Genomic DNA, 169,547 nt, shown 5'->3' on the forward strand with positions numbered 1-169,547 from the left:
ATCGCTCACAGAAATCCGTGAGCGATCACAGAATCGACCGATCCGGAGAGGTTCACCATGGCTCGTTCGACCATCGGACCCGCTGTCGGTCGCCGCAGCTTCCTGCGCGGAGTGGCCGGGGTGGGCCTCGCAGCCACTCTGCCGGCCGCCCTGGCCGCCTGCTCCGGCGACGACGAACCCGACGCGGCGCCGCAACCGTCCGGCGACCCGGATGCGCCCGCCAAGCTGACGTTCTGGACCTGGACGACCGGGATCGACAAGGTCGTCGCGATCTGGAACAAGAAGAACCCGAACCAGCAGGTGACGGTCAGCGCCCAGGCCCAGGGCGAGGAACTGCTCACCAAGATCGTCACCGCGCACCGGGCCGGCAACCCGCCGGACCTGATCCACGCCGAGTACCAGGCGCTGCCGGTGCTGATCACCAACGGCGTCACCGCCGACCTCAGCTCGCTGGCCGGCGAGGTCAAGGGTGCGTTCACCGACGGCACCTGGGGGCTCACGTCGTTCGGCGGCAAGACCTACGCGATCCCGCAGGACGTCGGTCCGATGATGTTGTACTACCGGTCCGATCTGTTCGAGCAACTCGGCCTGACCGTGCCGAAGACCTGGGACGAGTTCGGCGCGCTCGCCGAGCAGGTCCGGTCCAAGGACTCCAAGCGCTACCTGGCCACCTTCTCGTCCGGCGACCCGGGCTGGTTCGCGGGCCTGGCCGAGCAGGCCGGCGCGAACTGGTGGGCCAACGACAACGGCACCTGGACCGTGTCGATCAACGACGAGCCGACCAAGAAGCTCGCGAAGTTCTGGGGCGACCTGGTGAACGCCGGAACCTTGCAGGGCAAGCCGATGTACACGCCGGAGTGGAACAAGGCGATGAGTGACGGCACGCTGCTGGCCTGGCCGAGCGCCATCTGGGGTGCGGGCGTGCTCCAGGGCGTCGCGCCGACCACGAAAGGCAAGTGGACGATGGTCCCGATGCCGCAGTGGGAGTCCGGTACGGCGACCACCGGCTTCTGGGGTGGATCCGCGACCGCGATCGCGGCGAAGTCCAAGCAGTCGGCCCAGGCCCAGAAGTTCGTCAAGTGGCTGAACACCGACCCGGAGGCACTGGAGGCGTTCGTCTCCTTCGGTGGCATCTACCCGGCGGCGACCGCGGGGCAGTCGACGCCCGCGCTGGCCAAGGCACCGGCCATGATGCCCAACCAGCCGACGTTCTTCACCGAGGCGGCCGACATCGCGAAGACCGCCCGGGGCTTCACCTGGGCGCCGAACGTGAACGTCACCTACAGCCAGTACAGCGACCTGTTCGCGAAGGCGATCCAGACCAAGGGCGACTTCGGTGCGGCCGTCGATCAGTTGCAGGCGGCATCGGTCGCGGATCTGAAGAAGCAGGGCTTCCAGATCAAGGAATCCTGACCGTGGCTGTCCTGGCCGCAGCCAGGCCGCACCGGCCGCGGCAGCGAGGCGGCGCCGCGCCGTACGTCTTGCTGCTGCCGGCGCTGGTGCTGCTCGTGCTGTTCCTGATCATCCCGATCGGCTACACGATCTGGCTCAGCGTCCGCGCGTCGCGGGTCACCGGTGGCGGGCTCGGGTTGCGTACGGAGTCGTTCGTTGGCCTGGCCAACTACGTCGGCGCCATCACCGACTCGGCGTACGCGCATTCGGTCCTGCGGATGCTCGGGTACGGGGTGATCGTGGTGCCGACGATGCTCGGCCTGGCTCTGCTCTTCGCGCTGCTGCTGGACTCCCGCGGAGCCCGGCTGACGTCGTTCACCCGGCTCGGCATCTTCCTCCCGTACGCCGTCCCCGGCGTGATCGCCTCGCTGCTGTGGGGGTTCCTCTACCTGCCGGGAGTCAGCCCCATCCGGGCCGCGTTCGAGGCGGTCAGGCTGCCGGCGCCGGACTTCCTCGGCTCGGGCAGTGTGCTCTTCTCGGTCGCCAACATCGGCATCTGGGGCGGTGTCGGGTTCAACATGATCGTGCTCTACACCGCACTCCGCGGGCTGCCGGCCGAGCTGGACGACGCCGCCCGCGTGGACGGTGCGAGCGAGTTGCAGATCGCCTTGCGGATCAAGGTTCCGCTGATCGCCCCGGCGTTGGTGATGACGGGGATCTTCTCGCTGATCGCGTCGCTGCAGGTGTTCAGCGAACCGTCGACGCTGCAACCGTTGACCGACTCGATCTCGTTCACCTGGGTGCCGCTGATGACGATCTACCGCGACGCCTTCGTCAACAACGACATCTACACGGCCGCCGCCGCCTCGGTACTGCTTGCCCTGGGCACCTTGGCGGTCTCACTCGCGGTGCTGAGCTTCCTGCAGAAGCGCGCGTTCGGGGAGGACCGATGAGCACGGCTGTCCTGGAGCGGTCCGGGCCGACCGTGCGATCCGCGGATCGCACACCCCGCCGTACCCGCTATCTGTCCACGGGGATCTTGTTGCTCGGGGCCCTCTACTGCTTGCTTCCGGTGGCCTGGGTGGTCATCGCCGCCACCAAGGGACCGGGTGACCTGTTCACGACGTTCTCGTTCTGGCCCAGCGTCAACGGCGGCTTCGGCTACAACATTTCGCACCTGCTCGAGTTCCGCGACGGCATCTTCTGGAAGTGGGCCGGCAACAGTCTCCTGTACGCCGGGGCCGGATCGCTGCTGTCCGTGGCGATCTCGGTGACGGCCGGCTACGCGTTGGCGAAGTACCGGTTCCGCGGCCGGGAGACGCTGTTCCGGTGCATCCTGGCCGGAGTCCTGGTCCCGCAGATCACGCTGGCGGTGCCGCAGTACCTGCTGATGTCGAAGCTCGGCCTGGTGAACTCGTACTGGTCGGTGCTGCTGCCGAGCATCATCAGCCCGTACTGCATCTACCTGTCCCGGATCTACGCCGCCGCGGTGGTGTCGGACGACATGCTGGAGGCCGGACGGATCGACGGTGCGGGGGAGTACCGGCTGGCCTGGTCGATCGGCATGCCGCCGATGATCCCTGGCATGGTGACGATCTTCCTGCTGCAGTTCGTCGCGATCTGGAACAACTTCCTGCTGCCGTACATCATGATCTCCGACGACCGGCACTTCCCGATGACGGTCGGGTTGTTCTCGATGCTCAACCAGGGCGCCAGCCAGCCGGCGCTGTACTCGCTGGTGATCATGGGCGCCTTCTTGTCGGTGCTGCCGCTGATCGCACTGTTCCTGTTCCTGCAGCGCTACTGGCGGATCGACCTCGTCAGCGGCGCCGTCAAAGGCTGATATCAACCATCACTGGAGGACCCCTTTATGAGTGACGCGCCCCCCGTAGCCGATACCTTTCCCGACGGCTTCGTCTGGGGTGCGGCGACCGCGGCGTACCAGGTCGAGGGCGCGGTGGACGCGGACGGTCGTGGTCAGTCGATCTGGGACACCTTCTGCCGCGTCCCGGGAGCGATCGCCGGTGGCGACACCGGTGAGGTCGCCTGTGACCACTACCACCGGTACGCCGAGGACATCGGATTGCTGGCGGACCTCGGGCTCGGCGCCTACCGGTTCTCGATCGCCTGGCCGCGGGTCCAGCCCGACGGCTCGGGCGCGATCAACCAGAAGGGTCTGGACCACTACCGCCGGGTGGTGGACGAGTTGCTCGTCCGCGACGTCATCCCGTCCGTGACTCTCTACCACTGGGATCTCCCGCAAGCCCTGCAGGACAAGGGCGGTTGGCCCGCGCGCGACACGGCGTACCGGTTCGCGGACTACGCGGCGGTGGTGCATGACGCGCTCGGGGACGTTGTGAAGCAATGGATCACGCTGAACGAGCCAAAGGTGTCGAGTCACGCCGGCTACGGCAGTGGCATCCACGCGCCGGGCATCAAGGATCAGGTACTGCGTGACCGCGCGGTCCACCACCTCCTGTTGGCTCATGGCCTGTCGCTGCAGGCTCTGCGCGACGGCCGGCACGCGGCAGGACAACAGGTCGGCCTCACGCTGGATGTCAGCCCGGTCGCGCCGGCGACTGACTCGCAGGCCGATGCCGACGCGGCCCGGCGGGTCGACGTCGACAGTCACCGGTTGTTCCTCGACCCGGTACTGCACGGCACTTACCCGATCCACCTCGATGCCGTGCAAGACGGTGACCTCGGGCTGATCAGCGCGCCGATCGACTTCCTCGGGATCAACTACTACCGACGCATCCTCGTGCAGGCGGGCCCTACGGGTGACGAGACGGTCCTTCCCGAAGGCGTTCCGGTGACCTCGGTGAACTGGCCGGTCCAGCCGGACGGTCTGCGCGAAGTACTGGTCGACCTGCAGACCACCTACCCAACAATCCCGCCGATCTACATCACCGAGAACGGCGCGGCGTACGACGACGTACCGGCCGACGACGGAACTGTCGACGACCCGCAGCGGGTGGACTATCTGCATGGCCACCTGAGGGCACTCCGTACTGCGATCGCTGCCGGCGTGGATGTCCGCGGGTACTTCGTCTGGACGCTGCTGGACAACTTCGAGTGGGCCGAGGGCTTCGCGAAGCGGTTCGGCATCGTCCACGTCGACTATGCGTCCCAGACTCGTACTCCGAAGACCAGTGCGGGCTGGCTGGGCCGGGTGGCTCGCGCGAACGCCCTCCCCTCGGGAGACAGACCGGCCTGACATGATTGGGCCCGTGGCAGGCAGGGGGACGTCGAGCAGCGAACCCGCCGCTCACCCGAAATCGCGGGGAGCGGCGCGGCGGGCGATGCGGCGTGGCCCGACCATCGACGATGTCGCCGAACTGGCCGGAGTCTCGCGCGGCACGGTGTCGCGGGTCCTCAACGGCGGGCATTACGTCAGCGCCGCCTCGCTCGAGGCGGTCCGCCAGGCGATGGCCGACACCGGGTACACGGTCAACCAGAGCGCCCGCAGCCTGGTGACCAAGCGGTCCAATGCGATCGGGTTCGTCCTCTCGGAGCCGCAGGAACGGTTGTTCGAGGACCCGAACTTCAGTGTGCTGCTGCGGTCGTGCACGCAGGCCCTGGCCGATCAGGACGTCAGCCTGGTGCTGATGCTGGAGTCCAGCGACGCCGACCGGGACCGGATCCTGCGGTACGTCCGCGGTGGACACGTCGACGGAGTACTGCTGATCTCGTCCCACTTCGGTGACCCGCTGATCGCTGAGCTGGCCGAGGGCGGCGTTCCGGCTGTTGCCTGCGGCAAGCCGCTCGCACCCGGCGACGTCCTCCCGTACGTCGCTGCCGACGACCGTGAGGGTGCGCGGCAGATGACGCGGTACCTGGTCGAGCAGGGGCACCGGCGGATCGGGATGATCAGCGCGCCGCAGATCGCCGGGGGACAGGAACGGTTGCAGGGATACCAGGACGTGCTCGGGCGGAAGGCGCTCAAGCGGCTCGTGGTCTCCGCGACCGACTACAGCCAGGAGGCCGGCCGGCAGGCGATGGCGAAACTGCTCAAGGCCAGCCCGGACCTCGACGCGGTGTTCGCAGCCTCGGACCTGCTGGCGTCGGGAGCTCTGGTGGAGCTCCGGCGAGCCGGTCGGCGGGTCCCGGAGGAAGTGGCGGTCGGCGGGTTCGACGACTCCCGGATCGCCCGCGAGTCGGACCCGCCGCTGACCACGATCCGGCAGCCGCTCGAGCTGGTGGCCCGCGAGATGGTGGAGGTGCTGCTCCGCCGGATCGACGGAACGGACGACGGTCCCCGGATCCTGCCGACCGAGCTCGTCGTCCGGGCTAGCGGATGAACTGGTCCACGTAGTCGGCGCCGAGGCCGTTCGCGCCGTAGTGGTCGCGGCACAGCTGGATCTTCGTGAACGTGTCCTCGTAGCCGGTCTGGTTACCGGCCTCGTCGACGTAGATCATTGCGCCGGAGATGTTGAAGAACGTGATCATCTCCGTGCAGTCCTCCGGCACCCGCAGGGTGTGGATCTCGCCCGGCGGCTCGTAGACGAACGACCCGGTCTCCGCGACCCACTCGTGCTCGTCGTACTGCCACTTGCCCTTGATCACGTAGCCGAAGACCGCGCTCGGGTGCCGGTGCCGGGACACGATGCCGGCCCGGGTCACCTTCAGCAGGTTGCACCACTGGCCGGTGACCGTGTTCAGCATCAGCGGCCGGAACCACACGCCCTCGGCCTGTTGCACCCACAACCGGTCGTCGTCGGGCATCGCGGGTACGGCGATCTCCGCCGGAACTCCTGCTGAAACCGGGATCATCGACTGCTCCTTCACATGCTCTGGTAGCCGCCGTCCACGGGCAGGACGGCGCCGGTGACGAACCCCGCGTCCGGGCCGGCCAGGAAGGCGATCGCCCCGGCGACCTCCTCGGCCTTGCCCCAGCGGGCCATCGGCGTACGGGAGAGGATCCGGTCGGCGGCGGCCGGATCGGCTTGCAGTGCGGCGGTCAGGTCGGTGGCGATCCAGCCGGGTGCGACCGCGTTCACCCGGATGCCGTCGGCCGCCCAGGCGACCGCGAGGGACTTGGTCAGCTGGACGATCCCACCCTTGCTGGCGCTGTACGCCGGAACGAGCGGACCACCGAAGTAGCTCAGCATCGAGGCGACGTTGACGATGCAGCCGCGGCTCGCGGCGAGCAGGTCGTGTGCGGCCTCGGAGGCCCGCAGTGCACCGGTCAGATTGATCTCGAGCACCTCCCGGAACACCTCCGGCTGATGCTCGTCACCGCGGCGGATGATGCCGGCCGCGTTCACCAGGACGTCCAGCCGGTCGAGCGAACCGATCAGTTGCTCGAGTGCGCTCGGCTCACGCAGGTCGAGGTCCACCTCGGACGGCCCGGCGCCAAGTCCTGCCGCGACGACCTGCAGTCCGTCGGCGCTGAGTCGGCGGACCGTCGCCGCGCCGATCCCGCTGGTGCCTCCGACGACGAGAGCGGTGCGAGCGGGCATGTTCGGAATCCTGCACTGCCGGGCGGTCCGGGCATAGGAAGACCCGGACGGCGGATAGGGGTTATCCGCCGTCCGGGTCCGTGGGGCGCCCTGGACCAGGTCTGGCTCGTCAGTGGTCAGTCGCCACTGGTGTCGATGCGACGGTGGTACCGCTGACCGGCCTTGCCGCCGATCAACGCGGCGAGCAGCGTCACCACGACAGCCGCCACGACCGCGATCACTCCACCGGTGGTCAGGGTCTCGTTCGTGATCGGCACCGACGGCAGGTCCACCCGGTCCAGTACGTCGTACTGCGAACCGGCCAGCGCGGCGATCGCCGCGACGACGACCGTTACCAGGAAACCGATCAGCCAGACGCCGAAGCCCTGCCGCGCACCGTCGAAGCGGGCGAGCCGGCCGGCGACGTACCCACCGTTGTAATAGGCGACCGCGAGGATCAGCAGCAGGATCGCGCCGGAGGCGATGCCGATGGTGCCGGCGTCGGACTCGGCGGCGTTCCAGTCGATCGTGGTCGCGTAGTCGACCGCCGCGGCGATCGCGCCGACGATACCGGTCAGCAGCGCGATCAGCCCGACCGCGACCAGCCAGCCGAAGAAGGCCGAACCGCCCTTGAAGCCCCGGTACGCCGGGTCCACCTCGGTCGCGGCGGACGTCCGGACGTTCGCCCGGTGCAGCGGCCGCGTGTCCTGGTCCTCGTCGACGTGACCTGCCGGCCGCGAGTCGACGTGACCCGCCGGCCGCGAGTCAGAGTCGTGCTCGGCGCGGCGCAGCGAACGCGTCTCGTCGACCTGCTGAGTGTCCGTGTCGTCCCGATATTGCTGGACCATGGTCAGTTCTCCTCACCAAACAGGCCCCGTGTCGCCCCTCCGGTACCCGTCCGGGCCGCTGGCCATGCGTGGTGGATCGGTGACCGTCAGTCCAGCAGCGTGTCGATCTTGTCGTGGTAGCGCCGGCCGGCCTTGCCACCGAGGATCGCGAACAGCAGCGCGAGGACCACCAGGGTCGCGGCGGCGACGATCCCGCCCATGGCCAGAGTGTCGTTGGACAACGCCACGTCCGGCCGGTTCAGGTCGTCGAGCCAGTCGTACCGGCTGTTTCCGAAGGCACCGGCACCGGCCGCGAGCACCGAGAACAGCAGCGCGAGCATCCACACGCCGAAGCCCTGCCGGCCGCCGTCGAACCGCGCCAGCCGGCCGGCGACGTACCCGCCGGTGAAGAACGCCAGGGTCACCATCAGTACGACGACCGACGCCGCGGTGATGCCCGCGGCCCCGGGCTGGGCCTCGGCGTCAGCCCGGGAGTAGTCCAGGACCTCCGCCGTACCGAGCGCGGCGGCGGCCGCGGCTGCCAGCAGCAGCACTGACATCGCGATGGAGATCAACCAGCCGAAGAAGGCAGCGCCGAACTTGAAGCCGCGGTAGGCGAGCAGGTCGGGGTCGGTGATGGGCTCGGTGGCGGAGGTCGGTGCCGGCAGTTGGTCCGGAACGATCGTGACGTTGCTCATCGCACGGTGCGCGGCGGCGCGGGCCTCCTCGTAGCGCTGGGTGGTGGTCGCGTCCGAGTCGGGCGCGACCGAACCGGGGGCAGTCATGGTGGCGGTGTCACCGCTGTACTGCGCTGCGGCGGTGTCGCCGTACTGCTGAGCCATCTCCGCTTCTCCTCACTGGTCAGCCTCGCGCCAGACCTACCCCTCGGAGTCTGGTCCGACACTGCCGGAGGGCGGATTTAACCGGCCCCTGGCGTGGGCTCACTGTCCGTGACCGGATATCGACGGGGAGTGAAGACCAGGGGTCCGGCCGGGCGGGGCACGGTGCGGGTCTGGGACGACCCGATCAGTAACAGGCAGCGCATGTCAACCTGCCCGGGGTCCAGTTCGGCCAGCGTTGTCACGGTGATCGACTCCCCGGTACCACCCACATCCCGGCCGATCACGACGGTCGTGTTGGGCGAACGGTGTTCGAGCAGCAGGTCGCGGGTGGCGCCGACCTGCCAGGTCCGGGACTTCGACGCCGGGTTGTAGATCGCGATCACCAGGTCAGCCGCGGCGGCCGCGGTCAGCCGGCCGGCGATCACGTCCCACGGCTTCAACCGGTCCGACAGCGACAGCACGCAGAAGTCGTGCCCGAGCGGCGCGCCGACCCGGCTCGCGACGGCCTGCGCCGCGGTCATCCCGGGCAGCACGCGTACGGCGATATCGGCGTACTCCGGCTCGGACGCGACCTCGGTGACCGCACTGGCCATGGCGAACACGCCGGGATCGCCGGACGAGACCACAACCACCTTCGAGCCCTTGCGAGCCAGATCGAGGGCGAACGCGGCCCGCTCGGACTCGACCCGGTTGTCCGACCCATGCTTGCGCTGCCGAGCGCGGTCCGGCAGCCGGTCGACGTACGGGCCGTAGCCGATCAGGTCGTCGGCACTCGCGATCGCCGCCCGGACCTCGGGCGTCATCCACTCCGGTCCAGCCGGACCCAGCCCGACCACGGTGACCTCGCCGTCCGTGGCGGTCTTGGGCGCCGGTGCGGTGAAGGTTGTGTTGATCGGACTGGGGAGCAGCGCGAGCGAGAAGTACGGCACGCTCCCGGGATCGACCTCGCCCAGGGGTGCCGTGCGTTGCGCGTCCGTCGTCGCGCGCTCGACGTACCAGGCCTCGTCGGCCCGCCCGGCCAGCTCGAACGCCTCCCGGACGTTCTCGAACGTGCGCCCGAGCTTCATCACCGCGGCCGCATCCGTGTTCCGGAGCCGATCCGCGAGTACGTCGGGCGGCAGCGTGCCCGGCAGCACGGTGAGGATCTCGTCCCGCTCGCACAACGGTCGCCCGAGCACGGCGGCCGCCGCGCTCACCGATGTCACGCCGGGGACCACCTCGCACGGATACCGGTCGGCCAGCCGCTTGTGCATGTGCATATAGGACCCGTAGAACAACGGATCGCCTTCGGCCAGTACGACGACGTCCCGGCCGGCGTCGAGATGCGCGGCCAGCCGGGCGGCGCAGTCGGCGTAGAAGTCATCCATCGCACCCTGGTAGCCACCGGGGTGATCGGTCGTCTCGGTGGTCAGCGGGTAGACGAGGTGCTCCTCGAGCTGGCCATCCCGCAAGTACGGCGCTGCGACCGAGCGGGCGATGCTCCGGCCGTGCCGCGCGCTGTGGAACGCGATCACGTCCGCGGCACCGATCAGCCGGGCTGCCTTGACCGTGACCAGTTCGGGGTCGCCCGGGCCGAGCCCGACGCCCCACAATCTGCCGGTCACTCTTCCTCGCTTGCGATGGCGTTGACAGCGGCTGCGGTGATCGCGCTTCCGCCTCGGCGGCCGCGGACGACGAGGTACTCCAGGCCGAGATCGTTCGCCGCCAGTGCGTCCTTGGATTCGGCGGCGCCGATGAAACCGACGGGGATGCCGAGGATCGCGGCCGGTCGGGGCGCGCCGTCCTCGAGCAGCTCGAGCAGTCGGAAGAGTGCGGTCGGCGCGTTGCCGATGGCAACGACCGAGCCGGCCAGGTGGTCGTGCCATAGATCAACGGCCGCGGCGCTGCGGGTGGTCTGCAGTTGCTGGGCCAGCTCCGGGACACCCGGCTCGCGCAGTGTGCAGATGACCTGGTTGTCCGCGGGCAAGCGCCGCCGGGTGATACCGGCGGCCACCATCTGCGCGTCGCACAGGATCGGTGCGCCGTTCTGGAGTGCGGTCCGGGCGTTCTTGACCACGCTCGGCGACCAGGCCAGGTCGGCGACAAGGTCGGTCATCCCGCAGGCGTGGATCATCCGGACCGCGACCTGCGCCACGTCGGCCGGGAGGTCGCCGAGCGCGGCTTCCGCCCGGATCGTCGCGAACGACCGCCGGTAGATCTCCGCGCCGTCGCGCACGTACTCGAACCCGCTCACCACGTCCCCATCCGCTCACCGTCGATCACATATCCGTTGCCCACGGCAAGTACGTCGACGAACTCGCCGGCCGGCTTGCCACAGCGCCGTTCACAGCCGGACCAGTGGATCGGCCGCTCGTGCCGCGGCAGCCGCGGCGTCACCCGCCGCGCGTCGGCCCGCACATCCGCCAGCGCCTTCGCGCATCCCGGCTGCCCCGCACACGCTGTCACACCGTTCCACGCCGAGTCGGGATCTGTGACCAACCCAACCCGCTCCAGCTCTTCACCACTCACGCCCTGCACTACAACCGACCGCCAAGGCGTCACCCGGATCACACCGGCGCCACCCCGCGCCGCGGCCGCGACACCGGCCGCCTGTTCCTGGTTGAGACTTCCCAGCGGCACTGTGACCACCAGCCCCGACCCGTGCTGCCCGGCCTGCACCACCGAGCTGGTGCTCGGCAGCTCTTCCGCAGCGTGCAACCCCAAGCGGTCGAGGATCCGCTCCTCACCACGCTCGAGCTCCGTGATCCGCCACTCCTGCCCCTCACGCTCCTCCAGGAACGCCTCAGCCGCAGCGACCATCACCTCGGCCACCTCACCCCAGCCCACCCGCACCCCGCGAGTGCCAAGCCTCAACAGCCCGTCACGCTCATCTACTGCCCGGACCAACACGTCCGCCCGCACCCCGGCCAGATCCCCGCGCCCGTCATCCAGCGCGAACAGGAACCGCCGCGGCAGCTCAGCCAACCCAGGCCGAGCACACAGATCCCGGTCCACCGCAGCCGCGACTGGTAGTACGTCGTACCGGCTGTCCTGGTCCAGACCGGAGAGCGGCGACGCCAGGATGTTCCGCACCCTCTCGTGGGGCAGCGACGGCAACAGTCCGGCCTCGAACAACCGCTGCGACAGCTCAACCGGCGCATCCGGCGCCAGTCCGCGGATCTGCACGTTCGCCCGCGACGTCAGCTCGAGTCGCCCGTCTCCGAGTTCTGCAGCGGCCGTCCGCAGTACGTCGAACTGGTCGGCACGAACCACGCCACCCGGCAGGCGGACGCGCGCAAGGCCTCCGTCGGCCGCCTGGTGCACCGTCAGCACACCCGGGCACCGATCCGTCTGAGTCCTCGACACAACCGCGATGCTACGTCCCCGCCTCCTGTGCTCTGGACCACAGCAGCACTCCGGCGGTCAGCGCCGCGCACACCCCACCCGCGACCATGACAGTCGACACCGACCAGCCGTCCACCACCAGACCGCCCAGCAGTGCCCCGGTCGACAGCACCGCCTGGAACGAGCCGGTGAACAGCACAGTCGCCGCCTCCCGCGACGCCGGCGCGGCCTTGGCGAACATGCTCATCGAGCAGACCGGCACACCGCCGTACCCGATGCCCCACACGATCAGCAGCGCCAAGGCTCCCGCCGTACTGCGGCCCAGGACGGGCAACAGAAGGGTTGCAGTGGCGATGCAGGCGGCGGATCCGGCGAAGGTGAGGTGGACGCTGCGTGCGACCGCCGTAGCCGCGATGAGATTGCCGACCATGCCGGCGGCGCCGTACACCAGCAGGAACACACCGATCAGCTCCGGTCGCACGACCTCGCGGAGGAAGGGCGTCACGTAGGTGTAGGTGGCGAAGTGCGCCGTCACGAGCATGCAGGTGACGACGATCGCGCGCTTGCTGCGGCGGAGCGCATCCCGGAGTACGACGAGCCTGGTCACCTGCAGCGGCGGCAGCGGCGGCACGGTGAGATAGAGAGCGGTCAGCGCCACCAGCGATAGCCCCCCGAGTACGGCGAACGACGTACGCCAGCCGGCGAGCTCACCCAAGACGGTGCCTGCTGGTACGCCGAGCACCGAGCCGAAGGGCACCGCGGAGAAGATGACTGCGGTTGCGCGGACAGTCCACCGTTCGGGGACGAGCCGCGCGGCCAGTCCGGCGCCGATCGACCAGAAGCCGCCGACGGTCAAGCCGACGAGGAACCGGGCCAGCAGTTCGATCCAGTAGACCGGCGCGGCAGCCGCGAGGAGTCCGGCGACCGCGAGCAGCACCATGAGGGCGCACAGCATCAGCCGCCGGTCCAGCCGGGCGGTGGCGACCGTGATCACCGGCGCTGCGACGCCCGCCACGAGTCCGGGCATGGTCATCAGCCAGCCGGTGCGTCCGGGCGTGAGTGAGAAGGTGGTCCCGATCGGGGTGAGCAGTCCGATCGGCAGGATCTCGGTGGTGGTGATGGTGAAAATCCCCAACGTCACCGCAATGACCCCGAACCAGCGAACGGTCGGCGTCGGCGTTGTCACGACAGTCATGCCAACCAGCCAACCGTCCGCGAACCCCCCACACTGGCGACTTCCCGACACCGCCCTGCACGTCGCATTCCCGCTATCAAGCAAACTGTCGGAGGCCGGTGGCAGGGTCTGCACGCGGTTGGGGCGACGGGGGATGATTCGGCGCGAGATGATCTGGCAGTAGATGATCTCGCGTTACTCTGGAGGTTATGGCGAAGACTCCAGTCCGCACGGTTCCCGACCTCACCGGCTACCTCACGCATGCCGGCCATGTGCTCGAGACGCAGTTGTCCGCTGCGCTGGCGGAGATCGGACTGACGGTGCGCATGCAGTGCGTACTGCGGCATGCCTTGGAGGAGGAGCGCACCCAGATCCAGATCGCCGAACTGGCGTACATGGACAAGACCACGATGGTCGTCACCGTCGACGCGCTCGAAGAGGCCGGGTACGCCGAGCGCAAGCCCTCCGCCACCGACCGCCGCGCCCGCATCATCGCCGTCACGCCGGCCGGCGCCAAGATCGCCGCGGAGGGTCAGCGCATCGTCGACCGGGTCCACGCCGAGGTCCTCGACGCCCTCACCGCCAGCGAACGCAAGCCGTTCGTCGACGCCCTCGTCGACCTGGTGGACGGCCACCTCTCGGTCCCGGTCGAAGCCGTTTCCGTCCGCCGCGCCCGGCAACGCGCGAGGTAATCCACAAAAAGATCGTCTAGTACGGAACGATCTGCTACCGTCGTACTTGTTCTGCTTCGAGCTGGGCAAGGAGATGGGTGATGGCAGTGGAAACGGCGGTTCAGGCGGGGCGTTCGGTGGCGGCCGGGCGGACGAAAGCCCTGCTGGTGTTGTGCGTCATGCAGTTGATGATCATCCTCGACGGGACCGTGGTGACGGTCGCGTTGCCGACGATCCAGGGTGATCTGGGGTTCTCACAGGCCGGCCTCGCCTGGGTGATGAACTCGTACCTGATCGCCTTCGCGGGCTTGCTCCTGCTGGCCGGACGGATCGGGGACCTGATCGGAAGCAAGCGGGTCTTCCTGGCCGGGCTCGGGTTGTTCACGGCCGCGTCGTTGCTGTGCGGTACGGCGGGCAGCTCCGAAGTACTGATCGCAGGGCGTTTCCTGCAGGGAGTCGGCGGGGCACTCGCCTCGGCCGTGATTCTCGGGATGATTGTCGGCCTCTACCCGGCCCCTGGCGAGCAAGCCCGCGCGATGGGTGTCTACAGCTTCACGTCGGCCAGTGGTGCGTCGATCGGTCTGATCCTGGGCGGCGTCATCACCCAGACTGTCGGCTGGCACTGGTCCTTCCTCATCAACGTGCCGATCGGTCTCGTCTCGCTCGCGTTCGCCGTCCGGCTCCTGCAAGCAGACAAGGGCCTCGGCCTCACCAAGGGAGCCGACGTACTCGGCGCGGTCTTGGTCACCGCGGGTCTCTCGCTCGCCGTCTACACGATCGTCCAGACCGCCGAGCCGCGCGCGGAGCTCACGCGCACGCTTGTCCTGGCTGCCGCGGCGGTCCTGCTCCTGGCCGCGTTCGTACTCCGCCAGGCCCGCAGCATGAACCCGCTGCTCTCACTGCACATCTTCCGCAAGCGCCAGACAACGGTCGCGAACGTCGTGGTCGTCCTGCTGTTCGCGGCCGGCTTCGGCTTCCAGTTCACCACTGCGCTCTACGTGCAGCGGGTGCTGGGCTACGACTCGCTCACCACCGGCCTGGCCTTCCTCCCGGCGCCGATCATGAACGCGCTGATGTCACTGTCCATCGCGCCACGCCTGACCGTCCGCTTCGGCCCACGCACCATGCTGATCGCCGGGCTGGCAGCCTTCCTGGCCGCACTGCTCTGGATCAGCCAAGCACCGGTCGATGGCTCGTACGTCGTCAACGTCGCGCCCGTCCTCGCGGTGATGGGAGCCGGCATCGGCCTGGCCATCCCGGCAGCGATCATGCTCGCGATGTCGGGCGCCGACGCGGGCGATGCCGGACTGGCTTCGGGGCTGAACAACACCGCGCAGCAGGCCGGTGCCGCAGTGGGGACCGCCGTACTGGCGACTCTGGCCGCGTCCACCACGACCAGCAGGATGGCTGACGGTGCGAGCGACGCACTGGCACTCCGGGACGGCTACGGAGTCGCTTGGCTCGCCGCGGCAGCGTTCGTCCTCGGTGCGCTCGTGCTGTCGACCACTCTGCTGAGGGCTCCGCGGAACTGACCGGCCGCTACTGTGTCGGCCGTGAGTAAGACGAGGAACCCGGACCGGCTGGTCCTGTTCACCGACGCGGTCGTCGCCATCGCCATCACCCTGCTGATCCTGCCGCTGGTCGAGGTGGTCACCGAGTCCAAGGCGGACGGGCTGGACGCACCCGAGGTGATCACCGAGCACTGGCCTCAGCTGTTCTCGTTCCTGCTGAGCTTCGTGGTGATCGCGAACTTCTGGCTCGGCCATCATCGGGTGTTCGAACACGTCCGCGCGTACACCTCGGCGATGATGCGCCTGAACCTCGCCTGGTTGCTCACGATCGTGTTCCTGCCCTTCCCGACCGAGATCGTGGGCACCTACGAGAGCGACCGGTTCACCGCAGGGCTCTACACCGGGACGATCCTGGTGCTCAGCATCTGCCAGTCCGCGCTCACCTGGATGATCCACGACCATGCGGAGCTCGAGAACCCCGACAACCCGGTCGGCCCCCGGGAGCTCATCGGCTCCCTGGCGCTGACCGGGTTGACGCTGATCGCGTTCCTGCTCGCGGCTCTGGTCCCGGGGGTCAAGTTCTACGCGCTGCTCCTGCTGATCCTGTCCCCGGTGGTACTGCGGGGCTGGGACCTGGTGCGCAAGGTCAGCTGATCCCGGCCCAGAAACCGCAGTGGTGCTCGGTGCTGAGGTTCACCGGCCGGATGCCGGTCTGGTCCGTGGGAGCCAGTGAGAGCCCGGTGACGGTGCGACTCGTGGTGGGGGACCAGTGCGGCCGGTCGGGGCCGTTCGGGTTGCCGGTGCGGGCGAACGCCGTCCAGTAGTCGATCATCTGGTTCGACAGCCGCTGCTGGGGCTCCGGGAACGGGAAGTCGTAGTTGCCGAGGCCGAAGAGGTACGGCAACTCCGCGGCGTGGATGGCGCCCAGTCCGTCGTCTGCGAGGGGCGAGTGCTTGTCCGCGAACTCGTACGCATAGACCGGCACGCTGCGAGCGGCCTGCTGATCGCTGGCGAGCTGAGTACAGGACCAGATCCGGTCCGTGGTGACGGCTGTCCAGGCTGCCGCGGCAGAGTCGTACCGGTTGAGCGGGTACTCACGCAGTACCTTCGCTGCCTGCCGTGCGCCGACCATGTTGGTCACCAGTTGCGGGTAGTTCTCGGCCGTGACGTCGCCGAAGGCAACCAACCACGCTGCGGCCTCGTCGTGGTTGTTGCCGGACAGGACCGGCACGCGGTGGAACAGTCCGGCCTTCAGCGCCTTCGCGGGACTCAGTGGCATCGTCGCAGTACCGCCGTACCCGATCTGGGTGAACTGCAGTGTGTCCTCGAGCAGTACGTCGGACTTCGCGGCCTGGAGACAGGCGAGCATGGACTGGCCGGGCTTGCAGCCGAGTTTGTCCTTGTTGCCCTCGGCCCATTCCTTGCCGTTGGCCTGGACCCTGCTCACCGGAATGAAGGGGGAGTCGGCCGCCTGGCCCGGGTACTGGCTGTTGTCGTCCCAGTTGAAGTTGCACGAACCGCTCTGCATGATCGCCTTCGCGAACAGGCCCGTCGCGGTGGGCGAGGTGAGCTGCGCACACACGCTCATGCCGCCGGCGGACTCGCCGGCCACTGTGACGTTGCGCGGGTCGCCACCGAAGGCTCGCGCGTTCCGCTGCACCCAGCGCAGTGCTGCCTGCTGGTCCTGAAGACCGTAGGTGCCGGAGCCCGGCAGACCCGGGTAGCCGAAGAACCCGAAGATGCCGAGGCGGTAGTTGATCGTCACCACGATCACATCGCCGCGGGCGGCCAGCCTGGACGCACCGTAGTTGTAGCCAGCGCCGGAGAAGAAGCCGCCGCCCGGAATCCACAGCAGCACGCCTCGCGGCTTGGCCGACTTGGCTGCCGGTGTGGTGACGTTCAGGTAGAGGCAGTCCTCGGCCGACGCGCCGTCGGGCACCTCCGGGTTGGCCTGCTGCGGACATGGGTTGCTGACCTTCGACTGCCGTACGCCGTCCCACGGCTTCGCGGGTTGCGGCGCCTTCCACCGCAACGGGCCGATCGGCGGAGCGGCGTACGGGATCCCGTTGTAGACCAGCGCATCCCCGACGGCCGTGCTCTGCACGAGCCCGCCATCAGTCCGTACGACGGTCGGATCCGCAGCCGCACTGGGCTGCGCGGCACTCACCAGAAGCGCGGCCGGAGCAAGTCCAGCCGCAAGTATCCCCACGAGTTTCTTCGTCATGCCGAGACCCTCGCGCGGATCGGTCGTCAGGCGCCTCGCCCCGACGGCCAAACCACCTACATCTTTGGTCTAGGCGTCCTACGTAGTAGGTAGGTGTCCATGATCCAGCCCTTGCGGTCGCGGGCTTCGGCGCGAACCTTCTCGATCTCGGGTGCGACGTCGCGGAGCGGGCCGGAGATGAGGAGCTCGTCCGGAGTCCCGAGGTACGCGCCCCAGTAGATGTCGACCTCCTCATCGGCGTACGACGTGAACGCGGTCTGCGCGTCCAGCATCACCACCACATCGTCCACGTCCTCCGGCCAGGCCTTCGCCAGCCGCCGGCCGGTGGTGATCTGGATCGGCCGGCCCACCTGGTTGAGCCCGACCCGATGCCGCGCCGCCAGCGTCGACACGCTGCTGATCCCAGGGATCACCTCGACCTCGAACGCGAGCTCGCCGCGGGCCAGGATGTCGTCCAGGATCGCCAGCGTGCTGTCGTACAGCGACGGATCGCCCCAGACCAGGAACGCGCCCACCTGATCCTCACCGAGGTTCGCCGCGATCAGCTCCGCGCACACATCGGCCCGGCGCCGCCGCCAGTCGTCAACGGCCTCGACGTACGCCGTGGTGGTCCGGTCCCGCTCGGGGTCTCGCCCGACCACGACCCGGTAGTCCTTGTCCGTGGCGTACCGGCGCAGGATCTCCTCACGCAGGTCCACGAGCTCCTGCTTGACCTCGCCCTTGTCCAGCACGAAGAACACGTCGACCCGGTTCAGTGCCGCGACGGCCTGCATCGTCACCTGCTCCGGATCACCCGCACCGACCCCGATCACCACCAGCTCCCGCATGAGCCGCAGCCTAGACGTCCGGCAGCGAGACCAACGAAAGGGTCAGCCGGTCCTTGCCCGGCCGTTCCAGGAGGTGGGGCTCGAGTAGGGCCTTGAGGCCCACGCGCAGATTGGCGAGGTCGTCGGCGTCGACGTACAGGGCGAGCTGGCTGTAGCCGAGTTGGCCGAGCCGCGGGTAGAGGTCGCCGCGCTCGACGAAGCGGTCGAAGTCGGCGGCGAGCCGGGTCAGCATCAGCAGGAACGCCTGCCGGTGCTGCTCCGGCGTCATCGCGCGCGCCTCCCGCTCGTCGATCCGCCCGACCTTCGTCTGGTCCAGCGACAGCGTGCGCTCCGTCGTACCGCGGACCCGCCGCTCCCGCACCACGGTGAGATAGCCGGCCTCGATCAGTGCGGCGACGTGCCGGTAGAGGGTCGTGGCCGGGACGTCCGGCAGGTCGTGCTTGAGCTCCGTGGTGGTCAGCTCGCGGCCGAGCACCCGCTGCACGATCCGCCAGCGGACCGGATGCAGCAGCAGATCCGCCACCGGCGTCGGCGACTCCTTCATGGCCAGGCCTCCCATTGATACCAACTTTGGTAATAATATCTCGAACGGAAGCATTCGCCCTCGACCGAGGAGACTGCCGTGTCGCTCCGCTCGCAGCTCATCCACCGTTCGGACCAACCAACCACCCTCTCCCGGCGGACGGTGCTGCGCGCCGCGGCCGCCGCCGTACCGCTGGCCGCCGTACCCGCGCTGCCCGCCGTCGCCGGGAGCGTCCGTGAACCCGCCGCGATCGGCCGCCTCGCGGAGAAGATCGAGGCCGGGATGGCGAAGTACGCGATCCCGGGCGTCGGCCTGGGCCTGTGGTACCGGGGCCGGGAGTACGTCCGCGGCTTCGGCGTCACCAGCGTCGACACGCAGGCGCCGGTGACCGCCGACACCGTGTTCCGGATCGGGTCGACCACGAAGACGTTCACCGCCACCGCGATCATGCGGCTGGTCGAGCGCGGCCGGATCCACCTGGACGCGCCGGTACGCCGGTATCTACCGGACTTCACCACCTCGGACCCGTCGGTCGCCGCCCGCGTCACGGTCCGCCAGCTGCTCAACCACTCGGCCGGCTGGCAGGGCGACTACTTCCTCGACACCGGTCAGGGCGACGATGCGCTGGCTCAGTACGTCGCCGGCATGACGCAGGTCCCGCAACTCACGCCGCTCGGCAAGGTGTTCTCGTACAACAACGCGGCGATCGGGATCGCCGGGCGGATCCTCGAGGTCGTGACCGGCAAGCCGTACGAGTCAGCCCTCCGCGAGCTCGTCGTCGACCCACTCGGACTGGCCCACAGCCGGTACTTCCGCAGCGAGCTCGCGGGCTTCAGCATCGCGGCCTCGCACAACATCGTCGACGGCAAGCCTGTCGTCGAGCCGGCCTTCGACGCGATGCCGCGCAGTCTGCACGCGGCCGGTGGGCTGATCTCGAGCGCCCACGACCAGCTGCGGTACGCGCGCTACCACCTGGGCCACTCCGGGTTCCCGCACCTGCTCACAGACCGGTCCCGCCGTGCGATGCAGTCCGACCCGGGTCCCGGCGGCACGCTGTTCGTCGAGCTGAACGGCGTCGGGGTCAGTTGGATGCTGCGGCCAACGGCCGAGGGGCCGACCGTCGTACAGCACGGCGGCGACTGGTCCGGTCAGCACTCCGGCTTCCTGATGGTCCCGGAGCGCGACTTCGCCATCACGCTGCTGACGAACTCCGAGAGCGGTCCGTCGCTGGTGGCTGAGCTGTTCGCCGACGACTGGGCGCTGCGTGAGTTCGCCGACGTGAGCAACCTGCGCGCCGTACCTCGGGAGCTGCCGCCGCACCGGTTGGCAGCGTACCAAGGGACGTACGTCTCGCAGCAGATCGGGTTCGACGGGCAACCGAGCGACCTCGGGCTGGACCTGGTCGCCGACGACGGTGAACTGGTCGCCAAGGTCGACGGCGAGGACGCCCTCCGGCTCGTGTTCTACCGCAACGGTTATGCCCTGGCGCTCGACCCGTCCGGCCAACCCACCCACATCCGAGTCAACTTCGTCTTCGACGCGAACGGCCGGCCCCAATGGCTCCGCTACGGCGGCCGCCTCTTCCGTCACCAGGCCGCCGACCGTCGTACATCCGGCCTTCGCAAGGCAAACCTCACCCACCCACGGCTGCTCTGACTCTGGACTCCTGGGCCCTGTGCAGGCAGGGCCCGGGAGAGCACACTGAGCTCAACCGCCCCTGAAGTTCGCCGGTCCGGGGAGGAGCGCAGTCGCGATGGCTGTGTGGTGGGGGAATGCGTGGAAGCTCGTGGTCGTCGCCGTAGTGGTCGCTGCGGCAGGCGGCTGTGGTGAGAACGAGGCGGATGGGGGTGGGGCCGCGTCGTCGGACGTGGTCCGGATGCTCAGTGTGTCGAGCGAGAGTGGGGACTCTGAGACGATCGAGGTGATCGCGGAGGCGAGTGGGAGATACCGGCTCACGGTGGTCAGCGGTCCGGATGCCGGCGTGTTCCAGGTGTGGGACGGGAAGGCCCTGCTGATGCACCTTCCTGATGACTCCCCGCAGTACCAGCGGTTCGAGAATCCCGACCGGAACGAGGTTCCCGTCGCCACGTGGTTCTACCAGCCCGACAGCGACGAGTTCCGGAAGTTCTGTCCGGGAGCGAAGAAGCTGGGCACCAAGACACTGTTCGACCGGACCGCGGCGCGCTACCACTGCGACGAGACGGTGCCGTCCGAGACCGATCCGACCGAGCCGCAGGCGGCGCGAGAGATCGCCCTGGACGAGAAGACCGGCCTCATCATGGCCGACGGCACGGACACCCCGACGGAGGTGACCTTCGGCGCGGAGACCAAACCGGACACGTTCTCGACCGAGGTGCCGCCGGGTGAGGACGAGTTCTCGACGGAAGAACCGCCGGGCGGCGACGAGGAAGAAACGCACGGTATCTACCCCGCAGAGCTTCCCGCCGTCGGTGGTGGGTTCATCAACACGGCTCTCTACGCCACCAGACCGTACGTCGTCGTGGCGGGACCGGCGGACGGGATCCGCGCCACGCTCGGCCGGGTGCTGCCGATGACGCACGACGGCAAGCCGGCCGTGGTGGGCTTCTTGTTCGCGGCACCCGGCGAGGACTGGAAGGGCTCGTTGCTCAACCCCGAGGACGAGAAGGCCTTTGTCGATTCGGTCCTGAAGACGGTGGGCACGTTCCCCGCCCCGGTCGGCGTCGACATCAAGGGCGCGACGGCAGCATCCTTCGCGAGCAGCCCGACGGACGTCACGATCGCGCTGGTGACGGCCGCCGGACCGTTCGCGCACGTGACGCCGGCCAGTGAGGTGTCCGACGTTGACCTGCGCAAGTGGATCGCCGAACTGTCCTGATCCTCAGTCCGAGGGCGGGCTGACGATCAGCGGGAGACTCCTGTCGTGAAACGGGCGGCTGCTGGGCCGGTGAGGTGGCCGGGAGGGAGGGAGCGCCCGGACAGGATCAGCAGCAGGTCCTGGGCGGCGCCGGTGAGGGGCTCGCCGGCGCCGAACGTCCAGTCCAGGTCGGTGGCGTGAAGCTCGATGCCGGTGAGGTCGACGCCGAAGTACTTGAGCTGGCGTGGCTTCAGGTCGCCGAGGATGTGCCGCAGGCGATCGGCCGGTACGGTCCGGTCGATGCCGAGGGCAACGGTGATGTCGAGGCCGTGGATCACGTCGTGCGACAGTGCGCCCTCGTACCCACCGCCCGGCGGCTTCCACCCGTGGTCGACGTTGTCGCGCAGGCCGGCGGTCAGCTCCGCCGCGCTCAAGGCCGCCGCGTCACACCGGGCCGCCACATCGGCGAACCGGTCGAACTTCCCGCGCGCCTTCACCATCCCCAGCAGGAACTGCGGAGTCGAGTAGCGGAACGGCATGGTGATGTGGGCAACGACCTCGCGCACCCGCCAGCCCTTGCACAGGCTCGGCTTGTCCCAGTCGTCCGCAGGCAGACCCGCGAGGATGTCGGCGAGGTCGGCCCGCTCACCTGCGATGGCCGCTCGGATGTCAGTCATGAGCAATCTCCTTTCGTCGCACCGACGAACGGATCAGGCCCGGACAGACACCTCACGCAACCTTCTTCGCAGAAATCGGCGTTCCGCATCCGTCCCGGCCAGTTCGATCGCCTCCCGGTACGCCGATGCCGCCTCGGACCACCGCCCGAGGCGCCGGAGGAAGTCCGCGCGGGTCGCCGGGAGCAGGTGATAGCCGGTCAACGGCCCAGCGGCCAGGTCATCCACCAGCCGCAGTCCTACGGCTGGCCCATCTGCCATGCCGATCGCGACCGCTCGGTTGAGCGCGACCACCGGAGTCTGCTTGAGCTGTCCGTACAGTGCCGCGATCTGCGGCCAGTCCGTGTCGGCCGCCGTACGGGCGGTGGCGTGACACGCGGCGATCGCGGCCTGCACCTGGTAGGGCCCGGGTGCGCCGCGGCGGAGCGTCGCGTCGAGCAGTTGCTCGCCCTCGGCAATCAGTTCACCGTCCCACCGAGTCCGGTCCTGGTCCTCCAACGTGATCAGCTCGCAGTCGGCCGTCAGACGGGTCTCGCGGCGCGCGTCGTGGAGCAGCATGAGGGCGAGCAGCCCGGCGGCCTCCGGCTCGTCCGGCATCAACTGCACGCCCAGCCGCGTCAGCCGGATCGCCTCCGCGCTCAGGCTGCTGCGGACGACATCGGAGTACCCCTCGTTGAACAGCAGGTAGAGAACCGCCAGTACTGCGGGCGTCCGCTCCGGCAGGAGGTGCGACGGCGGGACCCGGTAGGGGATGCCGGCGTGCTGGATCTTCTGCTTGGCCCGGGTGAGTCGCTTCGACATGGTTGTCTCCGGCACCAGAAACGCCCGTGCGATCTCCGCCGTACTGAGGCCGGCCAGCGTCCGCAGTGTCAACGCGACCCGGGCCTCCATGGCCAGCGCCGGATGGCAGCATGTGAACATCAACCGCAGCCGGTCGTCCGGTACGTCGTACGGCGCCTCCGGCTCCTGCGTCATCACAGCCACCTCCTGCAGTTTGGCGGCGCCGACAGCCTCCCGGCGCAGCCAGTCGATCGCGCGGTTGCGTGCGGTGGTGGTCAGCCAGGCACCGGGCTTGTCCGGTACGCCGTCGCGCGGCCAGCGCTCCAGGGCCGCGGCGAACGCCTCCTGGGCGGCCTCCTCGGCGAGCTCCCAGTCACCGGTCACGCGGATCAGGGTGGCGACCACCTGGCCCCACTCCTGCCGGCAGATCTCCTCGAACGTCACCTCACCCCCGGCGGTGGCTCCAGCACCGGGCGGATCTCGATGGTGCCGTAGCTCGCTGCCGGGTGCTTGGCGGCGATCTCGATCGCCTCGTCCAGGTCGGCGCAGTCGATCAGCACGAAGCCGCCGATCTGCTCCTTGGTCTCCGCGAACGGGCCGTCGGTGAGCAGCAGTTCGTCGTTGCGGACCCGCACGGTCGTCGCCTCCGCCGGCGGCCGGAGCCCGGCACCGCCCGCGACCACGCCGCGCTCCTCCATCTCCTCCGACCAGCCGCCGCAGCCGTCGTTCGCGTGCGACTCGTCACCACAGATCATCAGCAAGTACTTCATGGTCCTCCTCCACAGCCCGTCTCACCCCACCGACGAACGGGTCCGACGCAAACAGACAGCTCCACCGTAGTCGTCCAGATCTGGCTGAAACGACCTGCCGGGACTAGCGTCGGCAGCAGTGGACCACCCGGGGAGGGGAATGGCTATGACCGGCAGAATTGTGCACTTCGAGGTTCCGTACGACGACGGTGAGCGAGCGCGAGCGTTCTACCGCGAGGCGTTCGGGTGGAACCTGATGGAGATGCCCGAGATGGACTACACGATGGCCTCGACCGGACCGGTGGACGAGCAGGCGATGCCGTCCGAGCCCGGCTTCATCAACGGCGGTATGTTCCAGCGCACCAAGGACCTCACCCGCCCGGTGCTCACCGTCGACGTGCCCGACGTCGACGCCGCGCTGAAGACCGTGGAGAGCCTCGGCGGCAAGCAGGTCGGCGAGAAGATGGCCGTCGGCGACATGGGCTTCGCCGCGTACTTCGAAGACCCCGAAGGCAACGTCCTAGGACTCTGGCAAACCGCCTGACGCCGGAGCGTCACCTCAGGCACCTACACTGCGGATGTTGGCTCCGGTGGCGTCCGTGGGAGGACTGAATGCCTGACCGTACCCAGACCATCGCGTACCCGGCACCGGGGTCGCGGCCCTCGCGGCGCGACCCGGCGCCGCTGGCGCCGCACGTGATCGTGCTGTTCGGCGCGACCGGTGACCTGGCCAAGCGCAAACTGCTGCCCGGTCTGGCGTATCTGCAGCAGTCCAAGTTCGCTCCCGACGTACGCATCATCGGGTCGGCGACCGAGGACCTGACCACGGAAGAGTTCCGGGCCCGGGCCAGGGAAGCAGTGGAGACGTTCGGCACGCATCGGATGAGCGACGAGGAATGCGCGGTGTTCGCCGACCGGCTCGAGTACGTGCCGGTGACGGCCGGGCCTGAGGCGCTCGCCGCCGCGGTCAAGTCGGCGGAGGCGCTGCTCGGCCCGGACGCCTGCCGGCTGCACTACCTGTCCGTGCCCCCGAAGGCGGCCCAGGCCGTGATCGCGATGCTGCGCGACGCGGACCTGGTCGACAATGCGCGGGTCGTGATGGAGAAGCCGTTCGGCGACGACCTGGCCAGCGCGATCGACCTGAACGACTTCGTCCACGAGACCTTCGACGAGGCGCAGGTGTTCCGGATCGACCACTTCCTCGGCAAGGAGGCGGCGCTCAACATCCTCGCGTTCCGGTTCGCGAACGGGTTGTTCGAGCCGATCTGGAACCGCAACTTCATCGACCACGTGCAGATCGACATCCCCGAGTCGCTCGGGCTGGACCAGCGGGCCACGTTCTACGAGCCGACCGGCGCGTTCAAGGACATGGTCGTCACGCACGTTCTGCAGGTGCTGTCGTTCGTCGCGATGGAGCCGCCGACCGCACTGGAGCCGCGGGCGATCTCCGAGGAGAAGAACAAGGTCTTCCGCTCGATGCTGCCGATCCAGCCCACGGAGGTGGTGCGCGGCCAGTACGGCGGCTATCGCAACGAGGAAGGGGTCGCGCCCGACTCCGACACCGAGACCTTCATCGCGATGAAGGTCGGCATCGACAACTGGCGCTGGGCCGGCGTGCCGTTCTACCTGCGCACCGGCAAGCGGATGGCCGAGGGCCAGCGGATCATCTCGATCGCCTTCAAGGAGGCACCGAAGACGATGTTCCCGGCGGGCTCCGGCGTCGGCTCGCAGGGACCGGACCACCTGACCTTCGACCTGGCCGACTCGTCCCGGGTCTCGCTGTCCTTCTACGGCAAGCGCCCCGGCCCGGGGATGCGGCTGGAGAAGCTCTCGATGCAGTTCTCCACCCAGGAGACCGAGAGCGCGGGCGACGTCCTCGAGGCGTACGAACGCCTGATCCTGGACGCCATGCGCGGCGACCACACCCTGTTCACCACCGCGGAAGGCATCGAGTCGCTCTGGGACCGCTCGGCCATGCTGCTGGACGATCCGCCGCCGGTGAAGCCGTACCAGCCGGGAACCTGGGGCCCGAACGCGATCCACCAGTTGATCGCGCCCCGAGCCTGGCGTCTCCCCTTCGAACGCGAATGGCGAGAGCACAAGCAATAGTTCCAGCCATTGCCGCCGCGAAAACCTAGGCGCACTATCGAGGCGTGATGTAGGTCACAAACGCCTCGAGCGGTTAGGGGGTAGGAGGATGACCGGGACGAAGACCCACCTCACGGGGGAGCGGGCGCCCTGTGGGCGGCTCGGCGATGCGGACCGGAGCCAGGAGGACGACTTCGAGGGCTTCCGGCTCGACGACATGCACTACGCCTGCGGCTGCCGGCACATGCAGCACGAGTTCCATGACGGCAGCGTGCGGATCCGGACCGTCCGGCACGACGGCAAGATCCTGTCCGACGAGCACAGCGGCGAGCACGAGGCCTGATGACCACCTTCCATGACGTCGTGGTCATCGGGGGCGGCGGCGCCGGGCTCCGTGCTGCTATCGCGGTGGCCGAGACGAACCCGGCGCTGCGGGTGGCGGTCGTGTCGAAGGTCTATCCGATGCGCAGCCACACCGTGTCGGCCGAGGGTGGCGCCGCGGCCGTTGCCGCCGACGACGACAGCCTCGACGAGCACGCGTACGACACGGTGTCCGGCAGCGACTGGCTCTGCGACCAGGACGCGGTCGAGGCGTTCGTCGCCGAGGCGCCACGTGAGCTGCTCCGGCTCGAGCACTGGGGATGCCCGTGGAGCCGGCAGCCCGACGGACGGATCGCGGTCCGGGCCTTCGGCGGCATGAAGAAGAAGCGCACTTGGTTCGCCGCCGACCGGACCGGCTTCCACCTGCTGCACACGCTGTTCCAGACCGCGCTCTCGTACTCCGACATCGTCCGGTACGACGAGTGGTACGTCACGAAGATCCTGGTCGACGACGGCCGCGCGTACGGCGTGGTCGCGATCGAACTGGCCACCGGGCGGATCGAGACCATCACCGCGAGCACGGTGATCGTGTGCACCGGCGGATGCGGACGCGTCTACCCGTTCACCACGAACGCGAACATCAAGACCGGTGACGGGATGGCCCTGGCGTACCGGGCCGGTGCGGCGCTGAAGGACATGGAGTTCGTCCAGTACCACCCGACCGGCCTGCCGTTCACCGGCATCCTCATCACCGAGGCGACCCGGGCCGAAGGCGGCTGGCTGCTGAACAAGGACGGCTATCGCTACCTGCAGGACTACGACCTCGGGACGCCGTCACCGACGCCGGTCCTGCGCAGCATGGAGCTCGGCCCGCGCGACCGGTTGTCCCAGGCGTTCGTGCACGAGGTGGAGAAGGGCCGGACGACCGATACGCCGTACGGGCCGGTCGTCCACCTGGATCTGCGGCACCTGGGCGCGAAGCTGATCGACGCCAAGCTGCCGTTCGTCCGGGAGCTGTGCACGAACTACCAGAACATCGACCCGGTGAAGGAACTGGTGCCGGTGCGTCCGGTGGTGCATTACATGATGGGCGGGATCCACACCGACATCCGGGGTGCCACGTCACTCGAGGGCCTGTACGCCGCCGGCGAGGTGGCCTGTGTCAGCATCAACGGCGCCAACCGGCTGGGGTCGAACTCGTTGCCGGAGTGTCTGGTGTTCGGCACCCGGGCCGGCCGCGCCGCCGCGGTGTTCGCCGGTCGCTACCGGACCGCCGTACCCGAGGCGGTGCTGGCGCAGGGCCGGGACGAGGAGCGGCGGCTGTCCGGGGAGTTGGCCCGGCGTGCCGAGGGTCATGAACGGATCGCCGACATCCGCACCGAGATGCAGACCACGATGGAGAACGGCGCCGGGATCTATCGCGACGGCGACTCGCTGGCCAAGGCGGAGCACGAGTTGGCCGAGCTCCGGCTGCGGTACCAGCACGCGGCGATCGACGACCACAGCACGAACTTCAACACCGAGCTGATCGCGTGGCTCGAGCTGGGATTCATGCTGGATGTTGCCGAGAGCATCATCGCCTGCGCGCTCCGCCGGGAGGAGTCGCGCGGTGCCCACCAGCGCACCGACTTCCCGGCCCGCGACGACGACCGTTTCCTGGCGCATTCGCTGGTACGCCGTCAACCGGACGGCACCGGCCGCGTCACGTACCTACCGGTGACCATCACCCGCTGGCCGCCGGGCGAACGCGTGTACGGGAGGTAGTGATGGCAGACGAGATCACCCTCGAGGTCGCGCGCTTCCGGCCCGGGGAGGACACCGAACCGGTCCTGCAGTCGTACCAGGTTCCGCTGCGTGAGCAGTGGGCGGTCCTGGACGGGCTCAGCTACATCAAGGACCATCTGGACGGCACGCTGTCCTTCCGGTGGTCGTGCCGGATGGGCATCTGCGGCAGCTGCGGGATGACGGTCAACGGCGACCCCCAGCTGAGCTGTGCCACCTTCCTCACCGACTACGCGCCCGGACCGATCCGGATCGAGCCGCTGCACAACTTCCCGGTGATCCGCGACCTGGTCGTCGACATCGGCGACTTCATGGACAAGCTGCCGACCGTGAAGCCCTGGCTGGTCCGGGACGTGCACAGCCCGCTCGAGGAGGGCGAGTACCTGCAGACACCGGAGGAGCTGGAGGACTACCAGCAGTACAGCATGTGCATCAACTGCATGCTGTGCTACTCGGCCTGCCCGGTGTACGCCCTCGACCAGGACTTCGTCGGTCCGGCGGCGATCGCGCTGGCGCAGCGCTACAACCTCGACTCGCGGGACGAGGGTGCCGACGAGCGTCTCGCCGTCCTGTCGTCGCCGGAAGGGATCTGGTCCTGCACCTTCGTCGGTGAGTGCAGTGCCGCGTGTCCGAAGGGCGTGGATCCGGCGGGCGCGATCCAGCGGTACAAGCTGACCGCGGCGACCCAGGCGATCAAGGGCCTGCTGATGCCGAGGAGCCGGCGGTGACTGTGTACGAGCGGCCGGTCCACCTGTTGTGGTGGCTCGAGCGCCGGTCCTATCTGCTCTTCGTGCTCCGCGAGTTGAGCAGCGTGTTCGTCGCGTGGACGGTGGTCTACCTCCTGCTGCTGGTCAACGCGGTCAGCGACGGGCCGGCGTCGTACCAGCGGTTCCTGGACCGCAGTGGTGAGTGGTGGATGGTCGCGATCAACGTGATCGCGATGCTGTTCCTGCTGCTGCATGTAGTGACCTGGTTCGGGCTGGCGCCGCGAGCCATGGTGGTCAAGGCGCGCGGACGGCGGGTGCCGCCGCGGCAGATCGTTGCCGCGCACTACTTTGCCTGGTTGGTGCTGTCGGCAATCGTCGCCTGGCTGGTGCTGCGATGAACCACCGTCGCTCGCCCGAACCCCTGCTGTGGATGCTGTTCAGCTCCGGCGGCATGGTCGCGGCCTTGATGCTCCCGATCCTGCTCTTCCTGTTCGGCGTCGCGTTCCCGCTGGACTGGCTGACGCCGCCGACGCATGCGCACCTGTTCGCCGTACTGCGGAATCCGCTCACCCGGCTGGTGCTGTTCGGCCTGTCCGCGCTGGCTCTCTTCCACTGGGCCCACCGCTTCCGCTACACCCTGTACGACGGCCTCCAGCTCAAGCGGTACGCCGTACCCATCGTGGTCTTCTGCTACGGCGGCGCGGTCGTGGGCTCCGTCATCGCCGCCGCACTCCTGCTGACACTCTGACCCAACCGGTGGCCTCGGTCGCGCCGACACTGCGTGGATCCATCGACCGAGCCAAGACTGCCGGCCGGATCGGGCCGCACGGACGAGACGCCGGTGCGCGGCCTGGCGGAGTAGCTCATCGTGCCGGGCTTGGACCAGCGCCTGGCTGACATAGGGGTGCATCTGCGTTCCTCCGTAACCGAGGGAGCGCCAGTCGCTCCCAGGTCGAGCGTCAAGCAGACGGACGGCATCGCAGATCGGCATCCGGCACCCAGGTCGGCGACCGATCCTCCTACCTTCCGCGCCGTGCTTACCCATTCCGGTGACGGGTGTTTACGGTGAGCGTGCGCCGGTCCCACACTGAGCCCATGGTCTTGCTCGAGCGCGACAGCGCTCTCGAGGCGTTGACGCAGTACGCCGCACAGGCCCGTGCCGGCGAGGGGCGAGTGGTTCTCATCTCGGGCGAGGCCGGCGCCGGCAAGACCGCTTTGCTGGAGCAGCTCCGACGAGATCTCGCCGACGTCAGCTGGGTCGGCGGCACCTGCGACGGCCTGATCACGCCCCGGCCGCTCGGCCCGTTGTTCGAGATCGCCGAGCAGTTGGAGGGTGAACTGCTCCAGGCGTGCCGCAGTGAGCGCGGGCGCGACGAGCTGTTCACCGTCCTGCTCCGCTGCCTGTCCGCCCCGGGTCCGCCGGTCGTCGTCGCGATCGAGGATCTGCACTGGGCCGACGAATCCACTCTCGACCTGGTCCGATTCCTGGGCCGTCGCATCCGGACGACGCGGTCGTTGCTCCTGGTCACCTTTCGTGACGATGCGCTCGGGTCGGACGAGGCCTTGCGCATCGCGCTGGGTGGACTCGCCGGCGAACGGGCGACGCGTCGGGTGACCGTTCCCGTCCTGTCGGCGGACGCGGTCGCGGTCCTTGCCGCCGGTAGCGGGCTCGCTCCCGCGGACGTGTATCGGCTGAGCGGCGGGAATGCGTTCTTCGTCCACGAGATCGTGCGGTCCGCCAGCGAGCTGCCCGCTTCCGCGCGCGACGCCGTACTCGCTCGTGTCGCGCGACTGAGCGTGCCGGCGCGAGCTGTGCTCGACGTCGCGGCCGTTGCCGGCCTCCGCGTCGAGCTGGGTCTGCTCGAGGCGGTGGGTACGACGGCTCGCGACCTCGACGAACTCGTCGTTGCCGGTGCCCTGATCAGCGAAGGGAGTTCGCTGCGGTTCCGCCACGAGATCAACCGGCGTGCTGTGGCGAGCGAGATCCCCGGATACCGCCAAGCGGCGATCCACGCCCAGCTTCTCGCAGCGCTGCTGCGCTCAGGTGGGGCTGACGAGGCGGTGCTCGCCTTCCACGCTGCCGGCGCGGGGGACCGCGACTCCGTCGTTCGCTATGCACCGGCCGCTGGACGGCGGGCGGCCGCCCTCGGCGCGCACCGTGAGGCTGTCGAGCACTTCGAGGCCGCAGTGCGTTTCGCCGGACACGTCACGCCGCGAACGGCTGCCGACCTCTGGTCCTGGCTGGCCACGGAGGCGTCGGTGGTCGAGCGCTGGCAGCTGGCTCTGGACGCCGGCCGGCGGGCGCTGGAGCTCTGGAGGGAGGTGGGCGATCCACCCCGGGAGAGCGCGGAGATGCGTTCGCTGTCCTCGACGATGTGGCGCCTGTGCCGGGGTCGCGAATCGATGGAGCTCGCAGTCGCGGCCGTCGACGTCATCCGCGACCGCGGCGCGACCCCCGAGCTCGCCCGCGCCTATGGGCACCTGGCGCAGTTGCAGAGTCACTACGGCGAGATCGAGGCGGCGACGTCGTCGCTGCGCCAGGCGGGCGGCCTGGTCGACATGCTGGACCTCCCGGACGTTCGCAGCGACCTGGCGAACACCGCGGCCGTCGTCGCGTGGACCTCGGGCGAGGAGTGGATGCCCCTTCTGGACCGCGCACTGGAGATCGCGCTGGATCTGGGTGCCCGCGAACCGACAGCGCGTGCCTACGCGAACCTGTGTACCGCGCTGTGTGACTTCAACCGGTTCGCCGAGGCCGAGTCGTACTACGCGCGGGGGGCCGCCTTCTGCGACGAGGCCGGCATGGTTCGGTTCGGCCTCTCCTTGCGCGCCACCTGGGGCGAGATCCTGCTGGGCGTGGGCCGGTGGGACGAGGCAGTCGAGGTGTGCCGGCAGGTTCTCGCGAGCGGAGCATCGCCGTTCAACCGGCTCTCCGCCGCGATCGTGATCGGCCGGATCCTTGCCCGGCGAGACGACGGCGACCCGTGGCCCTACCTGGACGAAGCGGTGGCCAGCGCCGACGCGACCGGGCGCCCGGATCTCGTCGGACTCACCCGATCCGCACGGGCGGAGGCCCATTGGCTGGTGGGGGATCGCGACGCTGCGCTGCAGGACGTCACCGTCGCAAGTGTCCACGCCGACCGGGCACACGAGTGGATCCAGGGCCAGATCGCGACCTGGCAGACACGCCTCGACGCCGTCGTGACCCCGTCGCCGGCCAGGCTCCCGGAGCCGCACGCCCGGTCTGCGAGCAGGGACTTCGATCGTGCCGCCGAACTCTGGGACGGTATCGGCAGTCCCTTCGACGCCGCACTCGCGCTCCTGGACTCCGGGTCGGAGGCAGGGATGCGGGAAGCGCTGCGCCGCTTCGACACGCTCGGAGCGGTCGCAGCCGCGAGGCTGACGCGCCGACGGATGCGCCGCCTCGGCCTGCGCGCGATTCCGTCCGGCGCGCATCCGTCGACCCGCTCGGACGCGGCTGGCATGACCCGCCGTGAGCGCGAGGTGATGACGTTGGTCGCGGCCGGGCAGTCGAACGCGGCCATCGCCGCGCATCTGGTGATCTCGACGCGGACCGTCGAGCACCATGTGGCCGCGGTCCTGACCAAGCTCGGGGTCGGGTCGCGGACGCTCGTCGCAGCCGAAGCCGGCCGTCGCGGCCTGCTCGACGCTCCCGACCGGCCGGGCGCGGCGAGCACCCCGGACGCAGCCGGAAACTAGGTGGCCGCGCTCAGAACCTAGGCGCTCACCACGGATCACCCGACGACTCCAGCGGCATACGTTCATCGCGACATCACCGATCAGCGAAAGAGAGCGATCATGCCGCTGTACATGGACATCCACAACATCATCGCCGGCGTCTCGGCCGAAGACGTCGCCAAGGCGCACGCCGCCGACCTGCAGACCGAAGCCGGCTACGAGGTGCGTTACCTGCGGTACTGGGTGAACGAACCGCTCGGCAAGGTGTTCTGCCTCGTCGAGGCACCGTCGGCAGCGGCGGCGTCGACGGTGCACCGCGAAGCGCACGGTCTTGTCGCCGACGAGATCTTCCAGGTCCAGGAAGGCGTCTGAGGTGGCCGGACTTGCCTTTCACCGAACCGGAACCGGACCGCCGCTGATGCTGTTGCACGGCATCGGGTCGTCGCACCGGGCATGGTCTCCGGTCGTCGCCGTACTCGCCGAACACTTCGACGTCATTGCCGTCGATCTTCCCGGCTTCGGCGAGTCGCCGCCGTTGCCAGTGGGGGTGGAACCACATCCGGCCGCGCTGGCGGGCGCCGTCGCCAACCTTCTCGACGGTCTCGGCATCGTTGCCCCGGCTGTCGCGGGGAACTCGCTCGGCGCATGGATCGCCCTTGAACTGGCCGCTGTCAGGCCGATCTCCTGCCTCGTGCTGATCTCTCCTGCCGGCCTGTGGCCGGGGCGGACTCCGCTGTACAACCGGTTGAGCCTGCAGGCTTCGAGATGGCTCACGCGTCGCTGGTGCAGGCCGCTCTCGCGGCTGGTGAACCACAGGTTCGGACGTGCTCTCCTGCTGCGCCAGGCCGTTGGCCGACCGTCCCGGATCAGCCCCGACCGAGCGCGTGAGATGGTCTGGGACATGGCGTCGGGCGCCGGTTTCGACGCTACCCTCGAAGCCACTCTCGATCGGCACTACCTGGCTCGTCCAGGGTTCGACGTACCGATCACGGTGGCCTTCGGATCGCGGGACCTCCTGCTGGGCCGGCGATCGCGCCACGTCGAGCAACTCCCGCCCGGCGCCCGACTCGAGCAGCTGGCCGGCTGCGGCCACGTCCCGATGAGCGACAGCCCGCAGGCCGTAGCCGCCCTCATCACCGCAGCAGCCCACCAGGCATTCTCAGCCGCCCCCTAGCGGGCGTGGGGGTCGCACCCCCACAAACACGACGGACGATCCCCACTCGCGCATTCTGCGAGCATGGATCGCCCAGATCGTCCGCGCCCCCGGCAGGATTCGAACCTGCGCACCCGCCTCCGGAGGGCGGTGCTCTATCCCCTGAGCTACGGGGGCTCAGGAACGTCAGAACAGTAGCAGGAAACTACGTGGAGTCCCGAATCGGGTGACCGCCGGTGCGTCTCTCCCCGCGCACCGGGTACTGGCCCCAGGTGGGTCACCGAGGTGGGTGCCCGGGGCACCCTGAGCGGACCCTGGATCGGCGGTGTGGAGGGATCGACTCGGGCGGATTCGGAGTCATAGTGGAGGTAAGTCCATCTGTGGAAAGGAAATCTGAACTCATGGCTAGCACACTGGTTCGCCCGTCGAGCGGTCGCTGGATCGGCGGTGTCTGTGCCGGACTGGCCCGCAGGTTCGGTATCTCGGCCAACACGATGCGACTGATCTTCGTGGTCAGTTGTCTGCTCCCGGGCCCGCAGGTCCTGATCTATCTGGTCCTCTGGATCCTGATGCCGTCGGAGTACTGACCCCCGGCGGTCCGCACCCCCGGTGCCACATGGCAACCTGGCTCGTCATGAGAGCAGGCAGGTGGCGCCGGGCGGGTGCGACGGCGGCCGCCCTGCTCCTCATGACGAGTGTGGTCGGCGGCTGCCAGGTGGGTCCGGCGCCGCCCGGTCCGGCCGAGATCCGGACCGGTCCGCCGCCGTGGGACGCGCCGCGTGACGGGGTGTCGTACATCGACAAGGCGGGGTTCGAACGTCTCCCGCTCGATTTCTCCGGCCCGTCGCCGTACACGGTGAAGATCGCGGTCTCGGTCGACGGCAAGACGGTGCAGGTCCCGGCCGGCGTCGGCGTCGACCGGGTCCGCGCCGAGCAGGCCGCCGTACACACCCACACCGCGGACGGCCTGGTGTACGTCGAGGCCAAGACCACCGCCGAGCGCCCCACCCTCCAACAGTTCTTCACCCTCTGGGGCGTCAAGTACGACGCCAAATGCCTGGCCGACGCCTGCACCACCCTCACCGTCACCGCCAACGGCAAACCCGCCGCGTGGGACGCCGAACTCACCCCCAGCACCCGGTTCCACATCACCGCCACCCACTGACAGTGGCGACCTGAGGACATTACGTAGCTGACGCGGGCGTGCGGGTTTGTGGGGTGCGGCGTGGGGGACCGGTGGCGGGTGAAGGTTCTGAGCGTGCGCTGGGTTGGGGTGGCGACGCGTGAGTACAGGCCGATGTTCGAGTTTCTGCAGGGCGTGCTGGGGCTCGAGGTGGCGTTCGAGGAGGAGACGACGGCGGAGTTCGCGACGTCGGATGGCGACACCGTGCAGATCATGGCTCCGGGGGATCGGACCTTCGAGCTGTTCAGCCGGAACGCCACGGGTCCGGTGCCGCTCTTCGAGGTCGACGACGTGCACGCGGCCGCCGAGGAGCTCGAGCGGGCCGGGGTGGAACTGGTGGGGGCGCCGGGACAGGACGAGAACTGGGAGTGGATCAACTTCCGGGCGCCGGACGGCAACCTGTACGAGCTGGCGGCCCGTCGCCGTGTACCGGGCTGTGGATGGTGAGTCAAGGGTTTCGGGGTGGGGCCATTAGGCTGAGGCGGTGACTCCGGAACAGCTCGCTGCGAAGATCCTCCAGGCCCTGGCCGCGCTCGCCGACGACGGGACCATCACCTTCGAGGGCGGGCTGCCGCGCGAGCTGAAGGTCGAGCGGCCCAAGAACCCCGAGCACGGGGACTACGCCACCAACGTCGCCATGCAGCTGGGCAAGCGCGCCGGGCTGAACCCGCGCCAGTTCGCGGAGCTGCTGGCCGGCAAGCTGCAGGACGACGACGCGATCACCGCGGTGGAGATCGCCGGTCCCGGCTTCATCAACATCCGGGTCGCGGCGGACGCCCAGGGCAAGATCGCCCAGGCGATCCTGGACGCGGGCCCGGCGTACGGCGGTTCCGACAGCCTGCACGGCCAGACGGTGAACCTGGAGTTCATCTCGGCCAACCCGACCGGCCCGCTGCACCTCGGCCACACCCGCTGGGCCGCCGTCGGCGACGCACTGGCCCGGGTGCTGACCGCGGCCGGCGCGAAGGTCAGCCGCGAGTTCTACATCAACGACCGCGGCGCCCAGATGGACAAGTTCGGTGCCAGCCTGCAGGCCGCGGCGCTCGGCGAGCCGATCCCCGAGGACGGCTACCACGGCGAGTACATCCTGGATCTGGCCAAGCAGATCGTCGCCGAGGTCCCCGGCATCACCGAGCTGCCCGCCGACGAGCAGCTGATCGCCTTCCGCGAGGCGGGGTACGAGCGCCAGCTGAAGGAGCAGCAGGCCCAGCTCGAGCACTTCCGGACCAAGTTCGACGTCTGGTTCTCCGAGCGCAGCCTGCACGAGCAGGACGGCGTCGGCCACGCGATCGAGAAGCTCCGTGAGCAGGGCCACCTGTACGACGCGGACGACGCGCTGTGGATGCGGACGACGGACTTCACCGACGACAAGGACCGCGTCCTGATCCGCTCGAACGGCGAACCGACGTACTTCGCCTCCGACGCGGCCTACTACGTGAACAAGCGTGAGCGCGGCTTCGACGTCTGCATCTACCTGCTCGGCGCCGACCACCACGGGTACGTGAACCGCCTGAAGGCGATCGCGGCCTGCGCCGGCGACGACCCCGAGCACAACATCGAGATCCTGATCGGCCAGCTGGTGAAGATCCTCAAGGGCGGCGAGGAGATGCGGCTGTCCAAGCGGGCCGGCACCATCGTCACGCTGGCCGAGCTGGTCGAGGAGGGCGGCGTCGACCCGCTGCGGTACACGCTGTGCCGCTACCCGGCCGACTCCCCGTTGACGCTGGACATCGAGGAGATGACCCGGCAGGCCAGCGAGAACCCGGTGTACTACGTGCAGTACGCGCACGCCCGGCTCGCGTCGATCCTGCGCAACGCCGACGAGCTCGGCATCAAGCTGGACGAGTTCGAGCCGGGCCTGCTGAGCCACGAACGCGAGGGCGACCTGCTCCGCGCGCTGGCCGAGTTCCCGCGGATCGTCGCGACCGCGGCGGAGCTGCGTGAGCCGCACCGGGTCGCGCGCTACCTGGAGGACACGGCGTCGGCGTTCCACAAGTTCTACGACAGCTGCCGCGTGCTCCCGCGCGGCGATGAGGAGGTGGAGCCGGTGCACAAGGCTCGCCTGACCCTGGTCGGCGCGACCAGGACCGTGGTCGCCAACGGGCTGGACCTGCTCGGCGTGTCCGCTCCGGAGCGGATGTGAGGGCGCACGAGGCGGGGGCCCTGCACGCGCAGGCCGGTCACCGCGGACCGGCCTGGCTGAGCACCCCGCGCGATGTCAACGACCTGGTCCCGCAGCTGTGGTCGTCCACCGCGAAGAAGTCGGCCGAGGGCTCCCTGGTGATCGGCGGGGTCGACCTCCGCGACCTGGTCGCCGAGCACGGCAGCCCGGCGTACGTGCTGGACGAGGACGACTTCCGCAGCCGCGCCCGCGCGTTCAAGCACGCCTTCAAGGACTTCGACGTCTACTACGCCGGAAAAGCCTTCCTCTGTACGACGATCGTCCGCTGGGTGATGGACGAGGGCCTGAACCTGGACATCTGCAGCGGGGGAGAGCTCGCCGTCGCGCTGCGGGCCGGTGCCGACCCGAAGCGGTTGGGGTTCCACGGCAACAACAAGTCCGAGTCCGAGCTGGCCCGCGCACTGGAGGCCGGGGTCGGCCGGATCATCGTCGACTCGCAGTACGAGATCAGCCGGCTGATCGAGCTGGCCCGGGAGCGGAACAGGACCGCGCCGGTGATGATCCGGGTCACCGCCGGCGTCGAGGCGCACACCCACGAGTACATCGCGACCGCGCACGAGGACCAGAAGTTCGGTTTCTCGATCACCTCCGGTGCCGCCTTCGAAGCCGTTGCCCGGGTCAACGAAGCCCCCGAGCTGGAGCTGCTCGGCCTGCACTCGCACATCGGCTCGCAGATCTTCGACTCGTCCGGATTCGAGGTCGCCGCGAAGCGCGTGATCGCCTTGCACGCAAGGGTTTCCGACGAGCTCGGCGTGGACATGCCGGACCTCGACCTCGGTGGAGGTTTCGGTATCGCCTACACCACTCAGGACGACCCCTCCGACCCGGCACAGCTGGCCACCGAGCTGGGCAAGATCGTCGAGCACGAGTGCCGCGCCTTCGAGGTCGAGATGCCGAGGGTCTCGATCGAGCCCGGCCGCGCGATCGTCGGCCCGGCCATGTGCACGGTCTACTCGGTCGGCACGGTCAAGGAGGTCGAGCTCGACTACGGCGCCTCCCGGTCCTACGTCTCGGTCGACGGCGGGATGAGCGACAACATCCGCACCGCGCTGTACGACGCCGACTACTCCTGCACGCTCGCCAACCGCTACTCCGATGCCGAGCCGGCGCTGGCCCGCGTCGTCGGCAAGCACTGCGAGTCCGGGGACATCGTGGTCAAGGACGAGTTCCTCCCCTCGGACGTGCGGCCCGGCGACCTGATCGCCGTGCCCGGGACGGGTGCGTACTGCCGGTCGATGGCGAGCAACTACAACCACGTGCCGCGGCCACCGGTGATCGCGGTGAAGGACGGCCGAACGCGGGTCGTCGTACGCCGAGAGACCGAAGACGACCTGCTACTGCTCGACATGGGGGCGGAGTGAACGACAAACCTCTGAAGGTAGGCCTGCTCGGTTGTGGCGTGGTCGGCACCGAAGTCGTGCGGATCCTGACCGAGCAGGCGGACCATCTCGCCGCCCGGGTGGGTGCCCGGCTGGAGATCGCCGGCATCGCGGTACGGCGGGCCGGTCGCGAACGGGACATCGCCGTCGACCCGTCACTGATCACCACCGACGCGCAGGCCCTGGTGTCGCGCGGCGACCTCGACCTGGTGATCGAGGTGATCGGTGGGCTGGAGCCGGCCCGTGGGCTGATCCTGTCCGCGCTCGAGCACGGCGCCTCCGTGGTCACGGCGAACAAGGCCCTGCTCGCGGAGGACGGCCCGACGCTGTTCGCGGCCGCGGAGAAGTATCAGCGCGACCTGTACTTCGAGGCCGCCGTGGCCGGGGCGATCCCGATCCTGCGGCCGCTGCGCGAGTCGCTGGCCGGTGACGACGTGACCCGGGTGATGGGCATCGTCAACGGCACCACGAACTACATCCTGGACAAGATGGACAGCACCGGCGCCGGGTTCGACGAGGCGCTGGAGGAGGCCCAGGCGCTCGGGTACGCCGAGGCCGACCCGACCGCGGACATCGAGGGCTTCGACGCGGCCGCGAAGGCGGCACTGCTGGCGAGTTTGGCCTTCCACACCAGGGTTTCCATCGCCGACGTGCACCGCGAGGGCATCACCGATGTGACCGCGACCGACATCGCCTCGGCCCGCGAGATGGGCTGTGTGGTGAAGTCGCTGGCGATCTGTGAGCTGGACGAGACGACCGACTCGGTCAGCGCCCGGGTGTACCCGGCGATGATCCCGGCGAACCACCCGCTCGCCTCCGTCCGGGACGCGTACAACGCCGTCTTCGTGGAATCCAAGGCGGCCGGGCAGCTGATGTTCTATGGTCGTGGTGCCGGCGGCGCCCCGACGGCCAGTGCAGTCCTCGGGGATCTGGTGTCCGCTGCGCGCAACCGGCTCAAGGGCGTGCCGGGGGTCGGCGAGTCGTCGTACACCCAGCGGGCCGTGCGGCCGATGGGTGACGCGGTGACCCGCTATCACGTGTCGCTGGACGTGGCCGACAAGGCCGGTGTGCTGGCGGCAGTGGCCCACGCCTTCGCTGAGCACGACGTGTCGATCCAGACCGTCCGCCAGGAGGGCCGGGGGAGTGACGCGCAGTTGGTGGTGGTCACCCACACCGCGACCGACGCAGCGTTGTCCGCAACCGTGGAGACCCTGCGCGACATGGACATCGTTCGTGAAGTCAGCAGTGTGATGCGGGTGGAAGGCGGATAAGGGCATGGCTCAGCAGCGGCCTCATCAGTGGCAAGGCGTGATCGAGGAGTACCGGGACCGGCTGCCTGTTTCGGCGGACACTCCCGTGGTCACGCTCGGCGAGGGCGGGACGCCGCTGGTGGCCGCGCAGTGGCTGAGCGAGCAGACCGGATGCGAGGTCTGGCTCAAGGTCGAGGGCAACAACCCGACCGGCTCGTTCAAGGACCGCGGCATGACGGTCGCGATCTCACTCGCCGCGCAGGCCGGTGACAAGGCCGTCGTGTGCGCGTCGACCGGCAACACCTCGGCATCGGCGGCCGCGTACGCCGTACGGGCCGGGCTCGTCCCGCTGGTGCTGATCCCGGCCGGCCGGATCGCGAAGGGCAAGCTGGCGCAAGCGATCGTTCACGGCGCACGCCTGGTGACCATCGACGGCGGCTTCGACGACTGCCTGCGGATCGTCCGCGAGCTCGGCAAGCACTACCCGGTCGCGCTGGTGAACTCGGTGAACCCGGTCCGCCTGGAGGGCCAGAAGACCGCGGCCTTCGAGGTGTGCGACGCGCTCGGCGACGCCCCCGACCTGCATCTGCTCCCGGTCGGCAACGCGGGCAACATCGCGGCGTACTGGAAGGGCTACCAGGAGTACGCCAAGGACAAGCTGGCCTCGAAGACCCCGCAGATGTGGGGTTTCCAGGCCGAGGGCGCGGCCCCGATCGTGCGCGGCGCGATCGTCGAGAAGCCGGACACTGCCGCGACCGCGATCCGGGTCGGGAACCCGGCGTCCTGGACGCTGGCGGAGGCCGCCCGGGACGAATCCGGCGGCCGGATCGAGCTGGTCACCGACGAGCAGATCCTGACCGCACAACGTGAGCTCGCCGCCCGCGAGGGCGTGTTCGTCGAGCCTGCGTCGGCGGCCGGCGTCGCCGGATTGCTGCACGCGAAGGCGAACGGATGGCTGCAGGGCGGTTCGACCGTCGTGATCACTGTCACAGGCCACGGCCTGAAGGACATCGACACCGCGCTCGAGCACGCGAAGGTGGACGAGTCTCCGGTCACCCCCGCCGACACCGACGCCGTCGCCCGCGTCGCCGGCCTCGCCTGATGCCGGACCAGGTCCGGGTCCGGGTGCCTGCGACCAGCGCCAACCTCGGCCCGGGCTTCGACACCTTCGGCCTGGCCTTGACCCTGTACGACGACTTGGTTGTCACGCCAGCTGGATCCGGGGTGACTGTCGAGGTGACCGGATCCGGCGAGGGCGAGGTGCCGCTGGACGAGTCGCATCTGGTGGTCCGTTCGATCCGTGCCGGCCTGGAAGCGCTGGGTGTGCCGGTGCCCGGATTCACGTTGCGGTGCGAGAACCGGATCCCGCACGGCCGCGGGCTCGGGTCGTCATCGGCCGCGATCGTCGGCGGTCTCGCGGCGGCGTACGGGCTGGCCGGCGTACCGGTGGATCGCGACCGGATCGTCGTACTGGCGAACGAGATCGAAGGGCATCCGGACAATGTGGCCGCGGCCGCGCTGGGTGGATTCACGATCGCGTGGACCGAAGGGGACGTCGGCCGGGCGATCAGATTGGACCCTGTGGACGGGCTCGCCGCGGTGGCCTATGTACCGGACAATCGCGTGCTGACAAAGGAGGCGCGCGGATTGTTGCCTGGCGTTGTTTCCCACATCGATGCGTCCGCGAATGCCGGAAAAGCGGCATTGTTGGTCGCCGCGATGACAACGCGCCCGGAGTTGTTGCTGATTGCGACCGAAGACCGGCTGCATCAGGAGTACCGCGAGCCCGCGATGCCGGAAAGCCTGGCGCTGGTGCACAAGTTGCGGGGGAGCGGACTGGCCGCAATCGTCAGCGGTGCCGGCCCGACGGTCGCCGTACTGGGCCGCCCAGATGAAACCTCTGCGCCGGCAGGTAAAGCCGCAGGTCAGCCCGCATTCTTCCGCGGTACGCCGGACGCCCCGGACGGTTGGACGCGGTACGACCTGGGCATTGATCCAGTCGGCGTACAGGTCTGGTCGATGGAGTCCGGATAGCGTGCCGGGGCCGGAGCGGAATGATCGGCAATTGACACGCGTTGTACCCCTCGAGTCAGCAGAACGACCCGCAGGGGTGCTAGTCTCGACTCACCCGATCCCCTCCAGGTGGTCGGTGAACTCTCGCCACGATCCGGGCTGTGCTCCCGGCACCCTGTGTTGTGTGGCGACCCTCCAGCGGACTGATCTTGCGCCGCCTGCGCCGGAAACGTCCGGAGGGACTCAGATCGAGCGAGAGCCTCTTGATACCCACGTCGCCGTTTCGTCGGTCGTGGGTGATGATTCCGGGCGATGAGCCTTTCAGGGACACATCGTCCATCCGTGTGGGAAGGACCTCACGTGACAGAAACTGTTGAAGCCTCCAGCGGAGCCGGTACCTCACCGGCCCCGGGTACCGACGCCGCGGCCACCACCGCCACGCGTCGCCGGAAGGCCGGAGGCGGCCTCGAGGGCATGCTGCTCCCCGAGCTCAAGCAGCTCGCCGGGACGCTGGGCATCAAGGGCACCGGCGCGCTGCGCAAGGGCCAGCTGATCGAGGCGATCAAGGCCGCCCAGGCCGGTGGCTCCACGGGTGGTTCGCGCCCGAAGTCGAGCCAGCCGACCCTGGACGAGGGTGCCGCCGAGGCACCCACGGCCGACGCACCGGCCGCTCGGGCCGGGCGCGCCGAGAAGCGCGAGGGTGGCAGTCGCCGGACCCGCGCCGCGGCCGAGAAGACCGTCGGCCAGAACGGTGCCGGCCAGTCCGGTGCCGGCCAGTCCGGTGCCGGCCAGTCCGGTGCCGACCAAGCCACGGCAGCGCCGGTCGCCGTCGAGGCGCCGGCCGCGCAGGCTCCGGCGCAGGACAGCGCCGCGCAGAACGGCTCCGCCCCGGTCGAAGCGGCCGAGCCGAAGACGGCCGAGCCGAAGGCCGAGCAGGGCGGTGAGAACCGCAACCGCGACAACCGCGAGGGTGACCGCAACCGCGACCGGAACCGCGACGCCAACCGGGACGCGACCCGTGAGCGGGACAACCAGAACCGTGACGGCAACCGCGACCGCAACCGTGACAACCAGGCCCGGGACAACCAGACCCGGGGTGGGCAGGACCGCGACAACCAGCGGGACAACCAGCGGAACCGGCAGGACCAGAACGACCGCGGCGAGGAGGGCGAGGGCCGTCGCCGGCGCCGCCGGGGCCGCGACCGCGACCGCACCCGGGAGAACCAGGGCGGTCGCGACAGCAGCCGCAACCGGGGCCGCGGCGAGCGCTTCGACCCGGAGCCGACGATCAGCGAGGACGACGTCCTCGTCCCGGCCGCCGGCATCCTGGACGTGCTCGACAACTACGCGTTCGTCCGGACCAGCGGCTACCTGCCCGGCCCGAACGACGTGTACGTCGCGCTGTCGATGGTGAAGCGCTACGGCCTGCGCAAGGGTGACGCGATCACCGGTGCGGTGAAGCAGCCGCAGGAGGGTGAGCGCAAGGAGAAGTTCAACCCGCTGGTCCGGATCGACACCGTCAACGGTGCGGACCCGGAGATCGCCAAGCAGCGGCAGGACTTCAACAAGCTGACCCCGCTGTACGCGACCGAGCGGCTCCGGCTGGAGACCGAGCCCGGTGTGCTCACCACCCGGATCGTCGACATCGTCAGCCCGATCGGCAAGGGCCAGCGCGGCCTGATCGTCTCGCCGCCGAAGGCCGGTAAGACGATGGTGCTGCAGGCGCTGGCGAACGCGATCACCACGAACAACCCCGAAGTGCACCTGATGGTGGTGCTGGTGGACGAGCGGCCCGAAGAGGTCACCGACATGCAGCGCACCGTGAAGGGCGAGGTCATCGCCTCGACGTTCGACCGCCCGGCCGACGACCACACCACGGTCGCGGAGCTGGCGATCGAGCGGGCCAAGCGGCTGGTCGAGCTCGGCCACGACGTCGTCGTCCTGCTCGACTCGATCACCCGGCTCGGGCGGGCGTACAACATCGCGGCGCCGGCCAGCGGCCGGATCCTGTCCGGTGGTGTCGACTCGTCCGCGCTGTACCCGCCGAAGCGGTTCTTCGGTGCGGCCCGCAACATCGAGGACGGCGGCTCGCTGACCATCCTCGCGACCGCGCTGATCGAGACCGGCTCGAAGATGGACGAGGTGATCTTCGAGGAGTTCAAGGGCACCGGCAACATGGAGCTGCGGCTGCGCCGCGAGTTCGCCGACCGGCGCATCTTCCCGGCCATCGACGTGGTCGCCTCCGGCACCCGCCGCGAGGAACTGCTGATGAGCAAGGACGAGACCAGCGTGGTCTGGAAGCTGCGCCGGGTGCTGTCCGCACTCGACGGCCAGGCGGCCCTGGAGCTCCTGATCGGCAAGCTCAAGGAGAGCAAGTCGAACATCGAGTTCCTGCTCCAGGTCAACAAGACGACCCCGTCGGCCGGCGGCGCCCGCAGCACCGACGACGGGAACTGAGCAGCAGTCGATTACCAGTTTGCCGCCCTCGGGTGGCAAACTGGTCTGTCGGTTCCGGTTCACGTCCGCATTCGCGGGCGACCCGGGGCACCTGAACCTAGGAGATCCTTTGAAGAGCGACATCCACCCGACGTATGTGGACACCACGGTGACCTGCACCTGTGGCGCCACGTTCACCACGCGCTCGACCGCGGAGAACGGCGTGATCCACGCCGACGTGTGTTCGCAGTGTCACCCCTTCTACACCGGCAAGCAGAAGATTCTCGACACCGGTGGCCGGGTGGCCCGCTTCGAGAAGCGGTACGCCAAAAAGTAGCTGGCGAAGGCGATGGGCGAGGTGTGCCTGCGGACAGCGCAGGCCACCTCGCCTTCGCGTGTTGTGCGGCTGCGCTTCGCTTGCCGCGAGCGGGGGCTTCGCCACCCGCACCCCCTTGGCGCGGGGCTGGCGCGGTTCGGATAGCGGGGCGTTGCGAAGGGAGGAGTGCGGGATGTTCGAGGCGGTTCAGACGCTCAAGGCCGAGTACGCCGAGCTGGAGCGGCAGATGTCGGACCCGGCGCTGCACTCCGACCAGGCCAACGCCCGCCGGGTCGGCAAGCGGTACGCCGCGCTGGCGCCGGTCGTCCGCACGTACGACGAGTGGCTGCAGACCGCGGACGACATCGGAGCGGCCAAGGAACTGGCGGCCGAGGACCCCGCGTTCGCGGAGGAGGCGGCCAAGCTGACCGCTCGCCGCGAGGAGCTGGCCGAGCGCCTGCAGGTGCTGCTGGTGCCGCGGGATCCGAGCGACGACAAGGACGCGATCCTCGAGATCAAGGCCGGTGAGGGGGGCGACGAGTCGGCTCTGTTCGCCGGCGACCTGCTGAAGATGTACCTGAAGTACGCCGAGTCGCAGAACTGGAAGACCGAGGTGCTCGACTCGGCCGAGTCCGACCTGGGCGGGTACAAGTCGATCACCGTCGCGGTGAAGGCGAAGGGCACGCCGGAGCACGGTGAGGCGCCGTACGCGAAGCTGAAGTTCGAGGGTGGCGTGCACCGGGTCCAGCGGGTGCCGGTGACCGAGTCGCAGGGCCGGATCCACACCTCCGCGGCCGGCGTCCTGGTGCTGCCGGAGGCGGAGGACGTCGACGTCGAGATCGACCAGAACGATCTGCGCATCGACGTGTTCCGGTCGTCCGGTCCGGGTGGGCAGAGCGTGAACACGACCGACTCGGCCGTCCGCATCACCCACCTGCCGACCGGCATCGTGGTCTCGATGCAGAACGAGAAGTCCCAACTGCAGAACCGTGAGCAGGCGATGCGCGTCCTGCGGGCCAGGCTGCTCGCCGCCGCGCAGGAGGCGGCCGACCAGGAGGCGTCCGACGCCCGCCGGTCGCAGATCCGGACCGTCGACCGGTCCGAGCGGATCCGCACCTACAACTTCCCGGAGAACCGGTTTTCCGACCACCGCGTCGGCTACAAGGCGCATAACCTCGACCAGGTCCTCGGCGGCGACCTGGCGCCGGTGATCCAGGCGCTGACCGACGCCGACCTCGCCGCCCGGCTCGAGGCCGTCGAATCCCAGTGAGCACCAAGACCCTGGTCGCCGACGCCGCGGCCCGGCTGCGCGACGCGGGCGTCGCCTCGCCCGACTTCGACGCCGCGGAACTGCTCGCCTTCGTCACCGGCACCAGCCGGCTCAACCTCGGTGACCCGACCGAGGATCAGGTCCGCCGGTACGACGAGCTGATCGCCCGCCGCGCGCAGCGCGAACCTCTCCAGCACCTGACCGGTACGGCGGCCTTCCGCTACCGGGAACTGGCGGTTGGGCCGGGTGTCTTCGTGCCGAGGCCGGAGACCGAGGTGATGGTCGGCTGGATCCTGGACCGGCTGGCCGACGTACCCAAGCCGCTCGTCGTCGACCTGTGCTCCGGCTCCGGCGCGATCGCGGGTGCAGTCGCGACCGAACGTCCCGACAGCACGGTCCACGCGGTCGAGCTGTCACCGGAGGCCTGCGTCTGGGCCCGCCGCAACCTGGCCGGCACCGGTGCGACCCTGCACGAGGGCGACATCGACGGCTGCCTCCCGGAGTACGACGGCCAGGTGGATGCGGTGATCGCCAACCCGCCGTACATCCCGTTGACCGCTTGGGAGTCCGTCACCGCCGAGGTCCGCGACCACGACCCAGCTCTCGCCCTGTGGTCCGGCGACGACGGTCTCGACGAGATCAAGGTCGTCGCGACCACTGCGGCCCGCTTGCTCAAGCCCGGCGGTTGGTTCGCCTGCGAACACGCCGACGTACAAGGCGAATCCGCTCCGGCCGTCTTCACCGCCACCGGGTCCTTCGCCGAGGTCCGCGACCAACTGGATCTCTCCGGCCGCCATCGCTTCAGCACCGGCCGCAAGACCTAGTCCTACTCGTAGACGACGAACTCCGGGCGGGGTCTGAGAGCGAGCACCTGCGGCGGCGTCATCAGCGGACCGTGCCGCGTGTCTTCGGTGTAGAAGAGTTTGAAGCCGGCGTGCACGGCCGGTGGCAGGGTGGCCGTCAGCTTGCCCCAGGTCTCGAGCTTGTCGGCACGTGCGCCGATGCCGTCGACGGATTTGATCGTGACGACCCCGGGGTGTTTCGTCAGCGCCTTCTCGTTGCTGACGATGCGGGTGGAGAGCTGGTGGAAGACGAAGACCTTCTCCGGCAGGTTGTTCGCGCGGACCAGACCCGACAGGTACGACGCGATGCTGTCGAGCTCGGCGCCGGTCGTATGACCGAAGACGCGGCCGGGGACCTGACCGGGACCGACCGCCCACTCAGGGTCGAACGCGAGCCCGACGTCGGGTTCCTTCAGCCAGCGTTCGAGCCGCTTCACCTCGGGCAGGATCTTCGCCCGGCCCGGCTGGATGTCCAGCAGCAACAGCATCTTGTGTTTCCGCGCGACGGTCAGGTACTCGTCGATCGCCGCGTCCGCCAGCCGTCCGCGATACAGCCCGTCCTTGCCCGGCGATCCCTTCGCGACCACCGCGATGAGCTCCATCACCGGCTGCGGTGTCCGTCCGTCGGCGTACGACTTGGAGAGCTTCTCCAGCGTCGCCGTCTTCGTCTCCAGGTCCTTGTCCAGCGGCCCGAGTGCGGGTGATCCGGGCAGGCCGACGTACCCGACGAGCTGGTACTTCGGGAAGATCACGCGCCCGCCCCGCGGCAACTGGTTGCCCGCCGGGGGAGCTGGAGGTGGCGGTGGCGTCGCGGGTGCAGAGGGACTGTGCTCTGTCTTCGTCGGGGCAGGGGTAGGTGTGGAGGCGACCTTGGCGGGTGTATCGGCGCACGCGGTCGCGCCGACCAGCACGCCGGCCATCGCCAGCACCTCACAGACTCTCCGCATCGCTCCAGACAACCACGAACCGCTCAGGAACCAACCCACTCAGGCCGCCGCGCTGGTCCGGGCCAGGCCATCGGCCGCGCGGGTGATGACGGACTCCTGCCCGTCGTCGAGAGCGAGCTCGAGCGCCCGCGCGAAATGCGGCCGCGCCTGGACCGGATCGCCCTTGGCCAGCAAGGTTCCGCGAGCCGGAGATGCGCGTTCTGCTCGGACTGCCAGGAGTCGCTCTCCAACGCCGAAGCCAGCGATCTCCGGCCGACCTCCAGCGCCTCCGCGCACTGCCCCCGCCGCGTGTACGCCATACTGAGGAACGCGTACGTGTAGATCAGGCTGTAGTCAGAGCCGCGTTCGATCCCTGCCTCCTGCGCGGTCGTCAACGCGGTCACCGCCTCGTCCACGCGGTCGAGCTCGAGCAGACATTCGCCGATCCCGTTCAGTACTTCGGCCTGCACCGCTCGGTCGTCCACCTCCTGCGCCAACCGCAGCGATTCCTCGTACGCCGCCAACGGGTCGCCCGTCACGCCGCAAGGACAACGCGGAGCGATTAACCGGCTACGTACGCGTCGATCTCCTGCAGCAGGGCGTGCTTCACGGAGTCCTCGGCGAACGACACGCGCACGGCGGTCTTCGCGAGTTCGGCGACGCCGGCCTCGTCCAGCTCGAGCAGACGGGCGGCGACCGCGTACTCGTTCGTCAGGTTGGTGCCGAACATCGGCGGGTCGTCGGAGTTGATGGTGACGACCAGGCCGGCGTTGACCATCGCGCGCAGCGGGTGCTCGTCGTACGACGCGACCGCGCGGGTGGCGATGTTCGACGTCGGGCTCACCTCCAGCGGGATCCGGTGCTCACCCAGGTAATCGACCAGCGCCGGGTCCTGCATGGCCGACGTACCGTGGCCGATCCGCTCGGCCTTCAGGACCCGGACCGCATCCCAGATCGTCTCCGGACCGGTCGTCTCGCCCGCGTGCGGCACGCTGTGCAGTCCGGCAGCGAGTGCGGCCTCGAAGTGCGGCTGGAACTGCGGCCGCGGTACGCCGATCTCCGGACCGCCGAGGCCGAATCCGACCAGTCCCTCGGGCCGGATCTTGGTCGCGATCCGCAGGGTCTCGTCGGCGCCCGGCACCCCGTCCTCCCCGGAGATGTCGAAGATCCACCGCAGCGTGATCCCGAGTTCCTTCTCGGCCGCGACCCGTGCGTCCTCGATCGCCTCGCAGTACGCCTCGGGCGCGATCCCACGGACCACCGACGTGTACGGCGTACAGGTCAGCTCGGCGTACCGCAGGTTCTGTGCGGCCATCTCGCGGGCGACCTCGTAGGTCAGCAGCCGGACGTCCTCGGGCGTCTTGATCAGCTCGACGACGCTCAGGTAGACCTCGATGAACTTGGCGAAGTCGGTGAACTGGAAGTACTCGGCCAGCTCGGCCGGATCGGCCGGCACCGGCGACCCGGGGTGCCGGGCGGCGAGCTCGGCGACGATCCGCGGCGACGCCGACCCGACGTGATGGACATGCAGTTCGGCCTTCGGCAACCCGGCAAGGAACTCACGCGACGCGGTCACGGGGCCTCCAGACCTGGACTGAGGAGCGGAGGGAGCGAAGCGACTGGAGGGACGAGGGAAGGACGGGAGCCAAAGCCCCGTGACCCGTCGCGCCGGCGGCGCGACCATTCAAAACAGTCATGCCGGGATCCTAGGGAGTCGCGGCATGATCCGCTGGAAAGCTCACATTCGCTTGTCAGGATCCGCCAGGCCGTGGCCCGGCTGGAGTCGCAGGGGTCGCGGGTGGCACGATGCGGTGCGTGAGTGAGCGCTTCGACTTCACCGGCGATGAGCTGGCACCGGCCTATCGAGCGGCCGTGGACGCCATCGAGGCCGGCGACCTGGTCGTCCTTCCGACCGACACCGTCTACGGGATCGCCGCGGACGCCTTCAAGGCGGACGCCGTCCAGCGGTTGCTGGATGCCAAGGGCCGCGGCCGGGACATGCCGCCGCCGGTGCTGATCTCGGTGGTGGAGTCGCTGGACGCGCTCGCCACCGACGTCCCCGACGACGGCCGCACGCTGTGCCAGGAGTTCTGGCCCGGCCCGCTGACGGTGATCTGCCACGCGCAGACCTCGCTGATGTGGGACCTGGGGGAGACCAAGGGCACGGTCGCGCTGCGCGTGCCCGACCACGAGAACACCCGCGAACTGCTCTCCCGGACCGGTCCGCTCGCGGTCAGCTCGGCGAACAAGAGCGGCCGCCCGGCGGCGCTGGACGTGTACGACGCCGAGGAGCAACTGGAGGACACGGTCGCGGTCTACCTCGACGGCGGTACGGCGACCGGCGGGCAGCCGTCCACCATCGTCGACATCACCGGCGACACCCCTCACGTCGTACGCCTCGGTGCCCTGTCGCTGGAGCAGCTCCGGGCGATCGTCCCCGGCGTCACCAGCTACCTGGACGACGACAAGCCGGACGACGAGCCGGAAGCGAAGCCGGACGAGACCGAAGAGAAGCCAACCGAAGAACCCGTCGCGGCGTCCAACAAGGAGGACGACGAGAAGCCGCCGTCCCCAGCAAAGGACGACGCGAAGCCGTCCGACCCGGATGATGTGAGGCCTGCGGACTAGTGCGCGAGTATCTGCTGGTCCTGTTCGTGGCGATGGCCACGACCTTCCTGCTGACCGGCGTGGCCCGGCAGATCGCGCTGCGGTACGGCGCCGTCGCGAAGGTACGGGCCCGCGACGTGCACAAGGTCCCGATCCCGTACTTCGGCGGCATCTCGATCCTCGGCGGCCTGATCGCCGCGTTCGCGGTCGCGTCCAGCCTGCCGTTCCTCGGCAACAGCCTGCAGGTCGCGCACGACGCCCGGGCGATCCTGATCGGCGGCGTGGTGATCTGCGCCGTCGGCGTCGTCGACGACCTGTACGAACTGGACGCGATCACCAAACTCGCCGGCGAGGTCCTCGCGGTCGGCGTGATGGTTGTCCAGGGCATCCAGTTGTACTGGCTCCCGTTGCCCGGCGGTGTGGTGTCGCCATCGCCCGCGCAGCTCGCCGTACTGACCGCCGGCATCCTGCTGGTGTCCTGCAACGCGGTGAACTTCGTCGACGGCCTGGACGGCCTGGCCGCAGGCGTCACCGCGATCGGGGCGACGGCGTTCTTCATCTACTCCTACCTGCTGAACTTCGAGCAGAACCTCGACCGGGCGACGACCTCGACGCTGATCACGGTCGCGCTGGCCGGTGCCTGCCTCGGCTTCCTGCCGCACAACTTCTTCCCCGCCCGGGTCTTCATGGGCGACTCCGGTGCCCTGCTGATCGGCCTGATGCTCGCCGCGTCGACGATCAGCCTCACCGGCCAGATGGATCCGAACGCGGTTCCGTACGAGGTCGGCGGCTCCAGCCTGCTGCCCGCGCTGCTCCCGCTGGTCCTGCCGATCGCCGTGCTGGCGATCCCCGCGCTGGACCTGACGATGGCCTACGTACGCCGGACCAAGGCCGGCCGGTCGCCGTTCGCGGCCGACAAACTGCACCTGCACCACCGGCTGATGCAACGCGGCCACTCGCATCGTCGCGCCGTCTTGCTGATGTACCTGTGGACCGCGCTGATCGCGTACGGCGTGGTCGTCCTCGGGCTCGTCCTGTTCTGGTGGACCGCCCTGATCGTGCTGGCCGTCGCGGTCACCGCGGTCCTGCTCACCACCGGTCTGCCGAGGCGATCGCGGAAACCGCTCGCCAAGGTCTGAACCGGAACTACCAGGGACCAGACCACTCGTCGGGGTGGCCTACCGATAGGGTGTTCGTGTACAGCGGCAGGACCGCTCGTTTTGCTGACCACGCAGACTTTGTGCTAGTTTTCACAAGCACCAGCAAAGAACAGCGACACCCCTGACCCCGCCCACCCGACGGCCGAGCCGCGAGACCCGGTCGCCAGCAGGACGGAACCAGCAGATGGCTCCCTCGGCTCACAGCCCGAAAGTCGCCGGCCAGGCCACTCGGCACCCGGCGCTGGCAATGCTGCGTGGCGCTCTGATCGCCGCGCTCGTCGTCGGCGTCAACGCGGCCGCGGTGTCCACCGTCGCGGCCGGTCTTCCCGGCCTGTGGGGCGCGTTGCTCGGGTTCTTGATGGTCGTCATCTTCTCCGGCGGCGGCCTGCTAGCGCTGCACCTGTCCCGCCGTACCTCCCCAACGATGCAACTCGCTGTCGCGATGGCGTCTTACACCGGCCGGATCGCGATCTTCGGCGGCCTGCTGGCCGTCGCGCTGAGCTCGGACGGCCTGGCCCGGCACGTGAATCTGACCGTGCTCGGGATCTGTGCCGTGGTGGTCGTGATGGGCTGGATGGCCGGCGAGATCTGGGCCTGGTCGCGGCTGCGCATCCCGATCTACGACCTCGACGGCGAGGTGACCGCATGACCACCTTGGGTAACGATTCCCTTGCTGTGGTGGGGGTTACAGGAGCCGGTGTGACCGGTCGTGTCGCGGACTGGTACCTTTCGGGTGCCAATGAGCGAGCACGAGGATCCGAAGCCATCACCCGGGAATTCGGGCGACGGCTGGCGGGTCCTGTCCTACTTGATCGGCGGTGTCGTCCTGTACGGCGGCATCGGGTTCGGGTTGGATCGCCTGCTCGGCACCCAGTTCTTACTCCCGGTGGGCATCGTCCTCGGTGCCGGGCTCACCGTTTTGTTGCTGCACTTCCGGTACGGGTCGCGGTCCTGACCCACGCCGGGTCTGACGTTGTTGACCGCCATGCCCTGAGCCGCCCTGCCCTTAGCCACAAGGCGTCCGACTTGAGCACGACGCGAGAGGAGACCCGGTGATTGCCGGCGTTCCGACCGAGTTCACCCCGCCCGGTCCCGAAAGCTTCGACCTTCCGCCGATCATCGACGGCGTGAGCTGGTTCACCAAGCCTGTGCTGGTGTCCGCGCTGTCCGTCGTCGTGATCATCTGGTTCTTCTGGGGTGCGTCCCGCAAATCGGCGATCGTCCCGAGCAAGCTGCAGTTCGCCGGTGAGCTCGGGTACAACTTCGTGCGCAACTCGATCGCCCGCGACGCCATCGGCAGCGCGGAGCACATGAAGTACGTGCCCTACCTGTGCGGCCTGTTCTTCTTCATCCTGCTGAACAACGTCGCGGCCACCATCCCGCTGATCCAGTTCCCGACCTTCAGCCATATCGGCTGGGCGTACGTCGCCGCGATCATGAGCTGGGTGATCTACAACACGGTCGGCATCCGCAAGCACGGCGCGTGGGGCTACTTCAAGCACCAGACCATGCCGGCCGGGGTGCCGGTCTGGTTGATGCCGCTGATGATCCCGATCGAGTTCATCTCCAACATCGTGGTCCGGCCGATCTCGCTCAGCCTCCGTCTGTTCGCCAACATGTTCGCCGGCCACATCCTGCTGGGTGTGTTCGTACTCGGTGGCGAGTACCTGGTCTTCGAGACCGGCAACATCGCCCTGGCCGGCGTCGGCATCGTGACCTGGCTGATGGGCCTCGCGATCGCCGGTCTCGAGCTGTTCGTCCAGGTCATCCAGACTTATATCTTCGTCGTGCTGACCGCGCAGTACATCGGCAGTGCCATCTCGGAAGAGCACTGATCCGAAGAGCACTGAACCGCAGCACCCTAGACCCGTAGTAACGGAAATCCGGATAGCCGCTATCCGTACCGAAAGGAACACACTGCAATGACCGCACTCGACATTTCCGGCAACATCGCAGTACTGGGTTACGGCCTCGCCGCGATCGGCCCGGGCGTCGGCGTCGGCCTGATCTTCGCCGCCGTGATCAACGGCACCGCGCGGCAGCCGGAGGCGCAGAGCAAGCTGCAGTCGATCGCCTGGATCGGCTTCGGTGTCACCGAGGTGCTGGCGATCATCGGTATCGCGCTCGCGTTCGTCTTCCGTACCTGAGCCATTTCCCTTCTGACTGACAGGATTCAGACATGTTGACGATGGTGCTACCGCTGGCGACGGAAGGCGAGCAGCCGAACCCGCTGCTCCCGCACACCGCCGAGATCATCTTCGGCTTCGTGTTCCTGGTCCTGCTGGCCATCGCCTTCGCCAAGTTCTTCGTGCCGAGGTTCGAGAAGGCGTACGCCGATCGGACCGCGGCCATCGAAGGCGGGATGGACGCGGCCAAGCAGGCTCAGGCCGAGGCGAAGGCGGCTCTGGACAAGTACAACGCGCAGTTGGCCGAGGCCCGGCAGGAGGCTGCGAAGATCCGCGAGGACGCGCGTGAGCAGGGTGCGCAGATCATCGCGGAGATGCGTGAGCAGGCGAACGCCGAGTCCGAGCGGATCGTCACGCACGCGCGGACCCAGATCGACGCCGAGCGGGCGCAGGCCGTGGCCTCGCTGCGGGCCGAGGTCGGCACGATGGCGACCACGCTGGCCGGCCGCATCGTCGGGGAGTCGCTCGAGGACGAGGCGCGTCAGCGTCGCACCGTCGAGCGGTTCCTGGCCGACCTGGAGGCTTCGGAGTCCGCACGTCAGGCCGTCGGAACGGACGGCTGATGCGCGGCGCATCGAACGAGTCACTCGCCAAGGCCCAGGAGGCCCTGGCGAGTGTCACGGTGACCGATGAGCTCGGCACCGAGCTGTTCTCGGTGGCCAAGCTGCTGGACGGCACGGGCGCGCTCCGGCGCGCACTGACCGACCCGGCCCGGCCGCGGGAGGCCCGCGTCGCGCTGGTCCAGCAGTTGCTCGGCGGCAAGATCTCCACCCCGGCGGAGGAGGTCGTGACCGCCGCCGTGGCCGGCCGCTGGGTCAGCAGCCGCGACCTCGCGGACGCGCTGGACCAGCTCAGTGTCGAGGCCGAGGTGGCCTACGCCGACACCCGGCGCAAGCTGGACGACGTCGAGGACGAGCTGTTCCGGCTGGACCGGATCGTCGCGGTGGAGCGGGGATTGAGCGACAAGCTCAGCGACCACAACATCCCGCTCACCGCCCGGCAGCAGCTGCTCGCCGGACTGCTGCAGGGCAAGGCCGACGCCGCCACGATGCGGTTGGCCGAGCGTGCGGTGGACGGACGCGGCCGGAGCTTCGCGGCGTCGCTGCGGTCCTACCAGGTCGCCGCGGCGGCCCGGCGCAACGCCAGCATCGCCACCGTCCGGGTCGCGACCGACCTCTCCGAGGCCGAGCGCACCCGGCTGGCAGAGGCACTCGGCCGTCAGTACGGCCGGGACATCCAGCTGAACGTGATCGTCGACCCGGCCGTGGTCGGCGGCGTACGGGTGGACATCGGCGACGAAGTGATCGACGGAACCATCGCGGCCAGGCTCGACGAAGCGCAACGGCGCATCGCGGGCTGAACCCCCTTAACGACAGATGACATGGTGCTAAGGGCCTCGACCAATCACAGCAAAGCCTTTAGAGCCACAACAGGCCAGCAGGGTCAAGGAAGCAGGAAACACAATGGCTGAGCTCACGATCAGGCCGGAGGAGATCCGGGACGCCCTGGATCAGTTCGTCACCGACTACCAACCGGCCGAGGCGGCCCGCGAAGAGGTCGGCACTGTGGTCGACGCGGGTGACGGTATCGCGCACGTCGAGGGCCTGCCCTCGGCGATGACCAACGAGCTGCTCGAGTTCGAGGACGGCACCCGGGGCATCGCGCTGAACCTGGACGTCCGCGACATCGGTGTCGTCGTCCTCGGTGAGTTCGACGGGATCGACGAGGGCCAGCAGGTCCGCCGGACCGGCTCGGTGCTGTCGGTGCCGGTCGGCGAGGGCTACCTCGGCCGCGTCGTCGACCCGCTGGGCAAGCCGATCGACGGCCTCGGCGAGATCAAGGACCTCGAGGGCGACCGTGCGCTGGAGCTGCAGGCGGCCGGCGTGATGGACCGCCAGGAGGTCCGCGAGCCGCTGCAGACCGGGATCAAGGCGATCGACGGGATGATCCCGATCGGCCGTGGTCAGCGCGAGCTGATCATCGGCGACCGCAAGACCGGCAAGACGGCGATCGCGGTCGACACGATCATCAACCAGAAGGCGAACTGGGAGTCCGGCGACCCGAAGAAGCAGGTCCGCTGCATCTACGTCGCGGTCGGCCAGAAGGGCTCCACGATCGCCGCCGTCCGCGGTGCGCTCGAAGAGGCCGGCGCGATGGAGTACACCACCATCGTCGCCTCCCCGGCGTCGGACCCGGCCGGCTTCAAGTACGTCGCGCCGTACACCGGCTCGGCCATCGGCCAGCACTGGATGTACCAGGGCAAGCACGTGCTGATCGTCTTCGACGACCTGACCAAGCAGGCCGAGGCGTACCGCGCGATGTCGCTGCTGCTGCGCCGCCCGCCGGGCCGCGAGGCGTACCCGGGTGACGTCTTCTACCTGCACAGCCGTCTGCTCGAGCGCTGCGCGAAGCTGTCCGACAGGCTCGGCGCGGGTTCGATGACCGGTCTGCCGATCATCGAGACCAAGGCGAACGACGTGTCGGCCTTCATCCCGACCAACGTCATCTCGATCACCGACGGCCAGATCTTCCTGCAGTCCGACCTGTTCAACGCCAATATCCGGCCGGCCATCGACGTCGGTATCTCGGTCTCCCGGGTCGGTGGCGCCGCGCAGGTCAAGGGCATGAAGAACGTGTCCGGCTCGCTGAAGATCGACCTGGCCCAGTTCCGTGCGATGGAGGCGTTCGCGATGTTCGCCTCCGACCTCGACGCCACCTCCCGCCGCCAGCTCGACCGGGGTCAGCGGCTGGTCCAGCTGCTCCGGCAGCCGCAGTACTCGCCGTACCCGGTGGAGGAGCAGATCGTCTCCATCTGGTCCGGTACGACCGGCAAGTTCGACGAGGTCCCGGTCGACGACGTACTGCGCTTCGAGCGGGACTTCCTGGACTACCTGCGCCGGGAGAGCAAGGTGCTCGACAGCATCCGCGAATCCGGTCTGTTCGACGACGACTCGGCCCAGGCCGTGACCGAGGCGCTGAACGCGTTCAAGCCGACCTTCCAGACCTCCGAGGGCACCCTGCTGGGCACCGAGGCGGAGGCCGAGGCGATGGACGAGGCGGACGTCGAGCAGGAGCAGATCGTCCGGCAGAAGCGGGGCTGATCGACCGTGCCAGCCAATCTGCGGGAGCTACGCGATCGCAAGGCCTCGGTCTCGACGATCAAGAAGCTCACCCGGGCGATGGAGCTCATCGCGGCGTCCCGGATCGTCAAGGCGCAGCAGCGCGCCCAGGCGGCCGGTCCGTACGCGCGTGAGCTCACCCGTGCCGTGTCGGCGGTGGCGACGTTCTCGAACGTCGACCACCCGCTGACCACCGAGAAGGCCGACCCGAAGCGGGCCGCGGTGCTGCTGATCACCTCGGACCGCGGTCAGGCCGGGGCGTACTCGGCCAACGTGATCCGTGAAGGGGAGCGGCTGAACCAGATGCTGCGCGAGGACGGCAAAGACGTCGTCCCGTACCTCAGCGGCCGCAAGGGCATCGCGTTCTACACCTTCCGGCAGCGCGAGGTCGCGCAGTCGTGGAGCGGCGACTCCGATGCTCCGTCGTTCGCCCGTGCGCGGGAGATGGCGGACGCGCTGATCGAGGCCTTCCTGACTCCGACCGAGGACGGCGGTGTGGACGAGATCCACATCGTCTTCACCCGGTTCGTGTCGATGCTGACCCAGCGCGCGGACGTGATCCGGCTGCTGCCGCTGGAGGTCGTCGAGGGCGAGGAGGCGCCGGCGGCGGACGACGTGCTGCCGCTGTACGAGTTCGAGCCGTCCGCCGAAGAAGTGCTCGACGGGCTGCTGCCGAAGTACGTCGCCAGCCGGATCCACTACTGCATGCTGCAGGCGGCCGCGTCCGAACTGGCCAACCGGCAGCGGGCGATGAAGTCGGCCACAGACAACGCGCAGGACCTGATCGAGAAGCTGACGCGGGACCTCAACCAGGCCCGCCAGGCCCAAATTACCCAGGAAATCAGCGAGATCGTCGGTGGTGCCAGCGCGCTGGCCGACGCGAATGCCGGGAGCGAGTGAGAGAAATGACTGCCACGGTTACCGAGAAGAACAACGAGGCTGGCTCTGCCGGCGTTGGTCGCGTCGCGCGAGTGATCGGCCCGGTCGTCGACATCGAGTTCCCAGCCGACGAGTTGCCCGACATGTACAACGCGCTCGAGGTGGACATCACCTTGGGCGACACCACCCAGACGATCACCCTCGAGGTCGCGCTGCACGTCGGCGACAACATCGTCCGGGCGATCTCGATGAAGCCCACCGACGGCCTGGTCCGCGGCGTCGAGGTGCGCGACACCGGCGCGGCGATCTCCGTGCCGGTCGGCGACGTCACCAAGGGCCGGGTCTGGTCCGTGACCGGCAAGTGCCTGAACCAGGACGAGTCCGAGTTCGAGATCACCGAGCGCTGGCCGATCCACCGCAAGGCGCCGGCCTTCGACCAGCTCGAGTCGAAGACCGAGATGCTGGAGACCGGCATCAAGGTGCTCGACCTGCTCACGCCGTACGTACAGGGCGGCAAGATCGGCCTGTTCGGCGGTGCGGGTGTCGGCAAGACCGTTCTGATCCAGGAGATGATCTACCGGATCGCCCACAACTTCGGTGGTACGTCGGTGTTCGCCGGCGTGGGCGAGCGGACCCGTGAGGGCAACGACCTGATCAACGAGATGGAAGAGGCCGGCGTCTTCAAGGACACCGCGCTGGTCTTCGGTCAGATGGACGAGCCGCCGGGCACCCGGCTGCGGGTCGCGCTGTCGGCGCTGACGATGGCGGAGTACTTCCGCGACGTCAAGGAGCAGGACGTGCTGCTCTTCATCGACAACATCTTCCGGTTCACCCAGGCCGGTTCCGAGGTCTCCACGCTGCTCGGCCGGATGCCGTCGGCCGTTGGTTACCAGCCGAACCTGGCCGACGAGATGGGCGTGCTGCAGGAGCGGATCACCTCGACCCGGGGTCACTCGATCACCTCGATGCAGGCGATCTACGTGCCCGCGGACGACTACACCGACCCGGCGCCGGCCACCACGTTCGCGCACCTGGACGCGACCACCGAGCTGTCGCGTGACATCGCCGCTCGTGGTCTGTACCCGGCCGTGGACCCGCTGACCTCGACGTCGCGGATCCTCGACCCGCAGTACATCGGCCAGGACCACTACGACGTGGCGGTCCGGGTGAAGCAGATCCTGCAGAAGAACAAGGAACTGCAGGACATCATCGCCATCCTCGGTGTCGACGAGCTGTCCGAAGAGGACAAGATCACCGTCGCCCGCGCGCGCCGGATCGAGCAGTTCCTCTCCCAGAACACCTACATGGCGGAGAAGTTCACCAACATCCCGGGCTCGACGGTGCCGCTGAAGGACACCATCGAGTCGTTCAAGAAGATCACCGAGGGCGAGTACGACCACGTCGCCGAGCAGGCGTTCTTCAACGTCGGTTCGCTCGAGGACGTCGACCGCAAGTGGGCCGAGCTGCAGAAGGAAAACTGACATGGCCGACGAATCTGCCAAGCACCTCGAGGTCGCGCTGGTCGCGGCCGAGCGGACCGTGTGGCAGGGTCAGGCCAGGATCGTCATCGCCCGCACCACGGACGGTGACGTCGGAATCCTGCCCGGCCACGCGCCGCTGCTGGGCCTGTTGCAGGGTGGAACCGTCCAGGTGCGGACCGTCGACGACGAGTACTTCGTCGCGGCCGCGCCGGACGGCTTCATCTCGGTGGCCAACGACCGGGTCTCGATCCTGGCCGAGAACGCCGAGATGGGTCACGACATCGACCTCGAGGAGGCCCGGCGCGAACTCGAGGAAGCGCTGGCCACCGGTAGCGAGACCGATGCCGACGCCGACGAGGTACGACTCGCCGAAGCCAGGGTGAGGGCCGCCGAGAAGACGGCCTGACCGGGGCGGTGGGGTGGGGCCGCAATCGGCACCGCCCGCACCTGTCATAATCGAACATCGTCACTGACAGTACGGTTCTCCGGGGTGCCCGGGGCAGTACGCTATCGGGCACCGGGAATGAGGTCGGCAAGGTATGAGGACAGTCCTCGATGTCGTCGGGGTCTGTTTGCTTGCCGCCGTACTGCTGATCATCGCGTTCGCGTGCCGCCGTCGCTGGTTGTCCAGGGACGGCGGCACTTTCGATTGCAGCCTCCAGCTGGCCGAGAAGGACCACGGCCGCGGCTGGGCCCTCGGCCTGGCCCGCTACGTCGGTGACGAACTGCAGTGGTTCCGAGTCTTCAGCCTGGTCTGGTGGCCGAAGCTCGTCGTCAACCGCCGCCAACTCGAAGGCATCACCACCCGTCGCCCGATGGGCAACGAGCCTCTGGTCACGTACGCCGGCCACGTCATAGTCGACGCCGCCCTCCAGGACCGCACAGTCCACTTCGCCATGACCGAAGAGGCCCTGACCGGCGTACTCGCGTGGGTAGAATCCGCCCCGCCCAGCAGCCAGACCTACCACTGACCCGCTCAGCCGAGGCTGAAGTGGAAGTGGTGGGGTTGGGGTCGTAGGTCGTGGGGCGGGAGGATCGGGGCGCCGCTGGTCGGGCTGCCTAGGCCGTGTTGGAGAGCGTCCAGGGTCATCCAGAGCTGATCGGTGGGCTTCAGGTCTTCTCGATGACTGGCGTCTGCTAGGTCGGCGACTGTCCATCTGCGGAGAGTCAGGGCCAGGTGTGGCTCGGCAGTCAGGCTGAGTTTGCCAGCGGTTCCGGACAGCTCGGCCCAGCGGACGTCGGCGCGGGCGCCATTCTCCTGGGGATAGATGTACGGCACCTGGAAGTCGTCGATGGTCGAGGTGTAGCGGCCGACCCGGGCCGCGGCCCGGGAGTCCGGGTACGCCTGCCCGGGGCCGAGCCCGAACCACGTCACCCGCTCAAACCCAGCCGGCAGACCGAACGTCACCCCGAGCCGCGCCCAAGGCACCGTCCACTCGCCCAGCGGCTCGACCTGCACGTCCGCGGTCACCCGGTTGCCGTCCGAACTCCACCGGTACGTCGTCAGCACCCGGGCATCCGTGGCCGCGGCACCGACCATCGTCACCACGACCAGCTCGTCCCCGTCCTGCTCCACCGACACCGTCCGATACCGCAGCCTGTGCAGCCCAGCCGAAGCCCACCGAGCCTTCCGGTCTCGCGTCGTCGCATCCCAAGTCCGGGCATCATGCTGAGTAGGCGCCCGCCACAGTTCCAACGGCACATGCTCCACCTCCCACCCACGCAACCCAGTCAACCGCCCAGTGCGGGGACAGAACCGCCCGGGTCCGACCCACACCTCGCCGTCTGTAGTTGTGACCTTCGCCGCCGGCGACGTAGCAACCCGTGGTGTGCTCGGGGTGATGGATGCTTGTGTGAACGCTACTTCGTGGCCGGCTTGTGCCCAGGCTGTGTCGGCCGCGAGGACTGCTCGGATGGTCAGCCAGCGTTCGCGGTTCTGGGCTGGGGTGCTGATCGTGGGTAGTTGGACGGTTGCCTCACCACCTGGCGGGACCGTTGGTAGCTCGAGCGTGCCTTGGGCGATAACGTCGCCTTCGTCCGCGGCTGTCCACTGGACTGACAGGTGCGAGGTGTCCAGGACGTCGTATCTGTTGGTGAGGTGGAGGGTGTTGACGGTGATGGTCAGGTGGACAGGCTCGTAGGCTTTGCGGACTTCCAGGAGGACTGGCTGGGGTGTGAGGTCGGGGAAGACGAGGCCGTCGAGGACGTAGTTGCCGTCGTGCAGTTCTTCGCCGAAGTCACCGCCGTACGCATAAGTGCCGTCCGGGCGCAGGATGCCGTGTTCCATCCACTCCCAGAGGAATCCACCCTGGCACCGCTCGTACCGGTGAAACAGTTCCTCGTACTCCGGCAGCCCACCGGGACCGTTGCCTCCGGCATGCGAGTACTCGCACAGCACGAACGGCATCGCCCGCCGCCGCGCGTCCAGCACCGGATCGTCCAGCGGCGGCTCGGCTCGCTTCCCGATCTCCTCCACTTCGGCGTGAGCGGCGTACATCCGGCTGTACACATCCACGTCCGCACAGCTCGGATCGCCTTCGTAGTGCAGCGGTCGTGACGGATCCCGCTCCCGCGTCCACTCTGCCATCGCCGTGAGGTTCCGCCCGGTCCCGGCCTCGTTGCCCAGCGACCACATCACCACGCACGCGTGGTTCTTGTCGCGCTCGACCATCCGCCGCATCCGGTCCTCCGACGCGTCCAGGAAGCGCGGATCGTCGGCCGGGTTCCCGCGCCAGTCGAGCAGGAAGAAGCCGTGGGTCTCGTAGTCGCACTCGTCCATCACCCAGAACCCGAGCTCGTCGCACAGCTCCAGCAGCCGCGAGTCCGGCGGGTAGTGGCTGGTCCGGATCGCGTTGATGTTGTGCTGCTTCATCACCAGCAGCTCCTGGCGCAGTCGCTCCTCGGGTACGACGCGACCCAGCACGGGATCGTGCTCGTGCCGGTTGACCCCGTGGAACAGCACCCGCCGGCCGTTGACCGTGAGCACCCCGTCGACGATCGCCACGGTACGGAACCCGATCCGCAGCGCCACACTCTCACCAGCGGTCTCCACCACGGCGTCGTACAACCGCGGCACCTCCGCCGACCACGGCTCGACCTCCGGGATTGTCACCGTCTGGCCGGCCGGCGCCTCGACATCCAGCTCCGGGATGCGCACGACCGCATCCGGGCCGGCCTCGACCCTTAGGATCCCGGCACCATCCAAGTAGTCAGCGTGCACGAAGACATCGCCCACTCCGTCGGAAGGCCGTGCGATCAGCGTGACGTCGCGGAAGATCCCCGGCAGCCACCACATGTCCTGATCCTCGAGATAACTCCCCGACGACCACTGATGCACCCGGACCGCGAGCACGTTCCGCCCCGGCCGCAGTACCTCGCCGACGGCGAACTCGGCAGGCACCCGACTCCCGCGAGTCACCCCGAGCTCCACCCCGTTCAGCCACACCCGCGCACACGAGTCGACCCCGTCGAAGCGCAGTACCGTCGGACCGCTCCACGACGGCGGCAGCTCGAACACCAGCCGATGGTCGCCGGTCGGGTTCTCCGTCGGCACGTACGGCGGATCGACCGGGAACGGATACGCCTGGTTCGTGTACGCCGGCCGCCCGTGCCCATGCATCGGCCAACTCGACGGCACCGGAAGGACCACCCAGTCCGAGTCGTCGAAGTCGTCCCGCTCGAACCCGTCCGGCGCCTCGGCCACCGACTCCGCAAGGTGAAACCGCCAACCCCCGTTCAGATTGATCAGTGGTGCATCCGTACGGATCGCCGCCCGCGCAGGCAGCACGCCGTACCCAGGCCCGGGGTCTTCGAAGTAAGTCATTCAAACCATCCGATGCGGTTAGCATGCTGAGCATGACGACGGCGAGTGCGGGAGAGGGCCCACGCCACGGGGTCCGGCGGCAGCCGTCGGCTGAGCAGCTGCGGCTGCTCACCAAGGTCGCGAAGCTGTACCACGAGCAGGGCGTACGGCAGCCGCAGATCGCGGCGCAGCTGCACATCTCCCAGCCGCGGGTGTCCCGGCTGCTGAAGCAGGCCGTGGTGGCCGGCATCGTTCGTACGGTCGTGATCCCGCCGAGCGGCGTACACACCGAGCTCGAGGACGCGATCGAGCAGCGGTACGGGGTGCGTGAGGTGATCGTGGTCGACGCCAGCGGTGAGGACGACGCGCACATCATCCCGGCGCTCGGCGCGGCCGCGTCGGTGTACCTGGAGACCACGCTGACCGGCGGTGACCGGATCGGCATCTCGTCCTGGAGTTCGACCTTGCTTGCCACGGTCGAGTCGATGACACCGCGGCCGACGCAGGTGGCCGAGGAGGTCGTTCAAGTCCTCGGTGGCGTCGGCAACCCGGCCGCTCAGGCCCGCGCGGCCCGCCTGGTCGGCCGGCTGGCGGATCTCACCGGCGCGTCGCCTGTACTGCTGCCAGTGCCCGGTCTGGTCGGCAGTGTGAGCGCGAAGCGCACGCTGATGAAGGACCCCGTGGTCACCGAGGTGATGGACGCGTGGTCGCGGCTCACGTTGCTCCTGGTCGGGATCGGCAGCCTCGAGCCGTCTCCGCTGCTGAAGGAGAGCGGTAACACGATGACCGCCGAGGACCAGAAGGTGCTGCGGGACCAGGACGCGGTCGGCGACATCTGTTTGCGGTTCTTCGACGAGGCCGGCAAACCGGTCCGCTCCGAGCTCGACCAACGAGTGCTCGGTCTGTCGGCCGCGCAGGTCCGCAGCGACGACCTCCGCAGCGTCGGCGTCGCGGGCGGCATGCGCAAGTACGCCGCCATCCGCGCGGCGCTGCTCGGTGGCTGGGTCGACGTACTCATCACCGATCGCTCGGTCGCCGAGCGGCTGGCTAACGAGCATCGACCCACACCGTCATAGGACCGACCGTCCGATTCGCCCAGGCGTAGTAGGGGATCGCGGTCAACGTCTGCCCGTCCCGCGCCGGAACCTCGACCGTCGTCACTCCACCCAGGAGCTCAGGCCGCTCCCGCGAGACCAGTTCGCCCGCCACCACAGCCGTCTCATCCAGTACGACGTCCTGGTCGACCTGCTCGAAGCAGTACACCAACGGCCCACGCTCGATCGCCACACAGCCACGCACCGAGTCGATCCGATCGTCAGGCTCGGTACGTCGTGCCTGCACCGGCAACTCCAGCACCACCTGGTCGCCAACCGACCACTGCCGTCGTAGCGGACCGGCAACGCCGGCACCATCTGCCCAGGCAGGGATGCGCAGACCCAGCGTCCACGGCTCCGACGGCGTCTCGGTGATCGTCACCGTCACCCGGCCGTGCCACGGATAGCGCGTCGCCACCTCGAACCCGACACGTCCAAGGGGCAACTCAGCGGTCACCACAGCCGGTGCGTAGAGGTGCACCTGAACACCTTCGTCGTCCGACGTCGCCACGAGCTGGTCGAGTGAGGAGAGCGTGCGCATCACGTTCGGCGGGCAGCACGCCGTCCCGTACCACGGCTGCCTCCCCGCGACCGCGGAGCGCTGGTCGTCGGCGTACGCATGCTGCCGCACCTTCAACGTGTTGACGTAGAAGAACCTGTCACCGCTCAGCGAGACCCCGGAGATCACCGCGTTGTACAGCGTCCGCTCGATCAGGTCGGCGTACTTGCTGTCGCCCGTCGCGAGCAGCAATCGCCAACTCCACTGCACGCTGGCGATGGCCGCGCAGGTCTCGCAGTACGCCGTGTCCGGTGGCAGCTCGTACGTGTCGCCGAACGCCTCGCCGTACCACCGGGAGCCGACGCCACCGGTCAAGTACGTCTGACTGTCGGCCATCGTCTGCCACGTCTCCCGCAGCGCATCGAGCAGCTCGGCGTCGCCGGTCTCGACCGCGACATCGGTCGCCCCGGACGCCAGATACAACGCCCGCACCGCGTGACCAGCAAGCGTCCGCACCTCACGCACCGGCAGATGATCCTGGAAGTACGCCGGTCCGTGATGTCCCGGTGGCATCAGCAACCCACGCCCCCGCGCCTCGACGAAGTACGACGCCAGCTCCAGGTACGACGCCGTCCCGGTCTCGCGGTAGAGGTCGACCAACGCCATCTCGATCAGCGGATGACCGTCGACGCCTTCCATCCGCCCAGGACCGAAGGTCTTGCAGAGCAGATCGGCGAACTTGCACGCGACATCGAGCAACGTGCGATCGCCGGTAGCGCGAGACTGGGCGACCGCAGCCTGCAGCAGGTGGCCCGCGCAGTACAGCTCATGCCCCTTCTCCAGATCTCCGAACCGCTGGCCGTCGAGTGCTAGTCGCGTGTGGGTGTTCAGGTAGCCGTCCGGTTCCTGTGCCTGCGCGACCAGTGCACTTGCTGTCGTCTGCCAGGAGGCGAGATCGTCGGCCGGCTCCCGCGCCTGTTCCCAGGCGACCGCCTCGAGCCACTTGTAGACGTCGGTGTCCGCGAAGAGCTTGCCGACGAACCCGGGCTCTTCACCGGCCACGCGACGGAAGTTGCCGAGGGTCCCCGCCTCCTCCAGGCGCGATCCCGCGGCGGGAATCGTCGACGTCCGGTTGGTCTGCTGGCGCTCCCGCCAGAAGCCGCTGGTGATCCTGGTGGCACCGAGGGGGAGTGGGCGAAGGGGCATGGCTGACAGGAAACCATCCGGGCGAAGCCTCCGGCAAGACTTCGGTGCAAACGATTGCCACCGCACGATCCCGTGACTGCAAACGATTGCAAATCATCCGCGTCATGCTCTTGACACTCCTTCGTAACCTCGGCAACCATGAGGCCGTCGATCCATTCGATACCGACTAGATATTCACATCTGGTGCTCAAGCGGCAGCCGCCCCTGCGAAAGTGAGGCCCCAAAGTGAGGCGTGGACGATGACCGAAATCTCCTCCGGCTGGACCCGGCGCACGTTCGTCGGAACGACCGCCGCCGTCGGCGCCGCTGCCTGGATCGGCAACGCCCCGGCGGCCTCCGCCCAGACCGTCCCGGCGGCGCGCACCGCAGTCGCCGACGATCAGCTCCCCGCCTTCCCCGGTGCCGAGGGCGCCGGCAAGTGGGCCAAGGGTGGCCGCGGCGGATCCGTGTACGAGGTGACCACGCTCGCCGACTCCGGTCCGGGATCGCTCCGCGAGGGCGTCTCCGGCTCGGACCGGACCATCGTGTTCCGGGTGTCCGGCACGATCGAGCTGAAGTCCCAGCTGCTGATCGCCGGCAACAACCTCACCATCGCCGGCCAGACCGCACCCGGCGGCGGCATCTGCGTCTCCGGGTACGGGACCGGGATCAAGGGCAGCGCGCACGACATCGTGATCCGCTATGTCCGGTTCCGGCTGAGCGACCGCAACGAGATCGCCGACGACGCCTTCAACACCAACGTGCCGGGCTCGGTCAGCCCGGAGATCCGCAACCTGATCATCGACCACTGCTCGTTCAGCTGGGCGGTCGACGAGTGCCTGTCGCCGTACGGGAACTTCGACGTCACGATCCAGTGGTGCATCGTCTCCGAGGGCCTGGCGCTGTCCGCACACCCGAAGAACCGGCACGGGTACGGCGGCATCTGGGGTGGCGAGCGCAACACCTACCACCACAACCTGATCGCCCACCAGGGCGGCCGGCAGCCGCGCTTCGGCTACACCGAGGGCATCAACCTGGAGGTCGACCACTTCAACAACGTGGTCTACGACCACGGCTACACCTCGGTGTACGGCGGTGAGTGGGCCAACGGCATCAACATCGTCGGCAACTACTACAAGCCCGGCCCGACCACGCTCGGCGAAGTAGCCCCGGTCATCGTGAGCGCCAACCGTGGCGGCCAGTGGTACGTCGCGGGCAACCATGTCGACGGCCATCCCGACGTCACCGCGCACAACCGGCGCGGCATCCGGTACCCGATCGGCGGCATCGTCGAGCTGTCCGAGCCGCAGCCGATCCCAGGCACGTTCGAGCCGCAGCCGGCGGCCAAGGCGTACGACGCCGTCCTCGCGAACGCCGGTGCGATCCTGCCGCGGCGGGACGCGGTCGACGAGCGGGTCGTCAACGACGTCCGCAACGGCACCGGCCGGTTGATCAACTCGCAGAAGGAGGTCGGCGGCTTCCCGCCGCTGGTCCAGACGGAAGCACCGCTGGACTCCGACCACGACGGCATCCCGGACTGGTGGGAGCAGGCCAACGGCCTGGACCCCAACGACCCGTCCGACGCGCAGAAGATCGCGCCGAACGGCTACACCTACCTGGAGAACTACCTCAACTCGATCGTGCCCGACCCGGTCGGCAATCCGAGCGTGCGGATCACCAGCCCGCGGCAGAACCAGACGATCCCAGGCCGGACCGCTCCGACCGTGACCGTCCAGGCAGACGCCGCCGCGGACAAGGGTGGCGAGCTCGCCACCGTCGAGTTCTTCGCCGGCGACCAGCTGATCGGTACGGCGACCAAGGCGCCGTACAAGATCCAGTGGAAGGGCGTTGCTGACGGCACCTACTGGCTGACCGCTCGGGCGACGGACCGGAACGGCACCGCCACCCAGTCGACCGCGGTGCCGGTGCACGTCAACATCCAAGCCGGTACGCCGGGCTGGACGTCGGCCTCGGTCGGCAAACCGGTGGTGCAGGGATCGGGCAGTCTCGACGGCGGGATCCTCACGATCAAGGGCTCCGGCCGGATCCTCGGCCGGTCCAGCAACTTCCACTACGTCTACCGCAAGCTCCAGGTCGGCGGCGCGGGGTCGGTCGCCCAGATCACCACGCGGCTCGACAAGCTTGCGAAGGTTGCCAACGGCATCACCGCCGGCCTGATGATCCGCGACAGCCTGGACCCCACCGCCCCGTTCATGTACGGCGGTGTCGGGTACGGCGTGGCCGGCGGGATGGGCACGGTCGGCGACAACGCGAGTGGAGCGCCGGACGTCACCGACGACGGCGGCATGAAGGCGCAGGCGATCCGGATCCAGACCGACGGACCGAACCCCAGCGTCGGTCCCTGGCCATGGGACGACAGCTACCTCGACCCGACCAAGCAGTACTGGCTCCGGTTGCTCCGGCGTGAGCGTCCGCAGGCGCGTGAGGTCGAGTTCGAGGCCTTCATCGCAGTTGCAGATGGCATCTCCACCGACAAGACCACGTGGGACCGCTTCGGCTACGAGAAGCTCGTGATGCCGAGCCGGACCTTCTACATCGGGTTCGCGATCGACGGCGGCAAGGTCGACAACGACCTCGTCGACTACGGGACCGCGCAGTTCAGCAACATCTTGGTCGAGCAGTGAGGCAGGAAGCGAAGATGTCCCGAGAGCAACGAACGATCGGCCGGCGCGGGCTGCTGCAAGGCGGCCTGGGGCTGCTGGCAGTGGCGACAGTCCCCGGCTGCGGCTTCTTCGACACCAAGCCGGCCGGCTCCGGTGCGCAGGTTGCCGCGGCCGGCGAGAAAGAGTCGCCGATGCTGAAAGCCCTGGTGGACAAGGGCTCCCTGCCACCGTTGGAGCAGCGGCTGCCGAAGAACCCACCGGTGATCAAGCCGCTGGAAGGCAAAGCGCAGTACGGCGGCACCTGGCGGTCGGCGATGCTGACCCAGGAGGACACCCAATGGCTGTGGAACGGCCTGGCCTATGAGCCGCTGGTCCGCTGGCAGTCGGACAAGACCGGCAAGCCGGGGTACGACGAGATCGAGGCGAACACCGCCGAGTACACGGTCGATGCCGACAGCAAGGAGATCACCTTCACGCTGCGCGAGGGCCTGAAGTGGTCCGACGGCAAGCCGTGCACCGCGGACGACCTGCTGTTCACGCTGCTCGAGGTGCAGTGCGACACCGGGCTGCACCCGGACGGCATCTACGACGCGTTCGCGTCGCCCGACACCGGCAAGCTCGCCAAGATCGAGAAGGTCGACGACCGGACCGTCAAGCTCACCTACACCGCGCCGCAGCCGTCGCTGCTCAGCCAGATCGCCGACGGCATCTTCCTGCGCGAGGGCGCCTACGGGATGCTGCTGCCGAAGCACTACTTCCAGCAGTTCCACCTGAAGTACAACAAGAATGCGAACGCGCTGGCGAAGAAGGCCGGTGTCGGCAGCTGGACCGACCTGTTCGCGCAGAAGCAGAACCCGTGGACGAACCCCGACCAGCCGACGCTCGCGCCGTGGAAGGTCACGACCGCGCTGGGCAAGGGCTCCGCGGTCACGCTGACCCGGAACCCGTACTACTGGAAGGTCGACGACCAGGGCCGGCAACTGCCGTACATCGACGCCTGCCGGGTCGAGGTCGTCCAGGACGCCCAGGTCGAGTTGCTCAAGGTGATGAACGGCGAGTTCGGCATGCAGTACCGCAACTTCGGTACGCCGCAGAACAAGCCGGTGGTGGCGCAGAACCGGGACAAGGGCGGCTACAAGATCTTCGAGGTGCCGACCCAGCTCACCAACACGATGATCATCGGCATCAACCAGACCCACAAGGACCCGGTGAAGCGGGCCCTGTTCGCGAACAAGGAGTTCCGGATCGGGCTCTCGTATGCGATCAACCGCAAGGAGATCATCGACGCTGTGTACGCCGGCCAGGGTGAGGCGTGGCAGGGTGCTCCGCCGAAGGATTCGCCGTACTACAACGAGCAGTTGGCCACGCAGTACCTGGAGTTCGACGTGGCCAAGGCGAACCAGCACCTGGACGCCGCCGGGCTGACGAAGAAGGCGGCCGACGGACGGCGGCTGGGCGCGGACGGTAAGCCGGTGTCGGTGACCGTGCTGGTCAGCGAGTCGTTCCCGGACCACGTCGAGGCCATCGAGTTCGTCAAGAAGCGCTGGCTCGCGGTCGGCGTCGAGCTGCGGACGCAGGCGGTCAGCGAGGACCTCTACAAGGAGCGGGTCAAGGCGAACGACCACGACGCCGGCACCTGGACCAGTGGCACCTTCGTCCTCCCGACCGGCACCGGCGGTGACCACTATTGGGTGCCGACCAACGACGGCAGCGCACGGTACGGCGTCGGCTGGGCCCAGTGGTACCAGACGCACGGCAAGGAAGGCATCACGCCGCCGCCTGAGGTGCAGAAGCAGCTCGACCTGTTCACCAAGGCCCGTAACGAGCCGGACGCCGCGAAGACGCTCGACCTCGGCAAGCAGGTGCTGCAGATCGCGGCCGACCAGTTCTACTACATCGGCACCAGCAGCGTCCCGAACACCTACGGCGTCGTGAAGAACGACTTCCACAACGTACCGGAGCAGATGATCGAGGCCGTTGCCCCCGGCATCGTCCACCCCGAACAGTTCTCGATCGGGGCATAATGCTGCGCTTCCTCGTCCGGCGGCTGCTGTGGATGGCGGTGACGCTGGCGGCCATCTCGTTCGTCACGTTCGTCGTCATCAAGCTGCCGCCGGGCGACTACACCTCGACGGTGATCGCCAACGCCGAGGCCCGCGGCCAGGACATCCCGGACTCGCAGATCGCCGAGCTCAAGCGGCACTACGGGCTGGACAAGCCGTTCATGGTCCAGTACCTGACCTGGATCTCCGGCGTGGTGCTGCACGGTGACCTCGGCCAGTCGTTCGCCTGGAACCAGTCGGTGGCCAGCCTGATCGGCAACCGGGTGCTGCTCTCGATGGTGCTGTCGATCGCGAGCCTGTTGTTCGTCTGGGCGATCGCGTTCCCGATCGGCATCTACAGCGCGCTGCGGCAGTACTCGCCCGGCGACTACGTGGCGTCGTTCCTCGGCTTCATCGGGATGGCCGTGCCGGAGTTCATGCTCGCACTGGTGATGATGTACGTCGGCTTCCGGTACTTCGGCCAGAGCGTCGGCGGACTGTTCTCACCGGAGTACGCCGATGCCGCGTGGAACCTGGGCAAGCTGCTCGACCTTGTCTCGCACCTGTGGGTCCCGATCGTCGTGGTCGGCGTGGCCGGCACCGCGGGTCTGATCCGGATCACCCGGGCCAACCTGCTCGACGAGTTGCACAAGCCGTACGTCGCGACCGCCCGGGCCAAGGGGCTGCCGGAGTGGAAGCTCCTGCTCAAGTACCCGGTCCGGATGTCGCTCAGCCCGTTCTTCAGCACGGTCGGCTGGTTGCTGCCGGGCCTGATCAGCGGCGAGACGATCGTGTCGGTCGTGATGAGCCTGCCGACCAGCGGTCCGCTGCTGCTCGGCGCGGTGAAGAGCCAGGACATGTACCTGGTCGGCAGCTTCGTGCTGATCCTCAGCACGCTGACGGTGATCGGCACGATGCTCAGCGACCTCGCACTGGCCTGGTGGGATCCGCGGATCCGCGCCCGGTTCCAGAAGGGATAGGCCGGATGCTCCAGCAGAATGCTGCCCAGCAGACCACGGTCTCGCAGACGCAGTGGCGGTTGATGTGGCGGCAGTTCCGCCGGCACAAACTCGCCCTGATCGGGCTGATCGTCCTGGTCCCGATCTACTTCGTCGCGGCCTTCGGGGGGTTCTTCGCCCCGTCCGGCAGCGACACCGCCCACACGTCCCTGCCGTACGCGCCGCCGCAGCGGCTGAATGTGTCGACCGAGCACGGCCTGTTCGTCTACGGCTTCTCGTCCACCCGCAACGACGAGACATTCGAGCAGACCTTCACCGTCGACAAGTCCAAGATCATCGACGTCGGGTTCTTCGTGCACGGCGACGAGTACAAGGTCCTCGGCGTGATCCCGTCCGACATCCACCTGATCGGCCCGACCACGGCGAGCCAACCGTTCTTCCTGCTCGGGGCCGACCAGTCCGGCCGGGATCTGCTGTCCCGGCTGATCCTCGGCGCGCGGGTCTCGCTGTCGATCGGCCTGGTCGGGGTGTTCGCCAGCTTCCTGCTCGGCATGCTGATCGGCGGCATCTCCGGATACCTGGGCGGCCGGGTCGACAACGCGATCCAGCGGGTCATCGAGTTCATCATGTCGATCCCGACGCTGCCGCTGTGGATGGCCTTGTCGGCCGCCCTGCCGGGCAGTTGGGGACCACTGACCCGGTACTTCGCGATCACGGTGATCCTCTCCCTGATCGGCTGGACCGGACTGGCTCGCGATGTGCGCGGCCGGTTCCTCAGCCTGCGCGAGGAGGACTTCGTGATGGCCGCGCGGCTGGACGGTGTCGGCCGCGGCGGGATCATCTTCGGCCACATGGTGCCGTCGTTCGCCAGTCACATCATCGCGTCGGTGTCGATGGCGGTGCCCCGGATGATCCTCGGCGAGACCAGCCTGTCGTTCCTCGGCCTCGGTCTGCAGCCGCCGGCGGTGAGCTGGGGTGTTCTGCTCGAGGGCGCGCAGAACATCCGGGCCGTCGCCACCGCCCCCTGGCTGCTGACCCCGGGCCTCGCGGTCGTGGTCGTCGTACTGGCCATGAACTTCGTCGGCGACGGTCTCCGCGACGCCGCGGATCCCTACAAGTAGGAGGACTCCGATGGCTCTGCCTTTGCTGGAGGTCCGCGACCTCAGGACTCATTTCGAGCTCGAGGACGGTGTGGTCAAGGCCGTCGACGGTGTCGACCTGACCGTACGGCGCGGTCGCACGCTGGCCGTGGTCGGCGAATCGGGTTGCGGCAAGAGCGTCACCGCGCGATCGATCCTGCGCCTGGTGGAACGCCCGGCCCGGATCGTCGGCGGCGAGGTGCTGCTGTACGGCGACGAGTCCGCCGGCGATCCGGAGGACCTGCTGGCCGCGAACGACAGGCGGCTGCGGCAGGTGCGGTGGGCCGACATCGCGATGGTGTTCCAGGAGCCGATGGCATCACTCAGTCTCGTGCACACCATCGGCGACCAGATCGTCGAGGCGATCCGGCTGCACGAGAACGTCAGCAAGGCGGTCGCTCGCGAGCGCGCCATCGAGTTCCTCGGCCGGGTCGGCATCCCGGACCCGAACCGCCGGGTCGACTCGTACCCGTTCGAGCTCAGCGGCGGCATGCGGCAGCGCGCGATGATCGCGATGGCGTTGTCCTGCCGGCCGCGGCTACTGATCGCGGACGAGCCGACCACCGCGCTCGACGTGACCACGCAGGCCCAGATCCTCGACCTGTTGCAGGATCTGCAGGAGGAGTTCGGCATGGCGATCATGCTGATCACGCACGACCTGGGTGTTGCCGCGCAGGTCGCCGACGAGGTCGCGGTCATGTATCTCGGCGAGGTCGTCGAGCACGGCCCGGCGACCTCGGTGCTGACCGAGCCCAAGCATCCCTACACCCAGGCGCTGGTGCGCTCGGTGCCGCGGCTCGGGCAACGCGGTCAGGACCGGCTGGCCGCCGTACGGGGGAGTGTGCCGCCGCCGTACGAACGGCCGTCGGGGTGCCGGTTCCATCCGCGCTGCGATGCGTTCATGGCCGGTAAGTGCGACGAGATCGTGCCGGTCCGGGTGCGGACCGACGACACCGACGTTGCCTGCCTGCTGTACGGCGAGGGGGAGCGATGAGCCTGTTGACGACTGAGGGCCTGACCATGCACTTCCCGCTGCACAGCGGGTTCTTCGGCGGGAACCGCGGTGTGGTGAAGGCGGTCGACGGTGTCGACCTGTCGATCCGGGCCGGCCGGACGCTCGGCCTGGTGGGCGAGTCGGGCTGTGGGAAGACGACGCTCGGCCGCTGCATCGTGCGCGCCTACGAACCGACCTCGGGCAGCATCATGTTCGACGGCGTCGATCTGGCCCCGCTCTCCGAGAAGCAACTGAAGCCGTACCGCGCGCAGGTGCGGCTGATCTTCCAGGACCCGCACTCCTCACTCAATCCACGCAAGACCCTGCGCGACATCATCGCCGAGCCGCTGCGAGTGCATGGCGGCGGCAGTCGCGACGAGATCGACGACAAGGTCGGCGCGCTGCTGCGCCGTGTCGGGCTGCGAGCGGAGTACGCGCACCGCTACCCGCACGCGTTCAGCGGCGGTGAGCGGCAGCGTGTGGTGATCGCTCGAGCACTGGCGACGGACCCGCGGCTCGTGGTCGCGGACGAGGCGGTCAGCGCGCTCGACGTGTCGGTCCGGGCCCAGATCCTCAACCTGCTGAAGGACCTGCAGGAGGAGTCCGGCCTCACCTACCTGTTCGTCTCCCACGACCTCGGCATCGTCGAGCACGTCGCCGACGACGTCGCGGTGATGTATGTCGGCAAGCTCGTCGAGAGCGCGTCGACCGAAGAGCTCTACACCAAGCCCCTGCATCCCTACACCGAGGCGCTGCTGAGCGCCGTCCCGGATCCCGATCCGGCCTCGCGCGGACAGCGATCGCGGATCGTCCTGCGCGGCGAGATCGCGGATCCGTCCAAGGTGCCGGCCGGCTGCCCGTTCCATCCACGGTGCGGGTACGCCGAAGCGCGGTGCCGCACCGAAGTACCTCAGCTGCGTGAGGTCGGCGGCCGGCGGGTCGCCTGTCACTTCGCCGAACAGCTGGAGCTGAAGGGCGTCCTCGCGGACGCCACCGCCCCTTAGAAAGGCTCACCATGTCCGACACTCAGAACACCCCTGAGGACAAGACCCCCGGGTTGTCCCGGCGCGGCTTCGTCCGGAACACCGCCCTGATCGGCGGTCTCGCCGCCCTCGGTGGTGCGCTCCAGGCGGCCCCGGCCGCAGCCAGCTCGACCACCGCCACCCCGCGCGCCGGCGCCCGGTCCGCGGCCGGCACCGTCGAGATCCCGAACAAGTACGGCAAGCCGTTCTCCGTCGACGACGACGAGGTGTTCGTCTTCGCGGTCAACTTCAAGCCGTTCGAACTCGGCGGTGACGACGACGGCCGGGAGGCGACCCGGTACTTCGACGCCGTCTTCGGCGACGCGATCCGGGCCAGGTTCCCGGACGTGAAGCTCAAGTACGCCACCTGGGACTACCCGATCCGGTACGAGGACATCGCCAACGCCGGCCGGGTGCCGGACCTGGTCATCGACGACCCGCGGACCCGGATCGACCGCGACCTGGAGCCGCTCGGCTGGGTCCAGGACATGACCTCGATGGTGCAGCAGGCCGGGATCGACCTGTCCGCGCTGAACCTCGGCTCGGTCGAGCTGGTCAAATCACGCTCCGACGGCGGCCTGTACGGCGTACCGCTGTTCATCGACGAGCACGTGCTGCTCTACAACAAGCAGATCTTCGACAAGTTCGGCGTCCGGTACCCGCGGGCCGGGTCGACGTACGACGAGATCTACAAGATCGCCAAGCGGCTGACCCGGCAGGACGGGATCCACCACTACAAGGGCTTCATGCAGCACCCGGACAACTACCTGGCGCTGAACCAGCTCGGCCTGTACCCGTTCGTCCCCGGCGACAGCGAGCAGCCGGCCCCCGAAGACATCAAGGTGAACCTGACCAGCGTGGAGTGGAAGCGGGTCGCGGACAACATGAACCGCTTCCTGCAGCTGCCGGGGAACGGCTTCACCACGGTGGACGACTTCTTCAAGGGCGACATGAGCTTCCCGGGCCACCTGGCGATGGCGGTCAACACGCTGTCGAAGCTGAACGCCTACGCACTCAGCTCGCTGTACGTCGAGGAGGACGACGCGGCGGACTACGCCGAGTGGGCCAAGAGCGTGAGCATCGGCGTCACCTCGATGCCGGTGCTGTCGCGTGGCTCGACCGCGATCTACCAGCCGAACGCCCGGGCGGCGTACATCCCGCCGCAGTCGCAGCATCAGGCCGAGTCCCTCGACATCCTCAAGTACCTGGTGTCGGAGGAGGCGCAGACGCGGCTCTCGTCGTACGGCGTCAAGGCGGTGCTGCAGACGGATGCGGTCGTGAACGCGTTCGGTACGGCGATCCCGGAGCTGCAGGGGATCGACACGTCGGGCGTGTACTGGGGTGACAACGCGGTGGTGAAGGACTACCAGAACACCGAGTACTGGGACATCCCGCTCTACAAGGTGTTCCGGCAGCACGTGCTGATCGACGGGATGGACGTCGACTCGGCGCTGCAGGTCGCCGAGCAGCAGGACATCCCCAACTACATCAAGGCGCAGGTCGCCGCAGGGTTCACATGGTGATCGATCCACGCTTCGACGGTCGCCTCCGGGACGGTGTCGCGCTGCTGCCGACACTTCATCCGGGCGACAGTCACGCGGCGACCCTGGTCGAGACGCAGGCCGGCGATCTGTTGTGCGCCTGGTTCAACGGGCCGGGGGAGGGGGAGCCGGACACGAACATCGTGCTGTCCCGGCTCCCCGCCGGGTCGGACACCTGGACGGTGCCTGTGCCGATGTCCGCGGACCCGGACCGCTCGGAGCAGAACCCGGTGCTGTTCGTCGCGCCGTCCGGCGAGGTGTGGCTGCTGCACACCTCGAACGAGCCGCACGACCAGAGCACCTCGCGCGTGCTGCGCCGCGTCTCGCGTGACGGCGGGCTGACCTGGGGGCCGAGCGACGTTCTGTTCGACCACCTGGGCAGCTTCGTCCGGAACCCGATCGTTATGTTGAGCAACGGTGATTGGCTGCTTCCGGCGTACGACTGCGACAAGAACGGCGAGACCACTGTCGTCCAGCTGAGCAGTGATCGAGGGCGCAGCTGGACGAAGGTCGACATCCCCTCGGGACTCGGCCAGGTGCAGCTGAGTGCGATCGAGGTGGCGCCCGGCGAGCTGCTCGGGTACTTCCGCAGTCGCGCGGCGGACCGGATCCACCGGTCCGTGTCGAAGGACAGCGGCCGGACATGGTCGGCGCCCGAGCGCACCGCCTTGCCGAACAACAACTCGGCGATCCAGGTGCTGCGGTTGTCCGACGGCCGGCTCGTGCTCGTGTTCAACGACTCGTCGGCCGAGCGGGACCAGTTCCGCTGGGTGCCCGACGGGAAGGGCGGCGTACGGCGGAAGACGCTGCGGACTCCGCTGACACTGGCGCTGTCCGAGGACGACGGCGCGTCCTGGCCGTACTGGCGGAACCTGCAGGTACAGGACGAGGAGTACCGCGACAACGAGTTCGGCTACTCCTACCCGACGCTGCTGCAGACCCGGGACGGCCGGCTGCACGTCGCGTACTCCTACCTGCGCAAGACCATCAAGCACGTGATCCTGACGCCCGAGTGGATCGAGGCGGGAGACCGACTGCCATGACTGTGGAGCGGTGGGGAGTGCACGAACTCACCCTGACCGGACCGGCCGACGGGAATCCGTTCGCCGACGTCGAGTTCCGGGTCGCCTATCGGTACCGGAACCGGGTGCTGACGGTGGACGGCTTCTACGACGGCGACGGGATGTACCGGGCGCGGTTCAGCCCGGACCGGGAAGGGGAGTGGTCGTACGTCACGAGCAGCTCCGCACCCGAGCTGGACGGTCATCGCGGTACCTTGCTGTGCATTCCGCCCGGCCCGGGCAACCACGGGCCGGTCAGGGTGCGCGGCGCGCATCACTTCGCGTACGCCGACGGCAGCCGGTACGACTGCATCGGTACCACCTGCTACCACTGGACGTACCAGTCCAAGGACCTGCAGGAGCTGACGCTCGCATCGTTGCGGTCGGCACCTTTCGACAAGGTGCGGATGTGTCTGCTGCCGACCGACGGCATGCGCCCGGAGCGGACGCCGTTCGCCGGATCCACGCCGGGGTCGGTCGACGTCAGCCGGTTCGATCCGGCGTTCTTCGCTGACTTCGAGGCGCGGGTCGCCGATCTGCTGTCGCTGGGGATCCAGGCCGATCTGATCCTGTTCCACCCCTACGACCGTGGCGTCTGGGGGTTCGACCGGATGACGGCCGCGGAGGATGCGGCGTACCTGCGGTATGTGGTCGCGCGGCTGGCGGCGTACCGGAATGTCTGGTGGTCGCTGTCGAACGAGTACGACTTCAACCGGGAAAAGACGATCGCGGACTGGGATCGGTTGCTGCAACTGGTGCAGCGGTACGACCCGTACCAGCGGCTGCGGTCGATCCACAACGGGACCAAGATGTACGAGGTCTTCACGCCGTACGACTTCGGTAAGCCATGGATCACGCACCAGAGCGTGCAGCACTGGGACGGCGCGGAGGTCGCCGCGTGGCGGGCGTGCCCGAAGCCGGTGGTGATCGACGAGATCGGCTACGAGGGCAACGCCGGGCGGCGGTGGGGGAACCTCACCGCGGACGAGATGGTGCACCGCTTCTGGCAGGGCATGACGGCCGGTGGGTACGTCGGTCACGGCGAATCGTTCGTCGATCGCGAGACGCGGGCGTGGATCTCGGTCGGTGGTCGGCTGTACGGCGAGAGTCCGGCGCGGATCGCGTTCCTGCGTTCGGTGTTCGCCGAGCTGCCGCGGGGTCGTGATGGTGAAGTGGACGCCTCTCGGTGTGTCCTTCACTACCTCGGCGACCGCCAGCCGTCGGCGGTCGAGCTGGACCTTCCGCTCGGTGATCCCTTCCGCTTCGAGCTGATCGACACCCGGACGCTGACCGTCACGCCTGTCGCCGGTTCGTACTCCGGCTCCTGTCGCATCCCGCTCCCAACTCATCCCTACCTAGCCCTGCGAGGCACGCGATGACCGAGGTTGAACGCTGGGGCGTACTCGAGCTGCAGGTCGACGGCCCGGTCTCGACGGTGTTCCGGCACGAGTCCGGCGAGTCTGCCTACGCGGAGTCCTTCCAGGACGGCGACCGCTGGCTCATCCGCTTCATGCCGGGTTTGGAGGGGGACTGGGCCTGCGCCCTCGCCGGCACCTCCCACGCCTTCACCTGTGATCCGGCGACCACACCCGGCCCGGTCCGCCGGGTCGGTACCACCTTCCGTCGCGCGGACGGGACGGCGTACCACCCACTCACCACCACCTGGTTCGACCACCCGACCGGCGACTCGGCCGACCGTTGGGCCGCGGCCTGCCGCGCTCTCGCCGCCTCCCCGTTCAACCGGGTCCGACTGCGCGCCGGCAACCCGCAGCACCTCGAGACTCAGGTCCGTGACCTCCTCGCAGCGGGCATCGACGCCGAGATCTTGTTGCCATCCGACGAGCCGGCGATCCGCGATCTGGTCAACCGACTGGCCGCCTATCGCAACGTCAGTTGGTGTCTGGACGCATCTTCGGACGCGCGCCATCTGGCTGAGCTGATCGCGGAGTGCGACTCCAGCAACCACTTGATCTCCATCCACACGGCACCAGAGGCCGTCGACCCCGGACCTCCCTGGTTCACCCACCTCAGCGTGCCGCTCGAGAACCTGCGCGGTGTTTCGGCCCTCCGCCGCGACTACGCCAAGCCCGTCCTCGTCGACGCGTGCGGCTCCGAGGGAGACGGCTCCACGCCAGACACCAGCCTCAGACCGGAAGAGTTGCTCACCCGCATCTGGGAGGGCACCGTCCGAGGCGCCCACGTCACCCACGGCGAGTGGTACGTCGACTCCGACGGCGGACCGTGGTCGGCAGGCGGAACCCGCCCGACCGGTGTGGTCGCGCAGCGCCTGCGCCTGCTCCGGGAGGTTCTCGACGAGCTGCCCGACGGAGTGGAGCCCATCGACGACTACCGCGACGCCCCGACGCTCGCCGTACCTGGCAGCTACTACCTGCAGTATCTCGGCGAGCACCAGTTCCCCAAGCGCACCTTCACACTCCCGGCCGGCACCTACCAGGTCGACGTACTCGACGTCTGGAACCACACCGTTCGTAGCACCAGGGAGACCGTTGCCGACACGCTCACCGTCCGCCTCCCTGGCACGCAGTACCAGGCCATCCAGATCCGTCGAGCGTCCTGATGCCAGCCCTCACGTCCGGCCCCCGCACCGCCGAACTCCGCCGCACGTCCGACGGCGTAGTCCTCCACCTGGGCGCCGGTACGCCGTACTTGGAGCGACCGGTCGCCGAACTGCTCACGTGCTCGTCCGGGCGACCATGGCAGCCCAACGTCATGCAGAGGGAGGGCTGGTGGATTTCGCGGCGGCCGGGTGAGCATCGGGCCGGCTGTCGCACCGGACCCGTCGCGGTCGAGATCCGACTGTCCTTCGACGCAAGCGATCGGCTCAAGCTGGAGCTCCGGTGGCGCAACACTGGCCAACGGCGGTTGGGCGATCTGGCCGTCGGGTTGATGCTCGACCTCGGGCGCGTCACCGATAGCCAGCTCACAGTCCCCGGTCTGATCTACAACGACAACCCGTCGGCCGACCCGGCGCGCGCCGTACCCCGGATCGGTCCGGAGCCCGGCGGCGGTTTCGTCGCCGAGGAGGACCGGCTCCCGATCCCCGGCGTGAACCTGGAGTGGCGGGCCGGGCGCGAGCGCCGTTGGCTGAGCGTCTTCTCCCGCCCGGAGCCTCGGCGATCCGGCGACGGCCAGGTCCGCTACGGCTCGCTGGGGGTCATCCGCCAGGAAGGGCCTGTCATCGCGGCGCTGAGCGGCGTACTGATGTTCGACGGCAAGCAGGACGTCCGGTACGTCAGCAAGGCCGAGACGGAGTCGGCCGAGGACGGCTACCTGACGCTGCGGCCGGGGGAGGAGTACGTGCAACAGCTGGTCCTCGACTGGGGACCGCAGGAGCATCGCGGGCATGCCTTCCGCGAGCTCGTCCGGACCGGGCGCTCGCTCTTCACCGAGCCTGGTGGCCACCCGCTCAGCCTGGATGAGGTCGTCGCGCGGAAGACCATTGCCTTGGACAACAGGTGGTATCGGGACGGGACGGTGGCCGGGTACACCAAGTTCAGCGACGTTGCCGGCAACGGTCCGGCCAAAGCGCGGCACTTCATGTACGGCTGGACCGGTCAGGCGCTGAAGCTTGCCTGGTGCGACGCCCGGCTCGGCTTCGAGACCGGCGACCGGACCAGGATCGACCGCTGCCGAGCGGCCGTCGAGTTCTACCTCGCGGGCAGCTCGACGCGGACGCCTGGGCTGCGGCACAACGCCTACCAGGTCGGCAGTCGTCGCTGGACCAGCTTCCGCAGTGGCGGCCGCGCGATGGTGTCGAGCCGCGCGTACGGCGAGACGATCGCGGACCTGGCGGAGATCATCACACTGTTCCGCGCTGGGGGTGAGCCGGTGCCGCCGTCCTGGCCGGATGCGCTCGCCGGTGCACTGAAGTTCCTCCGCGGTGCGCTGCTGCCGGACGGCACGTTTCCGATCGGCTGGCGCCTCGAAGGCAAGCCCGCCGCGTCCATGCTGTCCGCGGCCGGCATCCCGTGCGTGCTGGCGGCGCTCAAGGCGTCCGTCGTACTCGGGGACGACTGGCTGTTGTCGGAGGCAACGACGTGGCTGACGCGGTATCACGGTCAGCACGCGCGGACCTTCGACCGCCCGTTCGCGCGCTCCACCCTCGACGCCGCGTGCGAGGACAAGGAGGCGGGGATGTACTACTTCCTCGCCGCGTACGAGTTGTTCCGCCTGACCGGAGACGACCTCTATGCGCAGTGGGCCGAGGTCGCTGCCGACTGGCTCCTCACCTGGGTCTATGTCTGGTCGCCCGAGCTGGACCTCGACTCTCCGCTGCGAGCGGCCGGGTTCAACGCGATCGGCTGGCCGGCCGTCAGCGTCCAGAACCATCACCTGGACGCGTTCTTCCCGACATACGAGCTCTTGGAGTTCGGTCTCACCACTGGCCGGCCAGAGTTGGCCGCCGCAGCTCGCATCACGATGGGTGCGATGGGGCAAGGCATCTCCTCGGGCTCTGGTGGTTGGGGCTTCCAGATCCCTGGTGAGCAAGGCGAAGCGTTCTTCCAGACCCACTGGCAGCGCCGGGGCCACAGCAACACCTGGAACCCGTCCTGGGTGATCGCCGTCCCGCTCGCCAACGCCCTCCGCATCCGTTCCCTGGAGACGCATGAGTGACCACGTCATCACGGAGTACGGGGCTCATGAGGGCATGGATTGTACCGGTGCTATCGAACTTGCCATCAAGGCGTGTGAGCTGACCGGTGGCCGGGTCGTCGTGCCCGCCGGCCGGTTCCTGACCGGCCCGATCCGGCTGCGGAGCAATGTGGACCTGCACGTGTCGGCGGGAGCGACGTTGCGGTTCTCTACCGACCGTTCGGCGTACCCGATGGTGCGGACCCGCTGGCAGGGGATCGAGTGCTGGAGCTACTCGCCGCTCATCTACGCGTACGACGAGGTGAACGTCGCGGTGACCGGGACCGGGACATTGGACGGTGGCGCAGGCCCTGACAACTGGTGGCGGGACACGAAGCCGGTCGACGACTGGAACCGGCTGCTGCGGATGGTGGACGACGGCGTACCGGTCGACGAACGGATCTTTCCACCCGGGCACGGGTTCCGGCCGAGTTTCATCCAGCCGCACAGTTGCCGGCGGGTGCGGATCGAGGACGTACGGATCGTGAACGCGCCGATGTGGGTGGTGCATCCGGTGTTCTGCGCCGACGTACTCGTCCGCGGCGTCACCATCGACAGCCGCGGCCCGAACAACGACGGCTGCAACCCCGACTCCTGCCAGGACGTCGTGATCACCGGCTGCTCCTTCGACACCGGCGACGACTGCATCGCGATCAAGTCCGGCCGCGACGCCGACGGCCGCCGCGTCGCCCGCCCGTCGGCGAACATCCTGATCGAGTCTTGCCGCTTCGGCACCGGTCACGGCGCCGTCACCATCGGCAGCGAAACCTCCGGGGGCATCCACAACATCCACGCCCGAGACCTCCACGTCACCGGGCCTGCCGTCGACCACGCCCTCCGCATCAAAACCAACTCCCACCGCGGCGGCACGATCGAACACATCACCCTCCAGGACACCCAAGTCGACTCGGTCACCACCTCCGCCATCCACATCACCACCAACCACGCCACGCCCACCCCGCCACCTACCCCCTTCCCCCCAACCGTCCGCCACATCACCATCACCAACCTCCAAGCCCGCAACACTCCCCAAACCCTCGAACTCCACGACACCCCAACCTCCCCCGTCACCGACCTCCACCTGCTCTCATGAGCGACGGTCCCCGCAGCCCCACCACCTACCGTGCGCTCCACCGCCTACCGTGTGCTCCACCAGCTGCCGTTGCCCGCAGCAACATCCACAACCTGCGTCGACCTGTGGACAAGCTCGTATCTCTGAAACCCCTTGTGGATAAGGCCTTCTGGGTTTGAGAACTGTCGGTGGGCGTGGTTAGTGTTGTCGGTATGGAACTTCTGGGCGAGCGGCCGATCTGGTCGATGAGCGGCAGCGAGATGCTGACCACTCTCGACCACCTCGAGGCCGACCTCGCCCGCCGCCAGACCTACCGCCTCCAACTCATCGCCGCCCTGGACACCACCGGCCACGCAGCAGACCTCGGCGCCCACGACACCGCCCAACTCCTGGCCTTCCGCTACCGCCTCGACCGCTCCACGGCGTACCGCGACGTCCGCCTGGCCCGAGCCCTCCCCAAATACCCCACCGTCACGACAGCGCTGACAGATCCTGTCGACACCCGGGTGCCAGCCGCCGACCCTGACCCCGCTGGCAAGGCCGAAGGCGACAGCACAGTCCCGATTACCGAGTCCGGCACCGACCCCGACCGCGCCGACGCCGACCACACGGGCGCCGACCACGCGGATGCGGACCGCGCGGATGCCGACCACGCGGATGCCGACCACGCGGATGCCGACCACGCGGATGCCGACCACACGGGCGCCGGTGTTGGCGAAGGCGAGCGCGACGGTGACCGGAGAGGCGAGGGCGCTGCTGCCTGGCTTCTCCGCCCAGCCCAGGCCGAAGCCATCGTCTCCGCCCTGGAACGCGTCCCCACCACGGTCCCGGTCGAAGACCTCGAGGTCGCCGAACAACAACTCGTCAACCTCGCCCGCCACCTCACCCCCAGCGAACTCCGCAAAGCCGGCAAGCAGATCCGCGACCTCCTCGACACCGACGGCCCCGAACCCGACGAACACAAGGCCTACGCCCGCGAATCCCTCGCCCTCATCACCGCCGAGAACGGCGTCAAGTTCCGCGGCTACCTGGCCAACGAGAACGCCGAACTCCTCCGCGCCCTCATCCACACCGGCGCCCGCCCCCACAAAACCCTCGACGGCGAACTAGACCCGCGCCCCCGCGAAAAGCGCCAAGCCGACGCCCTAACCACAGCCCTAACCCTCGCCGCCACCGCCACAGACACCAACCGCACCACCACAGACACCAACCGCACCACCACCCCCCCCCCGACACGCCCCACCCCCACCACCACCGACACCCCCAACACCCCCCTCGCCACCACCAACCTGGCCGACAACCCCGATGCCCCCACTGCCGAACCCGGCACGGCCGCAGCCACCACCGGCAACCCCAACACCCCTCTCGCCGCCGACGACCCAGATGCCACCGCAGCCGAACCCAGCACCGCCGCTCCCACCACCGGCAACCCCAACACCACCCTGGCCGCCGACAACCCCGACGCCACCCTCGCCGCCAACAACCCAGATGCCACCACAGCCGAAGCCGGCACCGCCGCACCCACCACCGGTCGTCCGGAGGGCACGGCCGGCGCGGAGGGAGCGACTGCTGCTGGTGCATCGGCCGCGGATGCTGGGGTTGTTGCTGGAGGCAGGTCGCCGGCTTGGGTGCCGGGTTTCGGAGCGAAGGCGAACATCACCGTCACGATCGACCTGGAGGACCTGAAGTCGGCCGCCGCGGACGCCACCGGCGGGCTCGTCTACGGCGACAACCTCTCCGCCGCTGCGATCAGACGCCTGGCCTGCGACGCGAACATCATCCCGCTCGTCCTCGGCTCCAACTCCGAACCCCTGGACGTCGGCAGATCCGAACGCCTAGTCACCCGTGCCATGCGCCGCGCTCTCAACGCCCGCGACAAAGGCTGCGTCGTCTGCGGCGCCCCACCAGTCCAGTGCGACGCCCACCACCTACGCTCCTGGATCGACGGCGGCCCAACCGCCATCTGGAACCTCGTCCTGCTCTGCCGCCGCCACCACATCGACCTCCACGCCGGCCACTGGACCATCACCATCACCAACGGCAAAGTCCACGTATACCGCCCCACCTGGGCTGACCCACCACCCCCAACCCCCAAACACCACTCAACAGCACCCCCCAACCCCCGCACCGACTCCTCCCGCCGACGCCCACCCGCCGCCCGCCCGCCCGACGAGCGCGCACCCGACGAGCGCCTGCTTGACGAGCGTCCGCCTGACGAGCGCGCACTCGACGGGCGCCTGCTTGACGAGCGCCCACCTGAGGAGCGTGCACCTGAGGAGCGTGCACCCGACGAGCGTCCGTATGACGAGCGTCCACCTGAGGATCTCGCGCTTGACGAGCGCCCACCTGAGGAGCGTGCACCCGACGAGCGTCCGTCTGACGAGCGCCCGCCCGACGAACTGCGGGCAGGCTGGCCCCAGCCGGAAGAACTACGGTCAGATCGGTCCGAGCTAGATGGGCCCTGGTCAGGTGACCCTTGGCCGGATCGAGTCCGATCGGACGGGCTGTGGGCAGAAGGATTGCGGCCCGACGATGCCGCGCGCATGGACAGTGGGCGATCACAAGGTCGACGTACGGCTGCCCCGACAGGAGTGACTGCCTGCGCGGTCAATCGCCCCGCCGATGCCGCGGCTCGCCGAGAAGCCGCACGCCAGGCGATCTGGGGCGACACCTCGACGAGCAGTTCGGGCGTCCCCACCGGTCCCCGCGGCACCTCGCGCCCATCCGCGGAACCCGCCCATCATGATCCGTGGGCCGAACCCACACGCCCGACAGCCGTCCGCCCGCCCAGAAAGTAGACCTCTGCTCGGAGCCCCCTCCCACTCCGCCCTCGAGCCACCTCACACCAGCATCCGCACTCACCGCACCGCTGGGAGCGCGCAGTCGCCGTACATCGGCGGGTGCCCCACAACCATCGGTTCTGCAGTCACGGCACGGTGGCGGCATGCGGTCGCTGTGCGGGGGTAGATGTGGCGTAAAGCGTTGGTTGTGCAGGTGGTCCGCGGTGGCGGCCTTGCGGTGGCCGTGCGGGGGTAGATGTGGCGCAAAGCGTTGGTTGTACAGTCACCGCGCGGTGGCGGGCATGCGGTCGTCGTGTGGCGGCGGGTGCGGCACAAGCATCTGTTGTGCAGACGTCGTACGGAATGTCATGGCGTCGGTGTCGTCGGCTGGATGTTGTCTCGTCCAGTTCTTCCCCGAATAGCTTGATGTCCTTGCCGGCAGTGTGCTCCGAGGAGGCGTCAGCGAACGCTGCTCCGGACTCGATCTGCGGGCACAGGGTGGGGTTGGTTCTCGAGGTCGGGTGCGGGCTGGTGGGTCGGTCAGATGTGGCGTAGAGAGTCGAAGAGGTTTGGGTCGCCGATCTGGCCGCCTTTGAGGAGGAAGTGGAGTCCGTTGAGCTGCGGATCCGCGGCGATCGCGGTGCAGAGGGCGAGCCCATGGCTTAGGTCGGACGGGGTGGTGGGGAACGGTTCCAGGCCGGTGAGCCCGAGCTCGCGGAGTATGCGTCCGGATGTGTCGCCGCCGGCTACCACGACCCGTCGTACCTGCGTGGTGTGGACGACTTGCCGCACGACTGCGGCCAGGTCTTTGCTGAAGGCACCGAGCAGCTCGCCCGTGGCTTGGCCTGTCGCCTCGCCTGTGTGCACCACGACCCCAGGTGCGCCAGCGTTCAGTGCGCGAACTGCTTCGGTCGCGACGGCGGGTGAGCCGTCGGACACCGCGGCCGGTGGGTAGGTGAGCGGCAGTGAACGCCAGCCGGCCGCAACCGCGTGGGCGATCTGTTCGGCGGTTCGAGGGGACTGGCTGCCGGATACGACGAGGACTTGGTTTGCGGGCGGAGTGGTCGTGAGTTGCGGCGGTGCGAGAACGGATGCTGCGGCGTTCAGGTCGGGCCGGTCGCAGGGGAGGGCTGGACTCGCCTCGGTGTAGTTCGACGTCTCGCCGGTCGGTGTTGCGAGTACGACGTCGGCGTCTCGTCGTTCACGATCAACGAGGTCAGCGTGACCAAGTCGTTCCATGCCAGCGCGGTCGTGAGTGGAGGGCGGGTCGGTGAGGGCCAGAGCGAGCGCGCGGGAGAGGCCGCCGGAGCCTATGGCGAACGCGGGGGTGGTGGGTGGGGTGAGGATTGTGCGGGCGATGGATTGGAGGTCGGCGTCGGTGAGGGCGTCCAGGACGAGGGCGTCGTACGTCGAGTGGGTGTCGTGGGTTGGGAGGTCGGGGTAGGACGGTAGGTGGAGGGCGCCGATTTGGAGGTTGGTTTGGTTCGCCAGGTGTACGCGGAGGTCGGATTCGTGCATGGGGGTGGCGGGGTGGGAGGACATAGTGGGTTGGCGGTCGAGTCGGTGGGTGGTGCCTGCTTCGGCGGCGAAGTGGTGGCTGAAGACTGTGTAGCGGCCAAGGTCTGGTTGTGCGATGAGGATGGGTACGACGGCTGGGCCGAAGATCGAGCGGCCGACTTCCAGGGCGCGGCCGATGCTGCCGACGGTGGGGGAGGAGTCGGCGGTCGAGCAGACCTTGTACTGGACGAAGCGTGGACCCAGGTTGCGCAGGGCCTGGAGGATCGGGCGGATCTCGGCTTCCTGTTCGTCGGGCGGCAATGAGCGTGCGATCCCAGCCACCCCGATCACGTCGTACTGCCGTGCCAATGCCTGGAGCTCGTCCCACGCAGGCATCGTGACCAGGAGGACCCCGCGAAAGCCAAGCCGGGTGAACTGGGCCAGCGCATCCGTCGACCCAGTGAAGTCGTCTCCGTAGAACGCAACCTCAACCACGGCCGCCGCCCCCGTCCGCGCCTGGCGGGCCGAAGGTTTCCAGGGCTTGTTGGAGGGCGGGGTTCTGTTGGGCGGTTTCGGTCAGGGTGCGGCCGGAGGTGGTGGATTGCCAGGCAGCTCGCATGGCGGTGACGCCGGCCGCGGGGCCGTCGGGGTGGCCGTGGATGCCGCCACCGGCGAGGACGAGGAGGTCTGTGGTGGCGGTTCGGCGGTAGGTTTCGGGGGCTAGGCCAGGCGTCTGGCCTGATGAGAGGACCGGCAGGGTTTCGTAGCCGCCCAGGAGCGGTTCGCGGACTGCGGCGATTGAGCGGAGGACTTCGTCGTCTGTTTCGTAGAACTTGTTGGACAGGCCGTTGGTGTGGAGGTGATCCGCGCCGGCCAGGCGGGCGAGTTTGGACCAGGCGACGAAGTCGATGCCGAGTTGTGGTGCTCGCGTGAAGACACCGGTCATGGCACGGTGGGCATGGATGGGGAGGGCGCAGCGCTCGCGGAGCCAGGCGAGGCCGGCCAGGCCGATGAGGTTGATGCAGGCCATCACACAGGTCCCGCCAGCGGCGTGGACCAGGTCGTGGTTGGCGGCCATTCGGTCCAGGTCGTCGGTGATGTTGAAGGCGTACATCGGGCGTCGTCCGGTGCGCGCGGCAACCTTGTCCAGTTCCTCGGTGACCACCCTGACTCGGTCGGCGAGTGGTGAGTGGGGTGGGTTGCCCATCAGTTCGTCGTCTTTGATGAAGTCGATGCCGGCCTCGGCGAGTTCGCGGACGAGGATCCGCAGTTCCTCGGGTGGCAGTCCGATGCTTGGCTTCACGATGGTGCCGAGCAGTACGCCGTCCGGTCGGTCGAGCAGGCGCCGGGTCCCGGTGATGCCGTACTGCGGACCTGGGTAGCGTTCCGCGAACGCGTCAGGCAAGGACAGGTCCAGTAGTCGGATGCCGGCGAGTTGGCGGAGTTCGAAGAGGTTTCCGGCGACTGCGGCGAGCAGGTTCGGCAGGGATGGGCCGAAGTTGTCCAAGCCGAAGGCGATCCGCACCAGCCCGCTCCGCCGCCGCGCCCCCGCCGGCCGGATCGCACCTGGCAGGTCTGCGCCGGCCACAGCAGCCTCGGGCAGATCTGCGCCGGCCAGAGCAGCCTCGGGCAGATCTGCGCCGGCCAGAGCAGCGTCGGGCAGATCTGCGCCGGCCAGAGCAGCGTCGGGCAGATCGGCAGTCGAGGTAGTCGGCTCGATCGCGACTACTCGGGCTGCGAAGCGGTCGCGGAGTTCGGGTGTCTCGCGGGCGACTGCCACGAATGTGCCGGTTGACTGTTCGCCGGCGATCACCTCCGCGGCCTGCTCCAACGGGAGGTAGGAATCCACCCGGTACGTCGCGACGACCTCGGCGCCGCTCATCGGGTCGGGTCGATCTGGGTCTTGATGTGGTCGGAGCCGGCATCGATGGCCTCGAGTACGTCGGGCGCCTCGCCCAACCCGACCACCGACGTGATGTAGGGCCGGACGTCCAGCACACGATGGTTCACCAGCCGGGCCGCAGCAGCGAAGTCTGCCGGGGTGTAGATCGTCGACCCCTGGATCGTCACCTCCTTCAGTACGACGGGATTCAGGTCGACCGTCAGGGCGGCACCGAACATCGGCAGCAGCACCACCTGCCCCCGCGGCCGGCACAACGCCAATGCCTCCGCCAGACAACTCGGATGCCCGGACGCCACCACGACCACGTCGAACCCATCCCCGCCACTGACCGCGACCCCCACAGCCTCCAACTCAGCCGGATCCACCACCGCATCAACGCCCTGCAACGCAAGGAAGTCCCGGTTGTGCTGCTTGATGTCACTCACCAGCACCGCACGAGCCCCACGTTGACGCGAAACCGCAGCCGCCAGCGCCCCGATCGCCCCACCACCGAGCACGGCGACCGCATCACCCGCCCGCACCGCGGACGTCGAACGCCACGCCACCGCGACCGGCTCGATCATCGCGCCCTCGTCGTACCCGATGTCGTCGCTCAGCGGCACCAGCACCCGCCCGGGCGCGGCGAAGTACTCACTCAGCATCCCCGGCCAGCCACTGCCCGGGACTCGTTTGTGTACGCACAGATGTGGGTTCCCAGCCTCGCAGCGCGTGCACTCCCAGCACGACAACGCAGGCAGTACGGCGACCCGATCGCCGACGCTGAAGCGCGAGTCGCCGGACGCCACCACCTCACCGGCACCCTCATGCCCGAGCACGACAGGCGGCTTGCGGAACGGGTGATGCCCGAGCCAGGTATGCAGGTCGGACCCACATAACCCGACCGCGCGCATCCGAAGCAGCACGTCTCCACCGGCGTCCGGATCCGGCACCTCATTCACCGAGACCTGTCGCGGTGCCTCCAGTACGGCTGCCCTCATCAGCATTCTCCTTCGATCGGGTCCCGCCAGTCTCCGCCGGAAAACCTCAAGAAAACAAGGCCGATCGGCCAATCTGTGGATAGCCCGTTGACATCACCCCGCCTGGGGGTAAAGGTTTTCCTCATGGCGACGATCCCGGCGACCCTGCTACTCGAGGAACGGGCCGCGCTGGCGATGAACGCGGTGACCGGTCTGGCCGACGAGGACCTGGACGGCATCCCGTTCTTCAGCGCGAACCTGCTGGCCCGTCCGGCCCGGCTGGACCACGGCGACTGGGACTACGGCTCCAGCCACGGCCGGCTGACCGACGCGACCGTCCTGGCCCGCCAGATGACCGGCGGCCAAGCCGGCAACCTCGGCGGCAACCCCCACTGGGACCCACACTGGGACGCAGTCGCCGACCGCTACCGGAAGACCCTCTTCGCACTGCTAGGTGACGATGGACTGACCTACCGCCGCGTCCACCCCCGCGGCCACTGGCTGTCGAACGCCAATCTGATCGACCAGCGCGCCACTCTGCTCGCTCTGACGACCACAGTCGTCGCCACCGGCGATCCCGAAGCACAGAAAGCAGCAGACGCACAGGTCGCGGCGCTGAAGCGGATCGCGATCAAGGAGCGCGACGTCTGGTTCTACCCGGCCTCGGAGTACACCACCGAAGGGTGGCCCTCCTCGAACGCCGTCGACCTGCACCTTGCGCCCGACCCCGCATCGTTCTCCGGCCGCCTGATCATGCCGCTGCTGCGGTACCACCAGGCGACCGGCAACAGCGACGCTCTCGAGCTCTGCGAGTGGTTCGCCCGCCTGATCATCGACAAGAGCGGCGTGTTCCTCCCAGATGGCAGCTTCAACCCGGCCCGCGCGTACCGCAGCGGCCACTTCCACACCCGCGTCGGCACGCTGGAAGGTCTCGCCAGACTCGCCAGGCACACCGGCGACCACGGCCTGACCGAGTTCACGAGGCGCAGCTACGACTGGGTGCTCACCCAGGCCACCAGGTTCGGCTGGACGCCGGGTGACCTGGCCGACCAGCGCTACGAGCACGAGACCTGTTCCCTCGTCGACCTCATCGGACTGGGTACGACGCTCGCCGGCAACGGACTGACGTCGTACTGGTCGGTGGTGGAGCGGTTCGTCCGCAACCACCTGGCAGCGTCGCAGTTGCGCGACGTGAGCTGGGTGGAGTCCGCTCCGGACCGCTCAGGTGACGAGCCGGGCTGGCGGACGTACGTCGATGTGGGCGGGCGGGTCCTGGGTGCGTTCTGCGGGTACGGCGCTCCGAACGACTACGTGTCCGACGTACCACTCGGCCGGGGCCACACCAACGACGTACAGGCGTGCTGCGTCGGCTCCGGCGTTCGCGGACTCTTCTGGGCCTGGAACAGCATCATCACCGGCGACGCCGATGTGACCCGCGTCAACCTGCTCCTGACCCGCGCGCACCACGCCGTCGACGTCGTGAGCCACCTGCCGGTAGAAGGCAAGGTCGAGCTCCACATCAACGAGCCGGTGGAGGAACTGCGTGTCCGCATCCCGGAGTGGGCCGGGTACGCGCGGCTGACGCTCAACCGGGGCGACGAGACGCGCACCGGTGCCGAGCGCATCTGGGCGCCGGACGGCTACCTCGCGATCCCGCAGCCGCAGCCGGGGGAGCGGATCACCGTGACGTTCCCGATGGTCGAGCAGAGCACCACCGAGTTTGCCGCTGGCAACGAATTCCGGACCACCTGGCGTGGCGACGACGTTGTCGCGATCGACCCGCCCGGCCGGTCCCGGCCCATGTACGGCGATCGGCCGGAACACGCCGGCGGTCTGCGCGACTACGAACTCCACCGACCCGAGACGGAGTGGTCCTGGTGACAACTGGCTGGCTGCTGACCGATCCACCGACAGTGGAAGCGCTGACGCCGTACGACCTGCGCTGCGAGCACCGGACAACACCGCTGGGCATCGGGACCGCGAAGCCCCGACTCAGCTGGCGGCTCGCGTCGCCCGTGCGTGGCGACCGGCAGGAGGCGTTCCGGGTCCGTCTGCTGCGTGACGGCGTGCAGGTGTGGGACTCCGGTTGGCGGACCGAGGACCAGACGTACGTCGACCACGGTGGCGCACCGCTGACGTCGCAGACCGACTACGTGTGGACGCTGGAAGTCCGGGACACCGGCGGCCACCAGACCGAGGTGTCGGCAACGTTTGCCACCGGTCTCCTCAACAAAGAGGAGTGGGAGGCGCACTGGCTAGAGCACGACTACGACACCGATCCGAAGTTCGAGCCACCGGTCGACCGCGCAGAGCCGCGGTCGGTGCGCCAGGCCACCATCGCACCGCCGCGCTACTACCGCCGTTCCTTTGAGCTGAGGCAGCCGGTCGCGAGAGCTCGCGTCTACGCCACAGCGCACGGCCTCTATCAACTCAGCGCCAACGGCCAGCGGGTCGGAGCGGATGAGCTGACACCGGGCTGGACGGACTACCGCGAGCGCCTCGCCTATCAGACGTACGACGTCACGCACCTCCTGCGTGAGGGCGAGAACGTCATCGGTGCGGTGCTCGGCGAGGGCTGGTGGTCCGGGTACGTCGGCTGGGACACCCGCAGTCACGCGCACCACTACGGCAAGAAGCCGCAATTGCTTGCACAACTGGTGGTCGACCACCCGGACGGCTCCCGCACCGTCGTTGCAACGGACGCCGCCTGGGTCGAACGCCCCGGTCCGATCCGCTTCGCCGACCTGCTGATGGGCGAGTCGTACGACGCCCGACTCGAGCTCGGCGACTGGTCGAGCCCCGGCTACGACGCTGCGGACTGGGCTCCCGCGGGCGACATGGGAGCCGACCCGTCCACCCTGATCGCCGCAACGACTGAGCCGGTCCGCGTCACCGAGGACCTGCCGGCCAGAGAGGTCACCGCGCGCGGCAACGGCCGCTTCATTGTCGACCTCGGCCAGAACATCGCCGGTCGCATCCGGCTGCGCATCCGCGGCGCACAGGCCGGCGACCGCATCCGCCTGAGACATGGCGAGATGCTCGAGTCCGACGGTGAGCTCTACACCGCCAACCTCCGCACCGCGGACGCGACCGACTACTTCGTCAGCGCCGGCGCAGCCGAGGAGTACTTCGAACCGATCTTCACCGTCCATGGCTTCCGGTACGTCGAGATCGATGGCTACCCGGGCGAGCTGACGACGGAGGACGTGACCGGTCGGGCCCTGCACTCCGACACTCCGGTCGCCGGGCGCTTCGAGTGCTCCGATCCGGGCGTCAACCAGTTGCTGAGCAACATCCGCTGGGGCCAGCGCGGCAACTTCGTCAGCGTCCCGACCGACTGCCCGCAGCGCGACGAGCGACTCGGCTGGACCGCCGACGCACAAATCTTCCTGCCGACCGCGGCGTACCAGGCCGATGTCCTCACGTTCTTCGACAACTGGCTCGCCGACCTCGCCACGGCCCAGACCGACGACGGCGCGATCCCCGATGTGATCCCGCACGTCATCACCGGACGCCACGGCACACCGGCCTGGGCCGACGCGGCGACCATCGTGCCGTGGACGCTCTACCGCATGTACGGCGACGACCGCGTACTGCGGAAGGCCTGGCCGTCGATGCGTCGCTGGGTCGACTACGTCCACGGCGCCAACCCGGACCTGATCTGGCGCAACCGCACCAGCGGCCACTACGGCGACTGGCTCCAGGTCGGCGTCCGCACTGACCGGGATGTGCTCGCGACCGCGTACTTCGCCCGCAGCGTCGAGTTCACCGCCGCGGCCGCCCGGGTCCTCGGACTCGAGGAGGAAGCCGCGGCGTACGGCGAACTGTGGGAGCGGATCGCGGAGGCGTTCCGGAAGGAGTTCGTCGATGCCGAGGGCAAGGTCCGTGGCGACACCCAGACGGGCTATCTGCTGCCACTGGCCTTCGGACTGCTGCCCGAGGAGGATGCGGCCGTCAAGCACCTCGTCGCTGATCTGGAGCAGAGGGACCGATCATTGACGACTGGGTTCGCCGGAGTCGCACTGCTGTGCCCGATCCTGACGAAGTACGGGCACTCCGACCTCGCGTACGACCTACTGCACGACGACCGGTATCCGTCCTGGGGTTACTCGATCAAGCACGGCGCGACGACGATCTGGGAGCGCTGGGACGGCTGGACCGAGGAGAACGGCTTCGGCCCGGTCGCGATGAACTCCTTCAACCACTACTCGCTCGGCTCGGTCGGCGAATGGCTGTACGCCGACGTCGGCGGCATCAGTCAGGCACCGGAGTCGGTCGGCTTCCGGGACCTGGTGATCAGACCGCGCCCCGGCGGCCGCCTGACCTGGGCACAAGGCTCCTACGACACACCGACAGGCCGAGTCTCCACTCGCTGGGAGATCACCGACGGCGTACTGCGCCTTGACGTCGTCGTACCGCCAGGAGCCACCGCGACGATCCACGTCCCGACCCCAGACCCGGACTCGGTCCGCGAGTCCGGACAACCACTGGGTCAGCAGGTGTGCAGAGTCGGCTCTGGCACCTACAGCTTCACCGCGACGGCTTGACCGTACGACGCCGTCGCGGCCGGGCTGTCGACCCTCGGACCACAAGCTCACCCGAGAGATGAGTTGTCGCCGTCGAGGCGGTGGGGCTGAAGTGCTGCCACGCCTGGCGGCCCAGCTCCACCGTCGAGACGGCGTACGTCGTGAGGCCCGGATCGGTGTGGGCGCTCATCGGAGCGTCGTCGACGCCGACCACGGACAGGTCGTCCGGCACCGTGATCCCCAGCTCCCGCAGCCGGCTCAGCACGCCCACCGCAACGTGATCGTTGAAGGCGATCAGCGCGGTCGGTTCGTGGGTCAACGCCTCGTCGACGGCCGCGTACCCGTCACGCAGGGACGAGCCGCACGCCACCCGAGTCACAGGCAGACCGGCCGCGCGGAAACCACGCTGCCGCTGCTGATCGGACCACGCGGTCGACGGCCCTTCCAAGTAGACGATCCGCTCGTGCCCGAGCGACGCCAGGTGGGCACACAGCTCCCGGACGCCGTGGTGGTAGTCGACGACCACGGCTCCCACTGACGGGTGCCGCAGCACCCGGTTGATCAGCACAAGCCGACGGCTGGCCTCGGCGACCTCCTTGAGCTGCGGCGCGCTCATCCGCGGCGCGCACAGCAACAGACCGTCGACCCAGCGGGCCAGCTCGATCGCGGATCGGTACTCCTGCTCCGGATCCTCCTCGGTCCCGGCGACAAGCGTGTGATGCCCGTCGCCGGCGGCCTCGGCCGCGATGCCCTTGAGGATCTCGGCGAAGTACGGGTTGCCCAGATCGGGCACCACCACGCCGATGGTCTGGCTGCTGCCGCGCAACAGCGTCTGCGCCGCGGGGTTGGGCCGGTAACCGACCTCCTGCGCGGCGGCGCGCACCCGGTCCGCCACCTGGGGTGAGACCGGCTTGCCGCCGCTGAGCACCCGGGACACGGTCGCCGTCGACACCTCCGCGAGCCGGGCCACGTCGTGGATCGTGGCCCGGCCGGCGGAGGTACGGTCGCTGGTCGGCTTTCTCACCGGATCATTGGACCATGTCCGCGGCACGATCGCTGCCACCACAGCGATGTAAACCTTTTCCCGTTTCCAGCGGATTCTGTCCGCCAAGGTCTTGACGCAGGCCCGAAGCGCTGCGACGGTAGCCGAGGAAAAGGATTACCCGCCCACCGCCCCGGGCAGCTGCCACGGCGGTCCGCGCGAGGAGACCACCGTGAGAAACCGCCTGTTGAGCCTGTGCCTGGCCGTCCTGCTGGGCCTCGCCACTCTGACCGTGCCGGCCGGTACGGCGACCGCCGCCGACAAGTCCGCGACATTCGGGCCGTTCGATCCGCGGATCGAGCTGGACGGTCACTGGGGCCGCGACGACGACGTGGCGATCACGGTGAACTCGGGCTCGTCGCTGCGGTTCCGCTTCACCGGTGATCGGCTCGGCGCCTGGTTCGACACCGAGGCGATCACGAACCCGGCCCAGCTGTACGTCGCGGTCGACGGCGGCGATCCGGTGCTGGTGAAGGTCGACGAGGACCACAAGGTGTTCGTCGAGGGACTCGATCCGGCGTTCGCGCACACGGCCGAGATCGTGGTGAAGGACGTCGACGAGTACGCGAACCGCTGGACGGTGCCGCTGCAGTCCGGCGTCGTACTGGAGAAGGTCGAACTCGCCCCCTTGGCACAACTGGTCCCGCTGCCGACCACGGCCGAGCATCGCATCGAGTTCTATGGCGACTCGATCACGCAGGGCGTGATGGCGCTGTGCGCCGAGCTGGGCAGTGACTGTGCCGACGGGAGCAAGAGCTACCCGCACCTGGTCGGCGAGGCGTTCGGCGCGGACACGAACCAGGTCGGCTTCGGCAAGCAGGGCATCCTCCAGCCTGGTCACGGCAACGTCGGTACCGCCGCAGACTCGTTCGGCTGGAACCTGGCCGGCTCCCAGGCTGAGCCGACCGACCCCGGCGCGGTCGTCGTCAACTTCGGCACGAATGACGCCGCCTACGACAGCGCCGAGTTCACCCCGGCGTACCTCGCCTATCTCCGCAAGATCCGGGCCGCCGATCCGCACACCCTGATCGTTGCTCTACGCCCCTTCAACGGCACGCACACGGCCGACATCGCCGCCGCGGTCCGCGCCGCGAAAGACCGCAGAATCGTGTACGTCGACACGACCGGCTGGCTCGGACCGGACGACTACAACGGCAGCACCCATCCCAACGTCCAGGGCCACCAGGTCGCAGCCGCCAAACTCACCACGGTCCTCGAACACCTCACCGGCTGGCAGCCGACCCTCTCCGGTGACACCGCCAAGCTCTCACCGAGAGGTACGGCGAATTCCACCTGCTCGGACACGCCACTGACGATGACCTTCCGCGGGCCGGTCCGACTCGGTGTCCGCGGCAAGCTCCAGATCCACAAGGCCGGCGGCGAGGTCGTCGACACCATCGACCTCGCGGACCTCACGTCGTACCAGCGGTCGGTCGGTGACGCGCGGACCGACTTCGGCGAGCTGCACACGTGGAAGTACCAGCCAGTGGTCGTTGACGGGCGGACCGTCTCGATCCATCCGCATCAGCGGCTCGCGCCCGGGCAGGTGTACTCCGTGACGGTCGATCCAGGGTTCGTCGTCGGCCATCCCGGGATCACCACGGGCTGGACGTTCCGGAGCCGGCAGGACCCGAGGACCGACAGCCGCTTGAGGGTCGACGGCAGCGGTCACGCGGACTTCTGCACAGTCCAAGCGGCGATCGACTTCGTGGCCGAGGGCGACAAAGCGACGATCGACGTGGCGCCGGGCCTGTACCGCGAGCTGGTCTGGGTTCCGCCGACCAGGCCCGGGATCACCATCTCGGGTGCGGGCGCCGGCCGGACGGTGATCGGCTACCCGAACAACAACCTGCTGAACGGCGACTCCGCGATGGCGAACGTGCCGATCGAGCAGGCGTACTGTCAGCGTCGCGTCATCCCGCAGTCGGACCGTTTCAACTGCTGGCGCGCTGCGATGGCTGTGTTCGCCGACGACTTCACGATGACGGACGTGACCGTGCAGAACCTCACGCCGTACCGCGGGTCCCAGGCCGAGGCGTTCTTCGGCAACGGCAACCGGATGGTGCTGGCCCGGCTCCGGATCCTCGGGTATCAGGACAGCCTGCGGCTACAGGGTCAGGCCTTCGTGACCGACAGCTACATCGAGGGCGATGTCGACTTCGTCTGGGGGACCGGTGGCGTCTTCATGCAGGACTCGGAGCTCAAGGCGCTGCACGAGGGCTACTACAACCAGGTCCGCAACATCGACAACGGTCCGGGCAACATCTTCGTCCGGGTTCGGCTGACCAGGGCTCCCGACCTACCCGATGACAGCGTGTTCCTCGCGCGGGCCGAGCTCAGCCGGTTCCCGACCAGTCAGGTCGTGTTCATCGACTCGGCGATGGACAGCCACGTGAAGACGACCGGCTTCCAGATCACCAGCCCCAACGACTGCGCGGCCGCCGGTCAGATCCGGTTCTGGGAGTACCACAGCACCGACCTCGCCGGCCGCCCGATCGACACCAGTGCACGACTGGCGTGCTCCCGGCAGCTCGGCGACGACGAGGCGGCGCAACTGCGCGACCCGTCGTACGTCTTCGGCGGCTGGCACCCGGTCGTTCCCCGCCCCGAAAGGTGAACCAGAATGAGCATCGTCAATCGCAGATCCGTGCTCGGAGGAGCTCTCGCCGTGACCGCCACCACCGCAACCGGCTGGCCGGCCGCGGCGTCCGCTGAGACACCCGCTGCGCCCGCGGGCGCTCCGGCACCGCGCCCCGTCGCACCGGTGAACGCCGAGATCGCCGCCGCCCACGCTGCGGTGTACAAGACTCTGCCCGAGGTGGTCGTCGGGGTCGACGTCGAGGACCTGATGAAGATCCACACCGCCGCGGACGCCGACGCACTCCGCCCCCAGTTGGTCGCCCAGGTCTGGAAGGACACCGGCGTCATGCCGACCGGTCTCCCGACGGTACGACGCGACGTCGGTGTGCCGGCCGAGTTGCCCGCGTTCACCGGCGTACGTCGGTATGACCGGCTCGAGGTGGCGATGCCGTTCGGGTACGTCGCAACCGTGTTCGTCCTGGAGCCGACGCGGAGCAAGCACCGCCGGGTCGCGTTCTACCACAACGGGCACGGCGAGCCGCTCGACACGATGCAGCGAGTAGCGCAGGGGCTGCTCGACCACGGCTACACGGTGCTGTTGTTCGCGATGCCCTTCTACCACTGGAATCCGAAGACCATCCAGGACCCGGCGGACCCCTCCGTGCAGCTGCAGCCGTCGCACAATGATCTGCCTCAGTGGGAGTCCCTGTCGTACTCACCGCTCGCGCTGTTCCTCGAGGCGCTCGCGGTGTCGATGAACTACGTCCAGAAGACCTACCGGCCGTCGTCCGTGCAGATGGTCGGGCTGTCCGGAGGTGGCTGGGCGACGACCATCTACCCGGCCCTCGATCCACGCATCACCCGGTCGTACCCGACCGCCGGATCGCTGCCGTTCTTCGTTCGGCCGGGCTCACCGAAGCCCAGCCCGACGCGCGGGGACTGGGAGCAGCGGCAGGACATGCAGCCCGGGTTCTACGGCCTGGCTGACTTCCCTGACCTCTACGCGCTGGCCGCGGTCGGGCGGCACCGCCGGCAGATGCAGATCCTCAACCGGTTCGACGAGTGCTGTTTCAACGGTGTCGGCCACCGCTCCTACGAGGCCGCCGTCCGGCAGCGGATCGCGATCATCGGCACGGATGCCGTCAGCAACGAGTCGAACGGTCACTGGGAACTGCTCGAGGACGCCACCCACGGCGAGCACACGATCAGCCCGTACGCCTTGTCCGTCATCCTCTGGGACCTCGACGTCCACTGCGCCCACCTCCCGTGATGTCAGGGCGTGTCTCCCAGACCCGCCCTAGCGGAGCTGGTGGACGTCGGTGATCGGGTGCCCGTTGACCGTGACGTTGTCGAAGCTCAGCGCCGCGTGCTGGACGGTGCTGGGCGCGTCGACAGTGAAACTGCAGTCGATCAGCCGGAAGTCCTGGATCGGTGAACGCCGGTAGCCGCGCAGCATCAAGGCGTTGCGAGCACGCTCGACCTTGATGCCGCGCAGCTCCACGTTGCGCACGTACGGCGTGAGCGGCCCGGTGTCGCCCTCACCGCGGAAGAAGTTGCACTGGACGACCTCCTTGGTGAGGTTGGAGATCGTCAAGTCCTTCAGATAGACGTTCTCGGCGAAACCGCCGCGGATCGCGTTGGTCTTGATGTACAGACCGAAGTACAGGCTCGGACCGCCGATCGTGCAGTCGCGGACGAACACGTTCCGGATCCCGCCGGTCAGGTCCGACCCGAGGGTGATCGCGCCGTACTTGACCCGCATCACGCACTGCTCGATCAGGACGTCCTCCGTCGGCACGTTCACGAGCAGCCCGTCCGCCTCCCGGCCGGACTTCAGCGCGACACAGTCGTCACCGGCGTCGAACGTGCAGCCGCGGATCACCACCGAGCGGCAGGATTCGAGGTCGACGCCGTCGTTGTTCGGGCCCTGGCTGTCGATGACGACGCGTTGGATCGTCACGTTCCGGCACAGCACCGGATGGACCTGCCAGAACGGCGACCGGACGATCGTGACGCCTTCGATCAGGACATTCGTGCACTCGTACGGCTGGATGAAGCTCGACCGCAGGTGGTGCCCGCCGCCGTACACCCGCTCTGTCACGGGGATGCCGAACGCGGCCTGCTGGCGGAGCTGCCCGAAGTCCTCGTCACAGCTGTGGAACCAGCCCCACCAGTTGTCCCAGCCGGCTTGGCCGTCGAGCGTGCCCGTGCCGGTGATCGCGATGTCGGTGCAGCCGTTGGCGTAGATCAGCGGCGAGTAGTTGTAGACCTCGAGCCCTTCGTACCGCGTCTTGACGACCGGGAGGTACAGCGCCGGATCGGTGCTGAACAACAGCGTCGCGCCCTCGGACACATGCAGGTTCACCCCGGACCGCAGGTGGATCGCGCCGGTGCGCCATACCCCGGGAGGTACGACGACCCGGCCGCCGCCGGACTCGTGACACGCGCGGATGGCGTGGGCGAGGCCGGCGGTGGCGTTGTCGGGCGTCGCGCCGTACTCGGTGATCGGGAAGTCTCGACCGGGGAAGGTCGGTGGTCGGACGTCGGCCAGGATGCGGTCGGCGTCCGACCAGCCGTCCGTCACAGCAGTTGCGCCGGGTCGGTGATCTTCTGGCCGTTGACCGTGAAGTTGCGGAACGACATGTCGACGTCCTGGATCTCGCTGACGTCGTCGATGCTGGTGAACGTGCAGTCGATCAACCGGAAGTCCTGGATCGGCGAGCGCGGGTAGCCGAACATCGAGAACGCGTTCCGGGCGTGGCCGACGGTGATGTTGCGCAGTTCGACGTTGCGCACCCTCGGCGTCAGCGGTCCGGTGTCGCCCTCGCTGCGGTAGAAGTTGCAGGAGACAACCTCTTTGGTGAGGTTCGAGATCTGCAGGTTGTCGAGGTAGATGTTCTCGGCGTAGCCGCCGCGGACCGAGTTGGTCTTGATGTAGAGGCCGAAGTACAGGTTCGGGCTGCCGACCGTGCAGTTGCGGACGAACACGTTGCGCACCCCGCCGGTCATCTCGCTGCCGATGGTGATCGCGCCGTACCGGATGTTCAGCGTGCAGTTCTCGATCAGGATGTTCTCCGACGGCACGTTCACCCGCAGACCGTCGGCGCCACGGCCGGACTTGATCGCGATGCAGTCGTCGCCGCAGTCCAGCACGCAGTCCTGGATCACGACGTACTGCGAGGATTCGGGGTCGATGCCGTCGTTGTTCGGACCGCGGCTGTCGATGTGGACGCCGCGCACGGTGATGTTGCGCGACAGCACCGGGTGGATCTCCCAGAACGGCGACCGCAGAATCGTGACGTCCTCGATCAGCACGTTGCGGCAGGACTGGGTCTCGATGAACGCCGCGCGCAGGAAGTGGCCGGCGCCGAACACGCGGTCCTTCACCGGTACGCCGTCCTCGGCCATCTGCTGCAGCGTCTGTGCGTCCGGGCTCGAGGGACCGACCCAGGACCACCAGTCGTCCCAGGTCGCGCCGCCGTCGAGCGTGCCGGTACCGGTGACGGCGATGTTCTCGCAGTCGCGGGCGTAGATGAGCGGCGAGTAGTTCATGCACTCCGCGCCCTCGAAGCGGGTCAGCACGACCGGCAGGTACTGCGCCGGATCGGTGCTGAACACGAGTGTCGCGCCGTCGGAGACGTGCAGGTTGACGTTGGATTTGAGGTGGATCGCGCCGGTGCTGAAGGTTCCGGCCGGTACGACGACCCGTCCGCCGCCGGAACGGTGACACGCCTCGATCGCGGCGGTGATCGCCGGGGTCGCGTCGGTTGTGCCGTCTGCGATCGCGCCGAACGCGGTGATCAGGAAGTCGCGGGGACGGAAGCGGGGCGGGCGGGTGTGGCGGAGGATGTCACCAACGTGTCCCCAGCCGGGACCGGTCTCCGGCCCGGGAGCCCCAGGCCCGGCCCAGGCTGTTGAGGCGGGACCCAGGGCGGATGCGAGGGCGACGCCGGTGCCTAGGCGGAGGAAGTTCTTCCGGCTGAACTTGTCGTGCATGCGGGCTCCTTCAGTTGTCCGCGCGGGTGCCGTTGATCCAGACCTGGTCGAGTCGCAGCCCTTCGACGTCCTGGATCACGTTCTCCTCGCTCATCGCATCGAAGCGGCAGTCGTACAGCCGGATGTCGCGGAGCGGGTCGTCGGGCAGGCCGAGCAAGTTCAGCGCCCGCGGCGCCGCGGCGGCGGTGAGTTGACTGATGCTGATGCCGTGCACATCCGGCGGGTAGGCGCCGGTGGTGACGTTGGCATAGTTGAGCACGATCTCGATCACCGAGTCTGCGGCCTGCCCGACTGTCACCCGGCGTACGTCGATGTTCGCGATCGTGCCGCCGCGGTCGGGATTGCTCTTGATCCGGATCGCGCGTTCCAGCCGCGGACTGCTCATCGTGCAGTCGCGGACGAAGATGTCCATGATGCCCCCGCTGGTCTCGCTGCCGGCCGTCACGCCGCCGTTCCCGTCGGCCATCTCGCAGTCGCGGACGACGGCGTACCGGGTCGGCACGTTCACCCGCCGGCCGTCGGCGTCCTTACCGGACTTGAACGCGATGCAGTCGTCGCCGGTGGAGATCGTGCAGCGTTCGATCAGGACGTCGGTGCACGACTCGGGATCGATGCCGTCGTTGTTCGGGCCGTTCGGGCTGTCGACGACCACGTCCCGGATGGTGACGTTGCGGCAGAGCACCGGGTGAATGTTCCACATCGGTGAGTCCTTGACCGTGATGCCGTCGAGCAGCACGTTCGTGCAGCGGTTGAACTGGAGCAGGTTCGGCCGGAGGTAGTGCCCGGCGCCGAACACCCGCTCCTTGACGGGTACGCCGTCCGCTGCCATTTGAATGAGCAGCGTCTTGTCCGGCGACTCGTTCGGAGGCGGTCCACCCGTCCAGTCCCACCAGTGCGTGTCATCAGCCCGACCGTCGAGGACACCGCCGCCGGTGACCGCGATATCGCGCTGCCCGTACGCGTAGACGAAGGGGGAGTAGTTGTAGCACTCGGTCCCTTCGTAGCGCGTCGCGACCACGGGCAGGTACGCCGCCGGGTCCTGGCTGAACGCCAGCCGAGACCCGGCAGCCAGGTGCAGGTCGACGCGACTGAGCAGGTGGATGGCGCCGGTCCGGAAGTTGCCGGCCGGTACGACGACGTGACCGCCGCCGTGCCGGTGACACGTCTCGATGGCGGTCCGGATCGCCGCCGTACAATCCGTCGCGTCGTCGCCGACCGCGCCGAAGTCGGTCACGTCGTACCACCGATCGCGGAACCGCGGTGGCCGGATCCGGCGCAGGATCGCGTCCACCTGGGGATCGGGTGATGGTCGGCCGGCGGCGGCCGGGGCGGTACCTCCGCCGACGATCGCAAGCGCTCCGCTGGCCAACAGGAGAGTACGGCGACGAACTGGGGCGGACATGCTCAGCCTCCTCGACAGGCAGTGCAGAGTGCAAACGATTGCAACCGATCGTGCCGTCGTCGGCCGGTGCTGTCAACGGCTGGCGCGGACGAACTCTTGACCGGTCCGGAATTTCTTGGATACTTGCGGGCAAAGGTTTGCCCGCACAGGTCGAACGGAAGGTGCCGCCCATGCATCCCACTCGCCGTCAGATCCTCGGCGCCGGCCTCGGCGGAGTAGTTGCTGCAGGCATCGGGGTTCCCGCACTGGCGTCGAGTGCCCGCCTCGCGTCGGGTGTCGCCCCTGAGCAGGCCGTCCGGGCACGGATCCGGCCGCCTCGGTTCCGCGACGCGTGGTTTCCAATCACGCCGTACGGCGCGACGCCGGAGGATGCGACCGCCGGGATCAACGCGGCGATCCGGGCCTGTCACGATTCCGGCGGCGGCCATGTCGTCGTACCTCCCGGTGTCTGGCAGACCGGTGCGATCCAGTTGCTGAGCAGGGTCGACCTGCATCTGCAGCGCGGTTCGACGCTGCGGTTCAGCACCGACCCGGTCGACTACCTGCCCGTCGTCCGGACCCGGTGGCAGAGCGTGGAGGTGTACAACTACTCGTCGCTGATCCGCGCGGAGGGCCAGACCGACATCGGTATCACCGGCGCGGGCGTGCTCGACGGCGCCGGCGACAACGAACACTGGTGGTACCTGATCGGCAGTGGTCAGTACGGCTGGCACACCGGCCTGCCGAACCAGCGCGAGGACTGGGGCGAGCTGGAGCGGATGAACAACGAGCAGGTCCCGGTCGAGGAGCGCGTCTTCGGCGCCGGTCACTACCTACGGCCGAGCTTCATCCAGCCGTTCCGGTGCACGAACGTGCTGATCGAGGGCGTGACCGTGCTCAACTCGCCGATGTGGACGATCCATCCGCTGGAGTGTCACAACGTCACCGTGCAGGGCGTGACTGTGCGCAACCTCGGCCCGAACGGCGACGGCTGCGACCCGGAGTCGTGTACGGACGTCCTGATCCGCGACTGCACGTTCGAGACGCACGACGACTGCATCGCGATCAAGTCCGGCCGCGACGCGGACGGCCGCCGGCTCGGCCTGCCCTCGCGCGGGATCCTGATCGAGGACTGCACCTTCGTCAGCGGCGGTGCCGCGGTCGCGATCGGCAGCGAGATGAGCGGCGGGATCGAGGACGTCTGGGTACGCCGCCTGCAGATGCCGGCCGACCCTGCCGCGGAGGAGGCGTACATCCAATGGGTGCTGTGCGTGAAGTCGACCTCGACCCGTGGCGGGTATGTACGCAACGTGGACTTGTCCGGCGTCGACTCCCGCGCGTGGATGTATCGTCCCCTCGAGATCACCTTCAGCTACCAGGGTGGTGGCGACCAGTCGCTGTTCCCCGACGTCCGCGACATCCGGTTCGACCGGGTCCGGGTGGCCCGGGCCGAACGGGCGTATCGCATGGTAGGAGCACAGACGCAGCGGATTCGTTCCGTGGCGATCACGAACAGCCAGTTCGACCAGGTCGCGGCGGAAGCTGTCGTACAGTACGCCGACGATGTGACGATCCGGAACGTCTGGATCGCGGGCACGAGGGTGGGGTGACCAAACCCCGTCCCGCAGAGGCGAGAGGTGAGTGGTGGCGGAGCGGGTTCGGCTGATCGACGTGGCGCGCGAGGCGGGCACGTCGGTGTCGACGGTGTCGCGGGCGCTGAACGGTTCCGACCTGATCTCTCCCGAGGTGGTCGCGCATGTGCGCGCGGTGGCCGGGGAGCTGGGCTACCGCGCCGACAAGCGGGCGCAGGAGTTCAAGCTGGGCCGTCCGTTGACGGTCGGCGTGACCGTGCCGGACCTGACGAACCCGTTCTTCTCCGAGGTTCTCAAGGGCCTTGCCGCGTCAGCGCGGGCCGGCGGCTACCGCTTGCTGATCGGGGAGAGCGGTGAGGATCCGGCAGAGGAGCTGCGGCTCGTCGAGGAGCTCGTCGACCACTCCGGTGCGCTCGTGCTCTGCAGTTCGCGCCTGACCCGCAGCGGCCTGGAGAAGGCGCTCGCCCTGCCGGTGCCGGTGGTGTGCATCAACCGGACCGTGAAGAACGCGGGCGCGGTCGCGATCGACTACCGCGCGGCGAGCCGGTTGCTGCTCGAACACCTCACCGGTCTAGGCCACCGCAGAGTCCTGTACGTCGGCGGTCCGGCGACCTCGTGGTCCGACGGCGAACGCCGCCGGACATTGCGTCGTACGGCGCGATCACTCGATGTGACGCTGGACGAGATGGACGGCGGCTGGGCCGGGAACCACGGGTACGACGCCGGGCCGACGGTGCTGAGCAGTCGCGCGACCGCGGTGATCACGTTCAACGACCTGGTCGGTGTCGGGCTGCTCAGCTGGATGCACGACAACGACGTCGACGTTCCGGCCGAGTTGTCGGTCGCGTCGTACGACGACATCCCGATCGCCGCGTACGCACGGCCGCCGCTGACGTCGTTGCGGAACGAGCGGGCCCGGCTGGGGGAGTTGGCCTGGGAGCAGCTCGCGACGCGCCTGGCCGGGAACGACTGGCCGCGGCCGGATCTGCTCACGCCGGAGCTGGTGGTCCGGGCCAGCACCGGTCCGGCGCGGCGGCGGGCCCGGATCCGAACCAGCTGATAACCCCAGGATGGGATTCCCTGTGTGCAAACGATTGCACGGGGATCGCAGCATGAGTTAGCGTCTACTCATGCTGCCGCCACGTGTTGTGCTCGGGACGGCCTACTACCCCGAATATCTGCCGCGGGACGTGCCCTTTGATGAACTCGCTCCGCTCGTCCATGGCGGCGACCGGATCGCCACCGACCTGGAGCTGATGGCGGCGGCCGGTATCACCGCCATCCGGGTCGGTGAGTCGGTCTGGTCGACCTGGGAACCACGGGACGGCGTGTTCGACCTCGAGTGGATCCTGCCCGTGCTCGATGCGGCCGGTCAGCGGGGGATCGACGTCGTACTGGGGACTCCGACGTACGCCGTGCCGCCGTGGCTGCAGTGTGCTCATCCGGAGATCGCGGCCGAGCGCCGTACCGGGGAGCGGGTGCCGTGGGGGATCCGTCAGGAGGTGGACTTCGGGCAGCCGGCGTTCCGGTTCCACGCCGAGCGGGTGATCCGCCGGATCGTCGGGCGGCATCGCGACCATCCGGCCGTGATCGGCTACCAGGTCGACAACGAGCCGGGCGTCTTGCTCGCGCACAACTCTGCGGCGTTCTCCGCGTTCGTTGCTCGCCTGCGGGCTACCTATGGTGATGTCGAGGCGCTGAACGAGGCCTGGGGATTGACGTACTGGTCGCATCGGTTGAGCGACTGGTCCGACTTGTGGCGGCCGGACGGGAACAGCACGCCGTCGTACGACCTGGCCTGGCGACGGTTCCAGGCGGACCGGACGACCGAGTTCATCGGGTGGCAGGCGGAGTTGGTTCGGGAGCTGCGGCGGCCGGAGCAGTTCGTGACGACTTGCCTGGCCTACGACCGGCCGGCGGTGGCCGACGGACCGCTGACTTCTCGGCTGGACGTTGCGGCGGGCAATATTTATGTCGACGTCCAGGACGGGTTGGAGCGGCCGGCGCGACCGTCGCGACTCGAGGTGGGGTGGATCGGGCGGAGTGTCGCTGAGCTGTATCTTGCCGCGGATCGTGTGCGGGGGTCGCGTGGTGAGCCGTTCTTGGTCACGGAAACGAATGCGACGTCGATCGGTAGTTCGCATCAGAACAGTCCGCCGTACGACGGTCAGCTGCGGCAGCTCGCGTGGGCTTTCGTGTCGCGTGGGGCGCAGATGGTCGAGTACTGGCATTGGCACTCGATCCACCACGGTGCGGAGACGTTCTGGGGCGGAATCCTCGGCCACGACCTGCAACCGGGCCGGGTGTACGACGAGATCGCGGTGATCGGTGACGAGCTGGCACGAGCCGGCTCGTCGGTCGTCGGGTTGCGGCCCGACGTGGATGTGGCGGTCGTGTGGTCTGTGGAGAGCGACTGGGCCCTGCAGTTCCAACCGCCGCTCGCGCATCCGGGTGGTGCGCCGGACAGGTCGTCGTACCGGACGATCGTCAGTGCCTTCTACACCGGCATCCTCGACGCCGGCCTACGCCCAGGCGTTCTCCCCATCGAGCGCCTAGGCAACGATCCTGCGGCCCTGGTCGCGCAGTACCCGACCCTCGTGGTCGCCGCCCTCTACATCGCGTCCGACCAGCAACTGGAGTTGTTGCGCGAGTACGCCCGAGCCGGCGGCCACCTGATCCTCGGCCCACGGACAGGCTACGCAGACCCCGAAGCCCGGCCCCGCCTCGAGCCCGCCCCACCCCGCCTCTCTGATGCGGCCGGCCTCCACTACCAGGAATACGAGAACCTCCACGACGACCTACCCGTCACCGGCCTCCCCGGCCACGCAACCCGCTGGGCAGAAACCCTGACCGTCGACGACGCCCAGACCCTCGGCTGGTACCACCATCCCGGCGGCACCCAACGCCCAATCATCACCACCAAGTGCTGTGGAAAGGGTCGCATCACCTACGTCGGCACAGTCCCAGATCCTGTACTAGCTGCTGCGCTCCATGGACGAACCGGTGCGTGGAGTGGACTGCCAGCGGCTGTTACTGCTTTGTCTGCGGTGGATGGGATGGGGGAGCGGTTGTGGTTTGTGCACAACTGGTCGGGGGACGCGGTGGTTGTTGAGGTGCCGGGGGAGATGGTTGATGTGTTGGGTGGGGGATTGGTGGCGCGGATTGAGTTGGGGGCTTGGGATGTTCGGGTGTTGCGGGAGGGGCCGGCATGAGTTCGTACTACGAGGATCTGGCGCCGGGGAGTGGATGCCGGGAGCCACGGGCTTGGCTGAGGTCTTCGCGGCCGCGGATGAGTTTGAACGGTCGGTGGGAGTTCAAGCTGTGGAGTGGTCCGGCTGAGGCGCCGGCGGATGTGATGCGGCCTGACGTGGACGTGGACTGGGATGAGTTGGAGGTCCCGGGGCACTGGGTGCTGCAGGGGCACGACCGGCCTCGGTACACCAACACCGCGTTCCCGTTCCCGATCGACCCACCGCGGACGCCGGACGCGAACCCGACCGGCGACCACCGACGATGGTTCGACCTCCCGGACGACTGGGAGCGGGACGGCGCCGTACTGCGCTTCGAAGGCGTTGACTCCTGCTTCAAGGTCTGGCTCAACGGGACCGAGGTCGGGACGGCGAAGGGCAGTCGGCTGCCGAGTGAGTTCCACGTCGGCGAGCTGCTGCGGCCGGGGCGGAATCTGCTCGTCGTACGAGTGCACCAGTGGTCGTCGGGCAGCTACCTCGAGGACCAGGACATGTGGTGGCTGCCGGGAATCTTCCGCGACGTGACGCTGCTCAGCCGGCCGCTCATCGACGACGTGTTCGTCCACGCCGACTACGACCACCTGACCGGCGCCGGCACAATGCGGGTCGACGTCGAGCCGTCGTCCGCGCAGATCACGATCCCGGAGCTCGGGCTGGAACTGCAGGCAGGTGAGAAAGTCACGATCGCAGGCGTTGAGCCATGGACGGCCGAAGTACCGCGGCTGTACGACGCGCAGGTCGCAGTCCACGGCGAGACCGTGGAACTGCGAATCGGCTTCCGGACCGTCGCGATGACCGACGGGCTGCTCACGGTCAACGGGCAGCCGCTGTTCTTCCGCGGCGTGAACCGGCACGAGCACGACGAACGCCGCGGCCGGGCGATGACGGTCGAGGCGATGCGACAGGACCTCGTGCTGATGAAGCAGCACAACCTGAACGCGGTCCGTACGGCGCACTATCCGCCGCATCCCGCATTCCTCGACCTGTGTGACGAGCTCGGGCTGTGGGTCGTCGACGAGTGCGACATCGAGACCCACGGCTTCATCTACACCGACTGGCGCGGCAACCCGGCCGACGATCCGGACTGGGCACCGATGATGCTGGACCGGATGCGGCGGATGGTGGAACGCGACAAGAACCACCCGAGCGTCATCGTCTGGTCGCTCGCCAACGAGAGTCACCGCGGACGGAACTTCGGCACGCTCGCCGAGTGGACGCGGGGGCGCGACCCTGGGCGCGCGGTGTTCTACGAGCGGGACCGCAGCTACGAGTTCTCCGACTTCTACAGCCTGATGTACACGCCGCTCGAGGACCTCGAAGCGATCGGCACCCGGACCGAGGACGTACCACCGGAGACCGAGGACGACCCCGAGCTGGAGACACGCCGTCGTGGGTTGCCGTTCGTGCTCGCGGAGTACGCCCATGCCATGGGCAACGGTCCTGGTGGGCTGGCCGACTACCAGCGCATTCTCGAACGGTATCCGCGGCTGCAGGGTGGGTTCGTCTGGGAGTGGATCGATCACGGGTTGCTGTTGCCTGGAGCAATCGATCATGTGTACGGCGGCGACTTCGGGGAGCGGGTCCACGGCGCCAACTTCTGCATCGACGGACTGCTGTTCCCCGACCGCACTCCGTCTCCCGGTCTCACCGAATACAAGAAGGTGATCGAACCCGTCCGCATCACCGGCCCCGACCCCCTCACCATCCACAACCTCCGAACCTTCGCGTCGCTCGACGACCTCGAGTTCGTGTGGTCGGAGGAGCTAGACGGCGAGCAAATAGACGCCGGCCGCCTGGAAGTCCCCGAGATCCAGGCAGGCTCCACCGCCGCGCTACCCCCACCAGTCGAAACGCAACCCCCAACCGAGATGCCGGGTGACGAGCGGTGGTTGACGGTGCGGGCGGTGCTGGCGAAGGACGAGGCCTGGGCCGCCGCAGGACATGAGGTGGCTTGGGCCCAGTTCCGCCTAGGCGGCGGAAGTGCAGAGGACCGGCACGACGCGCCAAGCCCGCCCCAGCCGGAGGCGGTTGTGTCGGGCGGGGTGCAGGAGCGGGGTGTGGGGCGCGGGGGTTTGGGGCGGGTTGTTCTTGGGGTGGGGGAGTTTGAGGGGAGTACTGGTCGGTTGGTTCGGGTGGGTGGGGTGGAGGTGGAGGGGCCGGAGTTGGATTTGTGGCGGGCGCCTACGGATAACGACTGTGGGCAGGGTGGGCGGAATGGGGTTGTGGGGGAGTGGCGGGCGGCTGGGTTGGATCGGTTGTTGCATCGGGTCGACGGGGTGGAGGTGGGGCAGGACGAGTTGGTTGTTCGGGCGCGGGTGGCGCCTGATGGGCTTGGCGTGGGGGTGCGGGCGACGTACCGGTGGGTGAGTGCGGACGATGGGCTGCGGCTGACGGTTGAGGTGGAGCCGGAGGGGGAGTGGGGTGGGACGGCGGTGTCGCCGCGGTGTGGGAGTTGGCCGCGGGTGGGGGTGCGGATGGTGGTGCCGAGCAACCTGGACACAGTCACGTGGTTCGGAGGCGGACCAGGGGAGGCGTACGCCGACAGTCGCGAGGCGGCGCGGGTCGGGCGGTACACGAGCACGGTCGACGAGTTGCAGACGCCGTACGTCGTACCGCAGGAGAACGGATCGCGGATCGACGTGCGTTGGGCAGAACTGACCGATGCCCAGGGCAACGGCCTGCGCGTGGAGGGAGCGCCGTACTTCCAGCTCACGGCACGCCGCTGGACCACCGAGGATCTCGAACGCGCCCGGCACCGCTCCGACCTGACACCGCGCGACCACATCTACCTCAACCTCGACCTCGCGCAGAACGGCCTCGGCTCCGCGTCCTGCGGGCCGCCCGCGACCCCGCAACACACCCTCGAGCCGGGGCACTACACCTTCTCCCTCACGTTCCATCAATTCGGTCGCAGCCCCGGACACGCTGTGGGAGCATCGGACACATGATCATGAACTTCTTCCGACTGAGCTAGCTCCCCGCTGGCCAGTCCGAGGCTGTAGGGCTCGTGTTCGGCACGACCCGCCCGAGGCCGGCGATGCGGGAGCGGACCATCTGGCCGCTCCCGACCGCTGACCGGGAGACCTTTCATGCGATCTGTGCGCAGAGTCGCGGCAGACTCGATCACCCAAGCCCTCCGCACCGGTTCGCCGCCGGTGGTACTGGTGCGAACCGTCACGGGCTTGGAGCAACTAGCGGCCGAGGAACTGGCCGCGGCGAACCACCGCGTGATCGACCTGTCCAAACGACAACTCATCGTCGAACCCACCGCGGCGACGATCATCACCAGCCCACCACACCTCGCCGACGACCTGTTCGTCGTCCAGGCCGCCGCTCCCGATCCGGGGCGCACCAAGCAGGAGCTGGCAGCGGCCGTCACCGAAGCCTGCGCCCAACTGAACGGTGCAGGGGACTTCGCGGTGACCGCGTCGTCCCTCGGCCGGCGCACTTACAACCGGTTCGACATCGAAGACCTGGTCGGCGGCCTCATCCAGCAGCGTTCCGGCGCCAGGTACCACTCGCGCCGCACCGGCGAGGCTCCACCGATCGACCGCGCGGAGTGGCGGGTCATCCTCGACGGCAAGACGCTCTGGATCGGCGTCCGGCCGTACGACGTCCCGCTGCACCGCCGCGTCTGGCGACGGCAGACGGTGACCGGCAGCCTGCATCCGCCGGTGGCCGCCGCGATGGCCCGGCTGGCACGCATCGCTCCGGGTCACAGAGTCCTTGATCCGTTCTGCGGTGCAGGGACGCTGCTTCTCGAAGCACAGGCTGTCGAGCCGGCAGCGACGTACGTCGGGATCGATCAGGAGCCGATCGCCGTCGCGGCCGCGCAGCTGAACTCACCGCGCGAGTCGTCCATCGTCTGGCGCACCGGCGACGCGGCGCGACTCGACGGTCCGGTGGATCGCATCCTGACGAATCCACCCTGGGACGTCCGGCTGGGGATCGGCAGCTTCACGCCGTACCTGGCCCAATGGCGCGAGGTCCTCGCACCGGACGGGCTCGTGGTCGCGATCCTCAATCACCAACAGGCGGCCACAATGATCGGGGATGCTGCCTGGCGGGTCAGTGACGTGTACGACGTCGCAGTCGCCGGGCAGCATCCCCGGATCGTGGTGGCTAGCGCGAGGTGACGAAGGTGAGGTAGGTCGAGTTGCCCTTGTCAACGATTCCGGAGTTGGCCCCGAGCGCCAGTTGCCCGGCCGGTACGTCGCGCTTGAACAGGATGAGCCGTTGGTCGGTCGTGCCAACGGTCTCGCCAGTCCGAGTGAAGGAGCTGAGCCACTCCGGCCACCAGTCGCCCTCGCCCCGCGGGTCGAAGGCGACGTACACGGTGGCCGGCTGGCTCAGCTCCAGCGTGATGTAGTCCACGGGACCGGTCGACTTCGAGTCATCGTTGGCGCCCGGTACCAACGCCTGCCCAGCCAACTGCGCCGGCAGATCGGTGATCGTGTAGCTGCGATCGACATAGATCGGCGCGCCCGTCTGAGCCTTCACGAGGTTCGACAACTTCTCCGGCGTCCGCACGCTGACCAGATCGCTGGCCAGCGGCGGCTCACTCGCAGGTACGCCGAGCATCCGATTGCCGACCGTCTTCACCGCGTTGGCCGGCGCACCGGTCAACGGCACGAACCGGAACGACGAAAGCGGCACAGCCACCCGCTCCACGACGTACGACGCATGCGCCGCCACCGGCACCGTCAGGACGTCAGCAGTCGTCGGCGCCACGACAGCCCGACCGTGCTCATCGATCACGCGCACCTGCTGACCCGGCCAGGGATTGCGCACCCGAAGCGTGTCCTTGCTCCCGGCCTCGATCCCGACCAGGTTCGGCACGCCGTCCTTCACCTCGGTGCTGATCCGGTGACCACCCTCGATCTGCACCGCCCCGGACACATCCCAGTCACTCGGCCACGCCGGCGCGACGTCGACGACACCGTCGTACGACTGGACCAGCGCCTCCTGCAGACCGGTGGTCACGACCCCGCCCCACTCGTTGTAGAAGCTGTGGTTCCGCACCGCCTCCTGACCCGGGCGGTGGACAGTGAAACCGTTCGGGTAGATCTGGAAGTCCGCGATCCCCTTCAACAGCAGGCGTTTCACCTCATCGGACTGCCCAAGACGCGCGGCCCACGTGGCGTCCATCCCCCAGTCCTTGTCCTGCGGGTAAACGCGCTGCCGGAACGTCGCCTGCATCAGGGCAGAGGTCTCGTCGAACAGACCCCACGGCCACAACGCCTCCATCTCCGGGTTCTGCGTGTTGTGCGCCTCCTCATCGGTGCCGGACCACGCGAGCACCTCCTCGCCACCACGCTGCACGGTCCGGAACGGCGGCAGCTTGCCGACCGCCTCGCGCAGCTGACCGGCAAACGCATCATCGCCTCGCGCCGAGGCGAGGTCGGCGACGATCGGGAAGATCACCCGCATTCCGGCGAGGTCCGGTGTGGGGTCGTTGGTGTCCCACTGCACCTCGAGTGCATTGACGTGCTCGAGATGCAGGTAGCCGTCCTCGCCCGGTGTCAGCGCCGACAGGTAGAAGTCCGCGACCTCCCGCATCAACGGGTAGCTGCGGTTGAGCAGCGCCCGGTCGCCGGTGTAGCGGTACTGCTGCCAGATGTTGTTCACCAGCTCGGCCCCACTGCTCAGAATCCGGGTCGTGTAGTTCGGCTCGGAGGTGTTGTCACAGCCATCCGCCGTCCCGTCGTACCGCAGGAACTCGGGCACGCAGATCCCGCGGGCACCGGTCCAGTGCGTGCTGGTCCACTCCTTCATCGCCGCGGCCTGGTCGAGATAGAAGTCGAAGTACGGCGCGTTGAGATCGCCGATATCGGCACCGAGATTCGCGGACACGAGCATGCGCAGGTTGAAGTGCCAGTACGCATCCTGATCCCAGTCGGCCTGGTCCTGCGACGAGGAGAACATCCGGACCACCGCGCCATGCGTGCTCGGCACCGGGCCACGCATCGACGCGGCCATTGTGTAGAGCTGCAGTGTGCGGAGGTTCTCGACGTACTCGCCGGTGCCGTCGGCAGACGTGATCCGCATCGGCGCTGCCTTGGCCCAGAAGTCATGCCACCAGGCGAGATGGTTGCTGTGGGCCTCGACCACGGCATGGCGAGCGGCAGTCTTCACATCACCACCCTTGTACGACGGTACGCCGACGACGAGCCGGAAGCTGCCGTCACGATTGGGCCGGAAGGTCAGCCGGACAGTCAGCGGATCGACGACGGAAGCGGACACGTCCCGAGCCCGCGCGGTTACTGCGGCAACCGCACCGGCGACACCTCCGGATGCGTCGTCTTTGAAGGTCTCCGCCAGCGCGGCGACCGCACCGGCTGCGCTGGTGGTCGGCGTACGACCCGGCCAGAGCTTGAGATCAGCAGTCTGGGTCTTGCCAGGATCGGCGCCGGTGACTTCGAGCACGAACTGATCCGCGTCGGCCCGCACGTACGAGCGGGCTGACATTCCGCCACCGCTCTGGACGAGTTGGCCGTCGTACAACGCCAGCCGGCCCTTGTAGTCGGCCGCGCGCATCAACGGATCGAGGCCGGGTACGACGAGCCGTCCGGCGGACTCGAGATCGGGGAAGGTGTCGACGCGGTTGAGCTGGGCGCTGAAGCCCTTCTCGGCCCAGACCGCGGCGCCGAGGACGCCGTTGCCGAGCGGCATCGCCTGGTACGCACGCCAGGCAGGTCCTTCCTGGACGAGATCGGATCGGCCGACGAGACCGGCCGGGCCGGTGCGCAGGGCGCCGTCATGCCAGGCGGTGGTCGGGCTGGGTTCGGTCTGGGGGATCGGGCCGGCCGCGGCGACCGAACCGGCGCTGGTGGCGAGCAGGGTGATGAGTATGGGCAGGGTCCATCGACCAACAGGCATGCTGGAACCTTTCGGGGGCGGTGGCGAGAGGTCAGGGGCGCGGCTCGACGAAGTAGTCGACGCCCCGCCGGGTGCGGAACTCGACCACGCCGTCCTCGGGCCGCGCGAAGGCGACCGGACCGGCGCTCGACTTCACGTCGACCAGTACGCCGGTGCGCAGCCGCAGCCGGTTGCCGAGCAGCGAATGAATGCGAGCCCGGGTGAGCTTGCCCTCGGACCAGGACAGCTCCAGGTCGAAACCGCCACGGGCGCGCAGACCCCGGATCCGTCCATTCGCAAAGGCAGTGGGCAGACAGGGAAGGAGGGCGACCTCGCCGGAGTGGCTCTGCATGAGCATCTCGGTGATACCGGAGATGCCCCCGAAGTTGCCGTCGATCTGGAACGGCGGGTGCAGGTCGAACAGGTTCGGCGCGGTGCGTCCGGGAGCGAGGAGTTGGGTGAGGTGCTTGTACGCGTTGTCCGCTTCGAGCAGCCGCGCGCGCAGGTTCAGCTTCCAGGCCAGCGACCATCCGGCGGTGACCGCAGGACCACGCAGTTCCAGCGACTTGCGGGCCGCGTCGGCGAGTTCCGGCGTACGGCGTGGAGTGACCTGGTCGCTCGGGAAGACGGCCCACAGATGTGAGACATGTCGACTCGTCTCCAGGGCGGCCTCCTCCCAGTCGATCAGCCACTCCTGGATCTGGCCGAGGTAACCGATCTGGATCGGCGCCAGCCGAGAGCGGGCTTCTGCGACCTGCGCGGCCATCGCCGAGTCCTTGCCGAGCAGCGCGGCGGCCTGGCCGAACACCTTGAACAGGTCGTGCAGGATCTCGGTGTCCATCGTCGGACCCGCACACATGCTCACGCCGACGTCGTCGTAGTCGTGGTGCTTCAACTCGGGTGAGTGCGACGGACTGGTCACCAGCCAGCCCGTCTTGGCGTCGGTCTGCAACTGGTCGAGGAAGAACTCCACCGATCCGCGCAGCACCGGGTAGTACTGCCGCAGCATCTCCAGGTCGCCGGTGTACTCGTACCGCTCCCAGAACAGCAGCGACAACCACGCGCCACCGGTCGGCCAGACACCGTAGAACGCGAAGTCGACCGGAGCCGTGCCTCGCCAGCCATCGGTGTTGTGGTGCGCGACCCACCCGGGAGCGTCGTACATCGTCGCGGCCGTCCGGGCGCCTGACTCGGCGAGCTCGGAGATCATCTGGAACAGCGGATCCCAGCATTCTGCGAGGTTCGCCGGACCGGCCGGCCAGTAGTTCATCTCGCAGTTGATGTTCAGCGTGAACTTCGACTGCCACTCCGGCAGCATCTTGTAGCTCCAGATGCCCTGCAGGTTGGCCGGTTGCCCGGGGCTGCGCGAGCTGGAGATCAGCAGATACCGACCGAACTGGTAGTACAGCGCGGCCAGTTGCGGGTCACCGCCGTCGCGGAACGCCTGCACCCGTTGGTCAGTGGGCAGCGAGACGGCGTCCGACGTACCGAGATCGATGTCGAGGCGACCAAACAGGCGGCGATAGTCCTCGACGTGATCGTGCCGCAGTCGCCCGTACGCCGGGCGATCCTTGGGCAACGGTGCTACGGCGCGCGCCACCTGGTCGGCGCTGACGTCCTGGTAGTTGCGGTAGCTGGTGCCGACAGAGAAGACCAGGGTGACCGCGTCCGCGCCGACGACCGAGAGCTTGCCATCGGCAACAGCTAGGGCACCGCCTTCGGCGAACCCGCGGAGGAGGGCGCAGAACTTGACCGAGCCGGTCAGCCCTTCGGCGTCACCGCTGATGCCGTTGAGTGCCAGCGTGCGGTCGTCGAAGCGGTCGACGGTAGCGGCCTGTTCGGTACTGAAGGTCGCGTCGAAGGTGAGCGTGGCGCGCGTGTCCGCCGTCAAGCGCATCACCAGGAGCTGGGCCGGATGAGTGACGAAGACCTCGCGCGTGTGGCGGATGCCGGCATGGACGTAGCTGACGGACGTGATCGCGGTGGTCAGATCAAGCTCTCGCCGGTACGACGAGACCCCGGCGTCGGTGATGCCGGGGAATGTCAGGGTCAGATTGCCGACCGGCTGGTACTGCATCTGCTCGGTCGGGCGGCCCATGAAGTGTTCGTCGGCCAGGTTCTGGGCGTCGAGGTACTGCTCTTCGGCGATCAGCCGGCGGATCTCCGGCAGTACCTCGCGTCCGACCGGGTCGTCGTACTGGTGCGGGCCGCCGGCCCAGATCGAGTCCTCGTTGAGCTGCAGTTGTTCGGTCGCGGTCCCGCCGTACACCATCGCGCCGAGCCGGCCGTTGCCGACAGCAAGTGCTTGCAGCCATTCGGTGGCGGGCTGGGTGTACCAGAGCTTCAGCGGATTGGTGTCGCTGCCGGGAGTCGGCGGAGCGGCAGCGGCAGTGAGCGGATCGGTGAGTGAGCCGGCGACGACAGCGGTGCCGGCCGCGGCGCCGGCGGTCCGCAGGACCTGGCGTCGGGTGTATTCGGTCATGGGGCGGTCTCCCTGGGGCGGTAGGTGCGCTGGGCGGTGCCGCGGAACACGTCGTTGTGCGTGGCGGAGGGGAGCAAGTCAGCGGTACGGCGGACAACCTCGGAACGCCCGGCCGACAGCGTGCACACGGGCCAGTCCGAACCGAACATCAACCGGTCGCTGCCGAAGAGGTCGAGGGCCACGTCGACGAGCTCGGCGAGGTCGTCGGGCGGCAGGTGGGCGGTGCCGGAGAGCTTCACGGCCACGTTCGGCGCGGCGGCGAGGGCCTTCATCCCGGTGCGCCAGCTGGTGTCCGCGGCCTGCGGGTTGCCGAGGTGGTCGAGCACCAGGCGTGCGTCGGGCACGGCTTCGGCCAGGCGTGCGGCGCCGATCAGGGCGGGTGGTCGAAGCAGGAGATCGATGGCGAGGCCGGCAGCGGTGGCGGCCCGTACGCCACGCACGTGCGCAGGATCGGTCAGTAGGTCGGGATCGGTCTGGTCAGCGGGCGGACTGCGGATGCCGACAAGCCGTGGGTCTTCGGGGAAGTACTGCGGAGGATCACGCAGGTCGAACCAGCCGACGACACCGAGAACCGATGGAGTGCGTGAGGCCAGTTCGAGAAGGTCGGTGACTTCGAGGGGATCCGCATCCGCCTGGATCAGTACGACGTCGTCAGTGAGGTCCTCGAGCGTGAAGTCACGGCGGAGCGGATGACCTGCGGGCAGCCACGGCAGTTTGCGTCGTGTGATGTCCCAGACGTGGACGTGAGCATCAATCATGGCGGCCCGCGGGTCTGGTGATGGAGCTCTCGCCGCGGGCGTGGGCGGAGAAGAGGCGGGCGGAGTCCTCGGGGTCGGTGCCGGACAGTACTTCGATCAGGTCGAGGTGCCGCCGCGCCATCAGGCCCCAGTCGCCGGCGTACATGGCGTTGGAGACCACCTGCAGGTTCCACAACGCGGGCTCGAGGGTGCGCCAGACGCGGAGCAGCATCGAGTTGCCGCTGGTCGCGAGGACCTGGCGGTGGAAGCGCAGGTCGGCCTCCCGGAACGCGCCGATGTCGTGGTGGTCGGCGGCGTCGGTCATCCGCTGCACCTCGATCCGCAACAGATCCAGTTCTGTCTGCGGGACGTTCCCGGTCGCACGCCGGGCGGCCGCGCTCTCCAGCAGCACCCGGACCTCGCGCGCCTCGCGGGCCTCGACCTGCGAGATCTCGGTGACGAAGTTCCCCAGCCGCGGCCGGTACGTCACCAGTCCCTCGTGGGCGAGGCGCCGTACCGCTTCCCGGGCGGGTGTCTGGCTGGTGCCGAGGACACGGGCGATCTCGGACTCGACCACGCGCATGCCGGGGGCCAGTTCGCCGGACAGGATCCAACCGCGGATCGCCTCGTAGACACGGTCGGACAGCAGTTCGTTCTCACTCGAGGGCGGGGGAGCGGGTTGCGTCGCGTGCAACGCCAGCCCACCGCCGCCGGTGCGATGCCGGTGCAACTCCTCCCGGCGACGGCGCGAGACGGTCGACTGCGAGACGCCGTACGTTGCTGCGATCTCGCGCGTCGACGGCAGGTGTCCGGAATCGGCCATCGATGTTGTCGCCGTCGCGCCGAGCTGGATCCGGTCGACCATCCGGGGCCGGCCGCTGCGCATGCCGTCGTCGAGACCGGCCATCCCCATCCGCAGGAACCGCCGCCGCCACTTGCCGACCGTGCCGGGGGTGACCGCGAGCAGGTCCGCGACGTCCTTGTTCGACTCGCCCTCCGCGCAGGCGAGCACGATCCGGCTGCGCAGGCGCATCGCCGCACTGGTCTGGGGACCGGAGGCAAGATGGGTCAGCGCGGCCCGCTCGGCTGACGACAAGGTCAGCGGCGACTTGGGTCTTCCGGCATCGGGCATGGCTGCATGGTGACCCCGCTCACGTGGTTCTGTCGACCCCATATGGCACGGACTTCTGACTCGGAACGTCCAGTTTGCCGTTTATACGTTGACACTTGAGCGCGGTCCTCTGCATCGTCACTCGATAACGACGCCCCGGCCGCCCCCGATGCCGGGTTGATCTGAGGAGGACCCGGAATGTCTCGTTCGGTTCGGCGGAAGCTCGGTGTGCTGACGTCAGTCGTGATCCTGGTGGGCGCGGCGGGCTGCGGTGGTGGCGGGTTCGACGATGAGGGTTCGGCCGGTGCCGCCACCGGCGAGGTGCGGATGCTGGTGAACATCACCCCCAACCTGACCAAGGGGTACTGGGAGGGACTGGTCAAGCCGTTCGAGGACGCCAACCCCGGTGCCGACGTGAAGATCGAGGCTCCGACCGGCTCGGGCGTGAAGGATTCGCTGCCGCAGCTGCTCGCGGCCGGAAACGCTCCGGACGTGGTCGAGACGCTGATGGCCGACAAGGTGCTCGCGCCGCAGCTGCTCGAGCTGACCGACCAGGCCTGGACCAAGGACACCCCGCTGGCGCAGCAGGCCGCGCTGGACGGCAAGGTCTACACCGTCGGCGTCGGCCAGCAGGCGCAGTCACTGGTCTTCTACAACAAAGACGCGTTCACCAAGGCCGGCATCTCCTCGCCGCCCAAGGATCTCGACGAGCTGACCGCCGCGATGGGCAAGTTGAAGGCGGCGGGCTACCTGCCGCTGCAGACGGCCGGCGACTACGTCACCGGGTTGCAGCTGCTGCAGCTGAGCGACCCGTCGATCGCGACCAAGCACCCGGACTGGTACCAGCAGGTCGGCTCCAAGCAGCTCGGCGTCGGCCAGAGCATGCTTCCGCTGCTGCAGCGCTACGAGTCCTGGATCAAGAGCGGGTACGTCGACAAGAACGCGCTCGGCCTCGATGACGTGAACGCGCAGACCAACTTCCTCACCGGCAAGTCCGCGATGTACATCATGGGCAGCTGGTTCGTCCGGACCGCGGAGAGCCAGAATCCGACCTTCGATCTGGGCGTGTTCGCCGCGCCGACCGAGGCCGGCCAGCCGTATCCGGGACCGCAGGGCGTGACGATGGCAGCGCCGTACATGGTGCTGAAGTCGACCAAGCAGCGTGACCTCTCGGTGAAGCTGGTCCAGTTCCTGGTCACCGACCAAGCCGCCGTGCAGAGTCAGCTCGCGCAGGACGGCAACTTCCGGAAGGGCTTCACCGACAAGCTGACGCCGCTCGGGAAGCAGGTGCAGGACATCCTCGACCAGGCGCCGAAGGGCGTCGCCCAGGGCGAGGGGTACGGCGCCAACACGCTGCCGTCCGGGTTCAACGGCGAATGGAACAAGGCGGTCCAAAGCCTGTACACCGGCAAGAGCGCCAAGGACGTGGCCACCCGCATCGACAGCTGGATGGGGTCGAAGTCGTGAGAGCGCGACTGACCACGCTGAGTATGGTCGGTCCCGCCCTGGTGCTGTTCGTCGTCATGCTCGTCGTGCCGGTCTGTCTCTCGGTCTACCTGAGCCTGACCGACTGGAACGGGTACAGCGCGAACCCGGTGGTGGTCGGCCTGCGCAACTACCTCGACCTCACGAAGAGCGAGGAGGCGATCCGGGCGGGTTGGGTCACGCTGGTGATCGCCGCGGTCGGGACGGTACTGCTGAGCGTGCTGGGTCTCGGGTTCGCGCTGCTGGTGAACGGTGCGTCCCGGCTCAACGCGCTCTTCCGCGTCATCCTCTTCTATCCGCATGTGCTCAGTGCGCTGGTCGTCGGCTTCTTGTGGAGCGCGGTCCTCGGTACGTCGGGTGTCGTGAACGGCTGGCTCACCACCAGGGGCGCTGAGGTGTTGCCGTTCCTGTCCAATCCGCACTGGGCGCTCGCGAGTCTCATCGGCGTACTGGTGTGGGCAGGGTTTGGTGTGAACGTCGTGCTCTACCTCGCGGGGCTGCAGACGGTGTCGAAGGATCTGCTCGAGTCCGCGCGGATCGACGGCGCGTCGGCGCGGCAGACGTTCCGCAACGTCACGCTGCCGGCGCTGGCGCCGGTGGTCACCGTGAACCTCGTGCTGTCGCTGGTCACGCTGCTGAAGACGTACGACCTGGTCGTGTCGCTGACCGGTGGTGGACCGGCTGGTTCGACCCAGACGGCGGCGTACCTGATCCTGTGGGACTCGTTCCACAACAACGCGCTCGGGTTCGGGTCGGCGCAGAGCGTCGTACTCATGATCGTCACCGCCGGACTCGCCCTGACGGTCGCGCGGCTGCGATCCAGGGCCGATCAAGGAGTGAAGGGATGAGCGCCATTCGCATGCCCCGAGTGGCGACAGTGCAGTTCAAACCGCTGCGCACCAAGGGCGCCGGCCGGATCGCGTTCCTGATCGTGACCAGCGTGCTGATGCTGGTGCCGATGTACCTGCTCGTGGTGAGCGCGTTCAAGTCGCAGCAGGACATCCTGGCCCACCCCTTCTCGTTGTCGCCCGACCAGCTGACGACGCAGTACCTGGAGAAGGCCTGGACGAACCCGGACTTCAACATCCTCAAGGGATACGCCGTCACCGCGCTGTTCGTGGTCTCGGTGAACGTCCTGTCCGTCGCGCTGGCCGGCCCGGTCTCGTACGTGATCGCGCGCCGCAGTGAACGCCGCTACCGCATGCTCCTGCTGCTGTTCGTGGCCGGCACGTTCATCCCGAGCCAGGTGCTGGTCATCCCGGTCGTCTACACGCTGAAGTTCCTCGGGCTGATGGGGACCATCCCGGGCTTCGTGCTGTTCGAGACGACGCTGACGCTGCCGTTCTCGATCTTCCTGTACGCCGGCTACATCATGACGATCCCGGCCAGCCTCGACGAGGCGGCCGCGGTGGACGGAGCCGGCAAGCACCGGACCTTCTGGTCGATCGTGTTCCCGCTGATGAAACCGGCGGTGGTGACGATGGTCATCCTGAACACGTTCTCGGTGTGGAACGACTTCGTGAACCCGCAGATCATCCTCGGCCCGGGCAGCGGTCTCTACACCGTCACCACCGGTGTGTACGCCGCCGTGAGCCAGTACTCGACCGACTACACGGTCGTGTTCCCGACGCTGCTGCTCGCGGTGGCTCCGTTGCTGGTGGTCTTCGTGCTGCTGCAGCGGCACGTGATCAGCGGCCTGACTGCGGGGGCGACCAAGGGATGACCGAACCGATTGTTGCCGAGACACCCATCGGCACACCGCCCGCGTGGGCGATCATGCAACGCCGCCTGTTCGACGTGATGGACGAGGGCTGGTGGCTGTTCCGCGAACGCTACTGCCTGCCCGACGGCAGCCTCCGGTACGCCGGACCGGTGCAGAGCCGCGACGGCGCGGACGACTTCTACGAGGCCTTCGTGAACTGGCCCGTGCTCTACCAGCTCGGCGGCGCGGACGACCTGATCGACGTGGCCAAGTGGCACTGGGAAGGCGTCACCCGCCAGCTCACCGACCTGGGCTTCCTGGTCGACGAGTTCGAACGCGGGTACGACTGGTTCCACATCGGCGAGTCGATGATCTTCTTCTACGCGTTGTGCGCGGCCGATCCGGGCGACGAGGTGTTCCGCGAGCGGGCGTACCGGTTCGCGGAGCTTTACCTGCCCGGCTCGCCCGCGGGCAACTACGATCCGGCGACGCGCACGATCCGCGCACCGCACAACGGCGGTGGTGGTCCGCGCTGGGGCATCAACGACGAGTGGCGCTCGTACGGCGCCGACCTGACGAACATGCGCATCTTCGGGCTGCCGCTGTCCGGCGTACCGGGGATCACCAGTTGGGACGACCTGAAGGATCCGGCGAACGCGGACCTGATGGGCGCCGAGATGATCAGGCGTCAGGGAGCCGGCGACACCGCGGTCAACCTGGCCGCCACTACCCTGACTGCGAACGCGTGGCTCTACGACCACAACGACCGGTTCGCCGCCTGGACGCTGGAGTACCTCGACGCCTGGCAGGAAAGGGCCGCGGCCAACGATGGACTCGTCCCCGACAACGTCGGGCCCAGCGGGATCGTCGGCGAGTTGCACGACGGCCGCTGGTACGGCGGCAACTACGGCTGGAACTGGCCACACGGTGTCTACAGCGTCGGCTCGGCCGCGTGCATCGCAGCACTGAACGGCGCTGTGCTGACGGGTGACTCCCAACGGCTCGACATCGCCAGGAATCTGCTCGACCACCTGTACGAGCGCGGCATCACGGGCGCGGTCGACGAGACCGAGCTGAGTATCCGCGACCGCTGGCAGGCTGAGCTCGGCGACGACTGCGCCAAGCCGACCCTGCTGATCCCGAATCGGCATGGAGACGACGGCTGGTTCGACTACCAGCCGCCGCAGCTCGGACTGCCGATCTGGTTGTGGCAGGCAGCGTTCGAGTCCTCGGATCGCGACCGGTTGCGGCAGCTCAGGGAACGCAGCGGCTACGACTGGCGAACCGTGCGCGACTTCCGCAACAAGGAAGACGCTGGGCACGAAGCACCGTGGCTGGCCTACCTCGCGGGAGACAACCCCGGCTACCCGGAGGCGATGCTGGGCGTCGCGCTGTCGCAGGTGCAACGCCGGATGGATCTGATGGCCGTCGACACCACCGATCCGGCCGATCTGAACATCCATCACTGGCAGCGGCACAACCCGGTCGCGACCGAAGCCCTGCTGCAGTTGACCACCGGCACACCACAGCTCCTGTACAACGGCGGACTGCTGCCGCTCCGGGTCCTGTACCTCGACCCCGATCGGGGACGGCCCGGTCTGCCGGCCGATGTCGCCGCACTGGTCGACACGGTCGAGCCGGACCGGACCTGCCTGCAGTTGGTCAACCTGTCCGCGACCCAGACCCGTCGCGTGATCGTCCAGGCCGGCAGCTTCGGCACCGACCGGATCGACGAGGCCACCGTGTCCACCGCGACGGGCGAGTACCCCGGACCGTCCCCGGCGTACACCTCACCACCGCCGACCGCCGGCACCCGCACGGTCGTTGTCGACAGCAACAGACTCGAAGTGACGATGCCGCCGGGCCGGACCATCCGGCTCGAGCTCCGGCTGACCAGAAACACCTACCGCGCCGCACACCTGGCGCTTGACTGAGGAGACATATGAGCAGCACGGAACAAGCCCCGGTCGTACCGGTCTGGGACCTGCCGGTGCGCGGCGACACCCCGCCGCCATCGGATCCCGGCCTGGTGTCCCGGCTGGCCGAGATCGGGTCGGCGACCGCCTGTGCCCGGTTGCACGGCCAGGGCATCCGCCGGACCTTCGTCGACGGACCGACCAGCATGTTCCCCGGCAAGAAGGTCGTCGGCCGGGCGCTGACCCTGCAGTTCATGCCGCAGCGGGAAGACATCGCCGACGGCCAGACCCAGGAGTACATCGAGCGCAGTACGGCGCTGTGGGCCGTGCTCGACGAGGTCCAGTCCGGCGACGTGCTGGTGGTCCAGGCGTACGGCAGCCACACCACCGGCTGCTTCGGCGACATGCTGGTCCGCTACTTCAAGCTGCGTGGCGGTGCCGGCATCGTGATCGACGGCCGGATCCGCGACGTTCCCCGGGTGTCGCAGCTCGACGTACCGATCTGGTCCACCGGAGCCACCCCGCACTACGCGTCCCAGGCCGAACTGTTCCCGTGGGCGTACAACGTCCCGGTCGCGGTCGGCGGCGTCCTCACGCTGCCCGGTGACCTGGTGCTGGCCGACGACGACGGCGCGGTCGTCGTCCCGCGGCGGCGCGCGGAGGCCGTCGTCCAGGCGGCCGCCGAGCACGACGCGTGGGAGAAGTTCAGCCGGGCCCGGATCGACGAGGGCGCCCCGCTGCGCGACTACTACCCCCTGACCGAGAAGACCCGCCTCGAGTACGAGCGCTGGCGCAGCCAGAACGGCAACGCCGGCGACTGACCCTCCGAGAGAGGACCCCGCCCAACATGTCCAACAGAACGAGGCCGCGTCTGGCGCGTACGGCGCTCAGCGTCGGCGCCGGGGTGGTCGCGGCTGCCCTGGTGGTCGCCGCGGCCGTCCAACTCAACGCCCAGCCCGCCGGTGCAGCCCGGTGCGACAGCTTCTATGTCGCACCCAACGGCAACGACGCCGCCAACGGCACCGAGAAGAACCCGTGGAAGACGATCACCCGGGCTCGCGACGAGATCCGGAACAAACACCTCAACGACCGGATGAACTGTGACATCACCGTCAACCTGAAGGCCGGCGAGTACCCGGTCGCGTCGACGATCGGCTTCGACCAGCGCGACTCCGGCAAGAACGGGCACCGGGTGATCTACCGCAGTGCCGACGGTCCGGGCAAGGCGACGCTGCGAGGGGCCGAGGAGATCACCGGCTGGGAGCCGTACAAGGACGGCATCTACAAGGCGAAGGTGGATGCGTCCAAGCCGTTCTACACGCTCTTCGAGGACGGCAAGCGCGCCACCAACGCCCGGTACCCGAACCGCGGCAGCGACGAGCAGTGGTCGCCCTACCTGAGGTCGATCCTGTTCGAAGAGGACAAGATGGATGTCCACAACTGGCTGTGGGGTAAGCCCGGCGACTGGGACCCGAGCTGGGACATGAGCCAGGCCTCGGTGACGATCTGGTCGGGCGGCTCGTGGTCGTGGTTCACCGACACGATCCCGCTGCTCGACACGAACTTCAAGAAGACCCAGACGACGCTGAAGTACTGGACCCGCTACGCGATGGTCAACAGCAACGGCGGCTCCCGGTACTTCTTCCAGAACTCGCTCAGTTTTCTGGACCAGCCGGGGGAGTACTACCTCGACGCCAAGGCCGGTGAGGTCTACTACAAGCCGCGCGGCGGAACGATGGACGGCATCAAGGTGCTGCGGCCGACCGTGAAGACGGTGCTGAACCTCGCGGGTACGTCGCCGCAGGACCGGCTGCACGACGTGAGCTTCGACGGGCTCGGGGTGCAGTACTCCGACTTCGTCAGCTGGTACCGCAACGGCTGGGTGGCCGGCGGCGACGCCGGGGTCGAGCACAAGTACCCGGAGTACGATCGGCAGATCGAGCTGCCGCGGAACCGGTTCGGCGCGATCACGCTGACCAACACGAGCAACATCGACCTGTCCCGGTTGCACCTGTCCGACACCGGCTTCACCGGCGTCTACCTGTTGTTCGCCAACGACCACACCAGGATCACCGACAGCCTGCTGGAGAACATCGGTGCCGACGGCATCAAGGTCGAGGGCGGCTGGCCGGGAGAAGGCGACCTGAGCAACCATCACACGATCTCCAACACGTTCATCGACCACATCGGCGAGCTGGTCCCGGGCGACGCGGCCGGGATCGAGTTGATGGACACCGGCAACAACACCATCTCGAACATCGAGGTGAAGCACAGCGCCCGCTACGGCATCAGCCTGGAGTCGCGGCCGGAGGTCACCGACGGCGACCAGTACGCGTCCGGCAACAGCTTCTCCTACATCCGGCTGGAGCAGACCGGCCTGGACAGCGGTGACATGGGCTCGTTCTACACCTACGGCGTGGACAACCAGGAACCACATCCGGTCACGAACACCGTCGACCAACTGGTCATCGGCGACGTGATCCCGGATCCGTCGATGCCGGATGCGGGTGGCACTCGCGGGGTACACATGGACGCCGGCGGTTGCGGGTTCGCGTTCAGCAACGTCCAGGTCGGGAAGGTGACCGACCAGAAGTACCAGTCGTACCAGTGCAACGAGGTGACCAACGCCGACTGGGTCGACGGGTTCGACGCCTCGAAGATGGAGTACGACAAGATCGGCGTCCTGCCCACCTTCCCGTACGACGTGTCGGGCCGGTGATGACGATGCGTGGATTCGTCGGCGGGGTGTTCGCCGGGCTCGCTCTTCCCGCGCTCGTCTTCGGCGGCGCGGTGGCGGCGCGAGCCGCAGGCCCGGCCGTGGAGCAGGACAAGTGCGCCGCGTTCTGGATCTCGCCGGCCGGCGACGATGCGGCGCCGGGGACGGAGCGCAAGCCGTGGCGGACGATCGAGCATGCCCGCGACACCATCCGGGCGCGCGGCCTGAACCAGCGGATGTCGTGCGACCTGGTCGTCAACCTGAAGGCCGGCACGTACCAGGTGGCCAAGACGATCGGTTTCGACGACCGTGACTCGGGATCGAACGGTCACAAGGTCGTGTACCGGAGCGTGGACGGTCCGGGGAAGGCGGAGCTCGAGGCGGCGCAGGAGGTCACCGGCTGGACGCCGTACCAGGACGGGATCTTCAAGGCCAAGGTCGACATCGACCAGCCGTTCTACACCCTGTATGTCGACGGCGAGCGGGCCACCACAGCCCGGTACCCGAACCGGCAGGCGGACGACGAGTGGGCGCCGTACCTGAAGTCGGTCCTGATCGAGCCGGAGAAGGAGGCTCTGCGCGACCAGGTCGGCTACACCGAGGGTGACTGGAAGGAGACCTGGAACCTGAACAGCTACACCGACTGGCCGGCCCAGCTGATGATCTGGTCGGGCGGCTCGTGGAGCTGGTTCACCGACACCGTGCCGATCAAGAACGCGGACTGGAAGGACAACAAGGTCATCCTGGACTACTGGACCCGGTACGCGATGATGAACTCCCGGTCCGGGTCGCGGTACTTCGTCCAGAACTCGCTGGATCTGCTCGACGCCGAGGACGAGTACTACCTCGACTGGGCAAACAAGGAGCTGTACTACAAGCCTCGCGGCGGCACGATGGACGGCAAGCGGGTCCTGCGTCCGACGCAGACCCAGGTGCTGTCGCTGGCAGGGGTCTCGCCCGCGCGCCGGCTGCACGACATCGCGTTCGACGGACTCGGGATCGCGGCCACCGATTTCATGCAGTGGTACCGATCGGGCTGGATCAGCGCGGGAGATTCGGGCCAGAAGCACAAGTACCCCGAGTACGACCGTCAGATCGAGATGACCCGCAACCGTTTCGGTGCGGTCACCCTGACCAACACCCGCAACGTCGATCTCACCGGGCTGCACGTGCGCGACACCGGCTACCACGGTGTCTACCTGCTGACGGCCAACGACCATGTGACGATCGCCGACACCCTGCTGGAGAACATCGGCGGGGACGGCGTCAAGGTCGAAGGCCCGTACCCGGGCGAGGGCGATGTGGCGAACCACAACACGTTCACCAACCTGTACATCGACCACATCGGTGAGCTGGTCCCGGGCGACGCGGCCGGGATCGAGCTGATGAACACCGGCGGCAACAAGGTCTCGCACGTCGTGGTGAAACACAGCGCGCGGTACGGCATCAGCCTCGAGGGCCGGCCCGAGGTCACCGACGGCGAGGGCTACGCGCTGGACAACGAGTTCTCCTACATCCGGCTGGAGCAAACCGGTCTGGACAGCGGTGACATGGGTGCGTTCTACACCTACGGCGTCGACAACCAGGAACCGCACCCGATCCGGAACACGGTGAAGCAGATGGTGATCACCGACGTGATCCCGGATGCCTCGATGCCGGACAGCGGCACCCGGGGCGTGCACATGGACGCCGGTGGCTGTGGCTTCAGCTTCAGTGACATCGAGATCGGGCAGGTGACCGACGACAAGTACCAGTCGTACCAGTGCAACGAGGTGACCAACGCCAACTGGGTGGCAGGCTTCGACGCCGGCCGGATGGAGTACGACAAGATCGGCGTGCTGCCCTCGTTCCCGTACGACGTGGCGGGGCGGTGAGCCGGATGAGATTGGTCGGTGGTTTGGTCATCGGTGTCGCGCTCGCTGTGGTAGGTGCAGGCTCGGCGCTGGGTGCAGGTCCGAAAGAACAAGCGAAGTGTGAGGCGTTCTGGGTATCACCCACCGGAAGTGACACGGCGGCCGGGACTCAGCGGAAGCCGTGGAAGACGGTCGAGCATGCGCGGGATGCCGTTCGCACTCGGCGAGGGTCTTGTGCTCCGGTGGTGAACCTGAAGGCCGGGACGTACCAGGTCGACAAGACGATCACCTTCGACGACCGGGACTCCGGAGTGACCTTCCGGAGTGCGGACGGGCCGGGGAAGGCCGTGTTCGAGGGCGCCCGGGACGTCACCGGGTGGACGCCGTACAAGGACGGCATCTTCAAGGCGCCGGTGGATGTCAGCCAGCCGTTCTACAGCCTGTACGCCGAGGGGAAGCGTGCCACCACCGCGCGGTACCCGAACCGGCAGGCGGATGACGCCTGGGCGCCGTACCTGCGGTCGATCCTGTTCGACTCGACCAAGGAGGCGGTGCGCGACCAGCTCGGATTCAACACCGGCGACATCGACCCGTCGTGGGACCTGCGGCTCGGGACGGACTGGCCGGCGCAGGTGACGGTGTGGTCGGGCGGGTCGTGGTCGTGGTTCACCGACACCATCCCGATGCTCGACATCAACTTCACCAAGAAGCGCACCACGCTCGTCTATCCGGCGCGCTACGGGTTCATCAACTCCGGTGGCGGTTCGCGGTACTTCGTGCAGAACTCACTCAGCCTGCTGGACCAGGCCGGTGAGTACTACCTGGACTACCCGAACAAGATGCTGTACTACAAGCCGGCCGGCGGCACGATGGACGGCGTGACGGTGCTGCGGCCGACGGTGACGCAGGTCTTCTCGGTGGCCGGTGCGTCAGCGAACCGGCGGGTGGAGAACCTGACGCTGGACGGGCTGACGATCCAGCACACCGACTTCATGGAGTGGTACCGGTACGGCTGGAACCAGACCGGCGACTCCGGGGCCAAGCGCAAGTACCCGAAGTACGACACCCAGATCGAGCTGCCGCGGAACCGGTGGGGTGCGATCACGCTGACCAACACCCGGGGCGTCAAGCTGACCCGGATGCACCTGCAGCAGACCGGATTCACCGCGATCGAACTGCTCTTCGCGAACGAGAAGACCACGGTGTCGGACAGTCTGCTCGAGCACCTCGGCAACGACGGTATCAAGGTCGAGGGCGGTTGGCCGGGTGAGGGCGACGTTGCCCACGGCAACACGTTTACCAACAACTACATCCATCACATCGGCGAGCTCGTCCCGGGCGACTCGGCCGGCGTCGAGATCATGAACAGCGGCGACAACGAGATCAGCCACACCGTCGTCGAGCACGGTGCCCGCTACGGCATCAGCATCGAGTCCCGGCCGGAGATTCCGAACGCGGACAACTACACCAGTGGCAACACCGTCCACCACGTGCGGCTGTCGCACCTGGCGCAGGACAGCGGTGACACCGGTCCGTTCTACGCGTACGGCGTTCGCAACCAGCCGCCGTACACGCCGGACGCTGCGGTGTCTCAGCTGATCATCGACGATGCGAACGCGGATCCGTCGATGCCGGACAGCAAGCCGTACGGCGTGCACATGGACTTCGGCGGCTGTGCGTTCGCGTTCTCCGACATCAAGGTGACCAACACCGAGAGCGACCCGTACCACGGGCCGTCGGCGGGACCGTGCGACACCTTCGCCAACGTCAGCTGGGAGCCCGGGTTCGACGACTCCCGGATGCAGTACGACCAGATCGGCGTACTGCCTTCCTTCCCCTATGAGAAGCCCTGAGGTTCCCGGATCACTTATGGACAAGGAACGGTTTGCAGGCAAGGTCGCGCTGATCACCGGAGGTGCCTCCGGGATCGGCGCGGCCACCGCCCGCCGGATCGCCGCCGAGGGCGGCGCCGTGATCGTGTGTGATCGAAACGGCGAGGCTGCCGTTGCGTTGGGCACCGAGCTGGGCGGGCAGGGGTATGAGCTGGATGTCACGGACCTCGCTGGCACAGCCGACCTGGTCTCATCGCTGGGTGCGGTCCATGTCTTGGTCAGTGCGGCCGGGGTCGATGTGTGTGACACCGTGCCGAACACGTCTCCGGACGAGTGGCAGACGATCCTCGCTGTCGATCTGACCGGCGTGTACAACTCGTGCCGCGCCGTCCTGCCTCGCTTCGTCGAGCAGGGCGGCGGGGCGATCGTGACGATCTCCTCGGCGATCGGCACGGTGGGCGAGCGCAACCGGTCGGCGTACTGCGCGGCGAAGGCCGGCGTGGAGAACCTGACCCGCGCGATGGCACTCGATCATGGCCGGGCCGGCGTCCGCGCGAACTGCGTCGCGCCCGGGCTGATCGACACACCGCTGATCCGCAACGGAAAGGTCAGTGGGGCGGACGATCCGGGCGCGATGCAGGCGATGGTCGACCGGCATCACGCGCTCGGCCGGATCGGGCAGCCGTCGGAGGTAGCGGCCGCGATCGCATTCCTGGCCAGCGACGACGCGTCGTTCATCACCGGTGCGGTCCTGCCGGTCGACGCGGGATGGACGGCGCAATGAGCGTTCTCGAGGGTTATCGCGTTCTGGACGTGTCGGTGGCGATGGCCGGCCCACTGGCGGCGATGCGGCTCGGCGACCTGGGCGCGGACGTCGTCAAGGTCGAGCCGGTGACGGGCGAATGGCAACGGCACACGGCCGCCGGCGGCGCCACCGGCAATGAGGTCAACGCGTCGTTCCTGTCGCTGAACCGGAACAAGCGCAGCCTCGCGGTCAACCTGAAGTCTGCTGACGGCCGGGAGCTGGTTCATGAGCTGGTGAAGTCGGCCGACGTGTTCCTGCAGAACTACCGGCCCGGGGTCGCCGCCCGGCTCGGCCTGGACTACGAGACTTTGCGCGGACTGAAGCCCGACCTGATCTATGTGTCGATCTCCGGGTACGGCGAGACCGGTCCGTACGCCGACTGGCCGGGGCAGGACCTGTTGGTGCAGGCAATGAGCGGTGCGTTGTTCAGTGCCGGTCGTCCGGACGAGCCACCGGTCGCCGCGCCGTACTTCCTTGCCGACGCGGTCACGGCGTACAGCGCCTTCGAGGGTGTGCTGGCCGCGCTGCTGCACAGGGAGCGGACTGGTGAGGGTCAGCTCGTGCAGGTGAACATGCTCGACGCGGTGATCGCGCTGCAGATGCAGGAACTGTCCGTGCACACGGTCGGCGGCATCCCGCAGACACGCTCCGAGGAGGTGCATGCGCACAGCTACATCCGTGCGCCGTACGGCATCTTCACGACCGCGGACGGCTATCTCTCGCTGGCGTTCGCCAACCTGCCGGTGCTGGCTGAGGTGCTCGATGCGCCGCAGCTGGCCGGGCTGGATGCGGAGCGGGACGGGTTCGCCCGGCGTGACGAGATCGCCGCGGCGGTGTCGACCGCGTTGCGGCGGGAGTCGACCGACCACTGGTTGCACAAGCTGCGCGAGCGCGGTGTCTGGTGTGGGCCGGTGTTGTCGTACGCCGACGTACGCACGGATCCGCAGGTGCTGCACAACGGCTCGTTCGTCACGTACGAGCACCCGACCGAGGGCGCGGTCACGACGCCGGGGTTCCCGTATCGCTTCAGCCGGACGCCTGCGCAGGTTCGGCGACCGGCACCGCTCGTCGGCGAGCACACCGATGAGCTGCTCGCCGAGCTGGGACTGTCGCCGGAGCAACGGCAGGCATTGCTCGAGCAAGGCGCGGTGGTCTCGCCGTGACCGTGCAACTGCGCGGGCTGACGTGGGATCACCCCCGTGGCTACCGGCCGTTGGAGGTGTTCGAGGAGTCCGGCGTACAGGTGGTGTGGGATCGGCAGCCGTTGTCCGGGTTCGAGTCCACGCCGTTGGCTGAGCTGGCCGAGCAGTACGACCTGCTTGTGGTCGATCATCCCGGGCTAGGGGCTGCGGTCGAGGCGGGCGCGATCCTGCCGGTGGAGGACGTGTTCGCGGCGCGGGATCTCAAGGTGTGGCGGTCGCGGGCGGTCGAGCCGACGTGGGACAGCTATCGGTTGCACGGGTACGGATGGGCGATTCCGATCGATGCGGCGACGCAGACGTGTCTGTACCGGCCGGACCGGTTGGGCACGCCGCCGGCCACCTGGTCCGACGTAATGGAGCTGCCGGGCGTCGCGCTGTGTGTCGCCGGGCCGCATGCCGGGTTGATGCTGCTCGGGCTCGCCGGAGATCGGACTGGGGCGCAGCTGCTCGATCGGGATCGAGCGATCGAGGCGATCCGGGTGCTCCGCGCTGTCTGGCAGCGGAGTGATCGGAGTATGGCGGAGCTCGACCCGATCGGGATGCACGAGCTGCTTGCTGAGAGCAACGAGCTGGTGTGCTGCCCGCTGGTGTACAGCTATGCGTACTACGGCGCAGTCGGGGAGGACCGGCAGCCGCTGGCCTGGTCGGCGGCGCCGCGGTTGCGGCCGGCTGATCGGCTGGCCAACAGCACGCTGGGTGGGACCGGACTGGCTGTGACTCCTCGGGCGTTCCGACACGTCCTGGCGGTGACGAAGTACGTGCGCGGGCTGCTGGATGTCGGCACTCAGTTGGATGTCGTGTCGACGGTCGGCGGCCAGTCCGCGACCGCGGCCGTGTGGGCCTCCGACGTGGTGGACAAGGCGTGGAACGGGCACTACTCGGCCACGCTCGGCACGCTCACGACGTCGTACGTCCGGCCTCGGTTCGACGGGTGGATCGCCTTCCAGGACGAACTGTCGGAGCGGGTGCGGGAGTTGCTGGACGATGCGCAGGATCCGGGGGCCGCGGTCGATCGGATCGAGGACGACTACCGGAGGGTGAGTCATGGATGACGGCCGGATCGCCTTCGAGCAGGACGGGTACGTCGGGCTGCTCACGCTCGACCGGCCGGCGAAGCTGAATGCGGCAACCCGTTCGATGAGTGCGGAGCTGCTCGAGCTGATCCCGCGGATCGACGACGATCCCTCGATCCGGGCCGTGGTGGTGACCGGTGCGGGCGACCGCGCCTTCTCCGTCGGCAGCGACATCGGCGAGCTCGACCGGTACGACGGACCCTGGCACTTCCGGAACCGCCGCGACTACTGCGATGCCTTACGCGCTCTGCGTACGCCGGTGATCGCGGCGATCAACGGCTACGCGTACGGCGGCGGCCTGGAACTGGCGCTGTCGTGCGACATCCGGCTCGCGTCGTCCTCGGCGAGTTTCGCTGCGGCCGAGATCAAGCTCGGATGGATCGGCGGCGGTGGGGTGACGGCGCTGCTCACGGCGTCCGTGCCGGCCAGTGACGCGGCGATGATGCTGCTGACCGGTGATCCCATCGATGCTGCAAAGGCGTTGCGGGTCGGGCTGGTCAGCCAGGTGCTGCCGCCTTCCGAGGTGTTGCCTGCTGCAACCGAGTTGGCGCACCGGATCGCCGCCCGGCCACCGATCGCCGCGCAGGCGGCCAAGGCGAACCTGCGGGCCGCATGGTCGATGGGACTCGAACAGGCCATCCAGTACGAGCGGGAGCTGCAGGCCATTGCTCTCGGCACCCGCGACGCAGCCGAAGGCCGGGCGGCCTTCGCGGAGCGTCGTACCGGCGACTTCGAAGGACGGTGAACTGTGCCCGTTGAGATCGCACCGGGAATCCATCGGCTGGCGACGGACTACCCGCACGTCTGCGGGCTGCCGTTGTGGCTGCACGTGATCAACGCGGGTTCGGAGCTCGTGCTGCTCGACGCGGGGATCGCCTCCACTCCTGAGGCCGCGACGGGACCCGAGTTGGCTGGACTGGGGCTCGGGCTGGCCGACCTGACGCTCGTCGTCAACAGTCATGCGCATCCCGATCACATGGGTGGGAACGCCGTACTGAAGAGGGCTAGTGGTGCGCGGGTGGCCGCTCCGGCGGCTGAGGTGGGCTGGCTCGAGGACAACGAGCTGTTGCTGACCGAGCTCTGGGGTTCGGATCCGGCCGCGATGGACTTGTCGTCGGCCGAACGCTGGGAGCTGCTCGAGATGCTCGACGAGCGCGTCCGGGTCGACGTACTGCTGCGCGATGGCGATTACCTTCCGCTTGATCGTTCACTCCGCGTCATCACGACCAGCGGGCACAGCCCCGGCCACATCGCCGTACTGGATGAGTCGTCCCGAACCCTGTTCGCCTTCGACGATGTGCAAGGGCGCGGTCAGCCTTACCTGGACAGCTCCACCTGGCTGGCTCCGCTCTACACGGACGTCGAGCGGTACGTCGGGGGACTGAATCGCCTGCTGGGGTTGGACTTCGACGCCCTCGTTCCGTCACATGGCGACGTACTGGACTCGGATGCCGGGCGCAAGCGCATCAGCGAAAGCCTGGAGTGGGTGGCTGAAGTCGAAGCCCTCACGGTGAAACTCCTGCGGGCGAAGGGTTCGCTCACCGTCCGTGAACTGGCCACGGCCATCGGCACCGATCTCGGCACCTACGGAGGTATCAACCTCCAGACCGTCCGGATGGCACGCGCCCACCTGGAACACCTGGCTCGGCAGGGCGACGTCGAGCCGCGCTGGCACCGTCGCGGCTGAATCGCCGCTCATCTGAGCGCCTGATGCGCGGCTGAATCGCATCGGGCCGGCCGGATTCGCGGATGACTCTCCGGCTGGAGCTGCGCCACTCCCCAAAACACGACAGCATCGAACAGGGGGGAACGGAAAGCGCTCTCCCAGTGGGAGGGCGACGTTCACCGACGACGCAGGGAGTGTCGCGTGGCTCGAGCAGACGAAATCCTCAGCCCCGAAGCGAAACGAACCATGTTGATCGATCAAGCCCGGGCTACCGACTCGGGACCACCGGGTACCCCGACCGCGGAGAGATCCGCACCGCCCGCCGGCGGCCAGCAGCTGTCCTGGTGGGCGCGGGCTCGCCGCGACAAGGTGCTGCTGCTGATGGCGATCCCCGGTCTGGCCCTGATGCTCGCGTTCCACTACCTGCCGTTGCTCGGCAACCTGATCGCGTTCCAGGAGTACCTGCCGTTCGTCCCGTTCGGACGCAGCGCCTGGGTCGGGCTGGACAACTTCTCGGTGATCTTCAACGGTGACGCAGAGTTCCTGAACGCGTTGAAGAACACGCTGCTGATCACGCTGGTCCAGGTGATCTTCGTCTTTCCGGCACCGATCGCGCTGGCCCTGCTGCTGAACAGCCTGCTGTCGGAGCGGATCAAGCGCGTCGTGCAGTCGGTGCTGTACCTGCCGCACTTCCTGTCCTGGGTGATCGTGATCGCGATCTTCCAGCAGATCCTGGGCGGCAGCGGCCTGATCAACAACACGTTGCGGGCCCGGGGCATCGACACGATCGACTTCCTCGGCAATCCCGACAGCTTCATCGCGCTGCTCACCAGCCAGGTGATCTGGAAGGACTCCGGGTGGGGGACGATCCTGTTCCTGGCCGCGCTGACGCAGATCGATCAGGGGCTGTACGAGGCGGCCCGGGTCGACGGAGCGTCGCGCCTGCGGCAGTTGTGGCACATCACCGTGCCGGGAATCCGCGGGTTGATCATCCTGCTGCTGATCCTGCGGCTCGGTGACTCGCTCACCGTCGGTTTCGAGCAGATCATCCTGCAGCAGAACCTGGTCGGCAGACCGGCCAGCGAAGTCCTGGACACCTACGTCTACAACAACGGCGTACTGGCCGGCCAATGGGGAGTCTCGGCCGCGGTGGGTCTGGTCAAGGGCCTGTTCGGCGTCGCCCTGGTGATCGGCGCCAACAAGGTCGCACACATCTTCGGTGAGGCGGGGGTGTACCAGAAAGCATGAGTACCCAGACGAATCTCCTCGCAACTACGCGCCGGTCGTCGACGATCGACGACGTACCCACGATCCCGACGCGGGTCCTCAAGGGCATCATCCTGCTGCTGTGCTGCACGGTGGTGATCGTCCCGTTCATCGGAGTGATCTCGACCAGCATCGCCAGCCAGGCCCATGTCACCGAATCCGGCGGCTTCGTGCTCTGGCCGGACAGTCTCAACTGGGCCTCGTACCGGGCGATCTTCAACGGCGGTGTGGTGCAACGCGCGCTGCTGGTCAGCTTCGTCATCACCCTCGGCGGCACCCTGGTCAGCCTGGCCGGGTCCACCATGCTGGCGTATGCGCTGAGCCGGCCTGGCTCGTTCGGGCAGCGGCCGATCCTGATGATCGTGCTGTTCAGCATCTTGTTCAGCCCGGGCCTGATCCCGAACTACCTGGTGGTGAAGGAGTTCGGGCTGCTCGATTCGCTGCTGGCGCTGGTCCTGCCGACCGCGATCAACGGCTTCAACGTGATCGTGCTCCGCTCGTTCTTCATGAGTATCCCGGCCTCGGTGATCGACTCGGCCCGCGTGGACGGGGCGGGCGACTTCCGGATCTTCTGGTCGATCGTGCTCCCACTGTCGCGGGCGGTGCTCGCGGTGATCGGGCTGTTCTACGCGGTCGGGTACTGGAACGCGTTCTTCAACGCCATGCTCTACATCAGCGACACCGCGAAGTGGCCGCTGCAGCTGGTACTGCGGACGTACGTGATCAACAACACCGAGCTCAGCAGTGGTGATCTCGGTGGGGCGTCGGCCGACCAACTGCCGCCGCAGGAGTCGATCCAGATGGCGATCCTGGTGATCTCGCTGGTGCCGATCCTGATCGTCTACCCGTTCCTCCAGCGGCACTTCACCAAGGGCATGCTGACCGGCGCGGTGAAGGGATGACCATGATCAGCAGAAGAAGACTGCTCGGCGGCTCACTGGCCGCCGCCGCGGGCATCGGCGGACTGAGCGGGTGCGCGACCGTGACCAGGTCGACGGACATCGCGGCGCTGAACAAGCCGGTCGGGCTGCCGACGTACCGGCGGTTCGACGGGCCGAAGCCGGACCTGCCGCGGAGCCATCCGTTGATGCCGGACTGCTTCTACCGGTTCCCGGCCCAGCCGGTCCGGGTCACCGAAGGCAGACCCGGCGACGGCAGTGACGTGTCCGGAACTGTGCCGACGTCGAACCCGATCCCGCCGACCGCCGATCGCAATCCGTACTGGCAGGAGCTGAACCGCAGGGTCGGCTCACCGCTGGAGCTGACGATCACCTCGGCCGCCGGTTCCGATTACACCAACAAGTTCGCGACCTCCGTGGCAGGAGACACGCTGGGTGATCTGTTCAACGTCGACGGCAAGTTCTCCTATCTGCCACAGTTCCTCGAGGCTCGGGCCCAGGACCTGACCGAGTACCTGTCCGGTGACGCGATCCTGGAGTACCCGTTCCTGGCCAACCTGTCGACCGACTCGTGGCGCGGGTGCGTGTTCTCGGGCGGCATCCGGGCGGTCCCGATCCAGCGCGGCGTGATGTCGTCCAACCTGTTGCTGGCCCGTCAGGACCTGCTCGACCAGGTCGGTGTCGAGCTCGGGTCGCCCACTGTGGACGAGCTGAACAAGGTCGCCAAGGCGGTGACGGACGGGAAGAAGAACCGCTGGGCGTTCGCGGTCCCACCCGCGGCGGCGCTGAGCGCGATGCTGGGGCTGCCGAACGGCTGGGAGGTTCGCGACGGTCGCCTGGTGCACAGCCGCGAGCTCCCGGAGCACAAGGAGATGCTCGCGATCTCCACGAAGATGCAGGCCGACGGGCTGATCCATCCCGACGGGGTGGCGAAGAACAACCAGAAGGTCTGGTTCACGCAGGGGTCGGCGGTGATGACGCAGGACACGTACTCGTCGATCCAGAGCTTCTACCGGCGCGCCACGGTGAAGACCTTCGCCATCGGGCTGCCGGTCGTCCGCGACAGCGCTGGAAAGGTCGGCCGGTTCCTGCTGGGTTCGCCGAACAACTCGATCGCGGCGATGCGGCCCAGTTCGCCGGAGCGGACCAAGATGCTGTTGCGGGTGCTGAACTGGATGGCCGCGCCCTTCGGGACCGAGGAGTATCTGTTCCGCAAGTTCGGCCTGCCCGAGCGGCACTACAACCTGAAGGGCACCGACCCGGTGCTGACCGAGGCCGGTAGCAGTGAGGTCTGCCTGGGCGAGTTCCCGATCCAGTACCTGTCCGACGGTGGATATCCGGTCTACTTCCCGGGCCACCCCGAGGCGGTCGATGTTGCATACAGCCACCTCAGAACGATCCTGCCCACGGCGATCCTGCAGCCGACGTACGGGCTCTACTCACCGACCGACTCGACCAAGGGCAAAGTCGCCGACAAGGACTTCGACTCGCTCACGAAGGAGATCCAGCTCGGCCGCTCCGATCTGTCCGACTGGGACAAGGCCGTAGCCAACTGGCGCAAGTCAGGCGGCGATGCAATCCGCCACGAGTACGAAGAAGCCCTAGCCATCAAAGGCAACAAGTAACACAAGCGGGCGCACCCACCGCAAACCTCTGGGGGTGGACCCGCAGCGTCTCTCCGCCGCACGCACCGCCCGCAGGGCGGTGCGTGCGGCTGCTTTTCAGTGACAACGAAGAGTGTTGAGGTCGGCCGCGTTACCCATGGCGTGGTTGCCTGCGTCGTTGGGGTGGAGGCCGTCGCCGCCGTCGTACGCGGCTTGGAGGCGACTGGGGTCGGCGAGATCCCGGGTGGCGGCATCGAAGTCCACCACGCCGTCGAACTCGCCGCTGCTACGGATGAAGGAGTTGACGGCCTGCCGCGCCGCCTCCTTCTCAGGCGTGTACACGAACGAACCACCAACAGGCGTCAGCGTCCCCCCGACAATGCATCGCCCACTGGCATGCACCCGCGCAACCAACTGCCGATACCCATCGATCAACTCGTCAGCAGTAGCACCCGCGTAGATGTCGTTGATCCCTTCCAGCAACAACACCGTCCGTACGCCGGGCTTCGTCAGCACATCCTTGTCCAGCCGCGCCAACGCACTCGCCCCGGCACTGCCTGCCTTCGCGACCCCACCAAGCACCCGGTTCCCCGAGATGCCTTCGTTGGAGATCGCCAGCCGCCGGTGCTCAGGCAGTTGCCCGTACCGATCCGCCAGCACATCCGGCCACCGACGGTTCGTGTCGATCGTCGTACCGACCGACGACGTGATCGAATCGCCCAGCGTCGCCACCGTTTCGACCTGCTGCGGCGCGGTCACGATCGCCGCATTGACGAAGTACCACGCGGACGACTCGGTCTGGTACGTCGCCGCCGACTCGTCCGCCGCGTGATCACCGGACGTCGACTTGTAGCTGTGCTGCATCGCCCGGTTGTGCGCCGTGATGATGCCCGTCGTACCGACCACATGCAGACTCACGGTCAGACTCGTCCGCGCCGGCACCGGTCCCGTCAGCGGATCACTGATCGCCATCGCCCCCGGCGGAATCGTCACCGACGTCTTCCCGCCGAACGTCAACCGCCGGCTCGACCCCGGGACGACGCTCGCCCCGGCCGCCTGCCGCCCGACGTACACCGAATCCGTCACCAACGGCTGGTCGCCGTTCGCGTTCGATACCCGGATCCGCAGATCCTTCCCGCCGACGCTCGTGCGCACGACGTTCCGCACCGTCATGTCGTGCAACGTCCCGCCGGCGATGTCATCACTGGCACCCCACGTCGTCACCACCTCCGTCCCACCCGGTCCCGGGCCGTCGTCCGGTCTCGCGGCCGCCACCAGACCCGCCGCACCCACCGCCGTCATCAGCAAACTCGCGCCCATCCGGCGCCACGCATGAGAAGTCATCTTCTGAGTCAAGCCTGAATAGACATGCCGTGCAATCGTTTGCGTGGCGACCAGCGCCGGACGGTCGCAACCGGCGGCCGAACGGTTCCGGCCGTCAGGGACAATGGGTGGTGATGACGCTGACTGAGCAACTGCCGGGGACGACCGAGCCTGACGACCTGTACGACGCGTTCGCGCGGTGGGTGGGGGAGCAGGGGATCTCGTTGTACCCGGCGCAGGAAGAGGCGTTGATCGAGGTGATGACGGGGTCGAACGTGATCCTGTCGACGCCGACCGGGTCGGGGAAGAGCCTGGTGGCCACCGGCGCGCACTTCGCGGCGCTGGCGGACGGGCGGCGGACGTTCTACACGGCGCCGATCAAGGCGCTGGTGTCGGAGAAGTTCTTCGCGCTCTGCGACGTGTTCGGCGCCGACAAGGTCGGCATGCTGACCGGCGACGCGTCGGTGAACGCCGGGGCGCCGATCATCTGCTGCACCGCCGAGGTGCTGGCGAACGTCTCGCTGCGCGAGGGCTCGGCCGCCGACGTCGGCCAGGTGGTGATGGACGAGTTCCACTTCTACTCCGAGCCGGACCGCGGCTGGGCGTGGCAGGTGCCGCTGCTGGAACTGCCCGACGCGCAGTTCATCCTGATGTCGGCGACGCTCGGTGACGTCGAGCGGTTCAAGATCGACCTGTCCCGCCGTACCGGCCGCCCGACCGCGATCGTGTCCTCGGCCGAGCGCCCGGTCCCGCTGATCTACAAGTACGTCACCACCGCGCTGCACGAGACGCTCGAGGAACTCCTCACCACCCATCAGGCGCCGGTGTACGTCGTCCACTTCACCCAGGCCGCCGCGCTGGAACGCGCCCAGGCGCTGATGAGCATCAACGTCTCTTCGAAGGAGGAGAAGGAGAAGATCAACGAGCTGATCGGGAACTTCCGGTTCAGCAAGGGCTTCGGCCGGACCCTGCAGCGCCTGGTGAAGCACGGCATCGGCGTCCACCACGCCGGCATGCTGCCGAAGTACCGCCGCCTGGTCGAGCAGCTCGCGCAGGCCGGTCTGCTCAAGGTCATCTGCGGCACCGACACGCTCGGCGTCGGCATCAACGTCCCGATCCGGACCGTCGTACTCACCGCACTGAGCAAGTACGACGGACGCCGGCAGCGGATCCTGAAGGCGCGCGAGTTCCACCAGATCGCGGGTCGCGCTGGCCGGGCCGGCTACGACACATCAGGCACCGTCGTCGTACAGGCGCCGGATCACGTGGTGGAGAACGTGAAGGCGCTGGCCAAGGCCGGCGACGACCCGAAGAAGCAGCGCAAGGTGCAGCGGAAGAAGCCGCCGGAGGGTTTCGTCACCTGGGGCGAGGACACGTTCGACCGCCTGGTCGCGGCTGAGCCCGAGGCGCTGCAGTCGCGGATGCGGGTCAGCCACGCGATGCTGCTGAACGTGATCGCCCGCGACGGCAACGCGTTCGAGAGCATGCGGCACCTGCTCCGCGACAACCACGAGGACTCGAAGGTCCAGGTCCGGCTGATCCGCCGCGCGATCCAGATCTATAGGACACTGCTCACCGCCGGCGTGGTCGAGCGGCTGGACGAACCGGACGAGAACGGCCGCACGCTCCGCCTGACCGTGGACCTGCAGAAGGACTTCAGCCTGAACCAGCCGCTGTCGACGTTCGCACTGGCCGCGCTCGACCTGCTCGACCCGGAGGATCCGTCGTACGCGCTGGACGTGGTGTCGGTGGTCGAGGCGACGCTGGAGGATCCGCGCGCGGTGCTGTGGGCACAGGAGCACCACGCCCGCGGCGAGGCCGTGAACGCGATGAAGGCCGAGGGCATCGAGTACGACGAGCGGATGGAACTGCTCGAGGACGTGACCTGGCCGAAGCCGCTCAACGAGTTGCTCGAGGCAACGTTCGAGATGTACCGGCAGACGCACCCGTGGATCGCGGACTCCGGCCTGTCGCCGAAGTCGGTGGTCCGGGACATGTTCGAGCGGGCGATGACGTTCGGCGAGTTCATCGGGTTCTACGGGCTGGCGCGGTCGGAGGGCGTCGTACTGCGATATCTGAGCGACGCGTACAAGGCGCTGCGGCAGACGGTGCCGCCGGACAAGGTGAACGAGGATCTCACCGACCTGATCGAGTGGCTCGGCGAAGTGGTCCGGCAGACCGACTCCAGCCTGCTCGACGAGTGGGAGGAGCTGACCAACCCGACCACCGAGGAGGCGGCCGAGCCGGTCCCGGCCGGTCCGCGCCGGATCACCTTGAACAGCAGGGCTTTCCGGGTCTTGGTCCGCAACGCCATGTTCCGACGCGTCGAGCTGGTCGCCCTGCACCGCTGGGCCGAGCTCGGCCAGCTCGACTCCGAGTCGGGCTGGGACGCCGGCCGCTGGGCCGAGGCAGGTACGGCGTACTACGCGGAGCACGACGTGGTCGGCACCGGTCCGGCGGCCCGTGGTCCCGCGCTGTTCATGATCGAGGAACACCCGGGCTACTGGGAGGTCCAGCAGATCATCGACGACCCCGAGGGCAACCACGACTGGCGCATCTCAGCCAGCGTCGACCTCGCCGCCTCCGACGAGGCCGAAGACCTCGTCCTGGAAATGGCATCCTTCAAGCCGCTGTAGTCACCGGGGTCTCGAGGGTCCTGACCTCGCGGACGAACATGGGCAGTGCGGACAGGGCGATGCCGATGGATCCGACCGCGACGGCTGCGGTGGTTCCGAAGGTGCTGCCGAGTACGCCGCCGAGCGCGGCGCCGATCGGGAGGACGCCGAAGGTGAACGTGCGGTAGGCGCCGTTGCTGCGAGCCAGTGCGGTGCGGGGGATCAGCAGCTGGCGGATCGTCACGGACAGGACGTTGGCGCTGCCGAGGCCGATGCCGGACAGGAACTGCAGTACGCCGAGGAGGACGCCGTACTGGATGCCTCGGCCCGGGAGGAACGCCAGCAGGAGTGGTAGCCCGGTCGACAGGACCAGAGAGGTGCCGAAGGCGCGGCCGTAGCCGAGGCGTTTCGCCAGCCGGAGACCGAGCATCGCACCTACGAAGGCGCCTGCGCCGCCGGCGCTGAGGGCGATGCCGTAGCCACCCGCGGACAAGCCGCGTTCCTTGACCGCGAGGATGACGAGGTTCACGACCAGGATCTGCGCGGAGGCGTTGTAGAGCGCAGCGTGGGCGGTCAGCGAACGCAGGAACGGGCTGACCTTGAGCTGCCGAACGCCTTCCCACAGACCCGGCCGATCGTCAGTGGTGTGCGGGGCGATCTCCGGCCGTCGCGCCGATGCGATACCGACAGCGCTGGCCAGGTAGGAGGCGGCGTCGACGAGGAGGGCGACGGCGGGTCCGAGCAACTGGACCAGGATTCCGGACAGACCCGGGCCGCCGACCTGTGCTGCGGTGGACGAGCCCTGGAGGGCGCGGTTGGCAGCCGGCAGCTCCGCCTCGGGGACGAAGTCCGGAAGATACGCGAACGACGCGATGTCGAACACCACACTCGCCGCCCCGACCAGGAACGCCACCACGACCAGCAGCGGCAGGCTGAGCTGGTCCATCGCCCAGGCGATCGGGATCACGATCAGCGCCGCGGCGCGGATGATGTCGACGGCGATCATCACCCCGCGCTTGCGCCGCCCTTCGAGCCAGTGCCCGGTGAGCAGTGGCAACGCCGCGCTGGGCAGGTAGGTCGCCGTCGCGATGGCGCTCACGCCCGCTGCTCCCGCGTCGAGGGTCAGCGCTGCGGTCAGCGGAAGCGCGACCGCGGTCACGTGCGTGCCGACCGCGGAGACCGTCTGTCCCGCCCAGAAACGCTTGAAGTCGCCGTCCACCGTTACCAGTACCTCCGCCTCATCCAGTAACTTCGTTACCGGATCATGCCCCATGGCCGGTAACGTGGCAACTGTGATTCAGCCCGGCGAGCGCACCCCTGCCCCTGAGCCGCTGACGCTTGTGCAGGACCTGGTGAACACCGTCGACCTGGAAATGGAGCAGGACACGCTGACGAAACCCGCTGACCTGAGCGCGTTCTGCGCCGACCACGGCTTATCCGGTCTGCGGTTCGATCGGACTGGCCTCGCGGAGGTGCTGACCCTGCGTGAGGCGGTGCGGGATGTCTGCCAGGCACACGCCGGCATCGACGTACCGGCGGAATCCCTCACCGTGCTCGATCGGCTGCTCGCCGCAGCGCCGCTGACGCTGGCGCTGTCAGCCGACGGAGGCGCGACGGTCCGTCCGGCGGACGGCCTGACCGGCGTTCAGGCGTTGGTCTCCCGCCTCGCGGCGGACATCGCGACGTCGGTTGCTGTCGGCAACTGGCCGCGGCTGAAGGCGTGCGCCGCCGACACCTGCCGCTGGGTGTACTACGACCGCAGCCCGGCCGGTCGCAGCCGCTGGTGCACGATGTCCCTGTGCGGCTCCCGCAACAAGATGCGCAAATACCGCGCCCGCGCCTAGCCTCCCCGAGGCCAGGCTGGGCAGCGGGGGTTAGGGCCAGGTGATGTCGACCTCGGTTGGTGCCTCGTAGTCGACTCCTGGTACGTCGAAGCCGTACAGGCGCCGTACCTCGGCCAGGAACCACGTGGTGTCGGCAACGTCCGCGATGTTGTCCTGCGTTGCGGACTCCCACTGGGCGCGGACGGCGGCTTGGACGTCGTCGGCCAACTCCCAGCGGTCGAGACGAATGCGGCCCTCGTCGTCGAGGTCCAGCGGTGTCTCGCCGGTCAGCTGATCCCACAGGGCGACCGACTGCTGCACGGGAGTCTGCAGTCCGTCGCCGAGCACCTTGTGCAGCAGGCTGACGTACAGGCCGATGCCCGGGATCGCCGACGAAGCCTGGGTCACCGCCGCGCCGTTCACCGACGTCATCGCCTTCACGCCGTCCTTGGCGAGGGTGACCGCGGTCTGCTCGAGGTCCGCCTTCGCGGCGCCGATCGAGCCCTGCCGGTAGATCGGCCCGGTCAGCTCGGACCCGATGTAGGTGAGCGCGACCGTGTTGAACCCGGGCTTCAGCAGCCCGCGCTCGTCGAGCGCCGAGACCCAGCGAGCCCAGTCCTCACCGCCCATCACCTTGACCGTCTGGGCGATCTCGTCCTCGGTCGCGACCTCGATCCCGACCTCCTGCAGAACCGGCTGCCCGTCCTCGTAGGCCAGGCTCTTGGTGGTGTGTGGTGCACCGATCGCCTTGATCGCCGACTGGAACGTCTCCTCGGTCCTCGGATCGACCCGCCGCGGCGCGGCGACGCTGTAAATCAAGTGGTCGATCCCGCCGAACCGCTCGGCGATCAGCCCGAGCACCTCGTCCTTGGTGGTGTCCGCGAACGCATCGGCGTTGAAGAACCGGAAGTCTCGACCGAACTCAGCGGCGAGCACAGCGGTCTCCGCCGTCCGGTACCAGCCCGCGGTCGCCGTACGCCGAGCCGTCGGTGCCTTCTCGAAGGACACACCGATCCCGTCGATCCCGTAGCGTGCGAGTCCCGCGATCGTCGTGGCCAGGCCGTAGCCGGAGCTGGAGCCGATGACGAGCGCGGTACGGCGTTCTGGTGCTCGGCGTTCGACCTGACCGGCCAGGTCACGAACTATCCGGGCACAACCGGCCGGATGCGAGTCCAGGAAGAGGAATCCACGGCCCAGGGGCTTGATCACGCGCTCACTCATGCCAGGACCCTAACCCGGCCCAGAGCGCGGACGGGGGAGAGTGCCAGAAAAGTGCGTGGAAAAGTCCGGTTCAGTTCCAGTACAGTTCCGCGTCGTCCGGCTCGACGGTGACGTCGGCGCCGAGGCGGCGCAGGTTGCCGGCGAAGTCCGTGTAACCGCGGTGCACGTGGTGAGCCGCCGAGACCAGGGTCTCGCCTTCGGCCGCAAGCCCGGCCAGTACGAGCGCCGCACCGGCCCGGATGTCGCTAGCCACGACGGGTGCCCCGGACAAGCGCGGTACGCCGCGGACCACGGCGTGGTGTCCGTCGGTCTGGATCTGCGCACCCAGACGGGTCAGCTCCTGCGCGAAGGTGAACCGGCCCTCGAACAGGTTCTCGGTCACCATCGCAGCGCCGTCACTCAGCGCGTTGAGCGCGATCACGAACGCCTGCAGGTCGGTCGCGAAGCCCGGATACGGCAGCGTCACCACGTCCACCGGCTTCGGCCGGTCGTCCATCCGGACCCGGAAGCCTGGGTTGAGCACGGTGATCTCGGCGCCGGCCTTGTGGAGCTTGTCGAGCGGAAGCTCGAGGTGGTGCGCGTGCCCGTTGGCGATCGTCACGTCACCCTTGGTGATGGCAGCCGCGAATGCCCAGCTCCCGGACACGATCCGGTCCGCAACGACGGTGTGGTCGACCGGGTTGAGCGGACCGGCCACACCGCTCACCTCGATGCGCGGTGTGCCGGCGCCGTCGATCTGGGCGCCCATCTCGACCAGCATCGCGGCAATGTCCTGGATCTCCGGCTCGCGGGCCGCGTTCTCGATCACTGTGGTGCCCTTGGCGAGCACTGCGGCCATCATGATCGTCTCGGTCGCGCCGACGCTGGGGAAGTCCAGCCAGACCTCGGCGCCATGCAGGCCCTGCGGTGCTTCGGCGATCACGAAACCGTGCTCGATGTGCACCTTCGCGCCCATCGCCTCCAGTCCGGCGACGTGCATGTTCAGTCCGCGCGAGCCGATGTTGTCACCACCGGGCAGCGCCACCTCCGCCTGACCGCAGCGGGCCAGCAGGGGTCCGAGCACCGAGATCGACGCCCGCAGCTTGCGCACCAGCTCGTAGTCACACTGGTACCTGACCTCATGCGGTACGGCGATCGTCGCCAGCCGCGCGTCCGCGTCGACCGCGACCTCGCAGCCGAGCGTCTCCAGCAATTGCGCCATGAAGACCACGTCGAGGATGCCTGGCACCTGCCGCAGCGTCGTCGTACCTTCTGCCAGCAGGGCGGCCGCCATCAGCTTGAGCACACTGTTCTTCGCTCCAGCGACCTCCACAGCTCCCTCGAGCCGTGCCTCACCCGCGATCCGAAACCGTTCCACCCGCCGACTGTAGCGAACCGGTGTCCCCGGACCTGCGTAGAGTCCTTCCATGGCTGTGAACTTGACGCGGATCTACACCCGGACCGGTGACGCCGGTGAGACCCGCCTGGGCGACAATTCGACGACCTCGAAGACCGATCCGCGGCTGGCGGCGTACGGCGAGGTGGACGAGGCGAACTCCGCCATCGGCGTGGCCATCGCGGCCGGTCACCTGAACAGCACTCTGGTCGTGCTGCTGACCAGAGTCCAGAACGACCTCTTCGACGTCGGCGCCGACCTGTGCAACCCGATCACGCCGAACCCGGAGTACCCGCCGCTGCGGATCACCCAGGAGTACGTCGACCGCCTCGAAGGCTGGTGCGACGAGTACAACAACCGCCTGACCAAGCTCCGGTCGTTCATCCTCCCCGGCGGCACGCCAGGCGCCGCATACCTGAACGTCGCCCGCACCGTGGTCCGCCGGGCCGAGCGCGCCGGCTGGGCCGCGGTCGAAACCCACGGACCGTCGGTCAACCTGCTCGCCCTGCAGTACCTCAACCGCCTGTCCGACCTGCTCTTCATTCTCGGCCGCGTCGCGAACCTGTCCTCCGGCGGCGACGTCCTGTGGGTCCCCGGAGGCGAACGCAAGTCCTGAGACCTACCTCAGCTGCCAGTTGAGCGGCATCCGGAGCAGACCGGCGGGCGGCAGGCCCAGCGCGCTGTAGAGGCTGGTGGTCAGGCCGTCGAAGGTCAGCGGTTGCGTGGTCACAGCGAGGTCGTCTGTGGTTGTCGGCGGGCGGAGGCGTTCCAGCAGGTTGCGATGCGGGACGGTCGCCAGGGCGACCTCGTCGCGGTCCAGACCGGCTCGGTCGCAGGCCAGAGTGAGCGCGTGCTGGAAGCCACCGAGCTCGTCGACCAGTTTGCGGTCGTGAGCGTCGGCGCCGGTCCAGACCCGACCGCGGGCCAGGGACTCCAGCTGCTCCTCGGGCAGACCGCGGTCCAGTGCGGCCTTGGCGACGAAGTCCTTGTAGATGCGGTCGAGGGTCTCCTCCAAGCGCGCCCACTGCTCGTCGGTGAACTCCTCCTGCGCCGAGTACATCCGCGCGTTCTCGCCCTCCGACACGGCCTCCTGGGTGATCCCGATCCGGCCCAGCGCATCCCGTACGACGCCCTTGCCGGTCAGTACGCCGATCGATCCGGTGATCGTGCCGGGCTGCGCGACGATCACGTCGGCCGGCATCGCGACGAAGTACCCGCCGGACGCGGCTACTGTGCCCATCGATGCGATGACAGGCTTCCCCGTGGACCGCAGCCGCAGTACCTCGTTGCGGATCGCGTCTGAGGCGATGTACGAGCCACCCGGACTGTCGACGCGCAGGATGACGGCCCTCACCTTGTCCTCTTCGGCCACGGCACGCAGCGCGGCGCCTACCGTGTCGGAGCCTGAACTGGGACCACCGAGCGGGCTGCTGGAGTTGCGGCCGACGTTGATGCCGCCAGAGACGCGGACGACAGCCACCATCGGCTTCTGCGGCCAGGGGAGGACCTTGCGGAGGTCCTCCAGCGTGCGCGGACCACGGCGGATGTACCGCTCGGCAAGCAGTCTGGTGGTTTCGCCGAGGCCCTTCTCCAGGGCGTCGTACACGTCGGATCTGTAGCCGAGGCGGTCCACCAGTCCGGCGTCCAGCCCAGCCTGTCCGGACAGCGGTGAGCTGTTCACGAGCTCCCGCACTCGGGCCGTGTCCAGCCGTCGTCGTACGGCGACGCCCTCGACGATCTGCTCGAACGCGGACTCGGCCAGCCGGGACGCCATCTCCCGCGCCGGACCGGTCATCTCCTTCTCGGTGAAGGTGTCGGCGGCGGTCTTGTACTCACGCCGCTTGCCGAACTGCGGGATCACTCCGGCCTTGTCCAGCGCCCCGCGGACGAAGACCGCCTGCACGGAGACGCCGGTGATGCCGAGCTCACCGGACGGCTGCACCCAGATCTCGTCGAACGCGGTCGCCAGGTAGTACGGGACGGTCCCACCGCCGGCCTCGCCGAACGACTCCGTCCACGCGAGCGCGGTCTTGCCCGACGTCCGGAAGTCGGCGACCGCCTCCCGCAGGTCCTGCACCTGGGCCAGCGACAACCGATGCCCGCCCAGGTGCGCGACCAGGCCGACGACTTCGTCGTCCCGCGCACCCTTCCGCAACGCCGCCACCAGCTCGCGCAGTGTCGGCAGATGCCGCGCGCGGAACGCGGCCACCGGCGAAGCAGGCGGCGTCTCGAGAACACCCCGGGTCAGATCCAGCTCCAGCAGAATCCCCATGGTTCGACCCTAGTCGGTCGCCGCAAGCGACTGACAGGACCGAACGACAGGAGGTAGTCGGGGTATCCGGACTCCGTGTCGCGAAGTTGAGCGTGCGGAACGCCCTGATTGCCGACTACCTCCTGTCCTTACGTACTACTCGCCGACGAGGTGCGGCCCGGTCAGCGGACGGCCGGCGGAGGGGGCTTCGGATTCTGGTCGGTCCAGCCGGACTCGAGCACGACGGTGGAGCCGCCCTTCAGGCCCTCGATCGTCGAGCTGAGCAGCCGGCCGGTGGTGGTATCGATGATGTAGGCGCTGCGGCCGCGCGTCAGTGTCGTGGTGGAGCCGCTCGGGATGGCCTTCGGAAGGAAGATCGTGATCTCCGTGCCGATGCGGCCGATCGGGTCCTTGACCCCGGTGCGGATGCGAGTGCCGGGCAGGGCGGCCAGCACGCGGAGCGCGGCGCCGCGCAGCTTCGGTGGCGACGGGGTTTCGAACAAGAGCTGACCGGCGGCGGCGAACACGGCGTAGTCACGATCGGACGGTGTCGGTAGCAGACCGACCGCCGTGACGAGGTAGGCGTGGAGGAGCGTCGGGTCGGTGGGCAGCGCCGCGATCTGCTGGGCGCTGAGGGGCGTGGTTCCGGTCAGGAAGTAGCCCGGGGGAACGTCCCGGAACGACATCTCGTGGATGACCGGTGCCATGGCGCTGCTGGTCAGCGGGTCGCGCTCGCCCGGCACCTGCCAGGTCGTCGGTGAGCCTTGGGCGCGCCACTTGGCCACGTCTGTCGGCGTCGCCGGGCCGTACCCGAGCCCCGCCCAGCCGAACCACGACTCGACACCGGGCTTCATCGGCATCCAGCTCTCGATGATCGACCGCCCTTGCACCGTGTACTTCGGCTCACCCACGCGAACGTTCGCTCCTACGTGCAGGCTGCGCACCCGGAAGAACTTCCCGGACAGCTTCTCGTTCTTCTCCTGCTGCACCGCGGCCGCGATCAGCACCTGACTGGCGGTGGCGAGCCGAGGGGTCGTCGGGGTCACCGTCGCGGGCGCCACTCCGACGTCACTCCCACCCCCGGTGCCACGCACCAACGGGACACCGAGCCCGATCACAGCAACCACTGCCGTCGCGGCAGTCACCGCAGTCCCCACCCAGCCGGCGCGCGCAACCACCAACCATCGCCTGGGTCTGTGCTGCTCGCGGATCAGGCCTTCGAGTTGCTCGCGTGCGGCGGTGGTCGCTTCCGGGGAAGGGGCGTCAGCCGACGGGAACGCCTTGCGCACCGATTCGAGCTCGTTCATCAGGCGTCACCTCCGGTCGGGTTGTGGCCGAGCGCGTCCCGGACGATCCGGCGGGCCCGGGACAGGCGGGAGCACACCGTGCCATACGCGATCCCGAGCGCCGCGGCCACCTCGTCGTACGTGAGCTGGCCCAGAGCGACGAGCAGCAGGACCTCGCGGTCCTTGGCCGAGACCTTCGCCAGTGCGGCGGCCAGTTCGCGCCTCGTGCCTTGTGCGGTGACCTGCGCGGCGATCAGTTCCTCGGCTCCGGTCACCGGAAGGGGCGGTGGGAGTTTCGCCAACGCCCGCCAGGCGCGGACCTCGTCCCGCCGGTGCCGGCGGATCAGGTTGGTCGCGATGCCGTACAACCAGGCCCGCACCACCCCGCTGCGGCGGTCGAACCGATCCCGCTGCCGGAACGCGATCAGGAATGTCTCCGCCGCCAGGTCGTCCGCGACATCGGGGCCGAGCCGGCGGGCGACGTACCCGTGCACTTGCGGGAAGTACTTGTCGAAGATCAGCGTGAACCGGTCCGGCTCCCGCACCGACGCCTCCAGCAATCGCCCGTCCTCGTCAGCTTCCGCGGGTACGGCGGCAGCCGGCAGCCGGCTGGGGAACGCAAGGGTGGCCAGGGCCACGTCGGGCGTCATCGAACTCCTCGCGTCTGGTGTGCTGCCGGTCGGCTCACCCACTTCTTGCCCGATGTCCCCAGACCCCTTCTCGCGATCCCGCCTCGATCTCCTGACCCCGGCGGATAGACGCGCGGGAGCGCTCTCTGGAGGACAGGTCGGTGCGAGAAAGATCAGCGAGAAAGATCAGTGGGTGTCGAGCAGCCCGCGGGCGGCGGCCTCGTCGTTCGGCCAGACGTAGACGGTCCAGCCGTCCTTGGTCCGGGCCGCGGTGGCCTTGATGCCGAAGTCCTTCAGCATCGACACCTTGATCCGCGCCTCGTTGTAGGTCCGCACGGTCCGGACATCGATCAGCAACCCGAACGCGTCCCGCTCGGCGGGACGGGAATCGACCCGCCGAACCAGCGACCCGCCCTTGGCCTTCGAGAACGCCCAGCGACAAAGCAGTACCATCAACCCGGCCAGGGCGATGGCCACGACCGGAAAGACGAAGTACTCCTCGGTGAACACGGACACCATTGTCTCGCGAAATAAAAGGTCGCGAGGTCTTGGCAACCTTCCGTGTCCCCAGGGAGTCTTTACGATCACAAGCTGGACACGCTGCCACGCGGCCGATGACTCGGGGGCCGCCGGAAGAGCGGAGGGCACGGACATGCTCGCACCGACCCCGAAGAACGTCGTACAACTGACCGGCATCCTGGACGTCCGCACCGTCGGCGACGTCCGGCAGACCCTGAACACCATCATCGACACCTCGGTGGGCGACGTCATCGTCGACCTGGAACGGGTGGACGCCGTCGACGCGACCGGTCTCGGCCTGCTCGTCGCCACCCACCGCCGGACGCAGTCGCTCGGGCGGCAGCTCGTCCTGTGGCACCCGATGCCCTCGGTCATCCGGATCCTCGCGGTCACCCGGCTGCACCGGGTCCTGCGGGTCGAGCGGAGCCCGCTTCCCGTCGGCGCGTGAATGTGACCCAGGCCCCTGGTGACACCGGTCACGAGGTCGCGACTCACAAGGGAACAGAGTCCTACTCTCGGGTACATGGCGACCGAGAAGGATCGACCGTGGGTGATGCGGACGTACGCGGGCCACTCGTCCGCTGCCGAGTCGAACGCGTTGTTCCGGCGGAACCTGGCCAAGGGCCAGACCGGTCTGTCGGTCGCGTTCGACCTCCCGACCCAGACCGGGTACGACGCCGACCATCCGCTGGCCAAGGGCGAGGTGGGCAAGGTCGGCGTACCGGTCGCGCACCTGGGCGACGTACGGGCGCTGTTCGACCGGATCCCGCTCGCGCAGATGAACACGTCGATGACCATCAATGCGCCGGCGATGTGGTTGCTCGCGCTGTATCAGGTCGCTGCCCAGGAGCAGGGTGCGCTGCCCGATGAGCTGACCGGGACGACGCAGAACGACATCGTGAAGGAGTACCTGTCCCGTGGCACGTACGCGTTCCCGCCGGACGCGTCGCTGCGGCTGACCACCGACGTGATCGCCTACACGGTCGCCACCATCCCGAAGTGGAACCCGATCAACATCTGCAGCTACCACCTGCAGGAGGCCGGCGCGACTCCGGTGCAGGAACTCGCGTTCGCGCTGTCGACGGCGATCGCCGTACTGGATCGCGTTCGCGACGCCGGTCAGGTGCCGCCCGAGCGGTTCGGCGACGTGGTCCAGCGGATCTCGTTCTTCGTGAACGCCGGGGTGCGGTTCATCGAGGAGACCTGCAAGATGCGTGCGTTCGTCCGGCTCTGGGACGACCTGACGCTCAACCGGTACGGCGTGACGGACGCGAAGGCCCGGCGGTTGCGGTACGGCGTCCAGGTGAACTCGCTCGGCCTGACCGAGGCGCAGCCGGAGAACAACGTCCAGCGGATCGTGCTCGAGATGCTCGGCGTCACGCTGTCGAAGAACGCCCGCGCCCGTGCGGTCCAGTTGCCGGCGTGGAACGAGGCGCTCGGCCTGCCGCGGCCGTGGGACCAGCAGTGGTCGCTGCGGATGCAGCAGGTGCTCGCGTACGAGTCCGACCTGCTCGAGTACGACGACATCTTCGACGGATCGCATGTGATCGAGGCGAAGGTCTCCGAGCTGGTCGACGGTGCTCGCGAGGAGATCGATCGCGTGCAGGCGATGGGCGGTGCGGTCGCCGCGGTCGAGAGCGGGTACCTGAAGCAGGCGCTGGTCGCGTCACATGCCGAACGCTGGCAGCGGATCGAGTCCGGTGAGCAGGTCGTCGTCGGGGTGAACAAGTTCGAGAACACCGAGCCGTCACCGCTGACCGCGGACCTGGACACTGCCATCCAGACCGTCGATCCCGCTGCTGAGAACGCAGCGCTGACCTCATTGCGCGAGTGGCGGGCCAGCCGTGACGGAGCAGCGGTCGAGGCCGCCCTGACCAAGCTGCGCGCGGTCGCGAAGACCACGGACAACCTCATGCCCGTCACCATCGAGTGCGCCCGCGCGGGCGTGACCACGGGGGAGTGGGCCGGAGTCCTGCGGGAGATGTACGGCGAGTACCGCGCGCCGACTGGGGTCACCGGGTCGGTCGGCGTCTCCGGTGGTGGTGAGGCGATCGCCGCCGTACGCGAGAAGGTCGCCGCTACGTCGGACGAGCTCGGCGGCCGCCTGCGCTTCCTGGTCGGGAAGCCCGGCCTGGACGGCCACTCGAACGGCGCCGAGCAGGTCGCGGTCCGTGCCCGCGATGTCGGCTTCGAGGTCATCTACCAGGGCATCCGTCTCACACCTGAGCAGATCGTCGCCGCCGCGGTCGCCGAGGACGTCCACTGCGTCGGCCTCTCGATCCTGTCCGGCTCCCACATGGAACTCGTCCCCGCGGTCGTGTCCGGCCTGCGCGCAGCCGGCCTCGACGACGTACCGGTCGTTGTCGGCGGCATCGTCCCCGACACCGACGCCCGAGAACTCCGCTCCGCCGGAGTAGCCGCCGTCTACACCCCCAAGGACTACGACCTAACCACCATGATGTCCGACGTAGTAGACGTCATCCGCCACGCCCACAAACTGTAGGCGTGGTAGAAGGAGTACATGACGGCGAATAGTGCTGAGGCGACTCTTGGGCTCTCTAACGGTACGGCTATTCCGGTGTTTGGGCTTGGGGTTTGGCAGGCTGCGGACGGGCCGGAGACGGAGCGGGCGGTCGAGTGGGCTCTCGAGATGGGCTACCGGCTGATCGACACGGCTCAGGCGTACCGGAACGAAGCGAGTGTGGGGCGGGCGATCCGCAGTAGCGGCGTCCCGCGGGAGGACATCTTCCTCACCACGAAGTTCTACCCGGGCAACAAGGACCCGCGGGCCGAGGCGGAGAAGAGCCTGGAGCGGCTCGGCACCGACTACCTCGACCTCTACCTGATCCACTGGCCGCAGAGTGGCCCGACGTGGGCCTGGCCGGGGATGGAAGCCTCCGTTGAGGCCGGCCTGACCAAGGGCATCGGGATCTCGAACTTCAGCGCGGCCGAGATCCAGGAGCTGCTGAAGACGAGCCAGATCCAGCCGGCCGTGAACCAGATCCAGTTCAGCCCGTTCGAGTACCGCGCTGCCCTGCTCGCGGCGTGCGCGGACGCAGGTATCGTCGCTCAGGCGTACAGCCCGCTGGGAACCGGCCGCCACCTCGGCGACCCGGTGGTCGCGCGCATCGCGGCTGCCACCGGCCACACCCCGGCACAGGTCCTGATCAGGTGGGCAGTCCAGAAGGGCCTGTCGGTCATCCCCAAGTCCACTCACCGGGACCGCATCGAGGAGAACTTCGCCGTCTTCGACTTCGAACTCGACCACGAGGCCGTCTCCGCACTGGACGCCCTGGACACCACCGGCCAGACCGACGAGGCGCTCGGCCAGAAGTGGTGGTCCTGACTCTTGAAGGTGTTCCTGTCGACTGACATGGAAGGTACGGCGGGGGTCGTCGACTGGGGGCAGGTCCGCGGTCCCGCACAGGAGTACGAGTACTACCGCGGACAGTTGCAGGCGGAGGTCAACGCCGCGATCGACGGTGCACTGGCCGCCGGCGCGACCGAGTTCCTGGTCAACGACTCACACTCCACGATGCAGAATCTCCGCCCGGACGAGCTGCACGGACGTGCCAGCTACCTGTCCGGGCGGCACAAGCCGCTGTACATGATGGAAGGCCTCGACGACTCCTTCGACGCGGCCCTGTTCATCTCGTACCACGGGTCGGCCGACTCGACGTCGTCGGTGCTCTTCCACACGTACAACCCCAGGGCGATCGCCGAGGTGCGTCTCAACGGTGAGATCGCCGGCGAGGCCGGAGTCAACGCACTGGTGGCGCTCGCCCACGGGGTTCCCGTCGTACTTATCTCGGGCGACCGGGTGACGATCGACGAGGCGCAGCCGTTCTGCCCGGACATCGAGTCGGTCGTCGTCAAGGAGTCGGTCTCGCACAACGCCGCCCTGTCCTTGCACCCGGACACGGCCCGCGAGCTGATCCGGGACGGGGCGCAGCGGGCAGTGGATCGGTTGACCGGCTTCCGGCTGCCGACCATCACGCTGCCGGCCGAGCTGACCATCCGGTACCGCAACCGCGCGCTGGCGGAGCTCGGGTGTGAACTTCGCGGCGTCGAGCGACGCGACGAGAAGATCGTTGCCCTGCGCAATGACGATCCGCTGCGACTGTTCCGGATCTTCATCGCCGCGGTGTTCCTGAGCCGGGGCGTCAGCGAGTGATCACGACGACTTCTCGTTGATCAGATCCTCGACCGCCTTCGGGATGGTGGTCTCGAAGTCGAGGAGCTTCGCCCAGGTCGGGGTGACGGTGATGACGACCATCTCGTCGTACAGACCCTTCACCCCGGCCTCCCAGTCCGGGTACTGCTCGTCGGTCATCACCTTGTGGCCGGCCTTCAGGTAGCCTTCCGGGACACCGGGCACCAGTTCGACCTCGGCGGTGCCGCGGATCAGCAGGACCTTCGGCGGGAAGGCTCCCTTGTCGATGGTGAGCGCGACCTTCGGGTTCTTCCGCACGGCCGCGACCTTCGCCGCCTTCGGCACGGTGGCCATCAGGATCCGGTCGCCCTCGATCCAGAAGCCGATCGGAATCACCCTGGGGTCGCCGTCGAGTCCGTCGTAGGCGAACCGGGCCGGCTCGGGGCCGGTGATCAGGGCCTGTGAGTGGGGCTTGGCCAGTACCGCTGCGATCTCGTCCTTGGTCATGATCGGATCCTTCCGTTCGGAGGTGTTCTCAGCAGGGGGACGAAGCCGATGCGGTGAGCTCGACATCGATAGGTTGGGAAATCGTGGAAATCTTCGCATTCGGTCCGGGCACGGTCCAGGTCGGCGACGACGGGGCGGTCGAGCAGGTCGCGCACCCGGACGGACGGCGGGTCCTGCTCGATCCCGGACCCGTGCACGACACCCTGCACGCGTGGGGCAAGGGCTTCGTGATCACGGACCGTGGCAGCCACCGCTTCGACAACCCGGCGCTCGTGCGCTGGCGGCAGACCGGCCTCGACCTGCTCTACCAGGTCGGTGAGCTGGAGTTGCGCGTCGGCCGCCGCTTCGGCGACCAGTGGACGGAGACCTACGAACTGCGCAACCCCGGGTCCGAGCCGACGACGGTCGGGTCGATTGCGATCAGTACGCCGTACCGCGACATCTATCGCTCGAGCCGGGAGAGTCTGACGGGAGCCGTGCATGCGCATGTGTGGACCGGTGGCGCGGATGCGTGGGTGTGGGCGGTGCCGATGGACGGCAGCGGTCCCGGGCTCGGTCTGCAGTTGAAGGAAGGCGAGCTGTGGGCGTACTCGGTGGAGTCGCGCGAGCCGGGGACGAGCAGCAACGTTCGCGGGCACATCTACCTCCACCCGACCGACCACGCCCGCGCGCCGCACGCGATGGGTGGTCAGCCGCCGATCACGCTCGGGCCTGGAGCGTCGTACCGGTGGACCTGGCAGTTGGCCTGGTACGACAACCTGCCCGGATTCCATGCGGATCGGCAGCCGCTCATCGGCGCTGACCGGCTGGCCGCTGAGTTGGGGGAGACGATCGAGCTCGCCGGAGCCGGCCCGAGCGAGGTGACGAGCGACGAGCCCGGCGTGGTGCACGTCGAGGCGACGGACGGGAAGCGGACCGCGCGGATCGCCGTACTGTTCCATCGGCCGCTGCGCGAGATCGCCGAGCGGCGAGTGCGGTTCGTCCTCGACAGGCAGCGCCGGCCGGAGCTGGCGGACAGTCGGCAGTACGCCTTCGTGCCGTACGACAATGACAGTGGGCTCACTGTGTTGTCGGGTGCGTGGGCGGACTGGTCTGATGCGCGCGAACGGATCGGGATGGCTCTCCTGCTGCAGGAGGTCCGTGATCGCGGCTGGGGTGATCGGACCGAGCTGGAAGCGGCGTTGGCCGGGTACGAGCGCTTCGTCCGCGAGCATCTGGTGGACGAGGATGGCACGGTCCAGGACGACAGCATCCATCAGGACCGCGTCCGGCTGTACAACTTCCCGTGGTTCGCGAGGTTCCTGCTCGGGCAGGGCGATCGGACCGGCGCCGCGCGCATCCTCGACCGGTACTACGAACTCGGCGGCGATCACTTCCTCGCCTTCGACCTCGGTCCGCTGCTCAGCGAACTCGGGATGCGCGATCACCTCATCCGGCATGCACGCCAGTTCATCGAGTACGGCGATGAGTTGCCGCCGCACGAGGTGAACTACGAGCAGTCGATGGTCGCGCCCTTGCTCGAGCTACTCGTGGCGGCGTACCGGATGGCACCCGACGAGATCGACGGCGCGGAGCTGAATCGACGGCTGCCGTGGCTGACCGCGTTCGCCGCCGATCAGCCCGACGTACGACTGCGGCAGGTGGCGATCCGGCACTGGGACGGGTACTGGTTCGGCCGGCTGCGGCTGTGGGGCGACGTGTTCCCGCACTATTGGTCCGTGCTGAGTGCGGCCGTGTACGCCGCTTGGCCACGGGAACTGGTCGAGCCGTCGACGGCGGCCTGGCTGGACGCCGCGACGGACTCGATCCTCCGTGCGAACCTGGTCAACTTCTCCCCGGACGGCGCCGCGACCTGCGCTTTCGTCTACCCGAGCTGCGTCAACGGACAGCCCGCCCATGTCGCCGACCCCTTGGCCAACGACCAGGACTGGGCCTTGGTCTACGCCATCAGGGCCTTAGGCAAGTGAGGGGAGCAGGTCGCGCAGGTTGTTCATCAGGTGGGTGTGGATGCTGGTGCCGTAAGAGATGCGGTGGGCGCCGGCGGCGATCACCTCGCCAGAAGTAGGCCCGCCGATCGCGGCGTGGGCATTGATCGGGCCGCCGATGCCTTCGACGACCTCGGCCAGGACGTCGGTCGGGGCCATGATCGGGTAGACGCAGTCGGCGCCGGCCCGGCGGTACGCCCGGCCGCGGGCAATGGCATCGGCCACTCCGCCGCCGCGGATGAACACGTCGACTCGTGCGTTGATCACCAGGTCCGCACCCGCGGCGGCGCGAACCTCGGCCAGGTAGTCGGCCTGCCGCGCCGGGTCGGTGAGCACGCGGTCCACCGAGTCCTCCAGGTTGCAGCCGACGACGCCGGCGTCGAGCACGCGCTCGACGAACTCCTTCGGCGCCAGGCCATACCCTGCCTCCAGATCGGCAGTCACCGGTACGTCGATCGCTCGCGCGATCTGGGCGACCGCGGCGAACATCTCCGCCGGTGGGGTCAGCTGACCATCGTCGTACCCGAGGACGCGGGCGACCGCGCCGCTGCTGGTCGCGACCGCTGCGAAGCCTGCCTCGGCCATGATCCTGGCACTGACCGGATCCCAGGCGTTGGGCAGGATCAGCGGCGGACCGCCGTGATGCAAGGCCCGGAACTGCTCCGCTCCCGATGTCATCGCGCGGCTCAGCTCGGCTTGTAGTGGCCGGGCTCCATCCGCCCGGTCACCCCGACCCGGGTCCACATGTTGATCGTGATGATCAATGCGATCAACTGTGCCAAGTCCTTCTCGCCGAACACGCTCGCTGCCAGGTCGTACACCTCGTCCGGGACGTGGTCGACGCTGATCAGCGTGATCGCCTCGGTCAGTGCCAGCGCGGCCTGCTCCTCCTCGGTGTAGAACTTGCGCGCCTCCCGCCAGACCGGCAGCAGCGAGATCCGCTGCTGGTCGGCACCGAGGTGCAGGAGGTCGAGCGAGTGCATGTCGGTGCAGTAGGAGCAGCCGTTCAGCTGGGAAGCACGGATCCTGATCAGGTTCGCCAGCTTCGGATCGATGCCGGCGTCGGAGACCCTGTCCAGCGCGATCATCGCCTGGTAGAAGTCGGGAACCAGGTTGGCGAGCTTCACCCGCCGCGTCGTTGTGCTCATGCCACCAACCTAGGCCGGGATCGGCCCAGGGCGCTGGTCCACTTCCAGACAGGATCCGGGAGCCAATTCTGCCGCTCCTCAGAGGCGATGGTCGGAAACGTGGCCGAATCTGAGGGGTAGCACTGCATTTCTGAGGGGTTACCCCCGATGTGGCCGACGGCACCTGAGGCCGACCGTGAAATGAGAGCGGCGATCCCGCCGCCGCCGAATTCACGGAGGAATCATGAACCGCCAGTACACAGTCCTCGCACTGTCCGCAGTCGCGATGGGCACAGTCGTTCTCACCACGCCGCAAGCGTCCGCCATGCCGAAGGAGCCCGCCTCCGCATCGGTCTCTCAGAACGGCCCGGCGGCGCCACCCGACTGGCCGGACGAAGGCAGCGGCTATCCGGGGTCCGATACCACTGGTCCGGAGTACAACTACCCGAACTACGACCCGGCCTACGAAGTGCCGGCCGTGAAGACCGTGTCCGCGCAGAGTCTGTCGGACGACAACGGTGTCGAGGCTCTGCAGGCTGGTGTCTCCGCACTCGGTGGTGCGGCCGTCGCCTTCGGCGGCATGTGGCTGTACCGGCGTCGTCACGCGCTGGCCGGCTGACGAGGCCGTCCGGAATCCGCGGGATGAGGCACAGCCGATGTGGATGATCGCAGTGCTGACAAGCGTCGGGCTGGCTGTGGGGGCAGGGCTTCTGGCCCTGATCAGCCAGCCCGACACCGGGCTCGACGATCTCGAACGCGAGTCCGCGAACTGGCGCCAGGTGGACGCCGAGGTGCTCTCGGTACTGCGGGCCGGTAACCGTACGTTCTTGCTGGTCCGCTTCCCGGTAGGAACCTCGCTGATTCGCAACGATGTCCGGTACCCGCTGCCCGGTCCGGTCCCGTACGCCGGGCAGCGGGTCCCGATCAAGTACGACCCGGTGGCTCCGGCGCGGGTGGTCTTCGACCTGCATCCGGAGACCCGGAGAACGCCGAACCCGGCCGGGCAGTCGCATTGATCGTGTGTACACAGATTGATCCACGTTGATCGTGCACACGGGTATTTACAGCGACAGCCCGGCGTCACGGGCGCAGACTGGGGGATGTGGGAGGGGCGGGGGTCTTACGCTCACCCCGAATCGCCGGTCGGGGCGAGGAACGAAGGATCCTCGGAACGGCGATCCGGGCGGCTGCCGAAGGACGGCCGTGTGCGGTGTTCGTACACGGAGAGGCGGGCGTGGGCAAGACTCGCCTGGTCCGAGTCGCCGCTGACGAGGCCGCGGCCCGCGGCGTGGCGGTCCTGTGGGGCAGATGCGTTCGCTTCGGCGCGGTGGATTCGCCGTACGGCCCACTGATCAGCGCACTGGAAGGGTGGGCGGAGTCGGCCGATCCACGCGAGCTGGCCGACGTACTCGCTGATGTGCCTGCTGCCGGCGGATTGTTGCCGTCACTGAATGCGTATACCTCCAGCAGTGCGATCCGGCTTCTGTCCGTGGTCGATGCACTCGTGATGGCGATCGCTTCGCATCGTCCGGCGGTTCTCGTCATCGACGACGTGCAGTGGGCCGACCTTGCGTCGCGCGATGCGCTCTCGTATCTGATCGCCGGTTTCCGTGGACAGCAGCTGTCGATTCTGACCACCTACCGCGATGAGGAGCTTGGCACCGGTGATCCGATCCACAGCTGGCTCGCGGACCTCCGGCGGATGCCGTCGGTGACCGGCCTGCGGCTGGACCGGATGACCTGGGAGGAGACCGAGCAGCAGCTTGCGCACTTGCTGGGCGATCACCCGCACCATCACCTGGTGGACGACGTCGTACTACGGTCCGACGGCAACCCGTATCTCAGTGAACTGCTCCTCGAGGGGGTCACCGTGGGCGACGAGGAGTTGCCCGCCGATCTGCCGGCGGAGCTGAGGGCGGCCCTGCTCGCCGCCTGGCATCGGCTGTCGGCGCCGGGCCGTGAAGTCATGCGGGTGCTCGCGGTGGCCGGACGGCCGACGTCGATCGACGACCTGCGGGAGGTCGCGGCGACGCGTGGGATCGGCTCCGATGCCCTGACGAACGCGCTGGTCGAGGCAACCGACTCCGGGATCTGCGTGGCGCAGGGCGCGGACATGTGCTGGTTCCGGCACCCGCTGCTGGCGGAGGTGCTGTACGCGACCTTCGTGCCGGGCGAGGCCGAATCCGTGCATGCCGCCTGGGCCAAGACGCTCGAGTCCCGCACCGCCACCGGCCCCGACGAGGTCCAACGGCAAGGCGACCTGGCGCTGCACTACGAGGGCGCGCACGATCTGGAGTCCTGTCTCGAGGCGTCGCTGAGGGCAGCCGGCCTCGCGAGCGGGATCAGAGCGCGGCGCGAGGAGGCGATCCATCTCCGCCGCGCAGCCCGCCTGTGGTCCACGGTGTACGGCCCCGACTCAGCCGGCCGTGCGGATACAGCCGGCCGGGCGGATGAAGGCGGCCGGGCGGATACGGCCCACCGGGCAGATGAAGGCGACCTGCTGGAGCGCGTCGCGCGAGCCAACGAACTGGTCGGCGAAGGCGAGGCGAGCTTCGCGGCGTGGAGCCGCGCCCTCGAACTCGTGGACGAGCGGACCGACCCGCTCCGCGCAAGCAGGCTGCGGCGGCGATGGGCCGACTCGGCCTGGGCAACCGGCAGGCTGAGCGACGAGGCGATCGTCGAGGCCAGCCGAGCGGTCGAGCTGAGCCGGCCGTATCCGGACAGCGCGGAGTACGCCGAAGCCCTGGCCGGCCTCAGTTGGCGACAAGCCTGGAACAACGATGTCGAGCCGGCGCGCGAACATGCCGAGGAGGCGGTCCTTGCTGCGGAGCGTGCTGGATCCAGCGCTGCACTCAGCCTCGCCTACGCAGCCCGCGGCTGCGCGGATCTGCGCAACGAGCGTTCCGACGGGGACACTGCGACGGCGTTGCGCTCGGCCTGGAAGACCGGCGATCCGGATGTGTTGTGGCGGACCCTCGTGGCCCGGCGCAACTACTTGCTCCAGCGCGGTGGTGTCGCGGAATGCGTCGAGCCGGCAACGGAGTTCCTCCGGTTCGCGCTCGACGTCGGGGCGTTGTCGTCGGCGGTCTTCGCGGCCGGAATCCTGGCGAAGGACCTGTTGATCCTCGGACGCTTCGCCGAGACCAGCGACGTGACGCGGCAGGGGCTCGCCCTGGCTTGTCTACCGAGCCCGAGTGCGATGGTTCGGCTGAGCGCAGCGTCGTTGTCGATCCGTCAAGGGAGCCTGGACGTGGCGGGCATGCACCTGCAGCGAGCCAACGAGCTGATCCCGGCGCTGGAGGAGCGTCTCGGGCTGGTAGCGCCGCCCGTCCTGGCCGAGTACCTGCTCGCGACGGGTCACGCAGAGGCGGCCCTCGACCTGCTGTCGCGCACGTTGACCACGCACATCGCCGATCCCCGCGACGCGGACGAGATGCTGATGTGGGGGGCACGTGCGGCCGCCGATCTGGCGGAGTCCGCTCGAGACCGGCGCGACGGCAGAAGCCTCCGGACGACTCGCGCGCAACTCGATGACCTGGTCGTCTTGCGCGCACGGCTGTCACCGCCGCCTTTCGAAGTCATCACCACCGAGGATCTGATCCAACCGGCGATACAGGCGCTGTTCACCGCCGAGACGGCACGATGCATGGCGAAGATGCCGACCTCAGGTGCCTGGGAGGACGCTGCACGTCGCTGCGGTGCCGCGGGACTTCGGTGGGAGGAAGCCGTCGCGTCCTGGCGGTGGGCACAGGCCTTGCTTGCCGAGAGAGCCCCTCGGGCCGTCGTCGCCGTACCGCTGAGATCGGCGCACCACTTCGCCGTCGAAGTGGGCGCGTTGCCCCTGCAACAGCAGGTGGAGACGCTGGCCGGCCTCGGCAAGATCCAGCTCGGCGAGCCGTCGGCACCGACCTACGACGAGCCCGCGGGACCGTTCCGATCCTTGACCAAGCGGGAGCAGGAGGTGCTCGCCCACCTCGTCGCGAACCGGACGTACGCCGAGATCGCGCAATCGCTGTTCATCAGCGAGAAGACGGTCAGCGTGCATGTGTCGAACCTGCTGCACAAGACCGGTACGACGTCCCGTCGCGAGGTGGCTGCCCTCGCCATCCGACTTCGCCAGTCGCCGACCGACGTCGACTAGCCGTCCGTCAGCCGGTCGAGCCCTCGGCGGGCGGTGCGGTCGCCGGGCGTCGGGTGGCCGATCGCCGTTGCGTACAAGACGATCTCGGACTCGGCGTCGAGGCCCAGCAGCCCAGACAGCTCGTCGTCGAAGAAGCCGCCGAGGTTGACCGAGCCCAGTCCGAGCCCGGTCGCGGTGAGTACGACGTTCTGCGCCGCGTGCCCGGCCTCCAGCAACAGGTAGCGGTAGCCGCGCTCGCCGTACTTGCCGAGGCTGCGTGCGCAGACGGCCGAGAACACAAGGACCACGGCGGCTTCGGCCGCCCACGGTTGACCCAGGAACAGCGAGCGGATCAGCCGCACGGGCACCGCTTCGTCGCGCACCCGCTCCAGACCGTCCGCGAGAGGAACGTAGTGGTAGATCCCCGCCGGTACGCCGTCCACCGATCGCACCAGCAGGCTCACCTCCAACGGATAGAGCCCGCCGCCGGACGGCACCGCCCGGTCAAGTGTTGCGGTGACGCCGTACCCAGCCCGCAGCAGGGTGGCCAGCTCCGCGAAGCCGATCAGCTCGTCGCGGAACACGCGGCACGACACCCGTCCGCGCACAAGGTCGGCCAGCGGAGCGGCGACCCGCAAGCCTGGCGGCAACCGGATCCACGGAGCCGACGGGTCCTCACGCCCCGGTTCCGGCCGCGGCTGGAGGACCTGCGGGTTGTCGGATCGCCGGCGGACGGTACCGCGGTGGAAGGTCCAGGCCAGCGGCTGAGCGGTACGGAAAGCAGTCATCGTCCTCACGCCATGGGATGCGGGTCGAGGTTCAGGTGGTCCAGTCGCGCCGGCCGCAGCCCGATCCGGCTCGGCATCTCCAGCAGTCGCCGCCCGCCGAGCCGCGCCTGGTTGACACCGAACCAGATCGGCACGAACCCCGGCACCAGCCCTCGCACCACCCGCACCCCGAGTTCGGCGACGTCCGGCGTCGTGACGTCGACAGCGAGTACGTCGCCCGCGACCTCGGCCAGCGACTTGATCAACACCGCCGAGTCGGCAGGCCCGGGTGACGCGATGTCCGGCCACGGCTGACGCGGAGCCTCGCGGAGGAAGCGCATCCCACCGACGGCCGAGTCGGCGTACAGCAGGCTGTGGTCGCCCAGACTCCCGACCTTCGCCGGCATAGCAACCAACCCCGCCATCCGCGCCCGAACCCCCGGTTGGCGCAGGCGGGCGCGCAGTAACGGTCGCGCCTGCCCGACTTCAAGCACAGCAGACCGGGCAGCGGCGGCCGGGTCCATCCCCGCTCCGAGCCCTACAACCGCGGCCGGCATCCGATCCGACCATGCGACGGCGAGGGCGACAGCCGCCACGGTGTCGGTCGGCAACAGGTGCACCACGATCTCGATCCCACGCCGTGCATGCGTCGCGGCGATCCCGCGCGTCTGTTCGTCCGGTACGTCGGCCGCGGCCACGCAGCGACCCGGCAGCCGATGCGACCACGCGATCATGAACGCATCTCGCTCGATCACCTCGAGCAACGCGCGCAGCGTGGCGCCGTCGAAGTCCGGTCCGGCCGCGAACCCGTTCGACGTCGTCGGGAACAGCCCGGCGCTCGGCGGCGGCCGATAGCCCAGATGCGTTGCCAGCAAGGGAATCCAGACCTCATCGCCGCTCACCAGCGACAGTCCCGGCACCCACTCGACTTCGGTCTCCGGCCGCCACGGCTGGAACGGCACTGTCCCGTACTGATGATCCGCGAACAGGACCAGATCCCGCGGATGCAGGCCCGGCCGATCCAACCCGTCGTACGTCGAAGTGATGGTGCGCTCAGGTCGCCACGTCATGGCGGCGTGCCGTTCGAGGGCCTCACCGAGAGCGCTGTCGCGAGCCTGCCGCCGGGTCCAGCCCTTGCCGGAGCAGACGACGAAGGGATCGCCGTCGGTGCGGAAGCCGGCGTTCGCCAGTTCAGCCTGGACGACGTACGGCCGCTCGGGCTCATCGATGTCCTTCGGGAAGGGAACGAGCCTGCGCACCACACCGCAGAGCGAGTCGACCGCGCGCCCGGCGATGTCTTCGAAGTCGGTTGTCTCAGCCTCTACCGGCGGACGATCATTCTTTGCGCAGGCCGGGCAATCCGGGTGTGGGATCACCGGATGCAACTCCTCGCCCCCTACGAGCGCATCGAGTGTGAGCACGTTGGCAGCCAGCCGCGGTGCCGCGATCGACAGCGTCAGCGCGAACACCTCGGTCATCAGCGCCGCGGTGACCATCGGCAGAAGTGCTGGTAGCACAGGCCTCGCCGCAGCGTCCACGAACCGGCGAGCATCGAGAGCCTCCTCGAGTGCCATCGCCGAACTGAAGTCGTCCACACAGGACAGCGCCCGCATCCGCCAACACAGGTAACACGGCCCGCCGTCGGGCAGTACCAGCGGGCCGACCGTCGCCCCGGCGGCCTGCAACTCCACATGCAACGTCGGTACGCCGAGCTCCAGGCCGACCGCGTTGACCCACTGATGCAGGACCGGCAGCGAGCCATCACCAGCCGCGACGACGAGATCAGCACCCGCCATCAAGGCGGGCAGCTCTTCGCGCCGAGACGGGTACGGCGCTCGAATCAGGCCTGGGATCCCGGCTCCCACAAGAACCTCCACTTGCCCGACCACAGCAACTCGCATCGTGGCCAACCGTCTGGCGAGCAGGTCGTCGTCGCGCGAGGGCACCGCATACAGCCAGTCTGGCGCCGCGCCGTTCTCCTCCACCAAGACACCCGAATCGAGCAGCGAGCCGACCAGTCGATGGATCTCGGCTGCCGGCAGATCGGACAACTCGTCGAGCAGCTCCGCACGGCTGAGTGGCTGTGCGAGCGCCGGCAGGATCCTGTCCCGCACCACCCGCGCGACCCCGCCCTCCAGCCGCAACGTCGTCGACGGCGTCCTGAGAATGACGTGGCGTGGTCCGTCCGAGGAATCGAAGTCGACGACGTCCAGGCCGGGAACCGCTGTGATGAACGGTCCCGGACCTGGCCGCCGCGAGGTCATCCGCCGAGGTCTCCGAATCGCCCGACCGCACCGCCGCCGAACCCGCCCGGGGCGCAGCCAGAGCCGCCGACGTCGTCGCCGGGGCCGATCACGCCCGGCGCGCAGCCGGTGCCGCCGGCGGCGACGCCGCTGCCGAACCGGCCCGGCGCGCAGCCGGAACCGGGGCCGATCAGCTGCGCCAAGATGTCGCGGACCTTGAGATAGATGCGGAACTCCTCCGCAGTGATGTCCTGGATATCCGGCTCGGACCGCGTCGTCACCTGTTGTTCCAGCCTGACGATCCTGCCCTCGAGCTTGTCGTACTCCTCCTGACCTGGCATCGCTTCCCCCTCCAAGCATGGACGGCGAGGTGACGCCAAGTGATCCCCCTGCGCCCCGTTGTGTGTGCGGCGCCCCCCACCACGAATCGGCCGGTCACAGCCGATCTTTCGAGTATCGTCCCGGCGGCAGCAGGCCTCAAGGGGTCCGGCGTCCGGTGGTTCGCGTGGCTGAGTGATTCGGTCGAGGCATAAGGTCCAGAGCATGGAGGATCGAGGGGCTGCCGGTTCTGACTTGCACCTGGACCTGGCGGCGTCACGGGGCCGGAACGATCTGGTTCAAGCGTTGCATGCATCGATCCGGAGCGGGCGGTTGCCGGCCGGCACGCGGTTGCCGTCGTCGCGGACATTGGCGAAGGATCTCGGCATTGCCCGCAACACCGTTGCGGACGCCTACGGTCAACTCGTTGCCGAGGGCTGGCTGACCGCCCGTCAAGGCTCCGGCACCGTTGTCGCCAACCGTGCCACCACCCCACCGGCTCCCGACGTGTCGTTGCCTGCGGCAAGGGCGTACCGCTACGACCTGACTCCCGGCGCTCCTGATGTCTCGACGTTCCCGCGCGGCGAGTGGCTGACCGCCGCGCGGAAGGCGTTGACCGCGGCACCCAACGAGGCGTTCGGTCTGGGCGATCCGCGCGGCCGGATCGAACTGCGCCGCATGCTCGCCGAGTATCTCGCCCGTGCCCGCGGAGTCCGTGCCGATCCCGAACGGATCCTGATCTGCTCCGGCTATGTGCAGGGCGTGAGCCTGCTCAGCGAAGTACTGCGGAATATGGGCGGGACGACCGTGTCCGTGGAGGAGTTCGGGTACGCCTTGCACCTGGACGTGATCCGGTCGCGGGGTCTCACGCCTGTGCCGCTCACGGTCGACGAGCTGGGTGCGCAGGTGTCCCAGCTGACTGGTGACGGTGCACTGCTCACACCCGCACACCAGATGCCGATGGGCGTGCCGCTTGCGCCTGAGCGTCGTACTGCGGCGGTCGAGTGGGCACGGGACACCGGGGGAGTGCTGATCGAGGACGACTACGACGGTGAGTTCCGGTACGACCGGCAGGCGGTGGGCGCGCTGCAGGCGCTTGACCCTGAGCGGGTCGTGTACACGGGGACGACCAGCAAGAGCCTCGCGCCGGGGCTGCGGCTCGCGTGGATGGTGTTGCCGCAGCGGTTGATCGAGCCGGTGGTTGCGGCCAAGCGGACGGCCGACTTCCAGACCGCGACCCTGGAGCAGCTCACCCTCGCCGAGTTCATTGCCTCCGGCCACTACGACCGGCACGTACGGCGATCCCGGCTGCACTATCGCCGACGCCGGGACCGGCTGGTCGAACTGCTCGCCGTCCGCGCCCCGAACGTCAAGGTCGCCGGCATATCGGCCGGTATGCATGTCCTCCTGGAGGTCCCCGGCGACGCGGAAGACATGGTCGCCCGGGCTGCCCGCCAGGGCCTGGGTCTCGCCACCCTGAGCAGCTACCACTTCACTCCGACCCAGGCCACCCGGCAAGCAGTCATCGTCGGCTACGGCACCCCACCCGACCACGCCTACCCGGGCGCCTTGGACCTCCTCTGCCAGGTCCTAGCCGTCTGACCGAAACCGTCGGTGCCGCCAGCTAGCGTGCGGACATGGTTGATTCGCCTGGAGGTTCGCCGATCCACAACCGGATCGGCGCTGTGTTCGTCCATGTCACCGACATGCAGCGCGCCATCGATTGGTACGGCGCCCTGCTCGGAGTGCCCAGGCAGGAGACCAGCCACGAGGGATTGATCTACGACGTGCCGATGGACGGTCCCACCGGCCTGACCCTGGACGGGCACGCCTACGCCAGGGGGACGTTCCGGCCAGGCGGGCCGTTGCTGATGCTGCACGCCGACGACATCCAGGCGGCGCACTCGTTCGCCGCCGAGCACGCCACGGAGGTCGGGGCGGTTGAGGACATCGGAAGCATCAGCGTCTTCCACCTGGCCGACCCGGATGGTAACAAGCTCATCGTCTACGCGGTGAACTAGCTGTACTGATCAGGCACGTTGGTTGAGAAAGTGTGACGACACGCGGTGAGTGTGGTTGATGCGTGAAGGCCTCCCGGCGTGGAGTGGAGCTGTCT

At 68.3% G+C, this 169,547-nt stretch carries 141 protein-coding genes and 1 tRNA gene; 97 read left to right on the forward strand and 45 right to left on the reverse strand.

Annotation, left to right across the window (positions count from 1 at the left end):
• Positions 1 to 57: 57 nt before the first annotated feature.
• From E0H75_RS37825 to E0H75_RS37845, 5 genes are read left to right on the forward strand one after another with little or no spacing between them, the layout of a single operon-like run.
• Positions 58 to 1,413, forward strand: a complete 1,356-nt coding sequence (locus E0H75_RS37825; protein WP_131518540.1) for an ABC transporter substrate-binding protein — start codon at positions 58 to 60, stop codon at positions 1,411 to 1,413.
• 2 nt (positions 1,414 to 1,415) lie between these two features.
• Positions 1,416 to 2,345, forward strand: a complete 930-nt coding sequence (locus tag E0H75_RS37830) for a carbohydrate ABC transporter permease (RefSeq protein ID WP_238163522.1) — start codon at positions 1,416 to 1,418, stop codon at positions 2,343 to 2,345.
• Complete coding sequence (locus E0H75_RS37835; protein ID WP_131518541.1) at positions 2,342 to 3,235, forward strand: carbohydrate ABC transporter permease; 894 nt, start codon at positions 2,342 to 2,344, stop codon at positions 3,233 to 3,235. Before E0H75_RS37830 ends, E0H75_RS37835 begins: the two co-directional genes overlap by 4 nt.
• A 27-nt stretch (positions 3,236 to 3,262) precedes the next feature.
• Complete coding sequence (locus E0H75_RS37840; RefSeq protein WP_131518542.1) at positions 3,263 to 4,609, forward strand: GH1 family beta-glucosidase; 1,347 nt, start codon at positions 3,263 to 3,265, stop codon at positions 4,607 to 4,609.
• A 13-nt stretch (positions 4,610 to 4,622) separates the two neighbouring features.
• Positions 4,623 to 5,693 (forward strand): LacI family DNA-binding transcriptional regulator, encoded by a 1,071-nt coding sequence (locus E0H75_RS37845; RefSeq protein ID WP_238163523.1) that lies wholly within the window; start codon positions 4,623 to 4,625, stop codon positions 5,691 to 5,693.
• Here E0H75_RS37845 and E0H75_RS37850 read toward each other — a convergent pair.
• The 8 genes from E0H75_RS37850 to E0H75_RS37885 form a co-directional block, all read right to left on the reverse strand.
• Positions 5,683 to 6,165 (reverse strand): 2,4'-dihydroxyacetophenone dioxygenase family protein, encoded by a 483-nt coding sequence (locus E0H75_RS37850; RefSeq protein ID WP_131518543.1) that lies wholly within the window; start codon positions 6,163 to 6,165, stop codon positions 5,683 to 5,685. The genes E0H75_RS37845 and E0H75_RS37850 overlap by 11 nt on opposite strands.
• Positions 6,166 to 6,176: 11 nt before the next feature.
• Positions 6,177 to 6,854: an SDR family NAD(P)-dependent oxidoreductase gene (locus E0H75_RS37855; RefSeq protein WP_131518544.1), complete on the reverse strand. Its 678-nt coding sequence runs from the start codon at positions 6,852 to 6,854 to the stop codon at positions 6,177 to 6,179.
• Positions 6,855 to 6,970: 116 nt separating this feature from the next.
• Positions 6,971 to 7,681 (reverse strand): hypothetical protein, encoded by a 711-nt coding sequence (locus tag E0H75_RS37860; RefSeq protein ID WP_131518545.1) that lies wholly within the window; start codon positions 7,679 to 7,681, stop codon positions 6,971 to 6,973.
• Positions 7,682 to 7,767: 86 nt separating this feature from the next.
• Complete coding sequence (locus tag E0H75_RS37865) at positions 7,768 to 8,502, reverse strand: hypothetical protein (RefSeq protein WP_131518546.1); 735 nt, start codon at positions 8,500 to 8,502, stop codon at positions 7,768 to 7,770.
• Positions 8,503 to 8,579: 77 nt separating this feature from the next.
• Entirely contained in the window at positions 8,580 to 10,106 is a 1,527-nt protein-coding gene (locus E0H75_RS37870; protein WP_131518547.1) for a precorrin-2 C(20)-methyltransferase, read from the reverse strand.
• On the reverse strand, positions 10,103 to 10,738 hold the full coding sequence (locus E0H75_RS37875) for a precorrin-8X methylmutase (protein ID WP_131518548.1): 636 nt from the start codon (positions 10,736 to 10,738) through the stop codon (positions 10,103 to 10,105). Before E0H75_RS37875 ends, E0H75_RS37870 begins: the two co-directional genes overlap by 4 nt.
• On the reverse strand, positions 10,732 to 11,847 hold the full coding sequence (gene cobG / locus E0H75_RS37880; protein WP_131518549.1) for a precorrin-3B synthase: 1,116 nt from the start codon (positions 11,845 to 11,847) through the stop codon (positions 10,732 to 10,734). Before cobG ends, E0H75_RS37875 begins: the two co-directional genes overlap by 7 nt.
• A 10-nt stretch (positions 11,848 to 11,857) precedes the next feature.
• Positions 11,858 to 13,021, reverse strand: coding sequence for an MFS transporter (locus E0H75_RS37885; RefSeq protein WP_131518550.1), 1,164 nt, complete (start codon positions 13,019 to 13,021; stop codon positions 11,858 to 11,860).
• Positions 13,022 to 13,209: 188 nt separating this feature from the next.
• Here E0H75_RS37885 and E0H75_RS37890 point away from each other — a divergent pair, with 188 nt between their 5' ends.
• From E0H75_RS37890 to E0H75_RS37900, 3 genes are all read left to right on the forward strand, one after another.
• On the forward strand, positions 13,210 to 13,692 hold the full coding sequence (locus E0H75_RS37890) for a MarR family winged helix-turn-helix transcriptional regulator (RefSeq protein ID WP_131518551.1): 483 nt from the start codon (positions 13,210 to 13,212) through the stop codon (positions 13,690 to 13,692).
• Positions 13,693 to 13,772: 80 nt separating this feature from the next.
• Positions 13,773 to 15,203, forward strand: coding sequence for an MFS transporter (locus E0H75_RS37895; protein ID WP_131518552.1), 1,431 nt, complete (start codon positions 13,773 to 13,775; stop codon positions 15,201 to 15,203).
• A 21-nt stretch (positions 15,204 to 15,224) separates the two neighbouring features.
• Positions 15,225 to 15,836, forward strand: a complete 612-nt coding sequence (locus E0H75_RS37900; RefSeq protein WP_165554336.1) for a TMEM175 family protein — start codon at positions 15,225 to 15,227, stop codon at positions 15,834 to 15,836.
• On the opposite strand, the gene E0H75_RS37905 is transcribed toward E0H75_RS37900, so the two are convergent.
• From E0H75_RS37905 to E0H75_RS37915, 3 genes are read right to left on the reverse strand one after another with little or no spacing between them, the layout of a single operon-like run.
• Complete coding sequence (locus E0H75_RS37905) at positions 15,829 to 17,406, reverse strand: carboxylesterase/lipase family protein (protein ID WP_131518554.1); 1,578 nt, start codon at positions 17,404 to 17,406, stop codon at positions 15,829 to 15,831. The two genes, E0H75_RS37900 and E0H75_RS37905, sit on opposite strands and share 8 nt — an antisense overlap.
• A gap of 56 nt (positions 17,407 to 17,462) precedes the next feature.
• Positions 17,463 to 18,233: a precorrin-6A synthase (deacetylating) gene (cobF, locus tag E0H75_RS37910; RefSeq protein WP_131518555.1), complete on the reverse strand. Its 771-nt coding sequence runs from the start codon at positions 18,231 to 18,233 to the stop codon at positions 17,463 to 17,465.
• A 10-nt stretch (positions 18,234 to 18,243) separates the two neighbouring features.
• Positions 18,244 to 18,777: a helix-turn-helix domain-containing protein gene (locus E0H75_RS37915; protein WP_131518556.1), complete on the reverse strand. Its 534-nt coding sequence runs from the start codon at positions 18,775 to 18,777 to the stop codon at positions 18,244 to 18,246.
• Between the two features lie 78 nt (positions 18,778 to 18,855).
• Between E0H75_RS37915 and E0H75_RS37920 the strand changes: the two genes are divergently transcribed.
• Complete coding sequence (locus E0H75_RS37920; protein ID WP_202873384.1) at positions 18,856 to 20,412, forward strand: serine hydrolase domain-containing protein; 1,557 nt, start codon at positions 18,856 to 18,858, stop codon at positions 20,410 to 20,412.
• Positions 20,413 to 20,509: 97 nt separating this feature from the next.
• Positions 20,510 to 21,613, forward strand: a complete 1,104-nt coding sequence (locus E0H75_RS37925; RefSeq protein WP_131518557.1) for a hypothetical protein — start codon at positions 20,510 to 20,512, stop codon at positions 21,611 to 21,613.
• A gap of 26 nt (positions 21,614 to 21,639) precedes the next feature.
• On the opposite strand, the gene E0H75_RS37930 is transcribed toward E0H75_RS37925, so the two are convergent.
• Genes E0H75_RS37930 through E0H75_RS37940 form a run of 3 tightly spaced genes read right to left on the reverse strand, consistent with a single transcriptional unit; the run spans position 21,640 to position 23,816 of the window.
• Positions 21,640 to 22,269, reverse strand: coding sequence for a maleylpyruvate isomerase family mycothiol-dependent enzyme (locus E0H75_RS37930; RefSeq protein ID WP_131518558.1), 630 nt, complete (start codon positions 22,267 to 22,269; stop codon positions 21,640 to 21,642).
• Positions 22,270 to 22,302: 33 nt separating this feature from the next.
• The gene (locus E0H75_RS37935) at positions 22,303 to 23,490 is read right to left on the reverse strand and encodes an RNA polymerase sigma factor (protein WP_131518559.1); all 1,188 of its coding nucleotides are present in this window, start codon (positions 23,488 to 23,490) and stop codon (positions 22,303 to 22,305) included.
• Positions 23,487 to 23,816 carry a YciI family protein gene (locus tag E0H75_RS37940; RefSeq protein WP_131518560.1) on the reverse strand — a complete coding sequence of 110 codons (330 nt, stop codon included), beginning with the start codon at positions 23,814 to 23,816 and terminating at the stop codon, positions 23,487 to 23,489. Before E0H75_RS37940 ends, E0H75_RS37935 begins: the two co-directional genes overlap by 4 nt.
• A gap of 145 nt (positions 23,817 to 23,961) precedes the next feature.
• Here E0H75_RS37940 and E0H75_RS37945 point away from each other — a divergent pair, with 145 nt between their 5' ends.
• The 10 genes from E0H75_RS37945 to E0H75_RS37985 all read left to right on the forward strand — a co-directional run bounded on the left by E0H75_RS37945 (position 23,962) and on the right by E0H75_RS37985 (position 33,566).
• Entirely contained in the window at positions 23,962 to 24,339 is a 378-nt protein-coding gene (locus E0H75_RS37945) for a VOC family protein (RefSeq protein ID WP_131518561.1), read from the forward strand.
• 68 nt (positions 24,340 to 24,407) lie between these two features.
• Positions 24,408 to 25,904 carry a glucose-6-phosphate dehydrogenase gene (zwf, locus tag E0H75_RS37950; RefSeq protein ID WP_131518562.1) on the forward strand — a complete coding sequence of 499 codons (1,497 nt, stop codon included), beginning with the start codon at positions 24,408 to 24,410 and terminating at the stop codon, positions 25,902 to 25,904.
• Between the two features lie 88 nt (positions 25,905 to 25,992).
• Positions 25,993 to 26,226: a hypothetical protein gene (locus E0H75_RS37955; protein WP_131518563.1), complete on the forward strand. Its 234-nt coding sequence runs from the start codon at positions 25,993 to 25,995 to the stop codon at positions 26,224 to 26,226.
• The gene (frdA, locus tag E0H75_RS37960; RefSeq protein ID WP_131518564.1) at positions 26,226 to 27,968 is read left to right on the forward strand and encodes a fumarate reductase (quinol) flavoprotein subunit; all 1,743 of its coding nucleotides are present in this window, start codon (positions 26,226 to 26,228) and stop codon (positions 27,966 to 27,968) included. The genes E0H75_RS37955 and frdA overlap by 1 nt, the downstream gene beginning before the upstream one ends.
• Before the next feature lie 2 nt (positions 27,969 to 27,970).
• Positions 27,971 to 28,714, forward strand: coding sequence for a succinate dehydrogenase/fumarate reductase iron-sulfur subunit (locus E0H75_RS37965; RefSeq protein ID WP_165554338.1), 744 nt, complete (start codon positions 27,971 to 27,973; stop codon positions 28,712 to 28,714).
• Positions 28,711 to 29,091 carry a succinate dehydrogenase/fumarate reductase transmembrane subunit gene (locus E0H75_RS43370; RefSeq protein WP_165554340.1) on the forward strand — a complete coding sequence of 127 codons (381 nt, stop codon included), beginning with the start codon at positions 28,711 to 28,713 and terminating at the stop codon, positions 29,089 to 29,091. Before E0H75_RS37965 ends, E0H75_RS43370 begins: the two co-directional genes overlap by 4 nt.
• The gene (frdD, locus tag E0H75_RS37970; protein ID WP_131518565.1) at positions 29,088 to 29,441 is read left to right on the forward strand and encodes a fumarate reductase subunit FrdD; all 354 of its coding nucleotides are present in this window, start codon (positions 29,088 to 29,090) and stop codon (positions 29,439 to 29,441) included. The genes E0H75_RS43370 and frdD overlap by 4 nt, the downstream gene beginning before the upstream one ends.
• A 347-nt stretch (positions 29,442 to 29,788) precedes the next feature.
• Positions 29,789 to 32,413 (forward strand): ATP-binding protein, encoded by a 2,625-nt coding sequence (locus E0H75_RS37975; RefSeq protein WP_131518566.1) that lies wholly within the window; start codon positions 29,789 to 29,791, stop codon positions 32,411 to 32,413.
• A 99-nt stretch (positions 32,414 to 32,512) separates the two neighbouring features.
• Positions 32,513 to 32,764 (forward strand): DUF4242 domain-containing protein, encoded by a 252-nt coding sequence (locus E0H75_RS37980; protein WP_131518567.1) that lies wholly within the window; start codon positions 32,513 to 32,515, stop codon positions 32,762 to 32,764.
• A gap of 46 nt (positions 32,765 to 32,810) precedes the next feature.
• Complete coding sequence (locus E0H75_RS37985; RefSeq protein ID WP_131518568.1) at positions 32,811 to 33,566, forward strand: alpha/beta fold hydrolase; 756 nt, start codon at positions 32,811 to 32,813, stop codon at positions 33,564 to 33,566.
• An 84-nt stretch (positions 33,567 to 33,650) separates the two neighbouring features.
• On the opposite strand, the gene E0H75_RS37990 is transcribed toward E0H75_RS37985, so the two are convergent.
• A tRNA-Arg gene (locus E0H75_RS37990) sits at positions 33,651 to 33,722 on the reverse strand.
• Positions 33,723 to 33,946: 224 nt separating this feature from the next.
• Between E0H75_RS37990 and E0H75_RS37995 the strand changes: the two genes are divergently transcribed.
• From E0H75_RS37995 to prmC, 12 genes are all read left to right on the forward strand, one after another.
• Positions 33,947 to 34,132, forward strand: coding sequence for a PspC domain-containing protein (locus E0H75_RS37995; RefSeq protein ID WP_131356108.1), 186 nt, complete (start codon positions 33,947 to 33,949; stop codon positions 34,130 to 34,132).
• 47 nt (positions 34,133 to 34,179) lie between these two features.
• Positions 34,180 to 34,710: a hypothetical protein gene (locus E0H75_RS38000; protein ID WP_238163524.1), complete on the forward strand. Its 531-nt coding sequence runs from the start codon at positions 34,180 to 34,182 to the stop codon at positions 34,708 to 34,710.
• Positions 34,711 to 34,803: 93 nt separating this feature from the next.
• Positions 34,804 to 35,175, forward strand: coding sequence for a VOC family protein (locus tag E0H75_RS38005; protein ID WP_131518569.1), 372 nt, complete (start codon positions 34,804 to 34,806; stop codon positions 35,173 to 35,175).
• A gap of 37 nt (positions 35,176 to 35,212) precedes the next feature.
• The gene (gene argS, locus E0H75_RS38010; protein WP_131518570.1) at positions 35,213 to 36,871 is read left to right on the forward strand and encodes an arginine--tRNA ligase; all 1,659 of its coding nucleotides are present in this window, start codon (positions 35,213 to 35,215) and stop codon (positions 36,869 to 36,871) included.
• A complete protein-coding gene (lysA, locus tag E0H75_RS38015; protein ID WP_131518571.1) occupies positions 36,868 to 38,271 on the forward strand; it encodes a diaminopimelate decarboxylase in 1,404 nt (467 codons plus the stop codon). The genes argS and lysA overlap by 4 nt, the downstream gene beginning before the upstream one ends.
• The gene (locus E0H75_RS38020; RefSeq protein WP_131518572.1) at positions 38,268 to 39,560 is read left to right on the forward strand and encodes a homoserine dehydrogenase; all 1,293 of its coding nucleotides are present in this window, start codon (positions 38,268 to 38,270) and stop codon (positions 39,558 to 39,560) included. Before lysA ends, E0H75_RS38020 begins: the two co-directional genes overlap by 4 nt.
• A gap of 4 nt (positions 39,561 to 39,564) precedes the next feature.
• Entirely contained in the window at positions 39,565 to 40,641 is a 1,077-nt protein-coding gene (gene thrC / locus E0H75_RS38025) for a threonine synthase (RefSeq protein ID WP_131518573.1), read from the forward strand.
• Positions 40,641 to 41,573, forward strand: a complete 933-nt coding sequence (gene thrB / locus E0H75_RS38030) for a homoserine kinase (RefSeq protein WP_131518574.1) — start codon at positions 40,641 to 40,643, stop codon at positions 41,571 to 41,573. Before thrC ends, thrB begins: the two co-directional genes overlap by 1 nt.
• 339 nt (positions 41,574 to 41,912) lie before the next feature.
• A complete protein-coding gene (gene rho, locus E0H75_RS38035) occupies positions 41,913 to 44,009 on the forward strand; it encodes a transcription termination factor Rho (RefSeq protein ID WP_131518575.1) in 2,097 nt (698 codons plus the stop codon).
• 109 nt (positions 44,010 to 44,118) lie between these two features.
• Positions 44,119 to 44,325 (forward strand): 50S ribosomal protein L31, encoded by a 207-nt coding sequence (gene rpmE, locus E0H75_RS38040; protein WP_130387310.1) that lies wholly within the window; start codon positions 44,119 to 44,121, stop codon positions 44,323 to 44,325.
• 172 nt (positions 44,326 to 44,497) lie between these two features.
• The gene (prfA, locus tag E0H75_RS38045) at positions 44,498 to 45,574 is read left to right on the forward strand and encodes a peptide chain release factor 1 (RefSeq protein WP_131518576.1); all 1,077 of its coding nucleotides are present in this window, start codon (positions 44,498 to 44,500) and stop codon (positions 45,572 to 45,574) included.
• Complete coding sequence (prmC, locus tag E0H75_RS38050; RefSeq protein ID WP_131518577.1) at positions 45,571 to 46,398, forward strand: peptide chain release factor N(5)-glutamine methyltransferase; 828 nt, start codon at positions 45,571 to 45,573, stop codon at positions 46,396 to 46,398. Before prfA ends, prmC begins: the two co-directional genes overlap by 4 nt.
• Positions 46,399 to 46,400: 2 nt before the next feature.
• On the opposite strand, the gene E0H75_RS38055 is transcribed toward prmC, so the two are convergent.
• From E0H75_RS38055 to E0H75_RS38065, 3 genes are read right to left on the reverse strand one after another with little or no spacing between them, the layout of a single operon-like run.
• Positions 46,401 to 47,363, reverse strand: a complete 963-nt coding sequence (locus tag E0H75_RS38055) for a hypothetical protein (protein ID WP_131518578.1) — start codon at positions 47,361 to 47,363, stop codon at positions 46,401 to 46,403.
• A 23-nt stretch (positions 47,364 to 47,386) separates the two neighbouring features.
• Complete coding sequence (locus tag E0H75_RS38060) at positions 47,387 to 47,881, reverse strand: tetratricopeptide repeat protein (protein ID WP_165554344.1); 495 nt, start codon at positions 47,879 to 47,881, stop codon at positions 47,387 to 47,389.
• Between the two features lie 23 nt (positions 47,882 to 47,904).
• Entirely contained in the window at positions 47,905 to 48,918 is a 1,014-nt protein-coding gene (locus E0H75_RS38065; RefSeq protein WP_238163525.1) for an adenosine deaminase, read from the reverse strand.
• A 230-nt stretch (positions 48,919 to 49,148) separates the two neighbouring features.
• Between E0H75_RS38065 and E0H75_RS38070 the strand changes: the two genes are divergently transcribed.
• From E0H75_RS38070 to E0H75_RS38130, 13 genes are all read left to right on the forward strand, one after another.
• The gene (locus E0H75_RS38070; RefSeq protein ID WP_131518581.1) at positions 49,149 to 49,970 is read left to right on the forward strand and encodes an L-threonylcarbamoyladenylate synthase; all 822 of its coding nucleotides are present in this window, start codon (positions 49,149 to 49,151) and stop codon (positions 49,968 to 49,970) included.
• A complete protein-coding gene (locus tag E0H75_RS38075) occupies positions 49,970 to 51,088 on the forward strand; it encodes a glycosyltransferase family 4 protein (protein WP_131518582.1) in 1,119 nt (372 codons plus the stop codon). The genes E0H75_RS38070 and E0H75_RS38075 overlap by 1 nt, the downstream gene beginning before the upstream one ends.
• Before the next feature lie 205 nt (positions 51,089 to 51,293).
• On the forward strand, positions 51,294 to 51,758 hold the full coding sequence (locus E0H75_RS38080) for a Cg1360 family ATP-synthase-associated protein (protein WP_131518583.1): 465 nt from the start codon (positions 51,294 to 51,296) through the stop codon (positions 51,756 to 51,758).
• Between the two features lie 90 nt (positions 51,759 to 51,848).
• A complete protein-coding gene (locus E0H75_RS38085) occupies positions 51,849 to 52,064 on the forward strand; it encodes an AtpZ/AtpI family protein (protein ID WP_131518584.1) in 216 nt (71 codons plus the stop codon).
• 97 nt (positions 52,065 to 52,161) lie between these two features.
• Positions 52,162 to 52,944 carry a F0F1 ATP synthase subunit A gene (gene atpB / locus E0H75_RS38090; RefSeq protein WP_131518585.1) on the forward strand — a complete coding sequence of 261 codons (783 nt, stop codon included), beginning with the start codon at positions 52,162 to 52,164 and terminating at the stop codon, positions 52,942 to 52,944.
• A gap of 87 nt (positions 52,945 to 53,031) precedes the next feature.
• A complete protein-coding gene (atpE, locus tag E0H75_RS38095; RefSeq protein WP_131518586.1) occupies positions 53,032 to 53,256 on the forward strand; it encodes an ATP synthase F0 subunit C in 225 nt (74 codons plus the stop codon).
• 32 nt (positions 53,257 to 53,288) lie between these two features.
• Positions 53,289 to 53,858 (forward strand): F0F1 ATP synthase subunit B, encoded by a 570-nt coding sequence (locus E0H75_RS38100; protein WP_131518587.1) that lies wholly within the window; start codon positions 53,289 to 53,291, stop codon positions 53,856 to 53,858.
• Positions 53,858 to 54,655, forward strand: coding sequence for a F0F1 ATP synthase subunit delta (locus E0H75_RS38105; protein WP_131518588.1), 798 nt, complete (start codon positions 53,858 to 53,860; stop codon positions 54,653 to 54,655). The genes E0H75_RS38100 and E0H75_RS38105 overlap by 1 nt, the downstream gene beginning before the upstream one ends.
• 103 nt (positions 54,656 to 54,758) lie before the next feature.
• Positions 54,759 to 56,396 (forward strand): F0F1 ATP synthase subunit alpha, encoded by a 1,638-nt coding sequence (gene atpA, locus E0H75_RS38110; protein WP_131518589.1) that lies wholly within the window; start codon positions 54,759 to 54,761, stop codon positions 56,394 to 56,396.
• A 6-nt stretch (positions 56,397 to 56,402) separates the two neighbouring features.
• Positions 56,403 to 57,314, forward strand: a complete 912-nt coding sequence (locus E0H75_RS38115; protein WP_131518590.1) for a F0F1 ATP synthase subunit gamma — start codon at positions 56,403 to 56,405, stop codon at positions 57,312 to 57,314.
• Between the two features lie 5 nt (positions 57,315 to 57,319).
• The gene (gene atpD / locus E0H75_RS38120; RefSeq protein WP_131518591.1) at positions 57,320 to 58,774 is read left to right on the forward strand and encodes a F0F1 ATP synthase subunit beta; all 1,455 of its coding nucleotides are present in this window, start codon (positions 57,320 to 57,322) and stop codon (positions 58,772 to 58,774) included.
• Position 58,775: 1 nt separating this feature from the next.
• On the forward strand, positions 58,776 to 59,180 hold the full coding sequence (locus tag E0H75_RS38125; protein WP_131518592.1) for a F0F1 ATP synthase subunit epsilon: 405 nt from the start codon (positions 58,776 to 58,778) through the stop codon (positions 59,178 to 59,180).
• A gap of 133 nt (positions 59,181 to 59,313) precedes the next feature.
• On the forward strand, positions 59,314 to 59,745 hold the full coding sequence (locus E0H75_RS38130; protein WP_131356041.1) for a DUF2550 domain-containing protein: 432 nt from the start codon (positions 59,314 to 59,316) through the stop codon (positions 59,743 to 59,745).
• 5 nt (positions 59,746 to 59,750) lie between these two features.
• Here the strand turns inward: E0H75_RS38130 and E0H75_RS38135 are convergent, their stop codons facing one another.
• Positions 59,751 to 62,597, reverse strand: coding sequence for a glycoside hydrolase family 2 TIM barrel-domain containing protein (locus tag E0H75_RS38135; protein WP_131518593.1), 2,847 nt, complete (start codon positions 62,595 to 62,597; stop codon positions 59,751 to 59,753).
• A gap of 32 nt (positions 62,598 to 62,629) precedes the next feature.
• Here E0H75_RS38135 and E0H75_RS38140 point away from each other — a divergent pair, with 32 nt between their 5' ends.
• On the forward strand, positions 62,630 to 63,652 hold the full coding sequence (locus E0H75_RS38140) for a sugar-binding transcriptional regulator (RefSeq protein WP_131518594.1): 1,023 nt from the start codon (positions 62,630 to 62,632) through the stop codon (positions 63,650 to 63,652).
• Here the strand turns inward: E0H75_RS38140 and E0H75_RS38145 are convergent.
• Positions 63,624 to 65,375 (reverse strand): glycoside hydrolase family 127 protein, encoded by a 1,752-nt coding sequence (locus tag E0H75_RS38145; protein WP_131518595.1) that lies wholly within the window; start codon positions 65,373 to 65,375, stop codon positions 63,624 to 63,626. The two genes, E0H75_RS38140 and E0H75_RS38145, sit on opposite strands and share 29 nt — an antisense overlap.
• A gap of 239 nt (positions 65,376 to 65,614) precedes the next feature.
• Here E0H75_RS38145 and E0H75_RS38150 point away from each other — a divergent pair, with 239 nt between their 5' ends.
• The 13 genes from E0H75_RS38150 to E0H75_RS44755 all read left to right on the forward strand — a co-directional run bounded on the left by E0H75_RS38150 (position 65,615) and on the right by E0H75_RS44755 (position 85,259).
• The gene (locus E0H75_RS38150) at positions 65,615 to 67,999 is read left to right on the forward strand and encodes an Ig-like domain-containing protein (RefSeq protein WP_131518596.1); all 2,385 of its coding nucleotides are present in this window, start codon (positions 65,615 to 65,617) and stop codon (positions 67,997 to 67,999) included.
• A 14-nt stretch (positions 68,000 to 68,013) separates the two neighbouring features.
• Positions 68,014 to 70,002: an ABC transporter substrate-binding protein gene (locus E0H75_RS38155; RefSeq protein ID WP_131518597.1), complete on the forward strand. Its 1,989-nt coding sequence runs from the start codon at positions 68,014 to 68,016 to the stop codon at positions 70,000 to 70,002.
• Complete coding sequence (locus E0H75_RS38160; protein WP_131518598.1) at positions 70,002 to 71,000, forward strand: ABC transporter permease; 999 nt, start codon at positions 70,002 to 70,004, stop codon at positions 70,998 to 71,000. The genes E0H75_RS38155 and E0H75_RS38160 overlap by 1 nt, the downstream gene beginning before the upstream one ends.
• A gap of 5 nt (positions 71,001 to 71,005) precedes the next feature.
• A complete protein-coding gene (locus E0H75_RS38165) occupies positions 71,006 to 72,100 on the forward strand; it encodes an ABC transporter permease (RefSeq protein WP_131518599.1) in 1,095 nt (364 codons plus the stop codon).
• A gap of 10 nt (positions 72,101 to 72,110) precedes the next feature.
• Positions 72,111 to 73,112, forward strand: a complete 1,002-nt coding sequence (locus E0H75_RS38170; RefSeq protein ID WP_131518600.1) for an ABC transporter ATP-binding protein — start codon at positions 72,111 to 72,113, stop codon at positions 73,110 to 73,112.
• Complete coding sequence (locus tag E0H75_RS38175) at positions 73,109 to 74,116, forward strand: ABC transporter ATP-binding protein (protein WP_131518601.1); 1,008 nt, start codon at positions 73,109 to 73,111, stop codon at positions 74,114 to 74,116. Before E0H75_RS38170 ends, E0H75_RS38175 begins: the two co-directional genes overlap by 4 nt.
• A gap of 11 nt (positions 74,117 to 74,127) precedes the next feature.
• The gene (locus tag E0H75_RS38180) at positions 74,128 to 75,657 is read left to right on the forward strand and encodes an ABC transporter substrate-binding protein (protein ID WP_131518602.1); all 1,530 of its coding nucleotides are present in this window, start codon (positions 74,128 to 74,130) and stop codon (positions 75,655 to 75,657) included.
• The gene (locus tag E0H75_RS38185) at positions 75,651 to 76,718 is read left to right on the forward strand and encodes a sialidase family protein (protein ID WP_131518603.1); all 1,068 of its coding nucleotides are present in this window, start codon (positions 75,651 to 75,653) and stop codon (positions 76,716 to 76,718) included. Before E0H75_RS38180 ends, E0H75_RS38185 begins: the two co-directional genes overlap by 7 nt.
• Positions 76,715 to 78,115 carry a DUF5060 domain-containing protein gene (locus E0H75_RS38190; RefSeq protein WP_131518604.1) on the forward strand — a complete coding sequence of 467 codons (1,401 nt, stop codon included), beginning with the start codon at positions 76,715 to 76,717 and terminating at the stop codon, positions 78,113 to 78,115. Before E0H75_RS38185 ends, E0H75_RS38190 begins: the two co-directional genes overlap by 4 nt.
• Positions 78,112 to 79,314, forward strand: a complete 1,203-nt coding sequence (locus E0H75_RS38195) for a DUF5605 domain-containing protein (RefSeq protein ID WP_131518605.1) — start codon at positions 78,112 to 78,114, stop codon at positions 79,312 to 79,314. Before E0H75_RS38190 ends, E0H75_RS38195 begins: the two co-directional genes overlap by 4 nt.
• Entirely contained in the window at positions 79,314 to 81,371 is a 2,058-nt protein-coding gene (locus tag E0H75_RS38200) for a hypothetical protein (protein ID WP_131518606.1), read from the forward strand. Before E0H75_RS38195 ends, E0H75_RS38200 begins: the two co-directional genes overlap by 1 nt.
• Positions 81,364 to 82,482: a glycoside hydrolase family 28 protein gene (locus tag E0H75_RS38205; RefSeq protein ID WP_131518607.1), complete on the forward strand. Its 1,119-nt coding sequence runs from the start codon at positions 81,364 to 81,366 to the stop codon at positions 82,480 to 82,482. The genes E0H75_RS38200 and E0H75_RS38205 overlap by 8 nt, the downstream gene beginning before the upstream one ends.
• 191 nt (positions 82,483 to 82,673) lie before the next feature.
• Positions 82,674 to 85,259: an HNH endonuclease signature motif containing protein gene (locus tag E0H75_RS44755; RefSeq protein WP_131518608.1), complete on the forward strand. Its 2,586-nt coding sequence runs from the start codon at positions 82,674 to 82,676 to the stop codon at positions 85,257 to 85,259.
• A 522-nt stretch (positions 85,260 to 85,781) separates the two neighbouring features.
• Here E0H75_RS44755 and E0H75_RS38215 read toward each other — a convergent pair.
• The 3 genes from E0H75_RS38215 to E0H75_RS38225 are packed head-to-tail and all read right to left on the reverse strand — an operon-like array spanning position 85,782 to position 89,618.
• Complete coding sequence (locus E0H75_RS38215) at positions 85,782 to 87,233, reverse strand: four-carbon acid sugar kinase family protein (RefSeq protein WP_131518609.1); 1,452 nt, start codon at positions 87,231 to 87,233, stop codon at positions 85,782 to 85,784.
• Entirely contained in the window at positions 87,226 to 88,620 is a 1,395-nt protein-coding gene (locus tag E0H75_RS38220; protein ID WP_131518610.1) for a RuBisCO large subunit C-terminal-like domain-containing protein, read from the reverse strand. Before E0H75_RS38220 ends, E0H75_RS38215 begins: the two co-directional genes overlap by 8 nt.
• A complete protein-coding gene (locus E0H75_RS38225) occupies positions 88,617 to 89,618 on the reverse strand; it encodes a zinc-dependent alcohol dehydrogenase (RefSeq protein WP_165554346.1) in 1,002 nt (333 codons plus the stop codon). Before E0H75_RS38225 ends, E0H75_RS38220 begins: the two co-directional genes overlap by 4 nt.
• A gap of 123 nt (positions 89,619 to 89,741) precedes the next feature.
• Between E0H75_RS38225 and E0H75_RS38230 the strand changes: the two genes are divergently transcribed.
• Together E0H75_RS38230 and E0H75_RS38235 are read left to right on the forward strand one after the other, a co-directional pair.
• The gene (locus E0H75_RS38230) at positions 89,742 to 91,478 is read left to right on the forward strand and encodes a glycoside hydrolase family protein (RefSeq protein WP_131518612.1); all 1,737 of its coding nucleotides are present in this window, start codon (positions 89,742 to 89,744) and stop codon (positions 91,476 to 91,478) included.
• The gene (locus E0H75_RS38235) at positions 91,475 to 94,144 is read left to right on the forward strand and encodes a glycoside hydrolase family 78 protein (protein ID WP_165554348.1); all 2,670 of its coding nucleotides are present in this window, start codon (positions 91,475 to 91,477) and stop codon (positions 94,142 to 94,144) included. Before E0H75_RS38230 ends, E0H75_RS38235 begins: the two co-directional genes overlap by 4 nt.
• On the opposite strand, the gene E0H75_RS38240 is transcribed toward E0H75_RS38235, so the two are convergent.
• On the reverse strand, positions 94,128 to 95,147 hold the full coding sequence (locus tag E0H75_RS38240) for a LacI family DNA-binding transcriptional regulator (protein WP_165554350.1): 1,020 nt from the start codon (positions 95,145 to 95,147) through the stop codon (positions 94,128 to 94,130). The two genes, E0H75_RS38235 and E0H75_RS38240, sit on opposite strands and share 17 nt — an antisense overlap.
• A gap of 190 nt (positions 95,148 to 95,337) precedes the next feature.
• Here E0H75_RS38240 and E0H75_RS38245 point away from each other — a divergent pair, with 190 nt between their 5' ends.
• Together E0H75_RS38245 and E0H75_RS43375 are read left to right on the forward strand one after the other, a co-directional pair.
• Entirely contained in the window at positions 95,338 to 97,782 is a 2,445-nt protein-coding gene (locus E0H75_RS38245) for a pectinesterase family protein (protein ID WP_131518615.1), read from the forward strand.
• Positions 97,783 to 97,788: 6 nt separating this feature from the next.
• Entirely contained in the window at positions 97,789 to 99,015 is a 1,227-nt protein-coding gene (locus E0H75_RS43375) for a hypothetical protein (protein ID WP_165554352.1), read from the forward strand.
• A gap of 27 nt (positions 99,016 to 99,042) precedes the next feature.
• On the opposite strand, the gene E0H75_RS38255 is transcribed toward E0H75_RS43375, so the two are convergent.
• From E0H75_RS38255 to E0H75_RS38265, 3 genes are read right to left on the reverse strand one after another with little or no spacing between them, the layout of a single operon-like run.
• Positions 99,043 to 100,329 carry a glycoside hydrolase family 28 protein gene (locus E0H75_RS38255; protein WP_131518616.1) on the reverse strand — a complete coding sequence of 429 codons (1,287 nt, stop codon included), beginning with the start codon at positions 100,327 to 100,329 and terminating at the stop codon, positions 99,043 to 99,045.
• The gene (locus E0H75_RS38260; protein WP_131518617.1) at positions 100,326 to 101,741 is read right to left on the reverse strand and encodes a glycoside hydrolase family 28 protein; all 1,416 of its coding nucleotides are present in this window, start codon (positions 101,739 to 101,741) and stop codon (positions 100,326 to 100,328) included. Before E0H75_RS38260 ends, E0H75_RS38255 begins: the two co-directional genes overlap by 4 nt.
• A 10-nt stretch (positions 101,742 to 101,751) precedes the next feature.
• Positions 101,752 to 103,143 carry a glycoside hydrolase family 28 protein gene (locus E0H75_RS38265; RefSeq protein WP_202873385.1) on the reverse strand — a complete coding sequence of 464 codons (1,392 nt, stop codon included), beginning with the start codon at positions 103,141 to 103,143 and terminating at the stop codon, positions 101,752 to 101,754.
• Positions 103,144 to 103,313: 170 nt separating this feature from the next.
• On the opposite strand from E0H75_RS38265, the gene E0H75_RS38270 reads away from it, so the two are divergent.
• The 5 genes from E0H75_RS38270 to E0H75_RS38290 all read left to right on the forward strand — a co-directional run bounded on the left by E0H75_RS38270 (position 103,314) and on the right by E0H75_RS38290 (position 112,098).
• Positions 103,314 to 104,732, forward strand: a complete 1,419-nt coding sequence (locus tag E0H75_RS38270; protein WP_165554354.1) for a glycoside hydrolase family 28 protein — start codon at positions 103,314 to 103,316, stop codon at positions 104,730 to 104,732.
• Positions 104,733 to 104,766: 34 nt separating this feature from the next.
• Positions 104,767 to 105,774 carry a LacI family DNA-binding transcriptional regulator gene (locus tag E0H75_RS38275; protein WP_165554356.1) on the forward strand — a complete coding sequence of 336 codons (1,008 nt, stop codon included), beginning with the start codon at positions 104,767 to 104,769 and terminating at the stop codon, positions 105,772 to 105,774.
• Between the two features lie 70 nt (positions 105,775 to 105,844).
• The gene (locus E0H75_RS38280; protein WP_131518620.1) at positions 105,845 to 107,926 is read left to right on the forward strand and encodes a beta-galactosidase; all 2,082 of its coding nucleotides are present in this window, start codon (positions 105,845 to 105,847) and stop codon (positions 107,924 to 107,926) included.
• A gap of 77 nt (positions 107,927 to 108,003) precedes the next feature.
• Positions 108,004 to 110,910, forward strand: coding sequence for a glycoside hydrolase family 2 TIM barrel-domain containing protein (locus E0H75_RS38285; RefSeq protein WP_202873386.1), 2,907 nt, complete (start codon positions 108,004 to 108,006; stop codon positions 110,908 to 110,910).
• 141 nt (positions 110,911 to 111,051) lie between these two features.
• Positions 111,052 to 112,098 carry a TRM11 family SAM-dependent methyltransferase gene (locus E0H75_RS38290; RefSeq protein WP_131518622.1) on the forward strand — a complete coding sequence of 349 codons (1,047 nt, stop codon included), beginning with the start codon at positions 111,052 to 111,054 and terminating at the stop codon, positions 112,096 to 112,098.
• Here E0H75_RS38290 and E0H75_RS38295 read toward each other — a convergent pair.
• Genes E0H75_RS38295 through E0H75_RS38310 form a run of 4 tightly spaced genes read right to left on the reverse strand, consistent with a single transcriptional unit; the run spans position 112,085 to position 119,171 of the window.
• Positions 112,085 to 114,841, reverse strand: a complete 2,757-nt coding sequence (locus E0H75_RS38295) for a glycosyl hydrolase family 95 catalytic domain-containing protein (protein ID WP_131518623.1) — start codon at positions 114,839 to 114,841, stop codon at positions 112,085 to 112,087. The genes E0H75_RS38290 and E0H75_RS38295 overlap by 14 nt on opposite strands.
• Before the next feature lie 31 nt (positions 114,842 to 114,872).
• Entirely contained in the window at positions 114,873 to 117,302 is a 2,430-nt protein-coding gene (locus E0H75_RS38300) for a glycoside hydrolase family 95 protein (protein WP_131518624.1), read from the reverse strand.
• Positions 117,299 to 118,060, reverse strand: coding sequence for an amidohydrolase family protein (locus tag E0H75_RS38305; RefSeq protein WP_131518625.1), 762 nt, complete (start codon positions 118,058 to 118,060; stop codon positions 117,299 to 117,301). Before E0H75_RS38305 ends, E0H75_RS38300 begins: the two co-directional genes overlap by 4 nt.
• A complete protein-coding gene (locus E0H75_RS38310; protein WP_165554358.1) occupies positions 118,053 to 119,171 on the reverse strand; it encodes a GntR family transcriptional regulator in 1,119 nt (372 codons plus the stop codon). Before E0H75_RS38310 ends, E0H75_RS38305 begins: the two co-directional genes overlap by 8 nt.
• A 177-nt stretch (positions 119,172 to 119,348) precedes the next feature.
• On the opposite strand from E0H75_RS38310, the gene E0H75_RS38315 reads away from it, so the two are divergent.
• The 16 genes from E0H75_RS38315 (at position 119,349) to E0H75_RS38390 (ending at position 139,190) form a co-directional block, all read left to right on the forward strand.
• Positions 119,349 to 120,617 carry an ABC transporter substrate-binding protein gene (locus tag E0H75_RS38315; RefSeq protein WP_131518627.1) on the forward strand — a complete coding sequence of 423 codons (1,269 nt, stop codon included), beginning with the start codon at positions 119,349 to 119,351 and terminating at the stop codon, positions 120,615 to 120,617.
• The gene (locus E0H75_RS38320) at positions 120,614 to 121,483 is read left to right on the forward strand and encodes a carbohydrate ABC transporter permease (RefSeq protein ID WP_202873387.1); all 870 of its coding nucleotides are present in this window, start codon (positions 120,614 to 120,616) and stop codon (positions 121,481 to 121,483) included. Before E0H75_RS38315 ends, E0H75_RS38320 begins: the two co-directional genes overlap by 4 nt.
• Positions 121,480 to 122,358, forward strand: coding sequence for a carbohydrate ABC transporter permease (locus tag E0H75_RS38325; RefSeq protein WP_131518628.1), 879 nt, complete (start codon positions 121,480 to 121,482; stop codon positions 122,356 to 122,358). The genes E0H75_RS38320 and E0H75_RS38325 overlap by 4 nt, the downstream gene beginning before the upstream one ends.
• A complete protein-coding gene (locus tag E0H75_RS38330; protein ID WP_131518629.1) occupies positions 122,355 to 124,271 on the forward strand; it encodes a DUF8034 domain-containing protein in 1,917 nt (638 codons plus the stop codon). The genes E0H75_RS38325 and E0H75_RS38330 overlap by 4 nt, the downstream gene beginning before the upstream one ends.
• Before the next feature lie 8 nt (positions 124,272 to 124,279).
• Positions 124,280 to 125,074, forward strand: coding sequence for an RraA family protein (locus E0H75_RS38335; RefSeq protein WP_131518630.1), 795 nt, complete (start codon positions 124,280 to 124,282; stop codon positions 125,072 to 125,074).
• A 26-nt stretch (positions 125,075 to 125,100) separates the two neighbouring features.
• Entirely contained in the window at positions 125,101 to 126,972 is a 1,872-nt protein-coding gene (locus E0H75_RS38340) for a right-handed parallel beta-helix repeat-containing protein (protein ID WP_131518631.1), read from the forward strand.
• A gap of 5 nt (positions 126,973 to 126,977) precedes the next feature.
• Positions 126,978 to 128,843: a right-handed parallel beta-helix repeat-containing protein gene (locus tag E0H75_RS38345; protein ID WP_131518632.1), complete on the forward strand. Its 1,866-nt coding sequence runs from the start codon at positions 126,978 to 126,980 to the stop codon at positions 128,841 to 128,843.
• A 221-nt stretch (positions 128,844 to 129,064) separates the two neighbouring features.
• The gene (locus E0H75_RS38350; RefSeq protein ID WP_202873388.1) at positions 129,065 to 130,675 is read left to right on the forward strand and encodes a right-handed parallel beta-helix repeat-containing protein; all 1,611 of its coding nucleotides are present in this window, start codon (positions 129,065 to 129,067) and stop codon (positions 130,673 to 130,675) included.
• Positions 130,676 to 130,691: 16 nt separating this feature from the next.
• Entirely contained in the window at positions 130,692 to 131,438 is a 747-nt protein-coding gene (locus E0H75_RS38355; protein ID WP_165554361.1) for an SDR family NAD(P)-dependent oxidoreductase, read from the forward strand.
• The gene (locus E0H75_RS38360; RefSeq protein WP_131518635.1) at positions 131,435 to 132,622 is read left to right on the forward strand and encodes a CaiB/BaiF CoA transferase family protein; all 1,188 of its coding nucleotides are present in this window, start codon (positions 131,435 to 131,437) and stop codon (positions 132,620 to 132,622) included. The genes E0H75_RS38355 and E0H75_RS38360 overlap by 4 nt, the downstream gene beginning before the upstream one ends.
• Entirely contained in the window at positions 132,619 to 133,713 is a 1,095-nt protein-coding gene (locus E0H75_RS38365) for a carbohydrate ABC transporter substrate-binding protein (RefSeq protein WP_131518636.1), read from the forward strand. Before E0H75_RS38360 ends, E0H75_RS38365 begins: the two co-directional genes overlap by 4 nt.
• Positions 133,706 to 134,479 carry an enoyl-CoA hydratase/isomerase family protein gene (locus E0H75_RS38370; RefSeq protein ID WP_131518637.1) on the forward strand — a complete coding sequence of 258 codons (774 nt, stop codon included), beginning with the start codon at positions 133,706 to 133,708 and terminating at the stop codon, positions 134,477 to 134,479. Before E0H75_RS38365 ends, E0H75_RS38370 begins: the two co-directional genes overlap by 8 nt.
• A gap of 3 nt (positions 134,480 to 134,482) precedes the next feature.
• Positions 134,483 to 135,421 carry an MBL fold metallo-hydrolase gene (locus E0H75_RS38375; RefSeq protein ID WP_131518638.1) on the forward strand — a complete coding sequence of 313 codons (939 nt, stop codon included), beginning with the start codon at positions 134,483 to 134,485 and terminating at the stop codon, positions 135,419 to 135,421.
• A 225-nt stretch (positions 135,422 to 135,646) separates the two neighbouring features.
• Positions 135,647 to 136,648 (forward strand): ABC transporter permease, encoded by a 1,002-nt coding sequence (locus E0H75_RS38380; protein ID WP_131518639.1) that lies wholly within the window; start codon positions 135,647 to 135,649, stop codon positions 136,646 to 136,648.
• Positions 136,645 to 137,568, forward strand: coding sequence for a carbohydrate ABC transporter permease (locus tag E0H75_RS38385; RefSeq protein ID WP_131518640.1), 924 nt, complete (start codon positions 136,645 to 136,647; stop codon positions 137,566 to 137,568). Before E0H75_RS38380 ends, E0H75_RS38385 begins: the two co-directional genes overlap by 4 nt.
• Positions 137,565 to 139,190: an extracellular solute-binding protein gene (locus E0H75_RS38390; protein WP_131518641.1), complete on the forward strand. Its 1,626-nt coding sequence runs from the start codon at positions 137,565 to 137,567 to the stop codon at positions 139,188 to 139,190. Before E0H75_RS38385 ends, E0H75_RS38390 begins: the two co-directional genes overlap by 4 nt.
• A gap of 96 nt (positions 139,191 to 139,286) precedes the next feature.
• On the opposite strand, the gene E0H75_RS38395 is transcribed toward E0H75_RS38390, so the two are convergent.
• Positions 139,287 to 140,513 carry an SGNH/GDSL hydrolase family protein gene (locus tag E0H75_RS38395; RefSeq protein ID WP_131518642.1) on the reverse strand — a complete coding sequence of 409 codons (1,227 nt, stop codon included), beginning with the start codon at positions 140,511 to 140,513 and terminating at the stop codon, positions 139,287 to 139,289.
• Between the two features lie 113 nt (positions 140,514 to 140,626).
• Here E0H75_RS38395 and E0H75_RS38400 point away from each other — a divergent pair, with 113 nt between their 5' ends.
• Positions 140,627 to 143,128: a DEAD/DEAH box helicase gene (locus E0H75_RS38400; protein WP_131518643.1), complete on the forward strand. Its 2,502-nt coding sequence runs from the start codon at positions 140,627 to 140,629 to the stop codon at positions 143,126 to 143,128.
• Here E0H75_RS38400 and E0H75_RS38405 read toward each other — a convergent pair.
• Positions 143,115 to 144,380, reverse strand: coding sequence for an MFS transporter (locus tag E0H75_RS38405; RefSeq protein WP_131518644.1), 1,266 nt, complete (start codon positions 144,378 to 144,380; stop codon positions 143,115 to 143,117). The genes E0H75_RS38400 and E0H75_RS38405 overlap by 14 nt on opposite strands.
• Positions 144,381 to 144,399: 19 nt before the next feature.
• Between E0H75_RS38405 and E0H75_RS38410 the strand changes: the two genes are divergently transcribed.
• Positions 144,400 to 144,951 carry a CGNR zinc finger domain-containing protein gene (locus E0H75_RS38410; protein WP_202873389.1) on the forward strand — a complete coding sequence of 184 codons (552 nt, stop codon included), beginning with the start codon at positions 144,400 to 144,402 and terminating at the stop codon, positions 144,949 to 144,951.
• Positions 144,952 to 144,981: 30 nt separating this feature from the next.
• Here the strand turns inward: E0H75_RS38410 and fabV are convergent, their stop codons facing one another.
• Together fabV and murA are read right to left on the reverse strand one after the other, a co-directional pair.
• The gene (fabV, locus tag E0H75_RS38415) at positions 144,982 to 146,151 is read right to left on the reverse strand and encodes an enoyl-[acyl-carrier-protein] reductase FabV (RefSeq protein WP_131518646.1); all 1,170 of its coding nucleotides are present in this window, start codon (positions 146,149 to 146,151) and stop codon (positions 144,982 to 144,984) included.
• 70 nt (positions 146,152 to 146,221) lie between these two features.
• Positions 146,222 to 147,508 carry a UDP-N-acetylglucosamine 1-carboxyvinyltransferase gene (gene murA / locus E0H75_RS38420; RefSeq protein ID WP_131518647.1) on the reverse strand — a complete coding sequence of 429 codons (1,287 nt, stop codon included), beginning with the start codon at positions 147,506 to 147,508 and terminating at the stop codon, positions 146,222 to 146,224.
• A gap of 49 nt (positions 147,509 to 147,557) precedes the next feature.
• On the opposite strand from murA, the gene E0H75_RS38425 reads away from it, so the two are divergent.
• A complete protein-coding gene (locus tag E0H75_RS38425; protein WP_131518648.1) occupies positions 147,558 to 148,142 on the forward strand; it encodes a cob(I)yrinic acid a,c-diamide adenosyltransferase in 585 nt (194 codons plus the stop codon).
• A 3-nt stretch (positions 148,143 to 148,145) separates the two neighbouring features.
• On the opposite strand, the gene sppA is transcribed toward E0H75_RS38425, so the two are convergent.
• From sppA to E0H75_RS38445, 4 genes are all read right to left on the reverse strand, one after another.
• Positions 148,146 to 149,798, reverse strand: a complete 1,653-nt coding sequence (gene sppA / locus E0H75_RS38430) for a signal peptide peptidase SppA (RefSeq protein WP_131518649.1) — start codon at positions 149,796 to 149,798, stop codon at positions 148,146 to 148,148.
• A 161-nt stretch (positions 149,799 to 149,959) separates the two neighbouring features.
• Positions 149,960 to 151,084 carry a CU044_5270 family protein gene (locus tag E0H75_RS38435; RefSeq protein ID WP_131518650.1) on the reverse strand — a complete coding sequence of 375 codons (1,125 nt, stop codon included), beginning with the start codon at positions 151,082 to 151,084 and terminating at the stop codon, positions 149,960 to 149,962.
• Positions 151,084 to 151,713, reverse strand: a complete 630-nt coding sequence (locus E0H75_RS38440) for an RNA polymerase sigma factor (protein WP_131518651.1) — start codon at positions 151,711 to 151,713, stop codon at positions 151,084 to 151,086. Before E0H75_RS38440 ends, E0H75_RS38435 begins: the two co-directional genes overlap by 1 nt.
• Before the next feature lie 165 nt (positions 151,714 to 151,878).
• Positions 151,879 to 152,211 (reverse strand): hypothetical protein, encoded by a 333-nt coding sequence (locus E0H75_RS38445; protein WP_131518652.1) that lies wholly within the window; start codon positions 152,209 to 152,211, stop codon positions 151,879 to 151,881.
• Positions 152,212 to 152,344: 133 nt separating this feature from the next.
• Between E0H75_RS38445 and E0H75_RS38450 the strand changes: the two genes are divergently transcribed.
• The 4 genes from E0H75_RS38450 (at position 152,345) to E0H75_RS38465 (ending at position 156,385) form a co-directional block, all read left to right on the forward strand.
• Positions 152,345 to 152,659 (forward strand): STAS domain-containing protein, encoded by a 315-nt coding sequence (locus E0H75_RS38450; RefSeq protein ID WP_131518653.1) that lies wholly within the window; start codon positions 152,345 to 152,347, stop codon positions 152,657 to 152,659.
• 75 nt (positions 152,660 to 152,734) lie between these two features.
• Positions 152,735 to 154,714 (forward strand): protein meaA, encoded by a 1,980-nt coding sequence (locus tag E0H75_RS38455; protein ID WP_131518654.1) that lies wholly within the window; start codon positions 152,735 to 152,737, stop codon positions 154,712 to 154,714.
• Positions 154,715 to 154,789: 75 nt separating this feature from the next.
• The gene (locus E0H75_RS38460) at positions 154,790 to 155,557 is read left to right on the forward strand and encodes an aldo/keto reductase (RefSeq protein WP_238163526.1); all 768 of its coding nucleotides are present in this window, start codon (positions 154,790 to 154,792) and stop codon (positions 155,555 to 155,557) included.
• Positions 155,558 to 155,566: 9 nt separating this feature from the next.
• The gene (locus E0H75_RS38465) at positions 155,567 to 156,385 is read left to right on the forward strand and encodes a M55 family metallopeptidase (protein WP_202873390.1); all 819 of its coding nucleotides are present in this window, start codon (positions 155,567 to 155,569) and stop codon (positions 156,383 to 156,385) included.
• Here E0H75_RS38465 and E0H75_RS38470 read toward each other — a convergent pair whose 3' ends face one another.
• Complete coding sequence (locus tag E0H75_RS38470) at positions 156,386 to 156,871, reverse strand: pyridoxamine 5'-phosphate oxidase family protein (RefSeq protein WP_131518657.1); 486 nt, start codon at positions 156,869 to 156,871, stop codon at positions 156,386 to 156,388.
• Between the two features lie 83 nt (positions 156,872 to 156,954).
• Here E0H75_RS38470 and E0H75_RS38475 point away from each other — a divergent pair, with 83 nt between their 5' ends.
• On the forward strand, positions 156,955 to 158,838 hold the full coding sequence (locus tag E0H75_RS38475; RefSeq protein ID WP_238163527.1) for a hypothetical protein: 1,884 nt from the start codon (positions 156,955 to 156,957) through the stop codon (positions 158,836 to 158,838).
• On the opposite strand, the gene E0H75_RS38480 is transcribed toward E0H75_RS38475, so the two are convergent.
• Positions 158,827 to 159,534 carry an isocitrate lyase/PEP mutase family protein gene (locus tag E0H75_RS38480; RefSeq protein ID WP_131518658.1) on the reverse strand — a complete coding sequence of 236 codons (708 nt, stop codon included), beginning with the start codon at positions 159,532 to 159,534 and terminating at the stop codon, positions 158,827 to 158,829. The two genes, E0H75_RS38475 and E0H75_RS38480, sit on opposite strands and share 12 nt — an antisense overlap.
• An 8-nt stretch (positions 159,535 to 159,542) precedes the next feature.
• Complete coding sequence (locus E0H75_RS38485; RefSeq protein WP_131518659.1) at positions 159,543 to 160,004, reverse strand: carboxymuconolactone decarboxylase family protein; 462 nt, start codon at positions 160,002 to 160,004, stop codon at positions 159,543 to 159,545.
• 223 nt (positions 160,005 to 160,227) lie between these two features.
• On the opposite strand from E0H75_RS38485, the gene E0H75_RS38490 reads away from it, so the two are divergent.
• The 3 genes from E0H75_RS38490 to E0H75_RS44760 all read left to right on the forward strand — a co-directional run bounded on the left by E0H75_RS38490 (position 160,228) and on the right by E0H75_RS44760 (position 164,124).
• Complete coding sequence (locus E0H75_RS38490; protein WP_131518660.1) at positions 160,228 to 160,602, forward strand: hypothetical protein; 375 nt, start codon at positions 160,228 to 160,230, stop codon at positions 160,600 to 160,602.
• A 43-nt stretch (positions 160,603 to 160,645) separates the two neighbouring features.
• The gene (locus tag E0H75_RS38495) at positions 160,646 to 160,999 is read left to right on the forward strand and encodes a hypothetical protein (protein ID WP_131518661.1); all 354 of its coding nucleotides are present in this window, start codon (positions 160,646 to 160,648) and stop codon (positions 160,997 to 160,999) included.
• 86 nt (positions 161,000 to 161,085) lie between these two features.
• Positions 161,086 to 164,124 (forward strand): helix-turn-helix transcriptional regulator, encoded by a 3,039-nt coding sequence (locus tag E0H75_RS44760; RefSeq protein WP_165554363.1) that lies wholly within the window; start codon positions 161,086 to 161,088, stop codon positions 164,122 to 164,124.
• On the opposite strand, the gene E0H75_RS38505 is transcribed toward E0H75_RS44760, so the two are convergent.
• Genes E0H75_RS38505 through E0H75_RS38515 form a run of 3 tightly spaced genes read right to left on the reverse strand, consistent with a single transcriptional unit; the run spans position 164,121 to position 167,454 of the window.
• Positions 164,121 to 164,891 (reverse strand): SagB/ThcOx family dehydrogenase, encoded by a 771-nt coding sequence (locus E0H75_RS38505; RefSeq protein WP_131518663.1) that lies wholly within the window; start codon positions 164,889 to 164,891, stop codon positions 164,121 to 164,123. The genes E0H75_RS44760 and E0H75_RS38505 overlap by 4 nt on opposite strands.
• A gap of 5 nt (positions 164,892 to 164,896) precedes the next feature.
• Positions 164,897 to 167,134, reverse strand: coding sequence for a TOMM precursor leader peptide-binding protein (locus E0H75_RS38510; RefSeq protein ID WP_131518664.1), 2,238 nt, complete (start codon positions 167,132 to 167,134; stop codon positions 164,897 to 164,899).
• Entirely contained in the window at positions 167,131 to 167,454 is a 324-nt protein-coding gene (locus E0H75_RS38515) for a hypothetical protein (protein ID WP_131518665.1), read from the reverse strand. The genes E0H75_RS38510 and E0H75_RS38515 overlap by 4 nt, the downstream gene beginning before the upstream one ends.
• Positions 167,455 to 167,656: 202 nt before the next feature.
• Here E0H75_RS38515 and pdxR point away from each other — a divergent pair, with 202 nt between their 5' ends.
• Together pdxR and E0H75_RS38525 are read left to right on the forward strand one after the other, a co-directional pair.
• Positions 167,657 to 169,033, forward strand: a complete 1,377-nt coding sequence (gene pdxR / locus E0H75_RS38520) for a MocR-like pyridoxine biosynthesis transcription factor PdxR (protein WP_131518666.1) — start codon at positions 167,657 to 167,659, stop codon at positions 169,031 to 169,033.
• Between the two features lie 35 nt (positions 169,034 to 169,068).
• Entirely contained in the window at positions 169,069 to 169,452 is a 384-nt protein-coding gene (locus tag E0H75_RS38525; RefSeq protein WP_131518667.1) for a VOC family protein, read from the forward strand.
• Positions 169,453 to 169,547 lie beyond the last annotated feature (95 nt).

This window comes from Kribbella capetownensis, assembly GCF_004331485.1.
Lineage (GTDB): Bacteria > Actinomycetota > Actinomycetes > Propionibacteriales > Kribbellaceae > Kribbella > Kribbella capetownensis.

Bases quoted from the DNA above. Each gene is read 5' to 3' on its own strand.
- prfA (WP_131518576.1), top strand. From the start codon at position 44,498: ATGTTCGAGGCGGTTCAGACGCTCAAGGCCGAGTACGCCGAGCTGGAG.
- E0H75_RS38400 (WP_131518643.1), top strand. From the start codon at position 140,627: ATGACGCTGACTGAGCAACTGCCGGGGACGACCGAGCCTGACGACCTG.
- thrB (WP_131518574.1), top strand. From the start codon at position 40,641: ATGCCGGACCAGGTCCGGGTCCGGGTGCCTGCGACCAGCGCCAACCTC.
- E0H75_RS38440 (WP_131518651.1), bottom strand. From the start codon at position 151,713: ATGACGCCCGACGTGGCCCTGGCCACCCTTGCGTTCCCCAGCCGGCTG.
- E0H75_RS37980 (WP_131518567.1), top strand. From the start codon at position 32,513: ATGCCGCTGTACATGGACATCCACAACATCATCGCCGGCGTCTCGGCC.
- E0H75_RS38510 (WP_131518664.1), bottom strand. From the start codon at position 167,134: ATGACCTCGCGGCGGCCAGGTCCGGGACCGTTCATCACAGCGGTTCCC.
- cobF (WP_131518555.1), bottom strand. From the start codon at position 18,233: ATGCGGGAGCTGGTGGTGATCGGGGTCGGTGCGGGTGATCCGGAGCAG.
- E0H75_RS38260 (WP_131518617.1), bottom strand. From the start codon at position 101,741: ATGCACGACAAGTTCAGCCGGAAGAACTTCCTCCGCCTAGGCACCGGC.
- E0H75_RS38100 (WP_131518587.1), top strand. From the start codon at position 53,289: ATGTTGACGATGGTGCTACCGCTGGCGACGGAAGGCGAGCAGCCGAAC.
- E0H75_RS38385 (WP_131518640.1), top strand. From the start codon at position 136,645: ATGAGTACCCAGACGAATCTCCTCGCAACTACGCGCCGGTCGTCGACG.
- E0H75_RS38370 (WP_131518637.1), top strand. From the start codon at position 133,706: ATGGATGACGGCCGGATCGCCTTCGAGCAGGACGGGTACGTCGGGCTG.
- E0H75_RS38085 (WP_131518584.1), top strand. From the start codon at position 51,849: ATGAGCGAGCACGAGGATCCGAAGCCATCACCCGGGAATTCGGGCGAC.
- E0H75_RS38225 (WP_165554346.1), bottom strand. From the start codon at position 89,618: ATGAGGGCAGCCGTACTGGAGGCACCGCGACAGGTCTCGGTGAATGAG.
- E0H75_RS38315 (WP_131518627.1), top strand. From the start codon at position 119,349: ATGTCTCGTTCGGTTCGGCGGAAGCTCGGTGTGCTGACGTCAGTCGTG.
- E0H75_RS38300 (WP_131518624.1), bottom strand. From the start codon at position 117,302: ATGACCGAATACACCCGACGCCAGGTCCTGCGGACCGCCGGCGCCGCG.
- E0H75_RS38190 (WP_131518604.1), top strand. From the start codon at position 76,715: ATGACTGTGGAGCGGTGGGGAGTGCACGAACTCACCCTGACCGGACCG.
- fabV (WP_131518646.1), bottom strand. From the start codon at position 146,151: ATGAGTGAGCGCGTGATCAAGCCCCTGGGCCGTGGATTCCTCTTCCTG.
- E0H75_RS37955 (WP_131518563.1), top strand. From the start codon at position 25,993: ATGACCGGGACGAAGACCCACCTCACGGGGGAGCGGGCGCCCTGTGGG.
- E0H75_RS38105 (WP_131518588.1), top strand. From the start codon at position 53,858: ATGCGCGGCGCATCGAACGAGTCACTCGCCAAGGCCCAGGAGGCCCTG.
- E0H75_RS38155 (WP_131518597.1), top strand. From the start codon at position 68,014: ATGTCCCGAGAGCAACGAACGATCGGCCGGCGCGGGCTGCTGCAAGGC.
- E0H75_RS38285 (WP_202873386.1), top strand. From the start codon at position 108,004: ATGAGTTTGAACGGTCGGTGGGAGTTCAAGCTGTGGAGTGGTCCGGCT.
- E0H75_RS38160 (WP_131518598.1), top strand. From the start codon at position 70,002: ATGCTGCGCTTCCTCGTCCGGCGGCTGCTGTGGATGGCGGTGACGCTG.
- E0H75_RS38125 (WP_131518592.1), top strand. From the start codon at position 58,776: ATGGCCGACGAATCTGCCAAGCACCTCGAGGTCGCGCTGGTCGCGGCC.
- E0H75_RS38340 (WP_131518631.1), top strand. From the start codon at position 125,101: ATGTCCAACAGAACGAGGCCGCGTCTGGCGCGTACGGCGCTCAGCGTC.
- E0H75_RS38165 (WP_131518599.1), top strand. From the start codon at position 71,006: ATGCTCCAGCAGAATGCTGCCCAGCAGACCACGGTCTCGCAGACGCAG.
- E0H75_RS38295 (WP_131518623.1), bottom strand. From the start codon at position 114,841: ATGCCTGTTGGTCGATGGACCCTGCCCATACTCATCACCCTGCTCGCC.
- E0H75_RS38290 (WP_131518622.1), top strand. From the start codon at position 111,052: ATGCGATCTGTGCGCAGAGTCGCGGCAGACTCGATCACCCAAGCCCTC.
- atpA (WP_131518589.1), top strand. From the start codon at position 54,759: ATGGCTGAGCTCACGATCAGGCCGGAGGAGATCCGGGACGCCCTGGAT.
- E0H75_RS38380 (WP_131518639.1), top strand. From the start codon at position 135,647: ATGTTGATCGATCAAGCCCGGGCTACCGACTCGGGACCACCGGGTACC.
- E0H75_RS43375 (WP_165554352.1), top strand. From the start codon at position 97,789: ATGAGCATCGTCAATCGCAGATCCGTGCTCGGAGGAGCTCTCGCCGTG.
- E0H75_RS38305 (WP_131518625.1), bottom strand. From the start codon at position 118,060: ATGATTGATGCTCACGTCCACGTCTGGGACATCACACGACGCAAACTG.
- atpD (WP_131518591.1), top strand. From the start codon at position 57,320: ATGACTGCCACGGTTACCGAGAAGAACAACGAGGCTGGCTCTGCCGGC.
- E0H75_RS37930 (WP_131518558.1), bottom strand. From the start codon at position 22,269: ATGACTGACATCCGAGCGGCCATCGCAGGTGAGCGGGCCGACCTCGCC.
- E0H75_RS38505 (WP_131518663.1), bottom strand. From the start codon at position 164,891: ATGACTGCTTTCCGTACCGCTCAGCCGCTGGCCTGGACCTTCCACCGC.
- E0H75_RS44755 (WP_131518608.1), top strand. From the start codon at position 82,674: ATGGAACTTCTGGGCGAGCGGCCGATCTGGTCGATGAGCGGCAGCGAG.
- E0H75_RS37925 (WP_131518557.1), top strand. From the start codon at position 20,510: ATGGCTGTGTGGTGGGGGAATGCGTGGAAGCTCGTGGTCGTCGCCGTA.
- frdD (WP_131518565.1), top strand. From the start codon at position 29,088: ATGAACCACCGTCGCTCGCCCGAACCCCTGCTGTGGATGCTGTTCAGC.
- E0H75_RS38425 (WP_131518648.1), top strand. From the start codon at position 147,558: ATGGCTGTGAACTTGACGCGGATCTACACCCGGACCGGTGACGCCGGT.
- E0H75_RS38310 (WP_165554358.1), bottom strand. From the start codon at position 119,171: ATGCCCGATGCCGGAAGACCCAAGTCGCCGCTGACCTTGTCGTCAGCC.
- E0H75_RS37835 (WP_131518541.1), top strand. From the start codon at position 2,342: ATGAGCACGGCTGTCCTGGAGCGGTCCGGGCCGACCGTGCGATCCGCG.
- E0H75_RS37965 (WP_165554338.1), top strand. From the start codon at position 27,971: ATGGCAGACGAGATCACCCTCGAGGTCGCGCGCTTCCGGCCCGGGGAG.
- E0H75_RS38175 (WP_131518601.1), top strand. From the start codon at position 73,109: ATGAGCCTGTTGACGACTGAGGGCCTGACCATGCACTTCCCGCTGCAC.
- sppA (WP_131518649.1), bottom strand. From the start codon at position 149,798: ATGGGGATTCTGCTGGAGCTGGATCTGACCCGGGGTGTTCTCGAGACG.
- E0H75_RS38345 (WP_131518632.1), top strand. From the start codon at position 126,978: ATGCGTGGATTCGTCGGCGGGGTGTTCGCCGGGCTCGCTCTTCCCGCG.
- E0H75_RS38280 (WP_131518620.1), top strand. From the start codon at position 105,845: ATGCTGCCGCCACGTGTTGTGCTCGGGACGGCCTACTACCCCGAATAT.
- E0H75_RS38200 (WP_131518606.1), top strand. From the start codon at position 79,314: ATGCCAGCCCTCACGTCCGGCCCCCGCACCGCCGAACTCCGCCGCACG.
- E0H75_RS38330 (WP_131518629.1), top strand. From the start codon at position 122,355: ATGACCGAACCGATTGTTGCCGAGACACCCATCGGCACACCGCCCGCG.
- E0H75_RS38480 (WP_131518658.1), bottom strand. From the start codon at position 159,534: ATGACATCGGGAGCGGAGCAGTTCCGGGCCTTGCATCACGGCGGTCCG.
- E0H75_RS37825 (WP_131518540.1), top strand. From the start codon at position 58: ATGGCTCGTTCGACCATCGGACCCGCTGTCGGTCGCCGCAGCTTCCTG.
- E0H75_RS38525 (WP_131518667.1), top strand. From the start codon at position 169,069: ATGGTTGATTCGCCTGGAGGTTCGCCGATCCACAACCGGATCGGCGCT.
- E0H75_RS38445 (WP_131518652.1), bottom strand. From the start codon at position 152,211: ATGGTGTCCGTGTTCACCGAGGAGTACTTCGTCTTTCCGGTCGTGGCC.
- E0H75_RS38230 (WP_131518612.1), top strand. From the start codon at position 89,742: ATGGCGACGATCCCGGCGACCCTGCTACTCGAGGAACGGGCCGCGCTG.
- E0H75_RS38360 (WP_131518635.1), top strand. From the start codon at position 131,435: ATGAGCGTTCTCGAGGGTTATCGCGTTCTGGACGTGTCGGTGGCGATG.
- atpE (WP_131518586.1), top strand. From the start codon at position 53,032: ATGACCGCACTCGACATTTCCGGCAACATCGCAGTACTGGGTTACGGC.
- pdxR (WP_131518666.1), top strand. From the start codon at position 167,657: ATGGAGGATCGAGGGGCTGCCGGTTCTGACTTGCACCTGGACCTGGCG.
- zwf (WP_131518562.1), top strand. From the start codon at position 24,408: ATGCCTGACCGTACCCAGACCATCGCGTACCCGGCACCGGGGTCGCGG.
- E0H75_RS38325 (WP_131518628.1), top strand. From the start codon at position 121,480: ATGAGCGCCATTCGCATGCCCCGAGTGGCGACAGTGCAGTTCAAACCG.
- E0H75_RS37855 (WP_131518544.1), bottom strand. From the start codon at position 6,854: ATGCCCGCTCGCACCGCTCTCGTCGTCGGAGGCACCAGCGGGATCGGC.
- E0H75_RS38170 (WP_131518600.1), top strand. From the start codon at position 72,111: ATGGCTCTGCCTTTGCTGGAGGTCCGCGACCTCAGGACTCATTTCGAG.
- E0H75_RS38450 (WP_131518653.1), top strand. From the start codon at position 152,345: ATGCTCGCACCGACCCCGAAGAACGTCGTACAACTGACCGGCATCCTG.
- E0H75_RS38490 (WP_131518660.1), top strand. From the start codon at position 160,228: ATGAACCGCCAGTACACAGTCCTCGCACTGTCCGCAGTCGCGATGGGC.
- E0H75_RS37890 (WP_131518551.1), top strand. From the start codon at position 13,210: ATGGCGAAGACTCCAGTCCGCACGGTTCCCGACCTCACCGGCTACCTC.
- E0H75_RS38150 (WP_131518596.1), top strand. From the start codon at position 65,615: ATGACCGAAATCTCCTCCGGCTGGACCCGGCGCACGTTCGTCGGAACG.
- E0H75_RS38140 (WP_131518594.1), top strand. From the start codon at position 62,630: ATGACGACGGCGAGTGCGGGAGAGGGCCCACGCCACGGGGTCCGGCGG.
- E0H75_RS38405 (WP_131518644.1), bottom strand. From the start codon at position 144,380: ATGGGGCATGATCCGGTAACGAAGTTACTGGATGAGGCGGAGGTACTG.
- E0H75_RS38080 (WP_131518583.1), top strand. From the start codon at position 51,294: ATGGCTCCCTCGGCTCACAGCCCGAAAGTCGCCGGCCAGGCCACTCGG.
- E0H75_RS37905 (WP_131518554.1), bottom strand. From the start codon at position 17,406: ATGACGAAGAAACTCGTGGGGATACTTGCGGCTGGACTTGCTCCGGCC.
- E0H75_RS38135 (WP_131518593.1), bottom strand. From the start codon at position 62,597: ATGACTTACTTCGAAGACCCCGGGCCTGGGTACGGCGTGCTGCCTGCG.
- E0H75_RS38180 (WP_131518602.1), top strand. From the start codon at position 74,128: ATGTCCGACACTCAGAACACCCCTGAGGACAAGACCCCCGGGTTGTCC.
- E0H75_RS37840 (WP_131518542.1), top strand. From the start codon at position 3,263: ATGAGTGACGCGCCCCCCGTAGCCGATACCTTTCCCGACGGCTTCGTC.
- E0H75_RS38395 (WP_131518642.1), bottom strand. From the start codon at position 140,513: ATGACTTCTCATGCGTGGCGCCGGATGGGCGCGAGTTTGCTGATGACG.
- E0H75_RS38130 (WP_131356041.1), top strand. From the start codon at position 59,314: ATGAGGACAGTCCTCGATGTCGTCGGGGTCTGTTTGCTTGCCGCCGTA.
- E0H75_RS38220 (WP_131518610.1), bottom strand. From the start codon at position 88,620: ATGAGCGGCGCCGAGGTCGTCGCGACGTACCGGGTGGATTCCTACCTC.
- E0H75_RS37860 (WP_131518545.1), bottom strand. From the start codon at position 7,681: ATGGTCCAGCAATATCGGGACGACACGGACACTCAGCAGGTCGACGAG.
- E0H75_RS38455 (WP_131518654.1), top strand. From the start codon at position 152,735: ATGGCGACCGAGAAGGATCGACCGTGGGTGATGCGGACGTACGCGGGC.
- E0H75_RS38270 (WP_165554354.1), top strand. From the start codon at position 103,314: ATGCATCCCACTCGCCGTCAGATCCTCGGCGCCGGCCTCGGCGGAGTA.
- E0H75_RS37945 (WP_131518561.1), top strand. From the start codon at position 23,962: ATGACCGGCAGAATTGTGCACTTCGAGGTTCCGTACGACGACGGTGAG.
- E0H75_RS38205 (WP_131518607.1), top strand. From the start codon at position 81,364: ATGAGTGACCACGTCATCACGGAGTACGGGGCTCATGAGGGCATGGAT.
- E0H75_RS38185 (WP_131518603.1), top strand. From the start codon at position 75,651: ATGGTGATCGATCCACGCTTCGACGGTCGCCTCCGGGACGGTGTCGCG.
- E0H75_RS37975 (WP_131518566.1), top strand. From the start codon at position 29,789: ATGGTCTTGCTCGAGCGCGACAGCGCTCTCGAGGCGTTGACGCAGTAC.
- E0H75_RS38470 (WP_131518657.1), bottom strand. From the start codon at position 156,871: ATGACCAAGGACGAGATCGCAGCGGTACTGGCCAAGCCCCACTCACAG.
- frdA (WP_131518564.1), top strand. From the start codon at position 26,226: ATGACCACCTTCCATGACGTCGTGGTCATCGGGGGCGGCGGCGCCGGG.
- E0H75_RS37895 (WP_131518552.1), top strand. From the start codon at position 13,773: ATGGCAGTGGAAACGGCGGTTCAGGCGGGGCGTTCGGTGGCGGCCGGG.
- E0H75_RS37865 (WP_131518546.1), bottom strand. From the start codon at position 8,502: ATGGCTCAGCAGTACGGCGACACCGCCGCAGCGCAGTACAGCGGTGAC.
- E0H75_RS38515 (WP_131518665.1), bottom strand. From the start codon at position 167,454: ATGCCAGGTCAGGAGGAGTACGACAAGCTCGAGGGCAGGATCGTCAGG.
- E0H75_RS38000 (WP_238163524.1), top strand. From the start codon at position 34,180: ATGAGAGCAGGCAGGTGGCGCCGGGCGGGTGCGACGGCGGCCGCCCTG.
- E0H75_RS38390 (WP_131518641.1), top strand. From the start codon at position 137,565: ATGACCATGATCAGCAGAAGAAGACTGCTCGGCGGCTCACTGGCCGCC.
- E0H75_RS38070 (WP_131518581.1), top strand. From the start codon at position 49,149: ATGCGGTGCGTGAGTGAGCGCTTCGACTTCACCGGCGATGAGCTGGCA.
- E0H75_RS38265 (WP_202873385.1), bottom strand. From the start codon at position 103,143: ATGTCCGCCCCAGTTCGTCGCCGTACTCTCCTGTTGGCCAGCGGAGCG.
- thrC (WP_131518573.1), top strand. From the start codon at position 39,565: ATGGCTCAGCAGCGGCCTCATCAGTGGCAAGGCGTGATCGAGGAGTAC.
- E0H75_RS38335 (WP_131518630.1), top strand. From the start codon at position 124,280: ATGAGCAGCACGGAACAAGCCCCGGTCGTACCGGTCTGGGACCTGCCG.
- E0H75_RS37940 (WP_131518560.1), bottom strand. From the start codon at position 23,816: ATGAAGTACTTGCTGATGATCTGTGGTGACGAGTCGCACGCGAACGAC.
- E0H75_RS37995 (WP_131356108.1), top strand. From the start codon at position 33,947: ATGGCTAGCACACTGGTTCGCCCGTCGAGCGGTCGCTGGATCGGCGGT.
- E0H75_RS38055 (WP_131518578.1), bottom strand. From the start codon at position 47,363: ATGCGGAGAGTCTGTGAGGTGCTGGCGATGGCCGGCGTGCTGGTCGGC.
- E0H75_RS38435 (WP_131518650.1), bottom strand. From the start codon at position 151,084: ATGAACGAGCTCGAATCGGTGCGCAAGGCGTTCCCGTCGGCTGACGCC.
- E0H75_RS37915 (WP_131518556.1), bottom strand. From the start codon at position 18,777: ATGAAGGAGTCGCCGACGCCGGTGGCGGATCTGCTGCTGCATCCGGTC.
- E0H75_RS38145 (WP_131518595.1), bottom strand. From the start codon at position 65,375: ATGCCCCTTCGCCCACTCCCCCTCGGTGCCACCAGGATCACCAGCGGC.
- E0H75_RS37885 (WP_131518550.1), bottom strand. From the start codon at position 13,021: ATGACTGTCGTGACAACGCCGACGCCGACCGTTCGCTGGTTCGGGGTC.
- E0H75_RS37850 (WP_131518543.1), bottom strand. From the start codon at position 6,165: ATGATCCCGGTTTCAGCAGGAGTTCCGGCGGAGATCGCCGTACCCGCG.
- E0H75_RS38355 (WP_165554361.1), top strand. From the start codon at position 130,692: ATGGACAAGGAACGGTTTGCAGGCAAGGTCGCGCTGATCACCGGAGGT.
- E0H75_RS38195 (WP_131518605.1), top strand. From the start codon at position 78,112: ATGACCGAGGTTGAACGCTGGGGCGTACTCGAGCTGCAGGTCGACGGC.
- E0H75_RS38495 (WP_131518661.1), top strand. From the start codon at position 160,646: ATGATCGCAGTGCTGACAAGCGTCGGGCTGGCTGTGGGGGCAGGGCTT.
- E0H75_RS37985 (WP_131518568.1), top strand. From the start codon at position 32,811: ATGCTGTTGCACGGCATCGGGTCGTCGCACCGGGCATGGTCTCCGGTC.
- E0H75_RS38485 (WP_131518659.1), bottom strand. From the start codon at position 160,004: ATGAGCACAACGACGCGGCGGGTGAAGCTCGCCAACCTGGTTCCCGAC.